The sequence below is a fragment of the Pseudomonas sp. LAMO17WK12:I5 genome, assembly GCF_900215165.1.
In the GTDB taxonomy this organism is placed as follows: Bacteria; Pseudomonadota; Gammaproteobacteria; order Pseudomonadales; family Pseudomonadaceae; genus Aquipseudomonas; species Aquipseudomonas putida_A.
The window spans coordinates 230,685-438,501 of sequence record NZ_OBDS01000005.1 but is presented as its reverse complement, the minus strand read 5'-3'; the positions used below and the strand labels follow the sequence as shown (position 1 = coordinate 438,501).

The window sequence follows — 207,817 nt, the reverse complement described above, 5'->3', positions numbered from 1 at the left end:
GGCGGAAGGCAGCCGGAGTCGAACCTGCCCGGGAACGGATGCCGTCCCCAACCGGGTTTGAAGCCCGGCCGCGCCACCGGGCGCGATTGCCTTCCTTTGAACTCAGGGTGCGTCGGCACTGGCCAGCGCGTTGTCGTGGCGGATCACCCGGGATTCGCCGATGCGCCGGGTCAGGCCGAGGCGATCGAAGTATTCCAAGTAGTGAATACAGCGTTTGCGTCCCAAGCCTAGCGCATCACGGAAGGTTGTCACCTGGATCGACGGATTTTCCTGCTCCAGTTGCAACAGAATGTTGGCCATGCGCCGCAGTTGCCCGTCAGACAGAAACAGGTCGCGCACCACTTGGTGCATCAATCCCAAGCGCGCCAGTTTGCGCAACAGCAGGCGCACCACGGCATCCTCCACGCCCAACACGTTGGCGACATCACGTACCCACGGCGGATCAAACCCGGCCTGCTCGAACAGCGGCTGCATGCGCTGCCACAGGGTTTCGTCTTCAGCACTCAAACGCACCTGATGATCCGGCAGATGCAACCACGGCCCGCTGGCGTTGATCGACCCAGCAGCGCGCAGTTCTTCCAGCAGGCTGACAAAGGTCGAGCGCTCCAGCGCCAGACCACTGAAGCGTCGCAGGCGGTCGCGATCCGGGCCCATCTGGTCCGGTTCCAGCTCATGCAATTTCGCCAGTTGCTCCAACAGGGTGAACTTCAATTGCCCCCAGCGCTGCACATTGAACAGCACCGGTCCCTGGCGGGTGTCGATCAGGCGCACGTTGGCTGGTAGCGCCCAGTCTTCACGCTGACGATTGAACTGGCGCTCCAGCCGTTGCGGATCGAGGCCGCCCGCGCTGTGGTCGAGCAGCAGTGGTAGCGCTTGCTCAAGACTGTCGCTGTCGGCCAGCGCTTGCAGCTGTGCCAACCGTTCCGGGCTCCGGCGCTGCCGGGCCGGAGCGAACGGGTCGAGCACCTGGCCACCGCCGAGGGTGCGTTGCGCGCTCTGATCCCGCAGGATCAAGCGATCGCCCTTCACCGCGTGCACCGGGGCGTTGATCAGCAGTTGCGCGAACATGCGTTCGCCTGCACGCAAACGCGGGCCTTCGAGCAACGCCACGCGGGCGATGACGTCTTGCGTACCGAGGTGCACATGCACCGGGTGAAAGTGCTCGAATGTGCGCTCACCGGGCAGCAGTTGAAATTCGATATCGACCCGTTGCGTCGGTGCGTGCAGCCATTCGGCCAACAGCCATTGGCCGCGATGGATCTGCTCCAGGGTCAATCGATCGCCACTGATGTTCAGCGCCACCCGTTGCCCGGCGAAGGCCTGCTCGGCGGCCTGATTTTGCGCGTGCAGTCCTCGCACCCGCACCAATTTCCCGGACGGCCCGAGGGCCAGTTTGTCCCCGACTGACACCGTTCCCGACAACGCCGTGCCAGTGACCACAATCCCGGCGCCCGCCACGCTGAAGGCGCGGTCGATGGCCAGGCGAAAACCACCTTCGCGGCTGCGCTCATGCACTTCGCCTTGGATCTGCAGCAAGCTCTGGCGCAGTTCATCGACGCCCTGCCCGGTCACGCTCGACACCGCCAGCGTCGGCGCATCGGCAAACGGCCCGGCCTCCAGCAAATCCAGAACCTGGCGCTGCACCTCTTCCACCCTGCCTGCTTCAACCCGATCGCATTTGGTGATCGCCACCAGCGCCCGGGGAATGCCCAGCAATTGGACAATCGCCAGATGCTCGCGGGTCTGCGGCATCACCCCGTCATCCGCCGCCACCACCAGCAACACCAGATCGATGCCCTGCGCGCCGGCGAGCATGTTGTGGGTGAATTTCTCGTGGCCCGGCACATCGATGAACCCGGTCAGCCCGGCACCGGGTTCCAGCTCCGCGTAGAGATAACCGAGGTCGATGGTCATTCCGCGCTCGCGCTCCTGCGGGCGGCGGTCGCCGGTTTGGCCGGTCAGGGCTTGCAGCAGCGAGGTCTTGCCGTGGTCGATGTGCCCGGCGGTGCCGACGATCACGACTCGACCTGCAACTGCGGCAACTGCGCCAGCCACGTCGGCTCGTCGTCGAGTTGGCGTAGATCGAGCCACAGCGCGTCGTCGTCAATTCGACCCAGCACCGGAATCGGCAAATTGCGCAACGCAGCTTCCAGATTCAGCAGACAACGCCCGCGCAAACGCTTGGACACTTGCGGGCGCAAGCACAGCGCCGCACTCGGCAACCGCGCCACCGGTTGGCTGCCGCTGCCGATCATGCCCAACGCCTGCACGGCGCTGACCTGCCACGGTTCGCCCAAGACTTCAGCCATCGCCGGTTGCAAACGAGAGGCCTGGGCGAGAATGTCGGCTTGCGGGCGAGTCAACAGCCGCAAACTCGGCAGACGTTCGGCGAGGCGATCCGGGTCGCGATACAGGCCCAGCACCGCTTCCAGCGCCGCCAGGGTCAGCTTGTCAACCCGCAAGGCGCGCTTCAGCGGATTCTTTTTGATCTTCGCGATCAATTCTTTGCGCCCGACAATCAACCCGGCCTGCGGCCCGCCGAGCAATTTGTCGCCGCTGAAGGTGACGATGTCCGCACCGTCGAGCAGCGCTTGGCGCACTGTTGGTTCCGCTGGCAGGCCCCAGCGGGTCAAGTCCAGCAGACTGCCGCTGCCCAGATCCTCCAGCAGCGGCAAGCCGTGCCGATGCGCCAGCTCGGCCAGTTCGGCGGTGGGCACCCGGGCGGTAAAGCCTTCGATGCTGTAGTTGCTCGCATGCACGCGCATGATCAAGCCGCTGCGCGGGCTGATCGCCGCCTCGTAGTCGCGGGCGTGGGTGCGGTTGGTGGTGCCGACTTCATGCAGGCGCACACCGGCGCGGGCCATGATGTCGGGGATGCGGAACGCGCCGCCGATTTCGATCAGCTCGCCGCGCGAGATGATGCCTTCCTTGCGCGCGCCCAGGCTGTTGAGCGTCAGCAGCACCGCAGCGGCATTGTTGTTGACCACGGTGACGGCCTCGGCGCCGGTCAGTTCGCGGATCAGACCTTCGATCAGATCATCGCGATCTCCGCGCTTGCCGCTGGCCAGATCGAATTCGAGATTGAGCGGGTAACGTGCGGCCATCTGCACCGCTTCGATGGCCTCTTCGGGCAGCAAGGCGCGGCCGAGGTTGGTGTGCAGCACCGTGCCGGTCAGGTTGAACACCCGCCGCACGTTGCTGCGCTGTTGCTGCGCCAGACGCTCGCCGACGCGGCCGGCGAGCACTTCGGGGCTGATTTCAATGGCAGACAGTTGACCTTGCAACACGCTGAGCCGCAGCTCATCAAGCAACTGCCGCAAGCCGCTCAGCAACGCCTCACGACCATAACGCTCGGCCAGCGGCAGACAGGCCGGGTGACGCAACAAACCATCAATGGAAGGCAACCGCAGGGCAACACTCGAAGACATCAGCCACTCCCGAAAACAAGACTCTCCGGCATGACCTGACGCAACGCGTCTAAATACAGCACACCGGCCCCCAATTGTGGGAGCGGGCTTGCTCGCGAATGCGGTGAGTCAGCCACAAATAATCTGACTGACACGGCCCCTTCGGGAGCAAGCCCCTCTCACAAGTTTTTCAGGAGTGTAGACGTTCTGGTCATTCGTCTCCCGGCGCCAGCATCAGATTCGGTGCCAGACGCTGAATACCGTCCTGCGCCAGACGCATGTCGAGCAGCAGGCTGCTGAGATCCGCCGACAACGCTTCGCCTTCGGCATCGTTCTCCAGATAGACCAGTTTCAGGTAGCTGTTGCAGCCTGGGCAGACTTCCGCCCGAATCGGCGCCTGATTGGCCGCATGCCGATCATCCTCAAGACTCAGGTAATCCAGGCCTTTGCTCGACTCGCAATACACGCACTTGACCCGCACCACGTGCCATTCGCAGGCGCACAACGAACACACCAGATAGCGCAGGCCGTTGTGTTTTCCGCGATGGCGGATCACCCCGGCCATCGCTGGTGAACCACAGCCCGGGCACTGGCTGAGGCTGTCGCCGGGTTTCAGTTGCAGGTTCGGTGCGCTGAGCAGCCAGTGGCTCCACGCCGCTTGCAGCCCGGCGCCGAGAAACGGCACCAACTGTGCCGGCACCATCGAATATTGACCGCTGACCAACGCCACCGCCCACGCACGCAACTGGCCGGCACTGGCGCCGCGCAGTGTCGCGAGCGCGTCGACTACGGCGGGTTGATCGGGCGCCACGTAACGTTGCAATAAAGCATCCAGATAAGCCCGCCAAGCGTCTTCGCGAACCAGGGTGTCGGCAGCAAACGGCGGCAAACCATGCAACTGACAGGCTTCGATCCTTTGCTGATCAAACGGTGCCGTCAGCGGTGGATCGTCGAAAACCTGCTGTTGAGCCCGGCACAATCCGGCGATCAGCCGCAGGTAATCGGCCAGCGGATGCCCCTGAGCCAATTGCTCCAGGCGCTGGGCGCGCAAAGTGAACAGATTGTGCGGCGGCAGGTGCAGAAACGGCGGCGAACTGGCCGCCGCTTCGATTTCCCCGGGTTCAAGAATGGTTGCCAAAAGTCAGCCCTTTTTGGTGATCGGTCGCTCCGGCACGTCCGGATTGCGTTCATCGCGGGTGATGTCGCGATACCACAGTTCATGGTGCTTCTTCGCCCAGGCGCGGCTGACCCAACCATGCAGCATCGCGTCCACCGAACCCTTGATCCACAGCCCGGCGTAGATGTGCACGATAATGCTGAGGATCAGCACAAACCCGGCCAGCGCATGCAGGAGCATGGCCCAGCGGATCACGGTGATGCCGAAGTACGCACTGAAATACGCGCGCCAGATCACCAGCCCGGTGAACAGCAACCCGAGCATGCACAGCAGTAAAGTCCAGAACAGCATCTTCTGCCCGGCGTTGTACTTGCCCACCGGCGGCACGCTTTCTTCATCGTTGACCAACACCCGATCAATGCGGCGCATCCACTTCCAGTCGTTGTCGATGAAGAAATTCGCGCGCCAGAAGCGGAACACCAGGCCGAGGAACAACACGAACATCAGCACGCCCATGAACGGGTGCAGAATCCGCGTCCACGGCCCGCCGCCGAACAGGTGGGTCAGCCAGAACATCGACGGATGAAACAACGCCAGCCCGGACAGCCCGGCCATGAAGAACAGAATCGCCACCAGCCAGTGATTGGTGCGCTGGTTGGCGGTGTAACGCAGGATCGTCTTGTTGCTCATGGCCGGTCCTCCCCGCGTGGATCGAAGGTGTGCACCGTCGGATCGACAACGTGCACCAAAGTATCCGGTGGCGCCGGATGATCATCCTCCTCGGTGCGGTTCGGCCCGATGCGCACATAGTGGAAGAAACCGGCGAGCACCGCTGCACCCATCGCCAGCAGGCCCAACGGTTTGCTGATGCCTTTCCACAAGCCCACCAGCGGGCTGATGGCCGGCGCATCTGGCAACCCGGCGTAGATCTTCGGCGTGTCGGCGTGGTGCAACACATACATCACGTGAGTGCCGCCGACGCCTTCCGGGTCATACAGCCCGGCGTTGTCGAAGCCCCGGCTTTTCAGGTCGACGATGCGTTCGGCGGCGTGTTCCTTCATGTCTTCCTTGGTGCCGAAGACGATGGCGCCGGTAGGACAGGTTTTCACGCAGGCCGGTTCCAGCCCCACCGCGACGCGGTCGGAACACAAGGTGCACTTGTAGGCCTTGTGATCCTTCTGCGAGATGCGCGGAATGTTGAACGGGCAACCGGTGATGCAATAACCGCAGCCGATGCAGTGATCCTGATCGAAATCGACGATGCCGTTGGCGTGCTTGATGATCGCCCCGGGACTTGGGCATGCCGCGAGGCACCCCGGTTCGGCGCAATGCATGCAGCCGTCCTTGCGGATCAGCCACTCCAGGTTGCCGGCGTCGGTTTCGTGTTCGGTGAAGCGCATCAAGGTCCAGGTTTCTGCGCTCAGATCCTGCGGGTTGTCGTAGGTGCCGTGGTTGTGGCCGACCTCGTCGCGCAGCTCGTTCCATTCCGAGCAGGCGACCTGGCAGGCTTTGCAGCCAATGCATTTGGTGGTGTCGATCAGCTTGGCGACTTCCTGCTGATTCCTCACCGAGGGCGGCACCGTGGTGGTGGCCGAGCGGGCAATGATGTCTTGGCTGGCCATTTACAGTTTCTCCACGTTGACCAGGAATGACTTGGATTCCGGGGTCTGTGTGTTGCCATCGCCGAGGAACGGCACCAGGGTGTTGGTCAGATAACCGTGACGCGTCTGACCGGTGAATCCCCAGTGCAGCGGGATGCCGATCTGATGCACCACCTGGCCGTTGACCTGCAGCGGCCGGATGCGTTTGGTCACCACCGCCACCGCCTCGATGAACCCGCGCTTGCAGCTGACCCGCACCCGATCTCCGGCGGCGATGCCCTTCTCCTTCGCCAGCACTTCGCCGATTTCGACGAACTGCTCAGGCTGGGCAATCGCATTCAACTTGCAATGCTTGCTCCAGAAGTGGAAGTGCTCGGTCAGCCGGTAACTGGTGCCGGCGTACGGGAAGTCCTTGGCCTCGCCGAGGCTTTCCCAGACCGAGTCGAAGATCCGTGCCGCCGGGTTGCTGGTGGCTTTCTTGTTTTGCGGGTGCAGCGGGTTGATGCCGATCGGCGTTTCGAACGGCTCGTAGTGCTCGGGGAAAGGCCCTTCGTTCATCTTGTCGACGGCGAAGAACCGCGCCACGCCTTCGGGGTTCATGATGAACGGGTTCATCCCGGCTTCCGGCGGCACATCGGCCTTGTAGTCCGGCACATCGGTGCCGCCCCAGGCCTTGCCGTTCCACCATACGAGGCGTTTTTTCGGATCCCACGGTTTGCCGGCGACGTCCGCTGAAGCGCGGTTGTAGAGAATCCGCCGGTTGGCCGGCCACGCCCAGGCCCAGCCCTGATGCTGATGCATGCCATACGGGTCGGCATTGTCACGCCGGGCCATCTGGTTGCCGGCCTCGGTCCAGCTGCCGGCGAAGATCCAGCAACCGGACGCGGTGCTGCCGTCGTCCTTGAGCAACCCGAACCCGGCCAGTTGCGAGCCGGCCTTGACCGCCACGCCGCTGGCATCGGTGAAGTCGACCATGGCGCTGCCATTGATCTCTTTGGCCAGCTCCTCCGGCGATGGCTCGTCGGGGATCTTGTACGGCCACGACAGGTTCAGCAGCGGATCGGGGAACTTGCCGCCCTCGGCCTGATAACGTTTGCGCAGACGCAGGAACAGTTCGCTCATGATGCGGATGTCGGTTTGCGCTTCACCGGGGCCGTCGGCGCCTTTCCAGTGCCATTGCAGCCAGCGACTGCTGTTGACCAGCGAGCCGTCCTCCTCGGCAAAGCAAGTGGTCGGCAGACGAATCACTTCGGTCTGGATCTCGGCGCTTTTCACGTCGTTGTACGGCCCGACGTTTTGCCAGAACTCCGAAGTTTCGGTGGCCAGCGGATCCATCACTACCAGCCATTTGAGTTTGGCCAGCGCAGCCATCACCCGGTTCTTGTCCGGCAACGCAGCGATCGGGTTGAAGCCCTGGCACATGTAGCCGTTGACCTTGCCCTGGCTCATCAGGTCGAACATCTTCAGGACGTCGTAGTTCGGGATGTCCAGTTTCGGCAGGTAGTCGTAATTCCAGTTGTTCTCCAGCGTGGCGTTGGCGCCGTACCAGGACTTCATCAGGCTGACGTGGAATTTGCTGTAGTTCTGCCAGTAGGACAACTGCCCCGGACGCAACGGCATTTGCGTACGTTTTTTGATAAAGGCGTTGTAGTCCTGCTCGGCATCGCCACCCAGGGTCAGATAACCCGGCAGCGAGTTGGACAGCAACCCGAGGTCGGTCAGGCCCTGAATGTTCGAGTGCCCACGCAAGGCATTGACCCCGCCGCCCGGCATGCCGACGTTGCCCAGCAGCAGTTGCACCATCGCCGCACTGCGGATGATCTGTGCGCCGATCGAATGTTGCGTCCAGCCGAGTGCATAGAGGATGGTCATGGTTTTGCCCGGCGTGGAGCACGTGGCAATCTCATCCCAGATTTTCTGCATGGCATCGACCGGCATCCCACAGATCTGGCTCGCCAGCTCAATGTTGTAGCGGCTGTAATGCTGCTTCATCAATTGATAGACGCAGCGTGGATCCTGCAGGGTCGGGTCGACCTTGACGAAGCCGTCTTCCCCCAGCTCGTAACCCCAGCCGGATTTGTCGGTGTAGCTGCGTTTGGCGGCGTCGTAGCCGCTGAAGATGCCGTCTTCAAAGCCATAGCCGGCTTTGACGATGAACGAGACGTCGGTGTAGTTGCGCACGTATTCGTGCTGGATCTTGTCCTGAGTCAGCAGGTAATTGATCAATCCGCCCATGAAGGCGATGTCGGTACCGGTACGGATCGGCGCGTAATAGTCGGCCACCGAAGCGGTCCGGGTAAAACGCGGGTCGACCACGATCAGCCGGGCAGCGTTGTGCGCCTTGGCCTCGGTCACCCATTTGAAGCCGCATGGATGCGCTTCTGCTGCGTTGCCACCCATCACCAGGATCAGATTCGCGTTGGCGATATCGGTCCAGGTGTTGGTCATGGCACCACGGCCGTACGTCGGGGCAAGACTTGCCACCGTCGGGCCGTGTCAGACACGCGCCTGGTTATCGAACCCCAGCATGCCAAGACTGCGAATCACCTTCTGGGTGATGTAACCGGCTTCGTTGGACGCGGCCGACGCGGCGAGGAACCCGGTGGTCAGCCAGCGATTCACCGTTTGCCCGGTGGAATTTTTCTCGATGAAGTTGGCGTCGCGGTCGGCCTTCATCAGGTCGGCGATGCGATCCAGTGCTTCATCCCAGCTGATCCGGGTCCATTCGCTGCTGCCGGGCTTGCGCATTTGCGGGTATTGCAGACGGCCCGGGCTGTGAATGAAGTCCAGCAGGCCCGCGCCTTTCGGGCACAGGGTGCCGCGGTTGACCGGATGGTCGGCGTCGCCCTCGATGTGAATGATGTTTTGCGCGACGTTCTTCGCGGCATCGCCCTGGCTGTACATGATCAACCCGCAACCGACCGAGCAATACGGGCAGGTGTTGCGGGTTTCATGGGTGTGGGCAAGCTTGAAGTGACGCACCTGCTCGGCGAAGGCCAGCGTCGGGGCCATGCCCAACGCGCCCAGGCTAGAGCCTGCAAGGCCGATACCGGCGACCTTGAAGAATTGACGACGGCTGAGATCCATCGTGCACTCCTGATCAGGTGGAACCCGGTACTTGAGCCGGGCTTTTTCTGGACAAACACGGTTACGGCAGAATGCCTGCCGGCTTTTTCACTGTAGACAATGACCACACACTCTGTGTGAAAACCGACCGTCGGCGACAATCGGTCATGCCCTGGAAAACCTGTGGGAGCGAGCCTGCTCGCGAAGAGGCCCTGTCAGTTGAGACAAATATTGACTGACACACCGCCTTCGCGAGCAGGCTCGCTCCCACAGGTTTTGTGTATCGCCGAGTGTCATGGGTTTATCATGGCGCCCATGAACAACCCGCCTTCACGAGACCGCGCATGACTTTCGATTTTGATCAGCTATTCGACCGCCACAACACCGGCAGCACCAAGTGGAGCCGCTACCCGGCCGATGTGTTGCCGATGTGGGTCGCTGATATGGATTTCGCCGCGCCACCGGTGATCATCGAAGCGTTGCAGCAGCGTCTGCTGCACCCGCTGGTGGGTTACAGCGTGGCGCAGGACAACTTGCGTGAAGCGATCGTCGCCGACCTGTGGGACAAGTTCGCCTGGAAGGTCAAACCGCAGGAGCTGATCTTCCTGCCGGGCGTTGAATCCGGTTTCAACATGGCTTTGAAAGCGCTGGTGCAGCCGCAGCAGAATGTTGTGGTGCAGGTGCCGAACTACCCGCCGCTGCGCCATGCGCCGGGGCATTGGGGGCTGAACAAGGTCGAACTGGAATTCATCACTCAGGCCGATGGCACCTACGCCACGCCGCTGGAGACCCTGCGCGAATCGCTGAACGGCGGCGGCGCCCTGCTCCTGAGCAACCCGCACAACCCGATCGGCAAGGTGTTTGGCCGTGAAGAACTGCAAGCCGTGGCCGACATCTGTGCGGCACAGGACGCCTGGATCATCTCCGACGAGATCCACGCCGAGCTGTGCTTCGACGGCCGCGTGCACATTCCGACCGCGTCCCTCAGCCCGGAAATCGCCAAACGTACGATCACCCTTATGTCGGCGAGCAAGGCCTACAACATCGCCGGCCTCAAAACCTCGTTCATGATCATCCAGGACGCCGCCCTGCGCGAACGCGTCAACCACGCCCGTTGCGGCATGGTCGACAGCGTCAACCCGCTGGGCATGGAAGCCACCCGCGTCGCCTACAGCGAAGGTGCGCCGTGGCTGGCCGAGCTGAAAACCTATCTGCAGGCCAACCGCGACTGGCTGGTGGATGCCGTTCGCAGCCGCTTGCCGGGCGTGACGATCAATGTGCCGCAAGGGACGTATCTGGCGTGGCTCGATTGCTCGGCGCTGGACCTGGACAATCCGCAGCAGTTCTTCCTTGAACAGGCCAGGGTCGGTCTGAGCGCCGGGCTGGATTTCGGCGATCAGCACCAACAATTCGTGCGCCTGAACTTCGGCTGCCCGCGGTCGTTGCTCGAAGAAGGCATCAGCCGCATGGAGCGTGCCCTGACCCAGCGCAATACCTGAAAACACCCTAAACCCTGTGGGAGCGAGCCTGCTCGCGAATGCGGTCATTCATCCAACAAAGAGGGTGACTGATACACCGCATTCGCGAGCAGGCTCGCTCCCACATTGGTTTGCATTTCCAAGTCTGAAAGACCAGCGCAAATCCGATCGAACTCACGGCAAACCGTCCGGGTCAACCACCCATACTTGCCCTGAGAACCTCGGAGATTTGTGATGACCGACTATCCAAAACCACCCTTCCCCGCACAAGCCCAAGCCGTCCCCGGTGCGCAAAGCAAAATGCAGCCGTACCCCGACTGCGGCGAGCAAAGCTACGTTGGCTCCGGGCGGCTGGCTGGCAAGATTGCGCTGATTACCGGTGCCGACAGCGGCATTGGCCGCGCGGTGGCGATTGCCTTCGCCCGTGAAGGCGCTGACGTGGTCGTGGCCTATCTCAATGAACATGATGACGCCAAAGAGACCGCACGCTGGGTTGAACAGGCAGGCCGCCAATGCCTGCTGCTGTCCGGCGACCTCGCGCACAAGGCCCACTGCCAGGAACTGGTGGACAAGACCGTCGAACGCTTCGGGCGCATCGACATTCTGGTGAACAACGCCGCGTTCCAGATGACCCACGAAACTTTCGAAGAAATCCCCGATGAAGAATGGGTGATGACCTTCGACGTCAACATCACCGCGATTTTCCGGTTGTGCCAAGCGGCGATCAAACACATGCGCCCTGGCGCGTCGATCATCAACACCAGCTCGGTCAACTCGGACATGCCCAAACCGACCCTGCTGGCCTATGCCACCACCAAAGGCGCGATCGCCAACTTCACCGGCGGTCTGGCGCAGATACTCGGGCCGAAAGAGATCCGCGTGAACTGCGTGGCCCCCGGACCAATCTGGACGCCACTGATCGTCTCGACCATGCCCGATGAAGAGGTGCAGAACTTCGGCAGCGAAACCCCGCTCGGGCGCCCCGGACAACCGGTGGAAGTGGCGCCAATCTATGTGCTGCTCGCCTCCGATGAAGCCAGTTACATCACCGGTCAGCGCTATGGCGTCACCGGCGGCAAGCCGATGCTCTAAGCGGCGCGAGAAAAACTGAACCTGGCGGCATGACGTCCCTCCATACCTTTAAGAGCCCCAACCGGTCTGCAGGATCAGGAGGTCGTCATGTCCGCCCCTCTCATCAAACTCTTCACCCAGCCCAACTTCGCCTGGACCGATATCCGCCGCGAGGAAGAGGCCCATCCCCGTCACTACCTGGCGCATCTGTTGCTATTGGCGCTGATCCCCGCCGTGTGTCTGTTCCTCGGTACCACGTATGTCGGCTGGAGTCTGGCAGCCGGCGAGACCGTACGCTTGAGCACGGCCAGTGCACTGCAACTGAGCATTCTGCTGTATGTGGCGATTGTCGCCGGGGTCGCGATCATCGGCGGGTTCATCCGCTGGATGTCACGTACGTTCGACGCGCGCCCCACGCTTAACCAGTGCATCGGCTTTGCCGCCTATACCGTGACGCCGTTTTTCGTCGCCGGCATCGCCGGGCTCTATCCAAGTCGCTGGCTGGCTATTCTGGTGCTGGGTGCCGCTTCGGTGTATTCGACGTTCCTGCTGTTCGTCGGCCTGCCGACGTTCATGCATGAACGCAAGGAACAGGGCCTGCTGTATTCGGCTTGCGTCTGGGGCGTCGGCCTGCTGGTGATGGTGACCATTCTGGTGTCGATGATTCTGCTGTGGTTCAACGTGCTCGCGCCCGAGTACTTGCGAACTACCGTTGGTTAACCCGGTGCCAACGCTGTCGTCGATGGACGGCCGAACATGAGCTTTGTCATCTGGGTCGCGGTGCTTGGCGCGGTGTTGCTGACCCTCGCGCTGACCTCGTCGTACCTGCGCTGGATGCCGGTCACCACTTCGGCCGTGTGCCTGCTGCTGGGGATCGGCATCGGCCCCAGCGGTCTGGATCTGCTGAAGCTGTCACTGGAAAACGCGTCGGTGTGGATGGAGCACCTCACGGAAGTGGCGGTGCTGTTTTCGCTGTTTGTCTGCGGGCTCAAGCTGCGTCTGCCACTGCGCGACAAGCGTTGGCGGATTGCGTTCGGGCTGGCGGGCCCGGTGATGGTCTTGACCATCGCCGGGGTCAGCGTATTGCTGCACTGGGGCCTGCAACTGTCGTGGGGGCCGTCGCTGCTGATCGGGGCGATGCTCGCGCCGACCGACCCGGTACTGGCCGCGCTGGTGCAGGTCAACGATGCGCGGGATGTCGACAGCGTGCGCTTTGGCCTTTCCGGAGAAGCCGGGCTCAATGACGGCATCGCGTTCCCGTTCGTGATTCTCGGCTTGCTGCTGTTGCAGGCCGACGCGCAACCCGGCGCCTTGACCGATTGGGTGCTGCACGGCTTGCTCTGGGCGGTGCCGGTCGGTTTGCTCACCGGTTACTGGATGGGGCGCGGCATCGGTCGGTTGACGCTGTCGTTGCGCATTCGTAACGACGACAGCACCCTGAGCCCGAATGATTATCTGGCGCTGTCGCTGATTGCTCTGGCTTATGTCGGCGCAGATGCGATTGGCGGTTATGGTTTTCTGTCGGTATTCGCCGCCGGCCTCGGCTTGCGTCAGGAAGAAGTCAAATCCACCGGCGCCAGCCAGCCGCCCGCCGAACATCTGGTGCAACCGGTGGTCGGCCACCAGAACATCGAACCGCAGCACGCGGTGCACGGCGATACCGAACGACTGGAGAGCAGTCAGGTCGCCGCCGGCATCATGATGGGCGACATGCTCTCATTCGGCAGTCTGGTGGAACGGGCCATGGAAGTGTTTCTGGTGACCTTGCTGGGTGTGGTACTGGTGCCGCATTGGGACTGGCGGGCGTTGGTCATTGGCGCGGTGCTGTTCTGCGTGGTGCGTCCGGCCTGCGTTGCGCTGATGCCATGGGGCACTTTGCTCGACGGTGGTCAACGGCTGTTGATCGGTTGGTTCGGCATTCGCGGGATCGGCAGTCTGTTCTATCTGTTTTATGCCTTGAACCACGGGCTGAGTCCTTCAGTCGCGACGTTGTGCACCAACATCACCCTGTCCGTGGTGGCATTGAGCATTTTGCTGCATGGCATCAGCACGCAGCCGCTGCTGGCGCGCTACGAACAACGGCAAAAACGAAAAAACTGATTTTTCCGGCGGCAATATGTCGGGAAATCCATCGAAGTTTTTTCTGAAAATAAATGGATCCCTCGGCCAAAACCGACAGTCACAACCATAACCCCTCGCTGGATGCACTCGGCGAGGTCCGGCAGGTTCGGTTCCCCTGCGGCTTGCAGCCCATGAAGAGGAATCTTTGGATAACAAGGTCACGGTCATGAAAGAATGCTCGACTCCGGCACAAATCAAGGCTTGCAGGGCTTTGGCCCTGGAACGCAATCGTCAATTGTTCGAAGACGCCCACGCCCTCAACCGAGCGGCTTACGAGCTGCTGGAAGCGGACAATCTGGACCTCGAACAGTTTGAGCACTATCGAGCACTGCGCCGCAAAGCCGATGCGAAGTTCGAGGAAGCCATCGATCACCTGTGCGTCCTCAACGAAGACTTCCCGCCGATTCCAATGTCACCGCATCACTCGCAGGAATTGCGTCGGCAACTTGAAACCGTCGAATAAAGCACACAAGAAAAAGCCCGGCAGCGATGTCCGGGCTTTTTCTTTGGGCGGCGTTCAGCCCCCGGGGTTGGTCACCTGAATGAACACTGCATAAGCCCCGAGCAGGATCCAGAACGTGGCGAAGATCCAGGGCGTGCGCACCGAAAACAACAGCGACTTGCGATAGCCCTTGTGGCTCGACTCCATTTCACTGAACAGCGGCGACTCGTCGTAAGCCATGCCCATGATCGGCTCGCTGCGCAACAACTCGCTCTGCTTGTAGTGCCAGTGATCGATGATGTCGTACGCCGCACGAATCCCCGGCCAGGCGTTGAGCGAGCTGAGCAGCCCGAGCAGTGCCAGAAACGGCGGCACCACCAGCGTGAACAGCTTGCCCCACTCGGGGTTGAGGTTGGCCATGCACGATGCGAAGGCAATCACCAGAAACGACTGCGCCGCCAGATAGGCATCGGTGCGATTGGCGAGGATGCTGGTTTCGTACTGGATTTCCTTGCGATAGAAATCCAGCCGTTCCTTGGGTGAGCCGAACATCTTGGCGTCATGTTCGGTCAAGTGTTCTTCAGCGGTGGGCTGGGTCAGTATGCGAGGCAAGGGACGCGCGCTCCGGGGCAGGGAAACCTTTTAGAAGGCCCTCGCCACGGACAAGTTCAGGCGGATTCACTTCATCGACTGCGCGATGATTTCCACCAGGTTGAGCTGGGTGAATGGCTTGGGCAAACGCGGCAATTGCGCGGCAAAGCCTTCCAGGCGTTCAGCGTAACCGGTGGCCAGAATGATCGGCAGATCCGGCTTGAGCAGGCGCACCGCATGCGCCAGTTGCGCGCCGCTCATCTGCGGCATGGCCATGTCGGTGATCATCAGATCGATGACTTCGCCCTGCTCGAACAACGCCAGCGCCCTGGCACCGGATGTGGCGTTGATCACGCGATGGCCAAGGTCTTCGAGCAGCAGCGTGGTGCTGGTCATCACCAGCGAATCGTCGTCCACCACCAGCACGCTGAGGCGCGGCACCAACACCGGTTTGACCGCCGGGTAGAGGTTTTTTGCCGTCTCCCCTGCCAGCGCCACCGGTATCCACATTTCAGCGCGGGTGCCATGGCCTTTTTCGCTCTTGAGAATGAAACGGCCACCCAGTTGCTCGATAAAGCCATGCACCATCGACAAGCCCAGCCCGGTGCCCTTGCCCACGCCCTTGGTGGTGAAAAACGGATCCCTGGCCGAACCCAGCGTGGCTTCGTCCATGCCCTCGCCCGTGTCGATCACGCTCAGGCACACATAGTGCCCGGCCGCCATTGACGAATGGCTTTGCTCAAGCACGACTTCCGGCTGCGCGGTAATGCACAGGCTGCCACCGTCGACCATGGCGTCGCGTGCGTTGGTCGCCAGATTGAGCAACGCCAGTTCCAGTTGGTTGCTGTCGGCCAGCACCGGTTGCAGATCCTCGGGAAAGCGTGTCTCGATGCGAATCCCCGGGCCTATCGAGCTGCGCAACAGTCCGGTGATGCCTTGCACCAGTTGCGGAATATCGACCGGCTCGGTCTTGAGTTCCTGACGGCGGGCGAAGGCCAGCATGCGTTGGGTCAGCGATACTCCACGCAACGCACCCTGCGTGGCGTTTTCCAGCAGACGGCTGTTTTTCGGATCGTCACCGATGCGCTTTTGCAGAATCTCCAGATTGCCCAGAATCACCGTCAGCAAATTGTTGAAGTCATGGGCGATGCCGCCGCTGAGCTGACCGATGGCCTGCATCTTCTGCGCCTGGAACAGCGCTTCGCGGGTCTTTTCCAGCGCCACTTGCGACTCATGGGCTTCGGTGACATCGCGGGTGATCTTGGCAAACCCGAGCAGCGTGCCGGTTTCGCCGCGAATGGCATCGACCACCACGTGGGCCAGAAACCGCGTGCCATCCTTGCGCATGCGCCAGCTCTTGTTCTCGAAACGGCCCTCGCGGGTGGCAATCTCCAGCGCCCGTTGCGGTTCGCCGGCCACACGGTCTTCCGGAGTGTAGAAAATCGAAAAATGCTGGCCGATGATTTCTTCCGGCTGGTACCCCTTGATCCGCTGGGCGCCCTGATTCCAGTTGCTCACACGACCTTCGGGGCTGAGCATGTAGATCGCATAATCGGTGACACCCTGCACCAGCAGGCGAAACTGCTGTTCGCTTTGCTTGAGGGTTTCCTCAGCCATCTTGCGGTCGGTCAGGTCACGGGTGATCTTGGCGTAGCCGAGCAGTTTGCCGTTGGGATCAATGATCGGATCGATGACCACATGGCACCAGAAGCTGGTGCCATCCTTGCGCACCCGCCAGCCTTCGCCTTCGAAGCGTCCTTCGTGCAGCGCTGTGTCGAGCGCGCGTTGCGGCAGGCCCGCCGCACGATCATCGGCGGTATAGAAGCGCGAGAAATGCTCGCCGAGAATTTCCGCCTCTTCGTAGCCCTTGAAGCGTTTCGCGCCGGAGTTCCAACTGGTGATGATGCCGTCCGGGTCGATCATGTAAATCGCATAATCGACCACCGCATCGATCAGCAGACGAAAACGCATCTCCTCGATCGCGGCAGTTTTGCTCGGGTTGTCACTCATCAGGTTCACCGCTGGTTTTCATTAGCGCAAGTATGCGGCAATCCGGCGCCATGGGAAGGTGCAAACGCGCTTCTATTCACGGCGTGATCAATGGGTTGATTGAGGACGAGTCGGTGCCGAGCGACCACCAGCGTGGCAGCAGTTGCTGAATGCGCGGTTCGGCGAAGCGGTCATCGATCAGCATCACCACGCCACGATCTTCACGGGTGCGGATCACCCGCCCGGCGGCCTGCACCACTTTCTGCACGCCCGGATACAGATAGGTGTAGTCGTAACCGGCGCCGAAAATCGCCGCCATGCGCCGTTTCAACTGTTCGTTGACCGGGTTGAGCTGGGCCAGCCCCAGGGTCGCAATGAACGCGCCGATCAGCCGTGCCCCGGGCAGGTCGATGCCCTCGCCGAACGCACCGCCCAACACGGCGAAGCCGATGCCCTGGCTGTCGGCGGTGAACTGATCGAGAAAGGCTTGCCGCTGCCCTTCGGCCATGCCCCGGGACTGTTGCCACAGATTGATCTGCGGATGGCGTTCGGCGAGGAGCGTCAGCACTTGTTGCAGGTAATCGAAGCTGCTGAAGAACGCCAGGTAATTGCCCGGGCGCTCGCTGAACTGGCGGGCGATCAGCTCGACGATCGGTTCCAGCGACGCCTGACGATGATTGAAGCGCGTGGAGATACGGCTGACGATCTGCACCTGCAACTGTTCGGCGCTGAAGGGTGATTCGACGTCTATGCATACCGTGTCGGCGGGCGTGCCGAGCAGATCGGCGTAATAGCGCCGCGGGCTTAGCGTCGCCGAGAACAACACGCTGCTGCGCGCCGCTTTCAGCCGGGGGCCGATGAACGCCGCCGGCACCACGTTGCGCAGGCACAACTGCGACAGCGGTCGCTTGCGCTCAAGGTCGCGCTTGCTGATGTCGAACAGGTAATGCTCGTCGAACAGCTCCGCCACCCGGCCGAACTGCAGCATGTCGAAATAGAAGGTTTGCAGCGCGCTGTCGAGCCCCTGCGGATGATCATTGAGGTAGTCACCGATGGCCGCGCTGCACAGGGACACCGCTTGCAGCAGTTTCTCCGGGGCCTTGTCGTAAGCCTGATACGGCGCCAGTTGCGGCTGATGCAGCGCGTTCCACTCGCGATTGACCCGTTGCAGGGATTTTTTCAGCACTTCGGGGGCAGTCTTGCGCACACTGGCCAGCGCGGCCTGATCGAGACTGGCGCTGTACATCGAACGCCCGCGCTCGACCAGGTTGTGCGCTTCATCGGCCAGCACCGCGACTTTCCACTGATTGAGCTGGGCCAGACCGAACAGCAGCGCGCTGAAATCGAAGTAATAGTTGTAGTCCGCCACCACCACGTCGGCCCAGCGGGCCATTTCCTGGCTCAAGTAATACGGGCACACCGTGTGCTCACGGGCCACTTCGCGCATCGACGCCTGATCCAGCAGATTGATCCGGCTGGCCGCTTGGCGGGCGGCGGGCAGCCGATCATAAAAGCCCTGGGCCAACGGGCAGGACTCACCGTGACAGGCTTTGTCCGGGTGTTCGCAAGCCTTGTCGCGGGCGACCATCTCCAGCACCCGCAGCGGCAAGCGTTCAGACTGATCGAACAACACCTGACTGGCATCCAGCGCCAGTTTGCGCCCCGGGGTCTTGGCGGTCAGAAAGAACACCTTGTCCAGTTGCTGCGGCGCCAGTGCCTTGAGCATGGGGAACAGCGTGCCGAGGGTTTTGCCGATGCCGGTGGGCGCCTGGGCCATCAGGCAGCGGCCGGTGCTGACCGCTTTGAACACCGATTCGGCCAGATGCCGCTGGCCGGGGCGAAAGTCGGCGTGGGGAAAGCTCAATTGCTGCGCGACCAGATTGCGCGCCTCGCGATGGGCCATTTCTTGCTCGGCCCAGTTCAGGAACAACCGGCATTGCTGTTCGAAAAAATCCTGCAAGGCTGGAGCATTGAAGGACTCGACCAGACAGGTTTCCTTTTCGCTGACGATGTCGAAATACACCAGCGCCAGATTGATCTGCGCAAGCTCCAGCTTGCGACACATCAGCCAGCCGTAGATTTTCGCCTGCGCCCAATGCAACTGCCGATGGTTGGCCGGTTGCTTGCTCAGGTCACCGCGATAGGTTTTGACTTCTTCCAGACAGTTCTGCGCCGGGTCATAGCCGTCCGCCCTGCCCCTGACCTTCAACTGCAGAAACTCGCCCTCCAGTGCCACTTCGCTTTGGTATTTGTCGTTGCGCCGCGAGGCCACGGTGCGGTGCCCGAGCATGCCTTCGAGGGCTGTCGGCGAAGGGGTAAAACGCAGGTCGAGGTCGCCGGTCTTGGCGGTGAACTCGCATAGGGCACGGACGGCAATGCTGTAGCTCAAGCGCTCTGCTCCGCCCATTGCACGTAGCACACGGCGACCGGCATCTGGTGTTGGTGGCAAAATTCCAGCCAGCGCAGTTGGTTGTCCTGCAAGCGGTCACCGGGGCCTTTGACTTCGATCATCCGGTAGGTCTTGTGCTGCGGCCAGAACTGGATCAGATCCGGCATGCCGGCGCGATTGGCCTTGATGTCGAGCAGCAGGCGATTGAACCAGTGCTTGAGGTGTTCCGCCGGCAAACACGCCAGCGCCTGCTCCAGCAGTTGCTCATTCAACGCGCCCCAGAACACGAACGGCGACTGCACGCCCCATTTGGCGGCGAAGCGCTCACGAATGGTCGCCGCATAACGGCCGTCGTCGAGTTGGTCGAGGCAAGCCTGAAACAGTTCGGCGCGGCGTTGCTGAAAGTCTTCGTTGAGCAGATCCACCGGCCCGCGCTGGAACGGATGAAAGAACGCCCCCGGCAGCGGCGCAAAAATCGCCGGCCAGCACAACAGGCCGAACAGCGAGTTGATCAGGCTGTTCTCGACGTAGTGCACCGGGCCGCTGTCTTCGTGCAAATGCGCCTGCACGTAAAACTCCACTGACAATCCCGGATCAGTGCGCGGCAGTTGCAGATCGAGGCGCTCGACCGGGCGTGGCGTTGCCCGTTTGAGCGGCGGCCCGCCGAGTTTGCGTCGCAGCCGTGGCAGCATGCGTTGCAGGCTTTGCTGTTCGGCGGCGCTTTCCGGCGCCTGTTCGGCGAGGCTGGCGAGCTCCAGCGCCAGTGCGTATTCGCCGCAGCGCTCCAGCACGCGGATCATTCGCTGACGGGCGCCGGGGTAGGCACAGTTGCGGTAAATACTCAGGGCCAGGGCAAACTCGGCGATGCGCTCGCAATACTGGCCGATCTGGAACAGCACCTTGCCGCGCCGCCGCTGCAGCCACGGGTTGTCGAACTGCAACGCGCGGACCTGCTCGACAATGAGCTCCAACGGTTCACCGGCTTCGAAGCGTTGCTGGCACTGATGCAGGAACACGCAGGCGTCAACGTCCTCTCGACTGCGCAGACCGCGGGAGTCGGCGCAGAATTCGACTTTTTCGTAGGTAAAGATCCCGAGGTCGGCGAGGACGAATTCCGACCAGTCCTGATACAGGTTGCCGAAGAACATCAGACGCAGGCGGTCGCAGAGGTCCATGATGGTCAGGCTGAGCAAGCGGTCGCCGAGCGTCGGTGCCCAATCGCAGAGACTGCGCGACTCGCTGAATTGCTCGGCGAGCGCCGGCAGCCAGTCGTCCTTGCGGCCCTTGGGTTGCTCGATAAAGCTGCCGAACGCCTGCAGCAGCTCAGCCTTGAGCAACACGTCGAACACTTCGGCAACGCTCAATAAAGCCTGATCGTCGAGCCAGCCGTGACGCAACAACGGCTGCGCGGCGTTGCTGATGTCCCCGATTTCCGGGTAGTTGAGTTTGCCGAAGCGGAAATGCACGCCCTTGCGCATTATCATGCGCACCAGCAAACCCTGCGAAGCGCGTGGCAAGGCCTTGAAGTCGCGAATAAAGCCGTGCTCGGATTCGCTCATCACATCGGCATAGCGAAGTTCAAGCCAATCAAGCACTTGCCGGAAGTTGTTGAGGTAATAGAACGGATCGTCGAGCGGGTTGGCAGTCACGGGAATTCAGGGCCATGGCGAGCGAATACTGGTTATGCGTACAGATACCAGCTCTGCCCCGTCGCGTGCAAACGGAAAAAGATCAGTGGCAGCGGCAATCGGGATTTTTTCAGGGTGCCATCGAACTTTTCCCGGTTCGATGGCACCAACCGCGTTAGAGACCGAAGTCGGTCAATTGATATGGAATGAGGTATTTGAGGTGGGTATGAACATCAAGACTCTGGGTCTTCCCCTGGCGGTAGCAGCCTTCCTGGCATTGGGCGGCTGCTCGACACCGACGGTGGTGACCTTGCAGAACGGCACTCAGTATTTGACCAAGGACATGCCGAAAACCAAGAACAAGGACGGGTTCTATGAATTCGAGGATATTTCCGGGACCAAGGTGAAAGTCCGCTCCGATGAGGTCGCGACCGTACGCAAGGAAGACTGACACCCCGTTTTACCTGTAGGAGCTGCCGCAGGCTGCGATCTTTTGATTTTGATTTTAAAAACAAGATCAAAAGATCGCAGCCTGCGGCAGCTCCTACAGGGGAAGTGTTATCCGCCTGGGTTATTCGAAAGCAGGCAAACCCATAATGCTGTGATCACAGCTGAAATACTGCTCACCGCGCCGCGCCAGCTCGGCTTGCAGTCGCCGGCAGCGCTCCAGATCCTGCTGGGTCATGCGGTCGATGCTCAGGTTACCGGTGGCTTGCGCCTGTTTGTCGTCACCGCGCCGAAACGTCACGAACGGCTGTTCGGGCTGGATCTGAAACAGGCTTTTCTCTTCGACCGGCTCGGCTGCTTCGGTCTTCGCCGGTTTCGGCAATTGGTCACTGCTGATGCCGTAGCGGCTCAGAATCGAGGTTTGAGGCAGATCGGCCCAGGCATTGGCCGATAACAGTGCCAGTCCGACAATCCCGACATACCCCTTGAACCTTTTCACGTGTGCACCTCCTGTACTCAATGGCGGCTGGCTATAGAACGTGTGTGCACGTGCTGGCTTTAGGCCGCTTTTGCTGTTTGCAGAGCTTTTGAGTCAGGGTGTGGCTGTTGAGTCACTTTTGATACCGAGCTGAATCCTTCGCGAGCAGGCTCGCTCCCACACTGGACCTGTGTCGATCACATAGCCCCATGTGGGAGCGAGCCTGCTCGCGAATAGGCCCTTACCGGCGCCCTATTAACCTCAGGCGATCACAATTCCATCGGCACTGAGGCTATTCAGCGCCACCCCAACCAATGTCACCGAATCCCCGCCAAACTTCAGCACCGTGTCCTGTCCCACCGCCGTCGCATGCGCGCGGAAGTCATCATTGGGCAACACACCCTGGACGCCAAGAAACACCAGTTTGTCGTTCGACGTAAAACCCACCACCCGATCCTGACCGAACGCGCCGTTGAACAGGAACGTATCCGCCCCGCCCCCGGACTCCATCAGGTCATTGCCGGCGCCACCGACAAACACGTCGTTGCCGACGCCGCCAATCAAATGATCGTTGCCATCCAGACCAAACAACCAGTCACCGCCGGCATGCGCCTTGAGCGTATCGGCGCCGCTGGTGCCTTTGACACTGGACTCGTACTGCGTGACATTGCTGCCGACCTTCAGACCGCTGGCCGTGACGCTGTGGGTCACGTCGTCCTTGAACAGGCCCCAGAGAAAACCCGGCTCCTTGGTGACGATGCTGCCGATGTCGCGGGTGATGCTGATCCCGCCGTTGGCGTCGCGCACGTACAGGTTGCCGGCGCCGTCGTTGGCGAAGTCGAAGGTGTTCACCGATTTCTGCAACTCGAGGGTGTTGTTGCCGGCGCCACCAAGAATCACGTTGTAGCCGCCAGCGTCACGGAAGGTGTCGTTGCCGGCGCGACCTTCCAAATAGTCATTGCCGCTGCCGCCCTGGATCAGATCGTTGCTGTCGCTGCCGATGATGAACGTGCTGCCCTTGTGGGTTTCGGCGTTGCGGTTGAGGTCCTGCACCCACGTGTTGGCCCGCGCCGGGTCCGACAGGTTGGCGACGATGATCGTCGAGTCTTTGCTGGTCAGATCGTAGAACTTCGACTCGATGATGCGGTTCATGCCGTCGCCGTAAGCGGTCGGCAAGTGCGAGATCCAGGTCGGGATGTTGAGGATGGAGAACGGCAGCAGATTCCACGCGGTCGAGGCGTAGTGATCGTTGAAGCTGACGATGTTGTCGGTGGCCGATTCCTTGGGCGCGTCGTGCACGCCGACCGAGGCGCCGGTAAAGGTCGAACCGTCGAGGGCGCGGAACACCGGATCGTTTTCGTAACCGACATTGAGCACTTTGTCGGTGCTGCTCTGGGTCGGCGAGGCGTAGGCGATGTAGTTGGAATCGGCGAAGAATCCGCCCCACTTGCCACCGCTCAGATCGGCCATGCTGTTGACCGCCAGCCCACCGAGACTGTGGCCGCTGACCAGCACGTCTTTGCCGCTGAGGCCATTGGCCTTGGCGAACGCCACCACGTCATTCAGTAGATTACCGAACGCTTCGCCGACGTAATTCTTGGCGTAGTCCTTGGGACCGAACGCTGCCAGCAGGTCGTTGATCACGTCGCCGATGGAATCGAGGATCAGGTTTTCCCGCGGGCCGCTGGTGCCGCGAAAGGCGATACCGATTTCGGTGAGATGGCCCTGGGCGTCGTACTTGCCGAGGATTTCCACCTGAGCGGTGGTGTAACCGGCCTTCTCACCGAAGAAGGTTCCGCGCGCGTCGGTCTTGCCGTCGTAGCCCAGTTGCGAGGCGGTGATCGGAGTCCAGCCAGCCTTTTTCACGGCGTCGAGGGCGAGTTTTTCCGAGTCGGGGTTCCACGGAATACCGGGAATCACCCCTTGCGAATCAGTACCGCCGAGCAGCGCGGTGACCAACGTGGCGGGCAGGCCGAGGCCGAAGCCGTTGTGCTGATAACCGGCGGCAAAGCCGTTATCGAGGTTGTGGTAGGAATACAGCGTGATCGCCATGGCATCGCTGAACAGCGCCTTGGAATCGGCTGTGCCGAAGTTCTTGTAGTCATACACACCCATTGCTATTGCCTCTCTTTTGTTGGAATTGTCAGAGATAGCTCACAGCCAGGGCGCCCCTCACGGGCACGCCCCGGAGCATTTCAGTACTACTTGCATTGCTTTTAACTGTAGGAGTGAGCCTGCTCGCGATGAGACCGTGTCAGGCAACATGGATGGAGACTGACTCACCGCGATCGCGAGCAGGCTCACTCCTACAGGGTTTGTCTTAACAAGGAGCTAGGCGAACACGAACGCCGAGTCCGACAGGTTAGCCACTCCCACCCCGACCAGGGTCACGGCATATTCGCCAATCTTCAGCACGGTATCGGCCCCCGACTGCACAGCATGCTGCTTGTAGTCATAACCCTGCCCCGCGCCTTCGACGCCCATGAACACCAGTTTGTCGCTGCCCTGATAACCATTGATCGCATCAAAACCGAACGCGCCGCTGAAGAGGAAGGTGTTGTTGCCACCCACTGCCGTCATCACGTCGTTGCCGGCGCCACCGACGAAGGTCACGTGGCCCTTGTCGCTGATCAGCTTGTCATCGCCGCCCAGGCCAAACAGCCAGTCACCGTCGGCGCTGGCGTGCAGCGCATTGCCGTACGCATCGCCGTTGAGCGAATGGGTGTACTGGGTCAGTTCGCTGCCATTGGTCAAACCCTTGGCCGTGACACCCCAGGTGATTTCCTTGCTGCCCCACCACGACCCCGACTCCTTGCTCACCAGCGCGCCGATGTCGCGGGTCATGCTGATGCCGCCGTAGGCGTCGCGCACGTACAGCGTGCCGTCACCGTCGTTGGCGAAGCTGAAGTTCTGCAGCGGTTTCTGCAGCTCGAAGGTGTTGTGGCCCTGACCACCGAGGAGGATGTTGAAACCACCGTCATCGCGGAAGCGGTCATCGCCGCCCAGGCCTTCGAGGAAATCGTTACCCGCCCCGCCCTTGAGCCAGTCGTTGCTGTTGGTGCCAATGATGAAAGTGCTGCCGGTGTGCGGCTCGCCGCTGCGCCCCAGATCCTCGACCCAGGTCTTGCCCCGGGACGATTCCTCAAGGTTGGAGACGATGAGGGTCGAGTCCTTGTGTGTCAGGTTGTAGAACTTCGAGTCGATCACCCGGTTCAAGCCATCGGCATACCCGAGCGAGCTGTGGGCCGACCAGTTCAGCGGATTGACGATGCTGAACGGCACCAGGTTCTGCGCGGTGGACGCGTAGTTGTCGGTGAAATTGACGATGTTGTCGGTGGTCGACTCGTGCGCCCCGTCGTGCTTGCCCAGCGAACCGCTGCTGAACGTGGTGCCGTCCAGCGCACGGAACACCGGATCGTTTTCGTAACCGATGTTCAGCACGTTGTTGCCGGTGCTGCTCTGGGTCGGCGAGGCGAACGCGATGTAGTTGGCATCCTTGAAGAAACCGCCCCAGTTGCTGGCACTCAACTCGGCCACGCTGTTGACCCCTAGCCCGCCGAGGCTGTGGCCGCTGAACAGCACGTCCTTGGCGGCGATGCCGTTGGCGATGGCAAACGCGGCAACGGACTTGAGCAGGTTGTCGAAGGCATTTTTCGCGTAGTTGCTCGCGTAATCCGATGGCCCAATGGCGGCCAGCAGGTTGTTTTTCATGTCGCCGAAGGTGTCGCTGTAACCCAGACCGCCAGTGCCGCGAAAGGCCACGCCGAGGCCGATCAGCTTGCCGCCGGCGTCGTACTTGCCGAGCACTTCGGCCTCGGCGCTGGTGAAGCCGTCCTTCTCACCGAAGAACGTGCCTTGGGCGCCGACCTTGCCCTGATAACCCAGCGCCGTGGCGCTGAGCGGTTTCCAGGCGGTGGCCGGCAACGGCTGGCCGGTTGGCGTGTAGGCATACAGCGTCAGTGCGATGGCATCGCTGTACAACGCTTTGCCGTCGGCATTTTTATAATCGAACAATCCCATGTTGTGCTCTCTCTTCCTTCAAAACCGGCAGCCCCCAAGGGACTGCCGGCACGCTTTTAGAACTGCCAGTCGAGGGTCAGACCCACACCGTGGTCTTTCTCGTTGTTACCGATCAGTCCGTTGTAGTCCAGGTTGACCCGGACATCGCGATTGAGCGCCAGCCCGGCGCGTACGCCGACCACCGCCGCATCACGATCCATCGACACACTCTGCACGGTGAACGCGCTGTTGCCATTGGCGAAGGCCAGGTGGCTGTCAGCATCGACACTGCTCAGGTTGTGCTGCCAGCCGAGGGTCGCGCCCAGTTCCAGCTGATGTTTGTCCGACAGCGCGAAGCTGCGTTTGGCGCGTACGCCAAGGGTCGACAGCACCACGTCGCGGTTGTCTTCGCCGCTCTTGAGCGCCGCAGCATCACCCTTCTCGGTGAAGCTGTCGGTGTTCAAGTGCACGTACGACAGGTTGGCGAATGGCTCCAGATTCATCGGTTGCAGACGCAGATCGTAAGCCGCTTCGGTGAACACCTGAGTGGTCGCCGCATCGTGCTTGGTTTTCTCTTTGCCATTGACGCCCGCGAACTGCAGATCACGCTTCACGTCCACGCGATGCCAGCTGTAAGCCGCACCGGCGGTCAAACGCAGCGCATCGATCTGATGCCCCAGGTACGCACCCAGGTGGTAGCTGTCGACCGAGGCCGACGAATGCGTGTCGCTGCCCATGTTCAACGAGCTGTCGCTATAACCGGTAACGAAACCCAGACGCGTATCTTCAGCAATCAAACCGTCGACACCGGCCAGCAGCCCGCCAATGGAGCTGTTGGAGTCGGCGTTTTCATGGCCGCCATCGCTCTTGCCCCACGAACCCAGCACCTTGACCCAGGCGTTGCTGCGGTCGTCGGTCGGTGCGTCGGCATTGAACAGATCACGCTCGCGCAGACGTTCGCCCACCGCTTCACGCAGGTAGCGGCTGTCGTTGATCAGCAGCGTGCCGATGGCCGGGTGGATCTCACCGGATAACTGTTGGAACGCCTGCTGCGCCGACGCCGCATTCGGCGACAACAGCAGGGTTTCGTACAGCGCATTGCCCGCACCCAGCCCTTCGGCAGCCGCACCAACCGCACGTTGGTTCGGCGTCAGACCGACACTGGCGAACGATGCGCCGTTGCGCCCGACGTCCAGTTGCACGCCGTTTGCCGAGTACGCCAGGGTGCCGCCGAGAAACGCGTAGTTCGGCAGCACTTGCCCGAACTGGCCTTGGATGCCACCGGGCGCTTGCAGGATGTTGAACTGCGAACCGAGCAGGCTCTTCACTTCAGTCGTCGTCAGCAAGGTCGGGCTGTTTTCCAGCGACAGACTGACCGTGGCGCCATCAATCACCGCTTTGCCACCAGCAATGATCTTGTCGCTGCTGGTCGGTGAGACTTCCACCGCGTAGGTCGAACCGCGCTCGAAGGTCACGTCACCGGCGACGTTCAGCGTGCCGATCGAGTTGCCCGGGGCGACGGTACCGCCGCTTTTCGCGGTCAGTGCACCGATGCGGCCGTTACCGCCGAGGATGCCGCTGTCGTTGACCGTGACCGCCGAAGCCAGCGTGCCATTGATCGCCAGACGCCCCTGATTGACCAGAGTCGGGCCGCTGTAGGTGTTGTTGCCGGTCAGCACCAGTGTGCCGATGCCCTGCTTGGTCAGGCCGCCGTGACCGGAAATGTCGTTGCGCCAGGTGTCGAGGCCACAGGTGATGTCGTTGCACACGCGCTCGGTCGGTTTGCCCTTGTCGATGATCGCGCCGATGCCCGGCAAGTCCGCGACAAACTGCCCGGAACCGTAGGCCCCCTGAATGCGGAACTCTTCCGGGATGTCCTGCTCGGTGATGAACATAGCCGGGCCGTCGATGCCTTTGCGCAGGTTGATCATGCCCCAGCCGTACAAGGCGTCGATGCCCGGTGCGCCGAGGTCGGTCGCGGTGGTACGCAGCACCGTGGCGACCTGATCGCCCGTCATGTACGGGAAGCGCTCCATCAACACCGCCATCGAGCCCGCCACATGCGGTGCGGCCATCGAGGTGCCGTTGTAGTTCTTGTAGCCGGTGGTCAGGTTGTCGGCGTTGGTGCCGCTGATGATCGAGCTGTAGATCTGCGTGCCCGGCGCCGAGACGCAGAAGCTCGCGGTGTAGCCGCAGCGCGAGGAAAACGTACTCATGATGTACGGATTGGTGCTGGCCAGATCAGGGTTCTTCTGCAACGCGGCGACGGTGATCCAGTTCGGCGCGATGTCCGGCACAAAGTAACCGAGGCCGGCGATAGCGTCCGGGTTGTTCAGGTTGTAATCGTTACCGGCGGCGAAGATCGTCACGATGCCGCTGCGGGCGGCGGCGATGGCGCCGTCGTAGGCGCCGCCGGGCTTGGTGCCGAGCAGCGTGCGGATTTCGTTGAACTGCAATTGCGCGTCGTTGACGGTGAAGTGCGGATACGCCGGGTCGCGGCCGCCGAGGTCGAAACGGTCAGTGATGCCGATGCCCCAGCTGTTGTTGATGATCCGCGCGCCACTGGCGATCAGCGCATCCCAACCGGCCTTGTACACCGCACCGTCGTTGCCACGGACGATGCCGTCTTCCGGGCCCGGGTCACCGTTATCCGCGCTGATGATCTGCGCACCGAACGCCACGCCGTGCATCGGCCCGCCGTCACGGCTGCCGGCAGCGATGCCACCGACGTGGGTGCCGTGGGCACCGAGCGTGCCGTCGGAACCGACCGAAGGCGAACCGTCATAACGGAACGCATCGCCGGCTTTGACCGGGATGTACGGGTCGGTGTATTCGCGGATCCCGCTGGTGACCAGGGTGATGACTTTGTTGGCACCGGAGAACTCCGGGTGCGCGGCGTACACCGGCTGGTCGAAGATCCCCAGTTTCACACCTTTGCCGGTGTAACCGGCGGCGTAAGCGTGATCCGCGCCGATGGCGCCCAGGCCCCATTCCGCCTGGAACTCGGCGCTGCGCCAACTGGCGGGATCGCCGCTGCGGCCGCTTTCCACGTAAGGCGCCGCGTGCGCGGTGCCCCAGGTGGCCAGTGCGCAGAGCATGGCGCAATTGAGGGTTTTCATGGCGAAGCGACCGCCCGTTTGCGCGGGGGTATTGTTGTTATTCATCCAGCGACCTTCCTTAGTGTTGTTGCGAAAAATCCGTCTACTTCAATCTCATGAATGCTGCTTTGTGTGGCGAGGGAGCTTGCTCCCGCTGGGGCGCGAAGCGGCCCTGTGCATTCTTCCAGTCGAACCCGGCTCATCGGATTTACGACTGCTGCGCAGCCGAGCGGGAGCAAGCTCCCTCGCCACAGGTATGTGCCCACAGCGCCTACAGGGGACGTATTCACCCTCCGTCAGAACTGCCAGTTCAGGCTCAGCCCCACGCCGTGGCTCTTCTCGCGGTTAGCCAGTTGTCCGTTGTAATCGAGGTTGACTCGCACGTCCTTGCTCAACGCCAGGCTGGCTTGTACGCCGACCAGCGCCGCGTCACGCACCAGTGCCGAACTCTCGACCGCGTACGGTGTGCTACCGCTGGCGAAACGCAGATGCTGTTCGGCGTCGATGTCGCTGAGGCTGTGCTGCCAGCCAAGATGCCCGCTCAGGTCCAGCGCCTGCGCGGCCGACAGGTTGAAGCGCTTGACCGCGCGCACACCGAGGGTGCTGAGGACCGCATCACGCTGATCGCCCGAGCTTTTCAGCGCCGCCGCGTCGCCCTTTTCGGTGAAGCCGTCAGTGTCCAGATGCACGTAAGCGAGGTTGGCGAACGGCTCCAGCGCGAGCGGCTGCAGGTTCAGCCGGTAAGCCGCTTCGCCGAAGACCTGCGTGGTGGCCGCATCGACCTTGGCTTTCTGTTTGGCGCTGACATCGCCGTATTGCAGATCGCGCTTCACATCGGCGCGATGCCAGCTATAGGCCGCGCCGGTGCTCAGGCGCCAGGCGCCGATGTCATGACCGGCGTAAGCGCCGAGGTGATAGCTGTCGACCTTGGCCGACGAGTGCGTGTCCGAGCCCATGTTCAGCGAGCTGTCGCTGTAACCGGTGACCAGACCGATGCGCGTCTGCTCGTCCAGCGCGCCGTCGACACCGGCGAGCAAGCCGCCGATCGAGGTGCTGTAGCGCGAGGTGTCGTTACCGGAATCGGTCGAACCCCAGGCGCCGAGGGCCTTGATCCAGCCATTGCTTTGCGTGGCGTTGGCATCGTGCAGACGTTCGCCGACCGCGTCACGCAACTGGCGGCTGTCATTGATCAGCATCGAGCCGAGCGCCGGGTAGATTTCGCCGCTCAATTGCTGGAAGGCTTGCTGCGCCGATGCAGCAGACGCCGACAGCAGCAGGCTTTCGTACACCGAATTGCCGGCGCCGAGGCCTTCGACGGCGGCCGCCACCGCACGCTGGTTCGGGGTTTGCCCGACACTGGCGAACGAGGTGGCGTTGCGCTGGATGTCGAGCTGAATGGCGTTGCCCGTGTAGTCGAGGTTGCCGCCGATGAACAGGTAATCCGGCAGCACCGCGCCGAACTGGCCCTGAATGCCGCCCGCCGCTTGCAAAATGTCGTATGAATGGCCGAGCAGGCTGCGCGCTTGCGTGGTGCTGAGCAGAGTCGGGCTGTTTTCCAGCGACAGGCTGACGGTAGCGCCGCTGATGCTCGCGACGCCGCCGGCGACGATGCGGTCGCTGCTGGTCGGCGACAGCTCGACCGCGTAGGTCGAGCCTGGGGCAAAGGTCACGTCACCGGCCACGCTCAAGGTGCCGATGGAGTTGCCCGGCGCCACGCGGCCACCGCTGTTGGCGATCAGCGAAGCGATCCGCCCCGAACCGCCAAGGGTGCCGCTGTCGTTGACGGTCACCGCCGAGGCCAGCGAGCCGTTGACGCTGAGCAAGCCGCCATTGACCGTGGTCGGGCCACGGAAGGTGTTGTCGCCGGTCAGCAGCAAGCGCCCTGCCCCGGACTTGATCAGGCTGCCCTGATAGACCCGGGTCGCCGCTGCGGCATCACGGGCCATACCAACCGCGTAGTCGGTCTGATCCTGCTGACTGGCGCCGGCCGGGACACCGTTCTGCCAGCCCTTGTCCTGCAGGGTCTGCTGCCAGGCGTTGTGTTCGGCGAGGTCTTCGCGCTGACGCTGAATCAGTGCCTTGTCGGAGATGTCATTGCTCCACACATCGCTTTGCCCGGCCGCCAGGTTGGCATCGAACGCGCCAAGCAATTGCCCCGGCCCGCGCATCGCCCGATCGAGGTTGGCCACGCCCCAGCCGACCCGTTCGGTCGGCGCATCGGTAATCGCGCCGTCGAGTTGCGTGGCGGTGGTCAGCAGCACTTCCAGCGCCTGCTGATTATTCATGTACGGGTAGCGTTCCATCACCAGCGCCAGTGCCCCGGTAGCGTGCGGCGCGGCCATCGAGGTGCCGGACTTGATTGCGTAATCGCCACCCGGAATGGTGCTGTCGATCTTCGCCCCCGGCGTGGTGATGCACCAGTATTTGGCGATGCCGCACTGGTTGTATTTCTGCTGATTGCTTTGGTCCAGCCCGGAAACTGCCAGCCAGTGGCCTTCGAGGTCCGGCTGAAAGTACGGCAACGCCGAGCGCACGCTGGCATTCGGGTAGCCGCTGTTACCGGCGCTGAACACGTTGATCACGCCACGGCGCGAGACGTCCGCCGCTGCATCGAGCCAGGTGCCCTGATTCCAGTGCTGGGCGTAAGCGGCATGCAGATCGGCCAGAGTGCGATAGCTGACATCCGGCGGCTGACTGCCCCAACTGTTGTTGATTGCGCGCACGCCGGCAGCGGCCAGGGCGTCATAGGCGGCTTTGAAATAACGCGGATCGGGTTTCGGGCCGAACAGAAAGCTGTCGTTGTTGTTGGTGTTGCCGACGTAGATTTGCGCGTTGTACGCCACCCCGTGCATGCCGGTGCCGTCACGGCTCGCGCCCATGGTGCCGACCACGTGGGTGCCGTGGGAATCGTTGTTGGAATTGAGGGTGCCGTTGACGTTGAACAGCGAGCCGTCGACGTAACTGCCGGAGGCCAGCACCGGGTGATAGCGGTCGCTGGCGAACTCCGGATGGGCGGCGTCGAAGCCGGAGTCGAGGGCGCCGATTTTCACGCCTTTACCGGTGATCCCGGCGGCGTAAGCCTGATCGGCCTGCATCCGCGCCAGGCCCCAGTCGCGCTGGAATTCGGCGCTGCGCCAACTGGCGGGATCGCCGGGCTTGCCGGTTTCGAGGTACTGCGCATGGGCTTGCGCGATGGAAACTGCGAGCAACAGGGTGCCGACCGCTGCCGGCTTGATGCGTACGTCCATGTTCACCACTCACTTTTCTTATTGTTTTGCAGGCACTGACAGCCAGATCAAAAGATCGCAGCCTTCGGCAGCTCCTACAGGGATTGCTGTGTTCTATGTAGGAGCTGCCGCAGGCTGCGATCTTTTGCTCTGCTTTAAGCGCCTACAGGACTTTCAGTGTTACTGGGTTTTCGGGCCTTGTCCGAACGCCTCATCCACCCGTGCCAGATCCTGTTCGTTCAATGTCCCCGCGTAGTAATGCAGCTTGGTCCAGGCCATCAAATAGTCGTAGCGCGCCTGGGCCAGATCGCGGCGGGTGGTAAACAGTTGTTGTTCTGCGTTCAGCGCATCGAGGTTAGTCCGCTCGCCGCCGAGAATGCTTTGCTTGGTCGACACCACCAGCGCTTCAGCCGAAGCCAGAGCCTTCTGGTAGGCGCGCAGTTTGTTGACCCCCGACAGGCAGGCGCTGAACTGGCGGCGCAGTTCGATCAAGGTTTCGCGGGTCTTGCCATCGAGCTCGTATTCCGCCTGCTCCATGGTGCGGCTGGCCTGACGGGTCGAGGCCGATACCCCGCCACCGGCGTACAGTGGAACGTTGACTTCAAAGCCGATGGTATTGGTGTCGTAGCGCTGGTTATAGGTGTTGCCGCTGTCCGATTCAGTCTTGCGGATCGACGCATAGGCACTGACTTTGGGCAGGTGCCCGGCGCGGTTGCGCTCGACTTCGTACTTGGCCACTTCCACCGCCTGGCGTTGCGACGCCAGATTGGGGTTGTTGCTGATCGCCAGCTCATGCCAGGTGTCGTAGTTGGCCGGCATCAGGGCAAAGGTCTGAAAATTCTGATCCAGTGGCGCCAGCTCGCTGATGTCCACCGTCTGCACGCCGACCAGCGCCCCCAGTTCACGCAGCGCGGCGTCCTGCTCGTTGCGTGCCTCGATCTCTTCGGCGGTCGCCAGTTCATAGCGCGACTCGGCTTCGAGAATGTCGGTGCGCGTGCCCTCGCCCTGCTTGAACATATGCTCGTTCTGCTGGAACTGTTGCTCGTAAGCCTTCTTCTTGGCCTGGGCGATGTCGATCTGATCCTGGGCGAACAAGGCTTTGGTGTAGTTGTCCAGCACCCGTACCAGCAGTTCCTGACTCTTGCCGCGAAACGCCTCGTCGGCGAACAGCGACTGCGCCACACCTTTGCGATACGCCGCGTAGGCTTCGTAGTCGAGCAACGGTTGCTGCAAGGTCAGGGTCGAGCCATAGCTGTTGTAGTTGCGGTCTTCGGTGAGGTTGCCGCGAGCGGTCAGTTGCGTGGCCTTCGAGGTGTTGTGACCCCGGTTGTAGTTGTAACCCAGTCTCGGCAACAACCCGGCGCGGCCGATGGTGCGGTTTTCCAGGCCCGCGTCGCGCTCCTTGATCGCGCCGAGGAACACCGGATCGTTGCGCAATGCCTGTTCGTAGACCTCGAATGGCCCCATGGCCGCCAGCGCGCTGTTTCCTGCGAGCAGCGCGAACGCTGCTCCCAACATCGAAAGCTTATTCATACAGCCGAACATCCTTATTCTTCAGTCAACGCAGAGCCAGCGCGATCGAGCAATGGTTTGAACAGGTAGTTGAGCAGTGACCGTTCGCCCGTGCGCACGAACATTTCCGCCGGCATACCGGGCTTGATCACCAGGCCATGGAGTTTTTCCATCGCCTGATCACTGACGCTGCTGCGCAACACGTAGTACGGCACGCCGGTTTTCTCATCGACCATCTGGTCGGCGGAAATCAGGCTGACCTCACCCGGCACGCGCGGGGTCTTGCTCTGGTTGAACGCGGTAAACAGGATATCGACCGGCAGATGCGTGCCGACCTTGTCGATCAAGTTGATCGGCAAGTGCCCTTCGACTTCCAGGGTGGTGCCTTGCGGGACGATCTCCAGCAGGGTTTCGCCCTGACGCACCACGGCGCCTTCGGTGTGTACGCCGAGGTTGACCGCCACGCCGTCGGCAGTGGCGAGGATCTCGCTGTGCTGCAGGTCGAAACCGGCCGAAGTCAGTTGCTCCGACAGGGTCACGCTTTTGAGCTGCGCGTCGGCCAGTTGCGTGCGCACTTCCTTCTGATATTCCTCGCCATGCTGTTGCAGCTTCAGGCGCGATTCGAGGATGCCCTGCTCCACTCGGCCGCTTTCACCGGTGTTTTCCGCCAGTTGTTGCTGCACTTGCGACAGCTGCCGCTGGTACTCCATCAAGCGGTTGCGCGGGATGTAGCCGTTGTCCGCCAGTGGCTGCAGGTTGCTCAGTTGCTGTTGCAGCGAATCGGCCTGGGCATTGAGGTCGGTGCGGGCGCGACGCATGCCCGCCAGCTGCGCGGTGGCGCCTTCGATGCTGGCGCGCAGACCGGCCTGCTCGCGGTAGAACGCTTCGCGACGGCTGCTGAACAGTTGACGCTGGCCTTCAAGAACCAGCGCCAGACGCGGATCCGGGTCGTTACTCAGTTCGGCAGGAAAGGTGATCTCTTTGCGGTTGTCGCGCTCGGCCTGCCAGCGTGCGAGGCTGGCCCAGGCCATGCGGTATTGCGCCTGCAACGACTGCACGTCGGCGGCCACCTGGGTCTGATCGAGGCGAAACAACGGTTGACCCTGCTTCACGATCTCGCCTTCGCGCACCAGAATCCGGCTGACCACGCCGCTGCTCATCGACTGCACAGCTTTGCGCTTGCCCGAGACCACCACGGTGCCTTGCACCGGAATCCCCTGATCCAGCGGCGCCAGTGCGGCCCAAGTGAAGAAACTGCCAGCGCCGACGATTGCCAGAATCCAGCCCATGCGGGCGAAGAATTTCGCATCGCGCTCCGGGCGCTCGGTGACGTACGCGTGTTCCATGGAGGCTTCGTTTTCAGTGTTCATGCTGGCGCTGCTCATACACTCGAATTCCTTGTCGAGGGCTGGTACTGCCGGCTCATGCTGAGCCCGCCCGGTGCCTGCGCGGATTTTTCCCGTTGTTGTTCCTGAGCGCCGGACAGCGCCTTGAGCACTTCCTGACTGGCGCCGAACGCCTGCAAGCGGCCATCGTTGAGCACCAGCAGTTTGTCCGCCTGAGCCAGTACCGAAGAGCGATGCGTCACCAGCACCACGGTGGTGCCCTTGGCCTTGAGCTGGGCGATGGCGCTGGCCAGCGCGGCTTCACCAACAGTGTCGAGGTTGGAGTTCGGCTCATCGAGCACCACCAGGCTCGGATCGCCATACATCGCACGGGCCAGGGCCACACGCTGCTTTTGACCGCCGGACAGGCCACTGCCGTCCTCGCCCAGTTGCGTGTCGTAGCCTTGCGGCAGGCGCAGAATCATCTCGTGGACGCCGGCCTGTTGCGCGGCGGCCACGACCTTCTCCGGGTTGGCTTCGCTGAAACGGGCAATGTTTTCGGCGATGCTGCCGCTGAACAGTTCGATGTCTTGTGGCAGGTAGCCGATGTACGGGCCGAGCTCGTCGCGGTTCCAGCGATGGATGTCGGCACTGTCCAGGCGCACCGTGCCGCCGAGGGTCGGCCACACGCCGACCAGCACACGGGCCAGGGTCGACTTGCCGGAACCGGAAGCACCGAGCACGCCGAGCACTTCGCCAGCGCCCAGATTGAAATTGATCATCTGCAGGGTTGCCGCGCGCTGCCCGGGAGGGCCGGCACTGACTTGCTCGAAGGTGATCTGGCCTTTCGGCGCCGGCAGCGCCATGGCGTCATCACTCGGCGGGAACGCCTGCAGCAAAGAGTCCAGACGACGATAGGCCAGCTTCGCCCCGCTCCACTGTTTCCACACGGCGATCAACTGGTCGATCGGGCTCAGCACGCGGCCCATCAGGATCGAACCGGCAATCATCATCCCGGCGGTCATGTCGCCCTTGATCACCAGCAACGCACCGAGGCCCAGCACCAGCGATTGCAGGCACAGGCGCAGGGTCTTGCTGATCGAGCTGATCACCGCGCCGGTGTCGCTGGCCTGATTCTGCAGGCCGAGGAAACGCGAGTGCACACCGAACCAGCGCTTGCGCAACGCGCCGAGCATGCCCATGGCCTGGATGGTTTCGGCGTTGTGCAGGTGGCTGGTCGCCAGTTGGCTGGACTTCTGCGAGTAACCGGCGGCTTCCCCCAGCGGCTTTTTGGTCATGTATTCGTTGAGGCAGGCCAGCGCAATCAGCAGCAGCGCGCCGGCCGTGGCGAGCACGCCCAGCCAGACGTTGAACAGGTAGATGACAAACAGATAGACCGGGAACCACGGCGCGTCGAAAAACGCGAACAGGGCCGGGCCGGTGACGAATTGGCGAATGTGGGTCAGGTCGCCCAGCGATTGCCCGGCGTTGCCCTCGCCCTTGAACAGGTTGCGTTCGAACGCCGCCTGATACACCCGCAGGTTGAAGCGGCGCTCCAGTTGGCTGCCGATGCGGATCACGATGAAGCTGCGGATCACCTCCAGCATGCCGATGAAGGCAAAGAAGCCAACCACCATCAATGACAGCATCGCCAACGTCGTTTCGTTCTGCGAAGACAGTACGCGGTCGTAGACCTGCAGCATATAAATGGAGGGCACCAGCATCAGCACGTTAATCAGTGCGGTAAAGCACCCGACGCTGATCAGAATGCTTTTATAGTCACCCAAAGCCTTGAACAAGGGAGCGGTGGCTGGGGCCTTCGCCATCTTCATTGTTTCTTCCTGAAATGATAGATCCCGCCAGACTTCGGCGAGCGCTCAATTAATGTTCCGCCTACCTGCGAAAGATGTTTTGCAAGTACTCGCTTACCATTCAACAACAACTGCGACGATCACTTATAACGTTCAAACACTGCCATATATTCAATCTGGATTAGTTGAGCGTTTATTTCGTCGCGCGTTCGAGTGTAACAACCAGGCCCGACTTCAAAGTGCTGGAATAGAGCCCGTCACGTTGTCGGCTGAAAAACACGATTCTTGAACCTTCCTTGCCGGTGATCGAAATTCCGTCGGGTTCCGGAAACCAGCCGGTAGGCGAATCTTCCAGCCATGCACCAAGGCATTCGGCGCCCTTGCCGACGGTCTGATTGGCTTGCAGTTCGAGGGCACAGGTGTTCGACGGTTTATCCTGCAGCTTTTGCGCTTCGGGCGCGTCATTTTCAGTGCTCAACGTCGCCTGCCATTGCCCGGCAAAAACCGAGGGATCTTCAAGTCTGAGGCTGCTTGCCATGGTTGTTTCTCCAGAAATCATGATCAGCGCCGCCGAAAGCCACGCCATCGCCTTGTAGGTAAAAACTTTACAGATCATCAGAAAATTCGCTCCAGCACCTAGCCTTGCCCAGCCATCAACACGATGCAAGCAAAGAAAGCGGCGCATCAAGCGCCGCTTCCCGTTTCACATCACGCCACGATGTCGCTGGTCGCTGCCTGGCCCACGGTGCTGACCTGGAAGTCCGCCACGCCGTGCCCGGAGAAGTCCACCGACAACAGGCTGTTGCCGCCCGACGAGGTCAGGATCGCGTCGCCGGCCGAACCGGTGAAGCTGCTGACAAAGTGCAGGCCGGAACCGTTGGTGATGGCGCTCAGGTCGATTTTGTCCAGACCGCTGACGAAATCGAGGATCTGATCGATTGCACCCGGCTTGGAGTCGGAACTGGAGGCGAACACGAAAGTGTCCGAACCCGAACCGCCCCACAGTTTGTCCGCACCACCGGCGCCGTAGATGATGTCGTTGCCGGCACCGCCCTTCAGCTCGTTGGACGCACTGTTACCGATCAGCAGGTCGTTGCCCGAACCGCCGATGGCGTTCTCGATGGTCACGCCCTTGGCGATGGACACGTTACCGATCATGCCACCTACGTCGGAGAACGAGGCTTCATTGAGGTTGATCTTCTGGTTCTGGGTGAAACCCGAGAAGTCGAAGGTGTCCTTGCCGCCCGCGTCCCACACCGAGAACACCAGCTTGTCGCTCGACGACGAGGCGCTGAGGAAATCGCGACCGGCGTTGGAGTTGAAGCCGTAGGTGGTGTCACCGGTACGGGTGGTCAGGTTGGCGCCGTACAGCTTCTGGATCGCTGCAATGTCGTCCATCAGCGGGCCGGAAGCGTAAGCTTCCACACCGCCCTTGCTGAAGTTCTGGGCGGTGTTGCTTTCGCTCCAGTAACTCATGAGGCTGTAACCGCGGGTGTCTTGCCCGTAGGAAGCATCCTTGTAAGTCGGGTTGCCTTCGCCGGCGTTGTAGTCGCCAGGGTGAGACAGGCCCAGGGTGTGGCCGATTTCGTGGGTCAGGGTTTGACGCCCGTAATTGTTCAGGCCCGGGGTCTTGTTGACGTCATAGCCACTGCCGGTCAGGTACCAGGACTGACCGTCATAGCCTGGCTCGGTGCCTGGCAGGAACGCAAACGCCGCCGCACCTTCCTGGCCGCCGCTGTAGTTACCGAAGGTCATGTGACCGTCGCCACCACGGGAAGCTTCGGTGAACGTCACGTTGGCGACATCCGCCCAGGATTGCATGGCGAGCACGGCCTGGGCTTTCTGCAGGGAGCTGAACTGACTGAAACCGGTGACGCCCAGGCCGCTGAAGTTAGCGGTTTTGGCGGTCAGAAAGGTGTAGGTCAGTTCGATCTTGCCACTGTTGTCCAGGTCGTGCCAGGAGGCACCGTCGCGCAACAGTTGAGTGGCGGCTTGATCCACCGAGAAGGAGGGTTTGCCATTGACCGTGAGGTTGCCGCCACGATCGTATTGATGGCTGAAGCTATTGATCTGGTTCCAGGCAGAGCTGGTCGCAGCCAGAGATTGCGCTGCGCCGACAGGCACGAATGTGTCTGCGGTGATATCAATAGCGTTCGCTTTTACTTTCGACATAAACACACTTCCTTGTTTAGCAATGGAACAGTTTTTGTCAGATAGCGACGATCCCTGGCGAGATCGTCCTATCACTCGCCCAATGAAGGCGTAAGAAACCTGACACAATTTGAAATCTGTCGTCTAGCATTTTTTTGAGATCAAAACCGACTGCTCCGTCAAATGCCCGTAAACAATGACTGCGGGGTCGAAAGATTGTTATGAGGTGTTTGTTCTCGCCTAATTGTCTGACGATTTTCTATTTAAATATTAAATATCGGTAAGTTGCTTTTTGATAGATACGTCTCACTTTGCTGCACTCTATTAGTGCGATGCCAGTGTAGTGATATCAATCAAATCAGCGTTGCTAAAACACTTGTGGGAGCGGGCTTGCTCGCGAATGCTATTTATCTGCCAACCTGTTTGCTGACTGATCGAACGCATTCGCGAGCAAGCCCGCTCCCACAGGAGGGGTGATGTGGTTTAGCTACCGGTACGGATCTTGTTCCACACCCGCGTGCGGATCCGGTCAATGTTCAGCGGCATTGCCTCCAGCGCAAACAGCTTGCCCATCATCTCCGGGCTCGGATAGACCTTGGTGTCACCCTTGATTGCCGGATCGATCAGGCTGTCGGCCTGCTGGTTGCCATTGGCGTAGTGCACGTAATTGCTGATGCCGGCCATCACATCCGGACGCAGTAGGTAGTTCATGAACGCGTAACCGGCCTTCTCGTCCGGTGCATCGGCGGGCATGGCGACCATGTCGAACCATATGGCGGCGCCTTCCTTGGGAATCGCGTAACCGATGTCGATGCCGTTCTTCGCTTCCTTGGCGCGGTTTTCCGCCTGCAGGATGTCACCGGAGAAACCGACCGCCACGCAGATATCGCCATTGGCCAGGTCGCTGGTGTACTTCGAGGAATGGAAGTAGCTGACATACGGCCGCACTTTCATCAGCAATGCTTCGGCTTTCTTGTAGTCCTCGGGGTTCTTGCTGTGGGGCGGCAAGCCCAGGTAATTGAGGGCTGCCGGCAGCAATTCCGGGCCGTTATCGAGGATCGCCACGCCGCACTTCTGCAGTTTTTCCATGTATTCGGGCTTGAAGATCAGATCCCAGGAATCCACTGGCGCGTTGTCACCCAGCACCGCCTTGACCTTGGCGACGTTGTAGCCGATGCCGGTGCTGCCCCACAGATACGGAAAGCCGTGCTCGTTGTTCGGGTCGTTGACCTGCAAGGCCTTGAGCAACACCGGGTTGAGGTTCTTCCAGTTCGGCAACTGGCTCTTGTCGAGCTTCTTCAGCGCCCCGCCCTGGATCTGCCGCGCCATGAAGTGGTTGGACGGGAACACCACGTCATAACCGGATTTGCCGGTCATCAACTTGCCGTCGAGGGTTTCGTTGCTGTCGTAGACGTCATAGGTGACGCCGATGCCGGTGTCTTTCTGGAAGTTTTTCGTGGTGTCCGGCGCGATGTAGTCCGACCAGTTGTAAATTTTCACCGTTTCGGCGGCATGACTAATGGAGGCGGCCAGCAGCAGCGGCGCCAGAGCGAGGGTTTTCTGGATCATGGGGTCGATTCCTGTAGTGGCTATTTTTGTTGGCAGGCAATCAAAGGATCAAACAATCAGAAAATAAGAACGTAGGACTTGCGCACGGTCTCCTGGATATCCCAGATGCCGAGCGTATTGGCCGGCAACATCAGTGCGTCGCCACCTTGTATGTGCAGGGTTTCGCCGCCGTCGTCCGGGGTGAACGTGCAACGGCCGGAGATGAAGTGGCAGAACTCCTGTGCGGTGATCTGCCGGCGCCAGCGCCCCGGGGTGCATTCCCAGACGCCGGTTTCAACGCCGTCATCGCGCTCGACGCTGGTGGTCGAGGCAATGGCGACCGGCTCGCCGAGTGGCACGGCGACCGGGTTGGATTCATCCAGTTGCAGGCTGGCGGTGTTCTTGAACTGCGTAATGCTCATGGTGGGACCTGTCTTGTGAAGAAAACGGCGGTTAGTGCATGAAACCTTCCATGAAGCCCGCGACCTGACTGGCCAACTTGCGCCGCCACGGGGCGCTGGCCGGGTTGGCCAGGGTCTGGTCTTCGTGGACGAAACTTTTGATGATCGCGTTGTAACCGAGCCAGCGGCACGGCTCCGGCTCCCAGGCGCGTAGCGCATGAATTCCACCGTCCGGCAGCACCCACGGCTGATGCACCAGTTCGGTATCGCGCTCAAGAATCAGATCGGCCAGGGTGCGGCCGCCGAGATTGCTGGCACCCACACCCTCCCCGCCATAACCGCCGGACAACGCGATACCATTGGCGCGATCGCAGAGCATGTGCGGCTTGAAGTGCCGGGACATGCCGAGGTTGCCGCCCCAGGCGTGGGTGATCTGCACGTTTTTCAGCTGTGGGAACAGTTCGCCGAACAGATAGCGGCGCAGCTCGACTTCGTCGCGGGTCAGATCGAAGTTGTGGCGCAGTTTGCCGGCGAACTGATAACCGCCGCGGGCGCCGAAGATCAGGCGATTGTCGGCACTGCGCTGGCCATAGGTGACCTGACGGCTGAACTCACTGAAAGCCTGGCCACGGTTGAGGCCAATTTCATCCCAGGTCGCTGCCGACAACGGTTCGGTGGCGACAATCAGGCTTTGCACCGGCAACTGATAGCGACCCAACGGCGGGAGCGTGACCGAATAGCCTTCGACCGCCGGCACAATCCAGCGACTGCGCACACTGGCCCTGGCCGTGCGCAAACTGCCGGACTGCCAATGGGTGACTGGGCTGTTTTCATAGATCTTCACGCCCATGCTCTGCACGGTGCGCGCCAGACCGCGCACCAGTTTCGCCGGGTGAATGGTCGCCACGTGTGGCGCATAAATTCCGCCGTAGGGTTTCGCCACACGAATCTGTTGCGCCAGCTGTTCGGGGTTCAGCCAGCGGTAATCGTTGTCGGTCAGGCCTTGGGCATGAAGTTTGTCGAGGTATTCGCGCAGGCTGACTTCCTGCTCCGGGTAGCGGGCGGCACAGTACAGCACCCCGCCTTTACGGTAATCGCAGTGGATGCCCTCACGTTCGAGGACAACTTCCACTTCATCCGGAATGCTGTGCAGCAGATCAAACGATGCGCGACGTTGTTCTGGAGAGAGACCGGCGAGCAGTCGATCCTCGCCCAGCAGGTTACCCATCAGCCAGCCGCCATTGCGCCCGGACGCGCCGAAACCGGCGGTTTGCGCCTCGATGATGGCGATATCGAGACCGGGGGCGAGTTTTTTCAGGTAGTACGCGGTCCACAACCCGGTATAACCGGCGCCGATGATCGCCACGTCGACATCCAGATCCTGTTCCAACGCCGGCCGCGCAATCAACGGCTCGTCGAGTTGATCCATCCACAAACTGATAGTGCGCCACGCCGGCATGCAAGACTCCGCCACTGAAAACCTTCGATGGCGTCGATCCTAGTGCGTGACTTCAATCACTGTCTTGCGCGCGTGCCCGCAAAGAAATTTGTTTGGCGTAGGCCTTCGGCGACTGGCCGGTGTGCTGGCGAAAACAACTGTAAAACGCTGACAGCGAGTTGAAACCGGCAGCAAACGCCAGCTCATCGATACGCAGCGGCGGCATGGCCTGATCCAGTGACTTGAGCAAGTGCTGCAGGCGGGCCTGGTTGACGTAGCGGTAAAAGCTTTGGCCGAGCACCTGATTGAGCAGGTAGGAAATCTGATTGCGGCTGTAGCCGCACTCCTTCGCCACCCGTTGCAGATCCAGATCCGGATCGAGATACGGTTGCTGGCGTTCGAAATATTGCTGCAGATCCTCGGCCATGAAACTGATCTGGCGCGGCGACAGCCCCAGGCGACTGACCGCCGGGCGTTGACTGGGTGCGACAGCGCCGTTGGTTTGCGTGCGGACCAGCGATGCGTATTCGTTGACCCGCCAGATCAGACCGTCCTTGACCGTGATCGCTTCACTGGAGCGGAACGACACCAGCCCGTCGCCACCGCGCAAAGTCACTTCGTATTGAATGAAAGCGGTGTTGCCATCCACGCGAATCCGGTCGCAATGCTCGAGCGCTTCGTCGGATTCTCGCGGCATGCTCACGCGCACGTACTCGCGCAATTCGTCGAGGCCGAGGACCCGGTTCTGAAAGAAATCGTTGTATTGGACGTCCGGGTGATACAGCGCCATGACGCTGTCCAGATCGCGGTGCTTCCAGCTCAGGTGGTAGCGCATGACCGTGGCGGCCGTGGCCGGGGTCTGTTCGGGGCCGTCATCGTCGGCGTGCATAAAGGGCTCGGCGCAAAAGAACCGAGCTTGCCCAAGTTCGACAAAACGATCAACGAGCAAACCGTAGTGGCCATTTGGCGATGACTGATCCCGACGTGACTTACATCAAAAAACGCGCAGCAATCGCAAAATGAACTGAAAAATCTCACGGAAAATTCACATGCGGGTGCTACTTTTAACGTCACTGACCGGTTGAGCCAATGAAGGCTCTTCCCACCTAACATGAGCAAAAGGAAGCGCTCGATGAAGAAGGCGGGCAACACATGAATAAAGGCTCCAGTAAAGTCACGTTTCCCAATGCGTGCCAACTGATGCGTTGGCACTTTCATCCCATGGGTTTTGAGGCAACGATGGATGCGCCGGGCAGCATGATTGCCCGTCTGTTTGATCGTGCCAGCGGTGAAACCATGATCGCCATCGCCGGTATTCCTTGTGCGACGGTGATGAACGCGGCCGATGTCGAGCGCATCATTGAGGCTGTGGAAGACGAACTGGAGGCTTTCATTCCTCCGGAATCTCTCAAGAGTTACGCATAAACTATTGTTTTATATAAAAAAGCCCGCCAATTCAGGCGGGCTTTTTTTGTGCTTGCGTGCTACGCGTTTTGCGGCTGTTTTCGGTGATCGACGAAGAATGCCTTGCCTTGGGCAACCCGATCGGACGCCCTTGGCATGTTCACCGCCTGGGTATCCTGCGGCTCGACGTACCAGTAGCAATGGCTGACCGCCCGGGTGATACCAACGTAGGCCAGCCGCAGAATCTCGTCCTTCTGCGCCGTGTCATAAGGCTCACTGTCGCCAGCCTTGCCCAAGCCGGCCATGCGATACACCTGGTTCTTGTAGGGCGAACTGGTCAGGTGCTGGCAGTCACCGAGCAGGAACACCGCATCAGCCTGCAGCCCCTTGGCGCTGTGGTAAGTCAGCTGTTTCAGCCGTCGCGCTTCGTACGGCAAGCTCGAATCAACATTAACTACAGGCTGAATATGCTTTTCAATCAAAGACTTATCACTGCTTTTTCGATAAAGCATCAAGATTGAATCGCCGCGATTGTAATGTTCGGCCAAGCGCTGACCCATGGCCTGGTCATCACGCTCAAGCACGTTGACCGGCTGCGCAGGCTTGGGTGCGCCACTGGCTTTGGCCTTCTTGCCGGGGATTGCCGGCGCGGCACGAACGATGTGCTCGGCAGCATCAATGATGTGCTGATGGCTGCGATAGTTGTCACTGAGCATCACCCGAGTAGTGCTCGGCGACGGGAATTCCTTGTTGAACTCCATGAAGTAACTCGGCGAACTGCCGCGCCAGCCGTAAATCGACTGCCAGTCATCACCGACGCACAGCAACGAAGAACGCTGCGCACCCCGCCCGACATGCATGGCCGGGCCGCGACTGCGGATTTCCGCGAGGCTGGCGCGGATCCACGAGACGATTTGCGGCGATACGTCCTGAAACTCGTCGATCATCAAGTGCGACATCGGTCGCAGCAGCTCATCACTCAGCAGCTTCAGGTTCTCCGGCGAGTGCTCGCTGAACAGCGCGAACATACGGTTGTAGGTCATCACCGGCGGCTTCTGATCGAGCAAGTGATCTTCAAGGGCACGCCAGAGCAGGCTCAGCGCCTCAAAGAAGAATCGGTCCGGGTCGTCTTTGGCAAAACTCATGCGGCCGACGGCATCCGGCACGTCCAGCCCAAGGTTTTCGATAAAGCCGGCCGCCGCAACAAAACAGTCCAGTAACGGCGCCGAAACCAGTTCACCTTTGACCTTGTAATCGAAGCCCGGACCGGCGCTCGCGTCGCCGGCTAATGTCGCCAACACCCGCTTCGATGCTTCGTAACTATCCAACCAAATCAATGGTTTACGACAGAAAGCTTGAAACAGGGTGCGTTTCACGGCCCATTCAGCGCGCAGGCTGAGCTTGGCATTGGGACGGCAGATTTGCGGGTTTTCCCGGGGATCGAAGCCGAGCACCACCCAGGCATCGAGGCTGGGAATGTAGCCGTGGCAGTGAAAGGTCGAACCGTTGATCTCGAACGTCTGCCGGCTGGGCTCAATGCCCTTGATCGGCCAGGCACCGGCGCGAAACCACAGGTCTTCGATGGCATCGCACAGTTCTTCGTCGCGTTTGGCCGCCAGCTCGGTCACCGCCATGCGCTTTTGCACGTCCGGGTGATCGCGCTCAAGCTCCTTGAGCTGCAAGGCAGCCTTGGCCAGTGGTTGAATCAACTGGCGGAAACGTTGGTCCTGATTGAATAACCGGTGATAGCAGGCGTTGAGCTGCTGGCGCTGGGCATCATTGATTCGCAGATCGAACGGGTTGCTATCGACCTCCTCGTCAGCGCCTTGTGGCCGATTGCTTAGATTTTCAAAAGCCTGCAAGCGTTCGAACCCCGGCAGGCTGCGTACCATCGGCAAAATGCGTGAGTGAAAGGTGCGCACCAGTTCCCGCGCCTGTTGCAGGCTCAATGGCTGGCCCCAGAGCGCGAACATCTCGATCAGCTTATTGATGAAATCCTTGCGCGACTCGCGGGTGAAGGTCACCACGGTCATCGAATCCAGCTCAAACCCCAGATAATGCGTGAGCAACAGGATGCGCAGCACCAACGTGGTCGACTTGCCTGCCCCGGCCCCGGCGATCACCGAGGTCGAGGGAGTGTCACTGAAAATCATCTTCCATTGAGCGAGGCTTGGCTGGGCATGCGCGGGCAGCAGGCGCGCCACATCGGCTTTCATGCGCTTCTTCAGCTCGGCGCTGAGTGGCAGACGCCAGTCGTCGAACAGATGATTATCGACGCTCGGCGGGCGATGCTCGGTGCTGCGACTGTCACGAATCAACAGCACCTGCCGGCCTTCTTCCAGGCCTTCGAGTTTCCCCTCCTTGAAGCCGTACTCCACGCCAGCGGTGTGTCCGCTGCGAAAACCGTCCGCCTGGCCGTGTAGCCACGACGCACGGTGTTGAGCGCGCAAGCGTGTCAGGCCATGGCCGAAGAAACGTGCGGCGAGACGCTTGAACCATGGCATCTCGGCCAATGGACGAAGTTCGGGAGGAAGATCGGGAGTGTGTTGCGCCACGCTGAGGGGCTCCAGTGTGTGAGGCTGTTGGGGGCTATGGTGGCTTTATTTGCTGATGAGTTCTAGCGAAATGCTTACAGCTCATTGGTTTAGGCGATGAACTGAAAGTTGGGTGAGATCGTTTCGAGCCGGTTTCCCATCAACAGATTCGATGAGAATGCCGCACTTTTTACGCTTTTTCTCGATGATTGCCTCATGGATGATGCCCGTCATAACCGACGGTCTCGCTTCATGGCTTTGGCGTTACGCCCCATGACGAACCTTTTGAGGAGACGATCATGCTTGAACTCAGACCTTTCAATACACTGGGCGGCGCTCACCACGGCTGGTTGGATGCCCATCACCACTTTTCGTTCGCCGAATACTACGATCCGCAACGCATGAACTGGGGCAATCTGCGCGTGTGGAACGATGACGTGATCGCCGCCGGCACCGGATTCCCGCTGCACCCGCACCGCGACATGGAAATCATCACTTACGTGCGTGAAGGTGCGATTACCCACCAGGACAACCTTGGCAACAAGGGCCGTACTGAAGCAGGCGACGTGCAGGTCATGAGCGCCGGCACCGGCATCGCACACAGCGAGTACAACCTGGAAGACAAAGAGACCCGAATCTTTCAGATCTGGATTCTGCCGACGGAAACTGGCGCGCCGCCATCGTGGGGTGCCAAACCATTCCCCAAAGGCCAGCGCGAAGGCTTCGTGACCCTCGCCAGCGGCAAGGACGGCGACGATCAGAGCCTGCGCATTCGCGGTGATGCGCGGTTGGTCGCGGCCAACCTCAAGGCCGGCGAAACAGCTGAATATCAGTTGGATGCCGGACGTCGAGCGTATCTGGTACCCGCCACCGGTCTGATTGAAGTCAATGGTTTGCGCGCACAAGCTCGAGACGGTGTTGCCGTCGAGCATGAGTCAATACTGACTGTGACGGCGCTCGAAGACAGCGAAATCGTGTTGGTGGATCTGGCTTGATCGCCTGATATGCAGGTAAAAAAAGGGGCGACCGTCATGGTCGCCCCTTTTTTGCAGCTTTTGTGGCGAGGGGATTCATCCCCGATAGGCCGCAAAGCGGCCTTCTTTTCAATGGAGCGAACTGCTACGCAGTCCATCGGGGATAAATCCCCTCACCACAGGAAGAACTCACCTCCCTGAAGATCACTTGGTGCTGATTGCGCCATCCACCAGCGTTTGCGCTTCAGCCACCAGTTGCTTGAGGTGGTCGTCGCCAATGAAGCTTTCGGCGTAGATCTTGTAGATGTCTTCGGTGCCCGAAGGACGTGCGGCGAACCAGCCGTTTTCGGTCATCACCTTCAGACCACCAATGGCCTGATCGTTGCCCGGCGCATGGCTGAGAATGCTCTGAATCTTCTCGCCTGCCAGCTCGGTCGACGTCACTTGCTCCGGCGACAGCTTGCTCAACAGCGCTTTCTGCTCAGGGTTGGCCTTGGCATCGACGCGCACCGAGAACGGTTCGCCCAGTTCATCGGTCAGGGCGCGATAGGCCTGGCTCGGATCACGGCCGGTACGGGCAGTCATTTCAGCCGCCAACAACGCCGGAATCAAACCGTCCTTGTCGGTGCTCCAGACGCCACCATCCTTGCGCAGGAACGAAGCGCCAGCACTCTCCTCGCCACCAAAACCTAGCGAACCATCGAACAGGCCATCGGCAAACCATTTGAAACCGACCGGCACTTCGTACAGACGACGTCCCAGACGCTTGGCCACACGATCGATCAGGCCACTGCTGACCACGGTTTTACCTACGGCGGCGTCGGCGCGCCATTGCGGACGGTTCTGGAACAGGTAATCGATGGACACCGCCAGATAGTTGTTCGGTGCCAGCAGACCACCCGACGGGGTGACGATGCCATGGCGATCGTGATCCGGGTCGCAGGCGAAGGCCACGTCGTAACGCTCCTTGAGACCGATCAAACCTTGCATGGCATGGCTGGACGACGGGTCCATACGGATCTGTCCATCCCAGTCGACCGTCATGAAGCGGAAAGTCGGATCGACCTGCTTGTTCACCACATCCAGATCAAGACGGTAATGCTCGGCAATCGCCGACCAGTAGCGCACCCCTGCTCCGCCCAACGGATCTACACCCAGACGCAGCTTGGCGTCACGGATGGCATCGAAGTCGATCACGTTGATGAGGTCAGCGACGTAGGTGTTGAGGTAGTCGTGACGGTGCGTGGTGCTGGCCTTGAGTGCCTGCTCGTAGCTGATGCGTTTGACGCCTGCCAGCTTGTTGGCCAGCAGCTCGTTGGCCTTGGCTTCGATCCACTTGGTGATATGGGTGTCGGCCGGGCCGCCGTTGGTAGGGTTGTATTTGTAGCCCCCGCTTTGTGGCGGATTGTGCGACGGCGTAATCACGATGCCATCGGCCAGGCCCGAAGTGCGGCCACGGTTGTAGCAGAGAATTGCATGCGAAACCGCCGGTGTCGGCGTGTATTCGTCACCTTCGGCGATCATCACGGTCACGCCGTTGGCCGCCAGCACTTCCAGCGCACTGGCCCCGGCCGGGGTCGACAGCGCATGGGTGTCGATACCGACGAACAACGGGCCGTCGATGCCCTGGGCTTCGCGGTACAGGCAGATCGCCTGGCTGATTGCCAGAACGTGCCATTCATTGAAACTCAGGTCGAAGGAGCTGCCGCGATGCCCGGAAGTACCGAATGCAACACGCTGGGTGGCAATCGAAGCGTCCGGTTGGCCGGTGTAATAAGCCGTTACCAGTCGCGGGATGTCGACCAACAATTCTGCTGGTGCCGGTTTGCCCGCAAAAGGACTGATAGTCATGCAAAACCTCTGAAATAGAGTGGTTCAGGAAATACAGCGCAGTTTACTGACAGTTCGACCGCAGCGCGACGGGATCTATCCGACAGATTTCAACGTTCATTCCAGCGGCGCCAAGCGCAACGCCTCTCCCAACCTCTCGAGCGCTCCGCCCAAGCCGCTCTCTCCGTGATCCAGCAGGTTCAGGCGCAGATGCCGACGGTGCAATCCCTGCAAGCTGAACAGTTCGCCCGGCGCAATCAACACCTGTTGCCTGAGCAGGCGCTGAAACACATCGCGCATATCCACCGGCCGCCGTGCCCGCACCCAGACCGTCGCCCCACCTTGTGGCTCGACAACCTGCAGCGCTTCGCCCAGACGTTCGCGCAACAAGTCGATCATCGGCGTACGACGTTCCTTGAGGAGCCGGCGAAGTACGTGCAGATGCTGATCGACCCGACCGTTTCCATACAGCCGGGCAATGGCCTTCTGGCGAACGGGCGACAACCGGAACGAGCGCATCAGAAAATGCCGCTGCATTTCGTGCTTCCATTGGCGCGACAACACGTACCCGTAAGGCGCTTCGATACCGATGAATTTCTCGAACGTGGAGAAGACCAGCAGTCGGTCAGGGTCCAGTTGATCACGCAGACGCTCGACGCCCGTTGCCTCGCCCAGTTCACCGTAGCAGTCGTTTTCCAGCACCCAGGTGCCGTGCTCGCCAAGCAGGCCGGCGATCACGTTGCGGTTATCCGCTGGAACCTGTGTACCGCGCGGCATGCACAGGCCCGAGGACAGCAGAATCAGCCGCACGTCTTCGGTCTTGAGCAGTGTTTCCAGCCGCTGCAGCTCCAGCCCGCCACAGGCCTGCAACGGCAGTTCGATTACACGCACCTCAGCCGCCTGCAGCAACCGCAGTATCACCCAGTCACAGGGCGACTCGACCAGAATGGTTGTGTGCCTGAGCTGCAGAACGGCCACCAGGATCTCCAGCACCCCGCGCATATCCGCGCCGATGTAAACATCCTCGGCGTGCCAGCACTGCTTTGGCGAGGTGGTATAGCGGGCCGCCAGGACGGCGCGTAATTCCAGTTCACCACAAGGCTGGTCGAGCAACGGCGGCTGGCGGGGATACTGGCGCAGCAGCTCACGCTCCAACAACAGCAATGGACTATCCAGTGATTGCAGCGAAACCGGATCATCAGCATTCAACAAACGCATACCCGGGTGCAGCGCGTTGACATAGAGCGTTTCGAGCAGATCATTGCTCATGGCAGGTGGCGTCCCCCCCGAAACCGCCCTGGCGTAATACCCGGACTTGGCCACTGAATAGATCCGCCCTTCCTTTTCGAGCAACGAGTAAGCGTATTGAATGGTCGAGATCGACACGTTCAAGCGATCTGCCAACTGACGCAGCGATGGCAGCCTTGAATTGCCATCGCAAGCCGACTCGGCCATCAAGCGCATCAGGTATCGATAGACTGCCTGGTAGGCGAAACCGGATTCCCGTGCAGCCTTCATGAGACGGACACCATAACCGTTGGTGCGCCCAAGGATCGCTCGCTCACTTCATCGTTCCACTGACCGGTCACCCACGCCGGAGCCATCGAGGCCTGCCGCGTCGAGTGCGGTCTCCAGTGTTTGCCGGGCCGCACCGTGCGCAGGCAAGGGTTCCATGGCGTAGAGGTGGCCGATGAGCCGAACCGGTAAACCGCTGACGTCCATCATCCACTGCATTACCTGCTCCGGGCCGTGCAGCCCCTGCATGGCCCGATGCAAATCAGGCAGCGCCACCAACATGCCGGGATGACAGCTGCGCAGGAACCGCTCGAGCCCGGCTCCACGCTCGATGAACGGCGTGAACAGCAGGCAGACCCATTGTGCTTCGTTCAGACCGTAAGTCTGGTGCAGCCAGCTCGCCGCTGCTTCGCGCAGTTCTTCCGTGGTCTGCCGTTGCCCCAGTCTTGCGATCATCTGCTCGCAGACCGGTTCCGGCACCCGCTGCAGCTGCATGTTCGCCAGCATGCGCTGGACATGTTCCGAGAACCCCGCTTCATAGCTGCGATCGCTGATGAACTCCGCTTCCAGGCCGCGTAAATGGGCCTCGATCAAAGGGTCGGCGTATTCGCCCTCACCCTGGTGAAACACCCATTCCTCTGCCTCGAACCCCAGAAACTCGCTCAGTAGCGGCCAGCGTTCTTCAAGATTGCCGACCGCCATGTCATGAATGTCGACAAATGTCGTGCGACGACATGACTCGAAGCCACCCTCGGGACGCCAGCATTGCCGCTCCGATTCGGAGTAAAAACCGCGATACAAATCCCCTCCCAATCCGTCCAGCAAAGCGAACAGCTCATCGAACGTCCCGGAATTCGGCTTCAGCGCCCCGATACCGGCCTTCTGCACGGCCCGGTCCAGGTCTTCGACAAACTGCTTCTGACGACGCGGCGATTCGCTGGCCAGCCAGGCATCCACGCCGTTACTCCAGCGAGCAATCTGGCCGTAAAATTCGGCCCGGGCCAGGCAGGCGTCGTCCCGCCACTCAAGCTTCTCGCCCCTGGCACGTCGATGCCCCATCATCAGCAGATTGGTGCGATGGGCGTTCGCGCTGTCCATTCCGAGTGGCGCCAGATGGTTGAACGGCAACACTTGTCGATGTTCCACCATGAGCAACTCGACACGGGGGTCGTCATACAGAAACAAGGCAGCGAAGCTGCGGTGCATGTTGTTCAGCGCCGCCGTCCCCGATTCGCTGCGGCGCAAGGTGGCCACACGTAACTGGAACGTGGCGGGGGCGCGGCCGGCAATACTCAACTGGGCGGCGCGCAGCAGCGCCAGCATGTAGCAACTGTCACGGGTACCGGATGGCGTCACCATAACCTTGTATTCACCCATGCGCTCCATTCCGCCGGCGGCGACCACCAGACGCTGGATCAGCAACTGCAGCGCTGTGCGCTCGGCTCTGGAAAAGAAACTCAGCAGGCGTTGCAATACTTGCTGGTAGACATAGTTCATTGCCTGATCATGGATCGTGTTCATCAGTACTTTACCCGGCATAAAAAATTCATATCGCGCATCAGCGATGACGCTGGCGCAATAAATTCATCAATAAGTAATAGACGATCAAATACTAACACTTATGATTTTGAAGTTATTTGAAACACTTGACGCAAGGAAGTCAGCAATCCCACCACCTCAGACAACGTAACCCACTGTCAGCATTGAGTTTTTTTTGATCAGAAAATATCTGAGGAAACTTCTTACAGCGTCCCACGAACATTGAGTACAACAAAAGCAGAACAACAATAGGAAATGCCCTACAGTCATTAAACAAAAACCGCTATATCGCCCATGAGGGGAAACGTTAAACGCGAAATGAAAAACAGAATGCACAGACATGGCTCATTCCTTGAGATGAAAGTAATCATTCAATTATCAGGGCTTATATGGCGAATAGAAGATACAGATGGCAGACAAAAACCGGTTCAGATGCACAACCGGCCACGCACCATGCTTGGTCTGTCTGATTATTTGCGAGAGGTAAAAACGCAAGAGTCCGTGGGGCCACGGACTCTGTTCGGAGGGAGTTACGCGGGCTCGACCTGCAGGGCGACCCGTTCGCGGCATGGGCATTCGTCCATGTAGCGATGTGCTTCGACGAACTCGTTGAACGGGAAGACCCGGGTCTTGAGTGGCAGCAGCACACGGTCGGCCGTCAGCTGATTGATATCACGCAGGGCACGCTGCAAGGCGACTTGATCCTGAACAATGCCCAACTCGGGTTTACCGGTGAAATTACCGATGCAGTGCACAAAGAACTGGATGTTTTTCTGGAACGCCGCACAGGCCGGAAATGGTGTCTGGTTGCCACCCTGAAGACCATACAGGACCAGACTGCCACGCGGTGCGAGGACATCGCCGAGCAACGACATCTGCGGGCCGCCAAGACCGTCGAACACCACATCGACACCACGGTTGTCGGTGATCTTGTTGATTCGCATCAACAAGTCTTCTTCCTCGGTGACGATGACTTTCTCGGCACCCAGCGACAGCAGGTACTCACGCTCATCAGCGGTTTTTGTCGCGGCAATCACCCGCACGCCCATGGCCTTGCCCAACTGGACAAAGGACGGACCGGCGCAATGGCTGGCGTCAGTGACCAGAGCAAACTGCCCTGGTTTGACCCGCGCCAGATCCGCATAGGCAAAATAGGCGATCAACAACGGCGTGTAATGCACGCTGGCCTCAACCGGGCTGAGCACATCCGGATAACGGGTCAGCGCGGTACGTGGCAGCACGATCTGCTCGCCATACACCGGGTAATCGTTCGGGCTTTCGGCCGGGAAACTGGCCACCTTGTCGCCGACCGACAGATCGTCCACACCGTCACCGACGGCGGTGACCACACCGGCCATTTCATGGCCGAGACCGGACGGCAGGCGTGCCTGGGACGAGGCCAGATTCTGACGCCAGAGAATGTCGTACCAGCTGATGCCGATCGCCTCGACACGCACCTGCACTTCGCCAGGACCTGGCTGAGCGGCCGCATGCTCTTCGCATTTGAGCACCTCGGCCGGACCAAACTTGTGAAAACGGATCGTGCGGGACATCGCAAACCTCGTCAAAGTAACCTCTAATGCCCTGAACTCTATCTGGGCTTTTGACCCAAGACTATCAGTGGCTATTAATAGTCGACATGCCTGTCATTGATTCCGCAGTATGAACGGCATTGGCAAAATTGATGAAAAAATGCCGCCACCGGCCCGGTAAAGCTGAATTTAGCGGTGCAGAGTACCAGCCTTTCCCCGTAATATTCATGCCGGCCATTGTTCTCATATGGTCGCTCTCGTCAAGCTTGATGACTCTGCCAGGACTCCAGATGAATCGTAATGACCTGCGTCGTGTCGACCTGAACCTGTTGATCGTATTCGAAACATTGATGCACGAACGCAGCGTGACCCGCGCCGCCGAGAAGCTGTTTCTCGGCCAGCCGGCGATCAGTGCGGCGCTCTCGCGCCTGCGCAGCCTGTTCGATGACCCGTTGTTCGTGCGCACCGGACGCAGCATGGAACCGTCCGCCCGCGCGGTGGAAATCTTCGCCCTGCTCTCCCCGGCGCTCGACTCGATTTCAACGGCTGTCAGCCGCGCGGCGGAATTCGACCCCGCCACCAGCACTTCGGTATTTCGCATCGGCCTGTCCGACGACGTCGAATTCGCCCTGTTGCCGATGCTGCTCAAACGCCTGCGCGCCGAAGCACCGGGCATCGTCCTCGTCGTGCGCCGAGTCAACTACATATTGATGCCGGGCCTGCTGGCCTCCGGCGAAATCTCCATCGGCGTCAGCTACACCACCGACCTGCCGGCCAACGCCAAGCGCAAGGTGCTGCGCCGCAGCCAGCCGAAACTGCTGCGCGCCGACACCGTGCCCGGCCCGCTTAGTCTGGATGACTACTGCGCGCGTCCGCATGCACTGGTGTCGTTCGCCGGTGACCTCAGTGGCTTTATTGATGAAGAGCTGGAGAAACTCGGGCGCAAGCGCCACGTGGTGCTGGCCGTGCCGCAGTTCAATGGCTTGAGTACGTTGCTCGCCGGCACTGACATTGTTGCGACCGTGCCGGACTACACCGCGGATGCGCTGACGGCTGCCGGCGGCGTGCGGGCGGAGGATCCACCGTTGCCGACGCGCACGTTCGAACTGCATATGGCGTGGCGTGGGTCGCAGGATAACGATCCGGGGGAGCGTTGGTTGCGGTCGCGGATTCAGATGTTCTTTGGGGATCCGGACAGTCTCTGAGAAGCCTTTCCGAAACCGCTTTGCTATCGGTAGCAAAGCGGTTCTAGTACTCAGGCAGAAGTCGCGGACCGAGCCTGACGATAGATCGACAGGCAGTAAAGCAACAACGCCAACGCCGCCAACATCCCGCCAACAACTCCAACATAAGCAAAGCCGAACTGGCTGCCCACCCAACTCCCCATCAGTGCCCCGCCACCGATGCCGATGTTGTAAATCCCCGAAAACAGCGCCATCGCCACATCGGTCGCGTCGGGCGCCAATACCAGAACCTTGGACTGCAACGCCAGGCCAAATCCCATGATCGCCATTCCCCAGAACAGACTCAGCGCGCTCAGATACGAAACCTTGCCGCTCAATGGCAACAGCAATGCCAGGCACAACGCGAGCAACGACACGGCGGCGATGAGAAAGCGCTGCGGGCTATACCGGTGCAGCCAACTGAACAGCAGAGATCCGAAAATCCCCGCACCGCCGAATAACAGCAGGATAAGTGTGACCGTCTCGCCACTCATGCCCGCCACGACCTGAACGAACGGCTCAATGTAGCTGTAGGCGGTGAAATGAGCCGTTACGACCATGGCCGTCAGGATGTAGATCGCCACAAGCGCGGGTCGTTTCAACAGTATGGGCAGGCTTTTGAGCGACCCCGAGTTCTGGCTGGGCAACAACGGCAAAACCCTGGCCAGCCAAAACACCAATGTTGCCGCCAACACCGCGATCGCGATAAAGGTGGTTCGCCAGCCCATCGCCTCGCCCAATATCCGGCCGAGGGGAATGCCCAGCACCATCGCCAGGGAAGTGCCGGTTGCCAGCAGGCCCAAAGCCTGGACCTGCTTGCCCGGCGGCGCCAGGCGCACTGCCAGGGAAGCGGTGATGGACCAGAACAATGCATGCGATAACGCCACGCCAATCCGGCTCACCAAGAGGACAGCAAAACTGGTCGCCAGACTCGACAGGATGTGACTGACGATGAACATCGCAAACAGCACGATCAACAACTTGCGCCGCTCGACGTTGCGCGTCAGCAGCATGATCGGCAGCGACATCAGAGACACCACCCACGCATAGATGGTCAACATCAAACCGACCTGAGCCGACGTCATGTCGAAGCTGCTGCCGATCGAACTCAACAGGCCGACCGGGACAAACTCGGTGGTGTTGAAGACAAACGCTGCGAGTGCCAGCGCAATGACCGCGTGCCAATTGCCGCTGGTTGTAGTCGTAGAATTGCTCATTGAAAAGTCGTGCCCATCTGTCGGTTTTACGTACACCAATTGCCGGAAAGCCTCAGACGACAGGTGGTTCGATGGCGACTGTACTACAAAGAAACGGTGACTTGTCCATCTTGCGAGTGCACATCAGGCGCCCTGAGAGACAAGCATCAGGCCAGCGAAACCAGGACGTGCAGCCCCTCAGTGTTTTACCGTTTACTTGCTGGGTGAATCTATATGAATGAGCCTTATACGTCCGGAACGCGCGCCATTCCCCTGCTCTTTCTGACGTTCTGCACTGCCGCATTAAGCGGCTGCATGAGTGCCGAACAACAAGCTGCCGAAGATCGTCAGACCAGTTCTGGTTATGGATATGCACAAGGTTCGCCGGAGTTCGCAAACTGCATGATGATTTCCGATCAGCGACGTAAGAAAGCGGCGGCCGACTGGCAAGCGCAACAGGATCGGGATTGGCAACAGAAAACGGCGAAACCGGCCATGCAGGAATGCAACACCACCGAGAGTGTCGATGTTCAGGGGGATGCGTCAATGGATGGCCAGTCCACTCGAACCAAGTCCAATACGGTATGTGTCGGTCAGTGATCTCAAGCGCGTAAAACAGCGATGAGGCAGAGCCAGGCTGGATCAGCCCGCGCTGCTCATTGGCCGGCGTAGCCTTTGACCCGCATGCAATCATTCGTCAGATCGATCTGCTTTTCAGCAATGACGATGCCATCACCTACGGCACTGCCCATGCCGTGGGTCTGGTCGTTTGCCGCCGGCGTTGAGTGGTAGCTGGCTGTTGCCGCTTTGGCCTGGTACTGGCATTCAGTTTTGTCGTACTGGATGTCAGAGGCACTGGCGCCCGGCCTGGACAAGTCATGAACAGAGGTGACGCAGGCGTTCAAGAACGCCGCGAGCAGCGCAACCATTATTAACTTCATTTTCACCACCTACTGATTAAAAGACGAATAGATTCGGATTGCAGTGATAGAGATCACATGCAAACGAACGTCTCGTTGGCCACTTCATTCGCCGGATCCAGCGGCAAGCGAGAGTGCACTTCAAATACCCCGATTTGCTTGCCGAGCGATGCACACTTCTGGTAGGCATTTTCCAAGGCCAACTAACGCGCCCCTGAGTGCGTGTGTTTCGATTGCAGTGCATTCGCCGACGCCTGGTACTCGTAAGGGCCCAGCTTCAAGTCGTGGGATTGCCAGACATAATTGCCGACCAAGGCAACAGCGCTCACAGCAATAATCATGTTGAGTCTCATGGCAGGTATCGGTCGCTGAACATTTCATTCTTCATAACGCTCACCTTGTGTATTCAATCACGCTTCAACGGCGCGACGTGTTGCGCAGGTCAAAGCCGCTCACATCGCAGTGGTGGAATGATTGAGCAGTTCGGTATCGAGGTGAAGAAAAACGAAGTATCTTTCAGTACAGATTAGAAAAACTTAACGAGAACGATGGCCATGCAACTCGATGCAAAACAGATGCAGGCGTTCCTGGCCGTCGTCGACAGCGGCAGTTTCGAATAGGCCGCGGAACGGCTTAACTTGACACCGTCGGCGGTATCGCAGCGGATACACGCGCTGGAAGTACATCTGGGCAGTTCGGTGGTGGTGCGCGGGCGACCGTGCGAACCCACCCAGGCAGGAAGAAAACTGATGCACTATCTTCGCCGTGCGACAGTGCTCGAAGAGGAACTGCTCAACGAGCTGACCGGCGACGAAAAAGACCATCTGCGGGTTGTCATAGCCGTCAACGGTGACACGCTGGCGACCTGGTTCTTTCCGGCACTGGCCGAGATATTCGTCAGCGAGAAAATCCTGCTCGACGTCGTGGTCGACGATCAGGACCACACCTATGCCTTGCTGGAAAGTGGCCAGGTCATCGGTTGCATCGGCACACGCTCACAGCCGATGCGCGGATGTTTTGCCGAGTTGCTGGGGTCAGTGCGCTACCAACTGGTGGCATCGCCTGCCTTCCAGGAGCGTTGGTTTGCGAAGGGGCTGAACCGCGCCGCTGCTCGTAAGGCGCCTGTTTTCGCGTATTCACGCAAAGACACGTTGCAATCTGATTTCATGCAGTCACGTTTCGGCCTTCAGGCAGATGCTTATCCGACCCATTATCTGTCACCTCCCGAGGTACGCCTGAAAGCCATACGTCGTGGCCTCGGATACGGAATGGTGCCGTACATGCAGGTAAGCGACTTGCTGAAAAGCCGGGAGCTGGTGGATCTGGCGCCGGGTCATTTCACTAATGTCGAGCTTTATTGGCACGCCTGGGGCTTGCAATCACCGCGCATGGAAATACTCTCCGAACGTGCGGTACATGCCGCGCGGCGCATTTTGAGTCGTAAAGAACCTGTGAAGCGCTCGACCATAGCGAAGAAGTAACGGGGGCACGGCGCGAGTGTTTCGTACTGATCTCCGATTAGGGCAGTCGATCCATATCAGCATCAAACCAGTGGTTGGCAGAGGCATCATGCCCGCCTCTTTAGCGATAAGTTCCGGTTACGCATCCAGAGCCATACTGGATTTCGTCAGGAATCTCCATTCGTGATCGCTCTGGTACGGCATGTGATTGGGGGGGATTGGGGGTATATCAAGATTTTTTCAAACTGAAACTGCCCTCCTAGAGCTAAGTCAAAATGTTTTTTGGGATCCGGACAGTCTCTGACCCGAGAACGAAGCCCAAAAAATGCGCGTTGCACTAGCGCAAGTACCTGCTTGCGCCTGATTTTACAACAGGCTAGCCAAATGCCATCATTCGCGCACCGATAGCTTTTGCCAAGGACGTTGCGTGAGCCACAAGTTCAAATTTCTGACCCTTCCCCACCGTTCCGGAGAGGTCGCGAACGTTTTCATTCACGGCTATTCTGCCGGCCACGACATGGAGGATCGATGCGCGCTACGCAAGTGCATACCGTCCTCTTTGCACAATTGCATCAATATCTTCGCCTTCTGGCCGTCAGGTCATTGGGCTCAGTTCGATGATTTCTCGAGCAAAGGTATCCTTGCGGCCGGCCGTTTCAATGTTCTGGCGGGCGCAGGGCTCGCGATGGTTGATCGTGCGTTCCACTTCAACACCAGTCGCAAGCGCGCCACTTCCATGGGTAAAACGCTGCTGTCGCAGCTTGAGACCTATCTGCTGAAAAACCATCCCTACGTTTCGAAAGTTAATCTGGTCGGACATTCGCTCGGTGGACGTGTCGTCATCAGTGCTTTGCTCGATTTGCCAGATAAACCTGCCGATGACAACCTGGTAGTAGGCGATGTCCTTCTGATGGCTGCCGCGAGCAAGCTGTCGGGGGAAGAAGCGCAAGCCATTGGCAAACGCATTGATGGCAAGCTCTACAATGCCTGGTCGGGCGAAGACAAGGTCCTGCTATTCAATCTCGGGGAAAGCAGTGCCGGTCGTCAGGCGATTGACCATTGCGAGAACGTGCCAATGCACGGATTTGGCCATACAGACTATTGGCCATGTCTTGAGCGAGTGCTCCGGGCATCAGGCTTCCATGGCTACAAAAGTGGCCTGCCCTCTGCAATGCAACCTGAGTTGATCATCGAGAATCCCGATCCAGTCGTGGCCGACCACCTTCTCTACGACCTGCTCGAACTGACCAGCGACGGAATTCGCAGCCAGGTCGTCAAGCATCTGCGTAGCAGCAGTTGGACAAAGCTGGAAACGGAGCATTCGCTGTATCTGCTGACCAAAGAATTCCAGCTACTGGGTGGTCACTGCCTCGTCAATCTGGCACGAGGAAAAGGTCTCAAGTATGTTCAGATCCTGCTCATGCTCGCTGAACATTACGGGTTGGTAAGCGAGTTGCACGACTGTGCGCAAGTGATCGAAATGGAGGCGCTGTTGATCAGCAAATGCTTCCATTCCTCCTTCGGCGAAGGGCATGTACTCGCATCGATGCAGGACATTATTCAGCAAATGCATGGCATGTCAGAAAAGGGTTATTTCGAACAGGTCGATGCCTTGGCAGCGAGTCTGACCGTTACCTCGTACTTCTCGACCCCTGAATCGCCCGCACCGGCTTATCGCAAAACCGGTTCTGCACGGACGAGTGACAGTAAAGAATTGGTGCTCACTTCTGAGTCGCTCCTGCCATCGCTCAGCAGCCTGGTACCGACCGAGCGTATCAAGGCAGCGGTGACCAATCTGAAAAGCGCGGTCAAGCCAGGCTATTCGGCATTGATTCCAGCTGTTGCGGCCCTCTTCTACGCGCGCTGGAAGCTGAACAACGAAGGATTGCTCTGACGCGCGGATAAAGCCTGGCCAACAGCCGCTGGCCAGGCTCACCGGATCAAACCACCCCGTACTCGCCTTCGAAGACGTTTTGCGAACCAAACGCCTGGCTCAAGTGTGTCTCAAGCTCTGCCAGTTGAATCTGACGGTTGCGCAGATCATCAAGGCTTGCTTCCTGCTCGGCCAGGATCTTCTCGAACGCCTGGATTTGCGGCGCGAAAATGTCCATGACCTTTTCGGGATCCATGAGCAACTTCACAGGCTCGGCAAAGTAGCTTTTGACCACTTCGGCCAAATCACCCTGCAATTGTTTCAGCTCGGCTTCCGCACGTTGCTGCTGGGCAACGCTGATGACGTCGGTCAATACCTGAATACCTGCCCCAAGAGGCCCGGCCCAACGGCTGATGTTTGCGGCCAGCTTGGTTGCTTCCCAAGGTTTGAATTTGTAGACGTAGCCGGTGAGACTTTTCAGCGTCTCTCGGGCCAGGAATACGCCGTTCTTGATGCTTTCAACAGGAATTTTCGATACGGCTGTCAGCGCACGGCTCGACGCTGACAATGCCGATGCGGTGATGCTGTCGGCGAAGTCCGAGGAGCTATCGAGTTGATGTTCGATCTTGGCACTGATGCCGCTCATGATGCTTGAGGACTGGTTGAATGCGGTGCTGAACAAGTGGTCGATACGAAAACGCAGTTTTTCGCCGATATCATTGTTCGAGAAACCAATCTGCGATTCGAGGAAGGCACGAACCTGATCGCGCGGCAACGTACGAATGCTGTTAAGCAAATCGGTTTCGAGGTTATTCAACTCTTCGTACAGGTTGCCCACCGTTGCAAGAATTTTTCGTTTGCCCTCGGCAATGTCCTCCTGGATTCGCGCCGAGTCACGTTGCTGGTTATCGGCCAGTAGCTTGAACTTGATCAACTCGTCCTGAGCCAGGGCGATTTTTTTGACCAGCACATCACGCACGACATCGATGCCGGTCTTCTTGATCAGGGTTTCACGGCCGCTGCCGTCGAGTACCTGCTGCGTAACCAGTTTGAGTTCGCTGATCCGCGAACGCTGGTCATACAGGTCTTTTTGCTCCAGCCAGAATTCCAGTCCACGGCTATTAGGGTTGGAGGCTACGCAGACCACGTTGATCGCGTCGCGCTCGGCCGCAGAAAGGTCGACAAAACGCTGCAGTTTATCCAGCAGATTGTTCTTTTTGATGGTGCTTTGCTGCTCGAACTCTTCGGCGTCACGCAGATCGGCAACTTCATCCATTTTATTGATGACGAAGATGGTCGAGCTCAATTTGTTGAGATCGCGCAGAACCCAACGGACGATGTCCTGATGGCTTTCCTTGAGCGGGTTGGTGGCATCGACCACGTAGAAGATCAGATGCGCTTCGGAAATGTAGTTTTTGGTGATATCGCCGTATTGCACCAGCGCGCCGTTTTCAGCTGCCTTTTCCTTATCGCCGAACAGACCCGGGGTGTCCACAATCTCACAACGGTCCTGAAGATTGTCGGGACGATAGATCGCCAAGGCGTCCGAGGACTCATTGGTATCGATCTTCATGTCTTTCATGACCTGACCCAGCCACCCGGCAACGACGCTGGTCTTGCCGTCGGAAAATGCCCCCAGCAAAGCAATACGCAAGGCATCGGACTGTACGTCGCCAATCGCCTTCTTGATTTTTTCGATGTCCTGAGAGACGTCCAGTCCAAGTGCTTCAAGCGCGCCCACCAGTCTCTGGAGGTTGTCCAGCGACTTGATCACCTCGGTCTTGCTGGCGTTGAACTGTTTAAATTGTTCCATAGGGTCTATCTCCCACTTCGTTTTTCAGTGCCTGAATTGAAGCGATCTTTTCATCGAACAAGCGGGTGACGTCGGCCATCTTGCGGCGTTCGTCAGTTAGTTGGCTCAATACAGAGCTTTCGATTTTGTCCTTGATCTTCGCCAGCATCTCTTCGGTATCACGCTTGAAGGTCTTCATGATCTTTCCACGCTCGGCCTTGATGGCCTTGGCAACTTGCTCCTGCGCTTCCGCAATCTTCTTTCCGCGGCCACCGAAGAGGTAACTCATGCCTGCGGCGAACAGGCCGAGTATGCCGCCCACAATCGCTCCGACGATGTTGCCAATCACCGGAAAAAGCGTACCGATACTAAAACCACTCAGGGCATAACCTCCGACACTCAGCAAGAAGCTGCCTACATCGGAGAAATTGAAACTGATGGCGTCCATGGCACTGGACAGCGAAATGGAATTGTTCGCCGCCTCGCTCAAACGCTGCTGGAAATTCACTCGTTCGGCGTTTTCCTGCAGGCGTTTGACTGCCCGCTCGATTGTCTGGGACAGATCCTCAAGCAATTGCTCCTGGATCTCCTCCAGCCTTTCGGACAGTTGTGCCTGTCCTTCACTGACGTGACGCTGAATGACACGCTCGACATCGTCCTTGTCGCTGAAGTGCACCTCGACAGCCTCGCGCGCCGCCGAAGTCAGATCATTGAAAAAGCGATCCAGTGCGCTATTGCGTTTGGAATTGAAACTGGTCGCCTGGTCCTGGAAGCTCTGGCGAATGACCTCTTGGCACTCCAGAACTTCCACACCGATCCTGGCACAGACTGCCTGATGCTCGTCTCGTTGCTTTTGCAGATCTGCGATGGTGTCTTGCAGCAGGCGCAGTACTTTACGCTTGTTGCTTTCGACGATGTCGAGCTCAAAATTGGCGCAGCCATCGCCGATGACCTGGTGCAACTGATCCAACTGGCTGAAGCTACGCATCGCTTGTTGGTTGACAAAGTCTTGTTTGTAGGCACGCTGCGACTTGAGCAGGTCGGTGCGAGCGGGATGAATGCTGGTCAGGCCGCGTTCATCGAATGCTACACCCGTAAAACCGAGCAATCCTTGCAGGCTTTGGCAGCCGCTGACCAGTTCACCACCCAGGATATCTTCCAGCACTTCACGGGTCTGTTCGCGGGTCGCGACGGCATCTTTATGAGTACGCTCAAGAGATTCGCGGTCACTGTCGAATTCGTAGGAGTCCGCCTTGCCACGCAAATTGCAAATGGCATACACCTTGGCATCACGATTGAGGTAGTGCTTGATCTTTCGGGCGGTCTCGGCCTCTGGTTTCTTATTGGTGCCGTTGACATAGAACACCAAATGGGCTTTGGCAATGGCCGCTTGAACCATCGTTTCGTACTTCGACTCGTTACCCTCGATACCGGGTACATCGATGAGGTGAAAGTTCTTGCCCTGATGGCAGAACTGGTAGATCACGTTGTCCTGGGTGAAGTCTGCCTGGCCGGTGCCAACAATTTCGCCATCGACCTGGCCTGCACAACGCTGCAGGCGCTCAAGTTCTTTCTGTTGTTTGAGGAGCGTTGGCAGCCTGTCGCTAACCAACTCGCTCAAGGAATGTTGTTCGTGCATGAGTAGGTCCGGATTCTACGAAGGGAAGGTGATTACTGGGCCATCAATGCCAAGGCTCACAGCAACTGCGCATAGCCCAAGGCACCTGCAATGCCCCCGATCACAACCCCTCCCAACAATCCGAATACCAGCTTCATTTTTGCCCGCTGCTCCAGCGATATACGGGCTGCCTCACTCTGACGCTGGCACTCGCTCAATTGCGCCTGAGTGGCCTGCAACTGACCGCCCTTCTCCAACAGCTGTTGCTCAATGCGCTGAAGGTCGCTACGCACGCCCTGAAGTTGCAAGCCTGTTTGCTGAAGTTCGCTTTGAGTTTGCGCGTGGTGCTTCTGGCTTTCAGCCAGGCGTGTTTCGGCACCCTGCAATGCTTGGCGAGTGCTATCGAGATCGCTCACGGCAAGGTTCAATCGCTCCTTGCAGTAGGTGTAATCCTGCTGAGTGTGTTCCAGCTGCTGGCGGGTTGTCTGCAGATCGCGCTGGGTCTGATTGACCAGCGCACCGATGTCGTCGCCCAACGCAGCAATGTCTTCGCAGAAACTCACATAGCGAGTACTGAGTTCCTCGATAAGCTCATCACTTTTGTGCGAGAACACCGCTTGAATATCAGCAGCGGTCGCTTGATTGCGCTGAATCAGGGCCTGACGTTTTTTCTCTTCGAAGAGGATGCGCAGGCTCTCGATGATGGTGCTTTTGCCGGCGTTGGTTTCGCCAAAGAAAGCAATGGTGAAGTTGTCCCACTCGGCGTGTTTTTCCAGATAGGAAATCTCGCCGTCAAAACGCGACTTCATTTCGCCGAGTTTTTCCTTGACGCTGGCAAGGTGGACATTGCCTTTGTCATTACTCACATCCAGCCTGGAGACATCATCCAGCGCGGTGGCAATGTCACTGGCTACGCGGGCATAAAGCCTGGAGAAATCTTGAGCCTTACTCATATCGTTCCCTGTTGGTTTTCGGCTGGATCCAATTCAGCCCCAAAAATTGCATTTTGCCATCACGACTGTCAAGTTCACCGTCCCCGCATGGACATGTTCGATCTGGCACGTATTGCTGTCAGCGGGAAAAGCATCGATCAAGGGGAGACTGCTCGGGGAGCAACAACTTGTTGCTCTCCATACAAAACGGGAGAACCCAGAGCTTCAGGTCATCCGAGCTGCTGAAGTCGAACACGGGCAAGGGTTCAGAAAATGAATCTGTCCATGGGTAGATCAACACCACATTCCCGGCGTCGTTCAGGTAGACATGTGCATAAGCATGTAGCTGGTAAAAATCGGTCTGGCTGAGCAGGTATTTCTCACGGCCGTTTCCTTTGAGACTGTCCAGAAGCTTCCATTTAGTATCGAGCACTATAAGAGTCTGCGCGCCGTGCTCGATCAGCATATCTGGCTTGAGGCGAAACCAGTCTTGTTGCTGGTGGCTCACAAGATGGTGCTTGCTGGTCTGGGTCCGCAGAGTGAAACCCTGACGAACTTGAACATTCAGATGCTTCGCCACATAGGCTTCGAACAGCGCCTCCATGGGAAACAGCAAGGAAGGCGAGTCGTGCTTGCCCGCGCCTGTTACCGGACTGTCGCCCTGCAAGATCAATCGCGCCCAATCAAGTGCGGGCTCGTAATAAGTCATGCCTCGATCAAGCCGGATACGCTTGAGGTCTTGGGCGATATCGCTACACAGGGGCACTTCGGCAAAAACAAAACTCAGCTCTCGCGCTAACCGCTGATTATCGGGTGCTTTGCACATATTCAGCGTTTTGCGCAGGGCGCTGTGAATGAGCCTGTTTTCTGCCCGATTCTGGATGAACTCGTCGAATTCGGTAAAGAATCGATCACGACGCAGCAGATTCTGCGCCAAGTGAGGGGCCATCAACAGCTTGCCGCGCAGGCTGGAAAGGTTAGCCTGTCGAGTGCTGTAGTCGCTGCGTAAGCCTCGCTTTACGACATGCCGTACAGCCTCAAGAAACTGTTGAAGAAACATCTCGAGCAGCGGCATGTGCTCCATTTGAAGATCAGCGTTCAATGTCTGGATATGGCGAAACCCCCGCAGGCATTTGAGCATATCAATCAGTTTTCTGCGTGACCTGTCCGCAGACATATTGCGACCGATCTTGGGCAGAATCTCTATTTGATAACCGCAAGGAGCACGAAGTACGCCAACGTAATTGCTGAACTGAATCGCGCGCCGGCCCTGCCGACTGGTCAATTTCAACCAGACCGGAGCGCGCTCGTCAGGCGTCAGGCATTGCTCCTCCAACCAAGCGAATACCCTCGGGGGGACGGTCTTGCCCTTGAAGTAATCATCCGAGGCGACCAGCGTGTCGAACTCGAAAATCTGTATCGCTGTCATTCAGCAAACGTCGCATAAATGCCGACATAGGCTTGCGGGCTATCAAACACCGTTTTATTCAAGCGGTACTGAGGCCGCAGCGAGTATTCATCCAGATCGTGATTGGAGCCGAACAGAGCTTTGGAACCCCTGTCGGCTTTCAACTCATGGACAAATTGAAGCGCCTCGTTAGGCTGCTGGTTATCGCCCAGTACCAAGCGAATTTTCTGCCAGTCTTCAAAAAAGTATTCTTCCAGCAGCGGAATGATGCGCGTCCGAAAAATGTTGCCGAGCGCTTCGAAACGCGCCTCAGGGGCAAGGTTTTTCAAGGGCGTGAAATACGCCTGCCCGATGGTATGTTCACGGTCATACAACGCCTCGATGCGTGCGTTAAGTGCCATTAGCAAGCGATCAAGGTGGATTTCATACCCAGCTCTGACAACCTCGATTTCGGTTAACACGAGCGGATCGGGCATCAATTCAACGAATTCAAAACGTCGGCGCAACGCCGTATCAACCAGCGCCAACGAGCGATCAGCGGTGTTCATCGTGCCAATGATGTCGACATTTGAGGGGACGCTGAATGAATTGCCTGAATAGGGCAACGTCAGTGTCACCTCATACTCGCCACCCTTGCGCTTGTCGACTTCGATCAACGTGATCAATTCGCCGAAAATCTTGCTGATGTTGCCGCGATTGATCTCGTCAATCACCATTGCGTATTGCTGGTGTGGATCGACCTGGGCCTTTTCGCACAGCCGAAGAAAGGCACCCTTTTTGATCTCGTAGCGGACATCCTTTGAACCGGCTGATTCAGCGTTTTCATCAACCGTCGCCCCCTTGGAATCGACAAGCACCGGGCGCAGTCCTTCAACGAATTCTTCGTAACCGTAGGACTGATGGAAGGTGACAAACTCATAGCGCTTTGCGCCCCCGGCGGACGTGTACTTGCCACTGAGCAACGCCTGCAACATGCGGGTTTTACCAGTGCCAGGAGGGCCAAAGTAGATTTCATTGCGTGGGGCGCCAGCCCCCTCGGTCGTTTCGAGGCCAACTGGCTGCTCGCCCTCCTCTACGGAGGTCTCTTCTTCGCTGCTGTAATCATCCGGCCAGAAACCCGGACGATTGGATTGTTGAATTTGCTGGGGCCAGGCGCCCGTCTTTTGGGCGCTTACCGCTTCGACCGATGCCACCAGCTCCTCACTCAGGTCCTGGTTTTCCGATATCGTACTCAGATCGCCGAATGAGACCCACCTGACCGACACACGATTCGCTTGCACGAACAGCACCCCAACCGATGATCCCCTTATTGCATTCTTCTGCTTGGAGCCGAATACCAACTGGGCATTAGTGGACTTCGTAGACCACCAATCAAAACCCACTTCATGTATCGCAATGGCCAACCGTACAAACAACTGCGTTGTCTCAAGGCTCCATTCTGGCTGCCGCCTTCTGAAGTCCTTGCTAATTTTAAAGTGCTCCAGTACTTCAGCCACGGCGGGTGCAGTGGTCAAACCAAGTTGATCGGCCATGTCATCGTATCCAAATCCAAAGTGTGTAATAGCCGCTGCGCTCCAATCGACAATGCCCTGAAACCCCCGTTCCAGACCTTCTTCCGCAGGCAAGACCGCGACAATGGGTGAAGCCTCAAAAGGGCCACGCAACTTCTCATAACGCTCGCGCAAGGCAGCATCTGCAATTTTTGTGTCGACCAGATCGAGTTTGACAACAAAGCCTTTGGTCGCATCAATCCCTACGGTATAAGCCAGACCCAACGGAGCATCCTTGCGAGGGTAGATACGTGCCCAGTTGTAGCCTAGAAATTTTTTGTGCCACTGGCCTATGGGTCTGCGAATAACTCGGGGGGCTGTGCTATCGGGGAATACACGCTGTTGCAATGCGCTCGCCCACTGCTTGGTGATGTCATAGGCTTCGCACAATTGACGGTAGGCTTGCCGGTGAGAAGCATTGGTTTTATCGAAAGGTCTGTCATGCCAGGTGCGCATGCATTGGAATTGGTCTGGGGTGAAATAGGTTGGCGCCACTGGTGTCATTCCGTCCCTTGAAAGTAATTGCATGGTGCCATCGCAGCTAAGGCATGGATAGAGCCCTGCTTTCGTTAGAAATCCCCGCCGCATGACGCTCGCCAATGATTTTGGGGGCCTTCGGGCTCAACAGTCGCACAATGATCGATCAGCGTTGGCGCTTTCCCTCAGCCCCGAGATCAACGTGGACAACGTGTCCCATTCAAGCGTTGTGCGCTGTGTGAAGATAACCCTCACCATGCCGCAGTAAAGAGTGGTTGCGTGCCCCGCCATCGCAACGCATTCCAGCACGCGCAAGACATCCCGCTCAGTGACATTGCGCGCGATCTCGTCGAGATGCTCATGCGTGGCGTGCGCGATTTTGTAGCGGGCCAGTCGAAGGCTGGGACGATCCAGGCCACAGGTTGAGATCGTTGCCCTGCCCTCTTCGGTTAAAGCGGAAATTTCACCCAGGCGACCAAAGGAAAAGTGCTCTTCAGGTTTGAAATGCTCATCAAACGGCGACAGCAGCAAAGGCCTGCCTGCGGCCGAAGTCGGCACTACCGTGTGCTCCCCTTTCACCGGATAGAAGTTCGCCTTCCATTGCTGATTGCACACCTGACAACTGAGTAGATAGTTGTCCCAGGAATAGGCTCGCCACCAGTAACCCGGCATGATGACGTCGCCTCTATTCTTTCGTCCGATCACCGAGCCTTTCCAGGGGACTTCCCTCCCCCAGTCCTCGGGTTGGTCCTCGAGCGTGTGGATTTCTGCCTTGGGCTGAATATGCTCCACATCCCCATAATGCAGGCCCCACACCTGGCCTTCACAGTATCCACACCGACCACCTTGCGCTTCGCTGAATACGTCCTTGTAGTCAGACCACAGGCTTGAGAATTCGGGTTTTGCCCCTTGCGTAGCAGCCGAGGCGACGCGGGCTCTTATAGTTGAAGCTCTGCTATCGAAATCGGGGGCAACCGGTGGCCGTTGCAGTTTACGCATCGCTGTGCTCCTGCCGCTTTCCTGACTTGCCTTCCAGAATGTTTTGCAGGCGATGCTTGATTAACTGATTCGCCTGGGACTCCGGCATACCGACGTCGAGCACTGCAGCCGCCGCCATTGCAGCACGCTGTGCACGCGTACTGCCAAAAGTGACCATGCGCTGACGCAGCCTGGCCTCCAACTCGGCGAGGCGCTCCGCGCTAGGCCGGGCCTGCTGTAACAACTCGCTGTGCTCGGACATGAGCAACAAGGTCTCGGTATCGATCGTCGATTCAAGACCGAACCACGGACCGGTTAGCACTTCATCTGCCCGACTCCCAGGTGGGACATCAATTTGTTCAAGCAGGAAACTCTGGTCTTTGGGATGCTTGGCCATGACCCATAACTCGCCGCTTTTCAAGCCGTGCACACACAGCGGGTCATGGGTACTTGCAATGAAACGCACGCGTGGAAACAGCTGACGCAATCGCTCCACGATCTGGATTTTCCAACGGGGGTGAAGATGCAGCTCCAGCTCATCAATCATGACCACGCCTTGCGCGGACTCCATGTCAAACGAACTGTTGGTCAGATGGAACATGATGTCCATCGCCAAAGCCAGTACAGACTTGTACCCGTCACTCAATTCACGCAGCGACACCGATCTATCGTCGATTTTACTTTCCATGTGTTTGCTCTTGCGTGTGAGCAGAGCGTCAGCGTTGACGGGCAGCAATTCTTTGAGGCTGGTGGCCAACAGGTTGAACTGTGTATCACTGATTTTTTTCTTGTCACAGAGATAACGTTCGACATGCGCCAGCGGGTAAATGTGGTCGAACAGGTTGCGGACACTGATCGTGTCTGGCGAGGCAGGTGCCGCGGTGCTGTCGTCAGGAAGCAGTCGAGTGGAACCATAGGCGAGGACCGGCAAATCAGGTGCATCCCCCGTGATGTGAAAGGTCTTCTTACCCTTTTCAAGCACCATCTCTCGCTGGTTGCCATCCGAAAACAGCAAACGGACAAAACCATTGCTGATGCTCTTGCCCTTTCGAAGCCAGCTGCTTGCATCAGTTTTATCGCGCTCACTGGCCGGCATCATGGTCAAGGCTACGGCCTGGAGCAAGCTGCTCTTACCGACACCGTTTTCGCCAAGCACCATCAACCAGGGTTGCACTGCGTGTTCACTATCGCGTTGTAATGGCGGGAATGACAATTTCAGGTCACTGATCACCTTGAAATTCTGGATTTCGATTGTTTCAAGCCAGATAGCATCGGGAATTGCCTTTATTGCCTCAGGCACTTCGACTGGTGGTGCAGGTGGCGTGACGGGTGGCGTGGAAACTTCGGTGAAAAGCTCATCGAGCGCCGCTTGTCTGACGGCAAAAAAGCTCATGTTTGAAGAGAAAAAACCACGAATCCTCGTTTCGTCGTGGCTCGCCTGGGATCCTCGTGACATTAATTCCTGAGCAACAATGAGCGTTTCGACGGCAAGCTCACTACGCGTCGCGATAAGCCCACGTTGATTGAGCTGAAATATTTTGATCGTAGCCGCCCCGCGATCCGTAAGGGCTATGACTTGGCCATTGCTGAGAAACTTCAGATGGTCCTGGGGATTGTCCAGGCATGGATCTATCAATACCGGAAGTTCGCACAACAGGGACTGCCTATCGCTCATAGGGGCGGCAACCTCTCCCAAAATCGGGAACAGATTCCGTTTACTCATATTGCATCTTGGGCAGCTCAGATACAGATTTCCCCAATCACTTGCCAACCACCAGTAGTGCTCCGGGTCGATGCTGCCATCAAGCCGGGCTGCGCGTCTGAGGGGCCGAAAGTGTTCGACTTCGCTACCAGAACGTTCGCAAAACGCACATCTTCCCTTAAACAGCTCAAAGAGCTTTTCACGCACCTGATCCAGCAACGCTCGAGGCATTCGCAAATCAATGACTTTTTGTGAGTGCGCTCCCTGCAACGATTCAAAGATCGGCCTCAACCGCTCAATTTCACGTCGATGGTAATCAAGCAAACCTGGGGGTGGAGAAACTCTATTTCGATCAACAAATATCATCGAATACCTGATCGGGAACTGGGGGACGGACAGGAAGTTGGCAGCATCTTTGTTGATGCAGTGGTTGCGTTATAGCACAGACATACGCGCACAATGGTGCCCGGAGAACACCGTGCCAGAGGCCTTTCAGGCAAAATTTCCGGCGGCTATGTCTGACCTTTGTCGATGACGCAACACACATTTGTCATCAAACCAATTGATAGCCCCCTAACGAAAGGTGCATGCTAGAGGGCTCGAATCGGTCTTATATCATTCCGAATGATAGTTACCTTTGCTTCATTCGATTCGTGCCATCACAGCCTGCCGAGCATCATCCGCCCATCTTCAATACATTGGCGGATGATTCCATGGAACAGTCACTCAAACATTTGCGCTTCCCCTTGGCCATGCTGGCCGTGCTGGTGATGAGCGCTTGCGGCAAGACTCCGGAGACTGCCGCCACCCTGCCCGCTGCCAAAGTCAGCGTGGCCAAGGTGCTGGAACAACCGGTCAACGAGTGGGACGAATTCACCGGGCGCCTCGAAGCGCCGGAAACTGTTGAAATTCGTCCTCGGGTCTCTGGCCAGATCGACGAGGTGGCGTTCACCGAAGGTGCGCTGGTCAAGAAAGGTGACCTGCTGTTCCAGATCGATCCGCGTCCTTTCCAGGCTGAGGTGCGCCGCCTCGAAGCCTTGGTAGCCCAGGCCCGCGCCAATGCCACTCGCAGTGAAAACGAAGCCGGGCGTGGCGAACGTCTGCGTGCGAGCAACGCGATTTCCGCTGAGCTGGCCGACTCGCGCACCAGCGCTGCCCAGGAAGCCCGCGCCGCCGTCGGCGCCCTGCAGGCGCAACTGGACCTGGCCAAGCTGAACCTGAGCTTCACCCGCGTCACCGCGCCCATCAGCGGTCGTGTCAGCCGTGCCGAGATCACCGCCGGTAACCTGGTGACTGCCGACACCACCCCGCTGACTAGCGTGGTCTCCACCGACAAGGTCTACGCCTACTTCGACGCCGACGAGCGTGTGTTCCTCAAATACACCCAACTCGCCCGTAACGGCCAACGTGGCGCCACCACCCCGGTGTACATGGGCCTGTCCAATGAGGACGGCAATCCGCACCTCGGTCAGATGAACTTCGTCGACAACCAGGTCAACCCGAAAACCGGCACCATCCGTGGTCGCGCGGTGTTCGACAACAGCGACGGCACCTACACCCCGGGCCTGTACGCACGGCTGAAACTGGTCGGCAGCGGCACCTACAACGCCATGCTGATCAACGACGAAGCGGTCGGTACCGACCTCGGCAAGAAGTTTGTGCTGGTGATGGATGCGGACAACAAGACCGCTTACCGCGCCGTCGAACTGGGACCGAAGATCGAAGGCCTGCGCATTGTGCGCACAGGTCTGAACAAGGACGACACGATCATCGTCAAGGGTCTGCAACGGGTGCGTCCGGGTTCGCCGGTGACGCCTGAAGTGATCCCGATGGCCAGCGAGCAGACCATTGCCGCTCTGGCTCAACAACGTCAAGCGCTGGAAGCCAGCAACCTGCCCAAAGTCGCACCCGCCAAAGGTGCACAGGGTACGGCTGTGAAGCTGGCCGCTACGACCCCACGCGGTTAAGGGACGACAACTCCGATGAATTTTTCCCAATTCTTCATTTCACGGCCGATCTTCGCAGCGGTGCTCTCGCTGTTGATCCTGATCGCCGGTGCGATCTCGCTGTTCCAGCTGCCGATCAGCGAATACCCGGAAGTCGTGCCACCGACCGTGGTGGTGCGTGCCAACTTCCCGGGCGCCAACCCCAAAGTCATCGGTGAAACCGTGGCCGCTCCGCTGGAGCAAGCCATCACCGGCGTCGAGAACATGCTGTACATGTCCTCGCAGTCCACCGCCGACGGCAAGATCACCCTGACCATCACCTTCGCTCTGGGCACCGACCTGGACAACGCGCAGGTGCAGGTGCAGAACCGGGTGACCCGGACCGAGCCGAAACTTCCCGAAGAAGTGACGCGCATCGGTATCACCGTCGACAAGGCCTCGCCCGACCTGACCATGGTTGTGCACTTGACCTCGCCGGACAAACGTTACGACATGCTCTACCTGTCCAACTACGCGATCCTCAACATCAAGGATGAGCTGGCGCGTCTGGGCGGCGTCGGTGACGTGCAGCTGTTCGGTATGGGCGACTACTCGCTGCGGGTCTGGCTCGATCCGAACAAGACTGCTTCGCGTAATCTGACCGCCACTGACGTGGTGACGGCGATTCGTGAGCAGAACCGTCAGGTCGCTGCCGGTCAACTCGGTGCGCCCCCTGCCCCGAATGCCCAGAGCTTCCAGCTGTCGGTCAACACTCAGGGCCGTCTGGTCACTGAAGAAGAGTTCGAGAACATCATCATTCGCGCAGGCGATAACGGTGAAATCACTCGTCTGAAGGACATCGCGCGCGTCGAGCTGGGTTCCAGCCAGTACGCCCTGCGTTCGCTGCTGAACAACCAGCCCGCTGTAGCGATCCCGATCTTCCAGCGTCCAGGCTCCAACGCCATCGATATCTCGAACGAAGTTCGCGGCAAGATGGAAGAGCTGAAGAAAGGCTTCCCGCAAGGCATGGACTACAGCATCGTCTATGACCCGACGATCTTCGTACGCGGCTCGATCGAGGCGGTGGTTCACACCCTCTTCGAAGCATTGATCCTCGTGGTGCTGGTGGTGATCCTGTTCCTGCAGACCTGGCGCGCCTCGATCATTCCATTGGTGGCGGTGCCGGTATCGTTGATCGGTACGTTTGCAGTCATGCACCTGTTCGGCTTCTCGCTCAACGCCCTGTCGCTGTTCGGCCTGGTACTGGCGATCGGTATCGTGGTCGACGACGCCATCGTGGTGGTGGAGAACGTCGAGCGTAATATTGAACTGGGGCTCAACCCGTTCGATGCGACCAAAAAGGCCATGGGTGAAGTGACCGGCCCGATCATCGCAACCGCGCTGGTGCTGTGTGCGGTGTTCGTTCCGGCGGCGTTCATCTCCGGCCTCACCGGGCAGTTCTACAAGCAGTTTGCGTTGACCATTGCGATCTCCACCGTGATCTCCGCGTTCAACTCGCTGACCCTGTCGCCAGCGCTGGCCGCTGTATTGCTGAAAAGTCATGACGCGCCGAAAGACCGCTTCTCCAAAGTGCTCGACAAGATCTTTGGTGGCTGGTTGTTCCGTCCGTTCAACCGCTTCTTTGAAAAAGCCAGTCACGGTTACGTCGGTACAGTGCGCCGGGTCATCCGTGGCAGCGGCATCGCCCTGCTGTTGTATGCGGGTCTGATGGTGCTGACGTTCTTCGGTTTCTCCAGCACACCGACCGGTTTCGTACCCGGCCAGGACAAGCAATACCTGGTGGCCTTCGCGCAACTGCCGGACGCCGCGAGCCTGGATCGCACCGAAGACGTGATCAAGCGCATGTCGGACCTGGCGCTGAAACAACCGGGCGTGGAAAGCGCCGTAGCGTTCCCGGGCCTGTCGATCAACGGCTTCACCAACAGCCCGAACGCCGGCATCGTGTTCGTGACCCTGAAACCGTTCGACGAACGTAAAGACCCGAGCATGTCCGCCGGTGCGATCGCCGGAGCCTTGAACGGTCAGTACGCGAACATTCAGGAAGCGTACATGGCAATCTTCCCGCCACCGCCGGTACAAGGTCTGGGCACCATTGGCGGGTTCCGCCTGCAAATCGAAGACCGGGGCAACCTGGGCTACGACGAGCTGTACAAAGAGACGATGAACATCATCACCAAGAGCCACAGCGTGCCTGAGCTTGCGGGGCTGTTCACCAGCTACACCGTGAACGTGCCGCAGGTCGATGCCGCCATCGACCGCGAAAAAGCCAAGACCCACGGCGTGGCCGTCAGCGACATCTTCGACACCCTGCAGATTTACCTGGGTTCGCTGTATGCCAACGACTTCAACCGTTTCGGACGCACCTATCAGGTCAACGTTCAGGCTGAGCAACAGTTCCGCCTCGAATCCGACCAGATCGGTCAACTGAAAGTGCGCAACAACAAGGGCGAAATGATCCCGCTGGCGACCTTCATCAAGGTCAGCGACACCTCGGGTCCGGATCGCGTGATGCACTACAACGGCTTCATCACCGCAGAAATCAACGGTGCGGCAGCCCCCGGCTACAGCTCCGGCCAGGCCGAAAAAGCCATCGAAAAACTGCTGAAAGATGAACTGCCGAACGGCATGACCTACGAGTGGACCGACCTGACCTACCAGCAGATTCTGTCCGGTAACACCGCGCTGTTCGTGTTCCCGCTCTGCGTATTGCTGGCGTTCCTGGTGCTCGCGGCGCAGTACGAAAGCTGGAGCCTGCCACTGGCGGTGATCCTGATCGTACCGATGACCCTGCTGTCGGCCATCACCGGGGTGATTGTCTCCGGCGGCGACAACAACATCTTCACCCAGATCGGCCTGATCGTACTGGTGGGCCTGGCGTGCAAGAACGCGATTCTGATCGTCGAGTTCGCCAAGGATAAACAGCTGGAAGGTCTCGATCCGCTGGCAGCGGTACTGGAAGCCTGCCGCCTGCGTCTGCGGCCGATCCTGATGACCTCCTTCGCGTTCATCATGGGTGTGGTGCCACTGGTGTTCTCCAGCGGTGCCGGTGCCGAAATGCGTCACGCCATGGGTGTGGCGGTGTTCTCCGGGATGCTCGGGGTGACCTTCTTCGGGCTGTTGCTGACGCCAGTGTTCTACGTGTTGATCCGTAATTTCGTCGAGCGTGGCGAAGCCCGCAAAGCGGCCAAGGCGCAAGCTCTTCAAAAGCCACTGGAGGCGCAATAATGAGTCTGAAAGTCTTCCTGCCGAGTCTGCTGGTGCTGGCATTGAGCGCCTGCGCCGTCGGCCCTGACTACAAGACCCCGGCGACGGAGGCGGCCAACATCACGACCGCCACCGACGGCGCTGCCGGTCAGAAGAACTTTGACCGTTCAAAATTCGAAGGCATCTGGTGGCAGCAATTCGACGACCCGACCCTCAACCAGTTGGTGACGCAATCGCTGCAAGGCAACCGTGAACTGCGCGTGGCGTTCGCCCGCTGGAAAGCCGCCCGGGCGATCCGCGACGACGTCAGCAACGATGCGATGCCGACCATCACCAGCCGTGCGAGCAGTGATCTGGCCAAGGGACAAATCCCCGGCCAGACCACCAAACGGGTCAACAGCGAACGCTACGATCTGGGCCTGGACATGGCCTGGGAACTGGACCTGTTCGGCCGGATCCAGCGCAATCTGGAAGCCAGCGACGCCGATCAGCAAGCGGCCGAAGCCGATCTGTACCAGTTGCAAGTCACCATGATTGCCGAACTGGTGGACGCCTACGGTCAACTGCGCGGTGCGCAATTGCGCGAGAAGATCGCCGTGGCCAACCTGGAAAACCAGCAGGAGTCGCGCAAGATCACCATCAGCCTGCGCGACGCCGGCGTGGGCGATCAGCTCGACGTCGAACGTGCCGATGCGCGTCTGGCCTCGGTCGAAGCCAGCGTGCCGCAATTGCAGGCGGAACAGGTTCGGCAAAAAAACCGCATCGCCACTCTGTTGGGTGAACGTCCGGACAAACTGACCGTGGATCTGAGCCCGAAAGACTTGCCGGCGATTGCCAAGGCCCTGCCGATCGGCGATCCGGGTGAACTGCTGCAACGCCGGCCGGACATCCTCAGCGCCGAACGCAAACTGGCCTCGGCCACCGCGCGAATCGGTGTGGCGAAGGCTGATCTGTTTCCACGGGTCAGCCTCAGCGGGTTCCTCGGCTGGACGGCCGGGCGTGGTTCGCAGATCGGCTCCTCGGCGGCCAACGCCTGGGCACTCGGCCCGAGCATCACCTGGGCGGCGTTCGATCTGGGCAGCGTGCGCGCGCGTCTGCGCGGCGCCGATGCCGACGCCGAAGGCGCACTCGCCACCTACGAGCAACAGGTGTTGCTGGCGCTGGAAGAATCGGAAAACGCCTTCAGCGATTACGGCAAGCGTCAGCAACGGCTGATCTCGCTGATTCGTCAGAGTGAATCGAGCCGCAAGGCTGCCGATCTGGCGGAAATCCGCTACCGCGAAGGCACCACCGACTTCCTCGTGCTGCTCGATGCTCAGCGCGAACGCCTGAATGCCGAAGACAGCCAGGCACAGGCCGAAGTTGATCTGTATCGCGGCATCGTCGCGATCTACAAGGCCTTGGGTGGTGGCTGGCAGCCGGAAACCGTCGCCAGTAAGTAATAGTTGTTAAAGAGCTCCTTTGGTTGGCCGCAACCAACCAATTTTTTTGCCCCGCGTATCATTCGGTCGCGGGGCTTTTTTTGGCCTGATGGTTTTGCGCTTCCAGAACAGTGACAGTGGCTGTCGTACCGGCCCTTAATCGATTCTTGCCGGCATAGTCACCATCAATGCCGATGCGCACCGGCACCCGCTGCGCCAGCTTCACCCAGGTGTAACTCGGATTGATATTGGCCAGCAGTCGGCCACCCGTGGCGTTTTCCCGGTCGGCGATGGCAAAGGCGATGCTCTGGACCGTGCCACCAAAGGTTTCTCCGCTCATCAACTGCACGCGCACGCGGTCCCCCTCTTCGATTCGCGGCAATTTGGTCTCTTCAAAGTAACCGCTGACGTAGAACGAATCGCTGTCGACCAGTGCCAGCAGTGCACCACCCGCAACCGCGTAATCACCCTGTCGGGTCAGCAGATTAGTGACGTAACCGCTGACCGGCGATTCGACACGAGTACGCTGCAAGTCCAGTTCCGCCTGAGTCAGTGCAGCAATCGCCAATTGCACATTGGCCTCGGCCAGCCCGAGATTGGCCTGATTGCGCAACAGATCAGCCTGAGCCACCGCCACATCGGTATTGGACTTCTCCCATTCTTCCCCGGAAATTGCAAAACCCTGCTTGAGCGTACGCCGGCGCCGCTCTTCGCTCTGGCGTTGTTTGAGCAGCGCTTCACTGGCAACGATGGATGCCTGTGATTGCCCCAGCGTCGCCTTCGCCACCTCGACCGAACGCCGCGCATGCTCGACTGCCAGGCTATAGCGCGCCGGATCGATCTCCATGAGCAATTGCCCCTTGTCGACATGCTGGTTGTCCTGCACCACGAGGCTGACGATACGCCCGGAAACATCGGCTGATAGCGTCACCACATCCGCCCTCACCCGCGCATCCCGCGTCCAAGGCGCACGGGTGTAATGCTCCCAGGCAAACCAGCCAAGCACGATGGCCAGCAACACCACCGCTAATGTCGTTGTTCGAGCGAGTAACACTTTCAAGGCATCAGGCTCCCATCAGCAAAATCAGCGAGGCACAAACGCATGCATACAAGGCGCCCTCAAACAGCGCCTCGTGCCAGACCAGTCGCAACACACCCAGACGTCGCAAACACCAGTCCAGGAGCATAAATATCGGTATCGCCAGCAATAGGGCCTGGGCAATGGGTGGCAGATAAACGCCACCCATTTCGAAATCAATGGGCAAGGGCCGGTTCTCCTTCCGAGACGTTACGTTGCAGGTATTCGCCGTGGCGTTTCAGGAAAGACACGACGATCAACAGCGCCACGCGCATGCGAAACACCGACCACAAATGTTCGTGGCTGGCGACGTGCAACTCGTCCAGCTCATCACCCAATAGCTGGAGCGAGGTCAACAACGCTTGCAATTGCACGTCCTGGCGCCCGGCCACAAAACGGCCGGTCTTGCGCAGCGCCGAAGCCAATTGCTGGCTGAACGCGTCCGTCAGCAGTGCATTGTTCTGTGCCTGCTGCCGGAGTTGATGCATTGCTACGCCCAATGCGACGCACGCCAGACTGATTTCATAGAGCTGCTGCATGGCGCGCTCGCTCACGGCCGGCAGCAAGCCAAGCATGCTGGTCAGTCGGTCGACCATACGGCTTTCGAAAGCGAATTGCTGTTCATCGGTGGCCGGTTTTTTGGTCAGTTCATAAACCTGCTCACGCGCCTCGTTATAAAAGCGGCGAATGCGCAATGCCGGACGGAACGGGAAAATCCATGCGTAGACCATCAAAGCGAGCATCGCCGCGCTGACATAGGCGCCGGCGAATTCGAACCATTGAATCGCAGTGTTCTGCCCGGTGCCGACATTCTGTGGGCCGAGCAGGAGGAAACTCGACAACCCCAGGCCCATACCAATGCCCGCGGTCGTCGGGCTCGCCAAACCGACAGCGATCACGTACAGCAGCGGTGCCAGCATCAACGCCAATGGCTCGAAATCACTGATGGTCGGCACCAGCATGAATTGATAGAACGCCGAGACCACCAGTGCCAGTCCCAACCCACGCGCGTAACTCTGCGCGGCCATCAGTGGCCGCGGGAATGTCGCCATCAGCGAACAGAGAATCCCCACCAGAATCATCCCGCCCCGCGCCCCATCCCAGGCGGTTTCGATCCAGATCAACCCGGCTACCAGTAATGCGGTAAAGGCGCGGATGGCGTTCATTGAAGCCAGTGTGAAATCAAGATGCAGCGGGCTGGCCTGACCGCGATACAGACAACTGGCTTCGCGCCCTTCCTGAATGGCATCACTCAACTCCAGAATCTGCTCCAGTTGCTGCAACAGCCGCGCCTGCTCCCAGCGTAACGCCCACGCCAGCGAGCGCAGGATAGCGCTCATGTCTTCGGTCAGTTGTTCGGCCTCATACGCCAAGGCTTCAAACTGCTGCTGCAGCGTGATGAATTGATGCCGCCGCTCGGCGGGCAGCGCTCGGCCCAACTGCGCCAACTGGTCGAGAAGTGCCAGCTCTTCTGCACGCAAGCGCTGTACGTCCAGAGGAAGATCGCCCTCCCAACGTTCGGTGAGCAATTCGCGCTGATGACGTAATGCAGTCAAACGCGAGGTCAGCAACATCAGTTGATTACCCAACAGCAGCACTAGATTGTCGGCACCGCGCAACCGTGGGGCATCGAAATACAGATGGCGGCGCAACCCTTCGAGCGCGCTGATTTCACCGAGCAACTGCATCTGACGGCGCTGAAAGTCGGCTTCACTTTCTTCTGTTCGAATCACCGCAGCGGAGTGACTGGCAGCCAGTTTGATCACCTGATCGACCTTGGCGAAGTAACCTTTGGCAACTGCTTCTGGACGCGCGGTGAGCAGGCTGACCACGCAGACGCACGCTACGGCCAGCAAGGTTTCGGTAACGCGGGTGACAGCCAGCAGAAAGGTGCCATCCTGGTCGGGAATGGCCAGCAATGCCACCACCACGGCGGTATAACCACTGAGCACAAACGCCTGAGAACTGGTATAGCGCAGCAAGGTGCCGCCCGCGGTGCAGAGCGCCAGCCACAGTGCCAGCGTTGTGATGAACGGAAGCGGCGCCTGCGGGAATATCGCCATGATCAACACCGCCACCGCAGCACCCAGCGTGGTGCCAATCACTTGACCGAAACTACGCGCCAGCGCCATGCCGGCCAACGGCTGGCTGACAATCACGACGGCCATGATCGACCACTTGGGTTGGTCGAGATCGAACAAAAACGCCAGATACAGCGTCAACAGCCCGGCGGCAATGGTGCGCAGGGCAAACAGCAGGACAGCCTGACCGGGATGGATCACGACCTGGAAATAATTGCGCAGGGCTTGCATGGGGGCTCTCATCGAAGCGACTCCTGCAAGCGTAGACTCTGCATCGAATGCCTGATGGGTAACTGAATCGACAGATGTTGTAGGGCGATTCGCATGCACGGGGTTTGACTCACGGCCCTCGCTGGTCGAAGCTTGCCGTTCTGCTATAGAACGCCAGTTCACGGAAATCTGCATGCCTCAGTCCCGCCGCTACCTGCTTATCAGCCTTGGCCTTGTGCTGCTCGTCGTCATCGCCTGGTTATCCCTGCGCTCCACCGCCCCGGTGGTGCCGGAAGCGATCAAGCGCGGCTACAGCGAAGCCCTGACGGCCGCCCGTTCCGGTCAGCCGGGAGCCGCGCGACAGTTGTATCAGCAATTGGGTCGCCCGGACCTGTCGGTCAAACGCAGTGTCTGGCTGCTGGCCGAGCTGCCCAACTATCCGAGCCCGCAAGCGCTGAAACTGGCCGATGCCCATCTGCAGAACGAAGCCCCCGAAGTACGGCTGGCAGCGATTCAAAGTGTGGTCGGACTGGTGCCCGGCGGGCAACGCAGTCTGCTGCTCGGGCCGATGCTCGACGATGAGGACCAAAACATACGGTTCGCCGCGATCAACGCCCTGCTCGGTCTGACGCCGGATGAACTGGGGCTGTATTTCGCCCCGCTGCAGCAGGCGATCGATGGCTGGGAACAAGCGCTCAAGGGACAGCCGGAAAGCGCCGCCACCTATGCGCAACTGGCACGCCTGTATCTGCACAACGCCGAACTCAAACAGGCCCAACAAGCGCTGGACAACACCCTGCGGCTGGAACCGGGCAACCTGCCGGCACTGGTGATGCAGATCGATGTCCTCGACCGCCAGGGTCAGAGCGACGCCGCCCGCCAGTTGCTCGCCAAACAGTTGCAGGCGCAACCGGATTCCGCCTACCTGCAACACGCGCTCGGACTGTGGCTGTTGCACCACGGCCAGCGCGAATTCGCCCTGCTCGGCTTGTCCAAAGCGGTGGAGCTGGAGCCGGACAACAAGGATTACCGCTACGACCTCGCCACCACCCTGCACGCTGCCGAAGAGCTGGAGGCGGCGCAAAAGCAGTTGCAGGAAGTCGTCCAGCGTCACCCAGCCGACCGCAAGGCGCGAGTGCTGCTGATCAATTACTGGAAGGAAAGCGGCCAGTTGCAGAACGTGCAGATTCTGCTCGCGCAACTGGAGCAGATGAACCCTGATGACCCGGCGTTACAGCAGGGACTCTGAGCCTTTACCCGCTGATTCAATGACATTTTGATATCGAAACATCGGAACCGTCATGACTGGCAGCGGTCAAGTAATCAGGTAGAGCACAACGGCTGATACAGCCTGCTGCCTCGATTCCCCTAGTCATGAGAGGGCATTCTTTGTCTACGTCCAACGAGTTGATCAGTGCAAAAGCCGCCACCGGCATCATTGGCCTGGATGACATCCTCGCCGGTGGTCTGTCCCGAGGGCATGTGTTTTTGCTCGAAGGTGAACCCGGTACAGGCAAAACCACCGTCGCGTTGCATTTCCTGATGGCGGGCGCCCGTGCCGGCGAACGCTGTCTGTACATCACGCTGTCGGAAACCGAGCGTGAATTGCGTCAAGGCGCGGCCTCCCACGGCTGGGAGCTGAACGAGAACATTGAAATCTTCGAGCTGACGCCACCCGAAAGCCTGCTCAACGCCGAGCATCAGCAAAGCCTGCTGTACTCCTCCGACCTTGAGCTGGGCGAAGCCACCAAGCAGATTTTCGAAGTGGTCGAGCGCTTCAAGCCCACCCGCGTGGTGCTCGACAGCCTGTCGGAGATCCGCCTGCTGGCGCAGAGTTCGCTGCGCTACCGCCGGCAGATTCTGGCGATCAAACATTACTTCGTGCGTTACGACGCCACCGTCCTGCTGCTTGACGACCTGACCACCGAGTCCCTCGACAAGACCGTGCACAGCGTCGCCCACGGGGTGATCCGCCTCGAAGAACTGACGCCAAATTACGGTGCCGAGCGCCGCCGCGTGCGCATCGTCAAGTATCGCGGCCAGAAATACCGTGGCGGTTACCACGACTTCACCATCATGGGCGACGGCGTCCATGTGTTCCCACGACTGGTCGCCGCCGAACACCGCAGCGACTACCCGCGCCTGCAATTGACCAGCGGCATCAAGGAAATGGACGCCCTGCTCGGCGGCGGCATCGAGACCGGCTCCAGCACGCTGATTCTCGGCCCGGCCGGTACCGGCAAATCGCTGATTTCGATGATCTTCGCCGCTGCTGCAGTAGCCCGGGGCGAAAAAGCGGCGCTGTTCATCTTTGATGAAGAGCTGGGCCTGCTGTTCGAGCGCATGAAAAATATCGGCATCGACCTCAAGGCCTTGCAAGCCACCGGCAACCTGCTGATCGATCAAGTGGACGCCGCCGAGCTGTCCCCCGGCGAGTTCTCGCACCGGGTGCGTCGTTGCGTAGACGAAGGCAACATCAAGACCGTGGTGATCGACAGCATCAACGGCTATCAGGCCGCGATGCCGGAAGAAAACGCGCTGGTGCTGCACATGCATGAGTTGCTGCTGTATCTGAACCGCAAAGGCGCGGCGACCTTCATGACCGTTGCCCAACATGGCCTGGTCGGCGACATGCAGGCGCCGGTCGACATCACTTACCTGGCCGACACGGTGATCCTGCTGCGCTACTTCGAAGCCATCGGCAAAGTTCGCCGAGCCATTTCCATTATCAAGAAACGCACCGGCAGCCACGAATCGACCATCCGTGAATACCGCATTTCGGGCCAGGGCATGACCATCGGCGAACCGCTGGAAGCGTTCCAGGGCGTGCTGCGTGGCGTGCCGACTTACCTCGGCGCGAGCAATCCGCTGTTGCGGGAAGAAACCTTGTGACAGCCTCCGTATCACTGCCGGAACGGGCGCTGATCCTGGCGCCCATGGGTCGGGACAGCCAAGTGGCGCTGATGATCCTCAATGAGGCCGGTTACGGCGGAGTCATCACCCCGGATCTGGGTGCACTGTGCGCAGAGCTGGAGCCTGGCGCCGGACTTTTGTTGATTGCCACCGAAGCGCTGCGCGGCCCCGAGCTGGAAAGTCTTCTGCATTTTCTCGAACAGCAACCGGCCTGGTCGGATCTGCCGATCGTCTTGTTGACCCACCACGGCGGCCCGGAACCCGGCCCCTCCTCGCGCCTGAGCAAACTGCTGGGCAACGTCACGTTCCTTGAGCGCCCGTTTCATCCGGCGACCCTGGTCAGTCTGGTCTCCACCGCCCTGCGCGGGCGACGACGACAGTACGAAGCCCGCGACCGCCTGATCGATTTGAGTGAAAGCGAACGCCGACTGCAATCGACCCTGGAAACCCTTGAGCAACAGGTCGAGGAACGCACCGCGCAACTGCGCCACAACGAAGAAGCCCTGCGCCAGTCACAGAAAATGGAAGCGGTCGGTCAGTTGACCGGCGGCATCGCTCACGACTTCAACAACATGCTCACCGGGATTATCGGCAGCCTTGAACTGCTGCGCCGGCGGCTGGCTCGCGGACGCCTTGATGACCTCGACAGCCTGATCGATCTCGGTGTTACTTCAGCCAACCGCGCGGCCGGCCTGACCCACCGTTTGCTGGCGTTTTCCCGCCGGCAATCGCTGGACTCCAAAGCCGTGCAGATGAACACACTGGTGCTGTCGATGGGCGAGCTGCTGCAGCGCAGCCTCAACGAAAGTATCCAGCTGGAGATGCGCCTCAACGACCAGTTGTGGATCGCCGAAGCGGATCCCAATCAACTGGAAAGCGCCCTGCTCAACCTGGTACTCAACGCCCGCGATGCAATGCCCGAGGGCGGCAAACTGGTGGTCGAAACCAGCAATCAGGTGCTTAAGCCGGAATTCACCGAGGCCTACCCGAATCTCGAACCCGGCGACTACGTGATGCTCAGCGTCACCGATAACGGCAGTGGCATGGCGCAGAGCGTGGTCAGCCGCGCGTTCGATCCGTTCTTCACCACCAAGCCGATCGGCCAGGGCACCGGGCTGGGTCTGTCGATGATTTACGGCTTCAGCAAGCAGTCCCGTGGTCACGTCTCGATCGACAGCGAAATCGATCAGGGCACCACGGTCAAACTGTACCTGCCGCGTTTTCGCGGTGAAGAGCTGGAGCATCCGGTGTCCGATGTTCAGCAGGCTCCGGAAGCAATGGATGGTGAAACCGTGTTGATCGTCGAGGACGACCCCGCCGTGCGCGTACTGGTCAGCGCGGTGCTCAGTGAGTTGGGTTATGCGTTTGTCGAAGCCGGCGATGCCGACGGCGCCGTGCCGATCCTCAACTCGACGCAGCGCATCGACCTGCTGATCAGTGACGTCGGCCTGCCAGGCATGAACGGCCGGCAACTGGCGGAAATCGGCCGGCAGTATCGGCCGGGGCTGAAGGTGCTGTTCATCACTGGATATGCCGAGCACGCGGCAGTGCGCGGTGGTTTCCTCGACCCGGGCATGCAGATGATCACCAAACCGTTCACTTTCGATCTGCTGACCGCCAAAGTCCGCGAGATGATCCAGAACTGATCCCCCAAAACGACTGTAGGAGCTGCCGCAGGCTGCGATCTTTTGATCTTGTTTTTTAAGATCAAAAGATCGCAGCCTGCGGCAGCTCCTACAGGGGGAGCATCAGCCGCTATGGATCAGGCCAGCAATTCCTGAATCTTTTCCTGCAATACGTCCAGATCGAACGGTTTTTCCAGGATCGGCGCCTTGCGCGTGATCGGGCTGCCGGTCTCGCGGATTTCCTGCGGGTAACCGCTGATGAAGATCACCTTCAGATCCGGGCGCAGTTTTACTGCCGGCTCCGCGATCTGCACGCCGGAGATCCCGCCCGGCAGGCGGAAGTCAGTGATCAGCATGTCCAGATGCGGCTTGCTCGCGAGGATCTCGAACGCCTGCTCGCCGTTTTCGGCCTGCAACACGCGGTACCCCTGCCCCGACAGGTAATCTGTCAGCACCATCAAGATAACCGGTTCGTCCTCGACGACGAGTACTACATCTTGTGCATCTACGCTCATGGGAAGCCTTTGTTCGGTCAATAGCTGCTGATACGACCGTGCGGTCACTCAGAGGTTGCGTCGGATATGCCGTTTTCCTGGATTGGCAGACAAACGCGAAACAGGGCGCCTTCGTTGATTTGACTCTCGACGACGATGGAACCGCCATGGGCGGCGACGATCTGCTCGGAAATGAACAGACCCAGCCCGAGACCAGCCACTACCGTCTTGGCGGAAACCCGTTCGAACTGTTGGAAAATGCGCTTCTGGTTCTCTTCGCTGATGCCGATGCCACGGTCCTGAACCTCAACCCGCGCCTCGTCGCCTTCACGGTACACGCGCACCTGAATCGGGCTGCGACCACCGTAGCGCAAGGCATTGGTCAGCAGGTTGGAGACCACCTGCTCGATGCGGAATTCGTCCCAGTAACCTTCCACCGGCTGCGGCGCGGTGAACGACACTTCGGTCTCCGCCGCCTCTATCTGCTGGGCGAAATTCTGCAGCAGGTTGCTCACCAGTTGCGTCAGGTCGAAACGATTCGGCCGGATCGACAGCTTGCCGGTGCGGATGCGCGAAACGTCGAGCATGTCTTCGATCAGCCGGATCAGACTTTTGATCTGGCGCTCGTCGCGATCGACCATCGCGTGCATCTTGTCGAGGGTGAACGCCGCGGCGTTGTCCCGCGCCAGGTGCATCTTGCGCAACTGGGTTTCGAGTATCAGGCCATTGAGCGGCGTGCGCACTTCGTGAGCGACGATTGACATGAAGTCATCGCGCATACGCACGGCCTGCTCCAGCTCCAGTTGCGTACTTTGCAGTTGTTGCAGCAGCGCTTCCTGCTCGCGACGCGCCTGCTCCAGGGCTTCGACCTGTTGCTTCATGGCCTTGCTCTGGCGGTACAGGTCGACGAATACGTTGACCTTGCTCTTCACCGCGTGGATATCCAGCGGCTTGTGCAGGAAGTCCACCGCCCCGCTCTCGTAGCCCTTGAACGCGTAGTTCAGTTCACGGCCGGCGGCGCTGACGAAAATGATCGGAATGTTCTTGGTTTTCTCGGTGCCGCGCATCAACTCGGCGAGCTCGAAGCCGTTCATCCCCGGCATCTGCACGTCGAGGATGGCCATGGCGAACTCGTGTTGCAGCAGCAGCGAAAGTGCCTCGTCCGCCGACAGCGCCTTGTACACCGTGCGATCCTCGCGCTTGATCAGCGCTTCGAGGGCCAGCAGGTTCTCCGGCAGATCGTCGACGATCAGCAATTTGGCCTGGATATTACTCAGCATGCGATTCGTTCCAGCTCGACAAGCAGACGGCCGATGCCGTGAATGGGTAGGACATGGTCAGGCTGCTGAATTTTCAGCGCAGCCAGAGGCATGGTGGCGACCTGTGCGTCCTGCGGGTCTTGAACGATGGTCAGTCCGCCGCGCTGCTTGACTTGCGCCAGGCCGCGAGCGCCATCGTGATTGGCGCCGGTCAGCAACACGGCAGCCAGGGTTTCGCCGTAAACATCAGCGGCGGACTCAAACAAGTAGTCGATGGCAGGTCGGGAATGGTGTACGCGGTCCTCAAGACTCAGCGACAGACTGCGATCCTGTTCCACCGACAGGTGATACCCGGGCGTGGCGAAATAAACCGTGCCGGGCATGATGTCTTGCTTGTCGGTCGCCTCTGCCACCGGCAGCATCAGGCGCCGGGAGAACACTTCGGCCAACTGACTGCGCCGCTCCTCCGGCAGGTGCAGCACCACAATGATCGGCAACACGTAGCCCTGGCGCAACGGCGCGAGCAGAGTCAGCAGGGCCTCAACCCCACCGGCTGAAGCACCGACCACGATGGCCTCGACACGAGGCAAATCCACGGCATCGTTCATAATTTGCGGTAGATCCGTTCTTGTTTGACCAACGGTTCGAACTGATTCGAGTAACCGGAAAAATCCAGCGTTTCCTTGCTGCCCAGCACCAGAAAGCCACGGTGGCACAGCGATTCGTGAAACAGACCGAAGGCACGGTCCTGAAGTTTCTTGTTGAAGTAAATCAGTACGTTGCGGCAGGAAATCAATTGCGTTTCGGAGAACACGCTGTCCGTCGCCAGGCTGTGATCGGCGAAGGTCACGTTTTCACACAGGCTCTTGTCGAAGATCGCGTAGCCATAGGCTGCGGTGTAGTAATCGGCAAAGGAACGCTGACCGCCGGCCTGCTGGTAATTGGCGGTATAGGCGCGCACGTTCTCCATCGAGAAAATGCCCTGCTTGGCCTTGTCCAGCGAGCGCGGGTTGATGTCGGTGGCGTAGATGATCGTACGATCGAGCAAGCCTTCTTCGCGCAGCAGAATCGCCATCGAATAAACCTCCTCGCCAGTGCTGCACCCGGCGATCCAGATCTTCAGCGACGGATAAGTGCGCAGCAGCGGCACCACTTCCTTGCGGATCGCCAGAAAGTGCGACGGATCGCGGAACATCTCGCTGACCGGGATCGTCAGCAACTGCAGCAACTGCATGAACGCCGTGGGATCGTGCAGGACTTTCTCCTGCAACGCCGAGATCGTTGCGCATTCGAACTGACTCAAGGCGTGCTGCACCCGGCGCTTGATCGAAGCGCCCGAGTAATCACGAAAATCGTAGCTGTACTTGAGGTAGATCGCCTCAATCAACAGGCGTAATTCGATTTCGCTGTTGCGCTCCGCGGAGTGACTGCTATCCACTAAATGCGTTCCATCTTCGGTAACCACACGCGAATCAACGAGAACAGGCGATCCAGATCGATCGGCTTGGCCAGATAATCGTTGGCGCCCGCCTGCAGGCAGCGCTCCTGATCGTCTTTCATGGCCTTGGCCGTCACTGCGATGATCGGCAGTTTGCGCCAGCGCGGATCCTTGCGGATTTCAATGGTGGCTTCAAAACCATCCATCTCCGGCATCATCACGTCCATCAGCACCAGGTCGATGTCCTCGATTTCATTCAACTTATCAATCGCTTCGCGACCGTTACGGCCGATCACCACGACTGCGCCCTTGTGCTCCAACGCACTGGTCAGGGCGAAGATGTTGCGCACATCGTCGTCCACCAGCAGCACCTTGCGGCCTTCGAAGACCTTGTCGCGGCTGCGGGCGGTCTTGAGCATCTTCTGCCGTTCATGGGACAACTGCGATTCGACTTTGTGCAGAAAGAGTGTCACCTCATCCAGCAGGCGTTCCGGCGAGCGCGCGCCCTTGATGATGATCGAGCGCGAATACTTGCGCAGCTCGGCCTCTTCATCGCGGGTCAGGTTGCGTCCGGTGTAGACGATCACCGGCGGGAACGAGCAGATGTCCTCGGTCGACATGCGCTTGAGCAGATCGTTGCCGAGCATGTCCGGCAATTTCAGGTCGATCACCATGCAGTCGTAAATCGTCGTGCGCAGTTTCTCCAGCGCGTCTTGCGCCAGACCGACGGCGGTGATCTCGATGTCCTCGTCGCCGATCAGGCGGGCAATGCTTTCGCGTTGCAGATCGTCATCTTCGACCAGCAGCACGCGCTTGACCTTCTGAGTCAGCTTGGCTTCGAGACGGGCGAACACGTCTTTGAGCTCTTCGCGGGTGGTCGGCTTGACTGCATAACCGATCGCGCCCATGTGCATCGCCGCTTCAACGCGGTCTTCGACCGAGATCACATGCACCGGGATGTGCCGGGTTTCGGCGTGTTCTTTCAGGCGTTGCAGCACGGTCAGACCGGAGTGATCCGGCAGACGCATGTCGAGCAGGATCGCGTCCGGCACGAACTCGCGGGCCAGGTCATAACCTTCATCCGCTCCGTGCGCCACCAGACACTGATAACCCAGTTCGTGGGCCAGGTCGTAAAGGATGTGGGCGAAATTCGGCTCGTCTTCCACCACCAGAATGCAGCGCGTGGCGAATGGCGCCTTGCCACGGTCGTCGGCAAAGCGCGGGATGTGCACCGGCGCCAGCGGCGACACCGCGATCGATGGCGGCTGCACCACCGGGGCCGGGGCCGATACCGGCGGCGTGAAGGTCAGCGGGATCGCAGGGCTGTCACCCGGCTCGCTGTATTGCTGCGGCAGCACCAGGGTAAACACACTGCCCTGCCCCGGCGCGCTGCTGACACTGATCGAGCCGCCGAGCAAGGCTGCCAGATCACGCGAGATCGACAGGCCCAGACCGGTGCCACCGTATTTGCGGTTGGTGGTGCCGTCAGCCTGACGGAACGCTTCGAAGATGCTTTCCTGCTGATCTGCGGCGATACCGATCCCCGAATCGCGCACGATGAATGCAATGCGCTCGTTCGGCTGGCCGGCGATGGTCAGGCTGACCGCGCCGTGTTCAGTGAACTTCACGGCGTTGGACAGCAGGTTCTTGATCACCTGCTCCAGACGCTGGCGATCGGTGTACAGCATGATTGGCGCATCCGGCTGCAACTCGACGCTGAACGTCAGTTGCTTGTCCGCCGCCAGCGGTTCGAACACGCTGCGCAGGCCGTCGGCCAGACGCGCGACACTGGTGTTTTCCGGGATCACTTCCAGCTTGCCGGCCTCGACCTTGGAAATGTCGAGAATGTCGTTGATCAGGTTCAGCAGATCGTTGCCCGCCGAATAGATCGACTCGGCGAACTTGACCTGTTCGGCCGTCAGATTGTCCTGCGGGTTCTCGGCCAGCAACTTGGCGAGGATCAGCGAACTGTTCAGCGGCGTGCGCAGTTCGTGGGACATGTTGGCGAGGAATTCGGACTTGTACTTGCTCGAACGCTGCAGTTCTTCGGCGCGTTCTTCGAGCTGCACCTGAGCCTGATTGAGTTCGGTGTTCTTCTGGTCCATGGCGTCGCGCTGCTCGGCCAGGGTTTGCGCCTGTTCGGCCAACTGCTCGTTGGTCTGCTCCAGCTCGACTTGCTGGGTTTCCAGATGCGCCTGGGACTCCTTGAGAATCCGCGACTGTTCTTCCAACTCCTCGTTGGCGGTTTTCAGCTCTTCCTGCTGCACCTGCAACTCTTCGTTGAGCTGCTGGGTTTCGGCCAGCACTTCCTGCAGACGCTGGCGATAACGTGCCGCTTCGATCGAGGTGCCGATGTTGCCGGCAATCAGTTCCAGCAAATCGATATCGCGGTCGGTGAGCGGGCGCAGGAAGCCCAGTTCGATCACCCCGTTGACCCGGTCATCATCACTGGTCGGCACCACCAGCACACTGTGCGGCAGGCCCGCGCCCAGGCCGGAGCTGACTTTGAAGTAGTCGGCCGGAACCGAATCCAGGCGAATCAGTTGCCCCTGCTGGGCAACCTGGCCGACGATGCCTTCGCCGCTGTAGATCTGCTGATCTTTTTCTTCCTGTTCGCGGGAGAACCCATAGGACGCCACGCGTTTGAGGCCGCCGTGTTCTTCGCGTACGTACAGCGCTGCCACCGCAGTGCCCAGATATTGTGCGCAGAACTGCAGGATGTTGCGCCCCAGCAGGTTAAGCGTCAGTTGCCCCAGCACCTGTTCCGCCAGTTCGGTCTGGCCGCTACGCATCCACGCCTGGCGCTCCAGACGCTCGGCGCTGGCTTGCTGCGCCGCAAGGTTGGCGCTGTAGCTGTCCGAAAGGCTGACCAGATCGCGGCGACCGACATACGCGAGCAAACCGCTGATCGCGGCGATGAACAGCAGGTACAGAGTGATGCTCCAGATCGTGGTACGGCGCACCTCTTCGTTGCGCGTGGTGCGCAACTGCTGCTCCATGTCGATCACGTCTTCGAACTGCTTGCGGATCTCATCGGTCAGGCGCTTGCCGCGCCCGGCCTTGACCGCGCCCCGGTAGTCGCCGCTGGAGCGCTGCAGGTCAATCATCGATTGCGCGTAATTGCTCCATTCGGTCTGCAATGCCTGCAAACGACGCAGACGATCGGTCTGCACCGGGTTGTCGGCGGTCAGTTCGAGCAAGGTATTGAGCGCCACGTTGATCCGCGGCTTGGCGGTCTCGTACGGGTCGAGGAAGTGCTCGTCGCCACTGAGCAGGAAGCCGCGCATGCCGGTTTCCAGATCAACGGTGAGTTTCACCGCTTCGTTGGCGTTATTGATCACCCGGTCGGTGTGTTCCACCCACTGGATCACCGAGAGCAAATAGGTGATCAGCGAAATGAAAAACACTGCACTGATCGCGCCGACGCCCAAAGGCAGACTGATGTTGCGCGTCAGGAGTTTACGGAACCGTGTTTCGTCAACTGTAGACCGAGTGGACATGGGGCAGCCTTGTCGAACTGTCGAAACCCGGGAGTTTGCCCCAAAACGGTACTATGGATCCATTTTTCTCACCGCCATGATGGCAATTTCCTACATTTGCTGCACTTCCCGATCAGGCAACGGGTATCCTTGCCGCCCCGATTTGCAGCTAATCTTTTTCGTATCCGCTCGGGAACTTGTGGCCATGCGCCACTTACTCATGCAAGAGCCCGGCATTTTCGACCGGTCGCCGTTCCGATTTCATTTCTTGAGAGCTATCCCTATGTCCACCCCAGCGCCCACCATCCTTGTAGTAGAAGACGACGACATCGTACGCATGCTCATCGTCGATGTGCTGGAGGAGCTGGATTTCAAGGTGTTGGAGGCGGCAGACGGCGAATCTGCGCTGAACACTCTCGGGGATCAGAGCAAGCATATCGACTTGATGATGACTGACTACGGCCTGCCGGGCATGACAGGCAGTGAACTGGCCGGCAAGGCACGTGAACTGCGCTCCACCCTGCCCGTTCTGTTCGCCAGCGGTTACGCCGAAAACATCGACGTTCCCGCCGGCATGCACGTGATCGGCAAACCCTTCTCGATCGATCAACTGCGTGACAAGGTCAAGGGCATTCTGACCGAGTGATTGGCTTTGATCCGGCAGCGGCTGCAGATGTGCTCTAATTGCGCGCCATTTTCAGCCGCCTGCCTGCAAGGATTACCCGTCAATGACTGCATCACCCGCCACCAAAGTTCTGGTCATCGGTTACGTCTGGCCCGAACCGCGCTCTTCGGCAGCCAGCGGGCATGTGATGCAGATCCTCGAGACGTTTTTGCAGCAAGGCTGGGACATCACCTTCAGCAGCCCGGCCGGCCCGGGCGAGCACAAGGCTGACCTGACCGCGCTGGGCATCCGCGAAGTGCCGATCGAACTCAACAACAGCAGCTTCGATAGTTTCATCAGTGAACTGGCCCCGGATATCGTGCTGTTCGACCAGTTCATGATGGAAGAGCAGTTCGGCTGGCGCGTCGAAAAGCAATGCCCGGACGCCTTGCGCGTACTGGAGACATCCGACCTGCAGAGCCTGCGCCACGCCCGTCACCAACGGCTCAAGGAACGCTTGAAGGACGACCCGGACAATCAGGACTTCAGTGCCCTGTTCGCGCCGGCGCTGCGTGAAGAGTTCGAGTTGATGGCCGACACTGACCTGGCCAAACGGGAAATCGCCGCGTTGTATCGCTGCGATCTGAATCTGATGATTTCCGAAGTTGAAATTCAGTTGCTGGTCGAACAGTTCCAAGTCCCTGGCGACCTGCTGCACTGGTGCCCGCTGATGCTCGAACCGCCGCGCGATTCGTTCGTCCCCTTTGAAGAGCGGGCGCACTTTCTGAGTATTGGCAACTTCCGTCACGCGCCCAACTGGGACGCCGTGCTGTGGATGAAGACCGCCATCTGGCCGCTGATCCGCCAGCAATTGCCCGGCGCCCAACTGCATATCTACGGTGCCTATACGCCGCCCAAGGCCACAGCCCTGCACAACGCGGCGCAGGGGTTTCATGTGATGAACTGGGCAGAAGATGCGCTGCAAGTGATGTCGCAAGCCCGGGTTTGCCTGGCGCCTTTGCGTTTCGGCGCTGGGATCAAGGGCAAGATCGTCGATGCAATGCTCTGCGGCACGCCCAACGTCACGACGCCCATCGGCGCCGAAGGCATGGGCGGCGCATTGCCCTGGCCCGGTGCGATGGCTCAGTCGGCCCAGGCCCTGGCCGACGCCGCTGTAGCGCTGCACGAAGACAGATTGCGCTGGGCTGACGCACAGCAGGCCGGCGTCGCGTTGTTGAATGCGCGCTATCGGCAGACTGATCACGGCCCGGCGCTGATCGCTCGCCTGCAATATTGCCGCGACAACTTGTCAGCATTACGTCGCGCCAACTTTACTGGCAGCATGTTGCGTCACCACTTGCATAAAAGCACCCAATACATGGCGCAGTGGATCGAAGCAAAGAACCATAAAAGTTGATAATTAAAGTGCAAAACCACATTGCCAATACTTTGCAAAGAGTGCTGGCTTGTACTTTTTCCGTTTGCACCAAAGAATAACTTCCGAACTGACCAAACAAGTTTACTGGTCGGAAATTAAACTTTATCTGCAACGGAATGCACCATGAGTAATTACCCTTTCAAAAACTGGATGGCGGCTACACCGGATATGGACCGACTGACCCTTGGCGAAGTGGTCTGGCCCGGCGCGCATAACTCCGGGCTGGATTTTGATTTTCCGTACCCGGCTTACCTCCAACCCGCCCAGAACTGGTTTGTCTGTCAGGACGGTCCGTTCATTCAGCAACTTAATGAAGGCGTGCGTGCCTTCGATTTGCGTCTGCACGCCGATGAACACTGGCTGGGCATCAGGAAGTTTCATACCTTTCATGGCGTGAAACTGCTCCAGGGACGCTCCTTGAGCGAGCTGGTAAAAAGTCTAAACTTTTTCCTCAATGAAAATCCGAACGAGTTCATCGTATTGGACTTACATGAACTCAAGGGCACCAACGATCAGCCATTCGATTACAAGGGTTTCCATGAAGTCATCACAACGGAACTGGCTTCGCGGCTTATTCCCCGAAACAACAGTCATCTGACCCTTGAACAACTTAAAAGGGCCAGTTCGCTACAACGCGTGGTGTTGGCAAGCGAATCGCACCCGGATTTCAATTCGCCCCTGTACTGGCCGAAAATCCGCCATGAATGGAGCGGGTCGGACATCACCTCGCCAGAGCAACTCAAGCAACACATCACCCGAACCCTCGCCAACCCGCCGGTACCCGGCAGCCTCTGGTCATTGTCGGCCACCAGCTACGGCGAACTGGCCGGCGTCAAGCGGATCACCGACGAACTCGATCAATGGTTTGGCCCAGACTCGGGATGGGCGCCGAAGTGCAGCATTATCAATGCCGACTTCATCGGTGGCACTCCACTGATCAGCCATTGCCAGCAGGTCAACCAGTCCAAAGGTCTACGCAAGGCCCGGGGCTGAGGCGCTGGAACTGTCCGTGACGCGCGTGCATGATGGGCGCCTGAACACCACAACAAGACGCATCGGACATGACTCGGGCAACCAGAATCACTGATCCCTCCTACGAACTGATGGACGACCATAACGGGTTGTCCATCATCTACCGTCAGCATGGTTTTCCGTGCCCGTTAGTGCGCTGGCATTTTCACAAGGAATACGAACTGCACCTGATCGTCGCCAGTTCCGGCAAGGTCTTCATCGGTGACTACATCGGCAACTTTTATCCGCAAACACTGTTCCTCACCGGGCCCAATCTGCCGCACAACTGGATCAGCCAGGTGGCCGACGACGAGGTGGTGGAAAAGCGCGACATGCTGGTGAACTTCACCGATGAGTTGTTCGACAGCGGGCACCAGGTGTTCGCCGAACTCAAGACTTTGGCGCCGCTACTGGAGCGTGCGCAATATGGCATCGAATTTCGCGACAAGGATACGATCCGTCAGGCCATGACGTTGATGCAGCGAATTGCCGACACGCGCGGCGTTACCCGTCTCGGACACTTTTTCATTTTGATGGAGCTGCTGGCGGCGACTGACGATTATCAATTGCTGTCCGGCGCCACTAACACGCAACTGGCCGACGAGCACAACATCGACCGCACCAACCGAGCGGTCGACTTCATCTTCGACCATTACGCCCGCGAATTGACTCTTGAAGAAGTCGCCGATCATCTGGGGATGAAGCCGACCTATTTCAGCCGCGTGTTCAAACAGGCCACCGGGCGCAACTTCATCGAATTCGTCAATCGCCTGCGCATCAGCAAATCCTGCGAACTGCTGGCCGATGGCGACAAACCGGTGACCGAGGTGTGTTTCGAGTCGGGGTTCAATAACATTTCCAATTTCAATCGACGCTTCCAGCAACTCAAGGGCATGACGCCGTCGCACTATCGACGCCTCGCTGTACAGCGTCTGACCGAACAAAACCTCGGCTGATATTACCGCCCCTTGTAGGAGTGAGCCTGCTCGCGAAAGCGGTGTATCAGTCAACTGATCGGCAAACTGACACCGCGCTTTCGCGAGCAAGCCCGCTCCCACAAAAAGCATCTTATGCGATGAAACCTGTACTGATTCAATAGCCCCTCCCCACTGAAAAGCCCTTCCCTGCGTCTACCGCAACAAACACCAGTGCAAAAAAGTATTGATTTAAGTGCGACGGATGATTTGTCAGTCCGTCGATTGAGGGCTGTAATCAGCGCACATTCTTCCTGCACCGGAAGACACAAAAACAATAACTGTCCTTCTGCCCCCCAACGGACGCAGAAAAGGAGTGCACGATGCAACCCACTGCAAAAGCTCTGCTAGTCCTCACCTGCATGACCCTCAGCAGCGTCAGCCTTGGCGCCCAGACCCTGACCATCGCCACCGTCAACAACAGCGACATGATCCGCATGCAAAAGCTCTCGAAAACTTTCGAGTCCGAGCATCCGGAGATCAAGCTCAACTGGGTGGTGCTGGAAGAAAACGTCCTGCGTCAGCGCCTGACTACCGACATTGCCACTCAGGGTGGCCAGTTCGATGTGTTGACCATCGGCATGTACGAAGCGGCACTCTGGGGCGCCAAGGGTTGGCTCGAACCGATGAAGGATCTGCCGGCTTCTTACGCCCTCGACGATGTGTTCCCGTCGGTGCGTGAAGGCCTGTCAGTCAAGGGTTCGCTGTATGCCCTGCCGTTCTACGCCGAAAGCTCGATCACCTATTACCGCACCGACCTGTTCAAGGACGCCGGCCTGAGCATGCCCGAGCGCCCGACCTGGGAACAGATCGCCGGTTTCGCAGAAAAACTCACTAATAAAGACAAAGAACAGTACGGCATCTGCCTGCGTGGCAAGGCCGGCTGGGGCGAAAATATGGCGTTGATCACCACCGTCGCCAACGCTTACGGCGCACGCTGGTTCGATGAGCAGTGGAAACCTGAGTTCAGCGGGCCGGAATGGAAAAACGCGCTGAATTTCTACGTCGACACCATGAAGAAATCCGGCCCGCCGGGCGCGTCCAGCAACGGTTTCAACGAAAACCTCGCGCTGTTCAACAGCGGCAAATGCGCGATCTGGGTGGACGCTTCCGTCGCCGGCTCGTTCGTCACCGACAAGACTCAGAGCAAGGTCGCCGATCACGTCGGCTTCACCTTCGCCCCGCATCAGGTCACCGATAAAGGTTCGGCGTGGCTGTATTCGTGGGCATTGGCGATTCCGACCAGTTCCAAGGCCAAGGACGCCGCCAAAGCGTTCAGCGCCTGGGCCACCTCCAAGGAATACGGCGAGCTGGTGGCCAAGACCGACGGCATCGCCAACGTACCACCGGGCACCCGCGCCTCGACCTACAGCGATGCTTACATGAGCGCGGCGCCGTTCGCCAAGGTCACGCTGGAATCGCTCAAGGCCGCAGACCCGAGCAAACCGACGCTGAAACCGGTGCCCTACATCGGCATTCAGCTGGTGACCATTCCTGAGTTCCAGGGCGTGGGCACCCAGGTCGGCAAGCTGTTCTCGGCAGCGCTGATCGGCCAGACCACGGTGGATCAGGCCCTGACCGCCGCGCAGCAGACCACCGAACGCGAGATGAAGCGCGCCGGTTATCCCAAGTAACCACACTGCTCGCTCCTGCCTTTTGTAGGAGTGAGCCTGCTCGCGATGGCGGTTTTCCATCAAACCCCATTGGTGGCTGACACACCGCTATCGCGAGCAGGCTCACTCCTACATTAGATCTCCATAGGTCTGTATGACTCGGTTGTGATCACCATGAATACTTCAACTGCCAAAGCCCACATCGATCTGACCCGGCCGCAGCGCAAAAGCCGCGTGACCAATCCCGGCTGGTTTCTGGTCAGCCCTTCGGTGGCCCTGTTGCTGCTGTGGATGATCGTGCCGTTGGGCATGACCATTTACTTCTCGATGATTCGCTACAACCTGCTCGATCCGGGCGTCAACGAATTCGTCGGGCTGGAGAACTTCACTTACTTTCTGACCGACTCCGGGTTCCTGCCCGGCGCCACCAACACCCTGTTGCTGGTGGGCAGCGTGCTGTTGATCAGCGTGGTGTTCGGTGTGCTGATCAGCGCGTTGCTCGAGGCCAGCGAATTTCTCGGCCGCGGCATCGTGCGGGTGATGCTGATCTCGCCGTTCTTCATCATGCCCACCGTCGGTGCGCTGATCTGGAAGAACCTGATTTTCCATCCAGTGTCGGGGATTCTCGCCTACGTCTGGCGGCTGTTCGGTGCCGAGCCGGTGGACTGGCTGGCGCACTATCCGCTGCTGTCGATCATCATCATTGTTTCGTGGCAATGGCTGCCCTTCGCGATCCTGATCCTGATGACCGCCATGCAGTCCCTCGACCAGGAACAGAAAGAAGCAGCGCGCCTCGATGGTGCCGGTCCGGTGGCGATCTTCTGGCACCTGACCCTGCCACACCTGGCGCGGCCGATTGCGGTGGTGGTGATGATCGAAACGATCTTCCTGCTGTCGGTGTTCGCCGAGATTTTCACCACCACCAACGGCGGCCCCGGCTACGCCTCGACCAACCTCGCCTACCTGATCTACAACCAGGCGCTGGTGCAGTTCGACGTCGGCATGGCCTCGGCGGGCGGCTTGATTGCCGTGGTCATCGCCAACATCGCCGCGATCATTCTGGTGCGGATGATCGGCAAAAACCTGACTGACAAAGCCTGAGGCCCGCCATGACTCTTCAACAATCCCGCCGGCTGCAAAGCCTGCTGCTCGGCACCCTGGCCTGGGCCATCGCGATCGTGATTTTCTTCCCGATCTTCTGGATGGTGATGACCAGTTTCAAGACTGAAATCGACGCCTTCGCCACGCCGCCGCAGTTCATCTTCACGCCAACGCTGGAGAACTACCTGCACATCAACGAGCGCAGCGACTACTTCAGTTTTGCCTGGAACTCGGTGGTGATTTCCTTCAGTGCCACGGCGCTGTGCCTGCTGATCGCGGTGCCCGCCGCCTACTCGATGGCGTTCTACGAAACCCAGCGCACCAAGGGCACGCTGCTGTGGATGCTCTCGACCAAGATGCTGCCGCCGGTGGGCGTGCTGATGCCGATCTACCTGCTGGCCAAGAGTTTCGGCCTGCTCGACACGCGCATCGCGTTGATCGTGATCTACACCCTGATCAACCTGCCGATCGTGGTCTGGATGATTTACACCTACTTCAAGGACATCCCCAAAGACATCCTCGAAGCCGCCCGCCTCGACGGCGCCACCCTGTGGCAGGAAATGGTCCGCGTGCTGCTGCCGATCGCCAAGGGTGGCCTCGCCTCGACCGTGTTGCTGTCGCTGATCCTGTGCTGGAACGAAGCGTTCTGGTCGCTGAACCTGACCTCGTCGAAAGCCGCACCACTGACGGCGCTGATCGCCTCGTACTCAAGTCCCGAAGGCCTGTTCTGGGCCAAGTTGTCAGCGGTCTCGACCTTGGCCTGCGCGCCGATCCTGATCTTCGGCTGGATCAGCCAGAAACAACTGGTGCGCGGCCTGTCATTCGGTGCCGTGAAATGAATATTCCAGAACCAACACCTTCCCCTGTGGGAGCGGGCTTGCTCGCGAAAGCGGTGGGTCATCCAACAATGATGGTGACTGACACGGCCCCTTCGCGAGCAAGCCCGCTCCCACCAAAAGCATGCCCGGCGCCATTGAATTAACTTAAGTGGAGGCCCATCAAAATGGCCAACCTGAAAATCAAGAATCTGCAAAAAGGCTTCGAAGGTTTCTCCATCATCAAGGGCATCGACCTTGAGGTGAATGACAAGGAGTTCGTGGTCTTCGTCGGCCCGTCCGGTTGCGGCAAATCCACCCTGCTCCGACTGATCGCCGGCCTGGAAGAAGTCAGCGGCGGCACCATCGAACTCGATGGCCGCGACATCACCGAAGTCAGCCCGGCCAAGCGCGATCTGGCGATGGTGTTTCAGACCTACGCGCTGTACCCGCACATGACCGTGAAGAAAAACATGTCGTTCGCCCTCGATCTGGCCGGTGTACCGAAAGCCGAAGTCGAGAAAAAGGTCGGTGAAGCGGCGCGCATTCTCGAACTCGGTCCGATGCTCGAGCGCAAGCCGAAACAGCTGTCCGGCGGCCAACGGCAACGGGTCGCCATCGGCCGCGCCATCGTGCGCAATCCGAAAATTTTCCTGTTCGACGAACCGCTGTCCAACCTCGACGCCGCGCTGCGCGTACAGATGCGTCTGGAGCTGCTGCGTCTGCACAAGGACCTGCAAGCCACGATGATCTACGTGACCCACGATCAGGTCGAAGCCATGACCATGGCCGACAAAGTGGTGGTGCTCAACGGCGGCAAAATCGAGCAGGTCGGCTCGCCGCTGGACCTCTATCACAACCCGGCCAACCTGTTCGTCGCCGGTTTTCTCGGCACGCCGAAAATGGGTTTCCTCAAAGGCAAGATCGCCCGCGTCGACGGCCAGAGCTGCGAAGTCTCGCTGGACGCCGGCACGCGCATCACCCTGCCGTTCAACGCCGCCAACCTGAGCGTCGGCAGCGCCGTGACCCTGGGCATTCGCCCGGAACATCTGGAGCTGGCACAACCGGGCGACTGCACCCTGCAAGTCACCGCCGACGTCAGCGAACGCCTGGGCAGCGACACCTTCTGCCACGTCACCACCAACGCGGGCGAAGCCCTGACCATGCGCGTGCGCGGCGACTTGGCGAGCCGCTACGGCGAGCAACTGAACCTGCACCTGGACGCCAGCCATTGCCACCTGTTCGACGCCGATGGCGTGGCGCTGACCCGCCCGCTTCGCGCCGCGGCCTGAATTTCGAGACCTGCCCGATGAAACTGAATGAACAAAACCTGCATCGCCTCGCCCCCGAGGTGCAACTGCCGGCCTACAACCTCAGCGACACCCGTCAGGGCATCGCGCACATTGGCGTCGGCGGCTTCCACCGCGCCCATCAGGCGTATTACACCGATGCGCTGATGAACACCGGCGAAGCCCTCGACTGGGCGATTTGCGGCGTCGGCCTGCGCGCGGAAGACCGCCGCGCCCGTGACGACCTCAAGGAGCAGGATTACCTGTTTACCCTGTTTGAACTCGGTGATAACGACGACACCGAAGTGCGGGTGATCGGTGCGATCCGCGACATGCTCCTGGCCGAGGATGGCGCGCAGGCGCTGATCGACAAACTTGCCGATCCGCAGATCCGCATTGTCTCGCTGACCATCACCGAAGGCGGCTACTGCATCGACGACAGCAACGGCGAATTCATGGCGCACCTGCCGCAGATTCAACACGATCTGGCACACCCGCAAACGCCGAAAACCGTGTTCGGTTTCCTCTGCTCGGCGCTGGAAAAACGCCGTGGCGCGGGCACGCCAGCGTTCACGATCATGTCCTGCGATAACCTGCCGCATAACGGCGAAGTGACCCGCAAGGCACTGCTGGCCTTCGCCACCCTGCGTGACCCGGGGCTGCGCGACTGGATCGAGCAGAACGTCAGTTTCCCCAACGCCATGGTCGACCGCATTACGCCGATGACCAGCACCGCGCATCGTCTGCAACTGGCCGACAAACACGCGGTCGACGATGCCTGGCCGGTGGTCTGCGAGCCGTTTGTACAATGGGTGCTGGAAGATAAATTCGTCAACGGTCGCCCGGCCTGGGAACAGGTCGGCGTGCAGTTCACCGATGACGTTTCGCCCTACGAAGAAATGAAGATCAAACTGCTCAACGGCAGCCATCTGGCGCTGACGTATCTGGGCTTTTTGAAGGGCTATCGTTTCGTCCACGAAACCATGAACGACCCGCTGTTCGTACGCTACATGCGCGCCTACATGGACCTCGACGTCACCCCGCAACTGGCGCCGGTGCCGGGCATCGACCTGACCGACTACAAGAACACGCTGGTGGCGCGCTTTTCCAATCAGGCGATTGCCGATCAGCTGGAACGGGTGTGCTCGGATGGCTCGTCGAAGTTTCCCAAGTTCACCATTCCGACGATCAATCGCTTGATTGCCGATGGTAAGGAAACCAAGCGCGCAGCGTTGGTGGTGGCGGCCTGGGCGTTGTATTTGAAGGGCGTGGATGAAAATGGCGACACTTATTCGATTCCCGATCCACGGGCGGAATTCTGTCAGGGACTGGTGGCGGATGATGCGCTGATCACTCAGCGGTTGTTGGCGGTTGAGGAGATCTTCGGCACGGCGATTCCGCGTTCGGCGGCATTTGTGGCGGCGTTCGAGTGGTGCTGCAACAGCTTGCGCGAGGTGGGCGTGACGCGCACTTTGGAGCGGGTGCTGGCTGAGTGATGCGGTGACTCTACTGACGCCTTCGCGAGCAAGCCCGCTCCCACATTTTGAAACGCGTTCCCCTGTGGGAGCGGGCTTGCTCGCGAATAGCAGCCTCACCCTGGCAAACCTGACACCCTGAGGACCTCACTGTGACCACCCGACAACTCTTCCTCGGCATCGACTGCGGCACCCAGGGCACCAAAGCGATCATCCTCGATGCCGCCAGCGGTCAGGTGCTCGGCGAAGGCGCCGCCACGCACACGATGATCAGCGGCGCCAATGGCCGGCGCGAGCAGGACACCCAACAGTGGCTCGACGCCTTCGCCCTCGCCACCCGCCGCGCCTTGCTCGCGGCCGATGTCGACGGTCAGGCGATCCTCGGCATCGGCGTATCCGGCCAGCAACACGGTCTGGTGCTGCTCGACGATCAGGGCCAGGTGCTGCGCCCGGCCAAGCTGTGGTGCGACACCGAAACCACTGACGAAAACGACCGTCTGCTCAAACACCTCGGCGGCGAAAAAGGCTCGCTGGAACGCCTCGGCGTGGTCATCGCGCCGGGCTACACCGTGTCGAAACTGCTGTGGACCAAGGAACAGCACCCGGAGGTGTTCTCGCGTATCGCGCGCATCCTTCTGCCCCACGACTACCTGAACTTCTGGCTCACCGGCCGCGCCTGCAGTGAATACGGCGACGCCTCCGGCACCGGCTATTTCAACGTGCGCAGCCGTCAGTGGGACTTGCAACTACTGCGCGACATCGACGCCACGGGTCGCCTGCAAGCGGCATTACCGGAGCTGATCGACGCCCATCAAGCGGTCGGCACCCTGCTGCCGACGATTGCCGAACAACTCGGCCTCAACCCGAATGCGCTGGTCGCCAGCGGCGGTGGCGACAACATGATGGGCGCCATCGGCACCGGCAACATTCAGCCGGGAGCGATCACCATGAGCCTCGGCTCCTCCGGCACGGTGTACGCCTACGCCGAGGCGCCAAAAGTCAGCGCGGACGCTTCGGTTGCGACGTTCTGCTCGTCCAGTGGCGGCTGGCTGCCGCTGATCTGCACCATGAACCTGACCAACGCCACCGGTGCCATCCGCGAGCTGTTCGACCTCGATCTGCAGCAGTTCAATCAGCTCGTGGCCGAGGCGCCGATCGGGGCCGAAGGCGTGAGCATGCTGCCATTCCTCAACGGCGAGCGCGTCCCCGCCCTGCCCCATGCCACCGGCAGCCTGCACGGCCTGACCCTGAGCAACCTGACCCAGGCCAACCTGTGTCGCGCCGTGGTCGAAGGCACCACCTTCGGTTTGCGTTATGGACTGGATCTGTTGCGCCACAATGGTTTACAAAGCCGCAGCATTTGCCTGATCGGCGGCGGCTCGAAAAGTGCGGTGTGGCGGCAGATCGTCGCCGACATCATGAACACCCCGGTGATCTGCACCGAACACAGCGAAGCCGCAGCCCTTGGCGCGGCGATTCAGGCGGCGTGGTGCAAGTCATGGTCGAACGGCCACGAAGACACTTTGGCCGATCTGTGCCAGCGCTGCGTGAAGCTCGATCTGCACAGTGAAACCCTGCCGGTCACCGCCAATGTTGCGGCGTTCCAGCAGGCCTATGAACGCTATCAACAGCATGTCGCAACCCTATAAAGAGCAAACAATTATGTATTTGGTGTGTGGCGAAGCCCTGTTCGATTTCTTCAGCGAAGACGATGCCAGCGGTCTGGCGTCGAAGGTCAATTTCAAGGCGATTGCCGGCGGCTCGCCGTTCAACGTCGCGGTCGGCTTGCGCCGTTTGGGCGTGGATTCGGCGCTGTTTGCCGGGCTGTCTACCGACTATCTCGGCCGGCGTTTGCAGCAAGTGCTGCAGGATGAAGGCGTGCGTGCGGACTACCTGATCGACTTCGCCGCGCCAACCACGCTGGCGATGGTCGCGGTCGGCGCCAATGGCTCGCCGCATTATAGTTTTCGCGGCGAGGGCTGCGCTGATCGCCAATTAAGCCTCACCCACCTGCCCCAGCTCGGCCCTGAAGTGCGTGGTCTGCACATCGGCTCGTTCTCGCTGGTGGTGCAACCGATCGCCGACACCCTGCTGACCCTGGTGCAGCGCGAAAGCGGCAAGCGCCTGATCACCCTCGACCCCAACGTGCGCCTCAACCCGGAACCGAACATCGACCTGTGGCGCGAGCGCGTGGCGACCCTGGTGCAACTGGCCGACATGATCAAGGTCAGCGACGAAGACCTCAGCCTGTTGTATCCCGAGCAGGACCCAAAACGCGTGATCGAAGGCTGGCTGCAGCATCGCTGCCAGTTGGTGTTCCTCACCCGTGGCGGCGAAGGCGCCACCGTATTCAGCCGCGCCCACGGTTCGTGGTCGGTGCCAGCGTGCTCGGTGAAGATCGCCGATACCGTTGGCGCCGGCGATACCTTTCAAGCGGCGCTGATTACCTGGTTGACCGAGCAGGAACTGGATTCGGTCGAAGGGGTTCAACAACTCAGCCGCGAGCAGATCGACGCGATGCTCAGGTTTGCCGTACAGGCGGCCGCCCTTACGTGCAGCAAGACCGGTCCGGATTTGCCCTATCGTCACCAGTTGAGCTGAGCGCGTAGACTGTCGGCCTTTTTGCGCGCATGGGGATGACGGTTTGATGTCGGGGCGGATGGCGGGACTTTTGATACTGGCGGGATTACTCAGCGGCTGCGGCACCTCGCCGCCGCGTTCGCCGGAAGACATTTGCGAGATCTTCCGCGAGAAAAGCGACTGGTACGATGCGGCGCAAGTCACGCAAAAGCGCTGGGGCGTACCGATCCAGGTGCCCTTCGCGATCATGTATCAGGAGTCCGGCTATCGCTACGATGCCAAGACCCCGCGCAAATACCTGTTGTGGGTAATCCCGTGGGGCCGGGTGTCGACAGCCGCCGGCTATGCCCAGGCCAAGGATGAAGTCTGGTCCGACTACCAGAAAAGCACCGGCCGACACGGCGCCGACCGCGAAGACTTCGACGACGCCATCGACTTCGTCGGCTGGTACATGGACAAGACCACTTCGATCAACGGCGTGTACAAGTACGACGCCTATAACCAGTACCTGAACTACCACGAAGGCTGGGGCGGTTTTCGCAACAAGACCTACGCCAGCAAGGCCTGGCTGATGCCGACTGCGCGCAAGGTGCAGGCGCGCTCCGACGTGTATGCGCGGCAGTATGCCGGGTGCAAAGAGGATCTGAATCGCGGCTTCTGGAGCCGGTTCTGGCATTGGTTGTAGGGATGACTATCAGGCCCAATCGCGAGCAGGCTCACTCCTACAAGGGATCGATGGCGAACACGCTATCGCCGTCTGCCTAAATCCCTTTGTAGGAGTGAGCCTGCTCGCGATAGCGGTCATCCAGGCGCCATAGTTCTCAGGGTTACAACACCGAAAAGTTGTAACTCACAATCAACCGGGTCTCATCCACATCCCGGGCAAACTTTTCATAGTTGGTGCGGTAAGTCGCATTGCGCAGGCGCAGGCTGACATCCTTGAACGTGCCCGTCTGGATCACGTACTTCAGCTCGCTGTCGCGTTCCCACTCTTTGCCTTCCTGATCGCTGCCCGGGACTTTGATGTGATCACCGTTGACATAGCGGGTCAGGAAGCTCAGGCCGTTGATGCCGATGGCCTTGAAGTCATAGTCGTAACGCAGCTGCCAGGAGCGCTCCTGCGCCGCGGCGAAGTCGTTGACCTGCACGTAGTTGACCAGATACGGATTGCTGCCATCGAGGTACGGCATCGAGTTGTCGCCGTTCATACGCTGCCAGCCGGCACTGAAGGTGTGGCCGCTGATGCCATACGAGAGCATGCCGCTCAAGGCGCGGTTGTCGATGGAGCCGGCCTTGGCATCACCGCTGTCGGCGCTTTTCAGCAAACGCAGATCGGCCTTCAGCACACCGTCACCCAGCGGCTGGTTAGCCAACAGACCCACAAAGTGCTGGCGATAGATGTCTTCCAGTTCTGCGTAGTGATACTGCGCGGTCAGGCGATCGTTGATCTTGTAATCGATGCCGTACATGTCGAAATGATCGGCGGTGGTGTTGCAGGCGTAGCGCTTGTTCTTACAGTGCACGCGGATGTCTTGCGAGTCGGTGGAATCGCGCGCGGTGTACTTGTCCAGACGCGCGGCCATGAAGGTCAGATCCTTCACTTCCCTGGAGGTCAGCATGGCGCCGTTGAACATGGTCGGCAGCAAGCGGCCGTCGTTGTACTTGAGCAACGGCAGATCCGGCAGCAGCGCGCCGTACTTCAATACCGTGTCCGAAACCTTGACCTTGGCGGTCAGGCCCATTTTCGAGTACTGGCCCTTCGAGCCGCGCGGGTTGTCGCCGCTGGATGGCAACAAGCCGCTGTTGCTGCGATCAGGGCTGGAGTCGAGCTGAAAACCGAGCATGCCCAGCGCATCGATACCGAAGCCGATCGTGCCCTCGGTGTAACCCGATTGCAGATTGAGAATAAAGCCTTGCGCCGACTCTTCACGCTTGGAAGCGCCCTGGTCGCTTGAGGTGTGCCCATCACGGAAATCGCGGTTGAAATACACCGTGCGCGATTCGATTTTCGCCGTGGTGTCTTCGAGAAAACCGCTGGCCTGAACCTGCGCGGCAAAACCGGCGCACAGCACAGCGGCTCCGAAGCCAAACGACTGGCGCGGGGTGATGAGAGGGAATGGGGGACGCATGAAAAACTCCAACAGTACAGCGTTTGCGCCAGGGCGCAGTCAGCCAGAAAAATAGCTTCCGTCCCGGGTCAAAAACAGCCGGGAAGAAGTGGACACGCAGGGGTGAGTCGCAATGATGGCAGATGGCTTTTACGGATTGAAGGCGACTTTAGTCTGAAACTGACTGGCGATTCTTCGGCCCGCGATGGGCTCAAACCAGGTGCCGGCCAGTGGCTCACGACTGCGAAGCCCCCGGTTTCATTGGGTGACAACGCCGGCATAGGGGTTTTCCCTATACCCTGCGGGTCCCTTCCCTACGGCATTTGCGCCTTGAACGAGGCGGTCTAATCCTCCATCATCCGTCACCTGCTTATTCAATGGACGGAATTCAAGGCATGCTGGACGCCAACGCTACCCACATTACCCTTACCCTCGAAGGCGCCTCCGCCGACCTGCAAGTGCTCAGCTTCACCGGTCGCGAAGCCCTCAACGAGCCTTTCCGTTTCGACCTCGAACTGGTCAGCGCCCGCCCCGACCTCAAACTCGAAGAGCTGCTGCACAAGCCCGGCGTCCTGACCTTCGGTGCCACCGGCGAAGGCAAGATTCATGGCCTGGTGTATCGCATCGAACAAGGCGATTCCGGCAAAACCCTGACCCGTTACAGCATCAGCCTGGTGCCGCAGCTGGCCTATCTGCGGCACAACCATGACCAGCAGATTTTCCAGAACCTCACGGTGCCGAAGATCATCGCCCAGGTGCTGGAAGATCGCGGCATTCTGGCCGACGCCTACAGCTTCCAGCTCAACGCTGAGTACCCGCAGCGCGATTACTGCGTGCAGTACGACGAGTCCGACCTGCATTTCATCCAGCGCCTGTGCGAAGAGGAAGGCATTCACTTCCACTTCCAGCACAGCAGCAGCGGGCACAAACTGGTGTTCGGCGACGATCAGACGGTGTTCCGCAAACTCAAGGCCGTGAGCTACCAGCAAGACTCCGGCATGAGCGCCGATAAACCGGTGATCAAGCGCTTCAACCTGCGCCTGGAAACCCGCACCACGCGCGTCAGCCGCCGCGACTACGACTTCGAAAAACCGAAGATCCTGCCCGAAGGCGCGGTCAAATCCGAGTTCGCCCCGGATCTTGAGGACTACGATTACCCCGGTCGTTTCACCACCCGCGAGCGCGGCAAATTCCTCTCGACCCGCGCCCTCGAACGTCATCGCAGCGACTACAAACTCGCCGAAGGCAAAGGTGACGAACCGACCCTGACCAGCGGCCACTTCCTGACCTTGGCCGAACACCCGCGCGCTGAATGGAACGACTTGTGGCTGCTGCTGGAAGTCTTCCACGAAGGCAAACAACCGCAAGTGCTCGGTGAAAACGTCACCAGCGACGTCACCGACAACAAAAGCGATTTCCACCAGGGCTACCGCAACAGCTTCCTCGCCACCCCGTGGGATGCGCACTACCGCCCTGCCCTCGAACACCCGAAACCCAAAGTCCTCGGCAGCCAGACCGCCATCGTCACCGGCCCGGCCGGCGAAGAGATCCACTGCGACCAGTACGGCCGCATCAAAGTCCAGTTCCACTGGGACCGCGACGGCCAGTCCGACGACAAAACCACCTGCTGGCTGCGCGTCGCCAGCGGCTGGGCCGGCGCCGCCTACGGCGGCATCGCCATCCCGCGCATCGGCATGGAAGTCCTCGTCACCTTCCTCGAAGGCGACCCCGACCAGCCACTCGTCACCGGCTGCCTGTACCACAAGGAAAACGTCGTCCCCTACGACCTGCCGGCAAACAAGACCCGCAGCACCTTCAAAACCCTCAGCTCCCCGGGCGGCAAGGGCTACAACGAGTTTCGGATTGAAGACAAAAAGGGTGTGGAGCAGATCTACATCCATGCGCAGCGGGATTGGGACGAGAACATCGAGCACGACCAGAAGATCCGCGTGGGCAATGAGCGGCATGACACGGTTGAGGCCAACACCTACAGCGAATTCAAAGTCGAAGAGCACCGCATCACCCATTTGAATCGTGTCAGTGAAATGCGCGCAGATGATCACCTGACCGTCGCAGTCACCCAGCACCTCAAAGTAGGCACAGCGCAATTCGTCGAAGCCGGCAGCGAAATCCATTACTACGCCGGCCAGAAAGTCGTCGTCGAAGGCGCAATGGAACTGACCGCCAAAGCCGGCGGCAGCTTCGTCAAGGTCGACGCCGGTGGCGTGACCATCAGCGGTGCCGAGGTGAAGGTCAATACCGGCGGTGCACCGGGTGTAGGTACGCCGGCCGCGCCGTTGCTGCCAGGGCCGATGAAGGTGGCGGATGCGGATAAGGCGGGCAAAGTGCTCATCCCGCTGCCCAAACGCCTCAACGAGTCCGGTATCACGCCGTTGTGCGGCAAACAAAGCAACGGCGCTTGCAGCCGTAAGGATTGCACATGCATGTAAAAGCGCTGAGCGCCCTCCTCGAAGCGCCACGCCACCCCTTCGAGGGTTTGCCAACAGAAAGCTCCGACCTGAGCCTGTGTTTCATCATTGATCGCGTCCGTCAGCCAGAAGCCATGAGCCGCCTCTACCGTGTCGGCGAACCCGTCGACACCCAAGGCCTGTTCCTCAACACCGACTTCGCCGAAATCGCCGCAGACGGCCCTCTCTGGCTGGTCGCCCCGTGGGGCAGTCGCCTCGCTGCAGAAGCGGCAGGTCTCTGCGAAGAGAACTTTGCCGGCATCGCCCTCACCACAGCAGATCCAGTCAAAGCACTTGCACACGCCCGCTGGCTCCTGCGTGCCAACGATGGCTCCGGCGGTCAAAGTCTGTTGAGTTATCACAAGCCAAGTCTGTGGGCCGCGCTGGCCTACACCGCCGGTGAAAGTTCGCATCAGCTCTTCGGCCCTTGGCAACACGTATACAGCCCGGCGCCGGTCCACTTCGGGCGCAATCGCGGTCGCTGGCTCAGTTGGCGAGCCCTTTCGGAACTTGAATGGCTGGACGACGTCTCAGCGTTCAACCTGCCACCAGCAGCGCCAAAGGTTCAGGCGCATCTGGGATGGGTTTACTGGGCAGACGAGCAATACTCTGCCTACGGTGAACCTACCGACGAACAACTGCCCAACCTCGTGGAAAACCTCAATGTGCTGGTTGCCCACAACATTTACGAAGGGCGTCATTTACTGAAACTGGGCCAAATCACCAACGGCCCGCTGCTCGAAACGCAGCCACAGGCAATGGCCATCCTGCAATCCAGGGAAGAGTCGTTCATCAAAGTGCAGCAGTTGCAGAAACTCGCTAACAGCGCTGCTTGATGAGCCCGTCCGTAAAGAATGAATGGAAGCGAAATGGAAACTGAAATTTCAGAAGCACCCAAGGTAGATCTCAACGGACCAAGTGCGAACGTATCGACTTCAGCGGTACCGGTAGAAAGCAAGCCAGCTTTGGAGCTTGATCCCCAGCCTGAAGCGCCTGACAGTTGCTCTAACGCGTTCGACAACGTGAAGACGCCTTGCTCGACGGAATATGGCGAAGTGATCTACGCCACCAAGGAAAAAATGTTCTACCTGTTGCCTAAACGAGCGGCCAGCTCGATCAAAGAGGCGATGAATGAACTCGAGCAACACATCAGCGCCAGCAAGTCTCCGGAAGAACGACTCAAAGGTATGAACACCGCAGGGCTTCTAGAGTACTTTCTGGAGCCCAAACTGAGTAATTTCCTGCAAGGCGAGCAAAAAAGCCGAATGCTCGAAATCGAGGCTCAGGAACCCGATATCGCGCAGCCCACCATGGCTATGCGATTGAAGGCTGTCAGCCGAGAGGCCCGAAACTCCGCTGCTTTGGACAAACTGCCAGACCAAAGCGAATACGCTCGCAATCGGGAGCTTGCCAATCAACAGCAAGCGAGCCTGCTTGAAGCCAACTCTGACGGCCAGAAACTGCAGCGCCTCTACAACAAATGGAAGAAGCTGAAAGCGATTGCAGTTGCACAGGCAAAAATTGCTGGCTACACCTACGAAAGCGGCAACCTGTTTTCCCCAGGGGCGATCGAAGCAAGAAATCGCGTGCAGACTTACTTGAAAGCCCGCGCTGCGCTCACGAAGAGTGGCAAGTTGACGACTCTGAAGGAGGCAGACTTTCAGAAAAACAAAAAGGCTTATCTGGACGCCACAAACTGCGTAATCGATGGCAAAGCCCGGATGTGTGGTTATTTAAAGGAAGTTGCTAACGAGCGCAAAAAAGTCGAAAAAGACTTCGCTGCTTATATCGATGCGATTTTGAAAGTTGCCGACTACGGATTGGCCCTACCGGAGTTTGCGCTCATTCCTGAGACGGGTGACATCAGCGCAGGTGTCGAGAAGTTCAAAGCATATCTCGAGATGGAGCAGCAACAGATCAAGCTCACCGAGCAGATCCGCACGAAATATAAAGCCTGGATTGACGCCAGCGGCCAAAACGTCGCGCCCCCCACAGGAATCGTGGAAGCGGAGCAAGCAGAGTGGCAGCGCATCCAACAAGATCGCCTTAAACTCCGCGAAGACGCTGAAGCAGCGGTTGCTGCAGCCCTGCCATTACGACACCTCCTGTGGGAACCCGAGCAGTTTCAACCAAAACCGGAAGAGCGCTTGGTCAAAGCAGAATTTCCTTTGCGCGAAGTTGCACTTTTCAATAGTCCCAACAGTCCCGTTAAACACCTGAGTCTGCTCAATCTGGAGGGCATCACAAAGGTACTGAAAAAGGACGCGAGTGAAATCGGCGCCAAAGCAAGCAAGGATTTGAAGAAACTTCCGGGAAACAGCAACGGAAAAGCAACATCGGACACTGACGACAATCCTTTCCATGAGTGGCTGCGAGCGGAAGGTGCACTAGCCATCAAAGATCAGCAGAGTGACTGGTTTGATGAGAAAGGCTGGTTTGATGTAGAGCTGTTCCATTCTTACCTGAAGTCGAAAAACTACAAGGTCGAAACCTTTGAGGATGCAGGAGCCCGCAAGGACTGGGGACTTCGTCTTCGTCAGTTGCTCTTCAAAGAAGAAGTCAGAAGCTCGTTGCGCCTGTTCGACAATAGCCCCCAAGCGCAACTCGTGCGTTGCCTCACACCGCCGCAGTCATCAATCCACACTGGCGCTAAGATAAACGGCCCGACATTCAGTGTCGCGGATAACTTCAAAGCTTCCGCCAAGGCTGAAGCAAGCCTGGGCATTGACCTCGCACGTGGCGAAGTCGAACTGATGAAAATGGATCTTCCGGGCAGAGATCAGGCCAAAGACATCCTGATTCCTTACCTCGACTACGACAAAAATCGCAAAAACCTGAATCTCGGTCGGTTCTCCATCCACCTGGGCGCCAGAGCCTGGGGATACACAGGTGCCACTCTCCTCCTTTCCTCCAGCGTGCAGTTGGGACGTGCAAACGTACAAGGCGGCCTAAATCTTCCGGAAATCACCGACGCAAAACGTCCTGAAACGACAAATTCAACCGCTGGAACCGTGAGAAGCGAACCGGTGCTGGAAGGCAATGCCGCCAAAGTTCGAGTAGAGGACGGCGCCAAAGCTCAATTCAACCTTTTTGCTGGAGTGCAGGCAGGGATCCTACTGACCGGCGCTCTGAACTGGGCACCACCAAAAGACATAGCAGCCTTGCGCACCGCGCCAACGCCCGGAATGGGTAACAGCGTCAACAGCACCAAAGCCAGTCAATGGTCCAGTCTTGCCAGACTTACTGCTGGTTTTACTGCCGCATACGGGCTTGGCACGAATGCAGACATTGGCATTTCCTTGCACGAAGGCCGCTTCATTATGCGGTTCAAGGCATCTGTCATTGTCGGAGCGGGAGCCGGCGGCGAGTTCCAGTTCGAAGTCGGTTATGACGGGGTTACTGACCTGATTAACCTCCTACGCCGCGAGATTCACAAGAACCAGGATAAATCGCTGATTTTTGTTACGGATGAAGCATCGGATTATATCGACAAGCTCAATTTCCTTGGCGCTGCCGGTATGGAAGTGGCGATGTCTTATATGCAGGGCGTTGATATGGTGATGTCTTTGTATGAGGCGTTAACAGGAGGTGGTCGAGGCGGTACTGTCGCTCATACAATCATGACATATCGAAACCAAGCAGAGCTTGAAGAATGGTTCATAGCAGCTACGCCAGGAGCGTTGGGTCCGATGCTAATGACACTTACCAGTGCAGCGGAAGCGTTCAAAATCCCACTAAAACTTTCCGACAGCAGCCTCGCTACTGAGTATAGTCATGACCAAGCTCACCTTCTTCAGCAAAAAGCAATTGAGCGCACTCTTGGTTGGATAATAAAGCGCGCCGAAAAAGACGGAACTATTTTAAAAGCACAAAGCCAATTTGAAGAAGCCTGCATGTGCATGAACAGGTTTGGGACAAAAGAGAAGAACCAAAACCAGAAATATTGCGAGAACCGCCTGCACATGGATAATTTCATGTCGGAAGCAGTTATGCGACTTCAAGATCGAACAAGTGACGACACCAGAGCTAGATACAAAGCGCATGTTAAAACTCTTGGCGAGCGACTAGACGGCTATTGCGCTCGGATTACACACTATGGAAGAACATATTTGCCAAGTGGAAAAGCAACCTATACCGGACCGGACGACAGTGTAAAATGATTAAAAACATGCAATACAAATCAATATCCCAAATCTTTTTTGTGCTCCTGGTGTTCGTATCTAATTCCGCTATGGCACTCACAAGCGCTCAGGCAACTGCTAAAGAAAAAGGAATTACGCTTTTTAATCAATATAAACCTGCTGAAACGGAACTTCGGATTGCTGCAGAAGCAGGTGACGCTGAATCACAATTCTACTTGGCTGAAGAGCTCCGACAAAGAAGCCAATACATTACGACTGAGGCAAAAAAATGGTTAGAGGCGGCAAGTGCACAAGGTGATCTTTACGCCATGCTTAGGCTCGCCCGCTCGGACGATGATCTCTGTACGACAATGAAAAACTGCCCTCCCGGGCAAAAAACTTCGGCAGAGTGGATGGATAAAGTAAAAGAGTTAGCAACATCTAGAGCTGAAAAGGGTGACGCTGAGTCCGCTTATATCATGTATTTGGCGACTGGCCAGTTGGACTGGTTAAAAAAATCCGCAGAGTCTGGTTTTGCTCAAGGTCAATGGCTGCTTGCCATTCGATATAAGGAAGGTAATGGATCCTTTTTGTTGCCTTGGAAACGATCGGAAGCTGTGGAGAGTTGGGCAAAGGCATCTGCTATGGGAGGTAATCCCAAGGGAATGATGGAGTACGCTGCCATTCTTTTCGAGAAGGGTGACGTGGAGAGTTTTCGATATTGGAATGAACAAGCCGCTTCAGTTGGCTTCGCTACTACAGTATATGGATATGGGTCAGACCTTGCCCATGAGCCCGATACTTATGGCTTCCCTTATGACATCATCAAAGGCTATGCCTTAATTTATTTATTGAAAGAGCTTGATGGCGGAGGCGGCATGGATGCGAACGTCAATGATAAGCTTCCTAAAATCGCTGCAAAAATGACGCAAAATCAAATAGCAGAAGCAAAAATATTTGCACAACAGTGGAAAGCTACTCACCCGCCGCTCTCCTTTTTCCCCGACAAACTTGGACGCTAATTCAAAGCACTTCCACGACCAGATTAGGGCTAGATACAAAAAAACATGTTGAGGAGCTTGGCGCGAGACTAGACGAATTTTTTCAACGATTTACGCACTATGGCCGGACATACCTTTCTGGCGGAAGAGCGACATATTACGGCCCAAAGAATAAATGACTAAAACACAATCATGACAACACAAGTCCAAATCCGGCACCGTTGCCAGCACCAAAAGCACAGACCAAGTGCTGACCGGGCGTGCCGCCAATGTCCAAATCGAAAGCGACTTTCAATGTTTTCGGAGGCTTGCAAGCCGCCATCGAACTCACCGGCGCACTGAACTGGGCACCACCTAAAGAGCTGGTCGCACTGCGCACCGCACCAACGATGGGTATCGGCAGCGATAAAGACGCGAAAAAAAGCGAATCCATGGTTGACGCTTGCCAAGCTGAGTGGGTCTGTGGGGGTTGCGCTGGGCGCAGGATTCCAGGGAACGGCGCAGATTTCTGTGGATAAGGGCCGCTTTATTCTCAATCTGAAGGCTGCGGTAGTGCTGGGCCCTGGTGCTAACGGCAGCTTTAAGTTTGAGATTGGTTATGAGGCGGTGGTTGATATCATCAACTTGTACCGTAAGGAACTTCACAAGACTAAAGGTCGTAAGGTCGAGTGGATGGATCCTGAAGCGAGTGAATATGCGTCAGCGCTTAATGCATTGGGTGCTGCCGGGTTGAACGTGGCGATGGCGTACATGATGCGTTGGGATGTTGTGATGTTGTGATGTTGTGATGTTGTGATGTTGTGATGAGCCTATATGAGGCGCTGACTCGTAGTGGCAAGGGTGGCCCAATTGCGGATGCGATTGTTGAGTACGGCAACCAGAGCGAGCTAGAGGACTGGTGTATTAATGCAATCCCTAGCGCATTGGGCCCGCTACTTAGAACATTAAGTAGCCCGCCTGAGGCGTTCTCTGTAAATAGCGAAGGTTCAAAACGGACATATCCACAATCGGAAGCTCATGCACTTCAACAGAAAGCAATCGAGCGGATTTTAGGTTGGATTGTTAAAAACGCACAGAAGAACAACACTATTGACAAAGCACAAAGCCAGTTTGAGATGGCGTGTATGTCGATGAATGAATTCGGCGTAAGAGCTGCTAACTCAGAGCAAGATTACTGCAAGAATCGATTTGCGCTAGATAGCTTCATGGCAGAAGGCGTTCAAAACTTACTAGACAAACAAAGCAACAGTGCCAGAGAGCGTTACAAAAATCACGTAAGGCTGCTTGGCGCAAATCTTTCAGAGTATTGCCAGAAAAATTTCGTTCCTCGTCCAAACTACTCTAGTAGTGGAGCGTCACCATTTTTAAGAAATTTCTAATGAGCACAGAAAATATGAGTATTTATAAGGCGCTTCGCTCGCTAATCATCTGGTCTGTTATTTTCTCTCAGAGCGTAAGTACTGCAGCATTTGCTTCCACGCCAGACAGTCAGAATAACCGCAACAAAATTAGCGGAATCATCTTATACAACCAATTAAAAATCGACGCTGCCATTCCACAATTAGAAAAAGACGCAGAGGCCGGCGATATAGATTCCCAATATTACTTAGGAGAGGCTCTTCGAAAGCGGAATCGCTACATGACGAGAGAAGCACAGCAATGGTATGGAAAAGCTGCGAATAATGGATCTATATTTGCGATGATTCAATTAGGTCGCCAAAACAATGATCTTTGCAAAAAAATGAACAACTGCCCCCCTAGCGAAAAATCAAGCGCCGAATGGTTGAGCCAGGCAAAAGATCAAGCTATGAAGGGAGCAAGCAAAGGCGATCCTGAGTCTTTGTATTTGATGTATGAAATAACTTTCGATCGTACCTGGTTAGAAAAATCGGCTAGCTCAGGCTACGCGCTCGCACAGTATTGGATGGCCGTCGGTGATCGGCAAGGTGAGGGATTTTTCCTTCTTCCCGGGAAGCGGGAAGCATCAGTAAGCCGGTGGTTGAAAGCGGCTTCTGAGGGAGGGAATCCAAAAGCAATGATGGATTACATTGAGATCCTTTATAAAAACAACGATCTCGAGGGCGTCCGTCATTGGCTTCAAGTAGCGGCTGAAACAGGGGATCAAAAAGCAATCAGCAGCTATGGCTCTTACCTTGCTCATGCGCCTGATCAGGTTGGTTACCCTTTGGATTTGGTTAAGGGCTATGCACTGATTAGCCTACTCAAAGAGCTGGATGGGGGTGGTGCCATTCAGGATTTCGTTCAGGATACTCTTGAAGAGATTGGGGCAAAGATGACTTCCGAACAGATTGAAAGCTCAAAAGCAGTCGCTAAAAAATGGAAAGACAGTCACCCGCCCCTCTCCTTTTTCCCCGAAAAACTGGGACGTTAAAAACAATTATTTCTGCGAAAGAAATGCCGTAAATAACGGAAAGAGTGAGTTGTATGAACTCTACTTCAACCTCACTCATTCCCTTCTTGCTACAACATCAAACCGGCGCCTTCCAATCCAGCATCTGCTGCTGTGCCACCTGCAGCAAATCATTGCCATCCTGAGCCAGCAGATACAGCGCATGGGTAATGTGTGGAATGTCCTGAACATCGCCATGCCGGAAGCACATGCAGTGCAGGGTTTCGAGCAAGTCGCTGCAGGCGCGGATGCGCTGGACGGCGGACTCGAGGATGTCTTGGGGGTTGGCTAGGGTGTCGATGACCATTGGCGCGCTGTCGGTGACGCCGCTGTTGAGCGGGTGATAGCGGCTTGGGAGCGGATTTGGTGTAAGCATATTGATTACTCGATTGTTTCGAAAGTAACCCGCCAGCACCGTGACCAAACGATGGGAGGCGGACCGTGTACAGGCTTGGTCAACCGAGAACAATCAACTCAGCTCGCCCGAAGGCGTCCTGCACACGGCCACCACAGCAATGCACTACACGGTCAAAGAACTCCGCGGTGCAAATGATGGCACATATGCAATCGATTATTCTCAGGTGACCAAACCCGAATCGCTGATTTTGCAGCGACGCCAAACCATAACCGCCCCGCTCCCGCCGCCGGAAGCAGACAAAGCATCCATCCTTGTAGGAATCGGCACCGCATCCCCGAGAAATCATCCCTCTGCCAGACAGCCGGCGTTCAGCCAGGTTAACCATCGCTTAACGCCGCAGTCCAAGACTGTACTGTACCGCACACCTCAGCCCCTGGCTGGCGCCGAGTGCGGCAGGTTCGGCCGTAAGGCGCCGAATGCTTATTCCGTCGCACGGGAGTCCGATTCATGAACATTCGCACGCTATTGCTCACCTCCGCCCTCGCCTGCAGCGCATTCGCCGGGCTGGCTCAGGCCAATGACACCAACGCTGCTACCCAGCCCGTTCCTTACCAGTACGGCATGCCGTTGCATGTGAACAAAGTGATCTCGCTGACCGAGCCACAAACTCAGCAGTGCAAGGTCATCACCGCTGACATGAAGTACATCGACAATGCGGGCAAGCCAGCGGAAATCACCTATCGGAAAATGTCTGACGCCTGCAACTTCCAGAACTGACAGAAGGCTCTGATTTGCGGCTTTGCGGTAGGCGGTGAAGGCTTCGCGGGTTATGCTCGGGGTCACTTCTCACTGCCGCAGGGACTCGCCATGCAGTTGTCGTTTCGCACGTTGTCGATCATCACATCTTTGTTGTGTTTAGTGCTGGCGCTGGCCTGGGGCTTTTTCCCGCAGCTGTTGCTGGCGATCTGGAGCATTGAGTATTCGAGCGCTGCCGGTTTTGTTGCACGGCGCAGTGCGGTGCTGTTTGCGGCGTTGGGGGTGATGTTTTATCTGGTGCGCAGCGCGCCGCCGTCGCTGGGTCGCAATGCCCTGAGCAACGGGTTTATCGTCGGTTGTTTTGGTCTGGCGGTACTGGGTTTTGGCGAATGGCTGAACGGCCACACCGGCCCCGGGATTCTGCTCGCGGTGCTGGTCGAGTTCGCGCTGGGCCTTGGCTTTGTGCAGGCCCGGCGCGTGACGGTCGAACTGGGTGAAACGGTGAGTTAAAGCGCTCTGGAGCGAGGACTGTAATGCTGTGGCGTGGTTTGTTGCGCCAGATCCGAACGCAGGCCGGCAATCAGTTCGTTGATCTCGCGACAGCCATTGAGATGGCTGGCGTCGATACCGCTGACGTGCAGATCAACCTGGTCAGTCTGGTGGTCGCCGAAGACCTTGACGGTCATCGACAGGTCTGGCGACAGCGTGCACTGGCAGCGTTTAGGCAAAAAACTGCTTTCAATGATATTGCGTAGTTCCAAGGCAGACAGAAACATGATGAACCTCTCCTTATTGATGAAACTGCCAATCAACTCTTCACGTTGACCGCTTTTGCTGCCCCTGCACGGGTGTGTCCCCGCTGATTCCCTGGTGCGGCAAACGGTTGTACTGCGAAATGCCCATTGGAGTGTAGGCGCCCGAAGCCGGTGCGCTGCACCAAAGCGACGCATAAAACGTGCCTTTCATCGGGTCATTTTGACCCTCATGAAATCAAGCACTTGGCGCGGTGGCCAGCAGTTGGCCAGTTGCAAAATGCAAGATCGACCCTCCTGAGCACTGCAATTTGCAAGTCGACACCGGTTTGCATTCATCGCTGATGACAGTGAGAATGCCCGACATCCACCCTACACCCGCCAGGAGGCTTTCATGGGTTCTTTACGCGCTCGCGCGACAATCGGTCTGCTCGTTGCCGGCCTGTCTACCCTCGCCCACGCGGCCAAACTCGAAGACGTCGCGCCGTATCCCAAGGCGGAAAACGGCTTCACCCGCCAAGTCATCTACCTGCCCAAACAGGATCAGGAGGAGAATTTCCAGGTTGAAGTGCTCGCCGGCAAAACCCTGGAAGTCGACTGCAATCGCCAGCGCCTGGGCGGCGCTCTGGACGAGAAAAACCTCGAAGGCTGGGGCTATCCGTTCTACCGCCTGGAAAAAGTCATCGGCCCGATGAGCACGCTGATGGCCTGCCCACCCGGCACCGCGAAGAAACGCGCCTTTGTCCCGGTTGTTGGTGACGGCTTCATGCTGCGCTACAACAGCAAGCTGCCACTGGTGATCTACGCCCCGAAAGATGTCGAGGTGCGCTATCGCATCTGGTCGGCTTCGGACAAGGTCGGCACTGCCATTGCGGAATGACCTGAACAGGGAGCGCCAAACGTGATTACCTGCCATGTGCGATACGTGATCGATCCGTACCAACTGACCGAATTCGAGGCCTACGCCAAGGCTTGGCTGGGCATCGTCGAGCGTTTGGGCGGCACGCATCACGGCTATTTCCTGCCCTCCGAGGGCGCGAGCAACATCGCTTATTGCCTGTTCAGCTTTCCTTCGCTGGCCGATTACGAAAGCTACCGGCACATCGCGCTGACCGACCCGGAAAGCACGGCGCTGGTGGAATCACTGGTGCAGAAGAAATTCATCGTCAGCTACGAGCGCAGTTTCCTGCGCCCACTGCTGCCCTGAGTGTTATCACGCCGGCACGCCGCACACCGCGGCGCGCTCGGCGACGTGGCGCAGGCTGTCGAAGTTGATGTTGGCGCCGGAGTCGATCGCGACGAAGGTCTGCTCGCGAACACCGCTACGCGCCACGTATTGCTTGATGCCGGCCACCGCCAATGCCCCGGAAGGCTCGGTGATCGAGCGGGTATCGTCGTAGATATTCTTGATCGCCGCGCACAACTCGTCATTGCTGACGGTGACCACCTCGTCCACGCAGAACCGGCACACCTCAAAACCATAAGCGCCGATCTGCGCCACCGCCACGCCATCGGCGAACGTTCCGACACTGGGCAACACAACGCGCGCATCCGCTTGCAGCGCCGCCTTCAGGCAGGCCGAATGCTCCGATTCGACACCGATGATCCGTACCTCCGGTCGCAGGTATTTGACGTACGCCGCGATGCCGGCGATCAGCCCGCCCCCACCGACCGGAACGAAGATCGCATCCAGCGGCCCCTGATGCTGACGGAGGATTTCCATGGCCACCGTGCCTTGGCCGGCGATCACGTCCGGGTCGTCGAATGGAGAGACAAAGGTGCGCCCGGTCTGCTCGGCGAGTTGCAGCGCATGGGCCAGGGCAAACGGAAAACTCTCGCCGTTCAGCAGCGCCTCGGCGCCCCGACTTCGCACCCCAAGCACCTTGAGTTCGGGCGTGGTCGAGGGCATGACGATGGTCGCCGCGATCCCCAGCTCCCGCGCTGCCAGCGCCACGCCTTGGGCATGGTTGCCCGCCGAGGCGGTGATCACCCCGCGTGCTTTCTGCGCATCGCTCAATTGCACCAGCTTGTTGTAGGCGCCACGGATCTTGAAGGAGAACGTCGGTTGCAGGTCTTCGCGCTTGAGCAGGATCAGGTTGCCCAGCGCCTCGGACAGCGCCGGCGCCGCTTGCAACGGCGTGCGCACAGCAATGTCGTAGACCGGCGCGGCGAGGATCCTTTTCACGTACTGCTCAAGCAGGGCTTGCTGGTCGGGGCTGTATTTCATCGTCATCTCCGGGCGCTCTGTGTAGGAGCTGCCGGAGGCTGCGATCTTTTGACTTTGTTTTTCTCAAATCCAAAGCAAGATCAAAAGATCGCAGCCTTCGGCAGCTCCTACAGGGAGCCATCGTTGTTAAAACCCCGGAGACAGAAAATGAAAACCCGCCTCTAGGGCGGGTTGGGTGCTGCAGTCGTGAGCTAGCCCGCCAAATGAGGAATGGCGGTAATAATGCTTGGCTGGCAGCGCAATACGGTGGAGGTCATGGGCCTGAAATTAGCCCGGCGGCGGCCGGCGAGTCAATGGTTTATTTGCGGACGCCAAGGTAGGCTGGCGATTCTGCTCATCACCCCAAGGAAGGAATGCATGATGTCTGTCGCCCTGCCCCTCACTGCGTTGATTGCGTTTACTGGCTACACCGTATCGGTGATGCTCCAGGCCGAACAGTCGTTGATCGACTTCGGCCTCAGCCTGATGTCGCGTCCGGACACGGCGCAGGTGGTGATTGATCTGTATCTGCTGGCGACGCTGGCCGGGGTATGGATGGTCAAGGACGCGCGAGCGCGAGGAATGTCGATCTGGTCGGTGGTGCCGTATCTGTTGCTGACGGCGGTGTTTGTGTCGATTGGGCCGTTGTTGTATCTGGTGGTGCGTGGGGTTCGGGAGCGCCGGAAAGTGATTGTGCCAGATCCAGCGGGCTGATCCTGAGCCTCCGGTGCTGCTGAAATAGCTTTCGCGAGCAAGCCCGCTCCCACAAGGGATTTGTATCAGGCACAGATCCCGTGCCAACCCGCAATCCACTGTGGGAGCGAGCTTGCTCGCGAAGGCGTCGGCCAAGTCACAACAGATCACTTGGCCAACCGCCGCAACCCCAACAACATCCCCCCCGCCCCGAGCAACATCACCAGCAGAAACACCGGGTAGGAAATCCACCACGGCGTGCCTGCCGTCATCATGCTGAATTCCGACATCCCGCCGATGCTCGCAATCAGGTTCAACGGCAGAAACACCACGTTGATCAACGTCAACTTGCGCAGCAGGTTGTTCATGCTGTTGTTCATCAAGTTGCCGCGCGCATCGATCAGCCCCGAGAACACCGTGGAGTAGATCTCCGCCTGCTTGTAGCACTGGTTGTTTTCGATGATCAGGTCGTCGATCAGCCCGATCGCTTCACTGCCGAAATGCTGTTTTTCCGCGTGATTGCGCAGCCGCGTCAGCACCGCGCCGTTGCTGTGCAGGGCGTTGATGTAATAGATCAGGCTTTCGCTGAGGTTGAACATCTGCACCAGGTGTTGGTTCTGCATCGAGGCGTTGAATTTCTGTTGAAGCTCGCGGGCCACCAGTTTGATCACCTTCAGATGGCCGAGGTAGTGATGGATGTTGTTGAACAGCAAATCGAGCAGCACATCCAGCGGTGCATTGAGCGGTTGGCGCGTGCCGATGCCGTGCAGCGGCGTGTCGTCGGTGGCGATCACCAGCAATTGCCCGGGAGCAAACAGCAGGCCACAGGACGACACTTCAAACGCCAGACTGCCACCACCGGAATAGTTTTCCGGACGTTTCCAGATCAGGAACAAATGATCCGGGTGAAACTCGATTCGCGAGACTTCGTCCGGGTCCAGCGCCGAGGCCAGCGCGTGTTCGTCGACCTTGTAGTGGCTGTGCAGCAAATCGCGCTCGGCAGCATCGGGATTGCTGAACAGCATCACCTCGGCGTCCAGCCGCTCGACCCGCTGAAGCGCGCCATGACTCAATGCGAAACTGCTGATCATCGGCGCGTCACCAGGCCTGGCCGCGACGTTTGAGCTCCAGCCGTCGCACGAACTCTTCCAGCACCAGTGAATACAGATCGTCCTGCAAGTAGGCGTCTTCGATACCGGCATCGAGGTTGGGGTTGTCGTTGACCTCGATTACTACCACTTTGTCGCCGGCCTGTTTCAGGTCCACGCCGTAGAGGCCATCGCCGATCAGGTTGGCGGTCTTGACCGCCAGTTCCACCACCGCTCGCGGCGCCTCATGGACCGCCAGGGTGCGGCACTCGCCGTTGATGTCCTGGCCCTTGGCTTTGTGGTTGTAGATTTGCCAGTGACCCTTGGACATGAAGTACTGGCAGGCGAAGATCGGTTTGCGGTTGAGCACGCCGATGCGCCAGTCGTACTCGGTATAGAAAAACTCCTGAGCCAGCAGCAACACCGAGTGTTCGAACAGTTCAGCGGTGGCTTCAAGCAGCGCCTGCTGGCTTTCAACCTTGATCACTCCGCGAGAAAAACAGCCGTCGGGGATCTTCAGCACCAGCGGAAAACCGAGGCGTTCGCCGACCCGCTCGAAGTCTTCCGGTCGTTCCTTGTAGAGAATTTCGGTGGCGGGCATGCCCAGTTGGTGGCTGTTGAGCAGGTCGGTCAGATACACCTTGTTGGTGCAGCGCAGGATCGACGTCGGATCATCCATGACCACCAGCCCTTCGCTTTCGGCTTTTTTTGCAAAGCGATAGGTGTGGTTGTCGACGCTGGTGGTCTCGCGGATCAGCAAGCCGTCGTACTCGGCGATCCGCGCATAATCCCTGCGCTCGATCAGTTCGACGTCGATGCCCATGCGTTTGCCGACCCGCACGAAGTTTTCCAGCGCCTTGGCGTTGGATGGCGGCAAGGCTTCCTGCGGATCGTGCAGGATCGCCAGGTCGTAACGCGCCACTTGCGGCGAGCGTGGCGCCCGCCAGACTTTACGGCTGAAGCCGTCCAGCGCATTGGCGAACTGATCTTCCTGGTCATCACGCAACTTGTGCAGAGCGCCGGACTTTATGCCTTCGATGTGCCAACCGTTAGTTCGACGAAACTCAACTAACAGGATCGGACAAGGAAACACTTCGAATAACTGTCGAGCCAGATCCTGCAGCGGCTCGATATGCGTCTTGCCGAAGTAAAGTGTCAGGGTAAAACCTTCGGTATCGCTGTAAAGGTGATGACTGAGGGCTTTTTCCAGGGTTTTATCGAGATCGTCCAGCGCCAGACCGTAAAGCGATTTTTTCGTCAGTTCGCTGATGGTGCGCACCGATGGAATCACCTTGTGGCCGCGGGCTTCAGCCAGCAGCGAGCAGTAGTAACCGTGCCCGAGGTATTTGTAGCTGCGGCACAGGTTGATCACCTGCACGCGCTTGCCCGGCTCGCTGTCACGGGTTTGCTCGAGGTATTCCTGAGCTGTGACGATGTCCTCGCTGGGAAAGTACGAGGCCCAGTCTTCCTTGCGTTCGACGATAATCAACACTTGACTGGAAGTTCTGATGGCTGGATTTAAAAAAGTTGCCGCCGGCAAACTTTGCTCGGATACTTCGCGCCAATGACCCTGTACCGCTGACATAGAGATTGATCCGTTGGAGAACAAGACCATTTCTATTAAGCACGAAGTTTTTCGAAAGTCCCGTTTCGTTACGCAACTTTTACGGTGGTCATATGAATGCTGTTTTTCGTTTGGCGGTAGTTGAAGATCTGCCAGCGCTGCTGGCCCTGGAAATGCAATGTTTCACCACCGACCGGCTCACCAGCCGCAGCTTTCAATGGATGATCACCCGCGCCCATGCGCAGCTAATGGTCGCCGAGATCGACGGTCGATTGCTCGGCTACGCACTGGTGCTGTTTCATCGCGGCACCTCGCTGGCGCGCCTGTACTCGATCGCCATTGCCGGGGAAGCTCGCGGCAGCGGATTGGGCAAACAGTTGCTGCAACGTATCGAGGCCTGCGCCGTCGAGCATGACTGCGCATACCTGCGCCTGGAAGTGCGTATCGACAACCCCACCGCCATCGCGCTTTACGAGCGCAACGGCTACCGACGCTTTGCGTTGATTCACGATTACTACGAAGACCACGCCGATGCGTTGCGTCTGGAAAAGCGCATTGTTCAGCACCGTGACTCGCGCAACATCAAGGTGCCCTATTACCCGCAAACCACTGAATTTACCTGTGGCCCGGCTTGCCTGCTGATGGCCATGGGCGCGCTGCAACCTGAGCGCTTGCTGGAGCGGCGTGAGGAATTGCAGATCTGGCGTGAAGCGACCACGGTGTTCATGACCTCCGGCCATGGTGGCTGCAGCCCCCAGGGCTTGGCACTGGCGGCCTGGCGACGGGGTTTTAAGGTGCGTTTGCAGCTGAGTATGGCCGGACCATTGTTCCTCGATGGCGTGCGCGATGAGCATAAAAAAGACGTCATGCGCCTGGTGCACGAGGAGTTCACTGCGCAAATGCACGAAACCGACATCGATCGGCAGATTGGCACCCACCTGGATTTGCCGAAGTTGTTACAGGCTGGCGGACAGCCTCTGGTGCTGATCAGCAGCTATCGCCTGACCCGTTCCAAGTCACCGCACTGGGTGGTGGTCACCGATTGCGATGAAGACTTTGTGTATCTGCACGATCCGGATGTCGATCACAGCCAGCATCGTCAGCCGATGGACTGCCAGCATGTGCCGGTCAGCCATGGCGAGTTTGAGAAGATGAGCCGGTTTGGGCGTGGGAAATTGCGCGCGGCGGTGGTTTTGTATGCCCGGAATGAAATCTCTGGCTGACCCGTTGTAGTGAGGGGATTTAGCGAAACGTCGCACCGCCCCGATGGCGCGAAGCGGGCCCTCCTGAATTTTTAAGGGCCTGCTGCACAGGCCATCGGGGATAAATCCCCTCACTACAGTTGAAACTCAGTGTCTGAAGTGAAGTTATTTCAGACCGATTTTGTACAACGAACCATCCTGCTCATCCGTCAGCACATACAGATACCCGTCCGGCCCCTGCCGTACATCGCGAATTCGTTGTTTCAAGTCGCCCAGCAAACGCTCCTCGTGCACCACCTTGTCCCCGTCAAACTGCAAACGAATGAGCTCCTGACTAACCAGCGCGCCGATAAACAGGTTCTGCTGCCAAGGCTTGAAGCGGTCAGCGTCATAGAACGCCATTCCGCTGACACCGGGTGATTTTTCCCAGACATGGTGTGGGTCAACCGCGCCCTCGACGCTCTTGCCCTTGGCTTCCGGGATCGGTTGCAGCGAGTAGTTGATGCCGTGGGTCGCCAGCGGCCAACCGTAGTTCTTGCCGCGCTCAATGATGTTCACCTCATCGCCGCCACGGGGGCCGTGTTCGTTTTCCCAGATAGTTCCATTCCACGGATTGAGCGCCGCGCCCTGCGGATTGCGCTGGCCGTACGACCAGATTTCCGGACGCACGCCGGACTGGCCCACGAACGGGTTGTCATCCGGCACCTTGCCGTCGGGGAAGATCCGCACGACCTTGCCCTGCAGCTTGTCGAGATCCTGCGCGGTCGGTCGGTCGTTGTTTTCGCCCAGGGTGATGAACAGATAACCGTCGCGGTCGAACACCAGTCGTGAGCCGAAGTGGTTGCCGGTCGAGAGTTTCGGCTCCTGACGGAAGATCACCTTGAAATCGCTGATCGTCTTCAGGTCATCCGACAGCCGCCCACGCCCCACCGCCGTACCGGCCTTGTCCCCGGCACCACCGCCCTCGGCGTAGGACAGATAGACCAGACGATCCTGTTTGAAGTCCGGCGACAGCACCACGTCGAGCAAACCGCCCTGGCCCTTGGCCCAGACCTTCGGCACGCCACTGATGGGCTCGGAACGCTTGCCGTCGGCTGTAATCAGCCGCAGGGCTCCCGGGCGCTCGGTCACCAGCATGCCCTGACGATCCGGCAGAAACGCCAGCGCCCAAGGGTGCTGGAGGCCTTGAGTAATCGTGGTGACTTCAAGGGTGCCCTGCTCGCTTTGCAGCTCTTGGGGGGCAGCGGCGAAAGCTGGAGCGCTGATCAGCGCGCCGGCGCACAGCGTGGCTAGAAGGGTTTTACGCAACATGCACGATTCCTTTTGTTCATTTCAAAGGCTGACAGGGACGCAGTCCCGCCGTTCAACGGTTGCTGTCTCCATCGCGTGGCGGTGGGTTGGGGATGAATTTGGGCGGCGTACTCGGCACCGAGCGTTGCTGCTGACCATTGCCAATCCCGCCGTTACCAACGGTGGGCGTACTGGGCGCCGGCACGGTATTCGGCCCGCGAATCGCCGGCGCGCTGGGCTGCGTGCCCTGCATGCTGTTGGGATTGGCCCGGCGGATCGGGCTGTTGTAGGGATTGTTGTTGGTGCCGGTGGGACTTTGCGCCAGCAACAGCGGCGCGGACGGTGCCGCGACGTCGGCATGCGCCAGACCGGCCCCAAGGAGCAGAACGATAATGCCTGGCAGTATTCGGTTCATGGGGTGGCCTCGCGGTGCACAGGTGATAGAGCCTTCGAGTCCACGCTACGCCCCGGGTTCGGATTTGTTAACCCGTCGCCCTTAAACAAGATGTAACACGGCTTGACCGGCAACGCCGCGCGCCACGCAAATGCCGGAAACTTTCGCACTGCGCCACAGGTCACCTGATCATCACTTGGAGAACTCACCATGGCTCGGGCAATCTGGAAAGGCGCGATCAGTTTCGGACTGGTACACATCCCTGTCGCGCTGGTGTCGGCAACCTCTTCGCACGGCGTGGACTTTGACTGGCTCGACAGCCGCAGCATGGATCCGGTGGGCTACAAACGGGTGAACAAGGTCACCGGCAAGGAAGTCACCAAGGAGCACATCGTCAAAGGTGTGGCCTATGAAAAAGGTCGCTACGTGGTGCTCAGCGAGGAAGAGATCCGCTCGGCGCACCCGGTGTCGACGCAGACCATCGACATTTTCTCCTTCGTCGATGCCGAGCAGATCCCGCTGCAGAACATCGACACACCCTACTATCTCGCACCTGACAAGCGCGGCGGCAAGGTCTACGCCCTGCTGCGCGAAACATTGAGCAAAACCAACAAGGTCGCCCTCGCCCGCGTCGTCCTGCACACTCGGCAATATCTGGCAGCACTGATGCCGCTAGAATCGGCGCTGGTGCTGGTCAAACTGCGCTGGCCGCAAGAGGTGCGCGGCCTCGACGAACTGGAACTGGGCAGCGAGGTGACCAAGCCGCAACTGGCCAAGGGCGAGCTGGACATGGCTAAACGTCTTGTGCAGGACATGAGCGGCGACTGGAGCCCGGAGGACTACAAGGACGAGTTTGAAGACAAGATCATGGCCCTGGTCGAGAAAAAGGCCCACGAAGGCAAGATCGAGGATGTCGAGACCGTGGGTGGCGAGGAGGAGCGCAAGTCTGCGGATGTTATCGACTTGACCGAGTTGCTTAAACGCAGCCTGGGCGGTAAAGCGCCGGCCAAAGCGAAGGCAAAAGAAAAGCCTGCCAGTAAGGCAGCCCCGGCGAGAAAGACCAAAAAGGCCTCGGGGGAGTAAATCAGATGCGGTTCCTGTCAGGAAGCTGACAGGTTGGCTTTGAGAGACTCATCGCTCCCACAGTTGAAATGCGTTCTTTCCTGAACTCACATTCCACTGTAGGAGCCAGCCTGCTGGCGATGGCATAAACAGGCGCGATACACCGGTCAGATCAAAATGAAGATCGCCAGCAAACCGCCAAAAATCGCCCACTTTTCCATGTAATAGCGCGCGCGATTACGTTTTTTCAGCTCTTTACCACGCAGGCGAACCTTGTAGATTTTGGTAAACAGGCGGTTGATCCCACCAGTGCGGTCACCCGCGTCGTTCGGCGCACCGGCCGCGGACATCACGGTACGGCTGAACCAGCTGTTGAACGCTGCCGCCCAGCGATATTTCATCGGGCGCTCGATGTCGCAGAACAGGATGATGCGGTTTTTGTCGGTGGTGTTTTCGGCGTAGTGGATGTAAGTCTCATCAAACATCACCGCTTCACCGTCGCGCCAGTGGTAGCTCTCACCGTCGACATTGATGTAGCAACCGGCGTCGTTCGGCGTGTCGAGCCCCAGGTGGTAGCGGTACGAACCGGCATACGGGTCACGGTGGCGAACCAGTTTCGAACCCGGTGGCAGCTCGGCGAACATCGCGGCCTTGATCGAACCGATGCTCTGCACCAGCTCAGTGGTGCGCGGGCACAGCTTCATCGCCGACGGATGGCTCTCGCCGTACCATTTCAAGTAGAAGCGCTTCCATCCACTTTTGAAGAACGAATTGAAACCGACGTCATCGTACTGATTCGAGCGCTTGATCTCACCGGCGCGCAGCAAATCCTGCCCTTCCTGGCGAATTTCTTCCCAATGCGCCTGCAACGGGCTCAGGTCCGGAAACTCGGACGGATCGAGATACGGTTTGTTCGGCTTCTTCGAAAACAGGTAAAGGAAGCAGTTGATCGGGGCCAGAAACGTCGAGTGATCGCTCAATTGACGGCCCAGTTTGTGACGCACACGGCCACGAAGGTGAACGTATGCAATCGAAATGACATAAATAGCGGCAATGATGAGTTTCACGGAAATCGTCACACGTCAAAAGTGAACAAACTGCGCGCCTGCCGGCCGGAGGCCCAGGGTCTATGCAGTGGCATGAATACAGATACTATCCCGGTGGCACTTCCTTGAGCCCATGCCGTTAGCGGCTATTGGGTAATCGGATGGCATTTTAGCCATACTTTGTAACCAATGGTGAACCTGATCTGTTAAAAACTGTCCGCAGAATCTGCCAAACGGCAGGCGCGACAATACGCTCGTGCAGGTGCAGGAGTGCTGACGCAGAACAAAAACAAAGGTTGGAATACGCTTCGACCGAGGTCGCTATGCCGTGCCCACGGACGATATTGTGGTCGAGTCCGATAGGTTGACCATGGACGCCATGCTGCCTAAGGGCCCCGCCGTCATGATCCGTTACCTGACCTTCGGCGCGGCCTTTGCTGGAGATGCTGCCTTAGAACCGGCAACCGATTAATCGAAAGCGCCATTCAGCACTTCGTAAATAAGCCCGCTCGCAATCGCCACCAGGATCAAATCGGTGCCCGCCTGCTGCCACTCATATCCGTCGTAATGAGGCAGGCGCCCCGCCAGTCGCCCATCCAGTTTTTTGGCGATACCCGGCGGCAACGGCTTGCCGCGCGCCAGATTCTTCTGAATGCCGGGAGGCAGTGCCGGACCGGGGCTCCAGTAGTCTCTGTAGCCGTGGAGCACACCCAGCACACCGTTTCGATCGATCACCGGTGCATAATCCCGGTTGCCCGAGTTGGATCCTTTGTTTTTGCCACCCTGATTGCCGTGACCCTGACTGTTCTGGGAGCCGCCCTTGCCGTTCCCTTTGCCATTACCATTACCATTTCCCGGATCGGCCAGTGCGGTTACTGAACTCACCGCCAAAGCCAGGCAAGTAACAGACGCAACAAGTAATCGTGTTTTAAACATGACCGTCCTCTCATGAGAAATTCCTGTTTGAAATGTAGACGATGTTGCTGGTTTGGGTTGCTCCCTGGATTGCTCCAAGCGCGGGACAAGCCAGCAGTCCGGGCCGACCTCAGCCTTGCGCGGCAAGGAACACCGTTACGCAACAGCCTTCAGGTTCATTAGCGTCTGCCATACAACTGCCGCATGACTTATGCGACAATGCGCGCAATGTCTGGCATGAATCCCGCCTTTATTGCCCAACAGCCTGGACACCGCGTCCAGATGCTGCTCTCGCCCCACGCCTGCCGGCTTACCGCCAGCACTGATCGGGTCGGGAAGAAAAGCTCCAAAATGCCCCAGAAATGGCCCAAGCGCCAAATGTGCGGCTCGCAACCCATTGATAGGTAAAGCAATTGATCTCCACAGCTAACATCACGATGCAGTTCGGCGCCAAGCCGCTCTTCGAAAACGTTTCGGTCAAATTCGGCGCGGGCAACCGCTACGGCCTGATCGGCGCCAACGGTTGCGGCAAGTCGACCTTCATGAAAATCCTCGGCGGCGACCTCGATCCGTCCGGCGGTCAGGTCATGCTCGAGCCGAACGTGCGTCTGGGTAAATTGCGCCAGGACCAGTTCGCCTACGAAGAATTCACCGTGATCGATACTGTGATCATGGGTCACGAAGAGCTGTGGAAGGTCAAGGCCGAGCGCGATCGCATCTACTCGCTGGCGGAAATGAGCGAAGAAGACGGCATGGCTGTGGCCGAGCTGGAAACCGAGTTCGCCGAGATGGACGGCTACACCGCCGAATCCCGCGCTGGTGAACTGCTGCTGGGTCTGGGTATTCCGCTGGAACAGCATTTCGGCCCGATGAGCGAAGTCTCGCCAGGCTGGAAACTGCGCGTATTGCTGGCGCAGGCGCTGTTCTCGGATCCGGAAGTGCTGTTGCTCGACGAACCGACCAACCACCTGGACATCAACACCATTCGCTGGCTGGAAAACGTTCTGACCCAGCGTAACAGCCTGATGATCATCATCTCTCACGACCGTCACTTTCTGAACAGCGTGTGCACGCACATGGCTGACCTGGATTACGGCGAGCTGCGCCTGTTCCCGGGCAACTACGACGAGTACATGACCGTGGCGACCCAGTCCCGCGAGCAACTGCTGTCGGACAACGCCAAGAAGAAAGCGCAGATTTCCGAGCTGCAATCGTTCGTCAGCCGCTTCTCGGCCAACGCCTCGAAAGCCAAACAGGCCACTTCCCGCGCCAAGGCGATCGACAAGATCCAGCTGGCCGAGGTCAAGCCGTCCAGCCGCGTCAGCCCGTTCATCCGCTTCGAGCAGAACAAAAAGCTGCACCGTCAGGCGGTCATGGTCGAAAAAATGGCCAAAGGCTTCGACGGCAAGCCACTGTTCAAAGACTTCAGCTTCCAGGTTGAAGCCGGCGAGCGCGTAGCGATCATCGGCCCGAACGGTATCGGCAAAACCACCCTGCTGCGTACCCTGGTCAACGAACTGACCCCGGATGCCGGTAGCGTCAAGTGGACCGACGCCGCGGAACTGGGCTACTACGCTCAGGACCATGCGCACGACTTCGAAGACGACGTGACGCTGTTCGACTGGATGGGTCAGTGGACTCAGGGCGAGCAGATGATTCGCGGCACTCTGGGCCGCATGCTGTTCTCCAACGACGAGATCCTCAAGTCGGTCAAAGTGATTTCCGGTGGTGAGCAAGGTCGCATGCTGTTCGGCAAGCTGATCCTGCAAAAGCCGAACGTGCTGATCATGGACGAACCGACCAACCACTTGGACATGGAATCGATCGAGGCGCTGAACCTGGCGCTGGAAAACTACCCGGGCACGCTGATCTTTGTCAGCCACGACCGTGAGTTCGTATCGTCCCTGGCGACGCGCATCATCGAGCTGAGCGCCAACGGCGTGACTGACTTCAGCGGCACTTACGATGACTACCTGCGTAGTCAGGGTGTGGTGTTCTAAATCGCTGCAGGTTTGAAGAATAGCCCTGTCCTTGTGACAGGGCTTTTTGCATTTCAGGGGCGAAACTATGTTGGTGCGACTGCCTTCGCGAGCAAGCCCGCTCCCACATTTTGGAAAGCAGTCCCCTGTGGGAGCGAGCCTGCTCGCGAAGAGGCCCTCGAAAACACCACCGCCTCCAGGAAAAATAGTTAGCCTGCTTCCTTTTATTCCAGCGCCCAGCGATGATGCCCACTCTCCCACCGCCGCCCGCGAACGAGTCCACATGTCTGCGCAGCAACCGCCTCCGCAAAGCTCCCTGGCGATCACCCTGCAGATCGTCTCCATCGTGTTCTACACCTTTGTCGCCTTCCTGTGCATCGGCCTGCCGATCGCGGTGCTGCCCGGTTATGTGCATGAGCAGCTGGGTTTCAGCGCCATTATTGCGGGGCTGGTCATCGGCTCGCAGTATCTGGCCACCCTGCTCAGTCGGCCGATGGCCGGACGCATGTCGGATACGCTGGGTACCAAACGGGCGATTGTTTTTGGCTTGTCGGGGATTGTGCTCAGCGGGCTGCTGACGCTGATCTCAACGCTGTTGCAGGACTTCCCGATGCCGAGCCTGATCATTCTGATCATCGGTCGACTGCTGCTCGGCGTCGCACAGGGCCTGATCGGCGTCGGTACCATCAGTTGGTGCATGGGCCAGGTCGGTGTCGAACACACGGCGAGGTCGATCGGCTGGAACGGTATTGCCTCCTATGGCGCAATAGCGATTGGCGCACCGCTGGGCGTGGTGATGGTCGCCGACTACGGCTTTGCCAGCCTGGGTATCGCCTTGTCGATATTGGCCGCGGGCGCCCTGGTGTTGATCCGCAATAAGCCTTCGGTGCCGGTGGTGCGCGGTGAACGGCTGCCTTTTTGGGCGGTGTTCGGGCGGATTGCACCGTATGGGACCAGTTTGACTCTGGCGTCGATCGGTTACGGCACGCTGACCACCTTCATCACCCTTTATTACCTCAACCGTGGCTGGAGCGGCGCGGCGTATTGCCTGACGGTGTTCGGCGTGTGTTTCATCCTGTCGCGGCTGCTGTTCATTTCGGCGATCAGCCGCTTTGGCGGTTTCAATTCGGCGATTGCCTGCATGAGCATCGAGACCGTCGGCCTGGTGTTGTTGTGGCTCGCGCCCTCTACCGCGTTCGCCCTGATTGGCGCGGGACTGGCCGGGTTTGGCTTGTCGCTGGTGTATCCGGCGCTGGGGGTCGAGGCGATCAAGCAGGTGCCCAGCTCCAGCCGTGGCTCGGGGTTGGGGGCTTATGCGGTGTTCTTTGATCTGGCGCTGGCGATTGCCGGGCCGTTGATGGGTGCGGTGGCGTTGAATCTGGGGTATGCGTGGATTTTCTTCATTGCGGCGCTGTTGTCGGTGATCGGGCTGGGGTTGACCTTGCTACTCAAGCGCCACTCGACATCCTGAAATTTCGTACAAATCACTGTGGGAGCGGGCTTGCTCGCGAAGGCGGTGGGTCAGTCAAAATATAGAGTGACTGATCTATCGCATTCGCGAGCAAGCCCGCTCCCACAGGGGGAATTGAGTCGTTTATTGATCCGCGGTCTGCATCCCCGCCCGGCTCGGCTTGCCCAGCGTGCGCGAGAAGAACTGCCCGGCCTCGGAGATCAGGTTGCGGTGAATGTCTTCGCGATCCACGCCGTCGGCGTCGGTGCACAACGCCGGCATGGCGCGGATCTGCTCTTCGTTGCACGGCGCCATGAATACGAAGTGCCCTGCCCCGGCCAATAACTTGAAGTCCGGCGCGGTCGGCAGTTTGCGCGCCAGAGCCGCGGCGTTTTTGTCGAAGGCCACCAGTTTGTCGCCATCGCCGCTGTACAGCAGCACCGGCACATGCACATCCGCCAGGGTGCTACGGCCGAATTTCAGGCTCAGCGGCGCCATCAGCAGCAAGGCATGCACGCGCGAATCGGCCACTGGCTGCAAATCGTCGCGGTCGACGATCAGTTCACCCTGGGTGTTGCAGGCATCATGGTCGTCAGGGCGTTCCTGGCAGTAGCGGCGCAGACGATCCAGATCCGGCTGCGCGCCGGAGAGAATCAACGCGGTTTCGCCACCGGCCGAATAACCAATGACCCCGACCTGATCAGCGTTGACGAACGGCGAGAGCATCGGGTCGCCGAGGGTCGCGGTGATCGCTTCGGAAATCTGGATCGGCCGCCCATACAGATTGCTCAGGGTGCCGAGGCGGCTGTGGTCTTTGGAGTTGTCGCCGGGATGAATCACCGCGACCACCACAAAGCCCTTGCGTGCCAGCGAGGTGGCGAGGTCATGCAGCGCCAGCGGCGTTCCGGTGTTGCCGTGAGACAGCATCAGCATCGGAAAACGACCGATGGCCACCTTGGTGTCAGCGCCGGCCTCGACGGTGTAACCCTCAAGCAGGCTGCTATGTTCACGGTCGCTGGAAGGATAGAAGGCGATGGCGCGCATCGGTTGCAGATCCAGCGGATCGAGGAATGTCATTTCGTGGTAACCGACACTCCAGACAGGGTGTCGCCCGGGCGCGGCATGCACTGAACCGAGGCTGCCGAGCAGGCAAATCAGTAACGTTGCACAAAGACGCATCATGGGATGGCCCACCCTGTGTTACTCAATCGAAAGATCCTTTGTGTTCCGACACGCCCCAAACCCTGAGGTTCGGAGATCCGGCGCAACGGTGCACTCAGACGTTGATCGTTTGACTGCATAACCCGGGCCAGATTATGCAACAGTCAGAAACAAAAAACTCCGCATCTGGCCCTTGCAGAACCAGAATACAGAGTTTTTTGAGGGGCTACCTGAACGGCAGCTGGTCTTTACGCAATGCTTACGCGGCGGCGAACAACTGCTCGCTGATCTTCGCCTGAGCAGCGCTCATCGCGTTGTTGCGCACTTCATCACCGTAGGCCAGACCTTCGGCACGGACGATTTCGATGTCAGTGATGCCGAGGAAGCCCAGTACCAGCTTCAGATATTCCTCGTGAGCGATGCCGCTCGCCTGACCGGCATGGATGCCGCCGGAGGTGGAGACGATCACCACTTTCTTGCCACCGCACAGGCCTTCAGGGCCGGCTTCGGTGTAACGGAAAGTCTGGCCGGCAACGGCGACGCGGTCGATCCAGGCCTTGAGCTGGGTCGGCACGGTGAAGTTGTACATCGGCGCGGCAATGACGATGGCGTCGGCAGCGATGAATTCAGCCAGGGTCGAGGCGCTCAGTTCGGCTTCGTGCTGTTGTGCGGCGTCGCGCAGCTCAGCAGTGGTACCGGCAGCCACCAGGGTGGTCGACGAGAAGTGACTGATGGCGTCGGCGGCCAGGTCACGGTAGGTGACCACGGCGGTTGGCTCGGCGGCTTGCCAGGCTTTGACGACTTGGCTGCTCAACTGACGGGAAGCGGAGTTGTCGCCCAGAATGCTCGAATCGATGTGCAGCAGTTTCATGTGGAATCTCCTGTAAAGAATCGCCGGCGGCGACGGAATGGAGACAATCCTACGGAAGAAACCAATAGCTGATTAGCCGCCGACAATGCGATAGTTCGTCCCACTGATAGAACGGTGGACTTTTCATGCAGGATCTCAATGATCTCTACTATTTCGCCAAGGTGGTCGAGGCCGGTGGCTTCGCCGCAGCCGGGCGTTTGCTGGGCATTCCCAAGTCCCGCCTGTCACGACGCATTGCCGAACTCGAAGAACGCCTTGGCGCCCGCCTGCTGCAACGCACCACGCGCCAGTTGAACCTGACCGCGGTTGGCGAGCGCTACTTGCGTCACTGTCAGGCAATGCTGCTGGAAGCAGAGATGGCTGACGAAGCGGTCGCCAGCATGTCCAGCGAGCCACGTGGCCGCCTGCGCGTATCCTGTCCTACCGGTCTGGCGCGGGAAATGTTGCCGTGGGTGATCAGCGAATTCCTCGGCAAATTCCCTCAGGTGCAACTGGAGGTCGTGCTGCTCAATCGCCGGGTGGATCTGGTCGCCGAAGGCTTCGACGTGGCCCTGCGTGTACGCGAGTTGGGCGATGAAGATCCCTTGCTGGTCACCCGGCGTCTGCGCCAGGCACAAATGGTCGTGGTGGCCAGCCCGGCTTTTGTCGAGGGCAAAACCATCACTCATCCGCAGGACTTGAAGAACCTGCCGGTGCTCGGCGCGCTGGAGGCCGATCGCATGGTGCATGTGCGCTTGCTGGACGAGCAAGGCAACAGCGTCGAACTGAACATGGAAGCGCGGCTGGGCATCGATGATTTCATCGTGCGCAAGGCCTGTGTGCTGGCCGGCCAGGGTTTCACTCTGCTGCCGATGATGTATTGCGAAGCCGACCTTGAGAGCGGCGCGCTGGTGCAATTGCTGCCCGAGTGGTCGTTGCCCGGCGGCTGGTTGCAGGCGGTGTATCCGCATCGACGCGGGGTGATGCCGGCGGTGCGGGCATGGATCGATCATCTGGTCGAATCGTTCAATGCGTGCGGGGAGCGGTTGTTATGAAACAGGGAAAGATGAACGAAGCGGATGTCGCCGCCTTCTGCCTGGCCTTGCCGGGCGCGCGGGAGGATTACAAATGGGGCGGCGTGCGGGTGTTCTCGATTGCCGGCAACAAGATGTTTGCCCTGCAAGGGCTGCGCGGGGACTCACTGGCGTTCAAGGTCGACAAGGATCTGTTTCTCGGCCATTGCGACCGTCCTGGTATTCACCCGGCACCTTATCTGGCGCGGGCGCAGTGGATCATCATCCACCCGCCCTACCCGCTGGGTGCCGAGGAGCTGCAGGGATTACTGACGCGTTCGCATCAATTGGTGGTAGGCAAATTGCCCAAAAAAACCCAAATCGGATTGTTGCTCTAGCTTTTTGATTTTGATTTTGGTGGGAGCGGGCTTGCTCGCGAAAGCGGTGTGTCAGACAACATATTCGTCCATTGGCACACCGCTTTCGCGAGCAAGCCCGCTCCCACATGGGTCATGTGTGAAGCTTAAATATGTGACAGCAGGTTCGAACCGAGAAACAACTGGTCGATCCAGAACACCTGATGCAGCGCCACAATCACCCAGAACAGAATCTGAAACGACACCTTGCGCGTCTTGTGCCGGAATACCTGTTGGGCGATCAGCGCGCCGGGCCAGCCGCCGGCCAGTTCCAGCGCATGCAGGATGTTCTCCGGTGTGCGCCACGCATCGGCGCGGGCCTTGCGCTTGTCTGCCCAGTACATGAAAAACGCCAGCACGCTGACCACGCCATAAGCGGTCAACGGCACCAGCGAGATGCCGCGCAGCCACATCGACAGCGAGCCGAACAGCGGCAGCGCGCACACGATCAGCAGCACCGCCAGTTTCAGTTTCAGATGCTGAATGCCGCCACCGGACGGTCGTCCATCCGGGCGGCGCGCGCGGGAATCACTCATGGTTTCGCCGCCGACCAATCCACCCAGCCGAACTGCCAGGTCGCCAGAATCACCAGACCGAAAACAATCCGGTACCAGGCGAATGCCGCGTAACTGTGGCTGGCGATGAACTTGAGCAGACCGCGCACGGCGATCATGGCGAAGATGAACGCGGTGATGAAGCCGATGGCGAACACCGGAAAGTCTGCCGGCACAAACAGATGGCGATACTTGTAACCGGAGTACACCGCCGCACCGACCATGGTCGGCATCGCCAGGAAGAACGAGAATTCGGTCGCGGTCTTGCGCGACAGGCCGAACAGCAGGCCGCCGATGATCGTCGAGCCGGAACGCGAGGTACCGGGGATCATCGCCAGACACTGCGCGAAACCGACTTTCAGCGCGTCCTTCCAGGTGATCTCGTCCACGGTTTCGGCGTGCACTTCATGTTGCCGACGCTCGGCCCACAGCATGATCACACCACCCACCACCAGCGCGGTCGCGACGGTGATCGGATTGAACAGGTATTGGTGAATCAGGTCGGCAAAAATCACCCCCAGCACCACCGCCGGCAGAAACGCGATCAGCAGGTTGGCGGTAAAACGCCGCGCACTCGGCTGGGTCGGCAAGCCGATCACCACGTCGAGAATCTTGCGACGAAACTCCCAGACCACCGCGAGGATCGCGCCGAGCTGAATAATGATGTTGAACGCCATGGCCCGTTCGCCACCGAAGTCGAGCAAGTCGGCAACAATGATCTGGTGTCCGGTACTGGAAATGGGCAAAAACTCCGTCAGCCCCTCTACAACTCCAAGAATCAGTGCCTGCAAGGCGGTCCAAAGATCCATCAGTCCCCCAAAGAGCGATGCACAACGGCATGCCCCGATAGTATTTTTTTACGTTCACTGCGATCAGCGTAGCTGTTTGTAGCTGTACCGATTCCGCGCACACAGCATCCACACGAAACGGTCAAAATTCCGTGAAATATCAATTTGGATTCAGGTTTTCACGCGCGGGGCCGAAATCCTAACAGACAAGCCTTAATAGTGCTGCGGCGTTATTCGACTTGGGTCGCGTATGCCTGACCACCCAAACGTGGTTGGATGCTGGCGTTGATTTATTACAAGAAAAAGAAATCGGAGTGACAGCGTTATGAACAGCTTGCGCAGTGTGTCGATCAGCCGACGCTTGTGGCTCATTTTGATTGTGGCCGTGGTCATGTTGTTGACCTTGGGCGTGTTGATGCTCAAGCAGATCCACGATGACCTGTACCACGCCAAGGCGCAGAAAACCCAGCATGTGGTGCAGACCGCCAGCGGCCTGCTGACCTATTACCACGACCTGGAAACCGCCGGCACCCTGACCCGCGACGCCGCGCAGAAACAGGCGTTGACCGCCATTCGTGGCCTACGCTACGACCAGAGCGATTACTTTTGGATCAACGACCTCACCCCCGTGATGGTCATGCACCCGACCAACCCCAAACTCGAAGGCCAGAACCTCTCGGCGATCCGCGACCCAGACGGTTTCGCGGTGTTCAACGAGATGGTCGCGATCGCCAAAAGCAAAGGCGCGGGCATGGTCGATTACCGCTGGCCCAAGCCCGGTGAAAGCGAACCGGTGGCGAAAACCTCCTATGTAAAATTGTTCGAGCCGTGGGGCTGGGTGCTCGGTTCGGGCGTTTACGTCGATGATGTGCAGAGCGAGTTCCGGGGGCAGTTAATCAAGGCTTCGGTGATTGGTTTGGTGATCGCCGTGATCATGGCCTTGCTGGTGATTTTGATTGCCCGCAGCATCGTCCGTCCGTTGCAGGAAACCGTGAACGCCATGGCCAACATCGCCAGCGGCGAGAGCGACCTGACCCGCAGCCTCGACACCCACGGTCAGGACGAAGTCACGCAACTGGCGCATCACTTCAACGCCTTCACCGCCAAGTTGCGCCGGGTCATCGGTGACCTGCAGGTTTCGGCCAGTGCGCTGGGTCAGTCGTCCAGTGAACTGGGCAACGATGCGACTCAGGCCCAGCAGCGCAGCCAACAGCAATCGCAGCAGATGGAACTGGTGGCGACCGCGATCAACGAAGTGACCTACGGCGTGCAGGATGTGGCGAAGAACGCCGAACATGCTGCCGCTGAAATGCGCGATGCCGAAGCTCAGGCGCAGCAGGGCCAGATCAACATCGACGGCAGTCTGCAACAGATCGACAAGTTGTCCGGAACCATTGACCAAGCGGTCGAAGTGATTCGCACCCTGGCAGCCGAAAGTACGCAGATCGGCAGTGTGCTGGAGGTGATCCGCTCGATTGCCGAGCAAACCAACCTGCTGGCGCTCAACGCGGCCATCGAAGCGGCCCGCGCCGGGGAACAGGGCCGGGGCTTTGCGGTGGTGGCCGATGAAGTGCGGTTGCTGGCGCAGCGCACGCAAAAGTCGACCGCGGAAATTCAAAGCATGATCGAACGCCTGCAGAATCATTCCGAAGCAGCGGTGAAAGTCATTGGCGACAGCAGCAAGGCCTCGCAACTGACCATCGAACAGGCTGGCCTTGCCGGCGCCAGTCTCAACGCCATCGGCCAGGCACTGCGCAACCTCAACGGCCTGAACGCGTCGATTGCCAGCGCCACGTTGCAACAGGCGCATGTGGTCGAGGACATCAACCAGAACGTCACAAAGGCCGCCGGCCTGTCTCACAGCACAGCGCTGGCGGCGGAGCAGTCAAGTGCGGCGAGCGTGAAATTGGGGCAATTGAGTGAACAGCTGAACCAGCTTCTGCGCCAGTTCCGCGTCTGACCCCTCACCCTTGTGGGAGCGAGCCTGCTCGCGAAGGCTTAATGTCAGTCAACATCTGCGTTGCTGACATACCACTTTCGCGAGCAGGCTCGCTCCCACAGGGTTATTCGTCATTCAAGGATTTTGGGTACAATTGCGCCCCTTCTTGCACTCCCCCAAGGAACCCCCATGTCCGGGCTTGAACTGTTTGCCGCCGCCCTCGGTGTGATCGCCGTCTGGCTGACGGTCAAACAGAATCCGTGGTGCTGGCCGATCGGCCTGGTCATGGTGTTGCTGTACAGCTGGATTTTCTATGACGTGAAGCTGTACTCGGACATGTTGCTGCAAGTGATTTACGCCGCGCTGCAAGTCTACGGCTGGTGGCAATGGACCCGCGCCGGGACGATGCAAGACGGCCGTGAAGTCACGCGTCTGGATCGGCGCTCGATCCTGCTCGGTCTGAGCGTAGGCGCCCTCGGCAGTCTGCTGCTGGGTGCGGCCATGGCGCACTGGACCGACGCGGCGCAGCCGTGGCTCGATGCCGCGCTGACGGCGTTCAGCCTGGTTGCGCAATTGTGGATGGCGCAAAAACGTCTGCAATGCTGGGCGCTGTGGTTCGTGCTGGATGTGATTTTCGTCGGTCTGTTCCTGTACAAGGGTCTGTACCTCACCGCCGCGCTGTATGCCCTGTTCACCCTGATTGCTGTGCAGGGCTGGCGCGAATGGCGCGCCGATCCGGCGTTGCAGCGATGAAGGTGGTTGTCCTCACCGGCCCGGAATCCACCGGCAAGAGCTGGCTGGCCGCTGGCCTTCAGGCGCGCTTCGGCGGCCTGAGGGTGGACGAATACGTGCGCTGGTTCATCGAGCAGAATCCACGCGATACCTGCCTCAACGACATCCCCAACATCGCCCGTGGGCAGCTGCAATGGGAAGATCAGGCGCGGGCGCAGCAACCGCCATTGCTGATTCTCGATACCCATTTGCTGAGCAACATCCTCTGGAGCCAGACCCTGTTTGGCGACTGCCCGGCATGGCTGGAACCCGAGCTGCTGGCCCGGCATTACGACCTGCATCTGCTGTTGTCGCCGGAGCAGATCGACTGGACCGACGACGGCCAACGCTGCCAGCCGCAACTCAGCGAACGCATGGCGTTCTTTCAGGCCACGCGCGACTGGCTGGAACAACAACGGCAACCGCTGCAGATCATTCAGGGCGATTGGGATGAGCGGCGGTCTCAGGCTTTCGAAGCCGTGGCGCGTTTGATGGCTGATTGACCTGGCAAACAGCTCCTTTCGGAGCCCAAGTGTCCATTCCTGAAACACCCGACTCCGCGCAAAGCAGCCGTTTAAATGGCCTTCATCATTCTGAAAGGGCATCTGTTACGCCAGTGAAACAGTCCCGGGCAAACCCTTGTTCCAGAGCTTTGCACCGCCCCTGCCCCCGCCGCTGTCGACATGACTGTTTCAGCGCTGAAACAGGTTATGTATCAACGTTGCGTGCCTCAGCGCCAACCCGTTGAAAACAATAGACAACTCAAAAGCGGCACAGCTTTCGCTCTCTCCTTCCCAACGCTGACAAGAGCCAGCCCACTGAAGAAGGAATTGCCGCCGTGGGGAATATCAATAAAGGCCTGACCTGCCTTCTGCTGATTGGATCAGCCGCCAGCACATTCATCAGTTTCAACGTTCAGGCCGAAGGCAATGGCGTGATCGTTCTCAACCGCGACGTTCAGCCCATTCCTATCGGGCGCAGCGGTGGCAAAGACCCCTACCCAACCACGGTCAATGCCAACCCTTCGGCTCGCATCAATCAGGCGATGACCAGCACCGAGCTCAATGACGGTGAATTTGCCAGTGTAGCCAGTGGCGCTTCGATTCGCGGCAATATCACCACGCCCACCGCCAACATGCCTGGCATGAACACCCTGACCAATCCCAACGGCCTGCCCGGCATGGGCGGCGGTCACGGCGGTGGCGCGGGCGGCTCGATCTCCAACACCGTCAACCGTGCGATGAGTTCAGGTCTTGCTCCGCTGACCCGCATGGCCGGAGGGCAATGAGATGAATCGTTCTCTTCTTTTACTTGCCCTTTTCGGCTGCGTCCAGGCGCTGGCCGCCCCCGACTCGGTCAATAACGCGAACATTCAGGACACCGGCGTCCAGTACCGCGGCAACTACAACGTCAACCAGGCTGCTGGCGACCAGATGCAACAAACCAATACCAAAGCCATCGCCATTGGTACCTCGGCCAGTGCTACCACCAACGTCCGGCAGCACATCGATACACCGGCCAACCCTTCAACGAACGCCAGCGCCACCATTGGCGGCAACTCTTTCAGTAATGGCAACGGAATCCTGGGCGTGAACCAGGGCGCCGGGGCCAACAACCAGATGGCCAACGTGACGCGCGTCAGCATCAGTGCTGCCCCGCAAAGCGTTGACGACAGCGCCCTGTCGCAACAGAACGTGGCGCTTTTACCGAGCTCAGGAGCAACTGGCACCTCACCCGGCAGTCGCCAGGTCACGACAAGTGATCAGGCCTTCACCGGCAGCCGAGGGGTGATTCAGGTGAACCAGAGTGCCGGGGTGGGGAACCGTATGGCTAACACCCTGAGCATCCGGGTCGCTGACTGACCCAAACAACAAAAGCAGTGCAATTAGAAAGTACCAACACTTAACCAACTAATAAGCACGATGGAGAAACACCATGAAACCTACAATGGCTCTCAAACCACTGGTTTTCGCACTTGCAGCAGTAATGGCAATGGCGGCTCAGGCAGGCGGCAATGATCATGGTAACGGGCACGGCAATGGCCATGGCAACCATGAACCCAAAGGCCCTACCCTGGAACAACTTCTGCAAATCGGAGCCGGCGCCGGGGCTGCCGTACTCGACACGCAGAACAGCGATGGCAACCTGGTGGGTAACCAAGGCACCAAAAACGATGCCAACGTCAATAACTCGGCTAATGGCACCAACGGCAACGTCGGCATGAACAACACCGCCGGCGATGGCAACCAGCAAGACAACGCTGCTGCACTGGCGACTGCCGACGAAAGCTTTATCTTCGGCAGCGCGGTATCTGTCTCCAGCGCCACTCAGGTCAACAACAACAACGCGGTTGCCAACTACTCGACAACCAACAACGCCAACCTCAACAACGTGGGTAACGGCGGTTCCGGCAACATTGGCGTGAACAACAGTGCCGGCAACTTCAACCAACAGAAAAACAACCTGGCTATTGCTGTATCGGGTGGTCGTGTAGCTAACGCTGCTGCTGCTGCGAACCAAAGCTCCACTGGCCTGACTGTGTCCAATAACGGCACTCAAACCTACAAAAAAGATACCCTCACCGGCACCGTGGCCGCCGTCGGCGCGTTCGCTGCCGTTGGCAAGGCTACCATCGAAGGTGATAAAGGCCACGGCGGTGGCGGCTATGGCGACAACGATCGCGGCCATGGCGGTAACGGCGGCAGCAAAGATCAGAAAGCCACCTTCGAAGCTGTCGGTGTCTTCGGCCTGGCTGGCGTCACCACTCAACAAGTGCTGACCCCTGATGGCTGGAAAAACCCTGTGACCAACAACGCGAACATCTCGAACGTTGGTAACAACTTCTCCGGTAACGCTGGTTACAACAACGCCGCCGGTGTTGGCAACCAACAAAGCAACTCGCTGTCCATCGCTGCAGGTTGCAAAGCCTGCATGTAATCGCGATCGAAACGAAAGCCCCGGAAACGGGGCTTTTCCTCAGTCCGCAAAGGCGTATCGATCATGCGTAAGACTGCCTTTATCGCCCTGCTTTGCCTGTCCGGCCTGACCCAGGCTGCCCAGATGCCCGTCGCTGCCCTGCCCGGCGGCGTACTCGTCTACAAGAACGTGCAAAGCATTCGTGAACGCAAGTTTGCCGACATCGTCGAACAAAAAACCGATTTCAGCTGCGGCGCCGCCGCACTGGCCACGGTACTGCGCCAAGCTTATTGGCTCGACGTCGATGAAGAGCACATCATCAAAGGCATGCTGGTCAACGCTGACCAGGACCTTGTGCGTACTCAAGGTTTCTCCATGCTGGACATGAAACGCTACATAGAAAGCATCGGCATGCGCGCCAGGGGCTACAAGATTCCACCGGATAAACTCGACGACGTAACCATCCCGGTGGTGGTACTGATGGAAATTCGCGGCTACAAGCATTTCGTGGTGCTGCAGCGTTCGGACAAGGATTGGGTTTATATCGGAGATCCCGTCTTAGGCCATAAACGCTACGCCCATGATGACTTTGTCAAAGGTTGGAACGGCATCGTCTTCGCCATCGTCGGCCCCGGTTATGACAAAACCAATGCATTGCGCATGCCGCCGACCCCGCTGACCGCGAAGAACAAGCTGGATAACTTCAACCCTGTCAGAGATGCCGAATTGATGGACTTCGGGTTCATACAGAGCGACTTCTTTTAATCGCCGATTATAAAGAATGGGGCTGGATGTCCCGGGAGCAGCAGATGAAAACCTCATACTGGCTGGCCGCCGCCTGCCTGGCAGCGAGCGCGTCAGGCTATGCCAATGCAGGATTCAAACCCATCGAAGTTCAGGATCAGGAGCTGTCCCAGCTTCGTGGTCGTTACGTCATGCCGGGGCGGATCATCAGCTTCGGCATTGTCATGAGCAGTACCTGGCGCAACGCCAGCGGTGATCTGATCGGCGCTGCGACGTCGATGCAAATCCAGGCCGCCACGATCAAACCGGAATTCTATGTCTCGACCATCAAGGAACAGGGCAACGGCAGCACCCCGACTCCGGGCACTGGCAATGTCATTGGTGGCGCGGCACTCAACAGCAGCCAGGGCGTGACCCAAAGCGTACGCGCCGCCGGCGACGGCAACACCGCCAGCAACAACGTGGCCATCAACGTAAAAGAAGCCAATACCCCTCCTCCGCTGGCACCCGCACAAGGCCAGGCGCTGATGGCCGGGCAGACTATCGGGGCCAGCAATGCCGCCGGCAGTGTCGCCGTTTCGGCCACCAACAGTGGCGTGCAAATGGCCATTCAGGCCTCGGGCAATCAAGGCACCGCCCTGCAACAAGTGGCCCAGGGTGGCCTGCTGCAGAACACCCGCCTGCTGGGCAGCGCCAACGTGGTCAACAACATGACCCAACTCAATGTTGTGCTTAACAATAACGGCATCAGCCCCGGCGCACTGGACTGCAACCTGACTCAACTCAGGGCACTACGCAATATCGGATATTGAACTACGCTGAGTCTCGATCATTGGGCTTAAAGGGACGGCTTATTCATGTATCGATCAGTATCACTGCGTGCCGCTGTATGTCTGAGTACTCTTCTACCTGCGGCGATGCTGCAAGCAGCACCCGACGCAGATGTGGAGACCCTGAAACAGGAACTTCTGGAGCTGAAGCAACGATACGAAGTACAACAAAAGGCCCTGGCGGTGCTCGAACAACGGGTCCGTCAGGTCGAGGACCAACCGGCAGCCCCGCAACCCAAACGCCTGGCCAAGTCGCCGTCTGACATGAAAGGCAATCCAAAAGTCGCTACCAGTACCGGAGCGCCTGGTACCGGTGCCGCAGCAGCGTCGGGGGGCGCGGCCGGGGGCAGTGGCGCTTCTTACGGCCAGTCGCTGGCCGATGATTCGCAACCGGCACAGAGCGTGTCCAACCTCTACGACGAGGCCAGCGGCTTCTTCGGCGGCGGTAAATTCAGCTTTGAAACCGGTGTGACCTACTCGCGTTACGACACCCGGCAACTGATCCTCAACGGCTTCCTCGCGCTGGACTCGATCTTTCTGGGCAACATCAACCTCGACCGGATCAAGGCCGACACCTGGACGCTGGACCTGACCGGGCGCTACAACTTCGACAACCGTTGGCAGTTCGACGTGAACGTGCCGGTGGTTTACCGCGAATCGACCTACCAGTCCGGCGGCGGCAACGGTGGTGCATCAAACGTCACGACGGAACAGGATGTTTCGCGCGACCCGACCCTCGGCGACGTCAACTTCGGTATTGCCTACAAGTTCCTCGACGAGTCGGTCAACACCCCGGACGCCGTGGTCACCCTGCGGGTCAAGGCGCCAACCGGCAAGGATCCGTTCGGCATCAAACTGCGCCAGACCGACGCCAACTCCAACCTGTTCGTGCCTGACACGCTGCCAACCGGTAACGGTGTCTGGTCGATCACACCCGGGGTTTCGCTGGTCAAGACGTTCGACCCGGCGGTGCTGTTCGGCAGCCTCTCCTACACCCACAACCTGGAGGAGTCGTTCGACGACATCAGTTCGACCGTCAACCAGAAAAACCCGGGCAAGGTAAAGATTGGCGACAGCTTCCAGATCGGCGCCGGTATTGCGTTCGCTCTGAACGAAAAGATGAGTATGTCGTTCTCGGTGTCTGACCTGGTGCAGCGCAAGAGCAAGCTGAAACAGGATGGCGGTGATTGGCAATCGGTGGTGTCCAGTGACGCCAACGCCGGTTACTTCAACGTCGGCATGACCATTGCCGCCACGGATAACCTGACCATCGTGCCCAACCTGTCGATCGGCATGACCGACGATGCCCCGGACTTCTCCTTCAGCCTGAAATTCCCGTACTACTTCTAAAGCACAAGATCGCAGCCTGCGGCAGCTCCTACAGAGGTAATCCCTGTAGAAGCTGCCGCAGGCTGCGATCTTTTCAGCTTTGGTCTCTAGCGAATCTGATGCTTGTGCAGCAGGCGATAAAACGTCGGCCGCGACACGCCCAGCACCTTCGCCGCCACACTGAGGTTGTCGCTGTGGCGGTTCAATACATCGCACAGCGCCTGGCGTTCAGCGCGCGTCTTGTAGTCTTCCAGCGTACCCATCGGCGTCGAAATCGTGTGCTGGCTGAGCAATCCCAGATCCCGGGCTTCGATCTGTCGGCCTTCCGCCAGAACCAAACCCCGTCGCACGCGGTTGGCCAGTTCTCGAACGTTGCCTGGCCAGTCGTGCTTGCCCATGGCGATCAACGCATCCTCACTGAAGCTGCGCGGGCGGCGGCCGGTTTCGTGGCTGTAAAAATGCGAGAAATGGTTGGCCAGCATCGACAGATCACCGTGGCGCTCGCGCAATGGCGCAGTTATCACTTGCAGCACATTGAGGCGGTAATACAGGTCTTCGCGAAAACGCTTTTTCTCGATCGCCGCCTCGAGGTCGACGTGGGTGGCCGCCAGCACGCGAACATCCACCGGGATCGGCTGGCTGCCACCGACGCGTTCGATGTGTTTCTCCTGCAGAAAACGCAGCAGATTGGCCTGCAATTCCAGCGGCAGATCGCCGATTTCATCGAGAAACAGCGTGCCGCCATTGGCGGCCTCAATGCGCCCGACCTTGCGCTGATGCGCACCGGTGAAAGCGCCTTTTTCGTGACCGAACAGTTCGGATTGAATCAAGTGTTCGGGAATCGCCCCGCAATTGATCGCCACAAACGGCTTGCTGTGGCGCTGGGACTGGCGGTGCAGCGTGCGCGCCACCAGTTCTTTACCGGTGCCGCTTTCACCGCGGATCAGTACCGGGGATTCGGTCGGCGCCAGTTTGCTCAATAATTTGCGCAGTTCGCGGATCGGCTTGCTGTCGCCGAGCAGCTCATGTTCCGGCTGGTCGACGTGAATCGTGCCTTGCCCGCGCAAACGCGCCATGCCGAACGCGCGGCCCAGGGTCACCTGAACCCGTGAGACATCGAACGGCAAGGTGTGGAAATCGAAAAACCATTCGCAGACGAAGTCACCGACGTTCTGCAACCGCAGGACTTCCTGGTTCAACACCGCGATCCACTCGGTGCCGCTACGGCTGATCAGTTCCTTGACCGCTTCGGGACGTTCAAGGTGAAAAGGTTGCAGTCGCAGCAGCCCGACATCGCATGTCCGATCGGCGGCATTTTCCAGGCTACAACTGTCGACATCCCATCCCACCGAGCGCAAACCAGGTAATAACCGGTGACAGTCGTCGCACGGGTCGACCACCAATAAACGTCGTAACGCAGGCGCTTCGATCATGACTGTTCCTTGGCGCCAAATTTAAGGAAATTATTGTAAAAACAGTCATTTGGCAGACCCGACTGTAACATTAGCAAGAAATTGACAGGGCCTTGTATCGATTGCTTATAGGTGTACAAGCTAACGAGTTATAAGAAGCAAGTTTATTAGTCAGCTATCGAGTTGCTATCTTTCACCAGGCTTTCAAAAACGTTCGGAATGTTGAGCCTGAGCAATTAAGTTGAAATTTCTCTGTTTCGTGTGTGACCTGCCACGGGGTTGCGTGCATCAGTACAAGTAACCAGCCGAACGGTAAGCCCAACCGACGGCACATCACTTGATTGGGCACGACAGAGAGAAGACCCCAATGACCGCCCCGCTCCGTATCAACGAAGCTCTTTTGATTGCCAACCACGCGTTCAAACCCTTTCAGTGCGTGGCCTGGGCCCCACAAGACGGCAATGGCGAACTGAACCTGACCGTCATCGACCGTACCAACTCGCACATCGGTCGCCAGCAGATTCCAAGCAGCGCCTACTCCGATCCGGCGCAACTGGAACTGCTGTTGCAACAGGCCCGCGCCGAATTGAGCAAAGAAGGTTACCTGCTGCAATCGTGGTCGATGCCACATTGATCAGAGGCTAATGCGGATGACTTTCACGTCATCCGCTCTGTTCTTTGTTAGTTATCCGCTGCTGTTTATCTTCAATGCTTCTGTACAACTTTCTTCAAGCTGCCAGGCGCCACTGCTTGGCAGGCTTTCGTTTGGTTCAAAAAGACACTGTTATGGCACAGTGCGACCCTCCACCTGTTAGTTCTGTCAGTTGAACTTGCGTGTATTCAGGGATTGAATGTTCCGCTCATGCAGTTACCGCCCATTCGGGCCTGGTCAACTTGCAAGGAGAGGCATGCATGTCACCCGAGAACGCCTTTGCGCGCCCGGCACTACTCAACAGTTCCGGGCAACTCGACAAACAATTTGCCAGCACTGGCGTTGCCCAGGTGTATTTCGCCGGCAGTGTTTCCAGCATGACCCAGGGTATTGCGCTGGATCGACAGGGGCGCGTGCTGGTCGCCGCCAAAGTCGGCACTGCGCAAGGCAGTCGGTTTGGTCTGGCACGCCTCTTCGCAGACGGTTCGGCCGACCTCGCTTTCGGCCAGCAAGGCAGCGTGATTGGCGAGTTCGAATGCGGTTTTGAGGCCACCGGTGGCAAGGTTCAGGTGTTGCCCGACGGACGAATCCTGCTGGCCGGGCTGCATTATCAAAACACCCATCGCACCCTGCCTGCGCTGGCCCTGTTCAGCGCTGACGGAACCCCCGACCCGGACTTTGGTAAAAATGGCTGCAAAGTGGTGCGCCTGCCCGGCGACCTGTCCGTCGGCTCCCGCGATTGCTGGCTGCCACCCGGCGTACCGGGGGCTGAAGCCTGTGACATCGCCGTGCAGGATGACGGGCATATTCTGCTGATCGCCAATCACCACTTCGAACTCGCCGACCATGCCGGAATGCTGATCCGCCTGACGCCAGACGGGACGCTCGATGCAAGCTTCAATGGGCGCGGTTTCGTGATGATTCGACATTTGCTGCTCAACACGTGGCTCAGCAGCCTCGTATTGCAGAAGGACGGGCGGATCCTTGTCGCCGGCTCAATTGATTTTCCCCAAGAGGGGCTGGTGGCGCGCTACCTGCCTGACGGGCGTCTTGATGAGCGCTTCGCGGTGGATGGCTTCCTGGCTTTCAAAGCCAACGGCAAAAGCGCGATGGTCTCTCAGGTCATCGAGTCAAAGGACCATCTGCACTGTTTTGGCAGCAGTCGCGATCCGATCCGCTGCCTGGCGCTGAGCCTGCACCCTAATGGCCGCCCGGACTGGCGCAACGACACTGGGCACCCGCATCTGCTGGAAATCGGCCCCAGTGGTTGTCAGTGGAGCGCCGCGCAACGCATGGCGGATGGTCGGATCATGGCGGTGGGTGCAACGATCGGCGGCGTCGAGGCCGACTTCATCGTTGCTCGCTATAAAGCTGATGGTCATCTCGACCGAAGCTTCGGCAACGGCCACGGCTGGTTGCGCACACGCCTGGGCCGCAGCCTGGATACCGCCAATTCTCTCGCGATCCAGCCAGACCGGAAAATTCTTGTCGGCGGCTACTCGCTCGACGGCAACTACCGCGCCATGGTCGCGCGCTATCTGAATCAATAACTCTCCAGACTTGAACTTGCCAGGCACTTGCGGCAACTTGCGCGCTTCTTAATACAAGGAGCAACCGATGTCCGGCTCACTGGCCCAGGCGTTCGCGCATAATTTTCTCGGGCACTCGCCCCGCTGGTACAAGGCGTGCATCGTAGGGTTCCTGATCCTCAACGCCGTGGTGCTGTTCACTGTCGGCCCGGTCGCCGCCGGCTGGCTGCTGGTGATCGAATTCATTTTCACCCTGGCCATGGCGCTCAAGTGCTATCCGCTGATGCCCGGTGGCTTGTTGCTGATCGAAGCCCTGCTGCTGAAGATGACCTCACCACAGGCCCTGTACGATGAACTGGTGCACAACTTCCCGGTGATCCTGCTGCTGATGTTCATGGTCGCGGGCATCTACTTCATGAAGGATCTGCTGCTGTTTCTGTTCTCACGGTTGCTGCTGGGCGTGCGCTCCAAGGCGCTGCTGGCGCTGATGTTCTGCTTTCTCTCAGCTTTTTTGTCGGCGTTTCTCGATGCCTTGACCGTAACCGCGGTGATCATCAGCGCGGCGGTCGGCTTCTATTCGGTCTACCACCGCGTGGCCTCGGGCAATGATCCGCGTCAGGACAGCGAATTCAGCGACGACCGCCATCTGCCGGCCCTGCACCATGAAGACCTGGAGCAATTCCGCGCATTCCTGCGCAGCCTGCTGATGCACGGCGCGGTCGGCACCGCACTCGGTGGGGTCTGCACCCTGGTGGGTGAGCCGCAGAACCTGCTGATCGGTCATGAAATGGGCTGGCACTTCGCAGAGTTTTTCCAGAAAGTCGCGCCGGTTTCGTTGCCGGTGCTGGCGGCGGGTCTGGTGACCTGCGTGCTGCTGGAAAAACTGCGCTGGTTTGGCTACGGCACCCTGCTGCCGGACAACGTCCGCGCCGTGCTGGCCAATTACGCCGCCGAAGACAACGCCGAACGCACCCCGCGTCAGCGTGCCGCCCTGCTGGTGCAAGGCGCTGCCGCATTGATCCTGATTGGCTGCCTGGCGTTTCACGTCGCGGAGGTCGGGCTGATCGGCCTGATGGTGATCGTGCTGATCACCGCGTTCACCGGCATCACCGACGAGCATCGTCTGGGCAGCGCGTTCAAGGACGCCATGCCGTTCACCGCATTGCTGGTGGTGTTCTTTGCCGTGGTCGCGGTGATTCACGATCAGCAACTGTTCGCGCCGTTGATCCAGTGGGTGCTGGCGCTGCCGGCGGAACAACAGCCGGGCATGCTGTTCATCGCCAACGGCCTGCTCTCGGCGATCAGCGATAACGTGTTCGTCGCCACGATCTACATCACCGAAGTGAAACAGGCTTTCCTGTCCGGGCACATGAGCCGCGAGCATTTCGAGACCCTGGCGATCGCGATCAACACCGGTACCAATCTGCCAAGCGTGGCGACACCTAATGGCCAAGCGGCGTTCCTGTTCCTGCTGACCTCGGCGATTGCACCGCTGGTGCGCCTGTCGTACGGGCGGATGGTGTGGATGGCGCTGCCGTACACCGTAGTGATGGGCCTGCTGGGCTGGTACGCCGTCAGCTACTGGCTGTAATTACGCCGAATAAACTGTAGGAGTGAGCCTGCTCGCGATAGCGGTGTGTCAGCCCAAGAAATGGTGACTGATACATTGCAATCGCGAACAGGCTCACTCCTACATTTGTTTTTGGGGTGAGTTCAGCGACCGAGGATGTACTTCTCGATCGCCTGCGCCACGCCGTCGTCGGTGTTTGGCGCGGTGACCACGTCAGCCTGGCGCTTCACCGCCTCTTCCGCCTGCCCCATGGCAATCGACAATCCCGCGCAATGGAACATCGCCGGGTCGTTGCCGCCATCGCCAATCGCGGCGGTCTGCGCCAGCGGGATATCGAGGTGCGCGGCAATGGTTGCCAGTGCGGTGCCCTTGTTGGCCTCCAGCGCCGTCACGTCCAGGTACACCGGTTGCGAACGCGAAACCTGAGCCATGCCGCTGACCTTGGCTAACAGGCGCGCCTCAAGCTCGATCAGCAGATCGGTGTTGTTACTGGTGGCGACGATCTTGTCGATGCGCTCCAGGTACGGCTCGAAACTCTCGACCACCACCGGCGGATAACCGAGGCCGTGCTGCTCGCGCGGCACCATCGGCCCGTGCGGATCCTTGAGCAACCAGTCGCCACCGCTGAACACCCAGATCTCCACATCCGGTTGGTCAGCGAACAACGCCAGAGCAATCAGCGCGGTCGGCACCGGCAGGTAATGCGCCACCAACAGACTGCCATCCGGATTGACGATGGTGCCGCCATTGAAGGCGGCGGTCGGCAGATCGACACCCAAGGCTTCGATCTGCTGCAACATGGCTTTGGGTGGGCGCCCGGTGGCCAGGCTGAACAACACGCCGGCCTCGCGCAGCGAACGAACGGCGTCGATGGTGCGCTGGCTCAGGCTGTGATCGGGCAGCAACAGCGTGCCGTCCATGTCACTCAGTAAAAAGCGGATCGACTCACTCATCCCAGACCATGCCAGACGCGACCGTCGCGAGTCAGCAGATCATTGGCGGCTTGCGGGCCGTCTTCCCCGGCAGCGTAAGTCTGCACGCTCGCATCCTGTTGCCAGGCATCGAGGAAGGGCTGCACCGCGCGCCAGCCGTTCTCGATATTATCGGCGCGCTGGAACAGCGTCTGGTCGCCGGTCAGGCAGTCGTAGATCAGCGTTTCGTAGCCAGTGGACGGCTGCATTTCGAAGAAATCCTTGTAGGCAAAACCCAGCTCGATGTTGGCCATGTTCAACGCCGGCCCCGGCCGTTTGGCCAGCAGGTCGAACCACATGCCTTCGTTAGGCTGGATCTGAATACGCAGATAGGTCGGCTGCAACTCGTCGACCTCGGTATCCCGGAACTGCGCATAGGGCGCCGGTTTGAAGCAGATGACGATTTCGGTGTCGCGCACGCTCATGCGCTTGCCGGTACGCAGGTAGAACGGCACGCCGACCCAGCGCCAGTTGTCGATCATGACTTTCAGCGCGACGTAGGTTTCGGTGTTGCTGTCAGGCGCCACGTTGGCTTCCTGGCGATAGCCATTCAACGCTTTGCCATCGACCTCGCCGGCGCGGTACTGACCGCGTACCGAGTTGGCTCGCGCCTCCTCAACGCTCCATGGACGGATCGCGCCGACCACTTTGGCCTTCTCGCCGCGCACGGCGTCAGCGCCGAACGCGGCCGGCGGTTCCATGGCGACCATCGCCAGCAACTGGAACAGGTGATTGGGCACCATGTCACGCAGCGCACCGGTGTGCTCGTAAAAACTGCCACGGGTTTCGACGCCGACGGTTTCCGCCGCGGTGATTTGCACGTGGTCGATGTAATGGTTGTTCCAGAAGGCCTCGAACAGGCTGTTGGAGAACCGGCTGACCAGAATGTTCTGCACGGTTTCCTTGCCCAGGTAATGGTCGATCCGATAGATCTGTTTCTCCGACATGACCTTGAGCAGACAGGCGTTCAACGCTTCGGCGGTTTGCAGATCGGAGCCGAACGGCTTTTCGATCACCACCCTTCTGAACGCTTCCGGGGTTTCCTCCAGCAGTTTGGCCGAGCCGAGTCGGCGTACCACTTCACTGAAAAAACGTGGCGCGGTGGCCAGGTAGAACACCGCATTGCCAGTGCCGCTGTCGGCAATTTTTGCCGCCAGCGCGGAATAAGTGCTGTCGTCCAGGAAGTCGCCCTGGACGTAGCTGATGCCTTTGGCGAGCTTGGCCCACAAGGCCGGATCAAGCATCTGATCGCCCTTGCCAACTTTCGCCGCCACTTCGTTACGGATGAAGTCTTCGAGTTTTTGCGCGAAGGCTTCATCGGTAATGGCGTTGTGATCAACGCCGACGATCCGCAGATTTTCGTCAAGCAAGCCGTCGCGACTGAGGTTGTACAGCGCCGGCATCAGCAAGCGCTTGACCAGGTCGCCGTGGGCACCGAACAGAAACAGCGTGGTCGGTGGTGCGGGTTCTGCCTTGGATTTTCTGCGGATCGTATGGGTCATTTCTTCGGTGTCTCCACGTGGCCGCCGAAGCCGAAGCGCTGGGCCGAGAGAATCTTGTCGCCAAAAGTGCCCTGACCGCGCGAGCGGTAGCGCGAGAACAGCGAGTTGGACAGCACCGGAACCGGCACCGCCTGCTCCATGGCCGCTTCGATGGTCCATTGACCTTCGCCGCTGTCAGCCACCGAACCGGAGAAGCCGTCGAGTTTCGGATCGCTGGCCAGTGCGTCGGCGGTCAGGTCGAGCAGCCAGGACGAGACCACGCTGCCACGACGCCAGACTTCGGCGATGTCGGCCACGTTCAGGTCGAAACGCTGATCTTCCGGCAGACGCTCGCTGGACTTGGTCTTGAGGATGTCGAAGCCTTCGGCGAACGCGGCCATCATGCCGTACTCGATGCCGTTGTGAATCATCTTCACGAAGTGCCCGGCACCGGCAGGACCGGCGTGAATGTAGCCGTGCTCGGCGCGGTGATCCTCGGATTTGCGATCCTTGGTGCGCGGAATGTTGCCCATACCCGGCGCCAGCGCTGCGAACAGTGGGTCCAGACGGTTCACGGTCTCGGCGTCGCCGCCGATCATCATGCAGTAGCCGCGCTCCAGGCCCCAGACGCCGCCGGAGGTACCGACGTCGATGTAGTGCAGGCCCTTCTCGGCCAGGGTTTTCGCCCGGCGAATGTCATCCTTATAGTTGGTGTTGCCGCCGTCGATGATGGTGTCACCGGCTTCCAGCAAGTCGCTCAGAGTGTTGATGGTGTCTTCGGTCGGCGCGCCGGCCGGCAGCATGACCCATACGGCACGTGGCTTGGCCAGGCCTGCCACCAGAGCGGGCAGGTCGGCAACGCCGGTGGAGCCCTCGGCGACCAGGTTATCGATGAAAGCGGTATTGCGGTCGTAAACAACGGTGGTGTGACCGTTGAGCATCAGACGTCGCGCAATATTGCCGCCCATGCGGCCCAGTCCAATAATCCCGAGTTGCATGTGCTGATGCTCCTTACTACAAATAAATGTGTGTCATTGGTTATAGCCCAACGCGACTGATGGAGGTTAGTCCAGAGCGTTGCGATGAAGTTTCCGGGCATTGTGCCCGATCCAGACTGATAACGCCCCGAATCCTGCCGAAGACACACCGACCATGAAAAATAAAAAAGTTCCATTCGCGGGCAAAAGAAATCAAAATTGGCGCCGATAGCAAGTCAGTAGCCCCGACGCGGGGACGATTTGCAGTTGAGACACGCCATTTGCGAGGTGAGCAATGGGCACAGTACACACAGCAATGCCGCCACAAACCCTGTACGTCACGATCCGTCGCGATGAATTGCGTCAGTTGAAAGACGAGCGCGACCAGTTGAAGCAGGAGCTGGCGCAGCTGCGCTCGCTGACCCAGGGCGCTCAGCCCAAACCTCTGCCGGTGGTCCAGCGCCATCCGCACGCCTGACCTGCCCCGCCAGCTTCGGGAGCGGCGCCTGTCGTTCCCGACATGATGCTCCCCTCCCCCTGATCGGCAACTAACGAAGTTTTCACACTGCCTTGGTGATACTCCGGCCCATTCTGGCCGTGCGTTTGCGCGCGGCTTCCGTTCGTCGGTTTGATGTAGCGCTCCGACGGTGGTTAGTGACGATGAGCTGGAGTGCTGAATGGCATTGTTCAAACGCAGCAAAACGACTGCGACAGGTTTCGACTGGGCCGGGGTTCTCTGGCTGTTCGCTTTCTTCTGGTATTTCTCGGGCATCACCCAACTATTGATTCAGCTGACCGGCACCTCCGGCTTCAGCGGTTTCCGTCAGGCCTTCGTGATGAGCGCGCTGTGGCTCGCCCCGATGCTGGCGTTTCCCAAACGCACCAAACTGCTGGCCGCGCTGATCGGTATCGTCCTGTGGGCCTGCTCGATGGCCAGCCTGGGTTATTTCTTCATTTATCAGCAGGAGTTCTCGCAAAGCGTCATCTTCATCATGTTCGAGTCGAACATCTCTGAAGCCGGCGAATACATGACCCAGTACTTCGCCTGGTGGATGATCCCGGCATTCCTCGCCCATACCGCTTTCGCCTACTTCCTGTGGACCCGCCTGCGCCCGGTGTACATGCCCCGAGGCCGCGCGTTCGTGGCTGCGATCGCGATCGTCTTCGCCGTAGTCGGCTACCCGCTGATCAAACAGACCCAGCGTACCGGCAGTTTCGCCGGCGGTTTCGAGAAGTTCGAAGACCGCATCGAGCCAGCCGTGCCTTGGCAGATGGTGGTGGCTTACCACCGTTACCTCGACACCCTGGCCGGCATGCAAGACATGCTGCACAGCGCGAGCAAGGTTCCGCCGCTGCATAACCTGAAAGTTGCCGACGCCGATAAACCGTCGACCCTGGTGCTGGTGATCGGCGAGTCGACCAACCGTCAGCGCATGAGCCTGTACGGTTATGGACGCAACACCACCCCGGAACTGGACAAGCTCAAGGATCAGCTCGCGGTATTCGACAACGTCATCACCCCGCGCCCTTACACCATTGAAGCGCTGCAGCAGGTCCTGACCTTCGCCGACGAAGAGAACCCTGATCTGTACCTGTCCACGCCGTCGCTGGTCAGCATGATGAAACAGGCCGGTTACAAGACCTTCTGGATCACCAACCAGCAGACCATGACCAAACGCAACACCATGCTCACGACCTTCTCCGAGCAGGCCGACGAGCAGGTGTACCTGAATAACAACCGCAACCAGAACGCCGCGCAGTACGACGGTGACGTGATCGAGCCGTTCAACAAGGCGCTGACCGACCCGGCGCAGCGTAAGCTGATCGTCGTGCACTTGCTCGGCACTCACATGAGCTACCAGTACCGCTATCCGCCGACCTTCGACAAGTTCCAGGACCGTACCGGCGTGCCGGCCGGCGTACGTGACGATCAGGTGCCGACCTACAACAGCTACGACAACGCCGTGCTGTACAACGATTTCGTGGTGTCGAGCCTGATCAAGGACTACGCCAAGTCCGATCCGAACGGCTTCTTGCTGTACCTCTCCGACCACGGTGAAGACGTGTTCGACTCCGCCGGCCACAACACCCTCGGCCGTAACGAGAACAAACCGACCGCGCCGATGTACACCATTCCGTTCATGGCCTGGGCGTCGCCGAAATGGCGCGAGAACCACGACTGGAACTTCGCCGCCGACCTCGGCCGGCCGTACAGCAGCTCGCACCTGATCCACACCTGGGCGGACATGGCCGGTTTGAGTTTCGATGAACTGGACCGCAGCAAGAGTCTGGTCAGCGACAGCTTCAAACCACGTCCGCTGATGATCGGCAATCCGTACGAGCGCGAGCAGCGCGCCTTGATCGACTTCAGTCTGATGAAGCCGAAAAAGGTTGACCCTGCCGCAGCGAATGTCGTGCAGCAGTAACCGCCTGGAAGGCGCCGGTTTCGAGAGATCGCAATCGGAGTAACGCATAAAGAAAAAGCTCCGTATCGCAAGATACGGAGCTTTTTTCGTTTTAGGCGGTCAGGTAGCCCGCTTTATGGGGCTCTACTGTACCGCCTGAGGGAAATCGGAGCAGCCAGCATGCTCGCACGTACCCTCCTCCCTGAAAGAGCAGCCAGCGCGCTCAGAGGGCGTCAGTCAATCGCGCCGCCGGACTCAAGGGTTTTTCCAGCACAAAAACAAACGCCCCGAACAGGTCGGGGCGTTTGTGGGTACATTCGCTTGGGTGCTTTCACACCCTTCGCGATGCAGGTCCGGCGCTATCAGTAAGCCTTGCCGGTCTTGTAGAAGTTCTCGAAGCAGAAGTTGGTCGCTTCGATGTAGCCTTCAGCGCCACCGCAGTCAAAACGCTTGCCCTTGAACTTGTAGGCCATGACGCAGCCGTTCTGGGCCTGCTTCATCAGGGCATCGGTGATCTGGATTTCACCGCCCTTGCCTGGCTCGGTCTGCTCGATCAGATCGAAGATGTCCGGGGTCAGGATGTAACGACCAATGATCGCCAGGTTCGATGGAGCGTCTTCCGGCTTTGGCTTCTCGACCATGCTGTGTACGCGGTAGATGTCGTCGCGGATCATCTCGCCGGCGATCACGCCGTACTTGCTGGTTTCCTGCGGATCGACTTCCTGAATGGCGATGATCGAGCAGCGGAACTGCTTGTACAGCTTGACCATCTGGGTCAGTACGCCGTCGCCTTCGAGGTTGACGCACAGGTCGTCCGCCAGTACCACGGCGAACGGTTCGTCACCGATCAGCGGGCGACCGGTGAGGATCGCGTGGCCCAGACCTTTCATTTCGGTCTGACGGGTGTAGGAGAACGAGCACTCGTCGAGCAGCTTGCGGATGCCGACCAGGTATTTCTCCTTGTCGGTGCCCTTGATCTGGTTTTCCAGCTCATAGCTGATGTCGAAGTGGTCTTCCAGAGCGCGCTTGCCACGACCGGTCACGATCGAGATTTCAGTCAGGCCAGCGTCCAGAGCTTCTTCAACGCCGTACTGGATCAGTGGCTTGTTTACCACCGGCAGCATTTCTTTGGGCATGGCTTTAGTCGCTGGCAGGAAGCGAGTACCGTAACCGGCTGCTGGGAACAAGCATTTCTTGATCATATAAGTCCTTGAAAGGGCTGTGTGTACGAGTTTCGGCGCAGTCTAATCAGGCGGCGTGCACCTTACAATGCCCCGCACTGGCTAACCGATGCCAACATAGAGAAATATTCTCGCCGATAGTTCCGTTGGCGACTTCGACCCGCGAAAACAGAGTAGCTCAAACACGCAAATACGCTGCATCACCATACGCTCATCATCCCCCAATGTGAGGATTTGTCGGTATCATGGCGCCTTTGAACCAGCGAACGAGACAGATAGATGGCCGCGGTAAAAATCATCAACGGGTATGTGATCGACAAGAAAGACGGCAAGTGGAACCTGACCACGACCAATGGCGAACACATCGCCGGTCCTTTCGACAGCGAGCAACTGGCGACTGATGTAGCGTCGGTATTCACCGACACCCCTGCGTCGTCCAAACGCCGTGGCAAAGATCAGGACTGATCTGTTGCGACACGCGCCGAGCCCTGCCCTTGTGCAGGGCTTTTTTGTGGCCGCTCGCAGCATGATGAAAACAAGTGGCCAATCGCTATAACCTTTTTCATGCTGGCGCTGTCAGAGCGTTTAGCCCCTCCCTCGCTGAAGACGACACACTTATGAACATGAACAGAATGCTGCCGCTGATCGCGGTATTGGCCCTCGGTGGCTGTGCCACCTCGGAAACCACCTACCTGAACAACGGCGAACAGGGCTTGAGCATCGACTGCTCCGGGGAAGCCAACTCCTGGGCCACCTGCTACGAGAAGGCTGACGCCTCCTGCGCCGGCACCGGCTATCGCATCGTCGGTACCGACGGCACGCCGGCGCCCAAGGAGAGTGACAAAACCCTGGGGGTCGACGTCGGCAACTACAAGAACCGCAGCGTGGTGGTGGTCTGCAAATAGACCCTACATGTGGATCTCGGCGAACTTGATCCCAAGCCCGCGCACGATCTCGATCAGGTCGTCGAGCCGGGCGAAGGATTCGACCTCGTCGTTATCGTCCACCAGAAAATAGCTGCGACCGGCGCTCTTCTTGAAAAACACGATCCACTCGCCCGAGTTCGCCGGATTTTGAATAACATGCGTGGCAGAGATAAGGCCCTCTGCATGCCGTTCCCGTACTTGCTCTCGCTTCATGCGCGACTCCAGAAATGAAAATGCCGTCACAGCAGGACTGTGACGGCATCGGTGCTGATGGACGCTATTCTATCAGCCGGAAATACAGGCATTGGCGGCGTTTTGCACGTCACGGGGACGAACCGGCACATTGGACATCCGCTCATGCAGCTTGATGCTGCTGCCGCCGGAACGGTCTTCGATATCAAACACCGCAGCCGCGCCGGTGGAAAATTTCCCGGGAACAATCACTCGCACGCCATCCTTGTGCGGCTGCATCTGCAGCGCGCCGCGGCTGTTGGCAAGCTTGTCGGCCAGGCACTGAGCATACTCATGGGGTTTCTTGCCGGAAATCACGCTCATGGTGGGCAAGGTTTCGTTGATTTCGGAAACACTCGCGCAACCACCCACGACCAACATCAACGGCAGACACACCACACCCCACTTCATACAAATACCTCCCATAAAGACCCTCGGACAGCAGTAATGCCATTTTTCTCCGAGGCTTACTCCATTAAACCCGCATGGAATCGCGAATAACTGTTTTTAATTGTCAAAGCAGCGCTCGACGGCGGGATAATAACCCGTTCGGGCTGATAAACTGCGCCAATCGCACATGCTATCGTTTTGATTTAGTAGAAAAAGCCCTTCTGGAGGCGCCCATGAAATTCATTCACCAGCGCGAGCACCTCAACGAGGACGACATCGTCGTCATCCAATGCTCGCAAACCTGCAACATCCGCTTGATGAACGACGCCAACTTCCGCGCGTTCAAGAACGGCGGCCGCCACACCTACCACGGCGGCGCTTTCGACACGTTTCCTGCACGAATCACCGCGCCGAGCACCGGTTTCTGGAACATCACCATCGACACCGTCAACCGTCGCGCCATCAGCGTCACGCGCAAGCCGACCCTGACCCACTCGATCAAGATCATCCGCCGCTCCAGCTCCAAACTGAGCTGAGTCGCCCCTGACACAAAGGTAAGCACGACCGTGGCCCAAACGACCAAATACGTCATCAAATACAAGCTCAACGGTGAACGCCGTTTCGAGTTCGCGCAACTGGAAAACGGCACCGTCGAAGAGGCCAAGGCCGCACTGGATGCCATCCATGGCACCACCGAAGACGTGATCAGCGACATCGCCGTCAGCAAAGCCCTGTAACGCAACACTCGGGGATTCGACCGCAAGCGGCGGAGTGTTCTGCCGCCGGGATTTGCCCAGACTGACAGCCTCGACCAAAGGGTTCAGGAGTCAGCATGTCAATGTCCCCGTCTCGGCTGGATGCGCTCGATTGGGCAAGCCTCGAACAGCATCTGGATCAATATGGCTATGCCATCGTCCGCTCGTTGCTGTCGGCGCAAACCTGTGAACGCTTGAGCGCCCTGTATTCGCAGACCGAACCGTTTCGTTCGCAGGTCATCATGGCCCGCCACGGTTTCGGTCGCGGGGAATACAAGTACTTCAGCTATCCCCTGCCGACAGCCATCGAACGTCTGCGCACTGCGTTTTACCCGCGCCTGGTGCCGCTGGCCAACCGCTGGTACGAACGCATGAATATGCCTGTACGCTTTCCCGCAACCCATTCCGAGTTTGTGCAGCGCTGTCAGGCTGCCGGCCAGCTGCGGCCGACACCCTTGCTGTTGCAATACGGCCCGCAGGACTACAACTGCCTGCATCAGGATCTGTACGGAGAACTGGTTTTCCCACTGCAAGTGGCGATTCTTCTGTCGGAGCCCGGAGAGGATTTTACCGGTGGCGAGTTCGTTCTGACCGAGCAGCGTCCACGCATGCAGTCGCGCCCGCACGTTGTGGATCTGCACAAGGGTGACGCGGTTATATTTGCAGTCAACCAGCGTCCGGTCAGCGGCACTCGCGGCGATTATCGAGTGACCATGCGTCACGGCGTCAGTCGCCTGCACAGCGGAAATCGGCATACTCTGGGCATCATCTTCCACGACGCATCATGAACACCATGCACCCGACCACCTTCGACCTGTTCGCCGACCACGAACCCGAGCAACAACCCCGCGCCGAGCAGATCGGCGAACAATCGTGGGTGTTGCGCGGCTTCGCCCTGCCGGTGATCGATCAACTGTTGCCAGCGCTGGAAGCCATTCTCGCCGTAGCACCGTTGCGCCACATGATGACCCCGGGCGGTTTCAGCATGTCGGTGGGCACCAGCAGTTGCGGAACCCTGGGCTGGATCACCGACCGTAGCGGTTATCGCTACAGCACCGTCGACCCGCTGAGTGGCCAGCCCTGGCCGGCGATGCCAGAAGTGTTGTCAGAACTGGCGCGCAAAGCAGCACAGCGCGCTGGATTTGCCGACTTTCATCCAGACTCCTGCCTGATCAACCAATATGTCCCCGGCGCGAAAATGTCTTTGCATCAGGACAAAGACGAAAAAGCCTACGCGGCGCCGATCGTTTCGCTGTCATTGGGGTTGCCGGCGATGTTCCTGTTCGGTGGTTTTGCCCGTAGCGACAATAGCCAGCGCATTCCTCTGCTGCATGGCGACATGGTGATCTGGGGCGGGGTCGATCGCTTGCGCTTTCACGGCGTGCTGCCGATCAAACCCGGGCGGCATCCACAGTTGGGCGAACGCCGGATCAACCTGACCTTGCGTGTCGCCGGGTGATCTGAAAAGTTTGACCGCAAGGCCCGGAGTGCTACCAACATTGCCGCTGGTTAACCTGAATCAAACAGGTCAACGGACTACTCGCCATGAAAAAGCTTTCGCCCCTCATCAACGTTGAAACCGATCCACGCTGGGCCGCTGTCGTTGCACGGGACCCGCGGGCCGACGGGCAGTTTGTCTATGCGGTGAAAACCACCGGCGTCTATTGCCGCCCCAGCAGCCTTTCACGTTTACCCAAGCCGCAGAACGTCGAGTTCTTCGAAAGTGCTCAAGCTGCCGAGGCGGCGGGTTACCGCCCAAGCAAGCGCACCAGCAAGGATCAGACTGAAGTCGCCAGCCAGCACGCCGCGACCGTGGCGATCGCCTGTCGGCAGATCGAGTCAAGTGAAACAGTGCCCGCACTCAATGAACTCGCCGAAACCGCCGGCCTCAGCCCTTTCCATTTTCATCGGGTGTTCAAGGCCGCAACCGGCCTGACACCAAAGGGTTACGCGGCGGCGCATCGTTCGCGCCGGGTGCGTGAACGGCTCGCGGATGGCGGCACGGTGACCGATGCGCTGTACGACGCGGGTTTCAATTCCAACAGCCGCTTTTATGAGTCAGCCGACAAGGTACTGGGCATGAAGCCCGGTGACTATCGCGCTGCCGGTCGCAACAACGACATTCATTTTGCCGTTGGCCAATGTTCGCTCGGGGCGATTCTGGTGGCACAGAGTGAGCGCGGCGTGTGCGCGATTCTGTTGGGCGACGATCCGCATCAACTGGTGTGCGATCTGCAGGATCAGTTCCGCAACGCAAACCTGATTGGCGCCGACGCCGGATTCGAGCAATTGATCGCCAAAGTGGTGGGTTTCATCGAAGCGCCAGCGCTAGGCCTCGACTTGCCACTGGATGTGCGTGGCACAGCGTTTCAGGAACGGGTGTGGCAGGCGTTGCGGGAGATTCCAGTGGGTCGCACCGCCAGTTACGCCGAAATCGCCCAGCGCATTGGCGCGCCGACGTCCATGCGCGCCGTGGCGCAGGCCTGCGGCGCCAACCGCCTGGCTGTGGCGATTCCCTGCCACCGCGTGGTGCGCAGCGATGGCAATCTGTCGGGGTATCGCTGGGGCGTAGAGCGTAAGCGCCAGTTGCTGGAACGCGAAACCCAGTCTTAGCGCACGCCGATGTAGACCGACACGGACTCGGGGCCGGTGTAGGCCTCGAAGTCGGTAGCGTAACGGCGTTGGATCTGCGGATTGGCTGCAAAGAAGTCCCAGATCTTTCCCCAAGTCGAGATGACCGCGTCTGGCAACGGCCCCTGGGCTTCGAACACCAGATACTCGCCCGCTTCGATCCGCACGGACTCAAAGTCTTTGACTGAAGCATTCACGGCAACGCCAGCGGTAACGTCAAACGCACCAGAAGCATCCGACTCGTAAGCCGAATACACGCCATAAATCGGCGAATTGGCTGACTTGCCGGGAATGGATTCGGCCAACTCCTCGCCGAAAAACCGGCCCCACATCGGGCCGATTTTCGCGGTTTCGGGTTGGTGCTCTGCGGCGTTGGTAGTGCGAACCTGCAGGCCAGCAACGGTGAAGGCGTCGATTTGCTGTCGTTTCAAATCCATCGAAATTGCGGCTCCCTTAATAAAAGTGCGGCCACACAGGGCCGCAATGACGCCTACTCTGTCAGCGATTGACGTCGACCACAACCCTGCCGCGAAGCTGTCCGGCAAGCAGCTCAGGTGCCGCGTCGATGGCTTCGCTGAGGGCGATTTCATGGCTGATCAAAGGCAACAGGGCGAAGTCCAGATCCTTGGCCAGGCGCGCCCAGGCCTCGATCCGCCGTGCCTTGGGCTGGGTCACGCTGTTAATTCCGGCCAGGGTCACACCGCGCAGAATGAACGGTGCCACCGACGCCGGAAAATCCATGCCTTGAGCCAAGCCGCAGGCCGCCACAGTGCCTTCGGCGCGGGTGCTGGCACAGGCGTTGGCCAAGGTGTGACTGCCGACCGAATCGATCACTGCGGCCCAGCGTTCCTTAGCCAAGGGCTTGCCCGGCTCAGACAAAGTTGCGCGATCGATGATCTCACTGGCGCCCAGTCGCTTCAGGTACTTATGCTCGGACACCCGGCCCGTGGACGCCACCACGCGATAACCGAGTTTGCTGAGCAAGGCGATGGCGAAACTGCCCACTCCGCCATTGGCGCCAGTCACCAGCACTTCGCCCTGATCCGGGGACACGCCGTTACGCTCCAGCGCCAGAATGCACAGCATCGCCGTGTAGCCGGCGGTACCGATGGCCATGGCTTGCGCCGCGGTAAAGCCTTTGGGCAACGGAATCAGCCAGTCGCCATTGAGCCGCGCCTTTTGCGCCAGCCCGCCCCAGTGACTCTCGCCCACGCCCCAGCCGTTGAGCAGCACCTGATCACCGACCTGGTAATCGGGATGCGAACTGACCTCGACCGTGCCCGCCAAGTCGATCCCCGGCACCATCGGAAACTTGCGCACCACCGGGCTGCTGCCAGTAATCGCCAGTCCGTCCTTGAAGTTCAGCGTGCTGTAGGCGACCTTCACCGTCACGTCGCCTTCAGGCAACTGCGCTTCGCTGATCTGCTGCAGGCTGGCGTGATAACCGCTGTCGTCTTTGTCGATCAAAATGCCGTTGAACATGGCTGCCTCTCAATCAATGGATTCAAATCCTCGTGCCCTGAAATAACACAAAGCAACACATTGCCCCACCCGACTTTGCGCCAATTCGCGAATCCGCCCGGTAATTGTGAAGCGGGCGGCTATGCTTTTTCGACGGTCGTGCTTTCGCTGCCATCCTGCTGAAAGCGGCCCTGTCGATGGAGCTGACAATGTCTTACCCGCGCTCGTTGCTTGCAATACTGATGCTGTGCCTGCTGACGGTTGGCAACACTTGGGCGGCCCCGGCTACCGCCAGCAAACCTGCTGCTGCCGACGCTGCCCCGAGCGCGCCGACGTGGCCGCAAGTGATCACCAGCGGCAAGGCCAAACTGACCGTGTACCAGCCGCAACTCGACAGCTGGGATGGCTACACCCTCAATGCCCGGGCTGCCGTCGAAGCCACCGGCGCCGACGGCAAACCCACCTTCGGCATCGTCCAGTTCAGCGCGCACACGCTGGTCGACAAGGCCACGCGCTGGGTCGCACTGGATCAATACAAGATCATCAAGGCCGACTTCCCTGCCGACGCCAGTCAGGCCGACGTCTGGCTCGGCGCGCTGCAGAAAGATGCCGAAAGTCGCAAGAAAACCATCTCCCTCGATCAACTTGAAGCCGCCGTCGGCGTGCTGTCGGCCGAGCAGAAAGCCGACAGCGCGCCGCTGGAAAACACCCCGCCGACGATCATCAGTTCCGACGTCCCGGCGCTGCTCGTCTACATCGATGGCGACGCCGTGTACCGGGCGGTCGATGGCACCGCGCTGCAACGGGTGATCAACACCCGCCCGCTATTGCTCAAGGACGCTGAGGGCAAGCACTACCTGCACGTGTTCGATGGCTGGATGGTCGCTGACAGCCTCAGCGGCGAATATACCCGTCTGACCACACCGCCAGCCGATCTGGAGAAGGCCAAACAGGCGGCGATCCAGAGCCGTCAGGTCGATCTGCTGACCGGGCAGAGTGATCCGAAAGACAAGGTGCCAAATCTGGCCAGACCGCCGCAGCCGAAAATCTTCATCGCCACCACGCCCACTGAGCTGATCGTCACCGACGGCGCGCCGCAGTGGCTACCGATTCAGGGCACCAGCCTGCTCTACGTGAGCAACACCACCGGGCACATCTTCAAGGAAATCGGTGACCAGAACAGTTACGTGCTGATCTCCGGGCGCTGGTTTCGCGCTGCCGACATGCGCGGCCAATGGACGTTTACCCCAGCGGACAAACTACCGGCAGATTTCGCCAACATCCCGGATGACAGCCCGAAAGAGAACGTCAAGGCTTCGGTCGCCGGCACACCGCAGGCCAAGGAAGCCGCGATCGCGGCGACCATCCCGCAAACCTCGGCGATCAAGAAAAGCGCAGTGAAAATGACCGCACCGCAGTTCGATGGCGAGCCACAGTTGAAGGCAATCAACAGCACATCCCTGCAGTACGTGGTCAACAGCGCGACGCCGATTATTCGTGTCGACAACGACAACTGGTATGCGGTGGAAAACGGTATCTGGTTCAGCGCCACCTCGGTGAACGGACCATGGAGCGTCGCCAGTTCGGTGCCGGCGGTGATCTATTCGATCCCGCCGAGTTCGCCGATGCATTACCTCACCTACGTCAAAGTCTATGAGTCCAGCGGGGACACCGTGGTGGTCGGCTATACCCCGGGTTATCAAGGGTCGAATCTGGATCCGGCCACCGGCGTGGTGGTCTACGGCACCGGTTATCCGTACACGCCGTGGGTCGGCAGCGTCTGGTACGGGCCACCGGTGACCTACGGTTTCGGCGTCGCCATGCGCTATACGCCGTGGACAGGCTGGACCTTCGGTTTCGGCTTCGGCTGGAGCTGGGGCGGCAACACCGTGGCGATGGGTTGGGGCTGGGGCGCTTATCCATGGTGGGGCAATTACGGCTGGGGTTATGCCTGGGGGCCGCGCCTGTATCCGGCGCCACTGGCCTGGGGTGGCGCCGCTTATGGCTATCGTGGCGGTGCTGTTGCCTGGGGGCCCGGTGGCTGGGCAGGCACCACCGGCAACATTTATCGTCAGTGGGGGGATCGCGCGACGGTGAGTCGCTATGGCGCCGGATACAACGCCTGGACCGGCAATCGCTGGGCCGGTCAGGTTGGCTCGTCCTATAACTCGCGCACCGGCATTGCGGCAGCAGGCCAACGCGGCGCGGTGCACAACGCCTACACCGGCAACTACGCGGCTGGACGCAGCGGTGAAGTGGTCGGGCCGAATGGTGGCGCCATCGCCGGTGGCCGGGTCACCGCAGGTAATGCTCGCACCGGCACCCAGGTCACCGCCAATCGTGGCGCGGTGTACAACCCCAACACCGACAAGACCACGCAGTATGCCGGCGTGAAAGGCCGCAACGGCGGCGCCGCACGGATTGGCGACAACGTCTATGCCGGGCGCGACGGCAACGTCTACAAGAAAACCGACAACGGCTGGCAATCGATGGTCAAGGGCAGCCCGGCCCGCACGGCGCCGGTCAACAACAATGCGCAACTGCAGAACCTCAATCGCGAGTCTGCTGCGCGCAACTTCGGCAACCAGCGCACCAACAACTTTCACAACTCCTCGCAAGTCATGAACCGCTCATTTGGGGGCGGCGGGGGCGGCGGTTTTCATCGCCGCTGATGGCTGCATTGAAAATTCAGACTGGCCCCGAGTCCGGTTTTGCTGTTAAAAAACCGGCTCTGCCGTCCCTGCCCCGTTTCATCGTTCGGAGAACCGCTTTCATGAGCCAATGGCCTGACACTCGCATTCTTGACCTGCTCGGCATCGAGCTGCCGATCATTCAGGCCCCGATGGCCGGCGCCACGACTTCGGCAATGGTGATCGCCGTGTGCAACGCCGGCGGCTTGGGTTCGATGCCTGCCGCAATGCTGAGCATCGAGCAGTTGCGCGAAGAGCTGAAAACCATTCGCGAGCACACCCGCAAACCGTTCAACGTCAATTTCTTCTGCCACCAGCCACCGTCCGCCGATGAACAGCGCGCGCAAGAATGGAAGAATCTGCTGGAGCCGTACTACCGCGAACTGGGCGTCGATTTCGACGCACCGACACCGGTTTCCAACCGCGCGCCATTCGATGCGGCAGCGTGCGCCGTGCTCGAAGAGTTTCGTCCTGAGGTGGTGAGCTTTCACTTTGGTCTGCCGGAAAAATCCCTGCTGGATCGGGTCAAGGCCACGGGTGCGAAAATCCTCTCGTCCGCCACCACTGTCGATGAAGCGATGTGGCTTGAGCAAAACGGTTGCGACGCGATCATCGCCATGGGTTACGAGGCTGGCGGGCATCGCGGGATGTTTCTCCGCGATGATTTGAGCAGTCAGGTCGGCACCTTTGCGCTGGTGCCGCAGATCGTCGATGCGGTCAAGGTGCCGGTGATCGCTGCCGGCGCCATTGCCGATGCGCGCGGTGTGGCCGCAGCATTGGTACTCGGTGCGTCAGCGGTGCAGGTCGGCACCGCGTATTTGTTCACCCCGGAAGCGAAAGTCAGCGCCTCGCATCACCAGGCGCTGCGCAGCGCCAAGGAAAGCGAAACCGCGATTACCAACCTGTTCACCGGCCGCCCGGCTCGCGGCATTCTCAATCGGGTGATGCGCGAAATCGGCCCGATGTCACCGAAAGCCCCGGCCTTCCCGCTGGCCGGCGGGGCGCTGATGCCGTTGCGTGCCAAAAGTGAAGCGCAGTTCAGCAACCTCTGGGCCGGTCAGGCGTTCCCATTGGGCGAAGAGCTGAACAGCGCTGATCTGACCCGGCAACTGGCGGATGGCGCTCTGGCAAAACTGCTCCGCCGCTGATCCGGCGCAGGGTGAGACATGGCACCACCTCACCCTGTGTTCACCAGCACTTCCTGTTTAGCGGCATTTCGCTATATATTTCGCTATATAGCGTTCCACCCTTCGCATCGGTGCAGTCCACCTCCAACAATAACTGCCCTCTGCACTCGCCCATAACGGAGCTGTTACATGACCATTCGTGCCCCACGTTTTGCCCCAACCTGCCTGGCCACCCTGCTTGCGGTATTCGCCTTCGGTACCGCTCAGGCTGATGAAGTGCAGGTGGCCGTTGCCGCCAACTTCACCGCGCCGATCCAGGCGATTGCTGCCGATTTCGAAAAAGACACCGGGCACAAACTGGTCGCCGCTTACGGTGCCACCGGCCAGTTCTACACCCAGATCAAAAACGGCGCACCGTTCGAAGTGTTCCTCTCGGCGGACGACACCACGCCGGAAAAACTGGAAAAAGAAGGCGACACCGTCAAGGGTTCGCGCTTCACCTACGCCATCGGCACCCTGGCCCTGTGGTCGGCGAAAGATGGTTATGTCGACGCCAAAGGTGAAGTCCTGAAGAAGAATGAATACCAGCACCTGTCCATCGCCAATCCGAAAGCCGCGCCATACGGTCTGGCCGCTACTCAAGTGCTGGAAAAACTCAAGCTGACCGAGGCGACCAAGGCGAAAATCGTCGAAGGCCAGAACATCACCCAGGCCTACCAGTTCGTGTCCACCGGCAACGCCGAACTGGGCTTCGTCGCGCTGTCGCAGATCTACAAGGACGGCAAGGTCACCAGCGGTTCGGCGTGGATCGTTCCAGCAAGCATGCACGACCCGATCAAACAGGACGCGGTGATTCTCAACAAAGGCAAGGACAGCGCCGCCGCCAAAGCGCTGGTTGAATACCTCAAGGGTCCGAAAGCCGCTGCGGTGATCAAGTCCTACGGTTACCAACTCTAAATGTCGCTGACGAGTGCCGACTTCGCGGCGATCTGGCTGACCCTGAAACTGGCGTCCCTGACCACCGCTATCCTGCTGGTCGTCGGCACGCCGATTGCCCTGTGGTTGTCGCGCAGCCGTTCCTGGCTGCGTGGCCCCATCGGCGCAATCGTCGCCCTGCCCCTCGTACTGCCGCCGACCGTGATCGGCTTTTATCTGCTGCTGGCGATGGGGCCCAATGGCTTTCTCGGCCACTTCACGCAATGGCTGGGTCTGGGCACTCTGACCTTCAGTTTTACCGGGCTGGTGATGGGTTCGGTGATCTATTCCATGCCGTTTGTGGTGCAACCGTTGCAGAACGCGTTCTCCGCCATCGGCACCCGCCCACTGGAAGTGGCCGCGACCCTGCGCGCCAATCCCTGGGACACTTTTTTCAGCGTGATCCTGCCGTTGGCCCGCCCCGGTTTCGTGACGGCGGCGATCCTCGGTTTCGCGCATACCGTTGGTGAATTCGGCGTGGTGCTGATGATCGGCGGCAACATTCCCGACAAGACCCGCGTGGTCTCGGTGCAGATCTACGACCATGTCGAGGCGATGGAATATGCTCAGGCCCATTGGCTGGCCGGGGCGATGCTGGTGTTTTCGTTTCTGGTGTTGCTGGCGCTCTACTCCAGCCGCAAGACCCGCGCGGGTTGGAGCTGATCGATGATTGATGCACGTCTGAAAATCACTTATCCGGGTTTCAACCTGGATGTCGATCTGCACTTGCCGGGGCGTGGCGTGACTGCGCTGTATGGCCATTCCGGATCGGGCAAAACCACTTGCCTGCGCTGTATCGCCGGGCTTGAGCGAGCCGAGCAGGGTTTCATCCAGATCAACGACGAAGTCTGGCAGGACAGCGAACGGCGGATTTTTGTCCCGCCGCACAAACGTGCAATCGGTTACGTGTTCCAGGAAGCCAGTCTGTTTCCGCACCTGTCAGTGCTGGCCAACCTGCAATTTGGCCTTAAACGCATTGCCAAGGCCCAGCGCCGGGTCGACATGGCGCAAGCCACCGAACTGCTGGGCATCGGTCATTTGCTGGAGCGTCATCCGCAGCATCTGTCCGGCGGCGAACGCCAACGTGTCGGCATCGCCCGCGCGCTGTTGACCAGCCCGAAACTGTTGCTGATGGATGAGCCATTGGCCGCTCTCGACAGCCAGCGCAAAAACGAAATCCTGCCGTACCTGCAACGTCTGCACGACGAGCTGGACATCCCGGTGCTTTACGTCAGCCATGCGCAGGATGAGGTCGCCCGCCTGGCCGATCATCTGGTGCTGCTCAGCGACGGCAAGGCCCTGGCCAGCGGCCCGATTGGCGAAACCCTCGCGCGCCTTGACCTGCCAATGGCGTTGGGCGATGACGCCGGAGTGATCATCGAAGGCCAGGTCAGCGCCTATGATGCCGAGTACCAGTTGCTGAGTCTGCAATTGCCGGCGACTGCCATGAACATCCGGGTGACTCACGCGCCGATGGCGGTCGGTCAGGCCCTGCGCTGCAAGGTGCACGCCCGCGATATCAGTCTGGCCCTGCACAACAGCGAGGCCAGCAGCATCCTCAATCGCTTACCGGTGACCGTGGTCAGCGAGCTGGCGGCGGACAATGCCGCGCATGTGCTGATTCGTCTGGATGCCGGCGGCACACCACTGTTGGCGCGGATCACGCGGTTTTCCCGGGATCAGCTCGGCATCCACCCGGGCCAGCATTTGTGGGCGCAGATCAAGGCCGTCGCCGTGCTGGCCTGAATTGGTTGGCACGACGGCCATGGCGCGCGGTCAATCGCTGTAACAGAGCGATTCGCCAAGGACACCGCCATGCCCGACACCGCACTAGCCGACGTCTTACCGCCCGACCTGCATTACGTCGACGATACCCAACCCGGCCTCACCCGTAAAAAGCTGCGTGGCAAGTTCACCTATTTCGATCCGGCCGGGCAGCGCATCACCGACCCTGATGAGATCAAACGGATCAATTCGCTGGCAGTGCCGCCGGCCTACACCGACGTGTGGATCTGCGCCGATCCGCGTGGCCATTTGCAGGCCACCGGACGCGATGCCCGGGGCCGCAAGCAGTATCGCTATCACCCGCGCTGGCGCGAGGTGCGTGATGCCGACAAGTACTCGCGCTTGCGTGAGTTCGGCCTGGCGCTGCCGAAGTTACGCAAACAGCTCGAAAGCTTGCTGGACGCCCCCGGCTTCAGCCGCGACAAAGTCATGGCCACGGTCATCACGCTGCTCGACGCCACATTGATTCGTGTCGGCAATACCCAATACGCGCGGGACAACCGCTCCTATGGCCTGACCACCCTGCGCAGCCGGCATGTCGAGGTCAACGGCAGCGCGATCCTGTTCCAGTTTCGCGGCAAAAGCGGTATCGAACACCAGATCACCGTCAAGGATCGTCGCCTGGCGCGCATCATCAAGCGCTGCCTGGAAATCCCCGGACAAAATCTGTTTCAGTATCTGGACGAAAACGGCGAGCGGCACACCGTCAGTTCCCATGACGTCAACAGCTACCTGCAAACCCTCACCGGCGCCGACTTCACTGCCAAGGATTACCGCACCTGGGCCGGCAGCGCACTGGCTTTGGCGGTATTACGCGAACTGCAATGGGAGTCGGAAGCCGAGGCGAAACGGCATGTGGTGGAGATGGTCAAGAGCGTGTCCAAACAGCTGGGCAACACCCCGGCGGTGTGCCGCAAGTGCTACATCCATCCGGCGGTGGTCGAGCGCTTCCTGCTCGGTGCGCTGGCTGAACTGCCACGCCCGCGGGTGCGCAAGGGCTTGCGCTCCGAGGAAGTGGCGCTGGCGATGTTTCTCGAGCAAATGATGGACGCGCCTTGATCGCGCTGGATGGGTGATCTAGGCTAGCCACCTTTCCCCCTTCCGGACGACCGCAGAAAGTGAACAATCAAGCCTTCTGAAAATGTAATCGCGACAAGCGCTGAATAGCGCCTGTCAGTGTTGACGACATTATTCGGAGGTGCCGATGACTCACGTCTCGCGTACGCCTGCCCTCGTCTCCCTGAATCAAACGACTTTTCAGTTCGCCAATGGCGAGACGATTTTCAACGACCTGAATCTGCAATTCGATCACACCCACACCGCCATCGTCGGGCGCAACGGCGTCGGTAAGAGCGTGCTGGCCAAGCTGATTGCCGGACACTTGCAACCGACTGCCGGCAGCGTCACCTGCTCGGCTCCATTGGCTTATGTGGCGCAAACATTTACCACCGACGCGGGACAGACCGTGGCCGACGCCACCGGCACCGCCGCCGCCCTTCGCGCATGGCAAGGGCTGCAGTCTGGCGAGGCGGCAGCAGAAGATTTCGACATCCTCGGCGAGCGCTGGGATCTGCCCGAACGTCTGCGCCAATCGCTGGATAACGCCGGTCTGCCGGACATTGCTCCCACCGATCTGACCCAACCGCTGAGCGGCGGCCAGCAAGCGCGGCTGGCGTTGATCGGGGCGCTTCTGAATCCGGCGCATCTGTTGGTGCTGGATGAACCGACCAACCATCTCGACGGCCTCGGCCGCGACTGGTTGATGAGCGAACTGGAACGCTGGCGCGGCGGATTGATCGTCGTCAGTCACGACCGGCAATTGCTTGAACGCATGCAGCGTATCGTCGAGCTGACGCCGCTGGGTGTCACGGTGTACGGCGGCAATTTTTCCGCTTACCAGCAGCAACGACAAATCCATCAGGCGGCGGCGCAAGCGACGCTGGATCAAAGCCGAACCGAGCGCCGGCGCGAGCAGCAGCGCTTGCAAAACGAGCACGACACCATCCAGCGGCATGCCGCCCGCTCACTGCGCAATGCCAAAACCGCCAACGTCTCGGGCTTCGAACGCGCCGGCCTGAAAGGTGCGGCGAGGCAGATCATGGGCCAGGTGCGTCATGGTCATCAGCAGCGCAAATCGGAGCTTGATGCACGGGTGCGCGATGCCTATGCCAAAGTGCTCGCGGATGATGCGGTGCTGATGAACCTGCCCGGCAGCGCAGTGCCTGCTGCGCGCAGAGTCTGCTCGTTGATTGATACGTGCCTGCCATGGCTGCCAGCGCAACCGTTCAATCTCACGCTGAGCGGTCCTGTGCGCGTCGCCGTCAATGGTCCGAATGGCTGCGGCAAATCGACGTTGCTCAGAGTGCTCGCAGGTCAACTGCATCCCGCCAGCGGCGAATGCATCACCCATGTTCCTGCGGCTTATCTGGACCAGCATCTGAAGCTGCTGGATGACCGTCTCAGCGTCATCGAGCAACTGCTCGCGCTGCAGAGTCCGTTGAGTGAGAGCGAATTGCGCAGCCATCTGGCGCATCTGCAACTGGACGCGCAACGGGTCACTCGAGCGAGCGCTTCACTGAGCGGTGGAGAACGTTTGAAAGCCGCGCTGGCGGTGGCCTTGTGGGGCAAGACGCCTGCGCAACTGTTGCTGCTCGATGAGCCGAGCAATCACCTGGACCTGGCATCGGTTCAGGCTTTCGAGCAGGCATTGCAGACGTTTCCCGGCGCAATTGTTGCGGTTTCCCACGACACTGAGTTTCTACAGGCGTTGAAACCGACGCATCGTCTGGATTGGCATGCCACAGAATGGCGGCTGCAACCGACGAACTGACTGGCTATTTTTTGCACGATTGGCCAAGGCTTCTATAGTTGATCTGACACCTATTTGCTGTGGTGACGCCATGGAAGACATCTTTGTCGTAAAACGCTGCAACAAGATCATCATTCACGGCCGCCGCGCCGGGGAAAGCCAACATGAACCCGCTGAGGCCAGCAGTTGGTTTCGGATCAACGACACCCGCACCGGCGGCTTCATCGGCGACGGCTACGATCTTGAGGAAGATGCCCGACGCGAATGCCGACGGCTCAATGCGGCCAGCTCGCCGCTGCCGGCGCGACAATCGGCCGGCTGATGCAATTGACAGGCGGGGTCTATACTCAAAGCAGCTGACGGACCAGCGCCCCAACGGCAGAGAGCTCGCAGCTCGCGGGCTTTTTGCTGCCTCTCAACGGTTTGTCTGAACGGAGGTGTTCCATGTCCGAAAAAGAGTCCATCACCACCCTCCTCACCTTGCTCGACTCTCGTCAGGCGCGACTTGCCGCGGCCTGCAAGGAAATCGCCGACTGGGTCGACCATCAAGGCGGCCATCCGACTGCCCTGCGCATCCGCGATCGACTGAACGACATCGAAAAAGACACACCGCTGATCCGCAGCACCCTGTCGTCGCTACAACCGGTCGAGCGGCCACTGCCACGCTTCAGATGACTGCACAGGGATAATCGACAGTCTCCGGGCTTACCATTGGGCCGATCCGGCGAACGCCTGGGGTCGTGGAAGGTCAAAACCTGTACACGTCACTCAGGAGACGGTTCATGGTTATCCATTTCAAAACAGACGGACATCTGGCTTGTGGTCACAAGGGCGACAACCTTGCCTCAAGCCTGGAACTCAATCGCGTCAAATGCCGCAGCTGCCGCAACACCGACGCCTACAAAGAAGCACGCAAGACCCAGCGCAATGCCGCACGCCGCACAGCGCGCCACACCAAGGCTGATCACGGTGCGTCGAACTGGCGTTCGGAGTGGATCGAACGCCTGACCGCGCTGGCCGGGCCGCAGCGCCTGCCAAGGGGCTTTTTCGGGCAAGCGTTCGTATAACCGATTGATGTCGTGTTTAAAGTCCATCACTCGACGTGAATTGTCCCGAATTCACCGCTCGAACCCATCAATGCCCTGACCTTATCGTCAGGGCTTTTTGTTGAAAACTCCGGTTCGAGCAGCCCGTAGCCCTGAGGCAAGCTTGCAAATAGCCTACGCGCCCTCATAACCAGAACCGTATCCACAGTCACCGAGAGGCAAAAAATCATGACCGGACAAACCGAAACCGCGATTCTCGCCGGGGGCTGCTTCTGGGGCATGCAGGACCTGCTGCGGCGTTATCCCGGCGTATTGCAGACGCGAGTCGGCTACAGCGGCGGCGATGTACCGAACGCCACCTACCGCAACCACGGCAATCACGCTGAAGCCATTGAAATCATCTTCGACCCGGCGGTGATCAGCTACCGGCAGATCCTCGAGTTCTTCTTCCAGATCCACGATCCGAGTACACCCAACCGTCAAGGCAACGATCTCGGCCCCAGCTATCGTTCGGCGATTTATTACCTCAGCGACGAGCAACGCGACATCGCCGAGGATACCGCTGCCGACGTTGACGCTTCCAGACTTTGGCCGGGCCGGGTAGTCACCGAAATCGAACCTGCCGGGCCGTTCTGGGAAGCGGAACCTGAGCACCAGGACTACCTGGAGCGGATACCGAATGGCTACACCTGCCACTTCATCCGTCCGAACTGGAAGTTGCCCAAGCGCAGCTAATAACACACCTGCGTAATCACTCCACGCACAGCGCTGGCCTTTACTGAAGGCCGGCGCTCGCGCACCTCTGGAATTGATCATTTTGGTGAGCCCTCCGTAGCACAGTTCAAGCATCCGAGGATGAACATACGTTCATCGCAAGCATGGATCAATGCGTCTAGCCTGCAGGTTCCAACATAGTGCCTACAGGAGTACCCCACCATGTTCTCGCACGAAAGCCTCCCGCTGATTGCCATTTTCACCATCATGCTACTGTGCGTACTGGCTGCGTTTTTGCACCCGGTACATGCATTCTTCAGTTGGCTGCGCAGGCGCAAGGAACGATCAAACGCCCAGGCTGCAAAAGAGGTTGATTCGCGCTGAATGTGTTCCCTGAACCGGCCCGGGTATGCCTGAGCTTTTTGTTTTCTGGCCGAATAGCAGATACAAAAAAGCCCAGCGCGGGGCTGGGCCTGATTATTCGTCAACGTTAAAAACATCCAGGCTTTTTAGCCACGAGAGTGCAACTCAAGTGACTTACGCAAAGCTCCTTTCGTGCTCGCTTTCATGGACATAAACCCATGAAATTCCAGATGGCGAGGCCTGATCGACGCGCATCAGCGCCGAATCGACTTTCTTCTTGGTAATGCCGTCTTTGACAAGGTCGAAGACGGCCAGGAAACAGTCCCCGGGAAGCGCTGTGATCGAGAGGTTGGTGATGTGTGATTCAGGGCTTCCAGCACGCTTGCCATACAAGCCCCAAAGTCGCTCCCAGTAGTCCGCCCGACACATGATCTCTCCATCGGTGAGTACCACACGGAAGTCATTCGCCAACGCATCGTACAGAGGCTTGATGGCGCCCTCCGACCGGGAAGACATACCGCGCGACCACGGAAAGAAGAGATTGTACCAACGGTACACCTCGGCTTCGACGAGAGCGGTTTTATCGGTTGCTGCGTGCACTTGATTGATTGCCATCGGTGTTCTCCTTAACACGTCAAAAATGGCGGGGCGGGCGTAACAGACAGCCCGTCTGAATGCCGATCGCCTGAGCGATGTACCGCGCCTTGATCAAGATCCATTCTGATATCAACGCCACCGGGTCAAGCTAAAATGTTCACTCAATGACTTTTGATATCTTCGACCAAGCCACAAACGTAGACGCTTGCAGGATTGGTTGCATCGAGAAGTGACCAACGGTCTCTGTGCGCAGGAACGACAAGGGATGGAAAAATTGACGAGGAGCCAGTTAAAAATGGCAATCCGAAAACAAACAAGGGTTTGCCTCAGCTTTCGCCCGCAAACCCTTGATTTAAGATGGTGCCCGAAGCCGGAATCGAACCGGCACGCCCTTACGAGCGGGGGATTTTAAGTCCCATGCGTCTACCAGTTTCGCCATTCGGGCGGTAGCGCTGTTGTAGTGCTCAAATCAGTCGACCAGAGAATCTGTCTGTTGAGCATTTGAAGCAGAGCGGGAAATATATACATCACGTCCCGGTGAAGCAAGTTCACAGTGGCTGATTTCAAGACTTAATCTTGCAGCGCACTGAAAATAAAAAAGCTCCGTAAATCATGGATCTACGGAGCTTGTTTATAGTGGAGGCCGAGGTCGGAATCGAACCGGCGTAGGCGGATTTGCAATCCGCTGCATAACCATTTTGCTACTCGGCCTCAAACGATCGCTGTTTAGTAGCACAACAACAACCGCGTACAAACTTGGAGCGGGAAACGAGACTCGAACTCGCGACCCCGACCTTGGCAAGGTCGTGCTCTACCAACTGAGCTATTCCCGCTTGGTGTGGCGCATTCTATAGATTTCAGATGCCCCGTCAACCCTTTGATTCAAAAAAGTTTTATTTCTTTTCAACGTCGGTTTTCAGATGCGGCCAGGCGGCCCGCAGGTATTGAACCATCGACCACAACGTCAGGCCCGCCGAGATCATCAGCAAGGCGTAACCCAGCAGCACCCAGAAGCTGAAATCGCGGGGATTGGCCAGCAGGATCACCAGCGCCAGCATCTGCGCCGCGGTTTTCCACTTGCCGAGATTGGACACTGCTACATGAGCGCGGGCACCGAGTTCGGCCATCCATTCACGCAAGGCCGATACGACAATCTCGCGGCCGATGATGACGGCTGCGGGAAGTGTCAGCCACAAATTGCCGTGTTCCTGAACCAGCAGTACCAAAGCGACTGCCACCATCAGTTTGTCGGCAACCGGATCGAGAAACGCGCCGAACGGCGTGCTTTGTTCAAGGCGGCGGGCCAGATAGCCATCCAGCCAATCAGTTGCCGCCGCAAAGGCGAATACCGAAGCGGAGGCCATATAGCTCCACTGGTAAGGCAGGTAAAACAGCAAAATGAAGATCGGGATGAGCAGGACGCGGAGAACGGTAATCAGATTAGGGATATTCATCGGCACAACTGGCTACGAGGTGAGTTGGCATTCTACTCGCTATGCAGGTTTGCATAAATCGACTCTGCGAGCTTTTTACTGATCCCCGGTGCTTTGGCGATCTCTTCGATGCTTGCACGAGACAGCTCCTGCAATCCACCAAAATGTTTCAACAAGTCCCGACGTCGGGTCGGCCCGACACCTGCAACGCCTTCCAGCGTCGAGGTGCGGCGGGTCTTGCCGCGCCGCGCACGGTGGCCGGTGATTGCGAAGCGGTGCGCCTCGTCACGAATCTGCTGGATCAGGTGCAACGCCGGGGAATCGCCACGCAGCGTGAACTCATGCGCGGCATCATTGAGATACAAAGTTTCGAAGCCCGCCTTGCGTGTTGCGCCCTTGGCCACACCCAGCAGAATGAGATCCGGCACTGCCAGTTCGTTGAGTACGTCGCGGGCCATCGACAACTGACCTTTGCCGCCGTCCACCAACAGAATGTCCGGCAGCTTGCCCTCCCCGTCCTTCAGTTTGCTGAAGCGCCGGGTCAACGCCTGGTGCATGGCTGCATAATCATCACCCGCCGTGACGCCTTCAATGTTATAGCGACGATAGTCGGATTTGATCGCGCCTTCCGGGCCGAACACGACACAGGAAGCGACGGTGGCCTCACCACTGGAGTGACTGATGTCATAGCACTCAAGACGCTGCGGCGGCTCATCCAGGTTCAGCACTTCTGCCAGCGCATCGAAGCGCGCAGCCGTGTGTTGCCGGTTGGCCAGGCGTGCACCCAGCGCTTGCTCGGCATTGGTGACCGCCAACTGCTGCCATCGAGCCCGCGTGCCGCGTACCCGGTGGCTGATGCTCAGCTCCCGACCGCGCAGCTCGTGGATGGCGTCGATCAGAGCCGTGGCGTCTTCGGGAACCACGTTGACGATCAGTTCGCCTGGCAGGTCGCGCTCCGGACTGCTGATGTAGTACTGACCGAGGAACGCCGCCATGACTTCAGCGACCTCCTCCTCGATACCCACCTGCGGAAAGAAGTTCTTGCTGCCCAACACCCGACCGCCGCGCACACTGATCAAGTGAACGCAAGCGCCGCCCGGGTTGACGAAAGCTGCGATAACATCGATGTCGCCCGTTCCACCTTCCATGCTTTGCTGATCCTGAACACGGCGCAGCAAGGCAATCTGGTCACGCAACTCGGCGGCGCGCTCGAATTCGAGATTGATTGCCGCCTCTTCCATTGCCGTGGACAGCTCATTGGTCAGGGCATGACTGCGCCCCTCGAGAAACATCACCGAATGGCGTACATCCTCGGCGTAGACCTCAGGTTCGACCAGACCGACACAAGGCGCCTTGCAACGCTTGATCTGATATTGAAGACACGGGCGCGTGCGATTTTTGTAATAGCTGTCTTCGCACTGACGGACGAAAAAGGTCTTTTGCAAGAGGCTGAGGCTTTCGCGAATCGCCCCGGCGCTCGGGTACGGGCCGAAATACTTGCCCTTGGCCTTCTTCGCGCCACGGTGGATGCTCAGACGTGGGAATTGGCCGTCAGACAGAAAGACATAGGGATAGGACTTATCGTCGCGCAGCAGAATGTTGTACGGCGGCCGCCACTCTTTGATCAGCGTCTGCTCAAGCAGCAACGCCTCGGTTTCGTTGGCGGTAATGGTCGTTTCGACCTGCGCGATACGCCCGACCAGCGCAGCGGTTTTTGGCGCCAGCCCGGTCTTGCGAAAATAGCTGGCAAGGCGCTTCTTGAGGTTCTTGGCCTTGCCGACATACAGCAGGCGCGCATCGCTGTCGAACATGCGATAGACGCCGGGGCGCCCACTGACAGTCGCCAGGAAGGCGCCGGAATCGAATACTTCAGTCATGATCAGGCGCTGGCATCCACCATGCCGTGGCGCACAGCCAGCAACGTCAGCTCGACGTCACTGCTGATCGACAGCTTTTCGAAAATCCGGTAGCGATATGTGTTCACCGTTTTCGGCGACAAGCAGAGTTTGTCGGAGATGATCTGCACCTTCTGGCAGCCGACAATCATCAACGCGATCTGGATTTCCCGCTCGGACAAGGCGTCGAAAGGGGAATCGTTGGTTGGCTGGAACGATTTGATCGCCAGTTGCTGGGCAATCTGCGGGCTGATGTATCGCTGCCCGGCAAACACCAGACGGATCGCCTGAACCATTTCCGGCAAACCAGCGCCCTTGGTCAGGTAGCCGGCGGCACCAGCCTGTAACAGGCGCGTAGGAAATGGATCTTCCTCGCACACGGTCACCGCGACGACCTTGATGTCCGGGTGGCTGCGCAACAGCTTGCGCGTGGCCTCGAGGCCACCAATACCGGGCATCTTTACGTCCATCAGGACCACATCGGGTTTCAACTCACGGGCCTTGATCAGGGATTCTTCCCCGGACTCGGCCTGTCCAACCACCTGCAAGCCATCGATATCGGCCAGCATACGTGTAATGCCTGTACGAACGAGATCATGGTCGTCGACCACTAGCACCCTAATCAAGCAGACACCTCGCGATATGGTCTTATTGGGATGCCGGACACCTTAGCAAAAAGTGCCAGACAGACCTAGCGGCAAGCATCATTTAAAAAGTTTCAATTCATCATCGAAGGCTTGCCGGCCGTGGGTTTCAGAGCACAAGTGTACCGAAATCGAGCTCCATCCTCAGGAAACACTCGTCCTCACCGCACACCTTGAAGCCTTTTCTCTTATACAGACTTTGCGCCGGATTATTTTTGAATACTGTCAAACGCAGTGCTGACAGTTTTTCGCCGCGAGCCAAAGCGACAACCTGATCAATCGCCCAGGATCCTGCACCTTGCCTGCGAGAGGCCTCGGCTATTTGCAGCTCGCGGATGTACAAGGCCCGGCGATCATGACTGAGACTGAAAAATCCCACAGGAACTTCACCAAGAAGGACCAGCCAGTTGTCCCGCCCATCCCAGGCAACGTCGAACGCTTCGTCCTGCCACAGCAGCTCGTGGTCAATGTAATAGCGCAGCATGTTCTGGCACGTCAGCTTTCGGGCGAACGCCCGATCTGCCGATTCGACACGACGCAATGCCCAGGTCACAGGTCTACCGCCACGGGTACTACCCGCCCCTGCCATGCGCCGGCATCACGCCGGGCAATAACCAACACTTCACCCGGCCCTCGCGCCGCCACCACCAGCGTCCCGCTTTCAGACCAGAACGCGCTGCGACCCGCCGATTGCCATCCACCCGTGAGCCCGGCGTGATTGGCCATCAGCACCGCCATTGAGTGGTTTTGGGCATAGCCCTGCAGCAGCGCGCTATCCACGCCGTAGCCTTTTTCCCCGATCAGCACGCCTGCTGCGTACAGGTCGGCACCAAGATTGGCGGCCGCTGCCGCGTGACTGGCGTGGGAAAAGTCAGCGCAGACCGCCAGCGCTACGGTATCGCCGCCTATGCTCAAGGACGAACCACCAGCACCTGGGGCATAGAAAAGCTCTTCGCCACTGTGCAGATGTTGTTTGCTGTAAACCTCAAGAGAACCATCCCCTCCTAATGTCAGCGCGCCGATCAATACCTTCGAACTGTCCCTATCGCGAATCGGCATACCGACGACAGCGGTGAGGCCCAGCTCGCGAGCGCAATCGCGCAAGGGTTGCAGCACAGCATCCTGCGGATCGATTGCCAGGTCTGCGGCCATCTGGCCTTCGTAGCCTGTCAGCGACAGCTCCGGGAACACCAGCAGCTCGACGCCCTGCTCCGCCGCCACGGCCATGAAGCGCAAATGACGGGCGAGGTTCGCCGCCAGACCACCGGCAATGGAGAGCGACTGAGCTGCAGCGACCGTGAACATCGACATGAATCATCCTTGGTGTTTGTGCAAAGCAACCAGTGTGTCACAACGCCTGCAGCACTCAAGCGATAGGTAACCTCCGCAATGGCGATAGCAATTTCTGATTGCTCAGCCGTACGGGCCTCTAGTAAGCTCGGCGCATTCATCGGAGACAAACCATGTTCAACGCCCTCTCACAGCTTCGTTCCGCCAGCGCCCTGCGCTCGGTTGCGGCTGCCCGGGCGAATGACGTTTGCGCTCCTGTCAGCTTTTATTTTGGGTATTGGTTTAGCCACTGGCGCGCCTGATACCCACCGGCGCCCATAAAAACGGGTCGCCTACCAGAGAATTCTCAACCCCCGGTCGGCCTCCCGACCGGGGGTTTTGTTTTTTCAGGCCCCAAATTTTTCAGCAACACACCAGAACTTTGAGGAATCACGACATGAACTACGCCACTTATTACCGTTACGACACTTTTACCGCCTGGCGATTTAGCAACCTCCGCTCGGGACAGCCTGCCGCCTCCGATCGGTCACCCACAGGTGGCAAGCACACACACGCAGCCAATCCGGCCAATTGTCGAACACCCCAGTAGGGCCGAGTGAGCGGGAAACACCCGCCGCCAGCCCAGGAATCCCGAATATGAACTCGTCTGTTTCTGCTCTGCCACTGACCACCCTTGATTCTGCCAACGAAGCACTGACCCTGCGTCTGCCCAGCGCGTTGCAGCTCAAACAGCAATTGCCCCTGAGCAATGCCCTCGCCCAGCAAGTCGCAGCCCACCGCCAGGCGGTCCGCGCGATCCTCAATGGCGAAGACCATCGCCTGCTGGTCGTCGTCGGCCCTTGCTCGATTCATGACCCGCGCTCCGCACTCGAATACGCCGAAAAACTTTCCCGCCTGGCCCATGAAGTCAGCGACGAGATGCTGCTGGTGATGCGCGCCTACATCGAAAAACCCCGCACCACCGTCGGTTGGAAAGGTCTGGCTTACGACCCGCACCTGGATGGCAGCGACGACATGGCTGGCGGCCTGACCCTGTCGCGTGAATTGATGCTTGAGATGATCCGCCTGGGGCTGCCCATCGCTACCGAGTTGCTGCAACCAATGGCGGCCGGCTACTTCGACGACCTGCTCAGTTGGGTTGCTATCGGTGCACGCACCACCGAATCGCAGATTCACCGGGAAATGGCCAGCGGCTTGAACATGCCCGTTGGTTTCAAGAACGGCACCGACGGTGGCGTAGGTGTAGCCGTCGACGCCATGCGCTCAGCAGCACATCCGCACCGACACTTCGGTGTCGACAGCCAAGGGCACCCGGCGATCATCCAGACCCCGGGCAACCCCGACACTCATATAGTGCTGCGCGGCGGTCATCACGGTCCTAACTACGATCGCGAAAGCGTCGCCCGGGTACATGCCGACCTGAGCCGACTGAAAATTCCGAGCCGGATCATGGTCGACTGTAGCCACGCCAACAGCGGCAAGGACCCATTGCGCCAGCCCGACGTGTTCAACGCGGTTCTCGAACAACGCCTGCTGGGCGATCGTTCCTTGATCGGCATGATGATTGAATCCCACCTGTTCGAAGGCTGCCAGCCCTTGAGCCCCACACTGCGTTACGGGGTGTCGGTTACCGATGGTTGCCTTGGGTTTAGTGCGACGGAACAGTTGCTGTCGAGCGCTGCCGAACGTCTTCGAGCCTGATGATCCGAGCAGCCTTTGCGGGCTTATCAAAATCCCGCAAAGGCTGAATCATCGCTCAGACTTCACCACCGGGTTATGCCCGCACCCGGATGCGTGTTATCTCGGAAGCCTGGCTGACATCATCCAGCCGCTCCACTGAATACGACACCTGCACCACAGTTTCCCGATGCTCTCGCCAGAAACGATAAGGCACGATGAATACCAAGGGCTCGCCTGCAGTTTCCCGGGTGATGTCCCGATCATCGCGGTGACTGAAATACTCACCATCGCATTTCAAGTAAACCAGCTCCCCCTCCTCGGCTTGGGCATTGCCGATCACCACGGTAATGCCATCCTCGGCATCTGCTGCCTCCAGTTCGCCATCTTGCGCTTCCAGCACCTGCGGAGCTGCGAGCTCGCCTCGCATCAATGGCGCGATCAGAATTCGCGAGGTTGCAGAGTTCCTCACCTGCGCCGACCCTGACTCCACCCGGTAGCTGACGCTCACCTCCTGCATACGATGAGGGGCGATGCGATCTGCGGGTATCCAGAAAGACAGCGCTTCGCCGACAGCAAACGGCTCCACGAGCAACACATCACTGATCACCGGCAGTCCTTCGACCCCTTGCCACGACAGGATGACCCGGTCCCCGACAGCCATGCGGGCGTAAGGTCGCACGATAACGCTAGTGCCCTGCGGGACACGGGCTGGATCGAGCGTCCCGCCCACCGTCTCTTCAAGGATCGGAGCCAGCAGATCGGGTTCCGGATCACCCACATTCAGCTGCAAACGACTGGATGACACGGGCTTCTGCAGCGCAACGCTGTACAGCGTCCAGTAAACCTCCAGCGAGCCGCGCTCCAGCGCTGCGATGTGCAAACCCTTTATGATAAAGACGAGTTCCTGACCCACCTGACTTTCACTGACCGCACGAGTGGTTTCGTGAATATAGGGCAATCCTTCGTCATCCAGTCCTTGCCAGCTCAGCACAAGTTTGTCGCCGCACAACATGTTCGGGTAAGGCGCCACCCTGACGAATGCATGGTCCAGTGAAGGATCAAGCATTCCACCCTCCATAACCTCAAGCATCGGTGCAGGCAGCCACGAGTCTGGAGAGTCTGCCGCCGCAGACGCGTGTCGATAGCAGAATTCGAAGTGGTCGCCGTCCACCTTCAAACTCAGAAGACGGTGTTCACCGGATTCATCCGCTACAGGGGACATATTTGACGCTGGTACCACAGAAGAATCGCCGGTGGCTTCGTATATAGACATTCGTAGCTCCATTCCTTGGATAAAACGCCGCCGTGAAGGCCGCGTCGAACGAAATCCATTGAACACCATCCAGCGACCGGCGGAAGTCAGCACAACGCCTTCCGTCGGCAGGGTAAATACACCGCATGACGTAGGCTTACGAAGCAGAATCCAGCGATACCGGGCAAAAGATTGCCAAATGTTCCGACTACCCTCTCAAGCAGAAGCGAAAATTCGTACCGCTTTTAGTCCAATTTCCTTTCAGTACAGAGGATTTTTCAGACATCGCCGACCCGCAGGCCTGTTTTACAGTGGCACGCACCAACCACTGACAAGCATCTGCAAAAGAGGCAGGAACATGCAACGGAATGCGACAACCCGCTACCCCATCCTTTTGGTCCATGGCCTGTTCGGGTTTGACCGTATCGGCCATTTCGAGCTTTTTCATGATGTCAAGCAAGCGCTGAGGGAGGCAGGCGGGCAAGTGTTTGTACCGCAGCTGTCCGCAACCCATGACAACGAAGTTCGCGGCCAGCAATTGATGTTCCAGATCGAGCGCGTTCTGCGAGGCACCGGCGCCGGTAAAGTCAACCTGATCGGACATAGCCAGGGCGCGCTGGCATGCCGTTATGCCGCCGCGCTCGCGCCGGAGAAAGTCGCCTCGGTGACATCGGTCAGCGGCCCCAATCACGGCTCGGAACTGGCTGACGCCTTACGCCTGGCGCTGGTTCCGGGAGGCCTGCCGGAGCAGGTGGCGGAGCACGCTGCGACACAGTTTGCGCGATTCCTCTCGCTACTCAGCGGTCAACCGGGTCTGCCGCAGGCCGCCGTAGCCGCACTCAATGCCCTGACGACTGCGGACGTCGGGCAATTCAACAAAAAATACCCTCAAGGCCTGCCTTCGACGTGGGGCGGCCAGGGGGCGGAACGGGTCAATGACGTCCACTACTACTCCTGGAGCGGCACGCTGCAGGACAATTTGTTGCAGGCTCTGGATCCAGTGCATTCCGTCTGCCACGCATTATCCAGCCATTTCGTCACGGAGGCCGGACAGAACGATGGTTTCGTGGGCCGTTACAGTTCTCACCTGGGCCGGGTCATCCGCTCCGACTATCCCCTCAATCACCTTGGCAGCTTGCGTCATCCGGGCGGATTGCGAATACCCGGCGCGGATCCCGTCGACCTCTATGTCGAACACGCGATGCGCCTGAAAGCCGCGCAACTGTAGATGTACGTCAATGTACCGAGTGGAACTTTGCAGAGAAATCGCTTACTGAATCCGGTAGGCTCCACACTTTACTGAAATAGATTGGAGAATTTCCCCATGGCTAAAGCCACTGCCCGCCACATCCTGGTTTCCAGCGAAGACAAGTGCAACGAACTCAAGGCCCAGATCGAAGCCGGTGCTGATTTCGCCGAGGTCGCCAAGGCCAACTCCAGCTGCCCGTCCAGCCGTCAGGGCGGCGATCTGGGTTCGTTCGGTCCTGGCCAGATGGTCAAGGAATTCGACACCGTAGTCTTCAGCGCGCCAATCAACGTCGTGCAAGGCCCGGTGAAGACCCAGTTCGGTTATCACCTGCTCGAAGTCACCAGCCGCCAGGACTGATCCGTCGCCTGATTGCTGTCCCAACGGCCCGCCTTTTGGTGGGCCGTTGTGTTTTGGTTACAGGATACGGCTGGCGACTGACGCGCCGCTCGCGTACAAATTGCGCTTATCGATCACCCGGCTTTAAGGCTGACAATGCGACTGGCTTTCCCGACTTTACTGTTCACTGCCGTGGCCCTGCTATTGGGCGCCGCCGGTGTGAACGCCACCCCGCAACATGCGTTGACCGTCTATGGCGAACCTGCCAAATACCCGGCCGGTTTCAGCCACTTCGACTACACCAATCCGCAGGCGCCCAAGGGCGGCACCATGCGCCGCTCGGCGATAGAGATCGGGCATTTCGATCACATCCTGCCTTATATAGACAAGGGCATCGGCGTCACCCAGATCGACGGCATGCTCTATTCACCGCTGGCCCAGCGCTCGATGGACGAGCCCTACACGGTCTATGGCCTGGTGGCGCAAAAGATGGAGCGCTCGCAGGATGGCCTGTCGCTGCGCTTCTTCATCGATCCCAAGGCACGTTTCGCTGACGGCAAGCCGATCACTGCCGAAGACGTGCGCTACACCTATGACCTGTTGATGACCCAGGGCAGCCTGCGCTATCGCACGCAGTTCGCCGACGTCAAAGGCGTGGAAGTGGAAGCGCCGCTGACCGTGCGCTTCGATTTCAAGAGCAACGAGAACCGCACCCTGCCGCTGGACATTGCCACCCTGCCGGTGTTTCCCGAGCACTGGTGGAAAACCCGCGACTTCGCCGGTGGCGGTGGCTATGAACCACCACTGGGCAGCGGCCCGTATCGGGTCGGCAAGGTCGACTCCGGGCGCAGCATCACCTTTGAACGCAACCCCGACTGGTGGGGCAAGGACCTGCCGGTCAGTCGCGGCCTGTATAACTTCGATCACTTCAGCATCGAATATTTCGGCGACACCGATGTCGCCCGCCAGGTATTGCGCGGCGGTGCCTATGACTACAACCGCGAGTTTTCCGCCACCGGCTATTCGATCGGTTACGACAGCCCTGCGCTGAGTGACGGCCGCTTGCAGAAAGCCCACCTGGCCACCGAGGCCCCGCAATCGGCGCAGGGGTTCGTGTTCAACCTGCAGAAACCGATGTTCCAGGATCGTCGGGTGCGCCAGGCGCTGGCGATGCTCTGGGATTTCGAGTGGAGCAACCGGCAGATGATGCGCAACATGTACATCCGCCAGCAGAGCTATTTCTCCAATACCGCACTGGCAGCCCGCGAGTTGCCGGATACCGCCGAGCTGAAAATCCTCGAGCCGTTGCGCGGGCAGGTTCCCGACGAAGTGTTCACCCAGGTCTTCGAGGCGCCGAAAACCGATGGCAGCGGGCTGATCCGCGACAAGCAACTGCAAGCCCTGGAACTGCTCGAACAGGCTGGCTGGAAACCCGAGGGCGACCAACTGGTCAACGCCGAAGGCGAACCTTTGAGTTTCACCTTTCTGGTCAGCCAGAACGGTATGGATCGCCTGCTTCTGCCTTACAAGCGCACGCTGAAACAGATCGGCATAGAGCTGAATATCCGTCGCATCGACTCCTCGCAATACGTCAATCGCCTGATGAGCCGCGACTACGACATGATCGTCACCGGCTACCCGGTCAGCACGTCTCCGGGGGGCGAGCTGCTCAACTACTTCGGTTCGATATCGGCCAACGACCCCGGCGCCAACAATTACATGGTGCTGAAGAATCCGGCGGTCGACACCCTGATCAACGGCCTGATCCGCGCGTCGACCCAAAGCGACATGTTGCACTACGCCCACGCTCTGGACCGGGTGCTGCAATGGAACTACTACTGGATTCCCAACTATTACCCGCCGGGCACCTCCACCGTCTGGTGGAACCGCTTCGGCATGCCGGCGATCCAGGCCAGCAATGACGAAGCCATCGAGAGCTGGTGGGAAATCAGCAGCACGCCGTTGACCAACCAACAGATGACCGCCGAAAAAATCGGGCGTGGCAGACCCGGAGGACCGCACTGATGTGGGCATACATTCTGCGGCGCCTGCTGCTGATCATTCCGACGCTGGTGATCATCCTGCTGGTCAATTTCGTGATCATTCAGGCGGCACCCGGCGGCCCGGTCGAACAGGCCATCGCCCATCTGCAAGGCATCGGCGGTGCGAGTGTCGGCGGCAGTTCCAGCGAAACCATGAGCAACACTTCGCGCGCCAGCCGTGGCCTCGATCCGCAACTGATCAAGGACATCGAAAAGCAGTACGGTTTTGACAAACCGGCGCATGAGCGGCTGTGGCTGATGCTCAAGAACTACGCGCAGCTGGACTTCGGCAAAAGCTTTTTCCGCGGTGCGACGGTCACCGATCTGATTCTGGAAAAAATGCCGGTGACCATTTCCCTCGGCTTGTGGGCGACGCTGATCACCTATCTGGTGTCGATCCCGCTGGGCATCCGCAAAGCGGTGCATCACGGCAGCCATTTCGACATCTGGAGCAGCACCGCGATCATCATCGGCTACGCGATGCCGGCGTTTCTGTTCGCAATGTTTCTGATCGTGGTGTTTGCCGGTGGCACGTCATTGAACTGGTTTCCAGTGCGCGGTCTGGTCTCGGACAACTTCGAATCGCTGTCGACCCTGGGCAAGATTGCCGATTACTTCTGGCACCTGGTGTTGCCGGTGACGGCGCTGGTGATTGGCGGCTTCGCCACGCTGACGATTCTCACCAAGAATTCGTTCCTCAATGAAATCACCCGCCAGTACGTAGTCACCGCCCGCGCCAAAGGCTTGAGCGAGCGCCGCGTGCTTTACGGCCATGTGTTCCGCAATGCGATGCTGCTGGTGGTCTCGGGGATTCCGCAGGCGTTCATCAGTGTGTTCTTTGCCGGTTCGCTGTTGATCGAAGTGATCTTCTCTCTCGACGGCCTCGGCCGCATGAGTTACGAAGCGGCGGTTTCTCGCGACTATCCGGTGGTGTTCGGCTCGCTGTTCATCTTCACCCTGTTCGGCCTCCTGATAAAACTGATCGGCGACTTGTGCTACACCCTGGTCGACCCACGTATCGACTTCGCCGCGAGGAACGCCTGATGTTCAAGCTCTCGCCTCTGGGCCGTCGCCGTTTCGCGCGATTCAAGAAAAACCGCCGTGGCTGGTGGTCGTTGTGGCTGTTTATCGGACTGTTCGTGGTGACGCTGGGCGGTGAACTGATCGCCAATGACAAACCACTGGTGGTCAGCTATCAGAACCAGCTCTACTTCCCGGTCTTCAAGCGCTACACCGAACAGGAGTTTGGCGGGCAATTGCCGTTCCAGGCCGATTATCGCAGTGACTATGTGCAGAACCTGATCCGCAAGGGCGGTGGCTGGCTGCTGTTCCCGCCAATCCCGTTCAGCGACGACACGCCCAACTACGACCTCAATCAACCTGCGCCGAGCCCGCCCTCGAAGGTCAACTGGCTCGGCACCGACGATCAGGCGCGCGATGTGTTGGCGCGGGTGATTTTCGGTGCACGGGTATCGATCCTGTTTGCCCTGATGCTGACCGCCGTCAGCGCGCTGATCGGCATCGCGGCCGGCGCCCTGCAAGGCTATTACGGCGGTTGGGTCGATCTGCTCGGGCAGCGTCTGCTGGAGGTCTGGAGCGGATTGCCGGTGCTGTACCTGCTGATCATTTTGTCCGGCTTTGTCGAGCCGAATTTCTGGTGGCTGCTGGGGATCATGGCGCTGTTTTCATGGCTGGCACTGGTGGATGTGGTGCGCGCCGAGTTCCTGCGCGGGCGTAATCTGGAATACGTCAAAGCGGCGCGCGCGTTGGGCCTGAGCGACCGCAAGGTGATTTTCCGGCACATCCTGCCGAATGCGATGAACGCGACGCTGAGTTACCTGCCGTTCATTCTGACCGGAGCGATTTCTACCCTCACCGCCCTCGACTTCCTCGGTTTCGGCATGCCCGCCGGCAGCGCTTCGCTGGGCGAACTGATCGGCCAGGGCAAACAGAACCTGCAAGCGCCGTGGCTCGGGCTGACAGCGTTCTTCACCCTGGCGCTGATTCTTTCTTTACTGGTGTTCATCGGCGAAGCGTTACGTGACGCGTTCGACCCTCGATCCTGAAGTGTGACCATGACTGATAACCTGATCGAAATCCGTGACCTGAACGTCGCCTTCCATGGCCAGCCGGCGGTGCGAAACCTGTGCCTGGACATCCGCCCCGGCGAGTGCCTGGCGCTGGTCGGCGAGTCGGGCTCGGGCAAATCGGTAACCGCGCATTCGATCCTGCAACTGCTCCCCGAAGGCGATGCGCAAACCAGCGGCAGCATTCGCTATCGCGGTCAGGAACTGCTCGGTGCCGATCCAAAGGTCTTGCGTGAGCTACGCGGCAATCGGATCGCAATGATCTTCCAGGAGCCGATGACCTCGCTCAATCCGCTGCACACCATTGAAAAGCAGATCGGCGAGACGCTGCTGGTGCATCGCGGCCTGGGCGGTAAAGCAGCGCAACAACGCATTCTTGAACTGCTGGAACTGGTGGGCATTCAGAATCCCAAAGAGCGGCTCAAGGCCTATCCGCATCAACTTTCCGGCGGCCAGCGGCAACGAGTAATGATTGCCATGGCCCTGGCTTGTGAGCCGGAACTGCTGATCGCCGACGAGCCGACCACGGCGCTGGATGTGACGGTGCAGCGCAAGATCCTGCTGCTGCTCAAATCCCTGCAACAACGCCTGGGCATGTCGCTGCTGCTGATCAGCCACGACCTCAATCTGGTGCGCAGCATTGCGCAACGGGTGTGCGTGATGAAGGCTGGTGAAATCGTCGAGCAAGCCCCGTGCGAAACCCTGTTTACCGAACCGAAACACCCTTACAGCTGCGTGCTGCTCAACGCCGAGCCGGAAGGCGAAGCCCTGCCCCGCGATGAACGCGAGAACGTGCTGGAAGTGGATGATCTGCGCGTCGAGTTCGTCGTCGGTGGCGGGCTGTTCCAGCGCAAACAATATTTGCGCGCGGTGGACGGCATCAGCCTGAATATCCAGCGCGGCAAAACCCTGGGCATTGTCGGTGAGTCCGGTTCGGGCAAGTCGACCCTGGGTCAGGCGATTCTGCGGTTGCTCGATTCCGAGGGCAGTATCCGTTTTCAGGGCACCGCCCTCGACGGCCTCGATCAGAAGCAATTGCGACCATGGCGTCGGCAGATGCAGGTGGTGTTTCAGGATCCGTTCGGCAGCCTCAGTCCACGGATGTCGGTGGCGCAAATCATCAGCGAAGGGCTGGAGGTACACTGTCAGTCCAGCGCCGATGAGTGCGATGCACAGGTGATCCGCGTGCTCAAGGAAGTCGGCCTGGATCCGGAAAGCCGTCATCGCTATCCGCACGAATTTTCCGGCGGTCAGCGCCAGCGCATCGCTATCGCCCGGGCACTGGTGCTGAAACCGGCGCTGATCCTGCTTGACGAGCCGACTTCGGCCCTCGACCGAACCGTGCAGAAACAAGTGGTCGCCCTGCTCCGCGACCTTCAGGAAAAACATGGCCTGACCTACCTGTTCATCAGCCACGACCTGGCGGTGGTGCGGGCGCTGGCACATGACATGATCGTGATCAAGGACGGCAAGGTGGTCGAGCGCGGTGCCAGCCATGAAGTGTTCGACTCGCCGCAGCATCCTTACACCAAGGAGCTGTTGGCAGCGGCGCATCCGGGGTAGGCATAATCGGCGCTTGCCTTGATACCGAGTAGCATCTATCGCGAGCAGGCTCACTCCTACATTTGAAATGCGTTCCATTGTAGGAGTGAGCCTGCTCGCGATGGCGTCGCCAAAGCCGAAAGACATTCAGGATCTGTCAGATGAACACCACCGAAAGCCTCAAGGACTACCAACGCGTGCGCACGCTGGCGATCCGCTCGCTGTTCGAGATCATCGAGCAGTCCAGCGAAGGCACGGTGATTGTCGATCGTGATGCAAACATCGTCTGGATGAACGAACGCTATGCGCGGCGTTTCGGTCTTGAGTCAGCGAAAAAAGCCATCGGCCAACCCTGCGAAAGCGTGATCCCCGGCAGCTTGTTGCGTGAAGTGGTGCGCACTGGCCGGCCGATCCTGCTGGACATGCAGGACACGCCGAAAGAGCCGCTGGTGGTGATGCGCCTGCCGATCCACGACGATGCCGGGGCGGTGATCGGCGCCATCGGGTTTGCTCTGTTTGATGAATTACGCAGCCTGTCGCCGATGCTCAAGCGCTACCTGAGCATGCAGGAAGAACTGGCTTCGACCCGCTCGCTGCTGCGGGCGCGGCAGACCAAATACAACTTCGCCCATTTCATCGGCACCAGCAGCGCCAGCCTCGAAGTCAAACGCCGCGCCCGCCGCAGCGCCAGCGCCGAATCCCCGGTATTGCTGCTCGGCGAAACCGGCACCGGCAAGGAGTTGCTGGCCCAGGCGATTCACAGCGCTTCGCCCCGGGCGCACAAAGCCTTCGTCAGCATCAACAGCGCCGCAATCCCGGAGGCGTTGCTCGAAGCGGAATTCTTCGGCACCGCGCCTGGCGCGTTTACCGGCGCCGACCGCAAGGGTCGTACCGGCAAATTGCAGATCGCTCAGGGCGGCACGCTGTTTCTCGATGAGATCGGCGACATGCCGTTGCCGCTGCAAAGCAAACTGCTGAGGGTGCTGCAGGAAAAGGAGTTCGAGCCGGTTGGCTCCAACGACGTGATCCAGAGCGATGTGCGAGTGATCGCGGCGACTTCGACCGATCTGCAAGCCGCGATCAAGCGCGGTGAGTTCCGCGCCGACCTGTATTACCGGCTCAACGTGCTGCCGATCCAGGTTCCGCCGCTGCGCGAACGTCTCGACGATCTGCCGGCGCTCAGCGAGGCGATTCTTGAAGAACTGCGCAGCCAGCATGAACTGAGTCGCGCAGCGCTGAACCTGCTCGGACAACATGCGTGGCCGGGCAACATCCGCGAATTGCGCAACGTGCTGGAGCGCGCAGCGCTGCTCAGCGACGACCTGATCCTCACCGAAGAGGATATTCGCGCTGCAATCGGCACCTTCACACCGGTTGAACGCCCGTCTGCAACCACGCTGGACCCGTTGGCGGAAGAAACCTTTGCCGAGGCACGGCAGCGGTTTGACCGGCAGCTGATCCAGTCTGCCCTCGCGCAATGTGCGGGCAAAGTGCCGGAGGCAGCGGCTCGGCTGGGGTTGGGGCGCTCGACGTTGTACAAGAAGATGCTGGCCTTGGGTATCGCCGAGTCTCAATAAAGAGACCCAAGTCTCCAATAAAAGACAACAGCAAAAGCTTCGCGAGCAAGCCCGCTCCCACAGGGGATATGCATTCCAACTGTGGGAGCGGGCTTGCTCGCGAAGGCGTCCGCCCTCTCTACAAAAATCTCAAAAGAGAGACAGTTCGTCAACTCTCAACACGCTTCAACCCATAAAACCATTATATTTCAATGACTTGAGAATCTGGCACAGATATCGCTAACACCTCTACTGCATCCGCTTCACCCACAAAAATAACAATCCCTGGAGACACTCCATGAGTGTGATCATTGCCTTGGCAGCCCTCGCGCTGCTGATGCTCGCCGCCTACCGTGGCTACAGCGTCATCCTCTTCGCCCCGATTGCCGCCCTCGGCGCTGTCCTGCTCACTGACCCTTCCGCCGTCGCGCCTGCCTTCACCGGGGTGTTCATGGAGAAAATGGTCGGTTTCATCAAACTGTATTTCCCGGTGTTCCTGCTCGGTGCCGTGTTCGGCAAGTTGATCGAATTGTCGGGGTTCTCCCGTTCGATCGTGGCCGCAGCGATTCGCTTGCTCGGCACGCGTCAGGCGATGCTGGTGATCGTGCTGGTTTGCGCCTTGCTCACTTACGGCGGCGTGTCGTTGTTCGTGGTGGTGTTTGCGGTGTATCCATTTGCCGCGGAAATGTTCCGCCAGAGCAATATCCCCAAGCGCCTGATCCCGGCGACCATCGCCCTCGGCGCTTTCTCGTTCACCATGGACGCCCTGCCCGGCACGCCGCAGATCCAGAACATCATCCCCAGCACCTTCTTCAACACCACCGCGTGGGCCGCGCCGTGGCTGGGGGTGATCGGCACGATTTTCGTGTTCTGCGCCGGCATGTTGTTCCTGCAGCGCCAACGCAACAAGGCCCAGCGTGCTGGCGAAGGTTATGGCACCGAGCTGCGTAACGAGCCGGAAACCGCCGAAGACCTGAAACTGCCGAACCCATGGATCGCCCTGTCGCCGCTGCTGGCGGTGGGCATCATGAACCTGCTGTTCACCCAGTGGATTCCGCAGTGGTACGGCAAGACCCACAGCCTCGCGTTGCCGGGGATGGCCACGCCGGTGACCACGGAAATCGCCAAGCTCACCGCAATCTGGGCGGTGCAGGCGGCATTGCTGATCGGCATCCTGATGGTGCTGGTGTTCGGCTTCAAGGCGATCCGCAGCAAACTCGCCGAAGGCAGCAAAAGCGCGGTCAGCGGCGCACTGCTGGCGGCGATGAACACCGCCTCGGAATACGGTTTCGGTGCGGTAATCGCTTCGTTGCCGGGCTTTCTGGTACTGGCCGACTGGCTCAAGCAAATCCCCAATCCGCTGGTCAACGAAGCGATCACCGTGACCCTGCTGGCGGGTATCACCGGCTCGGCATCGGGCGGCATGAGCATCGCGCTGGCGGCGATGTCCGAGCAGTTCATCGCAGCGGCGCACGCGGCGAACATTCCGCTGGAAGTGCTGCACCGCGTGGCTGCGATGGCCAGCGGCGGCATGGACACCCTGCCGCACAACGGCGCGGTGATCACCCTGCTGGCGGTCACTGGCCTGACCCACCGCGAAGCCTATAAAGACATTTTCTGTATTACGCTGATCAAGACCCTGGCGGTCTTCGTAGTGATCGGCACTTTCTACGCCACTGGCATTGTGTGAGGTATTCATGACGACTCTTTTGGGCAAGACCGCACTGGTCACCGGCTCCACCAGCGGCATCGGCCTGGGCATCGCCCTGAGCCTGGCCAAGGCCGGCGCCAATCTGATTCTCAACGGTTTCGGTGATGCGTCGAGCGTGATCGCCGAAGTCGGCCAGTTCGGCGGCAAGGTCGGTCACCACCCGGCGGACGTCAGCGATCCGGCGCAGATTGCCGACATGATCGCTTACGCCGAACGCGAATTCGGCGGCGTCGATATTCTGGTCAACAACGCCGGGATTCAGCACGTGGCGGCCGTGGAGGAGTTCCCGGTAGAGCGCTGGGACTCGATCATCGCGATCAACCTGTCATCGGTGTTCCACAGCACCCGCCTGAGCCTGCCGGGCATGCGCGCCAAGGGTTGGGGACGAATCGTCAATATTGCCTCGGTGCATGGTCAGGTGGGTTCGACCGGTAAAGCCGCGTATGTCGCGGCCAAGCATGGAGTGATCGGTTTGACCAAAGTGGTCGGGCTCGAAACGGCTACCAGTAATGTGACCTGCAACGCGATCTGCCCGGGCTGGGTGCTGACGCCGCTGGTGCAGAAACAGATCGATGATCGCGCCGCCAAAGGCGTTGATCCGCAGCAGGCGCAGCATGATTTACTGGCGGAGAAGCAGCCGTCGCTGGAGTTCGTCACACCGCAGCATCTTGGGGAATTGGTGTTGTTTCTGTGCAGCGAGGCTGGCAGCCAGGTGCGGGGAGCTGCGTGGAATATTGATGGAGGCTGGTTGGCGCAGTAATGCTGCGCCCCTGTGGGAGCGAGCCTGCTCGCGAAAGCGGTGTATCAGCCAACATCAATGTTGAATGTAATTCCGCTATCGCGAGCAGGCTCACTCCTACAAGTGATGTGTCATGAACAACACAACAAGAGGCAAACCAATGTCCGACCTCCTCTGGCAACCCGACGCCGAGCGTATCGCCCAATCGCGCATGGATCAGTTCCGCCGCGACATCAATCAGCGCCATGGCCTGGCGCTGAACAGCTACACCGACCTGCACCGCTGGAGCGTGGAACAGCGCGAAGCGTTCTGGCAGGCGATCGTCGATTTCTTCGACATCCGCTTTCACACCCAGCCCGACGCCGTCCTGCGTGAAGGCGCGCAGATGCCCAGTGCCGAATGGTTTCCCGGCGCGACCCTGAACTTTGCAGAACACCTGCTGCGCCGTCGTGACGATGCCGTTGCAGTGATCGCCGTGGCGGAAAACGGTCAGCGCGAACAGCTGACCTGGGCCGAACTGGCCGAGCACGTCGCCGGTTTTCAGGCCAGCCTGCAAGCCGCCGGTGTCGGCCTCGGCGACCGCGTGGCCGCGTGCATGCCCAACACCTGGCAGACTCTGGTGGCGATGCTCGCGACCACCAGCCTCGGGGCGATCTGGTCGTGCTCGTCGCCGGACTTCGGCACCCACGGCGTGATCGACCGTTTCGGCCAGATCGAACCCAAAGTGTTGATCACCTGCGCCGGCTACCGTTACGCCGGCAAAGACATCGACCAGACCACCAAGCTCAACGAAATCCTCGCGCAACTGCCATCGCTGCAGCAGTTGATCATCGTGCCCTACGCTCGCGCGCAGGCCCGTACCGAGGATTACCAAACCCACGCCAACGTGACGTTGTGGGACGATTTCTACCAACCCGGCGGCGAACCGCGGTTTGTCCCGGTGCCGTTCAATCACCCGTTGTACGTGTTGTATTCCAGTGGCACCACCGGCGTGCCGAAATGCATCGTGCACAGCACCGGCGGCGTGCTGCTGCAGCATGCCAAGGAGCATGGGCTGCACGTCGATCTCGGCCCCGGTGACCGGTTGTTCTACTACACCACTTGCGGCTGGATGATGTGGAACTGGCTGGTCTCGGCCCTCGCGGTCGGCAGCGCGGTGGTGCTGTATGACGGCTCGCCGTTTCACCCGGGCCATGAGCGCTTGCTCGACCTGATCGACGACGAGCGCATCAGTGTGTTCGGCACTAGCCCCAAGTTTCTCGCGACACTGGAAAGCAGCGGTTTGAAGCCTGCGCACAGCCATGATCTGAGGAGCCTGAAGACCCTGCTCTGCACCGGCTCCGCGCTGTCGCCGCAGAGTTATGACTTCGTCTACCGCGACTTCAAGCGCGATGTGTGCCTGGCGTCGATGTCCGGCGGCACCGATGTGGTGTCGTGCTTCGTCAACGGTAATCCGCTGTCGGCGGTGCGCCGCGGCGAAATCATGGGCAAGAGCCTGGGCATGGCGGTTGAAGTGTGGAACGACGCCGGCGTTGCCGTGATCGGCGAAAAAGGCGAACTGGTCTGCACCCGACACTTCCCGGCGATGCCCGTCGGGCTGTGGCATGACCCTGACGGCGAAAAGCTGCGCAAATCCTATTTCAGCCTGTTCCCCGGTATCTGGGCCCAGGGCGACTACGCCGAGCAACTGCCCCACGGCGGGATGCTGATCCATGGCCGCTCCGACGCCGTGCTCAACCCCGGCGGCGTGCGCATCGGCACGGCGGAAATCTATCGTCAGGTCGAGAAGGTCCCGCAGGTGCTGGACAGCGTGGCGATCGGACAGCAATGGCAAGACGATGTGCGCGTAGTGCTGTTTGTCCGTCTGCAGGATGGCGTGACGCTGGATGACCACCTGCAACAGCAGATCCGCCAGGTGATCCGCGCCAACACCACGCCGCGCCATGTGCCGGCGAAGATCGTCGCGGTGACCGATATTCCGCGCACCATCAGCGGCAAGGTGGTGGAACTCGCGGTGCGCAATGTGGTGCATGGCGAGCCGGTGAAAAATACCGATGCGTTGGCCAATCCCGAGGCCTTGGAGCAGTTCCGCAATCGCCCGGAATTGTCGGACTGATCCCAATCCCTTGTGGGAGCGGGCTTGCTCGCGAAGGCAATCTGTCAGTCGATAACAATGTGACTGACACCGCTTTCGCGAGCAAGCCCGCTCCCACAGGGGTGGGTGTTAATCCATCAGGCCCCAATCGCCCGATGTTGTGGGTGCGGGCGCCGGGCCCGCCTCGGTGTGCAGTTTCAAACGCAGGCGCAGATTGTTCTGCGAATCGGCATGCTTGAGCGCTTCGTCCTCACTGATCACGCCCTCCACCACCAGCCCGTACAGCGCCGCGTCAAAGGTCTGCATGCCGACCTCGCCGGACTTCTCCATGATGCCCTTGAGTTCGCCCAACTCGTTGCGGCGGATCAGGTCGGCGATGGTCGGGGTGCCGAGCATCACTTCGACCGCCGCCCGCCGCTGACCGTCCACAGTGCGCACCAGCCGTTGCGAGACGAACGCCTTGAGATTGTTGCCCAGTGCATGCAGCAACTGCGGGCGGCGCTCTTCGGGGAACAGATTGACGATACGGTCCAGCGCCTGATTGGCGTTGTGCGCATGCAGCGTCGACAGCACCAGGTGCCCGGTGTCGGCAAATGTCAGCGCATGCTCCATGGTTTCGCGGTCACGGATCTCGCCGATCAGCACTACGTCCGGGGCCTGGCGCAGGGTGTTTTTCAGCGCCGCATGGAAACTGCGGGTATCGACGCCGACTTCGCGTTGATTGATGATCGAGCGCTGGTGTCGATGGATATACTCCACCGGGTCTTCGATGGTGATGATGTGCCCGCTGCTGTGGCGATTGCGGTGATCGATCAGCGCGGCCAGCGAGGTGGATTTACCGGAGTCGGTGGCGCCAACGAACAGGATCAGCCCCTGTTTGAGCATCACCGTTTCCAGCAATACCGGCGGCAGTTTCAGGTCTTCGAAGCGCGGGATATCGAGTTTGACGTTGCGGATCACGATTGACACATCATTGCGTTGCTTGAAGACGTTCACCCGAAAACGCCCGATGCCCGTACGGGAAATCGCCAGGTTCATTTCCAGATCCCGATCGAACTCGCGCCGTTGCTCGGCGTCCATCAGGGAGTTGGCGATGGTCTCGACCTCGCCGGGCTTGAACGGCCGCTCGCTGAACGGCGTCAGCACGCCATCGATGCGCGCACTGGGTGGCGCTCCCGTGGACAGGAACAGGTCAGAGCCGTGCTGGCTCGACAGACGGAGCAACAGTGCATCGATTTCCATGGCAATAAGCACCCGCGAAGCATTCAATGAACAGAAATGACCCGCTGTCGTGACGTCACGGGTCATACAGCGTCTACCGCAAGTGCAAGAATAGTAGATGCCAACGCACTGACCGACGCTCAGGATACATGTGATGAACGCAGCACCCTCCCCCGATGACGCCCAAGCCCTGATCGCCCGTACCGACTGGAGCCGCACGCCGTTGGGCGCTTCTGGCACCTGGCCGCAAAGCCTGCGCACAGCTGTGGACATCGTGATTCACTCGCCGATGCCGATGCTGCTGTTGTGGGGGCCGCAGCTCACGCAGATCTACAACAATGGCTTTGCGATGCTCGCCGGGAGCAAGCATCCACACGCTTTCGGACAGCCTGCGCACCTTATATGGCCAGAACTTCAGGACTTTACCGACCCGATTTATCGAGCCGTCCTACAAGGCCAGGTGCGCACCTACAGCGAGCGGCGATTTACCCTGCAACGCGGAGGCGTAGAGTCCGACTTCTGGCTGGACCTGACCTACAGCCCCATCCGCGATGAAGACACGCAAGTGGCGGGGATTCTGGTAACAGCCATCGAAACCAACGAACGCCGGCGCATCGCCCTCGAACTGCAACGCCGTTCCGAAGAAAGTCTCAAGGCCCAGCGCGACACTGAAGAACGCCTGCAACTGGCGCTGGCCGCCACCGATGCGGTTGGCACCTGGGATTGGGACATCGGCGAAGACCGTTTCATCGCCGACGCCCATTTCGCCCAGTTGCATGGCATCGATCCGGCCCACGCCAGCCAGCTACCGATCAGCGACTATCTGCAAGGCGTGCACCCCGAAGACCGCGCGCTGATCGCCCGCAGCATCAAGCATTGCATCACCCACGGCACCGAGTACGCCGAGGAATACCGCCTGCTGAAAGCCGACGGCGAACTGCGCTGGGTGTTTGCCCGGGGCCGCTGTTACAAGGATCACCACGGGAGACCAGTGCGTTTCCTCGGCGCCGCGCTGGATCTGACCGAGCGCAAGCACACCGAGCAGGCGCTGCGCCAGAGCCAGACGGAATTGCAGCTGATCATCAATGCAATGCCGATCCTCATCAGTTACGTCGACCACGAAGAGCGCTTCCGCCTGAACAATGCGGCGTATCTGGACTGGTATGGCCTGACGCCGCAGGAGCTGTATGGCCGCACCATTCGCGAAGTGATCGGCGAAGAAGCCTACTTCCTGCGCGCGCCCTATATCGCCGAAGCGCTGGCCGGGCGGCCCAGCTCGTTCAGCCTGTACACCCCGCATCGCGACGGCAGCAACCGCCATGCGCTGATGAATTACCTGCCGCGCCACGGCGCCGACGGCTCAGTCAACGGTTTCTATATTTTCGTGATCGACGAATCCGAACGAAAAAAAACCGAAGAAGCCCTGCGCAATCTCAATGAAACCCTGGAGGAACGGGTCAGCGCCCGTACCGAACAACTGGCCCAGGCCAATCAACGTCTGCAGAACGAGATGTTCGAACGCGAGCGCGCCGAAGATGCGTTGCGCCATGCGCAGAAGATGGAAGCGGTCGGCCAGCTCACCGGCGGTATCGCCCACGACTTCAACAACATGCTCACCGGAATCATCGGCAGCCTTGACCTGATGCAACGCTACATCGCCGACGGCCGCGCCGATGAAATCGGCCGTTTCACCGAAGCGGCGGTGTCGTCGGCCAACCGAGCGGCCGCGCTGACCCATCGGCTGCTGGCGTTCTCGCGCCGGCAGTCGCTGGACCGCAAGACCCTCAACGTCAACGAACTGATTCATTCGCTGGAAGATTTGATCCGCCGCACCAAGGGCGACCCGATCGAACTCACGCTGCGCCTGGCCGACGATGTCTGGCCGATCAGCACCGACGTCAGCCAACTGGAAAATGCCCTGCTCAACCTGGTGATCAACGCCCGCGACGCCATGCCCGATGGCGGCGAGCTGCTGATCGAAACCGCCAACGTCTACCTCGACGGCAACGACATCACCACCCTCGAACCGGTCAAGGCCGGCGACTACCTGATGCTGGCGGTCAGCGACAACGGCACCGGCATGACGCCGTCGGTACGGGCCAAGGCGTTCGATCCGTTCTTCACCACCAAACCGATCGGCCAGGGCACCGGGCTGGGGCTATCGATGATTTATGGCTTCGCCCAGCAGTCGGGCGGCCATGTCAGCCTCGACAGCCTGCCGAATCAGGGCACCTGTGTGCGCTTGTACTTGCCGCGCCTGAACCTGCTGGAGCCGGAACGGCCTGTCGTGGAAACCCTCGGTGCAGCGCCGACGGCCACTTGCGGGGAAACCGTGGTGGTGGTTGAGGATGACCCGGCGGTGCGCATGCTGGTGCTCGATCTGCTCAAGGAGCTGGGTTACCTCGCCCACGAAGCCGCCGACGCCAGCGCCGCCCTGCCGCTGCTGGAATCGGAGCTGCGTGTGGATCTGCTGGTGACCGACGTTGGTCTACCGGGGATGAATGGCCGGCAACTGGCGGAAATCGCCCGCCAGCATCGTCCGGGGCTGAAGGTGCTGTTCATGACCGGTTACGCGCAGAAAGCCGCCGAGCGTCAGGGCTTTCTCGAGGATGGCATGGACATGGTGGCCAAGCCGTTTTCGATTGAAGTGCTGGCCAACAAGATCCGCGAGATGATCAACCAAACGCCGTCACTTGAGGCATAATCCCGCGCCCCGCCGTCACCCCGTTACAGGTATCGCACGATGAAAGCCCAAGCCCGCCACATTCTGGTGAAAACCGCCGAAGAGGCCGAACAACTCAAGCAACGCATTGCCAAGGGCGAAGCGTTCGATGTGCTGGCGAAGAAATACTCGACCTGCCCGTCCGGCAAACGCGGCGGTGATCTGGGTGAAGTGCGGCCGGGGCAGATGGTCGGCGCGATCGATGCGGTGATCTTCAAGAAGCCGCTGCGCACGGTGCACGGGCCTATCAAGAGCAAGTTCGGCTATCACCTGGTGCAGGTGTTTTTCCGCGACTGAAGGCTTTGCTTTCGGGCGTTTGTGGCGAGGGAGCTTGCTCCCGCTGGGTGGCGGAGCCGCCCCAATAAGGCTTGCGCCTGCTGCGCAGTCGAGCGGGAGCAAGCTCCCTCGCCACAAGAACACTCATTCTTTAGGGATCAATGCCCCCGGCACCTGAATCACCCGACTCGCCAGCCAATGCCCCGCCTGCGCTGCCTCGACCGGACTGCCCCCCAGCAACCGCCTGGCCAGATACGCCGCACTGAACGAATCCCCCGCTGCCGTCGTATCCACCACCTTCTCGACCTGCTGCGCCGGCACTTCGAACGCCTCGCCATCACAACGAATCAGACACGCCTCGGCGCCACGCTTGAGCACCACTTCCGGCGTGCCGATCTGCGCGTACGCCTCGAACACTGCGTCGCAATCGGCAAAATGGAACAGCGCCTGTTCGTCATCCACGGTCAGCAACGCCAGATCGACATGCGGCAACACGCTGCGATAGGCCGCCCGCGCCTCATCCTGTGACGCCCACAAGCGTGGCCGATAATTGTTGTCGAAGACGATCCGCGCATCGCGCTGGCGGGCTTCGATCAGGGTCTGGATCAAGCGCTCGCGCCCCTTCGCACCTAACACTGCGAGGGTGATGCCGCTGAAATACAGCACATCGTAGTCCGGCAGCGCCGCCAGAATCGGCTCCGCCGCCGGGGTGGTGAAGCAATCGCGCACCGCCGCTTCATTGCGCCAGTAGAGGAAACGCCGCTCGCCGTTGGCGTCGGTCTGGATGCAGTACAGGCCGGGCAAGCGACCGGGCAGACGCTGCACGAGTTCCAGGCCAATGCCTTCGTCGGCCCAGCTCTGGCACATGGCATCGCTGAAGCTGTCGTCGCCCAGCGCGGTGACGTAATCGACCTGGGCTTTGTCGCCGAGGGCGCGGGCCAGGTACACCGCGGTGTTCAAGGTATCGCCGCCGAAGCTTTGCTGCAGGCTGCCGTCGGCGCGGTGCTGGAGTTCGATCATGCACTCGCCGATCAGGGCGATGCGCGGGGTGTTCGGGCCCAGGGGGCTGAGGCTGGTCATTGGGAGGTGTCTCTGGATAATCATCGGTGTTTGGGCGGCCCTCATCGCGAGCAGGCTCACTCCTACAATTGGAATGCGTTCCCCTGTAGGAGTGAGCCTGCTCGCGATGGGCGCGACTCGGTCTGAAACCTTAGAAGCAGGTCTCCATACTCTCGACCACCGCCAACTGCTCATCCACCAGCAACCCCACCCGCCACTTGTCGAACGTCAGGCACGGGTGCGAGGTGCCGAAGGAAATGATGTCGCCCACCCGCAACTCAACCCCCGACGCCACGCTCATGAACGCATGCTGGTCCATCACCGCCGTCACCTTGCACGCGCCGACATCGTCGCCCACCGCTGGCAATACACCGGCCTTGTAACGCAGCAATGGCACCGGCAGGCCGGCATCGAACGCCACGTCGCGCTTGCCGAGAGCGATCACCGCAAAACCCGGCTCCGGCAGCGATTGCACGTGGGCCCAGACTTCCAGCGCCGGGCGCAATCCTTCGTGCAGATCGCTACGACGATCCAGCACGCAACACTGCGCTTCCTTGTAGATGCCATGATCGTGGGCGACATAACTGCCCGGGCGCAGCACGCTGAGGAAGCGTCCGCTGGCGTTCTGCGCTTCGAACGACTCGGCGATCAGGTCGTACCACGCCGAACCCGAGGCGGTGATGATCGGCTTGGCAATGGCAAACGCGCCGCTGTCCTGCAACTGCACCGCCAGGCGCACCAGCGACGCGGCGAATTCACGAATGCCGCTAACCGCGTGATCGCCATGGATCACCCCTTCGTAACCCTCGATGCCGGTCAGAGCCAGCGCCGGTTGCGCGTTGATCGCCTGGGCCAGTGCGATGACTTCCTGCTCGCTGCGGCAACCGCAGCGGCCACCGACCACGCCGTACTCGATCATCACATTCAACTTCACTCCGCGCGAGGCGAAGTACGCACCGAGATCGGCGACGTTGTCCGGGTGATCGACCATGCAGTAGAAATCGAAATCGGCATCGGCCAGCAGATCGGCAATCAGTGCCATGTTCGGCGTGCCGACCAGTTGGTTGGCCATCAACACCCGGCGCACGCCGTGGGCGTATGCGGCGCGGGTCTGGGTGGCGCTGGCGAGGGTGATGCCCCACGCGCCGGCGTCGAGCTGACGCTGGAACAGCGCCGGGGTCATGCTGGTCTTGCCGTGGGGCGCGAGCTCGGCGCCGCTGTCGCTGACGAACTTCTGCATCCAGCGAATGTTGTGCTCCAGCGCCTCGCGGTGCAGCACCAGCGCCGGCAGGCTGACGTCGCGCACAAGGTGCGCACCGATGGCGGCGTCGCCCTTTTCCACAGCGGTATTGATGGCAGTCGTCATGCTTGAACTCCTCACTGTCGCGGCCGCAGGCAGCCGCGGTTATTCGTTGATGCGCCGGGCGAGGCTGTTGGCGCTCTCGATCAGCACCCGGCGATAGTCGTCGTAATTGTTCTTCGCATCGGCCCGTGGGGCGACGATGCACAGGGTGCAGATGGCCACGCCACTGGGGTCTTTGACCGGCGCGGCGAAGCAATGGGTGAAGGTGTCGGCCACGCTGTCGAACGAGAAGAATCCGTCGATACCGGCCTGGCGGATCTCCGCCAGAAAGCGTTCCAGCGGCAGGCGCTCGCCGTCGGGCAGGATGTAGTCGTCTTCGTCGATCAGGTCGATGATCTGCTGATCACTCAGGTGCGCCAGCAGCAGGCGTCCGGACGCAGTCCACGGGATCGGCGCGTTTTCGCCGATGTCGGACGAAATGCGGAAATGCCGCTCGCCCTCCTTCATCAGCGCCACCGTGTATTTGCGCCCGTTGAGCAGGCACATTTGCGCGGTTTCCCGGGTCTGGCTGACGATCTCCTGCAAGGCGTGATCGGCCTCGCGACTGAGGTCGAAATGGCGCAGGTGCGCCTGCCCGAGGAAGTACAACTGGCGCCCCAGATAGACGTGACCGTCCTTGCCCACCGGCTCCAGAATCCGTCGTTCCAGCAGCGACGCCACCAGTTCGTAGACCGTGGATTTCGGGCTGCCGATACCGTTGGCGATGTCGTTCGGACGCAGCGGCTGGCCGATCTCCTTGAGGAAGTCGAGGATATCGAACGCCCGATCCAGACCACGGGCCCGGCGTTTGATGGTGTCTTCGGTCATGTTTTCAGTTCCCAATGAAAGTGCCGGGAGTTTACCGAGACTACTGCGGCGCTTGGTAGGCCGCTTTCGCGAGCAGGCTCGCTCCCACAGGGGATTGCATTTCAAATGTGGGAGCGAGCCTGCTCGCGAAGAAGTCAGCACAGATTTCAGGGTTTCTTCTTGTACGCGATGCAATCGATCTCGACCTTGCAATCAACCATCATGCTCGCCTGCACACAGGCCCGTGCCGGAGCGTGTTCCGGTTTGAAGTACTCGCCGAAAACCTTGTTGAAACTGCTGAAATCCCGCGGATCGTCCAGCCATACGCCAGCCCGCACCACGTCCTCCAGGCCATAACCGGCCTCTTCGAGAATCGCGATCAGGTTTTTCATGGTCTGGTGGGTCTGCTCGACGATACCACCAACGATGATCTCGCCATCCACCGCCGGCACCTGGCCGGACACGTGCAGCCAGCCATCCGCTTCAACGGCGCGCGCGAAGGGACGTGGCTGACCGCCAGCGGCGGTGCTGCCGGTGCCGTATCGAGTAATGCTCATGGGTACTTCTCCTGATTACAAAGCAAAAATTAGAACCGCGTGCTCTTGAGAAACTCAGCCAGACGCGGCGATTGCGGGCGTTCGAACAGTTCCTTGGGCGGCCCCTGCTCTTCGATTCGCCCCTGATTCATGAACACGATCTTGTCCGAAACCTCGAAGGCGAAACGCATTTCGTGGGTCACCAGCAACATGGTCATGCCGTCTTCGGCCAGGCCCTTGATCACGTTCAGCACTTCGCCGACCAGCTCCGGATCGAGGGCCGAAGTGACTTCGTCGAACAGCATCAGGCTGGGGTTCATCGCAATCGCCCGGGCAATCGCCACACGCTGTTGCTGACCACCGGACAACTGCCCGGGAAAGTGATTGCGCCGCTCCAGCAGGCCGACCCGCTCCAGCCATTTTTCGGCCAGCACCACCGCTTGGTCCTTGTGCATTTTCTTTACCTTGAGCAGACCGAGGGTGACGTTCTGCAAGGCAGTCAGGTGCGGAAACAGGTTGAATTGCTGGAAGGCCATGCCGGTCATCGCACGATGGCGGGCGATGACTTTTTCCGCGTGACGCACACGTTTGCCACCGACCTCGTCATAGCC

General features: G+C 59.4%; 175 protein-coding genes, 4 tRNA genes and 2 pseudogenes (1 of these 181 running past the window's edge). 94 read left to right on the top strand and 87 right to left on the bottom strand.

Going from position 1 to position 207,817, the window contains the following annotated elements:
- The 7 genes from CRO59_RS28660 to fdnG all read right to left on the bottom strand — a co-directional run bounded on the left by CRO59_RS28660 (position 1) and on the right by fdnG (position 9,212).
- Positions 1 to 95 (bottom strand) — tRNA-Sec (locus tag CRO59_RS28660).
- A gap of 7 nt (positions 96 to 102) precedes the next feature.
- On the bottom strand, positions 103 to 2,019 hold the full coding sequence (selB, locus tag CRO59_RS11490; RefSeq protein WP_097087477.1) for a selenocysteine-specific translation elongation factor: 1,917 nt from the start codon (positions 2,017 to 2,019) through the stop codon (positions 103 to 105).
- Complete coding sequence (gene selA / locus CRO59_RS11485; protein ID WP_097087475.1) at positions 2,016 to 3,428, bottom strand: L-seryl-tRNA(Sec) selenium transferase; 1,413 nt, start codon at positions 3,426 to 3,428, stop codon at positions 2,016 to 2,018. Before selA ends, selB begins: the two co-directional genes overlap by 4 nt.
- Before the next feature lie 190 nt (positions 3,429 to 3,618).
- Positions 3,619 to 4,545, bottom strand: coding sequence for a formate dehydrogenase accessory protein FdhE (gene fdhE, locus CRO59_RS11480; RefSeq protein ID WP_097087473.1), 927 nt, complete (start codon positions 4,543 to 4,545; stop codon positions 3,619 to 3,621).
- 3 nt (positions 4,546 to 4,548) lie between these two features.
- Positions 4,549 to 5,214, bottom strand: coding sequence for a formate dehydrogenase subunit gamma (locus tag CRO59_RS11475; protein WP_047597242.1), 666 nt, complete (start codon positions 5,212 to 5,214; stop codon positions 4,549 to 4,551).
- Positions 5,211 to 6,146 (bottom strand): formate dehydrogenase subunit beta, encoded by a 936-nt coding sequence (fdxH, locus tag CRO59_RS11470; RefSeq protein ID WP_097087471.1) that lies wholly within the window; start codon positions 6,144 to 6,146, stop codon positions 5,211 to 5,213. The genes CRO59_RS11475 and fdxH overlap by 4 nt, the downstream gene beginning before the upstream one ends.
- Positions 6,147 to 9,212, bottom strand: coding sequence for a formate dehydrogenase-N subunit alpha (gene fdnG, locus CRO59_RS11465; protein ID WP_143503067.1), 3,066 nt, complete (start codon positions 9,210 to 9,212; stop codon positions 6,147 to 6,149).
- A gap of 323 nt (positions 9,213 to 9,535) precedes the next feature.
- On the opposite strand from fdnG, the gene CRO59_RS11455 reads away from it, so the two are divergent.
- The 5 genes from CRO59_RS11455 (at position 9,536) to CRO59_RS11435 (ending at position 14,324) form a co-directional block, all read left to right on the top strand.
- Positions 9,536 to 10,690 (top strand): MalY/PatB family protein, encoded by a 1,155-nt coding sequence (locus tag CRO59_RS11455; protein WP_097087466.1) that lies wholly within the window; start codon positions 9,536 to 9,538, stop codon positions 10,688 to 10,690.
- A 213-nt stretch (positions 10,691 to 10,903) separates the two neighbouring features.
- Positions 10,904 to 11,761 (top strand): glucose 1-dehydrogenase, encoded by an 858-nt coding sequence (locus tag CRO59_RS11450; protein ID WP_097087464.1) that lies wholly within the window; start codon positions 10,904 to 10,906, stop codon positions 11,759 to 11,761.
- A gap of 87 nt (positions 11,762 to 11,848) precedes the next feature.
- On the top strand, positions 11,849 to 12,460 hold the full coding sequence (locus CRO59_RS11445; protein WP_027612797.1) for a Yip1 family protein: 612 nt from the start codon (positions 11,849 to 11,851) through the stop codon (positions 12,458 to 12,460).
- 36 nt (positions 12,461 to 12,496) lie between these two features.
- Positions 12,497 to 13,840, top strand: a complete 1,344-nt coding sequence (locus CRO59_RS11440) for a sodium:proton antiporter (protein WP_027612796.1) — start codon at positions 12,497 to 12,499, stop codon at positions 13,838 to 13,840.
- Positions 13,841 to 14,027: 187 nt separating this feature from the next.
- Positions 14,028 to 14,324, top strand: a complete 297-nt coding sequence (locus CRO59_RS11435; protein ID WP_007967009.1) for a hypothetical protein — start codon at positions 14,028 to 14,030, stop codon at positions 14,322 to 14,324.
- A 54-nt stretch (positions 14,325 to 14,378) separates the two neighbouring features.
- Here the strand turns inward: CRO59_RS11435 and CRO59_RS11430 are convergent, their stop codons facing one another.
- The 4 genes from CRO59_RS11430 to CRO59_RS11415 all read right to left on the bottom strand — a co-directional run bounded on the left by CRO59_RS11430 (position 14,379) and on the right by CRO59_RS11415 (position 20,921).
- Positions 14,379 to 14,915 (bottom strand): hypothetical protein, encoded by a 537-nt coding sequence (locus CRO59_RS11430; protein WP_003224989.1) that lies wholly within the window; start codon positions 14,913 to 14,915, stop codon positions 14,379 to 14,381.
- A 66-nt stretch (positions 14,916 to 14,981) separates the two neighbouring features.
- On the bottom strand, positions 14,982 to 16,904 hold the full coding sequence (locus tag CRO59_RS11425) for a PAS domain-containing sensor histidine kinase (protein WP_097087494.1): 1,923 nt from the start codon (positions 16,902 to 16,904) through the stop codon (positions 14,982 to 14,984).
- 76 nt (positions 16,905 to 16,980) lie between these two features.
- Entirely contained in the window at positions 16,981 to 19,272 is a 2,292-nt protein-coding gene (locus tag CRO59_RS11420; RefSeq protein ID WP_097087462.1) for an ATP-dependent DNA helicase, read from the bottom strand.
- Positions 19,269 to 20,921, bottom strand: a complete 1,653-nt coding sequence (locus tag CRO59_RS11415) for a VRR-NUC domain-containing protein (protein ID WP_097087460.1) — start codon at positions 20,919 to 20,921, stop codon at positions 19,269 to 19,271. Before CRO59_RS11415 ends, CRO59_RS11420 begins: the two co-directional genes overlap by 4 nt.
- A gap of 205 nt (positions 20,922 to 21,126) precedes the next feature.
- Between CRO59_RS11415 and CRO59_RS11410 the strand changes: the two genes are divergently transcribed.
- Positions 21,127 to 21,351, top strand: a complete 225-nt coding sequence (locus CRO59_RS11410) for a YgdI/YgdR family lipoprotein (protein ID WP_041064149.1) — start codon at positions 21,127 to 21,129, stop codon at positions 21,349 to 21,351.
- 120 nt (positions 21,352 to 21,471) lie between these two features.
- Here CRO59_RS11410 and CRO59_RS11405 read toward each other — a convergent pair whose 3' ends face one another.
- The 14 genes from CRO59_RS11405 to CRO59_RS11340 form a co-directional block, all read right to left on the bottom strand.
- Entirely contained in the window at positions 21,472 to 21,846 is a 375-nt protein-coding gene (locus tag CRO59_RS11405) for a hypothetical protein (protein ID WP_097087458.1), read from the bottom strand.
- Between the two features lie 240 nt (positions 21,847 to 22,086).
- Positions 22,087 to 23,940, bottom strand: coding sequence for a polyurethanase (locus tag CRO59_RS11400; protein ID WP_097087456.1), 1,854 nt, complete (start codon positions 23,938 to 23,940; stop codon positions 22,087 to 22,089).
- A gap of 216 nt (positions 23,941 to 24,156) precedes the next feature.
- A complete protein-coding gene (locus tag CRO59_RS11395; protein WP_097087454.1) occupies positions 24,157 to 25,845 on the bottom strand; it encodes a polyurethanase in 1,689 nt (562 codons plus the stop codon).
- A gap of 56 nt (positions 25,846 to 25,901) precedes the next feature.
- The gene (locus CRO59_RS11390) at positions 25,902 to 28,988 is read right to left on the bottom strand and encodes an autotransporter serine protease (RefSeq protein ID WP_097087452.1); all 3,087 of its coding nucleotides are present in this window, start codon (positions 28,986 to 28,988) and stop codon (positions 25,902 to 25,904) included.
- Between the two features lie 230 nt (positions 28,989 to 29,218).
- Positions 29,219 to 32,170, bottom strand: a complete 2,952-nt coding sequence (locus CRO59_RS11385; protein ID WP_097087451.1) for an autotransporter serine protease — start codon at positions 32,168 to 32,170, stop codon at positions 29,219 to 29,221.
- 159 nt (positions 32,171 to 32,329) lie between these two features.
- Positions 32,330 to 33,694 carry a TolC family outer membrane protein gene (locus CRO59_RS11380; RefSeq protein ID WP_097087449.1) on the bottom strand — a complete coding sequence of 455 codons (1,365 nt, stop codon included), beginning with the start codon at positions 33,692 to 33,694 and terminating at the stop codon, positions 32,330 to 32,332.
- A 2-nt stretch (positions 33,695 to 33,696) separates the two neighbouring features.
- Entirely contained in the window at positions 33,697 to 35,046 is a 1,350-nt protein-coding gene (locus CRO59_RS11375) for an HlyD family type I secretion periplasmic adaptor subunit (RefSeq protein ID WP_049827896.1), read from the bottom strand.
- Positions 35,043 to 36,818, bottom strand: a complete 1,776-nt coding sequence (locus tag CRO59_RS11370; RefSeq protein WP_097087446.1) for a type I secretion system permease/ATPase — start codon at positions 36,816 to 36,818, stop codon at positions 35,043 to 35,045. Before CRO59_RS11370 ends, CRO59_RS11375 begins: the two co-directional genes overlap by 4 nt.
- A gap of 172 nt (positions 36,819 to 36,990) precedes the next feature.
- Positions 36,991 to 37,413 (bottom strand): AprI/Inh family metalloprotease inhibitor, encoded by a 423-nt coding sequence (locus CRO59_RS11365; RefSeq protein ID WP_158556652.1) that lies wholly within the window; start codon positions 37,411 to 37,413, stop codon positions 36,991 to 36,993.
- A gap of 92 nt (positions 37,414 to 37,505) precedes the next feature.
- Positions 37,506 to 38,969, bottom strand: a complete 1,464-nt coding sequence (locus CRO59_RS11360) for a serralysin family metalloprotease (RefSeq protein WP_097087444.1) — start codon at positions 38,967 to 38,969, stop codon at positions 37,506 to 37,508.
- Between the two features lie 462 nt (positions 38,970 to 39,431).
- Positions 39,432 to 40,517, bottom strand: coding sequence for a polyamine ABC transporter substrate-binding protein (locus CRO59_RS11355; protein WP_027612779.1), 1,086 nt, complete (start codon positions 40,515 to 40,517; stop codon positions 39,432 to 39,434).
- Positions 40,518 to 40,573: 56 nt separating this feature from the next.
- Positions 40,574 to 40,918: a cupin domain-containing protein gene (locus CRO59_RS11350; RefSeq protein ID WP_097087442.1), complete on the bottom strand. Its 345-nt coding sequence runs from the start codon at positions 40,916 to 40,918 to the stop codon at positions 40,574 to 40,576.
- A 31-nt stretch (positions 40,919 to 40,949) separates the two neighbouring features.
- A complete protein-coding gene (locus CRO59_RS11345; RefSeq protein WP_097087440.1) occupies positions 40,950 to 42,356 on the bottom strand; it encodes an FAD-binding oxidoreductase in 1,407 nt (468 codons plus the stop codon).
- A gap of 52 nt (positions 42,357 to 42,408) precedes the next feature.
- A complete protein-coding gene (locus tag CRO59_RS11340; RefSeq protein WP_097087438.1) occupies positions 42,409 to 43,224 on the bottom strand; it encodes an AraC family transcriptional regulator in 816 nt (271 codons plus the stop codon).
- 263 nt (positions 43,225 to 43,487) lie between these two features.
- Between CRO59_RS11340 and CRO59_RS11335 the strand changes: the two genes are divergently transcribed.
- Positions 43,488 to 43,760 (top strand): DUF1652 domain-containing protein, encoded by a 273-nt coding sequence (locus tag CRO59_RS11335; RefSeq protein ID WP_025109621.1) that lies wholly within the window; start codon positions 43,488 to 43,490, stop codon positions 43,758 to 43,760.
- Positions 43,761 to 43,819: 59 nt separating this feature from the next.
- Here the strand turns inward: CRO59_RS11335 and CRO59_RS11330 are convergent, their stop codons facing one another.
- On the bottom strand, positions 43,820 to 46,294 hold the full coding sequence (locus CRO59_RS11330) for a UvrD-helicase domain-containing protein (protein WP_097087436.1): 2,475 nt from the start codon (positions 46,292 to 46,294) through the stop codon (positions 43,820 to 43,822).
- Positions 46,295 to 46,572: 278 nt separating this feature from the next.
- Here CRO59_RS11330 and CRO59_RS11325 point away from each other — a divergent pair, with 278 nt between their 5' ends.
- Positions 46,573 to 47,268 carry a pirin family protein gene (locus CRO59_RS11325; RefSeq protein WP_027612774.1) on the top strand — a complete coding sequence of 232 codons (696 nt, stop codon included), beginning with the start codon at positions 46,573 to 46,575 and terminating at the stop codon, positions 47,266 to 47,268.
- Between the two features lie 183 nt (positions 47,269 to 47,451).
- On the opposite strand, the gene pgm is transcribed toward CRO59_RS11325, so the two are convergent.
- From pgm to CRO59_RS11305, 4 genes are all read right to left on the bottom strand, one after another.
- Entirely contained in the window at positions 47,452 to 49,098 is a 1,647-nt protein-coding gene (gene pgm / locus CRO59_RS11320) for a phosphoglucomutase (alpha-D-glucose-1,6-bisphosphate-dependent) (protein WP_096796764.1), read from the bottom strand.
- 96 nt (positions 49,099 to 49,194) lie between these two features.
- Complete coding sequence (locus CRO59_RS11315) at positions 49,195 to 50,595, bottom strand: PLP-dependent aminotransferase family protein (RefSeq protein WP_097087433.1); 1,401 nt, start codon at positions 50,593 to 50,595, stop codon at positions 49,195 to 49,197.
- A 48-nt stretch (positions 50,596 to 50,643) separates the two neighbouring features.
- A complete protein-coding gene (locus CRO59_RS11310) occupies positions 50,644 to 52,113 on the bottom strand; it encodes a hypothetical protein (protein WP_097087491.1) in 1,470 nt (489 codons plus the stop codon).
- Between the two features lie 548 nt (positions 52,114 to 52,661).
- Positions 52,662 to 53,684 carry a zinc-dependent alcohol dehydrogenase family protein gene (locus CRO59_RS11305; protein WP_027612770.1) on the bottom strand — a complete coding sequence of 341 codons (1,023 nt, stop codon included), beginning with the start codon at positions 53,682 to 53,684 and terminating at the stop codon, positions 52,662 to 52,664.
- 269 nt (positions 53,685 to 53,953) lie between these two features.
- Here CRO59_RS11305 and CRO59_RS11300 point away from each other — a divergent pair, with 269 nt between their 5' ends.
- Positions 53,954 to 54,868, top strand: coding sequence for a LysR family transcriptional regulator (locus CRO59_RS11300; RefSeq protein WP_097087432.1), 915 nt, complete (start codon positions 53,954 to 53,956; stop codon positions 54,866 to 54,868).
- Between the two features lie 50 nt (positions 54,869 to 54,918).
- On the opposite strand, the gene CRO59_RS11295 is transcribed toward CRO59_RS11300, so the two are convergent.
- A complete protein-coding gene (locus CRO59_RS11295; protein ID WP_097087430.1) occupies positions 54,919 to 56,103 on the bottom strand; it encodes a sugar transporter in 1,185 nt (394 codons plus the stop codon).
- 213 nt (positions 56,104 to 56,316) lie between these two features.
- Between CRO59_RS11295 and CRO59_RS11290 the strand changes: the two genes are divergently transcribed.
- The gene (locus tag CRO59_RS11290) at positions 56,317 to 56,682 is read left to right on the top strand and encodes a hypothetical protein (RefSeq protein ID WP_143503065.1); all 366 of its coding nucleotides are present in this window, start codon (positions 56,317 to 56,319) and stop codon (positions 56,680 to 56,682) included.
- Between the two features lie 56 nt (positions 56,683 to 56,738).
- Here CRO59_RS11290 and CRO59_RS11285 read toward each other — a convergent pair whose 3' ends face one another.
- Positions 56,739 to 57,023 (bottom strand): hypothetical protein, encoded by a 285-nt coding sequence (locus tag CRO59_RS11285; protein ID WP_143503063.1) that lies wholly within the window; start codon positions 57,021 to 57,023, stop codon positions 56,739 to 56,741.
- Between the two features lie 611 nt (positions 57,024 to 57,634).
- On the opposite strand from CRO59_RS11285, the pseudogene argP reads away from it, so the two are divergent.
- Positions 57,635 to 58,483 (top strand): annotated as a pseudogene (gene argP / locus CRO59_RS11280) (HTH-type transcriptional regulator ArgP); the annotation flags it as partial.
- Between the two features lie 406 nt (positions 58,484 to 58,889).
- Positions 58,890 to 60,356 carry a DUF726 domain-containing protein gene (locus CRO59_RS11275; protein WP_097087424.1) on the top strand — a complete coding sequence of 489 codons (1,467 nt, stop codon included), beginning with the start codon at positions 58,890 to 58,892 and terminating at the stop codon, positions 60,354 to 60,356.
- Positions 60,357 to 60,402: 46 nt separating this feature from the next.
- On the opposite strand, the gene CRO59_RS11270 is transcribed toward CRO59_RS11275, so the two are convergent.
- The 7 genes from CRO59_RS11270 to CRO59_RS11240 form a co-directional block, all read right to left on the bottom strand.
- Positions 60,403 to 62,148, bottom strand: a complete 1,746-nt coding sequence (locus CRO59_RS11270) for a LeoA/HP0731 family dynamin-like GTPase (protein ID WP_097087422.1) — start codon at positions 62,146 to 62,148, stop codon at positions 60,403 to 60,405.
- On the bottom strand, positions 62,135 to 63,766 hold the full coding sequence (locus CRO59_RS11265; RefSeq protein WP_097087419.1) for a GTPase: 1,632 nt from the start codon (positions 63,764 to 63,766) through the stop codon (positions 62,135 to 62,137). The genes CRO59_RS11270 and CRO59_RS11265 overlap by 14 nt, the downstream gene beginning before the upstream one ends.
- 56 nt (positions 63,767 to 63,822) lie before the next feature.
- A complete protein-coding gene (locus CRO59_RS11260) occupies positions 63,823 to 64,698 on the bottom strand; it encodes an AAA family ATPase (RefSeq protein WP_097087417.1) in 876 nt (291 codons plus the stop codon).
- 118 nt (positions 64,699 to 64,816) lie between these two features.
- Positions 64,817 to 66,106, bottom strand: a complete 1,290-nt coding sequence (locus tag CRO59_RS11255) for an McrC family protein (RefSeq protein ID WP_097087416.1) — start codon at positions 66,104 to 66,106, stop codon at positions 64,817 to 64,819.
- A complete protein-coding gene (locus CRO59_RS11250) occupies positions 66,103 to 68,163 on the bottom strand; it encodes an McrB family protein (protein ID WP_256578397.1) in 2,061 nt (686 codons plus the stop codon). Before CRO59_RS11250 ends, CRO59_RS11255 begins: the two co-directional genes overlap by 4 nt.
- A gap of 93 nt (positions 68,164 to 68,256) precedes the next feature.
- A complete protein-coding gene (locus CRO59_RS11245) occupies positions 68,257 to 69,111 on the bottom strand; it encodes a hypothetical protein (RefSeq protein WP_097087413.1) in 855 nt (284 codons plus the stop codon).
- Positions 69,104 to 71,158, bottom strand: a complete 2,055-nt coding sequence (locus CRO59_RS11240) for an AAA family ATPase (RefSeq protein ID WP_097087411.1) — start codon at positions 71,156 to 71,158, stop codon at positions 69,104 to 69,106. Before CRO59_RS11240 ends, CRO59_RS11245 begins: the two co-directional genes overlap by 8 nt.
- A 347-nt stretch (positions 71,159 to 71,505) precedes the next feature.
- On the opposite strand from CRO59_RS11240, the gene mexE reads away from it, so the two are divergent.
- Genes mexE through CRO59_RS11225 form a run of 3 tightly spaced genes read left to right on the top strand, consistent with a single transcriptional unit; the run spans position 71,506 to position 77,384 of the window.
- A complete protein-coding gene (gene mexE / locus CRO59_RS11235) occupies positions 71,506 to 72,759 on the top strand; it encodes a multidrug efflux RND transporter periplasmic adaptor subunit MexE (RefSeq protein WP_027612756.1) in 1,254 nt (417 codons plus the stop codon).
- Positions 72,760 to 72,774: 15 nt separating this feature from the next.
- Positions 72,775 to 75,963, top strand: coding sequence for an efflux RND transporter permease subunit (locus CRO59_RS11230; RefSeq protein ID WP_096796769.1), 3,189 nt, complete (start codon positions 72,775 to 72,777; stop codon positions 75,961 to 75,963).
- Positions 75,963 to 77,384 (top strand): efflux transporter outer membrane subunit, encoded by a 1,422-nt coding sequence (locus CRO59_RS11225; protein ID WP_027612754.1) that lies wholly within the window; start codon positions 75,963 to 75,965, stop codon positions 77,382 to 77,384. Before CRO59_RS11230 ends, CRO59_RS11225 begins: the two co-directional genes overlap by 1 nt.
- Positions 77,385 to 77,442: 58 nt before the next feature.
- Here CRO59_RS11225 and CRO59_RS11220 read toward each other — a convergent pair whose 3' ends face one another.
- The 3 genes from CRO59_RS11220 to CRO59_RS11210 are packed head-to-tail and all read right to left on the bottom strand — an operon-like array spanning position 77,443 to position 80,753.
- The gene (locus tag CRO59_RS11220; protein WP_027612753.1) at positions 77,443 to 78,423 is read right to left on the bottom strand and encodes an HlyD family secretion protein; all 981 of its coding nucleotides are present in this window, start codon (positions 78,421 to 78,423) and stop codon (positions 77,443 to 77,445) included.
- Positions 78,424 to 78,427: 4 nt separating this feature from the next.
- Positions 78,428 to 78,628: a DUF1656 domain-containing protein gene (locus tag CRO59_RS11215; protein WP_027612752.1), complete on the bottom strand. Its 201-nt coding sequence runs from the start codon at positions 78,626 to 78,628 to the stop codon at positions 78,428 to 78,430.
- On the bottom strand, positions 78,618 to 80,753 hold the full coding sequence (locus tag CRO59_RS11210; RefSeq protein WP_027612751.1) for an FUSC family protein: 2,136 nt from the start codon (positions 80,751 to 80,753) through the stop codon (positions 78,618 to 78,620). The genes CRO59_RS11215 and CRO59_RS11210 overlap by 11 nt, the downstream gene beginning before the upstream one ends.
- Before the next feature lie 172 nt (positions 80,754 to 80,925).
- Here CRO59_RS11210 and CRO59_RS11205 point away from each other — a divergent pair, with 172 nt between their 5' ends.
- The 3 genes from CRO59_RS11205 (at position 80,926) to CRO59_RS11195 (ending at position 85,291) form a co-directional block, all read left to right on the top strand.
- On the top strand, positions 80,926 to 81,981 hold the full coding sequence (locus CRO59_RS11205; RefSeq protein WP_097087409.1) for a tetratricopeptide repeat protein: 1,056 nt from the start codon (positions 80,926 to 80,928) through the stop codon (positions 81,979 to 81,981).
- Between the two features lie 140 nt (positions 81,982 to 82,121).
- Positions 82,122 to 83,624, top strand: a complete 1,503-nt coding sequence (locus CRO59_RS11200; RefSeq protein ID WP_027612749.1) for an ATPase domain-containing protein — start codon at positions 82,122 to 82,124, stop codon at positions 83,622 to 83,624.
- Entirely contained in the window at positions 83,621 to 85,291 is a 1,671-nt protein-coding gene (locus CRO59_RS11195; protein ID WP_097087407.1) for an ATP-binding protein, read from the top strand. Before CRO59_RS11200 ends, CRO59_RS11195 begins: the two co-directional genes overlap by 4 nt.
- Before the next feature lie 116 nt (positions 85,292 to 85,407).
- Here the strand turns inward: CRO59_RS11195 and CRO59_RS11190 are convergent, their stop codons facing one another.
- Genes CRO59_RS11190 through CRO59_RS11170 form a run of 5 tightly spaced genes read right to left on the bottom strand, consistent with a single transcriptional unit; the run spans position 85,408 to position 91,961 of the window.
- Complete coding sequence (locus CRO59_RS11190; RefSeq protein WP_003225116.1) at positions 85,408 to 85,785, bottom strand: response regulator; 378 nt, start codon at positions 85,783 to 85,785, stop codon at positions 85,408 to 85,410.
- 44 nt (positions 85,786 to 85,829) lie between these two features.
- On the bottom strand, positions 85,830 to 87,044 hold the full coding sequence (locus CRO59_RS11185; protein ID WP_027612747.1) for a hybrid sensor histidine kinase/response regulator: 1,215 nt from the start codon (positions 87,042 to 87,044) through the stop codon (positions 85,830 to 85,832).
- The gene (locus CRO59_RS11180; protein WP_097087405.1) at positions 87,038 to 87,631 is read right to left on the bottom strand and encodes a chemotaxis protein CheB; all 594 of its coding nucleotides are present in this window, start codon (positions 87,629 to 87,631) and stop codon (positions 87,038 to 87,040) included. Before CRO59_RS11180 ends, CRO59_RS11185 begins: the two co-directional genes overlap by 7 nt.
- Positions 87,628 to 88,461, bottom strand: coding sequence for a protein-glutamate O-methyltransferase CheR (locus tag CRO59_RS11175; RefSeq protein ID WP_027612745.1), 834 nt, complete (start codon positions 88,459 to 88,461; stop codon positions 87,628 to 87,630). Before CRO59_RS11175 ends, CRO59_RS11180 begins: the two co-directional genes overlap by 4 nt.
- Complete coding sequence (locus CRO59_RS11170; protein WP_027612744.1) at positions 88,461 to 91,961, bottom strand: response regulator; 3,501 nt, start codon at positions 91,959 to 91,961, stop codon at positions 88,461 to 88,463. The genes CRO59_RS11175 and CRO59_RS11170 overlap by 1 nt, the downstream gene beginning before the upstream one ends.
- 262 nt (positions 91,962 to 92,223) lie before the next feature.
- On the opposite strand from CRO59_RS11170, the gene CRO59_RS11165 reads away from it, so the two are divergent.
- The 12 genes from CRO59_RS11165 to CRO59_RS11110 all read left to right on the top strand — a co-directional run bounded on the left by CRO59_RS11165 (position 92,224) and on the right by CRO59_RS11110 (position 105,525).
- Positions 92,224 to 92,586 (top strand): response regulator, encoded by a 363-nt coding sequence (locus CRO59_RS11165; RefSeq protein WP_097087403.1) that lies wholly within the window; start codon positions 92,224 to 92,226, stop codon positions 92,584 to 92,586.
- A gap of 82 nt (positions 92,587 to 92,668) precedes the next feature.
- The gene (locus CRO59_RS11160; protein WP_097087401.1) at positions 92,669 to 93,961 is read left to right on the top strand and encodes a glycosyltransferase; all 1,293 of its coding nucleotides are present in this window, start codon (positions 92,669 to 92,671) and stop codon (positions 93,959 to 93,961) included.
- Between the two features lie 144 nt (positions 93,962 to 94,105).
- Complete coding sequence (locus CRO59_RS11155; protein ID WP_097087399.1) at positions 94,106 to 94,975, top strand: phosphatidylinositol-specific phospholipase C domain-containing protein; 870 nt, start codon at positions 94,106 to 94,108, stop codon at positions 94,973 to 94,975.
- A 68-nt stretch (positions 94,976 to 95,043) separates the two neighbouring features.
- Complete coding sequence (locus tag CRO59_RS11150; protein WP_096796578.1) at positions 95,044 to 95,949, top strand: AraC family transcriptional regulator; 906 nt, start codon at positions 95,044 to 95,046, stop codon at positions 95,947 to 95,949.
- Between the two features lie 380 nt (positions 95,950 to 96,329).
- Positions 96,330 to 97,601, top strand: coding sequence for a sugar ABC transporter substrate-binding protein (locus CRO59_RS11145; protein WP_371917817.1), 1,272 nt, complete (start codon positions 96,330 to 96,332; stop codon positions 97,599 to 97,601).
- Positions 97,602 to 97,754: 153 nt separating this feature from the next.
- Complete coding sequence (locus tag CRO59_RS11140; protein ID WP_097087490.1) at positions 97,755 to 98,681, top strand: carbohydrate ABC transporter permease; 927 nt, start codon at positions 97,755 to 97,757, stop codon at positions 98,679 to 98,681.
- 8 nt (positions 98,682 to 98,689) lie between these two features.
- The gene (locus CRO59_RS11135; protein ID WP_003225143.1) at positions 98,690 to 99,520 is read left to right on the top strand and encodes a carbohydrate ABC transporter permease; all 831 of its coding nucleotides are present in this window, start codon (positions 98,690 to 98,692) and stop codon (positions 99,518 to 99,520) included.
- Positions 99,521 to 99,684: 164 nt separating this feature from the next.
- Positions 99,685 to 100,788: an ABC transporter ATP-binding protein gene (locus CRO59_RS11130; RefSeq protein ID WP_097087395.1), complete on the top strand. Its 1,104-nt coding sequence runs from the start codon at positions 99,685 to 99,687 to the stop codon at positions 100,786 to 100,788.
- Positions 100,789 to 100,805: 17 nt separating this feature from the next.
- On the top strand, positions 100,806 to 102,281 hold the full coding sequence (locus tag CRO59_RS11125) for a mannitol dehydrogenase family protein (RefSeq protein ID WP_097087393.1): 1,476 nt from the start codon (positions 100,806 to 100,808) through the stop codon (positions 102,279 to 102,281).
- A 131-nt stretch (positions 102,282 to 102,412) separates the two neighbouring features.
- Complete coding sequence (gene xylB / locus CRO59_RS11120) at positions 102,413 to 103,909, top strand: xylulokinase (RefSeq protein WP_097087390.1); 1,497 nt, start codon at positions 102,413 to 102,415, stop codon at positions 103,907 to 103,909.
- 13 nt (positions 103,910 to 103,922) lie between these two features.
- The gene (locus CRO59_RS11115; RefSeq protein ID WP_097087388.1) at positions 103,923 to 104,861 is read left to right on the top strand and encodes a carbohydrate kinase; all 939 of its coding nucleotides are present in this window, start codon (positions 103,923 to 103,925) and stop codon (positions 104,859 to 104,861) included.
- 58 nt (positions 104,862 to 104,919) lie between these two features.
- Positions 104,920 to 105,525, top strand: coding sequence for a hypothetical protein (locus CRO59_RS11110; protein WP_371917816.1), 606 nt, complete (start codon positions 104,920 to 104,922; stop codon positions 105,523 to 105,525).
- A 142-nt stretch (positions 105,526 to 105,667) separates the two neighbouring features.
- Here CRO59_RS11110 and CRO59_RS11105 read toward each other — a convergent pair whose 3' ends face one another.
- Positions 105,668 to 106,969: an OprD family porin gene (locus CRO59_RS11105; RefSeq protein WP_097087384.1), complete on the bottom strand. Its 1,302-nt coding sequence runs from the start codon at positions 106,967 to 106,969 to the stop codon at positions 105,668 to 105,670.
- 374 nt (positions 106,970 to 107,343) lie between these two features.
- Between CRO59_RS11105 and CRO59_RS11100 the strand changes: the two genes are divergently transcribed.
- Genes CRO59_RS11100 through CRO59_RS11085 form a run of 4 tightly spaced genes read left to right on the top strand, consistent with a single transcriptional unit; the run spans position 107,344 to position 114,559 of the window.
- A complete protein-coding gene (locus CRO59_RS11100) occupies positions 107,344 to 109,398 on the top strand; it encodes a type VI secretion system tip protein VgrG (RefSeq protein WP_097087382.1) in 2,055 nt (684 codons plus the stop codon).
- Positions 109,389 to 110,252 (top strand): DUF4123 domain-containing protein, encoded by an 864-nt coding sequence (locus CRO59_RS11095; RefSeq protein ID WP_097087380.1) that lies wholly within the window; start codon positions 109,389 to 109,391, stop codon positions 110,250 to 110,252. The genes CRO59_RS11100 and CRO59_RS11095 overlap by 10 nt, the downstream gene beginning before the upstream one ends.
- 33 nt (positions 110,253 to 110,285) lie before the next feature.
- The gene (locus CRO59_RS11090; RefSeq protein WP_256578392.1) at positions 110,286 to 113,576 is read left to right on the top strand and encodes a hypothetical protein; all 3,291 of its coding nucleotides are present in this window, start codon (positions 110,286 to 110,288) and stop codon (positions 113,574 to 113,576) included.
- Between the two features lie 8 nt (positions 113,577 to 113,584).
- Complete coding sequence (locus CRO59_RS11085) at positions 113,585 to 114,559, top strand: tetratricopeptide repeat protein (RefSeq protein ID WP_027612729.1); 975 nt, start codon at positions 113,585 to 113,587, stop codon at positions 114,557 to 114,559.
- A gap of 169 nt (positions 114,560 to 114,728) precedes the next feature.
- Here the strand turns inward: CRO59_RS11085 and CRO59_RS28535 are convergent, their stop codons facing one another.
- Complete coding sequence (locus CRO59_RS28535; protein ID WP_143503061.1) at positions 114,729 to 114,971, bottom strand: hypothetical protein; 243 nt, start codon at positions 114,969 to 114,971, stop codon at positions 114,729 to 114,731.
- Between the two features lie 2 nt (positions 114,972 to 114,973).
- Between CRO59_RS28535 and CRO59_RS11080 the strand changes: the two genes are divergently transcribed.
- From CRO59_RS11080 to CRO59_RS11075, 3 genes are read left to right on the top strand one after another with little or no spacing between them, the layout of a single operon-like run.
- Positions 114,974 to 115,318 (top strand): hypothetical protein, encoded by a 345-nt coding sequence (locus tag CRO59_RS11080; RefSeq protein WP_027612728.1) that lies wholly within the window; start codon positions 114,974 to 114,976, stop codon positions 115,316 to 115,318.
- A gap of 23 nt (positions 115,319 to 115,341) precedes the next feature.
- A complete protein-coding gene (locus tag CRO59_RS28530; RefSeq protein WP_143503059.1) occupies positions 115,342 to 115,917 on the top strand; it encodes a hypothetical protein in 576 nt (191 codons plus the stop codon).
- Complete coding sequence (locus CRO59_RS11075) at positions 115,917 to 116,930, top strand: tetratricopeptide repeat protein (protein WP_256578391.1); 1,014 nt, start codon at positions 115,917 to 115,919, stop codon at positions 116,928 to 116,930. The genes CRO59_RS28530 and CRO59_RS11075 overlap by 1 nt, the downstream gene beginning before the upstream one ends.
- Before the next feature lie 97 nt (positions 116,931 to 117,027).
- Here the strand turns inward: CRO59_RS11075 and CRO59_RS11070 are convergent, their stop codons facing one another.
- The gene (locus tag CRO59_RS11070) at positions 117,028 to 117,324 is read right to left on the bottom strand and encodes a hypothetical protein (RefSeq protein WP_097087376.1); all 297 of its coding nucleotides are present in this window, start codon (positions 117,322 to 117,324) and stop codon (positions 117,028 to 117,030) included.
- Positions 117,325 to 117,813: 489 nt separating this feature from the next.
- Between CRO59_RS11070 and CRO59_RS11060 the strand changes: the two genes are divergently transcribed.
- Together CRO59_RS11060 and CRO59_RS11055 are read left to right on the top strand one after the other, a co-directional pair.
- A complete protein-coding gene (locus tag CRO59_RS11060) occupies positions 117,814 to 118,083 on the top strand; it encodes a DUF2790 domain-containing protein (RefSeq protein ID WP_047294637.1) in 270 nt (89 codons plus the stop codon).
- Between the two features lie 90 nt (positions 118,084 to 118,173).
- The gene (locus tag CRO59_RS11055; RefSeq protein ID WP_097087374.1) at positions 118,174 to 118,572 is read left to right on the top strand and encodes a hypothetical protein; all 399 of its coding nucleotides are present in this window, start codon (positions 118,174 to 118,176) and stop codon (positions 118,570 to 118,572) included.
- On the opposite strand, the gene CRO59_RS11050 is transcribed toward CRO59_RS11055, so the two are convergent.
- A complete protein-coding gene (locus tag CRO59_RS11050; RefSeq protein ID WP_007964586.1) occupies positions 118,569 to 118,838 on the bottom strand; it encodes a DUF1652 domain-containing protein in 270 nt (89 codons plus the stop codon). The genes CRO59_RS11055 and CRO59_RS11050 overlap by 4 nt on opposite strands.
- A gap of 370 nt (positions 118,839 to 119,208) precedes the next feature.
- Between CRO59_RS11050 and eco the strand changes: the two genes are divergently transcribed.
- Positions 119,209 to 119,694: a serine protease inhibitor ecotin gene (eco, locus tag CRO59_RS11045; RefSeq protein ID WP_096796565.1), complete on the top strand. Its 486-nt coding sequence runs from the start codon at positions 119,209 to 119,211 to the stop codon at positions 119,692 to 119,694.
- A gap of 21 nt (positions 119,695 to 119,715) precedes the next feature.
- Positions 119,716 to 120,021, top strand: coding sequence for an NIPSNAP family protein (locus tag CRO59_RS11040; RefSeq protein ID WP_003225174.1), 306 nt, complete (start codon positions 119,716 to 119,718; stop codon positions 120,019 to 120,021).
- A gap of 30 nt (positions 120,022 to 120,051) precedes the next feature.
- Here CRO59_RS11040 and ilvA read toward each other — a convergent pair.
- Positions 120,052 to 121,047: pseudogene (gene ilvA, locus CRO59_RS11035) on the bottom strand (threonine ammonia-lyase, biosynthetic); the annotation flags it as partial.
- A gap of 351 nt (positions 121,048 to 121,398) precedes the next feature.
- Here ilvA and CRO59_RS11030 point away from each other — a divergent pair.
- A complete protein-coding gene (locus tag CRO59_RS11030) occupies positions 121,399 to 121,734 on the top strand; it encodes a DUF2834 domain-containing protein (protein ID WP_097087370.1) in 336 nt (111 codons plus the stop codon).
- 146 nt (positions 121,735 to 121,880) lie between these two features.
- On the opposite strand, the gene CRO59_RS11025 is transcribed toward CRO59_RS11030, so the two are convergent.
- Both CRO59_RS11025 and CRO59_RS11020 read right to left on the bottom strand, forming a co-directional pair.
- Positions 121,881 to 122,804: a magnesium transporter CorA family protein gene (locus tag CRO59_RS11025; protein ID WP_096796562.1), complete on the bottom strand. Its 924-nt coding sequence runs from the start codon at positions 122,802 to 122,804 to the stop codon at positions 121,881 to 121,883.
- Positions 122,805 to 122,811: 7 nt separating this feature from the next.
- Positions 122,812 to 124,386 (bottom strand): RimK family protein, encoded by a 1,575-nt coding sequence (locus tag CRO59_RS11020; RefSeq protein ID WP_096796561.1) that lies wholly within the window; start codon positions 124,384 to 124,386, stop codon positions 122,812 to 122,814.
- Positions 124,387 to 124,478: 92 nt separating this feature from the next.
- Between CRO59_RS11020 and rimI the strand changes: the two genes are divergently transcribed.
- Positions 124,479 to 125,588 carry a ribosomal protein S18-alanine N-acetyltransferase gene (rimI, locus tag CRO59_RS11015; RefSeq protein WP_097087368.1) on the top strand — a complete coding sequence of 370 codons (1,110 nt, stop codon included), beginning with the start codon at positions 124,479 to 124,481 and terminating at the stop codon, positions 125,586 to 125,588.
- Between the two features lie 144 nt (positions 125,589 to 125,732).
- Here the strand turns inward: rimI and CRO59_RS11010 are convergent, their stop codons facing one another.
- Both CRO59_RS11010 and CRO59_RS11005 read right to left on the bottom strand, forming a co-directional pair.
- Positions 125,733 to 126,878, bottom strand: a complete 1,146-nt coding sequence (locus tag CRO59_RS11010) for a PQQ-dependent sugar dehydrogenase (protein ID WP_097087366.1) — start codon at positions 126,876 to 126,878, stop codon at positions 125,733 to 125,735.
- A gap of 52 nt (positions 126,879 to 126,930) precedes the next feature.
- Positions 126,931 to 127,272 (bottom strand): hypothetical protein, encoded by a 342-nt coding sequence (locus tag CRO59_RS11005; protein ID WP_097087364.1) that lies wholly within the window; start codon positions 127,270 to 127,272, stop codon positions 126,931 to 126,933.
- A 189-nt stretch (positions 127,273 to 127,461) separates the two neighbouring features.
- Between CRO59_RS11005 and CRO59_RS11000 the strand changes: the two genes are divergently transcribed.
- Positions 127,462 to 128,334, top strand: a complete 873-nt coding sequence (locus tag CRO59_RS11000) for a Ku protein (protein ID WP_027612716.1) — start codon at positions 127,462 to 127,464, stop codon at positions 128,332 to 128,334.
- 146 nt (positions 128,335 to 128,480) lie between these two features.
- Here CRO59_RS11000 and lpxO read toward each other — a convergent pair whose 3' ends face one another.
- A complete protein-coding gene (gene lpxO, locus CRO59_RS10995) occupies positions 128,481 to 129,380 on the bottom strand; it encodes a lipid A hydroxylase LpxO (RefSeq protein ID WP_027612715.1) in 900 nt (299 codons plus the stop codon).
- Positions 129,381 to 129,827: 447 nt separating this feature from the next.
- Positions 129,828 to 130,295, bottom strand: a complete 468-nt coding sequence (locus CRO59_RS10990; RefSeq protein ID WP_027612714.1) for an anti-virulence regulator CigR family protein — start codon at positions 130,293 to 130,295, stop codon at positions 129,828 to 129,830.
- A 392-nt stretch (positions 130,296 to 130,687) separates the two neighbouring features.
- Here CRO59_RS10990 and CRO59_RS10985 point away from each other — a divergent pair, with 392 nt between their 5' ends.
- Together CRO59_RS10985 and CRO59_RS10980 are read left to right on the top strand one after the other, a co-directional pair.
- The gene (locus CRO59_RS10985) at positions 130,688 to 132,274 is read left to right on the top strand and encodes an ABC-F family ATPase (protein ID WP_027612713.1); all 1,587 of its coding nucleotides are present in this window, start codon (positions 130,688 to 130,690) and stop codon (positions 132,272 to 132,274) included.
- Between the two features lie 262 nt (positions 132,275 to 132,536).
- Complete coding sequence (locus CRO59_RS10980; RefSeq protein ID WP_097087362.1) at positions 132,537 to 133,724, top strand: MFS transporter; 1,188 nt, start codon at positions 132,537 to 132,539, stop codon at positions 133,722 to 133,724.
- Between the two features lie 123 nt (positions 133,725 to 133,847).
- Here the strand turns inward: CRO59_RS10980 and CRO59_RS10975 are convergent, their stop codons facing one another.
- Together CRO59_RS10975 and CRO59_RS10970 are read right to left on the bottom strand one after the other, a co-directional pair.
- Complete coding sequence (locus tag CRO59_RS10975; protein WP_027612711.1) at positions 133,848 to 134,885, bottom strand: dienelactone hydrolase; 1,038 nt, start codon at positions 134,883 to 134,885, stop codon at positions 133,848 to 133,850.
- A 238-nt stretch (positions 134,886 to 135,123) separates the two neighbouring features.
- Positions 135,124 to 135,735: an FMN-dependent NADH-azoreductase gene (locus CRO59_RS10970; protein WP_027612710.1), complete on the bottom strand. Its 612-nt coding sequence runs from the start codon at positions 135,733 to 135,735 to the stop codon at positions 135,124 to 135,126.
- Positions 135,736 to 135,860: 125 nt separating this feature from the next.
- On the opposite strand from CRO59_RS10970, the gene CRO59_RS10965 reads away from it, so the two are divergent.
- The gene (locus tag CRO59_RS10965) at positions 135,861 to 136,769 is read left to right on the top strand and encodes a LysR substrate-binding domain-containing protein (protein ID WP_007964611.1); all 909 of its coding nucleotides are present in this window, start codon (positions 135,861 to 135,863) and stop codon (positions 136,767 to 136,769) included.
- Entirely contained in the window at positions 136,766 to 137,125 is a 360-nt protein-coding gene (locus tag CRO59_RS10960) for an MmcQ/YjbR family DNA-binding protein (protein ID WP_097087359.1), read from the top strand. The genes CRO59_RS10965 and CRO59_RS10960 overlap by 4 nt, the downstream gene beginning before the upstream one ends.
- A 125-nt stretch (positions 137,126 to 137,250) precedes the next feature.
- On the opposite strand, the gene CRO59_RS10955 is transcribed toward CRO59_RS10960, so the two are convergent.
- Both CRO59_RS10955 and CRO59_RS10950 read right to left on the bottom strand, forming a co-directional pair.
- A complete protein-coding gene (locus CRO59_RS10955) occupies positions 137,251 to 137,679 on the bottom strand; it encodes a DUF1294 domain-containing protein (protein ID WP_027612708.1) in 429 nt (142 codons plus the stop codon).
- On the bottom strand, positions 137,676 to 138,506 hold the full coding sequence (locus CRO59_RS10950) for an undecaprenyl-diphosphate phosphatase (protein ID WP_027612707.1): 831 nt from the start codon (positions 138,504 to 138,506) through the stop codon (positions 137,676 to 137,678). The genes CRO59_RS10955 and CRO59_RS10950 overlap by 4 nt, the downstream gene beginning before the upstream one ends.
- A gap of 304 nt (positions 138,507 to 138,810) precedes the next feature.
- Between CRO59_RS10950 and CRO59_RS10945 the strand changes: the two genes are divergently transcribed.
- The 9 genes from CRO59_RS10945 to CRO59_RS10905 all read left to right on the top strand — a co-directional run bounded on the left by CRO59_RS10945 (position 138,811) and on the right by CRO59_RS10905 (position 147,035).
- On the top strand, positions 138,811 to 140,445 hold the full coding sequence (locus CRO59_RS10945) for a methyl-accepting chemotaxis protein (RefSeq protein ID WP_097087357.1): 1,635 nt from the start codon (positions 138,811 to 138,813) through the stop codon (positions 140,443 to 140,445).
- A gap of 168 nt (positions 140,446 to 140,613) precedes the next feature.
- A complete protein-coding gene (gene pnuC, locus CRO59_RS10940) occupies positions 140,614 to 141,177 on the top strand; it encodes a nicotinamide riboside transporter PnuC (RefSeq protein WP_097087355.1) in 564 nt (187 codons plus the stop codon).
- Positions 141,174 to 141,698 carry an AAA family ATPase gene (locus CRO59_RS10935; RefSeq protein WP_097087353.1) on the top strand — a complete coding sequence of 175 codons (525 nt, stop codon included), beginning with the start codon at positions 141,174 to 141,176 and terminating at the stop codon, positions 141,696 to 141,698. The genes pnuC and CRO59_RS10935 overlap by 4 nt, the downstream gene beginning before the upstream one ends.
- 335 nt (positions 141,699 to 142,033) lie before the next feature.
- Complete coding sequence (locus CRO59_RS10930) at positions 142,034 to 142,483, top strand: hypothetical protein (protein WP_027612703.1); 450 nt, start codon at positions 142,034 to 142,036, stop codon at positions 142,481 to 142,483.
- Between the two features lies 1 nt (position 142,484).
- Entirely contained in the window at positions 142,485 to 143,057 is a 573-nt protein-coding gene (locus CRO59_RS10925; RefSeq protein ID WP_027612702.1) for a hypothetical protein, read from the top strand.
- 73 nt (positions 143,058 to 143,130) lie between these two features.
- A complete protein-coding gene (locus CRO59_RS10920; RefSeq protein ID WP_007964628.1) occupies positions 143,131 to 144,132 on the top strand; it encodes a hypothetical protein in 1,002 nt (333 codons plus the stop codon).
- A gap of 63 nt (positions 144,133 to 144,195) precedes the next feature.
- Positions 144,196 to 144,876, top strand: a complete 681-nt coding sequence (locus CRO59_RS10915) for a C39 family peptidase (protein ID WP_027612701.1) — start codon at positions 144,196 to 144,198, stop codon at positions 144,874 to 144,876.
- A gap of 44 nt (positions 144,877 to 144,920) precedes the next feature.
- Positions 144,921 to 145,667, top strand: a complete 747-nt coding sequence (locus CRO59_RS10910; protein WP_027612700.1) for a hypothetical protein — start codon at positions 144,921 to 144,923, stop codon at positions 145,665 to 145,667.
- 45 nt (positions 145,668 to 145,712) lie between these two features.
- Entirely contained in the window at positions 145,713 to 147,035 is a 1,323-nt protein-coding gene (locus tag CRO59_RS10905) for a transporter (RefSeq protein ID WP_096796550.1), read from the top strand.
- Between the two features lie 86 nt (positions 147,036 to 147,121).
- On the opposite strand, the gene CRO59_RS10900 is transcribed toward CRO59_RS10905, so the two are convergent.
- Entirely contained in the window at positions 147,122 to 148,447 is a 1,326-nt protein-coding gene (locus tag CRO59_RS10900; RefSeq protein WP_097087351.1) for a sigma-54 dependent transcriptional regulator, read from the bottom strand.
- A 346-nt stretch (positions 148,448 to 148,793) separates the two neighbouring features.
- Between CRO59_RS10900 and CRO59_RS10895 the strand changes: the two genes are divergently transcribed.
- From CRO59_RS10895 to nhaB, 3 genes are all read left to right on the top strand, one after another.
- Positions 148,794 to 149,060 carry a hypothetical protein gene (locus CRO59_RS10895; protein WP_003225374.1) on the top strand — a complete coding sequence of 89 codons (267 nt, stop codon included), beginning with the start codon at positions 148,794 to 148,796 and terminating at the stop codon, positions 149,058 to 149,060.
- A gap of 278 nt (positions 149,061 to 149,338) precedes the next feature.
- Positions 149,339 to 150,628, top strand: coding sequence for a hypothetical protein (locus tag CRO59_RS10890; RefSeq protein WP_097087349.1), 1,290 nt, complete (start codon positions 149,339 to 149,341; stop codon positions 150,626 to 150,628).
- A gap of 67 nt (positions 150,629 to 150,695) precedes the next feature.
- Positions 150,696 to 152,198 (top strand): sodium/proton antiporter NhaB, encoded by a 1,503-nt coding sequence (gene nhaB, locus CRO59_RS10885; RefSeq protein ID WP_096796548.1) that lies wholly within the window; start codon positions 150,696 to 150,698, stop codon positions 152,196 to 152,198.
- A gap of 122 nt (positions 152,199 to 152,320) precedes the next feature.
- Here nhaB and CRO59_RS10880 read toward each other — a convergent pair whose 3' ends face one another.
- Genes CRO59_RS10880 through gnd form a run of 3 tightly spaced genes read right to left on the bottom strand, consistent with a single transcriptional unit; the run spans position 152,321 to position 155,627 of the window.
- Complete coding sequence (locus CRO59_RS10880) at positions 152,321 to 153,130, bottom strand: HAD family hydrolase (protein ID WP_096796547.1); 810 nt, start codon at positions 153,128 to 153,130, stop codon at positions 152,321 to 152,323.
- A complete protein-coding gene (gene zwf, locus CRO59_RS10875; RefSeq protein WP_097087347.1) occupies positions 153,127 to 154,650 on the bottom strand; it encodes a glucose-6-phosphate dehydrogenase in 1,524 nt (507 codons plus the stop codon). Before zwf ends, CRO59_RS10880 begins: the two co-directional genes overlap by 4 nt.
- Positions 154,647 to 155,627 carry a phosphogluconate dehydrogenase (NAD(+)-dependent, decarboxylating) gene (gene gnd / locus CRO59_RS10870; protein WP_007964647.1) on the bottom strand — a complete coding sequence of 327 codons (981 nt, stop codon included), beginning with the start codon at positions 155,625 to 155,627 and terminating at the stop codon, positions 154,647 to 154,649. Before gnd ends, zwf begins: the two co-directional genes overlap by 4 nt.
- A gap of 274 nt (positions 155,628 to 155,901) precedes the next feature.
- Between gnd and CRO59_RS10865 the strand changes: the two genes are divergently transcribed.
- Entirely contained in the window at positions 155,902 to 156,084 is a 183-nt protein-coding gene (locus CRO59_RS10865; protein WP_007964649.1) for a DUF6026 family protein, read from the top strand.
- 199 nt (positions 156,085 to 156,283) lie between these two features.
- Entirely contained in the window at positions 156,284 to 158,032 is a 1,749-nt protein-coding gene (locus CRO59_RS10860) for a phosphoethanolamine transferase CptA (RefSeq protein ID WP_097087345.1), read from the top strand.
- Between the two features lie 341 nt (positions 158,033 to 158,373).
- Here the strand turns inward: CRO59_RS10860 and galU are convergent, their stop codons facing one another.
- A complete protein-coding gene (gene galU / locus CRO59_RS10855) occupies positions 158,374 to 159,213 on the bottom strand; it encodes a UTP--glucose-1-phosphate uridylyltransferase GalU (protein ID WP_007912230.1) in 840 nt (279 codons plus the stop codon).
- A 258-nt stretch (positions 159,214 to 159,471) separates the two neighbouring features.
- On the opposite strand from galU, the gene CRO59_RS10850 reads away from it, so the two are divergent.
- Entirely contained in the window at positions 159,472 to 159,657 is a 186-nt protein-coding gene (locus tag CRO59_RS10850; RefSeq protein WP_007964653.1) for a hypothetical protein, read from the top strand.
- 152 nt (positions 159,658 to 159,809) lie between these two features.
- Positions 159,810 to 160,097, top strand: a complete 288-nt coding sequence (locus CRO59_RS10845) for a hypothetical protein (protein WP_007964655.1) — start codon at positions 159,810 to 159,812, stop codon at positions 160,095 to 160,097.
- Positions 160,098 to 160,100: 3 nt separating this feature from the next.
- Here the strand turns inward: CRO59_RS10845 and CRO59_RS10840 are convergent, their stop codons facing one another.
- Both CRO59_RS10840 and CRO59_RS10835 read right to left on the bottom strand, forming a co-directional pair.
- Complete coding sequence (locus CRO59_RS10840; RefSeq protein ID WP_027612691.1) at positions 160,101 to 160,331, bottom strand: hypothetical protein; 231 nt, start codon at positions 160,329 to 160,331, stop codon at positions 160,101 to 160,103.
- Positions 160,332 to 160,403: 72 nt separating this feature from the next.
- Positions 160,404 to 160,760, bottom strand: coding sequence for a hypothetical protein (locus tag CRO59_RS10835; RefSeq protein WP_027612690.1), 357 nt, complete (start codon positions 160,758 to 160,760; stop codon positions 160,404 to 160,406).
- A gap of 212 nt (positions 160,761 to 160,972) precedes the next feature.
- Here CRO59_RS10835 and CRO59_RS10830 point away from each other — a divergent pair, with 212 nt between their 5' ends.
- The 5 genes from CRO59_RS10830 (at position 160,973) to ada (ending at position 164,107) form a co-directional block, all read left to right on the top strand.
- Positions 160,973 to 161,275, top strand: coding sequence for a DUF1883 domain-containing protein (locus tag CRO59_RS10830; protein WP_024164475.1), 303 nt, complete (start codon positions 160,973 to 160,975; stop codon positions 161,273 to 161,275).
- A 30-nt stretch (positions 161,276 to 161,305) separates the two neighbouring features.
- The gene (locus CRO59_RS28750) at positions 161,306 to 161,476 is read left to right on the top strand and encodes a hypothetical protein (RefSeq protein ID WP_096796544.1); all 171 of its coding nucleotides are present in this window, start codon (positions 161,306 to 161,308) and stop codon (positions 161,474 to 161,476) included.
- A gap of 95 nt (positions 161,477 to 161,571) precedes the next feature.
- Entirely contained in the window at positions 161,572 to 162,282 is a 711-nt protein-coding gene (locus tag CRO59_RS10820; RefSeq protein WP_097087343.1) for a 2OG-Fe(II) oxygenase, read from the top strand.
- A gap of 5 nt (positions 162,283 to 162,287) precedes the next feature.
- A complete protein-coding gene (alkB, locus tag CRO59_RS10815; RefSeq protein WP_097087488.1) occupies positions 162,288 to 162,953 on the top strand; it encodes a DNA oxidative demethylase AlkB in 666 nt (221 codons plus the stop codon).
- A gap of 86 nt (positions 162,954 to 163,039) precedes the next feature.
- Positions 163,040 to 164,107: a bifunctional DNA-binding transcriptional regulator/O6-methylguanine-DNA methyltransferase Ada gene (gene ada / locus CRO59_RS10810; RefSeq protein WP_097087341.1), complete on the top strand. Its 1,068-nt coding sequence runs from the start codon at positions 163,040 to 163,042 to the stop codon at positions 164,105 to 164,107.
- On the opposite strand, the gene CRO59_RS10805 is transcribed toward ada, so the two are convergent.
- Both CRO59_RS10805 and CRO59_RS10800 read right to left on the bottom strand, forming a co-directional pair.
- On the bottom strand, positions 164,104 to 164,562 hold the full coding sequence (locus CRO59_RS10805; protein ID WP_097087339.1) for a GyrI-like domain-containing protein: 459 nt from the start codon (positions 164,560 to 164,562) through the stop codon (positions 164,104 to 164,106). The genes ada and CRO59_RS10805 overlap by 4 nt on opposite strands.
- Positions 164,563 to 164,623: 61 nt before the next feature.
- Positions 164,624 to 165,607 (bottom strand): MDR family oxidoreductase, encoded by a 984-nt coding sequence (locus tag CRO59_RS10800; RefSeq protein ID WP_097087337.1) that lies wholly within the window; start codon positions 165,605 to 165,607, stop codon positions 164,624 to 164,626.
- 188 nt (positions 165,608 to 165,795) lie between these two features.
- On the opposite strand from CRO59_RS10800, the gene CRO59_RS10795 reads away from it, so the two are divergent.
- From CRO59_RS10795 to CRO59_RS28745, 12 genes are all read left to right on the top strand, one after another.
- Positions 165,796 to 168,258, top strand: a complete 2,463-nt coding sequence (locus CRO59_RS10795; RefSeq protein ID WP_097087335.1) for an autotransporter — start codon at positions 165,796 to 165,798, stop codon at positions 168,256 to 168,258.
- A gap of 101 nt (positions 168,259 to 168,359) precedes the next feature.
- Positions 168,360 to 169,424, top strand: coding sequence for a nitronate monooxygenase family protein (locus CRO59_RS10790; RefSeq protein WP_097087333.1), 1,065 nt, complete (start codon positions 168,360 to 168,362; stop codon positions 169,422 to 169,424).
- 168 nt (positions 169,425 to 169,592) lie between these two features.
- Positions 169,593 to 170,360 (top strand): molybdate ABC transporter substrate-binding protein, encoded by a 768-nt coding sequence (modA, locus tag CRO59_RS10785; RefSeq protein ID WP_097087331.1) that lies wholly within the window; start codon positions 169,593 to 169,595, stop codon positions 170,358 to 170,360.
- On the top strand, positions 170,361 to 171,041 hold the full coding sequence (gene modB, locus CRO59_RS10780) for a molybdate ABC transporter permease subunit (RefSeq protein ID WP_097087329.1): 681 nt from the start codon (positions 170,361 to 170,363) through the stop codon (positions 171,039 to 171,041). It abuts the gene before it with no gap.
- A gap of 3 nt (positions 171,042 to 171,044) precedes the next feature.
- Positions 171,045 to 172,124, top strand: coding sequence for a molybdenum ABC transporter ATP-binding protein (gene modC, locus CRO59_RS10775; RefSeq protein ID WP_097087327.1), 1,080 nt, complete (start codon positions 171,045 to 171,047; stop codon positions 172,122 to 172,124).
- Between the two features lie 69 nt (positions 172,125 to 172,193).
- Positions 172,194 to 173,222 (top strand): DNA topoisomerase IB, encoded by a 1,029-nt coding sequence (locus tag CRO59_RS10770; protein ID WP_097087325.1) that lies wholly within the window; start codon positions 172,194 to 172,196, stop codon positions 173,220 to 173,222.
- A 145-nt stretch (positions 173,223 to 173,367) separates the two neighbouring features.
- Positions 173,368 to 174,993 (top strand): ABC-F family ATP-binding cassette domain-containing protein, encoded by a 1,626-nt coding sequence (locus CRO59_RS10765; protein WP_097087323.1) that lies wholly within the window; start codon positions 173,368 to 173,370, stop codon positions 174,991 to 174,993.
- Between the two features lie 70 nt (positions 174,994 to 175,063).
- Positions 175,064 to 175,294, top strand: coding sequence for a hypothetical protein (locus tag CRO59_RS10760; protein WP_007964938.1), 231 nt, complete (start codon positions 175,064 to 175,066; stop codon positions 175,292 to 175,294).
- A 122-nt stretch (positions 175,295 to 175,416) separates the two neighbouring features.
- Positions 175,417 to 175,647, top strand: a complete 231-nt coding sequence (locus CRO59_RS10755) for a hypothetical protein (RefSeq protein WP_007964939.1) — start codon at positions 175,417 to 175,419, stop codon at positions 175,645 to 175,647.
- 107 nt (positions 175,648 to 175,754) lie between these two features.
- Positions 175,755 to 176,039: a hypothetical protein gene (locus CRO59_RS10750; RefSeq protein ID WP_097087321.1), complete on the top strand. Its 285-nt coding sequence runs from the start codon at positions 175,755 to 175,757 to the stop codon at positions 176,037 to 176,039.
- Positions 176,040 to 176,246: 207 nt separating this feature from the next.
- Entirely contained in the window at positions 176,247 to 176,753 is a 507-nt protein-coding gene (gene msrA, locus CRO59_RS10745; RefSeq protein WP_097087319.1) for a peptide-methionine (S)-S-oxide reductase MsrA, read from the top strand.
- A gap of 201 nt (positions 176,754 to 176,954) precedes the next feature.
- Positions 176,955 to 177,116 (top strand): hypothetical protein, encoded by a 162-nt coding sequence (locus CRO59_RS28745; protein WP_166495875.1) that lies wholly within the window; start codon positions 176,955 to 176,957, stop codon positions 177,114 to 177,116.
- A 153-nt stretch (positions 177,117 to 177,269) separates the two neighbouring features.
- Here CRO59_RS28745 and CRO59_RS10740 read toward each other — a convergent pair whose 3' ends face one another.
- From CRO59_RS10740 to CRO59_RS10700, 9 genes are all read right to left on the bottom strand, one after another.
- Positions 177,270 to 177,710, bottom strand: a complete 441-nt coding sequence (locus CRO59_RS10740; protein WP_096796531.1) for a hypothetical protein — start codon at positions 177,708 to 177,710, stop codon at positions 177,270 to 177,272.
- 340 nt (positions 177,711 to 178,050) lie between these two features.
- Positions 178,051 to 178,137: transfer RNA gene (locus tag CRO59_RS10735), tRNA-Leu, on the bottom strand.
- 192 nt (positions 178,138 to 178,329) lie between these two features.
- Positions 178,330 to 178,403, bottom strand: a tRNA-Cys gene (locus CRO59_RS10730).
- A 46-nt stretch (positions 178,404 to 178,449) separates the two neighbouring features.
- Positions 178,450 to 178,525, bottom strand: a tRNA-Gly gene (locus CRO59_RS10725).
- Positions 178,526 to 178,585: 60 nt separating this feature from the next.
- Entirely contained in the window at positions 178,586 to 179,146 is a 561-nt protein-coding gene (gene pgsA / locus CRO59_RS10720) for a CDP-diacylglycerol--glycerol-3-phosphate 3-phosphatidyltransferase (RefSeq protein WP_003225417.1), read from the bottom strand.
- A 32-nt stretch (positions 179,147 to 179,178) separates the two neighbouring features.
- Positions 179,179 to 181,002, bottom strand: a complete 1,824-nt coding sequence (uvrC, locus tag CRO59_RS10715) for an excinuclease ABC subunit UvrC (protein ID WP_027612674.1) — start codon at positions 181,000 to 181,002, stop codon at positions 179,179 to 179,181.
- 2 nt (positions 181,003 to 181,004) lie between these two features.
- Positions 181,005 to 181,646 (bottom strand): UvrY/SirA/GacA family response regulator transcription factor, encoded by a 642-nt coding sequence (gene uvrY / locus CRO59_RS10710; protein ID WP_024012761.1) that lies wholly within the window; start codon positions 181,644 to 181,646, stop codon positions 181,005 to 181,007.
- 127 nt (positions 181,647 to 181,773) lie between these two features.
- Positions 181,774 to 182,217 (bottom strand): GNAT family N-acetyltransferase, encoded by a 444-nt coding sequence (locus tag CRO59_RS10705; protein ID WP_256578388.1) that lies wholly within the window; start codon positions 182,215 to 182,217, stop codon positions 181,774 to 181,776.
- Positions 182,214 to 182,975, bottom strand: a complete 762-nt coding sequence (locus CRO59_RS10700; protein WP_097087317.1) for a carbon-nitrogen hydrolase family protein — start codon at positions 182,973 to 182,975, stop codon at positions 182,214 to 182,216. The genes CRO59_RS10705 and CRO59_RS10700 overlap by 4 nt, the downstream gene beginning before the upstream one ends.
- Before the next feature lie 615 nt (positions 182,976 to 183,590).
- Here CRO59_RS10700 and CRO59_RS10695 point away from each other — a divergent pair.
- Complete coding sequence (locus CRO59_RS10695; protein ID WP_027612671.1) at positions 183,591 to 184,655, top strand: 3-deoxy-7-phosphoheptulonate synthase; 1,065 nt, start codon at positions 183,591 to 183,593, stop codon at positions 184,653 to 184,655.
- A 73-nt stretch (positions 184,656 to 184,728) separates the two neighbouring features.
- On the opposite strand, the gene CRO59_RS10690 is transcribed toward CRO59_RS10695, so the two are convergent.
- Positions 184,729 to 185,907 carry a hypothetical protein gene (locus tag CRO59_RS10690; RefSeq protein ID WP_097087315.1) on the bottom strand — a complete coding sequence of 393 codons (1,179 nt, stop codon included), beginning with the start codon at positions 185,905 to 185,907 and terminating at the stop codon, positions 184,729 to 184,731.
- 337 nt (positions 185,908 to 186,244) lie between these two features.
- Between CRO59_RS10690 and CRO59_RS10685 the strand changes: the two genes are divergently transcribed.
- The 10 genes from CRO59_RS10685 to CRO59_RS10640 all read left to right on the top strand — a co-directional run bounded on the left by CRO59_RS10685 (position 186,245) and on the right by CRO59_RS10640 (position 199,264).
- Positions 186,245 to 187,114 (top strand): triacylglycerol lipase, encoded by an 870-nt coding sequence (locus CRO59_RS10685; protein WP_027612669.1) that lies wholly within the window; start codon positions 186,245 to 186,247, stop codon positions 187,112 to 187,114.
- 96 nt (positions 187,115 to 187,210) lie between these two features.
- Positions 187,211 to 187,492: a peptidylprolyl isomerase gene (locus CRO59_RS10680; protein ID WP_016774509.1), complete on the top strand. Its 282-nt coding sequence runs from the start codon at positions 187,211 to 187,213 to the stop codon at positions 187,490 to 187,492.
- A gap of 135 nt (positions 187,493 to 187,627) precedes the next feature.
- Positions 187,628 to 189,496 (top strand): extracellular solute-binding protein, encoded by a 1,869-nt coding sequence (locus CRO59_RS10675; protein WP_097087312.1) that lies wholly within the window; start codon positions 187,628 to 187,630, stop codon positions 189,494 to 189,496.
- Positions 189,496 to 190,557 carry a microcin C ABC transporter permease YejB gene (locus CRO59_RS10670; protein WP_027612667.1) on the top strand — a complete coding sequence of 354 codons (1,062 nt, stop codon included), beginning with the start codon at positions 189,496 to 189,498 and terminating at the stop codon, positions 190,555 to 190,557. The genes CRO59_RS10675 and CRO59_RS10670 overlap by 1 nt, the downstream gene beginning before the upstream one ends.
- The gene (locus CRO59_RS10665; protein WP_027612666.1) at positions 190,557 to 191,579 is read left to right on the top strand and encodes an ABC transporter permease; all 1,023 of its coding nucleotides are present in this window, start codon (positions 190,557 to 190,559) and stop codon (positions 191,577 to 191,579) included. The genes CRO59_RS10670 and CRO59_RS10665 overlap by 1 nt, the downstream gene beginning before the upstream one ends.
- Positions 191,580 to 191,588: 9 nt before the next feature.
- Complete coding sequence (locus CRO59_RS10660) at positions 191,589 to 193,163, top strand: ABC transporter ATP-binding protein (RefSeq protein WP_027612665.1); 1,575 nt, start codon at positions 191,589 to 191,591, stop codon at positions 193,161 to 193,163.
- 140 nt (positions 193,164 to 193,303) lie between these two features.
- Positions 193,304 to 194,719, top strand: a complete 1,416-nt coding sequence (locus CRO59_RS10655) for a sigma-54-dependent Fis family transcriptional regulator (RefSeq protein ID WP_097087310.1) — start codon at positions 193,304 to 193,306, stop codon at positions 194,717 to 194,719.
- A gap of 277 nt (positions 194,720 to 194,996) precedes the next feature.
- Complete coding sequence (locus CRO59_RS10650; RefSeq protein WP_027612663.1) at positions 194,997 to 196,388, top strand: GntP family permease; 1,392 nt, start codon at positions 194,997 to 194,999, stop codon at positions 196,386 to 196,388.
- A 7-nt stretch (positions 196,389 to 196,395) separates the two neighbouring features.
- Complete coding sequence (gene hbdH, locus CRO59_RS10645; protein ID WP_097087308.1) at positions 196,396 to 197,169, top strand: 3-hydroxybutyrate dehydrogenase; 774 nt, start codon at positions 196,396 to 196,398, stop codon at positions 197,167 to 197,169.
- A gap of 139 nt (positions 197,170 to 197,308) precedes the next feature.
- A complete protein-coding gene (locus CRO59_RS10640) occupies positions 197,309 to 199,264 on the top strand; it encodes an acetoacetate--CoA ligase (protein ID WP_097087306.1) in 1,956 nt (651 codons plus the stop codon).
- A gap of 108 nt (positions 199,265 to 199,372) precedes the next feature.
- Here the strand turns inward: CRO59_RS10640 and CRO59_RS10635 are convergent, their stop codons facing one another.
- Positions 199,373 to 200,485, bottom strand: a complete 1,113-nt coding sequence (locus tag CRO59_RS10635) for a PilT/PilU family type 4a pilus ATPase (RefSeq protein ID WP_097087304.1) — start codon at positions 200,483 to 200,485, stop codon at positions 199,373 to 199,375.
- Positions 200,486 to 200,618: 133 nt separating this feature from the next.
- Here CRO59_RS10635 and CRO59_RS10630 point away from each other — a divergent pair, with 133 nt between their 5' ends.
- The gene (locus CRO59_RS10630; RefSeq protein ID WP_097087302.1) at positions 200,619 to 203,168 is read left to right on the top strand and encodes a PAS domain-containing sensor histidine kinase; all 2,550 of its coding nucleotides are present in this window, start codon (positions 200,619 to 200,621) and stop codon (positions 203,166 to 203,168) included.
- 39 nt (positions 203,169 to 203,207) lie between these two features.
- A complete protein-coding gene (locus CRO59_RS10625; protein WP_003225447.1) occupies positions 203,208 to 203,483 on the top strand; it encodes a peptidylprolyl isomerase in 276 nt (91 codons plus the stop codon).
- A 123-nt stretch (positions 203,484 to 203,606) separates the two neighbouring features.
- On the opposite strand, the gene CRO59_RS10620 is transcribed toward CRO59_RS10625, so the two are convergent.
- The 5 genes from CRO59_RS10620 to CRO59_RS10600 form a co-directional block, all read right to left on the bottom strand.
- Positions 203,607 to 204,542 carry a sugar kinase gene (locus CRO59_RS10620; protein WP_097087301.1) on the bottom strand — a complete coding sequence of 312 codons (936 nt, stop codon included), beginning with the start codon at positions 204,540 to 204,542 and terminating at the stop codon, positions 203,607 to 203,609.
- Positions 204,543 to 204,672: 130 nt separating this feature from the next.
- Positions 204,673 to 205,887 carry an amino acid deaminase gene (locus CRO59_RS10615; protein WP_097087299.1) on the bottom strand — a complete coding sequence of 405 codons (1,215 nt, stop codon included), beginning with the start codon at positions 205,885 to 205,887 and terminating at the stop codon, positions 204,673 to 204,675.
- Positions 205,888 to 205,926: 39 nt separating this feature from the next.
- Positions 205,927 to 206,691: an IclR family transcriptional regulator gene (locus CRO59_RS10610; RefSeq protein WP_027612656.1), complete on the bottom strand. Its 765-nt coding sequence runs from the start codon at positions 206,689 to 206,691 to the stop codon at positions 205,927 to 205,929.
- A 146-nt stretch (positions 206,692 to 206,837) separates the two neighbouring features.
- The gene (locus CRO59_RS10605; RefSeq protein ID WP_003225452.1) at positions 206,838 to 207,227 is read right to left on the bottom strand and encodes a RidA family protein; all 390 of its coding nucleotides are present in this window, start codon (positions 207,225 to 207,227) and stop codon (positions 206,838 to 206,840) included.
- 29 nt (positions 207,228 to 207,256) lie between these two features.
- Positions 207,257 to 207,817 carry the 3' portion of an amino acid ABC transporter ATP-binding protein gene (locus CRO59_RS10600; RefSeq protein WP_097087296.1) on the bottom strand. The gene runs 237 nt beyond the window's last position, so only the last 561 of its 798 coding nucleotides appear in the window; the start codon falls outside the window, past its right edge; it ends in the stop codon at positions 207,257 to 207,259.

Excerpts from the sequence above, each read along its gene's own strand:
- zwf (WP_097087347.1), bottom strand. The coding sequence starts at position 154,650 with ATGACCCATACGATCCGCAGAAAATCCAAGGCAGAACCCGCACCACCG.
- CRO59_RS10700 (WP_097087317.1), bottom strand. The coding sequence starts at position 182,975 with ATGTCGATGTTCACGGTCGCTGCAGCTCAGTCGCTCTCCATTGCCGGT.
- CRO59_RS10805 (WP_097087339.1), bottom strand. The coding sequence starts at position 164,562 with ATGGATTTGAAACGACAGCAAATCGACGCCTTCACCGTTGCTGGCCTG.
- galU (WP_007912230.1), bottom strand. The coding sequence starts at position 159,213 with ATGATCAAGAAATGCTTGTTCCCAGCAGCCGGTTACGGTACTCGCTTC.
- CRO59_RS10980 (WP_097087362.1), top strand. The coding sequence starts at position 132,537 with ATGTCTGCGCAGCAACCGCCTCCGCAAAGCTCCCTGGCGATCACCCTG.
- CRO59_RS11290 (WP_143503065.1), top strand. The coding sequence starts at position 56,317 with ATGAATGAGCCTTATACGTCCGGAACGCGCGCCATTCCCCTGCTCTTT.
- CRO59_RS10820 (WP_097087343.1), top strand. The coding sequence starts at position 161,572 with ATGTCAATGTCCCCGTCTCGGCTGGATGCGCTCGATTGGGCAAGCCTC.
- CRO59_RS11025 (WP_096796562.1), bottom strand. The coding sequence starts at position 122,804 with ATGATCAGCAGTTTCGCATTGAGTCATGGCGCGCTTCAGCGGGTCGAG.
- nhaB (WP_096796548.1), top strand. The coding sequence starts at position 150,696 with ATGTCCGGCTCACTGGCCCAGGCGTTCGCGCATAATTTTCTCGGGCAC.
- CRO59_RS10970 (WP_027612710.1), bottom strand. The coding sequence starts at position 135,735 with ATGAAACTGCTGCACATCGATTCGAGCATTCTGGGCGACAACTCCGCT.
- CRO59_RS10845 (WP_007964655.1), top strand. The coding sequence starts at position 159,810 with ATGAACATGAACAGAATGCTGCCGCTGATCGCGGTATTGGCCCTCGGT.
- CRO59_RS11060 (WP_047294637.1), top strand. The coding sequence starts at position 117,814 with ATGAACATTCGCACGCTATTGCTCACCTCCGCCCTCGCCTGCAGCGCA.
- CRO59_RS11305 (WP_027612770.1), bottom strand. The coding sequence starts at position 53,684 with ATGTCCCGCACGATCCGTTTTCACAAGTTTGGTCCGGCCGAGGTGCTC.
- modC (WP_097087327.1), top strand. The coding sequence starts at position 171,045 with ATGATTGATGCACGTCTGAAAATCACTTATCCGGGTTTCAACCTGGAT.
- CRO59_RS11410 (WP_041064149.1), top strand. The coding sequence starts at position 21,127 with ATGAACATCAAGACTCTGGGTCTTCCCCTGGCGGTAGCAGCCTTCCTG.
- CRO59_RS11190 (WP_003225116.1), bottom strand. The coding sequence starts at position 85,785 with ATGAGCGTAGATGCACAAGATGTAGTACTCGTCGTCGAGGACGAACCG.
- CRO59_RS11230 (WP_096796769.1), top strand. The coding sequence starts at position 72,775 with ATGAATTTTTCCCAATTCTTCATTTCACGGCCGATCTTCGCAGCGGTG.
- CRO59_RS11265 (WP_097087419.1), bottom strand. The coding sequence starts at position 63,766 with ATGCACGAACAACATTCCTTGAGCGAGTTGGTTAGCGACAGGCTGCCA.
- CRO59_RS11205 (WP_097087409.1), top strand. The coding sequence starts at position 80,926 with ATGCCTCAGTCCCGCCGCTACCTGCTTATCAGCCTTGGCCTTGTGCTG.
- CRO59_RS10790 (WP_097087333.1), top strand. The coding sequence starts at position 168,360 with ATGAGCCAATGGCCTGACACTCGCATTCTTGACCTGCTCGGCATCGAG.
- CRO59_RS11245 (WP_097087413.1), bottom strand. The coding sequence starts at position 69,111 with ATGCGTAAACTGCAACGGCCACCGGTTGCCCCCGATTTCGATAGCAGA.
- CRO59_RS11070 (WP_097087376.1), bottom strand. The coding sequence starts at position 117,324 with ATGCTTACACCAAATCCGCTCCCAAGCCGCTATCACCCGCTCAACAGC.
- CRO59_RS11395 (WP_097087454.1), bottom strand. The coding sequence starts at position 25,845 with ATGGGATTGTTCGATTATAAAAATGCCGACGGCAAAGCGTTGTACAGC.
- CRO59_RS11055 (WP_097087374.1), top strand. The coding sequence starts at position 118,174 with ATGCAGTTGTCGTTTCGCACGTTGTCGATCATCACATCTTTGTTGTGT.
- CRO59_RS10900 (WP_097087351.1), bottom strand. The coding sequence starts at position 148,447 with ATGATCGAAGCGCCTGCGTTACGACGTTTATTGGTGGTCGACCCGTGC.
- CRO59_RS11445 (WP_027612797.1), top strand. The coding sequence starts at position 11,849 with ATGTCCGCCCCTCTCATCAAACTCTTCACCCAGCCCAACTTCGCCTGG.
- CRO59_RS11170 (WP_027612744.1), bottom strand. The coding sequence starts at position 91,961 with ATGTCCACTCGGTCTACAGTTGACGAAACACGGTTCCGTAAACTCCTG.
- CRO59_RS11095 (WP_097087380.1), top strand. The coding sequence starts at position 109,389 with ATGCATGTAAAAGCGCTGAGCGCCCTCCTCGAAGCGCCACGCCACCCC.
- CRO59_RS10830 (WP_024164475.1), top strand. The coding sequence starts at position 160,973 with ATGAAATTCATTCACCAGCGCGAGCACCTCAACGAGGACGACATCGTC.
- CRO59_RS28535 (WP_143503061.1), bottom strand. The coding sequence starts at position 114,971 with ATGGATTCGCTTTTTTTCGCGTCTTTATCGCTGCCGATACCCATCGTT.
- CRO59_RS11100 (WP_097087382.1), top strand. The coding sequence starts at position 107,344 with ATGCTGGACGCCAACGCTACCCACATTACCCTTACCCTCGAAGGCGCC.
- CRO59_RS11440 (WP_027612796.1), top strand. The coding sequence starts at position 12,497 with ATGAGCTTTGTCATCTGGGTCGCGGTGCTTGGCGCGGTGTTGCTGACC.
- CRO59_RS11165 (WP_097087403.1), top strand. The coding sequence starts at position 92,224 with ATGTCCACCCCAGCGCCCACCATCCTTGTAGTAGAAGACGACGACATC.
- CRO59_RS10630 (WP_097087302.1), top strand. The coding sequence starts at position 200,619 with ATGAACGCAGCACCCTCCCCCGATGACGCCCAAGCCCTGATCGCCCGT.
- CRO59_RS10760 (WP_007964938.1), top strand. The coding sequence starts at position 175,064 with ATGGAAGACATCTTTGTCGTAAAACGCTGCAACAAGATCATCATTCAC.
- CRO59_RS10665 (WP_027612666.1), top strand. The coding sequence starts at position 190,557 with ATGTTCAAGCTCTCGCCTCTGGGCCGTCGCCGTTTCGCGCGATTCAAG.
- CRO59_RS10800 (WP_097087337.1), bottom strand. The coding sequence starts at position 165,607 with ATGTTCAACGGCATTTTGATCGACAAAGACGACAGCGGTTATCACGCC.
- CRO59_RS10910 (WP_027612700.1), top strand. The coding sequence starts at position 144,921 with ATGAAAACCTCATACTGGCTGGCCGCCGCCTGCCTGGCAGCGAGCGCG.
- CRO59_RS11160 (WP_097087401.1), top strand. The coding sequence starts at position 92,669 with ATGACTGCATCACCCGCCACCAAAGTTCTGGTCATCGGTTACGTCTGG.
- CRO59_RS11075 (WP_256578391.1), top strand. The coding sequence starts at position 115,917 with ATGAGCACAGAAAATATGAGTATTTATAAGGCGCTTCGCTCGCTAATC.
- CRO59_RS11145 (WP_371917817.1), top strand. The coding sequence starts at position 96,330 with ATGACCCTCAGCAGCGTCAGCCTTGGCGCCCAGACCCTGACCATCGCC.
- CRO59_RS11285 (WP_143503063.1), bottom strand. The coding sequence starts at position 57,023 with ATGAAGTTAATAATGGTTGCGCTGCTCGCGGCGTTCTTGAACGCCTGC.
- CRO59_RS11005 (WP_097087364.1), bottom strand. The coding sequence starts at position 127,272 with ATGAACCGAATACTGCCAGGCATTATCGTTCTGCTCCTTGGGGCCGGT.
- CRO59_RS11335 (WP_025109621.1), top strand. The coding sequence starts at position 43,488 with ATGAATAAAGGCTCCAGTAAAGTCACGTTTCCCAATGCGTGCCAACTG.
- CRO59_RS11260 (WP_097087417.1), bottom strand. The coding sequence starts at position 64,698 with ATGAGTAAGGCTCAAGATTTCTCCAGGCTTTATGCCCGCGTAGCCAGT.
- CRO59_RS10850 (WP_007964653.1), top strand. The coding sequence starts at position 159,472 with ATGGCCGCGGTAAAAATCATCAACGGGTATGTGATCGACAAGAAAGAC.
- CRO59_RS10765 (WP_097087323.1), top strand. The coding sequence starts at position 173,368 with ATGACTCACGTCTCGCGTACGCCTGCCCTCGTCTCCCTGAATCAAACG.
- CRO59_RS10935 (WP_097087353.1), top strand. The coding sequence starts at position 141,174 with ATGAAGGTGGTTGTCCTCACCGGCCCGGAATCCACCGGCAAGAGCTGG.
- CRO59_RS11105 (WP_097087384.1), bottom strand. The coding sequence starts at position 106,969 with ATGCGTCCCCCATTCCCTCTCATCACCCCGCGCCAGTCGTTTGGCTTC.
- fdxH (WP_097087471.1), bottom strand. The coding sequence starts at position 6,146 with ATGGCCAGCCAAGACATCATTGCCCGCTCGGCCACCACCACGGTGCCG.
- CRO59_RS11475 (WP_047597242.1), bottom strand. The coding sequence starts at position 5,214 with ATGAGCAACAAGACGATCCTGCGTTACACCGCCAACCAGCGCACCAAT.
- CRO59_RS11030 (WP_097087370.1), top strand. The coding sequence starts at position 121,399 with ATGATGTCTGTCGCCCTGCCCCTCACTGCGTTGATTGCGTTTACTGGC.
- pnuC (WP_097087355.1), top strand. The coding sequence starts at position 140,614 with ATGTCCGGGCTTGAACTGTTTGCCGCCGCCCTCGGTGTGATCGCCGTC.
- CRO59_RS10945 (WP_097087357.1), top strand. The coding sequence starts at position 138,811 with ATGAACAGCTTGCGCAGTGTGTCGATCAGCCGACGCTTGTGGCTCATT.
- CRO59_RS11360 (WP_097087444.1), bottom strand. The coding sequence starts at position 38,969 with ATGTCGAAAGTAAAAGCGAACGCTATTGATATCACCGCAGACACATTC.
- hbdH (WP_097087308.1), top strand. The coding sequence starts at position 196,396 with ATGACGACTCTTTTGGGCAAGACCGCACTGGTCACCGGCTCCACCAGC.
- CRO59_RS10975 (WP_027612711.1), bottom strand. The coding sequence starts at position 134,885 with ATGATGCGTCTTTGTGCAACGTTACTGATTTGCCTGCTCGGCAGCCTC.
- CRO59_RS10920 (WP_007964628.1), top strand. The coding sequence starts at position 143,131 with ATGAAACCTACAATGGCTCTCAAACCACTGGTTTTCGCACTTGCAGCA.
- mexE (WP_027612756.1), top strand. The coding sequence starts at position 71,506 with ATGGAACAGTCACTCAAACATTTGCGCTTCCCCTTGGCCATGCTGGCC.
- CRO59_RS11150 (WP_096796578.1), top strand. The coding sequence starts at position 95,044 with ATGACTCGGGCAACCAGAATCACTGATCCCTCCTACGAACTGATGGAC.
- CRO59_RS11370 (WP_097087446.1), bottom strand. The coding sequence starts at position 36,818 with ATGAAGATGGCGAAGGCCCCAGCCACCGCTCCCTTGTTCAAGGCTTTG.
- CRO59_RS10685 (WP_027612669.1), top strand. The coding sequence starts at position 186,245 with ATGCAACGGAATGCGACAACCCGCTACCCCATCCTTTTGGTCCATGGC.
- CRO59_RS11340 (WP_097087438.1), bottom strand. The coding sequence starts at position 43,224 with ATGCACGCCGACGATGACGGCCCCGAACAGACCCCGGCCACGGCCGCC.
- CRO59_RS11380 (WP_097087449.1), bottom strand. The coding sequence starts at position 33,694 with ATGTTCGGCTGTATGAATAAGCTTTCGATGTTGGGAGCAGCGTTCGCG.
- CRO59_RS11155 (WP_097087399.1), top strand. The coding sequence starts at position 94,106 with ATGAGTAATTACCCTTTCAAAAACTGGATGGCGGCTACACCGGATATG.
- CRO59_RS10880 (WP_096796547.1), bottom strand. The coding sequence starts at position 153,130 with ATGAGTGAGTCGATCCGCTTTTTACTGAGTGACATGGACGGCACGCTG.
- CRO59_RS11255 (WP_097087416.1), bottom strand. The coding sequence starts at position 66,106 with ATGACAGCGATACAGATTTTCGAGTTCGACACGCTGGTCGCCTCGGAT.
- pgsA (WP_003225417.1), bottom strand. The coding sequence starts at position 179,146 with ATGAATATCCCTAATCTGATTACCGTTCTCCGCGTCCTGCTCATCCCG.
- CRO59_RS11450 (WP_097087464.1), top strand. The coding sequence starts at position 10,904 with ATGACCGACTATCCAAAACCACCCTTCCCCGCACAAGCCCAAGCCGTC.
- CRO59_RS10955 (WP_027612708.1), bottom strand. The coding sequence starts at position 137,679 with ATGAGTGATTCCCGCGCGCGCCGCCCGGATGGACGACCGTCCGGTGGC.
- CRO59_RS10990 (WP_027612714.1), bottom strand. The coding sequence starts at position 130,295 with ATGTTTAAAACACGATTACTTGTTGCGTCTGTTACTTGCCTGGCTTTG.
- gnd (WP_007964647.1), bottom strand. The coding sequence starts at position 155,627 with ATGCAACTCGGGATTATTGGACTGGGCCGCATGGGCGGCAATATTGCG.
- CRO59_RS10755 (WP_007964939.1), top strand. The coding sequence starts at position 175,417 with ATGTCCGAAAAAGAGTCCATCACCACCCTCCTCACCTTGCTCGACTCT.
- CRO59_RS11050 (WP_007964586.1), bottom strand. The coding sequence starts at position 118,838 with ATGTTTCTGTCTGCCTTGGAACTACGCAATATCATTGAAAGCAGTTTT.
- CRO59_RS10670 (WP_027612667.1), top strand. The coding sequence starts at position 189,496 with ATGTGGGCATACATTCTGCGGCGCCTGCTGCTGATCATTCCGACGCTG.
- CRO59_RS10650 (WP_027612663.1), top strand. The coding sequence starts at position 194,997 with ATGAGTGTGATCATTGCCTTGGCAGCCCTCGCGCTGCTGATGCTCGCC.
- CRO59_RS10795 (WP_097087335.1), top strand. The coding sequence starts at position 165,796 with ATGTCTTACCCGCGCTCGTTGCTTGCAATACTGATGCTGTGCCTGCTG.
- CRO59_RS11130 (WP_097087395.1), top strand. The coding sequence starts at position 99,685 with ATGGCCAACCTGAAAATCAAGAATCTGCAAAAAGGCTTCGAAGGTTTC.
- CRO59_RS10635 (WP_097087304.1), bottom strand. The coding sequence starts at position 200,485 with ATGGAAATCGATGCACTGTTGCTCCGTCTGTCGAGCCAGCACGGCTCT.
- CRO59_RS11400 (WP_097087456.1), bottom strand. The coding sequence starts at position 23,940 with ATGGGTGTGTATGACTACAAGAACTTCGGCACAGCCGATTCCAAGGCG.
- modB (WP_097087329.1), top strand. The coding sequence starts at position 170,361 with ATGTCGCTGACGAGTGCCGACTTCGCGGCGATCTGGCTGACCCTGAAA.
- CRO59_RS11385 (WP_097087451.1), bottom strand. The coding sequence starts at position 32,170 with ATGGACGTACGCATCAAGCCGGCAGCGGTCGGCACCCTGTTGCTCGCA.
- CRO59_RS11455 (WP_097087466.1), top strand. The coding sequence starts at position 9,536 with ATGACTTTCGATTTTGATCAGCTATTCGACCGCCACAACACCGGCAGC.
- CRO59_RS11250 (WP_256578397.1), bottom strand. The coding sequence starts at position 68,163 with ATGCAATTACTTTCAAGGGACGGAATGACACCAGTGGCGCCAACCTAT.
- CRO59_RS10690 (WP_097087315.1), bottom strand. The coding sequence starts at position 185,907 with ATGTCTATATACGAAGCCACCGGCGATTCTTCTGTGGTACCAGCGTCA.
- CRO59_RS10860 (WP_097087345.1), top strand. The coding sequence starts at position 156,284 with ATGGCATTGTTCAAACGCAGCAAAACGACTGCGACAGGTTTCGACTGG.
- CRO59_RS10950 (WP_027612707.1), bottom strand. The coding sequence starts at position 138,506 with ATGGATCTTTGGACCGCCTTGCAGGCACTGATTCTTGGAGTTGTAGAG.
- CRO59_RS11365 (WP_158556652.1), bottom strand. The coding sequence starts at position 37,413 with ATGATCTGTAAAGTTTTTACCTACAAGGCGATGGCGTGGCTTTCGGCG.
- CRO59_RS11355 (WP_027612779.1), bottom strand. The coding sequence starts at position 40,517 with ATGATCCAGAAAACCCTCGCTCTGGCGCCGCTGCTGCTGGCCGCCTCC.
- CRO59_RS11225 (WP_027612754.1), top strand. The coding sequence starts at position 75,963 with ATGAGTCTGAAAGTCTTCCTGCCGAGTCTGCTGGTGCTGGCATTGAGC.
- CRO59_RS10835 (WP_027612690.1), bottom strand. The coding sequence starts at position 160,760 with ATGAAGTGGGGTGTGGTGTGTCTGCCGTTGATGTTGGTCGTGGGTGGT.
- CRO59_RS10615 (WP_097087299.1), bottom strand. The coding sequence starts at position 205,887 with ATGACGACTGCCATCAATACCGCTGTGGAAAAGGGCGACGCCGCCATC.
- CRO59_RS10660 (WP_027612665.1), top strand. The coding sequence starts at position 191,589 with ATGACTGATAACCTGATCGAAATCCGTGACCTGAACGTCGCCTTCCAT.
- uvrC (WP_027612674.1), bottom strand. The coding sequence starts at position 181,002 with ATGACTGAAGTATTCGATTCCGGCGCCTTCCTGGCGACTGTCAGTGGG.
- CRO59_RS10625 (WP_003225447.1), top strand. The coding sequence starts at position 203,208 with ATGAAAGCCCAAGCCCGCCACATTCTGGTGAAAACCGCCGAAGAGGCC.
- CRO59_RS10695 (WP_027612671.1), top strand. The coding sequence starts at position 183,591 with ATGAACTCGTCTGTTTCTGCTCTGCCACTGACCACCCTTGATTCTGCC.
- CRO59_RS10965 (WP_007964611.1), top strand. The coding sequence starts at position 135,861 with ATGCAGGATCTCAATGATCTCTACTATTTCGCCAAGGTGGTCGAGGCC.
- CRO59_RS10605 (WP_003225452.1), bottom strand. The coding sequence starts at position 207,227 with ATGAGCATTACTCGATACGGCACCGGCAGCACCGCCGCTGGCGGTCAG.
- CRO59_RS11240 (WP_097087411.1), bottom strand. The coding sequence starts at position 71,158 with ATGATATTTGTTGATCGAAATAGAGTTTCTCCACCCCCAGGTTTGCTT.
- CRO59_RS11000 (WP_027612716.1), top strand. The coding sequence starts at position 127,462 with ATGGCTCGGGCAATCTGGAAAGGCGCGATCAGTTTCGGACTGGTACAC.
- CRO59_RS10620 (WP_097087301.1), bottom strand. The coding sequence starts at position 204,542 with ATGACCAGCCTCAGCCCCCTGGGCCCGAACACCCCGCGCATCGCCCTG.
- CRO59_RS28530 (WP_143503059.1), top strand. The coding sequence starts at position 115,342 with ATGAGCCTATATGAGGCGCTGACTCGTAGTGGCAAGGGTGGCCCAATT.
- CRO59_RS10905 (WP_096796550.1), top strand. The coding sequence starts at position 145,713 with ATGTATCGATCAGTATCACTGCGTGCCGCTGTATGTCTGAGTACTCTT.
- CRO59_RS10895 (WP_003225374.1), top strand. The coding sequence starts at position 148,794 with ATGACCGCCCCGCTCCGTATCAACGAAGCTCTTTTGATTGCCAACCAC.
- CRO59_RS11020 (WP_096796561.1), bottom strand. The coding sequence starts at position 124,386 with ATGTCAGCGGTACAGGGTCATTGGCGCGAAGTATCCGAGCAAAGTTTG.
- CRO59_RS10890 (WP_097087349.1), top strand. The coding sequence starts at position 149,339 with ATGTCACCCGAGAACGCCTTTGCGCGCCCGGCACTACTCAACAGTTCC.
- CRO59_RS10640 (WP_097087306.1), top strand. The coding sequence starts at position 197,309 with ATGTCCGACCTCCTCTGGCAACCCGACGCCGAGCGTATCGCCCAATCG.
- CRO59_RS10840 (WP_027612691.1), bottom strand. The coding sequence starts at position 160,331 with ATGAAGCGAGAGCAAGTACGGGAACGGCATGCAGAGGGCCTTATCTCT.
- CRO59_RS10925 (WP_027612702.1), top strand. The coding sequence starts at position 142,485 with ATGAATCGTTCTCTTCTTTTACTTGCCCTTTTCGGCTGCGTCCAGGCG.
- CRO59_RS11300 (WP_097087432.1), top strand. The coding sequence starts at position 53,954 with ATGAATCGTAATGACCTGCGTCGTGTCGACCTGAACCTGTTGATCGTA.
- CRO59_RS11435 (WP_007967009.1), top strand. The coding sequence starts at position 14,028 with ATGAAAGAATGCTCGACTCCGGCACAAATCAAGGCTTGCAGGGCTTTG.
- CRO59_RS10655 (WP_097087310.1), top strand. The coding sequence starts at position 193,304 with ATGAACACCACCGAAAGCCTCAAGGACTACCAACGCGTGCGCACGCTG.
- CRO59_RS11140 (WP_097087490.1), top strand. The coding sequence starts at position 97,755 with ATGAATACTTCAACTGCCAAAGCCCACATCGATCTGACCCGGCCGCAG.
- CRO59_RS10680 (WP_016774509.1), top strand. The coding sequence starts at position 187,211 with ATGGCTAAAGCCACTGCCCGCCACATCCTGGTTTCCAGCGAAGACAAG.
- CRO59_RS28745 (WP_166495875.1), top strand. The coding sequence starts at position 176,955 with ATGTTCTCGCACGAAAGCCTCCCGCTGATTGCCATTTTCACCATCATG.
- CRO59_RS11135 (WP_003225143.1), top strand. The coding sequence starts at position 98,690 with ATGACTCTTCAACAATCCCGCCGGCTGCAAAGCCTGCTGCTCGGCACC.
- CRO59_RS11270 (WP_097087422.1), bottom strand. The coding sequence starts at position 62,148 with ATGGAACAATTTAAACAGTTCAACGCCAGCAAGACCGAGGTGATCAAG.
- CRO59_RS11085 (WP_027612729.1), top strand. The coding sequence starts at position 113,585 with ATGCAATACAAATCAATATCCCAAATCTTTTTTGTGCTCCTGGTGTTC.
- CRO59_RS11110 (WP_371917816.1), top strand. The coding sequence starts at position 104,920 with ATGGCGGGACTTTTGATACTGGCGGGATTACTCAGCGGCTGCGGCACC.
- CRO59_RS10675 (WP_097087312.1), top strand. The coding sequence starts at position 187,628 with ATGCGACTGGCTTTCCCGACTTTACTGTTCACTGCCGTGGCCCTGCTA.
- CRO59_RS11010 (WP_097087366.1), bottom strand. The coding sequence starts at position 126,878 with ATGTTGCGTAAAACCCTTCTAGCCACGCTGTGCGCCGGCGCGCTGATC.
- CRO59_RS10960 (WP_097087359.1), top strand. The coding sequence starts at position 136,766 with ATGAAACAGGGAAAGATGAACGAAGCGGATGTCGCCGCCTTCTGCCTG.
- CRO59_RS11090 (WP_256578392.1), top strand. The coding sequence starts at position 110,286 with ATGGAAACTGAAATTTCAGAAGCACCCAAGGTAGATCTCAACGGACCA.
- msrA (WP_097087319.1), top strand. The coding sequence starts at position 176,247 with ATGACCGGACAAACCGAAACCGCGATTCTCGCCGGGGGCTGCTTCTGG.
- rimI (WP_097087368.1), top strand. The coding sequence starts at position 124,479 with ATGAATGCTGTTTTTCGTTTGGCGGTAGTTGAAGATCTGCCAGCGCTG.
- CRO59_RS11295 (WP_097087430.1), bottom strand. The coding sequence starts at position 56,103 with ATGAGCAATTCTACGACTACAACCAGCGGCAATTGGCACGCGGTCATT.
- CRO59_RS11375 (WP_049827896.1), bottom strand. The coding sequence starts at position 35,046 with ATGAGCAGCGCCAGCATGAACACTGAAAACGAAGCCTCCATGGAACAC.
- CRO59_RS10750 (WP_097087321.1), top strand. The coding sequence starts at position 175,755 with ATGGTTATCCATTTCAAAACAGACGGACATCTGGCTTGTGGTCACAAG.
- CRO59_RS11425 (WP_097087494.1), bottom strand. The coding sequence starts at position 16,904 with ATGAGTGACAACCCGAGCAAAACTGCCGCGATCGAGGAGATGCGTTTT.
- CRO59_RS11185 (WP_027612747.1), bottom strand. The coding sequence starts at position 87,044 with ATGCTGAGTAATATCCAGGCCAAATTGCTGATCGTCGACGATCTGCCG.
- CRO59_RS11315 (WP_097087433.1), bottom strand. The coding sequence starts at position 50,595 with ATGAAGGCTGCACGGGAATCCGGTTTCGCCTACCAGGCAGTCTATCGA.
- CRO59_RS10865 (WP_007964649.1), top strand. The coding sequence starts at position 155,902 with ATGGGCACAGTACACACAGCAATGCCGCCACAAACCCTGTACGTCACG.
- CRO59_RS11350 (WP_097087442.1), bottom strand. The coding sequence starts at position 40,918 with ATGAGCATTACGCAGTTCAAGAACACCGCCAGCCTGCAACTGGATGAA.
- alkB (WP_097087488.1), top strand. The coding sequence starts at position 162,288 with ATGCACCCGACCACCTTCGACCTGTTCGCCGACCACGAACCCGAGCAA.
- pgm (WP_096796764.1), bottom strand. The coding sequence starts at position 49,098 with ATGACTATCAGTCCTTTTGCGGGCAAACCGGCACCAGCAGAATTGTTG.
- CRO59_RS11325 (WP_027612774.1), top strand. The coding sequence starts at position 46,573 with ATGCTTGAACTCAGACCTTTCAATACACTGGGCGGCGCTCACCACGGC.
- modA (WP_097087331.1), top strand. The coding sequence starts at position 169,593 with ATGACCATTCGTGCCCCACGTTTTGCCCCAACCTGCCTGGCCACCCTG.
- CRO59_RS11210 (WP_027612751.1), bottom strand. The coding sequence starts at position 80,753 with ATGCAAGCCCTGCGCAATTATTTCCAGGTCGTGATCCATCCCGGTCAG.
- selA (WP_097087475.1), bottom strand. The coding sequence starts at position 3,428 with ATGTCTTCGAGTGTTGCCCTGCGGTTGCCTTCCATTGATGGTTTGTTG.
- CRO59_RS11125 (WP_097087393.1), top strand. The coding sequence starts at position 100,806 with ATGAAACTGAATGAACAAAACCTGCATCGCCTCGCCCCCGAGGTGCAA.
- CRO59_RS11310 (WP_097087491.1), bottom strand. The coding sequence starts at position 52,113 with ATGAACACGATCCATGATCAGGCAATGAACTATGTCTACCAGCAAGTA.
- eco (WP_096796565.1), top strand. The coding sequence starts at position 119,209 with ATGGGTTCTTTACGCGCTCGCGCGACAATCGGTCTGCTCGTTGCCGGC.
- ada (WP_097087341.1), top strand. The coding sequence starts at position 163,040 with ATGAAAAAGCTTTCGCCCCTCATCAACGTTGAAACCGATCCACGCTGG.
- CRO59_RS10740 (WP_096796531.1), bottom strand. The coding sequence starts at position 177,710 with ATGGCAATCAATCAAGTGCACGCAGCAACCGATAAAACCGCTCTCGTC.
- CRO59_RS11345 (WP_097087440.1), bottom strand. The coding sequence starts at position 42,356 with ATGCCGGCGTGGCGCACTATCAGTTTGTGGATGGATCAACTCGACGAG.
- CRO59_RS11390 (WP_097087452.1), bottom strand. The coding sequence starts at position 28,988 with ATGAATAACAACAATACCCCCGCGCAAACGGGCGGTCGCTTCGCCATG.
- CRO59_RS10770 (WP_097087325.1), top strand. The coding sequence starts at position 172,194 with ATGCCCGACACCGCACTAGCCGACGTCTTACCGCCCGACCTGCATTAC.
- CRO59_RS10610 (WP_027612656.1), bottom strand. The coding sequence starts at position 206,691 with ATGACCGAAGACACCATCAAACGCCGGGCCCGTGGTCTGGATCGGGCG.
- CRO59_RS11115 (WP_097087388.1), top strand. The coding sequence starts at position 103,923 with ATGTATTTGGTGTGTGGCGAAGCCCTGTTCGATTTCTTCAGCGAAGAC.
- CRO59_RS10915 (WP_027612701.1), top strand. The coding sequence starts at position 144,196 with ATGCGTAAGACTGCCTTTATCGCCCTGCTTTGCCTGTCCGGCCTGACC.
- CRO59_RS11180 (WP_097087405.1), bottom strand. The coding sequence starts at position 87,631 with ATGAACGATGCCGTGGATTTGCCTCGTGTCGAGGCCATCGTGGTCGGT.